Annotated in this window: 189 protein-coding genes, 2 tRNA genes, 4 pseudogenes and 1 riboswitch (2 of these 196 running past the window's edge); of the genes and pseudogenes, 101 read left to right on the top strand and 94 right to left on the bottom strand. The window is 63.7% G+C overall.

All coding sequences use genetic code 11. The features are described 5' to 3' along the window. The 4 genes from ntrX to hflX form a co-directional block, all read left to right on the top strand. A protein-coding gene (ntrX, locus tag MF134_RS01250; protein WP_255337568.1) for a nitrogen assimilation response regulator NtrX crosses the window boundary here: on the top strand, nucleotides 1-512 show its final stretch. Its footprint begins 853 nt before the window's first position; 512 of the gene's 1365 nt are visible here — the last part of the coding sequence; its start codon lies beyond the left edge, outside the window; the stop codon is at nucleotides 510-512. A 55-nt stretch (nucleotides 513-567) separates the two neighbouring features. Further along, nucleotides 568-1944: a Trk system potassium transporter TrkA gene (gene trkA, locus MF134_RS01245; protein ID WP_255337567.1), complete on the top strand. Its 1377-nt coding sequence runs from the start codon at nucleotides 568-570 to the stop codon at nucleotides 1942-1944. Nucleotides 1945-2169: 225 nt separating this feature from the next. Continuing rightward, nucleotides 2170-2418 (top strand): RNA chaperone Hfq, encoded by a 249-nt coding sequence (gene hfq, locus MF134_RS01240; RefSeq protein ID WP_255338006.1) that lies wholly within the window; start codon nucleotides 2170-2172, stop codon nucleotides 2416-2418. Next, nucleotides 2419-3816 (top strand): GTPase HflX, encoded by a 1398-nt coding sequence (gene hflX, locus MF134_RS01235; protein ID WP_255337566.1) that lies wholly within the window; start codon nucleotides 2419-2421, stop codon nucleotides 3814-3816. Nucleotides 3817-4069: 253 nt separating this feature from the next. Here hflX and MF134_RS01230 read toward each other — a convergent pair whose 3' ends face one another. The 5 genes from MF134_RS01230 to MF134_RS01210 all read right to left on the bottom strand — a co-directional run bounded on the left by MF134_RS01230 (nucleotide 4070) and on the right by MF134_RS01210 (nucleotide 10640). Further along, nucleotides 4070-5602: a DEAD/DEAH box helicase gene (locus tag MF134_RS01230; RefSeq protein ID WP_255337565.1), complete on the bottom strand. Its 1533-nt coding sequence runs from the start codon at nucleotides 5600-5602 to the stop codon at nucleotides 4070-4072. Between the two features lie 266 nt (nucleotides 5603-5868). Next, on the bottom strand, nucleotides 5869-6381 hold the full coding sequence (locus MF134_RS01225; RefSeq protein ID WP_255337564.1) for an acid shock protein: 513 nt from the start codon (nucleotides 6379-6381) through the stop codon (nucleotides 5869-5871). Between the two features lie 110 nt (nucleotides 6382-6491). Continuing rightward, complete coding sequence (gene parE / locus MF134_RS01220) at nucleotides 6492-8516, bottom strand: DNA topoisomerase IV subunit B (RefSeq protein ID WP_255337563.1); 2025 nt, start codon at nucleotides 8514-8516, stop codon at nucleotides 6492-6494. A gap of 307 nt (nucleotides 8517-8823) precedes the next feature. Beyond that, complete coding sequence (gene glnA, locus MF134_RS01215) at nucleotides 8824-10233, bottom strand: type I glutamate--ammonia ligase (protein WP_255337562.1); 1410 nt, start codon at nucleotides 10231-10233, stop codon at nucleotides 8824-8826. 68 nt (nucleotides 10234-10301) lie between these two features. After that, on the bottom strand, nucleotides 10302-10640 hold the full coding sequence (locus MF134_RS01210; protein ID WP_255337561.1) for a P-II family nitrogen regulator: 339 nt from the start codon (nucleotides 10638-10640) through the stop codon (nucleotides 10302-10304). A gap of 277 nt (nucleotides 10641-10917) precedes the next feature. Between MF134_RS01210 and MF134_RS01205 the strand changes: the two genes are divergently transcribed. Beyond that, nucleotides 10918-12543: an NAD(P)H-hydrate dehydratase gene (locus MF134_RS01205; protein WP_255337560.1), complete on the top strand. Its 1626-nt coding sequence runs from the start codon at nucleotides 10918-10920 to the stop codon at nucleotides 12541-12543. Here the strand turns inward: MF134_RS01205 and MF134_RS01200 are convergent. After that, nucleotides 12473-13276 (bottom strand): DUF72 domain-containing protein, encoded by an 804-nt coding sequence (locus MF134_RS01200; protein ID WP_255337559.1) that lies wholly within the window; start codon nucleotides 13274-13276, stop codon nucleotides 12473-12475. The genes MF134_RS01205 and MF134_RS01200 overlap by 71 nt on opposite strands. A 2-nt stretch (nucleotides 13277-13278) precedes the next feature. Next, entirely contained in the window at nucleotides 13279-16161 is a 2883-nt protein-coding gene (gene uvrA, locus MF134_RS01195; protein ID WP_255337558.1) for an excinuclease ABC subunit UvrA, read from the bottom strand. A gap of 378 nt (nucleotides 16162-16539) precedes the next feature. Here uvrA and MF134_RS01190 point away from each other — a divergent pair, with 378 nt between their 5' ends. The 4 genes from MF134_RS01190 (at nucleotide 16540) to MF134_RS01175 (ending at nucleotide 21591) form a co-directional block, all read left to right on the top strand. Next, complete coding sequence (locus MF134_RS01190) at nucleotides 16540-17277, top strand: cytochrome c biogenesis CcdA family protein (protein WP_255338005.1); 738 nt, start codon at nucleotides 16540-16542, stop codon at nucleotides 17275-17277. 85 nt (nucleotides 17278-17362) lie between these two features. Next, entirely contained in the window at nucleotides 17363-18739 is a 1377-nt protein-coding gene (gene glmU / locus MF134_RS01185) for a bifunctional UDP-N-acetylglucosamine diphosphorylase/glucosamine-1-phosphate N-acetyltransferase GlmU (RefSeq protein ID WP_255337557.1), read from the top strand. A 138-nt stretch (nucleotides 18740-18877) separates the two neighbouring features. Further along, nucleotides 18878-20704: a glutamine--fructose-6-phosphate transaminase (isomerizing) gene (glmS, locus tag MF134_RS01180; RefSeq protein WP_255337556.1), complete on the top strand. Its 1827-nt coding sequence runs from the start codon at nucleotides 18878-18880 to the stop codon at nucleotides 20702-20704. Nucleotides 20705-20895: 191 nt separating this feature from the next. Beyond that, the gene (locus MF134_RS01175; protein WP_255337555.1) at nucleotides 20896-21591 is read left to right on the top strand and encodes a DUF502 domain-containing protein; all 696 of its coding nucleotides are present in this window, start codon (nucleotides 20896-20898) and stop codon (nucleotides 21589-21591) included. A gap of 23 nt (nucleotides 21592-21614) precedes the next feature. Here MF134_RS01175 and MF134_RS01170 read toward each other — a convergent pair whose 3' ends face one another. Together MF134_RS01170 and recG are read right to left on the bottom strand one after the other, a co-directional pair. Beyond that, on the bottom strand, nucleotides 21615-22568 hold the full coding sequence (locus MF134_RS01170) for a glutaminase (RefSeq protein WP_255337554.1): 954 nt from the start codon (nucleotides 22566-22568) through the stop codon (nucleotides 21615-21617). A gap of 131 nt (nucleotides 22569-22699) precedes the next feature. Continuing rightward, a complete protein-coding gene (gene recG / locus MF134_RS01165) occupies nucleotides 22700-24802 on the bottom strand; it encodes an ATP-dependent DNA helicase RecG (RefSeq protein ID WP_255337553.1) in 2103 nt (700 codons plus the stop codon). A 110-nt stretch (nucleotides 24803-24912) separates the two neighbouring features. On the opposite strand from recG, the gene MF134_RS01160 reads away from it, so the two are divergent. Together MF134_RS01160 and mfd are read left to right on the top strand one after the other, a co-directional pair. Continuing rightward, nucleotides 24913-25233, top strand: a complete 321-nt coding sequence (locus MF134_RS01160) for an FAD assembly factor SdhE (RefSeq protein WP_255337552.1) — start codon at nucleotides 24913-24915, stop codon at nucleotides 25231-25233. 137 nt (nucleotides 25234-25370) lie between these two features. Next, nucleotides 25371-28739, top strand: coding sequence for a transcription-repair coupling factor (mfd, locus tag MF134_RS01155; protein WP_304363599.1), 3369 nt, complete (start codon nucleotides 25371-25373; stop codon nucleotides 28737-28739). 9 nt (nucleotides 28740-28748) lie between these two features. On the opposite strand, the gene MF134_RS01150 is transcribed toward mfd, so the two are convergent. After that, nucleotides 28749-29156: a hypothetical protein gene (locus tag MF134_RS01150; RefSeq protein ID WP_255337550.1), complete on the bottom strand. Its 408-nt coding sequence runs from the start codon at nucleotides 29154-29156 to the stop codon at nucleotides 28749-28751. A 366-nt stretch (nucleotides 29157-29522) separates the two neighbouring features. Between MF134_RS01150 and MF134_RS01145 the strand changes: the two genes are divergently transcribed. Both MF134_RS01145 and MF134_RS01140 read left to right on the top strand, forming a co-directional pair. After that, the gene (locus MF134_RS01145) at nucleotides 29523-30542 is read left to right on the top strand and encodes a potassium channel family protein (protein ID WP_255337549.1); all 1020 of its coding nucleotides are present in this window, start codon (nucleotides 29523-29525) and stop codon (nucleotides 30540-30542) included. Nucleotides 30543-30644: 102 nt separating this feature from the next. Further along, nucleotides 30645-31532: an NAD-dependent epimerase/dehydratase family protein gene (locus tag MF134_RS01140; RefSeq protein WP_255337548.1), complete on the top strand. Its 888-nt coding sequence runs from the start codon at nucleotides 30645-30647 to the stop codon at nucleotides 31530-31532. A 95-nt stretch (nucleotides 31533-31627) separates the two neighbouring features. On the opposite strand, the pseudogene MF134_RS23945 reads toward MF134_RS01140, so the two are convergent. From MF134_RS23945 to MF134_RS01120, 5 genes and pseudogenes are all read right to left on the bottom strand, one after another. Then, nucleotides 31628-32644: pseudogene (locus MF134_RS23945) on the bottom strand (methyl-accepting chemotaxis protein); the annotation flags it as partial. A 9-nt stretch (nucleotides 32645-32653) separates the two neighbouring features. Further along, nucleotides 32654-32992, bottom strand: a pseudogene (locus MF134_RS24180) (PAS domain-containing protein); the annotation flags it as partial. 181 nt (nucleotides 32993-33173) lie between these two features. Next, on the bottom strand, nucleotides 33174-34220 hold the full coding sequence (locus tag MF134_RS01130) for a sodium:calcium antiporter (RefSeq protein ID WP_255337546.1): 1047 nt from the start codon (nucleotides 34218-34220) through the stop codon (nucleotides 33174-33176). Nucleotides 34221-34528: 308 nt separating this feature from the next. Continuing rightward, on the bottom strand, nucleotides 34529-36355 hold the full coding sequence (locus MF134_RS01125; protein WP_457589926.1) for an extracellular solute-binding protein: 1827 nt from the start codon (nucleotides 36353-36355) through the stop codon (nucleotides 34529-34531). 176 nt (nucleotides 36356-36531) lie between these two features. Further along, on the bottom strand, nucleotides 36532-45777 hold the full coding sequence (locus MF134_RS01120; protein WP_255337545.1) for an apolipoprotein A-IV repeat region-like domain-containing protein: 9246 nt from the start codon (nucleotides 45775-45777) through the stop codon (nucleotides 36532-36534). 433 nt (nucleotides 45778-46210) lie between these two features. On the opposite strand from MF134_RS01120, the gene MF134_RS01115 reads away from it, so the two are divergent. Further along, on the top strand, nucleotides 46211-46597 hold the full coding sequence (locus MF134_RS01115) for an Hpt domain-containing protein (protein WP_255337544.1): 387 nt from the start codon (nucleotides 46211-46213) through the stop codon (nucleotides 46595-46597). A 198-nt stretch (nucleotides 46598-46795) separates the two neighbouring features. Further along, nucleotides 46796-47116, top strand: coding sequence for a 2Fe-2S iron-sulfur cluster-binding protein (locus MF134_RS01110; protein WP_255337543.1), 321 nt, complete (start codon nucleotides 46796-46798; stop codon nucleotides 47114-47116). Nucleotides 47117-47243: 127 nt separating this feature from the next. Here MF134_RS01110 and MF134_RS01105 read toward each other — a convergent pair whose 3' ends face one another. After that, nucleotides 47244-47861, bottom strand: coding sequence for a DUF922 domain-containing Zn-dependent protease (locus MF134_RS01105; RefSeq protein ID WP_255337542.1), 618 nt, complete (start codon nucleotides 47859-47861; stop codon nucleotides 47244-47246). 230 nt (nucleotides 47862-48091) lie between these two features. Here MF134_RS01105 and folP point away from each other — a divergent pair, with 230 nt between their 5' ends. Together folP and folK are read left to right on the top strand one after the other, a co-directional pair. Beyond that, nucleotides 48092-48952, top strand: coding sequence for a dihydropteroate synthase (gene folP / locus MF134_RS01100; protein ID WP_255337541.1), 861 nt, complete (start codon nucleotides 48092-48094; stop codon nucleotides 48950-48952). Continuing rightward, the gene (gene folK / locus MF134_RS01095) at nucleotides 48952-49473 is read left to right on the top strand and encodes a 2-amino-4-hydroxy-6-hydroxymethyldihydropteridine diphosphokinase (RefSeq protein WP_255337540.1); all 522 of its coding nucleotides are present in this window, start codon (nucleotides 48952-48954) and stop codon (nucleotides 49471-49473) included. Before folP ends, folK begins: the two co-directional genes overlap by 1 nt. Nucleotides 49474-49488: 15 nt before the next feature. On the opposite strand, the gene MF134_RS01090 is transcribed toward folK, so the two are convergent. The 5 genes from MF134_RS01090 to apaG form a co-directional block, all read right to left on the bottom strand. Then, nucleotides 49489-50232 carry an E3 ubiquitin ligase family protein gene (locus MF134_RS01090; protein ID WP_255337539.1) on the bottom strand — a complete coding sequence of 248 codons (744 nt, stop codon included), beginning with the start codon at nucleotides 50230-50232 and terminating at the stop codon, nucleotides 49489-49491. A 164-nt stretch (nucleotides 50233-50396) separates the two neighbouring features. Next, a complete protein-coding gene (locus MF134_RS01085) occupies nucleotides 50397-50930 on the bottom strand; it encodes a hypothetical protein (protein ID WP_255337538.1) in 534 nt (177 codons plus the stop codon). A gap of 125 nt (nucleotides 50931-51055) precedes the next feature. Next, nucleotides 51056-51991, bottom strand: a complete 936-nt coding sequence (locus tag MF134_RS01080; protein ID WP_255337537.1) for a prephenate/arogenate dehydrogenase family protein — start codon at nucleotides 51989-51991, stop codon at nucleotides 51056-51058. Next, nucleotides 51988-53085, bottom strand: a complete 1098-nt coding sequence (hisC, locus tag MF134_RS01075) for a histidinol-phosphate transaminase (RefSeq protein WP_255337536.1) — start codon at nucleotides 53083-53085, stop codon at nucleotides 51988-51990. Before hisC ends, MF134_RS01080 begins: the two co-directional genes overlap by 4 nt. A 138-nt stretch (nucleotides 53086-53223) precedes the next feature. Continuing rightward, nucleotides 53224-53616 carry a Co2+/Mg2+ efflux protein ApaG gene (apaG, locus tag MF134_RS01070; protein WP_255337535.1) on the bottom strand — a complete coding sequence of 131 codons (393 nt, stop codon included), beginning with the start codon at nucleotides 53614-53616 and terminating at the stop codon, nucleotides 53224-53226. A 732-nt stretch (nucleotides 53617-54348) separates the two neighbouring features. On the opposite strand from apaG, the gene MF134_RS01065 reads away from it, so the two are divergent. The 3 genes from MF134_RS01065 to MF134_RS01055 all read left to right on the top strand — a co-directional run bounded on the left by MF134_RS01065 (nucleotide 54349) and on the right by MF134_RS01055 (nucleotide 57125). Next, complete coding sequence (locus tag MF134_RS01065; protein WP_255337534.1) at nucleotides 54349-55629, top strand: hypothetical protein; 1281 nt, start codon at nucleotides 54349-54351, stop codon at nucleotides 55627-55629. A gap of 125 nt (nucleotides 55630-55754) precedes the next feature. Then, entirely contained in the window at nucleotides 55755-56462 is a 708-nt protein-coding gene (locus tag MF134_RS01060; RefSeq protein ID WP_255337533.1) for a tetratricopeptide repeat protein, read from the top strand. A gap of 57 nt (nucleotides 56463-56519) precedes the next feature. Next, nucleotides 56520-57125: a CDP-alcohol phosphatidyltransferase family protein gene (locus tag MF134_RS01055; protein WP_255337532.1), complete on the top strand. Its 606-nt coding sequence runs from the start codon at nucleotides 56520-56522 to the stop codon at nucleotides 57123-57125. 25 nt (nucleotides 57126-57150) lie between these two features. Here MF134_RS01055 and MF134_RS01050 read toward each other — a convergent pair whose 3' ends face one another. Beyond that, the gene (locus tag MF134_RS01050; protein ID WP_255337531.1) at nucleotides 57151-58347 is read right to left on the bottom strand and encodes an O-succinylhomoserine sulfhydrylase; all 1197 of its coding nucleotides are present in this window, start codon (nucleotides 58345-58347) and stop codon (nucleotides 57151-57153) included. Nucleotides 58348-58410: 63 nt separating this feature from the next. Beyond that, nucleotides 58411-58488, bottom strand: a riboswitch (SAM riboswitch). Nucleotides 58489-58564: 76 nt separating this feature from the next. Here MF134_RS01050 and MF134_RS01045 point away from each other — a divergent pair. Together MF134_RS01045 and MF134_RS01040 are read left to right on the top strand one after the other, a co-directional pair. Further along, complete coding sequence (locus MF134_RS01045) at nucleotides 58565-59689, top strand: 2'-deoxycytidine 5'-triphosphate deaminase (protein ID WP_255338003.1); 1125 nt, start codon at nucleotides 58565-58567, stop codon at nucleotides 59687-59689. A gap of 80 nt (nucleotides 59690-59769) precedes the next feature. After that, nucleotides 59770-59846 (top strand) — tRNA-Pro (locus tag MF134_RS01040). 240 nt (nucleotides 59847-60086) lie between these two features. On the opposite strand, the gene MF134_RS01035 is transcribed toward MF134_RS01040, so the two are convergent. Beyond that, nucleotides 60087-61097: a YeiH family protein gene (locus MF134_RS01035; protein WP_255337530.1), complete on the bottom strand. Its 1011-nt coding sequence runs from the start codon at nucleotides 61095-61097 to the stop codon at nucleotides 60087-60089. Nucleotides 61098-61188: 91 nt separating this feature from the next. Continuing rightward, nucleotides 61189-61914 carry a GntR family transcriptional regulator gene (locus tag MF134_RS01030; RefSeq protein WP_255337529.1) on the bottom strand — a complete coding sequence of 242 codons (726 nt, stop codon included), beginning with the start codon at nucleotides 61912-61914 and terminating at the stop codon, nucleotides 61189-61191. A gap of 257 nt (nucleotides 61915-62171) precedes the next feature. On the opposite strand from MF134_RS01030, the gene MF134_RS01025 reads away from it, so the two are divergent. The 5 genes from MF134_RS01025 to MF134_RS01005 all read left to right on the top strand — a co-directional run bounded on the left by MF134_RS01025 (nucleotide 62172) and on the right by MF134_RS01005 (nucleotide 66752). Beyond that, complete coding sequence (locus MF134_RS01025) at nucleotides 62172-62462, top strand: UxaA family hydrolase (protein ID WP_255337528.1); 291 nt, start codon at nucleotides 62172-62174, stop codon at nucleotides 62460-62462. Nucleotides 62463-62536: 74 nt separating this feature from the next. Next, complete coding sequence (locus tag MF134_RS01020; protein WP_255337527.1) at nucleotides 62537-63715, top strand: UxaA family hydrolase; 1179 nt, start codon at nucleotides 62537-62539, stop codon at nucleotides 63713-63715. Between the two features lie 431 nt (nucleotides 63716-64146). Further along, the gene (locus tag MF134_RS01015; RefSeq protein ID WP_255337526.1) at nucleotides 64147-65082 is read left to right on the top strand and encodes a hydroxyacid dehydrogenase; all 936 of its coding nucleotides are present in this window, start codon (nucleotides 64147-64149) and stop codon (nucleotides 65080-65082) included. Continuing rightward, on the top strand, nucleotides 65079-66074 hold the full coding sequence (locus MF134_RS01010; protein WP_255337525.1) for an Ldh family oxidoreductase: 996 nt from the start codon (nucleotides 65079-65081) through the stop codon (nucleotides 66072-66074). Before MF134_RS01015 ends, MF134_RS01010 begins: the two co-directional genes overlap by 4 nt. 114 nt (nucleotides 66075-66188) lie before the next feature. Next, complete coding sequence (locus MF134_RS01005; protein ID WP_255337524.1) at nucleotides 66189-66752, top strand: Spy/CpxP family protein refolding chaperone; 564 nt, start codon at nucleotides 66189-66191, stop codon at nucleotides 66750-66752. A gap of 64 nt (nucleotides 66753-66816) precedes the next feature. Here the strand turns inward: MF134_RS01005 and MF134_RS01000 are convergent, their stop codons facing one another. The 5 genes from MF134_RS01000 to MF134_RS00980 form a co-directional block, all read right to left on the bottom strand. Continuing rightward, on the bottom strand, nucleotides 66817-67986 hold the full coding sequence (locus MF134_RS01000) for a mandelate racemase/muconate lactonizing enzyme family protein (protein WP_255337523.1): 1170 nt from the start codon (nucleotides 67984-67986) through the stop codon (nucleotides 66817-66819). Between the two features lie 337 nt (nucleotides 67987-68323). Further along, entirely contained in the window at nucleotides 68324-69400 is a 1077-nt protein-coding gene (locus MF134_RS00995; RefSeq protein ID WP_304363582.1) for a tartrate dehydrogenase, read from the bottom strand. Between the two features lie 43 nt (nucleotides 69401-69443). After that, nucleotides 69444-69938 carry a tripartite tricarboxylate transporter TctB family protein gene (locus MF134_RS00990; RefSeq protein WP_255337522.1) on the bottom strand — a complete coding sequence of 165 codons (495 nt, stop codon included), beginning with the start codon at nucleotides 69936-69938 and terminating at the stop codon, nucleotides 69444-69446. Next, complete coding sequence (locus MF134_RS00985; protein ID WP_255337521.1) at nucleotides 69925-71466, bottom strand: tripartite tricarboxylate transporter permease; 1542 nt, start codon at nucleotides 71464-71466, stop codon at nucleotides 69925-69927. The genes MF134_RS00990 and MF134_RS00985 overlap by 14 nt, the downstream gene beginning before the upstream one ends. 209 nt (nucleotides 71467-71675) lie before the next feature. Next, nucleotides 71676-72650 carry a tripartite tricarboxylate transporter substrate binding protein gene (locus MF134_RS00980; protein WP_255337520.1) on the bottom strand — a complete coding sequence of 325 codons (975 nt, stop codon included), beginning with the start codon at nucleotides 72648-72650 and terminating at the stop codon, nucleotides 71676-71678. A gap of 229 nt (nucleotides 72651-72879) precedes the next feature. Here MF134_RS00980 and MF134_RS00975 point away from each other — a divergent pair, with 229 nt between their 5' ends. Further along, nucleotides 72880-73587: a GntR family transcriptional regulator gene (locus MF134_RS00975; RefSeq protein ID WP_255337519.1), complete on the top strand. Its 708-nt coding sequence runs from the start codon at nucleotides 72880-72882 to the stop codon at nucleotides 73585-73587. Between the two features lie 160 nt (nucleotides 73588-73747). Here MF134_RS00975 and MF134_RS00970 read toward each other — a convergent pair. Beyond that, nucleotides 73748-73837, bottom strand: a tRNA-Ser gene (locus MF134_RS00970). A 602-nt stretch (nucleotides 73838-74439) separates the two neighbouring features. Between MF134_RS00970 and MF134_RS23940 the strand changes: the two genes are divergently transcribed. From MF134_RS23940 to mazG, 9 genes are all read left to right on the top strand, one after another. Further along, entirely contained in the window at nucleotides 74440-75411 is a 972-nt protein-coding gene (locus tag MF134_RS23940; RefSeq protein ID WP_369695399.1) for a septal ring lytic transglycosylase RlpA family protein, read from the top strand. 145 nt (nucleotides 75412-75556) lie between these two features. After that, nucleotides 75557-76720 (top strand): D-alanyl-D-alanine carboxypeptidase family protein, encoded by a 1164-nt coding sequence (locus MF134_RS00960; protein ID WP_255337518.1) that lies wholly within the window; start codon nucleotides 75557-75559, stop codon nucleotides 76718-76720. Nucleotides 76721-76743: 23 nt separating this feature from the next. Next, a complete protein-coding gene (tmk, locus tag MF134_RS00955) occupies nucleotides 76744-77424 on the top strand; it encodes a dTMP kinase (RefSeq protein WP_255337517.1) in 681 nt (226 codons plus the stop codon). Then, entirely contained in the window at nucleotides 77421-78530 is a 1110-nt protein-coding gene (locus MF134_RS00950) for a DNA polymerase III subunit delta' (protein WP_255337516.1), read from the top strand. Before tmk ends, MF134_RS00950 begins: the two co-directional genes overlap by 4 nt. A 117-nt stretch (nucleotides 78531-78647) precedes the next feature. Then, on the top strand, nucleotides 78648-80198 hold the full coding sequence (gene metG / locus MF134_RS00945) for a methionine--tRNA ligase (protein WP_255338001.1): 1551 nt from the start codon (nucleotides 78648-78650) through the stop codon (nucleotides 80196-80198). Then, the gene (locus MF134_RS00940; RefSeq protein ID WP_255337515.1) at nucleotides 80198-80998 is read left to right on the top strand and encodes a TatD family hydrolase; all 801 of its coding nucleotides are present in this window, start codon (nucleotides 80198-80200) and stop codon (nucleotides 80996-80998) included. The genes metG and MF134_RS00940 overlap by 1 nt, the downstream gene beginning before the upstream one ends. A 38-nt stretch (nucleotides 80999-81036) precedes the next feature. After that, nucleotides 81037-81846, top strand: a complete 810-nt coding sequence (locus MF134_RS00935) for an MBL fold metallo-hydrolase (protein ID WP_255338000.1) — start codon at nucleotides 81037-81039, stop codon at nucleotides 81844-81846. Between the two features lies 1 nt (nucleotide 81847). After that, nucleotides 81848-82240: a YkvA family protein gene (locus MF134_RS00930; protein WP_255337514.1), complete on the top strand. Its 393-nt coding sequence runs from the start codon at nucleotides 81848-81850 to the stop codon at nucleotides 82238-82240. A gap of 434 nt (nucleotides 82241-82674) precedes the next feature. Next, nucleotides 82675-83553 (top strand): nucleoside triphosphate pyrophosphohydrolase, encoded by an 879-nt coding sequence (gene mazG, locus MF134_RS00925; RefSeq protein ID WP_255337513.1) that lies wholly within the window; start codon nucleotides 82675-82677, stop codon nucleotides 83551-83553. Between the two features lie 7 nt (nucleotides 83554-83560). On the opposite strand, the gene MF134_RS00920 is transcribed toward mazG, so the two are convergent. The 10 genes from MF134_RS00920 to MF134_RS00875 form a co-directional block, all read right to left on the bottom strand. Then, entirely contained in the window at nucleotides 83561-83926 is a 366-nt protein-coding gene (locus MF134_RS00920; protein WP_255337512.1) for a TfoX/Sxy family protein, read from the bottom strand. 40 nt (nucleotides 83927-83966) lie between these two features. Continuing rightward, nucleotides 83967-84347, bottom strand: a complete 381-nt coding sequence (sufA, locus tag MF134_RS00915) for a Fe-S cluster assembly scaffold SufA (RefSeq protein WP_255337511.1) — start codon at nucleotides 84345-84347, stop codon at nucleotides 83967-83969. A 183-nt stretch (nucleotides 84348-84530) separates the two neighbouring features. Beyond that, on the bottom strand, nucleotides 84531-84953 hold the full coding sequence (locus tag MF134_RS00910; protein ID WP_255337510.1) for a VOC family protein: 423 nt from the start codon (nucleotides 84951-84953) through the stop codon (nucleotides 84531-84533). Nucleotides 84954-84968: 15 nt separating this feature from the next. Continuing rightward, the gene (locus tag MF134_RS00905) at nucleotides 84969-85325 is read right to left on the bottom strand and encodes an SUF system Fe-S cluster assembly protein (RefSeq protein WP_457589937.1); all 357 of its coding nucleotides are present in this window, start codon (nucleotides 85323-85325) and stop codon (nucleotides 84969-84971) included. 98 nt (nucleotides 85326-85423) lie between these two features. Continuing rightward, nucleotides 85424-86674 carry a cysteine desulfurase gene (locus MF134_RS00900; RefSeq protein WP_255337509.1) on the bottom strand — a complete coding sequence of 417 codons (1251 nt, stop codon included), beginning with the start codon at nucleotides 86672-86674 and terminating at the stop codon, nucleotides 85424-85426. A 93-nt stretch (nucleotides 86675-86767) separates the two neighbouring features. Further along, entirely contained in the window at nucleotides 86768-88036 is a 1269-nt protein-coding gene (gene sufD / locus MF134_RS00895) for a Fe-S cluster assembly protein SufD (protein ID WP_369695398.1), read from the bottom strand. After that, complete coding sequence (gene sufC, locus MF134_RS00890) at nucleotides 88033-88788, bottom strand: Fe-S cluster assembly ATPase SufC (protein WP_255337508.1); 756 nt, start codon at nucleotides 88786-88788, stop codon at nucleotides 88033-88035. The genes sufD and sufC overlap by 4 nt, the downstream gene beginning before the upstream one ends. A 156-nt stretch (nucleotides 88789-88944) precedes the next feature. Then, nucleotides 88945-89166, bottom strand: coding sequence for a hypothetical protein (locus tag MF134_RS00885; RefSeq protein ID WP_255337507.1), 222 nt, complete (start codon nucleotides 89164-89166; stop codon nucleotides 88945-88947). After that, nucleotides 89163-90695, bottom strand: coding sequence for a Fe-S cluster assembly protein SufB (gene sufB, locus MF134_RS00880; protein WP_255337506.1), 1533 nt, complete (start codon nucleotides 90693-90695; stop codon nucleotides 89163-89165). Before sufB ends, MF134_RS00885 begins: the two co-directional genes overlap by 4 nt. Before the next feature lie 131 nt (nucleotides 90696-90826). Further along, nucleotides 90827-92029: a cysteine desulfurase family protein gene (locus tag MF134_RS00875; protein WP_255337505.1), complete on the bottom strand. Its 1203-nt coding sequence runs from the start codon at nucleotides 92027-92029 to the stop codon at nucleotides 90827-90829. Between the two features lie 195 nt (nucleotides 92030-92224). Here MF134_RS00875 and MF134_RS00870 point away from each other — a divergent pair, with 195 nt between their 5' ends. Then, nucleotides 92225-92899, top strand: coding sequence for an alpha/beta hydrolase (locus tag MF134_RS00870; protein WP_255337504.1), 675 nt, complete (start codon nucleotides 92225-92227; stop codon nucleotides 92897-92899). Nucleotides 92900-93046: 147 nt separating this feature from the next. Continuing rightward, nucleotides 93047-94297, top strand: coding sequence for a tyrosine--tRNA ligase (tyrS, locus tag MF134_RS00865; protein WP_255337503.1), 1251 nt, complete (start codon nucleotides 93047-93049; stop codon nucleotides 94295-94297). A gap of 40 nt (nucleotides 94298-94337) precedes the next feature. On the opposite strand, the gene MF134_RS00860 is transcribed toward tyrS, so the two are convergent. Beyond that, complete coding sequence (locus MF134_RS00860; RefSeq protein ID WP_255337502.1) at nucleotides 94338-97493, bottom strand: AsmA-like C-terminal region-containing protein; 3156 nt, start codon at nucleotides 97491-97493, stop codon at nucleotides 94338-94340. 325 nt (nucleotides 97494-97818) lie between these two features. Here MF134_RS00860 and bcp point away from each other — a divergent pair, with 325 nt between their 5' ends. The 3 genes from bcp (at nucleotide 97819) to MF134_RS00845 (ending at nucleotide 100577) form a co-directional block, all read left to right on the top strand. After that, nucleotides 97819-98295 (top strand): thioredoxin-dependent thiol peroxidase, encoded by a 477-nt coding sequence (gene bcp, locus MF134_RS00855; protein WP_255337997.1) that lies wholly within the window; start codon nucleotides 97819-97821, stop codon nucleotides 98293-98295. Then, a complete protein-coding gene (locus MF134_RS00850; protein ID WP_255337501.1) occupies nucleotides 98292-99134 on the top strand; it encodes a ferritin-like domain-containing protein in 843 nt (280 codons plus the stop codon). The genes bcp and MF134_RS00850 overlap by 4 nt, the downstream gene beginning before the upstream one ends. Nucleotides 99135-99221: 87 nt before the next feature. Continuing rightward, nucleotides 99222-100577, top strand: a complete 1356-nt coding sequence (locus MF134_RS00845; protein ID WP_255337500.1) for a M23 family metallopeptidase — start codon at nucleotides 99222-99224, stop codon at nucleotides 100575-100577. A 41-nt stretch (nucleotides 100578-100618) separates the two neighbouring features. On the opposite strand, the gene prfB is transcribed toward MF134_RS00845, so the two are convergent. From prfB to MF134_RS00830, 3 genes are all read right to left on the bottom strand, one after another. Further along, a protein-coding gene (gene prfB / locus MF134_RS00840) for a peptide chain release factor 2 (RefSeq protein WP_255337499.1) occupies nucleotides 100619-101747 on the bottom strand; the annotation gives its coding sequence in 2 pieces (ribosomal slippage) (nucleotides 100619-101677 and nucleotides 101679-101747; 1128 coding nt in all). A gap of 146 nt (nucleotides 101748-101893) precedes the next feature. After that, on the bottom strand, nucleotides 101894-104341 hold the full coding sequence (locus MF134_RS00835; protein WP_255337498.1) for a penicillin-binding protein 1A: 2448 nt from the start codon (nucleotides 104339-104341) through the stop codon (nucleotides 101894-101896). Between the two features lie 367 nt (nucleotides 104342-104708). Next, the gene (locus MF134_RS00830; protein WP_255337497.1) at nucleotides 104709-105818 is read right to left on the bottom strand and encodes an N-acetylmuramoyl-L-alanine amidase; all 1110 of its coding nucleotides are present in this window, start codon (nucleotides 105816-105818) and stop codon (nucleotides 104709-104711) included. Nucleotides 105819-106700: 882 nt separating this feature from the next. On the opposite strand from MF134_RS00830, the gene MF134_RS00825 reads away from it, so the two are divergent. Beyond that, nucleotides 106701-109574, top strand: coding sequence for a ribonuclease E/G (locus MF134_RS00825; protein ID WP_255337496.1), 2874 nt, complete (start codon nucleotides 106701-106703; stop codon nucleotides 109572-109574). 527 nt (nucleotides 109575-110101) lie between these two features. On the opposite strand, the gene proX is transcribed toward MF134_RS00825, so the two are convergent. The 3 genes from proX to proV all read right to left on the bottom strand — a co-directional run bounded on the left by proX (nucleotide 110102) and on the right by proV (nucleotide 113645). After that, nucleotides 110102-111130, bottom strand: coding sequence for a glycine betaine/L-proline ABC transporter substrate-binding protein ProX (gene proX / locus MF134_RS00820; protein ID WP_255337495.1), 1029 nt, complete (start codon nucleotides 111128-111130; stop codon nucleotides 110102-110104). Nucleotides 111131-111235: 105 nt separating this feature from the next. Then, on the bottom strand, nucleotides 111236-112459 hold the full coding sequence (gene proW / locus MF134_RS00815) for a glycine betaine/L-proline ABC transporter permease ProW (RefSeq protein WP_255337494.1): 1224 nt from the start codon (nucleotides 112457-112459) through the stop codon (nucleotides 111236-111238). Then, complete coding sequence (proV, locus tag MF134_RS00810) at nucleotides 112452-113645, bottom strand: glycine betaine/L-proline ABC transporter ATP-binding protein ProV (RefSeq protein ID WP_369695397.1); 1194 nt, start codon at nucleotides 113643-113645, stop codon at nucleotides 112452-112454. The genes proW and proV overlap by 8 nt, the downstream gene beginning before the upstream one ends. A 302-nt stretch (nucleotides 113646-113947) precedes the next feature. Between proV and MF134_RS00805 the strand changes: the two genes are divergently transcribed. Next, on the top strand, nucleotides 113948-114643 hold the full coding sequence (locus MF134_RS00805) for an orotate phosphoribosyltransferase (RefSeq protein ID WP_255337492.1): 696 nt from the start codon (nucleotides 113948-113950) through the stop codon (nucleotides 114641-114643). Nucleotides 114644-114647: 4 nt separating this feature from the next. Here MF134_RS00805 and MF134_RS00800 read toward each other — a convergent pair whose 3' ends face one another. From MF134_RS00800 to MF134_RS00775, 6 genes are all read right to left on the bottom strand, one after another. Continuing rightward, on the bottom strand, nucleotides 114648-115313 hold the full coding sequence (locus tag MF134_RS00800; RefSeq protein WP_255337491.1) for a protein-L-isoaspartate(D-aspartate) O-methyltransferase: 666 nt from the start codon (nucleotides 115311-115313) through the stop codon (nucleotides 114648-114650). A gap of 131 nt (nucleotides 115314-115444) precedes the next feature. After that, nucleotides 115445-115687: a hypothetical protein gene (locus tag MF134_RS00795; protein ID WP_255337490.1), complete on the bottom strand. Its 243-nt coding sequence runs from the start codon at nucleotides 115685-115687 to the stop codon at nucleotides 115445-115447. 147 nt (nucleotides 115688-115834) lie between these two features. Next, nucleotides 115835-116074 (bottom strand): DUF6894 family protein, encoded by a 240-nt coding sequence (locus MF134_RS24175; protein WP_457589925.1) that lies wholly within the window; start codon nucleotides 116072-116074, stop codon nucleotides 115835-115837. 72 nt (nucleotides 116075-116146) lie between these two features. Continuing rightward, on the bottom strand, nucleotides 116147-117001 hold the full coding sequence (locus tag MF134_RS00785; protein ID WP_255337488.1) for a Crp/Fnr family transcriptional regulator: 855 nt from the start codon (nucleotides 116999-117001) through the stop codon (nucleotides 116147-116149). 90 nt (nucleotides 117002-117091) lie between these two features. Further along, nucleotides 117092-118927 (bottom strand): PAS domain-containing sensor histidine kinase, encoded by a 1836-nt coding sequence (locus tag MF134_RS00780; RefSeq protein WP_255337487.1) that lies wholly within the window; start codon nucleotides 118925-118927, stop codon nucleotides 117092-117094. Nucleotides 118928-119250: 323 nt separating this feature from the next. Beyond that, nucleotides 119251-120036 carry a Crp/Fnr family transcriptional regulator gene (locus MF134_RS00775; RefSeq protein WP_255337486.1) on the bottom strand — a complete coding sequence of 262 codons (786 nt, stop codon included), beginning with the start codon at nucleotides 120034-120036 and terminating at the stop codon, nucleotides 119251-119253. A 233-nt stretch (nucleotides 120037-120269) separates the two neighbouring features. Between MF134_RS00775 and MF134_RS00770 the strand changes: the two genes are divergently transcribed. The 4 genes from MF134_RS00770 to MF134_RS00755 all read left to right on the top strand — a co-directional run bounded on the left by MF134_RS00770 (nucleotide 120270) and on the right by MF134_RS00755 (nucleotide 125439). Next, nucleotides 120270-120656 carry a response regulator gene (locus tag MF134_RS00770; RefSeq protein ID WP_255337485.1) on the top strand — a complete coding sequence of 129 codons (387 nt, stop codon included), beginning with the start codon at nucleotides 120270-120272 and terminating at the stop codon, nucleotides 120654-120656. Between the two features lie 353 nt (nucleotides 120657-121009). Beyond that, the gene (locus MF134_RS00765; protein WP_255337484.1) at nucleotides 121010-121489 is read left to right on the top strand and encodes a MarR family winged helix-turn-helix transcriptional regulator; all 480 of its coding nucleotides are present in this window, start codon (nucleotides 121010-121012) and stop codon (nucleotides 121487-121489) included. A gap of 368 nt (nucleotides 121490-121857) precedes the next feature. Continuing rightward, a complete protein-coding gene (locus tag MF134_RS00760; RefSeq protein ID WP_255337483.1) occupies nucleotides 121858-122730 on the top strand; it encodes an SDR family oxidoreductase in 873 nt (290 codons plus the stop codon). Nucleotides 122731-122931: 201 nt separating this feature from the next. Then, nucleotides 122932-125439 carry a cation:proton antiporter gene (locus tag MF134_RS00755; protein WP_255337482.1) on the top strand — a complete coding sequence of 836 codons (2508 nt, stop codon included), beginning with the start codon at nucleotides 122932-122934 and terminating at the stop codon, nucleotides 125437-125439. A gap of 62 nt (nucleotides 125440-125501) precedes the next feature. On the opposite strand, the gene MF134_RS00750 is transcribed toward MF134_RS00755, so the two are convergent. Further along, entirely contained in the window at nucleotides 125502-127496 is a 1995-nt protein-coding gene (locus MF134_RS00750; protein ID WP_255337481.1) for a CHASE2 domain-containing protein, read from the bottom strand. Then, nucleotides 127496-131080, bottom strand: a complete 3585-nt coding sequence (locus tag MF134_RS00745; protein WP_255337480.1) for a FecR domain-containing protein — start codon at nucleotides 131078-131080, stop codon at nucleotides 127496-127498. Before MF134_RS00745 ends, MF134_RS00750 begins: the two co-directional genes overlap by 1 nt. 199 nt (nucleotides 131081-131279) lie before the next feature. Here MF134_RS00745 and MF134_RS00740 point away from each other — a divergent pair, with 199 nt between their 5' ends. After that, on the top strand, nucleotides 131280-131762 hold the full coding sequence (locus tag MF134_RS00740) for a Pycsar system effector family protein (protein WP_255337479.1): 483 nt from the start codon (nucleotides 131280-131282) through the stop codon (nucleotides 131760-131762). 14 nt (nucleotides 131763-131776) lie between these two features. On the opposite strand, the gene MF134_RS00735 is transcribed toward MF134_RS00740, so the two are convergent. After that, complete coding sequence (locus MF134_RS00735) at nucleotides 131777-132475, bottom strand: GntR family transcriptional regulator (RefSeq protein ID WP_255337478.1); 699 nt, start codon at nucleotides 132473-132475, stop codon at nucleotides 131777-131779. Between the two features lie 102 nt (nucleotides 132476-132577). Here MF134_RS00735 and uxaC point away from each other — a divergent pair, with 102 nt between their 5' ends. From uxaC to kduD, 7 genes are all read left to right on the top strand, one after another. Next, nucleotides 132578-133984 carry a glucuronate isomerase gene (gene uxaC / locus MF134_RS00730; RefSeq protein WP_255337477.1) on the top strand — a complete coding sequence of 469 codons (1407 nt, stop codon included), beginning with the start codon at nucleotides 132578-132580 and terminating at the stop codon, nucleotides 133982-133984. 32 nt (nucleotides 133985-134016) lie between these two features. Then, nucleotides 134017-135006, top strand: coding sequence for a TRAP transporter substrate-binding protein (locus tag MF134_RS00725; protein ID WP_457589924.1), 990 nt, complete (start codon nucleotides 134017-134019; stop codon nucleotides 135004-135006). 370 nt (nucleotides 135007-135376) lie between these two features. Continuing rightward, nucleotides 135377-135892, top strand: coding sequence for a TRAP transporter small permease (locus MF134_RS00720; RefSeq protein ID WP_255337476.1), 516 nt, complete (start codon nucleotides 135377-135379; stop codon nucleotides 135890-135892). Further along, nucleotides 135892-137172, top strand: coding sequence for a TRAP transporter large permease (locus tag MF134_RS00715; RefSeq protein WP_255337475.1), 1281 nt, complete (start codon nucleotides 135892-135894; stop codon nucleotides 137170-137172). The genes MF134_RS00720 and MF134_RS00715 overlap by 1 nt, the downstream gene beginning before the upstream one ends. Nucleotides 137173-137183: 11 nt before the next feature. Beyond that, nucleotides 137184-137486 (top strand): cupin domain-containing protein, encoded by a 303-nt coding sequence (locus tag MF134_RS00710; RefSeq protein ID WP_457589923.1) that lies wholly within the window; start codon nucleotides 137184-137186, stop codon nucleotides 137484-137486. A gap of 19 nt (nucleotides 137487-137505) precedes the next feature. Then, nucleotides 137506-138330, top strand: coding sequence for a 5-dehydro-4-deoxy-D-glucuronate isomerase (kduI, locus tag MF134_RS00705; RefSeq protein WP_255337474.1), 825 nt, complete (start codon nucleotides 137506-137508; stop codon nucleotides 138328-138330). Further along, entirely contained in the window at nucleotides 138327-139073 is a 747-nt protein-coding gene (gene kduD / locus MF134_RS00700) for a 2-dehydro-3-deoxy-D-gluconate 5-dehydrogenase KduD (protein ID WP_255337473.1), read from the top strand. Before kduI ends, kduD begins: the two co-directional genes overlap by 4 nt. A 78-nt stretch (nucleotides 139074-139151) precedes the next feature. Here kduD and MF134_RS00695 read toward each other — a convergent pair whose 3' ends face one another. The 6 genes from MF134_RS00695 to MF134_RS00670 all read right to left on the bottom strand — a co-directional run bounded on the left by MF134_RS00695 (nucleotide 139152) and on the right by MF134_RS00670 (nucleotide 146536). After that, nucleotides 139152-140378 (bottom strand): PLP-dependent aminotransferase family protein, encoded by a 1227-nt coding sequence (locus MF134_RS00695; RefSeq protein ID WP_255337472.1) that lies wholly within the window; start codon nucleotides 140376-140378, stop codon nucleotides 139152-139154. A 361-nt stretch (nucleotides 140379-140739) separates the two neighbouring features. After that, complete coding sequence (locus MF134_RS00690; protein ID WP_255337471.1) at nucleotides 140740-142005, bottom strand: glycerate kinase type-2 family protein; 1266 nt, start codon at nucleotides 142003-142005, stop codon at nucleotides 140740-140742. A gap of 162 nt (nucleotides 142006-142167) precedes the next feature. Beyond that, entirely contained in the window at nucleotides 142168-143067 is a 900-nt protein-coding gene (sucD, locus tag MF134_RS00685; RefSeq protein ID WP_255337470.1) for a succinate--CoA ligase subunit alpha, read from the bottom strand. A 16-nt stretch (nucleotides 143068-143083) separates the two neighbouring features. Further along, nucleotides 143084-144265, bottom strand: a complete 1182-nt coding sequence (locus tag MF134_RS00680) for a malate--CoA ligase subunit beta (protein WP_255337469.1) — start codon at nucleotides 144263-144265, stop codon at nucleotides 143084-143086. 76 nt (nucleotides 144266-144341) lie between these two features. Next, on the bottom strand, nucleotides 144342-145286 hold the full coding sequence (locus MF134_RS00675; protein ID WP_255337468.1) for an HpcH/HpaI aldolase/citrate lyase family protein: 945 nt from the start codon (nucleotides 145284-145286) through the stop codon (nucleotides 144342-144344). 620 nt (nucleotides 145287-145906) lie between these two features. Continuing rightward, nucleotides 145907-146536: a LuxR C-terminal-related transcriptional regulator gene (locus MF134_RS00670; RefSeq protein ID WP_255337467.1), complete on the bottom strand. Its 630-nt coding sequence runs from the start codon at nucleotides 146534-146536 to the stop codon at nucleotides 145907-145909. 395 nt (nucleotides 146537-146931) lie between these two features. On the opposite strand from MF134_RS00670, the gene MF134_RS00665 reads away from it, so the two are divergent. Then, entirely contained in the window at nucleotides 146932-148608 is a 1677-nt protein-coding gene (locus MF134_RS00665; RefSeq protein WP_255337466.1) for a formate--tetrahydrofolate ligase, read from the top strand. Further along, the gene (gene folD, locus MF134_RS00660) at nucleotides 148608-149501 is read left to right on the top strand and encodes a bifunctional methylenetetrahydrofolate dehydrogenase/methenyltetrahydrofolate cyclohydrolase FolD (protein WP_255337465.1); all 894 of its coding nucleotides are present in this window, start codon (nucleotides 148608-148610) and stop codon (nucleotides 149499-149501) included. The genes MF134_RS00665 and folD overlap by 1 nt, the downstream gene beginning before the upstream one ends. A 529-nt stretch (nucleotides 149502-150030) precedes the next feature. On the opposite strand, the gene glyA is transcribed toward folD, so the two are convergent. The 11 genes from glyA to MF134_RS00605 all read right to left on the bottom strand — a co-directional run bounded on the left by glyA (nucleotide 150031) and on the right by MF134_RS00605 (nucleotide 162948). Further along, on the bottom strand, nucleotides 150031-151329 hold the full coding sequence (gene glyA / locus MF134_RS00655) for a serine hydroxymethyltransferase (RefSeq protein WP_255337464.1): 1299 nt from the start codon (nucleotides 151327-151329) through the stop codon (nucleotides 150031-150033). A gap of 14 nt (nucleotides 151330-151343) precedes the next feature. Continuing rightward, entirely contained in the window at nucleotides 151344-154013 is a 2670-nt protein-coding gene (locus MF134_RS00650) for a phosphoenolpyruvate carboxylase (RefSeq protein WP_255337463.1), read from the bottom strand. A 272-nt stretch (nucleotides 154014-154285) separates the two neighbouring features. Further along, complete coding sequence (locus MF134_RS00645) at nucleotides 154286-155200, bottom strand: LysR family transcriptional regulator (RefSeq protein WP_255337462.1); 915 nt, start codon at nucleotides 155198-155200, stop codon at nucleotides 154286-154288. A 354-nt stretch (nucleotides 155201-155554) separates the two neighbouring features. Further along, nucleotides 155555-156691, bottom strand: a complete 1137-nt coding sequence (locus tag MF134_RS00640) for an alpha-D-ribose 1-methylphosphonate 5-triphosphate diphosphatase (RefSeq protein ID WP_255337461.1) — start codon at nucleotides 156689-156691, stop codon at nucleotides 155555-155557. A gap of 76 nt (nucleotides 156692-156767) precedes the next feature. Beyond that, complete coding sequence (phnE, locus tag MF134_RS00635; protein ID WP_255337460.1) at nucleotides 156768-157595, bottom strand: phosphonate ABC transporter, permease protein PhnE; 828 nt, start codon at nucleotides 157593-157595, stop codon at nucleotides 156768-156770. 174 nt (nucleotides 157596-157769) lie between these two features. Then, a complete protein-coding gene (gene phnD / locus MF134_RS00630) occupies nucleotides 157770-158786 on the bottom strand; it encodes a phosphonate ABC transporter substrate-binding protein (protein WP_255337459.1) in 1017 nt (338 codons plus the stop codon). A 65-nt stretch (nucleotides 158787-158851) separates the two neighbouring features. Beyond that, nucleotides 158852-159715 carry a phosphonate ABC transporter ATP-binding protein gene (gene phnC, locus MF134_RS00625; RefSeq protein WP_255337458.1) on the bottom strand — a complete coding sequence of 288 codons (864 nt, stop codon included), beginning with the start codon at nucleotides 159713-159715 and terminating at the stop codon, nucleotides 158852-158854. A 237-nt stretch (nucleotides 159716-159952) separates the two neighbouring features. Beyond that, nucleotides 159953-160576, bottom strand: a complete 624-nt coding sequence (locus MF134_RS00620) for a DapH/DapD/GlmU-related protein (RefSeq protein ID WP_255337457.1) — start codon at nucleotides 160574-160576, stop codon at nucleotides 159953-159955. After that, nucleotides 160576-161307 carry a phosphonate C-P lyase system protein PhnL gene (phnL, locus tag MF134_RS00615; protein ID WP_255337456.1) on the bottom strand — a complete coding sequence of 244 codons (732 nt, stop codon included), beginning with the start codon at nucleotides 161305-161307 and terminating at the stop codon, nucleotides 160576-160578. The genes MF134_RS00620 and phnL overlap by 1 nt, the downstream gene beginning before the upstream one ends. A gap of 4 nt (nucleotides 161308-161311) precedes the next feature. Continuing rightward, nucleotides 161312-162091: a phosphonate C-P lyase system protein PhnK gene (phnK, locus tag MF134_RS00610; protein ID WP_255337455.1), complete on the bottom strand. Its 780-nt coding sequence runs from the start codon at nucleotides 162089-162091 to the stop codon at nucleotides 161312-161314. Continuing rightward, complete coding sequence (locus MF134_RS00605) at nucleotides 162088-162948, bottom strand: alpha-D-ribose 1-methylphosphonate 5-phosphate C-P-lyase PhnJ (RefSeq protein ID WP_255337454.1); 861 nt, start codon at nucleotides 162946-162948, stop codon at nucleotides 162088-162090. Before MF134_RS00605 ends, phnK begins: the two co-directional genes overlap by 4 nt. A gap of 62 nt (nucleotides 162949-163010) precedes the next feature. On the opposite strand from MF134_RS00605, the gene MF134_RS00600 reads away from it, so the two are divergent. Next, complete coding sequence (locus MF134_RS00600) at nucleotides 163011-163175, top strand: hypothetical protein (protein ID WP_255337453.1); 165 nt, start codon at nucleotides 163011-163013, stop codon at nucleotides 163173-163175. 14 nt (nucleotides 163176-163189) lie between these two features. Here MF134_RS00600 and MF134_RS00595 read toward each other — a convergent pair whose 3' ends face one another. The 6 genes and pseudogenes from MF134_RS00595 to MF134_RS00570 form a co-directional block, all read right to left on the bottom strand. Continuing rightward, nucleotides 163190-164287, bottom strand: a complete 1098-nt coding sequence (locus tag MF134_RS00595) for a carbon-phosphorus lyase complex subunit PhnI (RefSeq protein WP_255337452.1) — start codon at nucleotides 164285-164287, stop codon at nucleotides 163190-163192. Between the two features lies 1 nt (nucleotide 164288). Next, nucleotides 164289-164888, bottom strand: coding sequence for a phosphonate C-P lyase system protein PhnH (phnH, locus tag MF134_RS00590; RefSeq protein WP_255337451.1), 600 nt, complete (start codon nucleotides 164886-164888; stop codon nucleotides 164289-164291). Continuing rightward, a complete protein-coding gene (phnG, locus tag MF134_RS00585) occupies nucleotides 164888-165385 on the bottom strand; it encodes a phosphonate C-P lyase system protein PhnG (protein WP_255337450.1) in 498 nt (165 codons plus the stop codon). Before phnG ends, phnH begins: the two co-directional genes overlap by 1 nt. A 172-nt stretch (nucleotides 165386-165557) precedes the next feature. Further along, nucleotides 165558-166453 (bottom strand): annotated as a pseudogene (gene cysD / locus MF134_RS00580) (sulfate adenylyltransferase subunit CysD). Then, on the bottom strand, nucleotides 166450-168882 hold the full coding sequence (locus tag MF134_RS00575) for a YbcC family protein (RefSeq protein WP_457589922.1): 2433 nt from the start codon (nucleotides 168880-168882) through the stop codon (nucleotides 166450-166452). Before MF134_RS00575 ends, cysD begins: the two are co-directional and overlap by 4 nt. A gap of 20 nt (nucleotides 168883-168902) precedes the next feature. Next, nucleotides 168903-170474 carry a proton-conducting transporter transmembrane domain-containing protein gene (locus tag MF134_RS00570; RefSeq protein WP_255337449.1) on the bottom strand — a complete coding sequence of 524 codons (1572 nt, stop codon included), beginning with the start codon at nucleotides 170472-170474 and terminating at the stop codon, nucleotides 168903-168905. Between the two features lie 107 nt (nucleotides 170475-170581). Here MF134_RS00570 and MF134_RS00565 point away from each other — a divergent pair, with 107 nt between their 5' ends. After that, a complete protein-coding gene (locus tag MF134_RS00565) occupies nucleotides 170582-171463 on the top strand; it encodes a LysR family transcriptional regulator (protein ID WP_255337448.1) in 882 nt (293 codons plus the stop codon). Nucleotides 171464-171589: 126 nt separating this feature from the next. Further along, the gene (locus MF134_RS00560; RefSeq protein WP_255337447.1) at nucleotides 171590-172678 is read left to right on the top strand and encodes a DmpA family aminopeptidase; all 1089 of its coding nucleotides are present in this window, start codon (nucleotides 171590-171592) and stop codon (nucleotides 172676-172678) included. Nucleotides 172679-172685: 7 nt separating this feature from the next. On the opposite strand, the gene MF134_RS00555 is transcribed toward MF134_RS00560, so the two are convergent. Then, on the bottom strand, nucleotides 172686-173447 hold the full coding sequence (locus MF134_RS00555; protein WP_255337446.1) for a LuxR family transcriptional regulator: 762 nt from the start codon (nucleotides 173445-173447) through the stop codon (nucleotides 172686-172688). 181 nt (nucleotides 173448-173628) lie between these two features. Here MF134_RS00555 and MF134_RS00550 point away from each other — a divergent pair, with 181 nt between their 5' ends. From MF134_RS00550 to MF134_RS00520, 6 genes and pseudogenes are all read left to right on the top strand, one after another. Beyond that, on the top strand, nucleotides 173629-174519 hold the full coding sequence (locus MF134_RS00550) for a proline iminopeptidase-family hydrolase (RefSeq protein ID WP_255337445.1): 891 nt from the start codon (nucleotides 173629-173631) through the stop codon (nucleotides 174517-174519). Between the two features lie 20 nt (nucleotides 174520-174539). Then, on the top strand, nucleotides 174540-175526 hold the full coding sequence (locus tag MF134_RS00545) for a proline iminopeptidase-family hydrolase (protein ID WP_255337444.1): 987 nt from the start codon (nucleotides 174540-174542) through the stop codon (nucleotides 175524-175526). Between the two features lie 2 nt (nucleotides 175527-175528). Then, nucleotides 175529-176467 carry an ABC transporter permease gene (locus MF134_RS00540; protein ID WP_255337443.1) on the top strand — a complete coding sequence of 313 codons (939 nt, stop codon included), beginning with the start codon at nucleotides 175529-175531 and terminating at the stop codon, nucleotides 176465-176467. A 17-nt stretch (nucleotides 176468-176484) separates the two neighbouring features. Next, nucleotides 176485-177324, top strand: coding sequence for an ABC transporter permease (locus MF134_RS00535; protein WP_369695396.1), 840 nt, complete (start codon nucleotides 176485-176487; stop codon nucleotides 177322-177324). Continuing rightward, nucleotides 177321-179344: pseudogene (locus MF134_RS24170) on the top strand (dipeptide ABC transporter ATP-binding protein). The gene MF134_RS00535 and the pseudogene MF134_RS24170 overlap by 4 nt, the downstream one beginning before the upstream one ends. 12 nt (nucleotides 179345-179356) lie before the next feature. Further along, nucleotides 179357-180871 (top strand): ABC transporter substrate-binding protein, encoded by a 1515-nt coding sequence (locus tag MF134_RS00520; RefSeq protein ID WP_255337441.1) that lies wholly within the window; start codon nucleotides 179357-179359, stop codon nucleotides 180869-180871. Nucleotides 180872-180987: 116 nt separating this feature from the next. Here the strand turns inward: MF134_RS00520 and MF134_RS00515 are convergent, their stop codons facing one another. Continuing rightward, a complete protein-coding gene (locus MF134_RS00515) occupies nucleotides 180988-182040 on the bottom strand; it encodes an NAD(P)-dependent alcohol dehydrogenase (protein WP_255337440.1) in 1053 nt (350 codons plus the stop codon). Nucleotides 182041-182319: 279 nt separating this feature from the next. On the opposite strand from MF134_RS00515, the gene MF134_RS00510 reads away from it, so the two are divergent. Continuing rightward, the gene (locus MF134_RS00510) at nucleotides 182320-182988 is read left to right on the top strand and encodes an HAD-IA family hydrolase (RefSeq protein ID WP_255337439.1); all 669 of its coding nucleotides are present in this window, start codon (nucleotides 182320-182322) and stop codon (nucleotides 182986-182988) included. Here MF134_RS00510 and MF134_RS00505 read toward each other — a convergent pair. Together MF134_RS00505 and MF134_RS00500 are read right to left on the bottom strand one after the other, a co-directional pair. Beyond that, on the bottom strand, nucleotides 182979-183635 hold the full coding sequence (locus tag MF134_RS00505) for a class II aldolase/adducin family protein (RefSeq protein WP_255337438.1): 657 nt from the start codon (nucleotides 183633-183635) through the stop codon (nucleotides 182979-182981). The genes MF134_RS00510 and MF134_RS00505 overlap by 10 nt on opposite strands. Nucleotides 183636-183715: 80 nt before the next feature. Beyond that, complete coding sequence (locus MF134_RS00500) at nucleotides 183716-184681, bottom strand: sugar-binding transcriptional regulator (protein WP_255337437.1); 966 nt, start codon at nucleotides 184679-184681, stop codon at nucleotides 183716-183718. 218 nt (nucleotides 184682-184899) lie between these two features. Here MF134_RS00500 and MF134_RS00495 point away from each other — a divergent pair, with 218 nt between their 5' ends. From MF134_RS00495 to MF134_RS00460, 8 genes are all read left to right on the top strand, one after another. Next, on the top strand, nucleotides 184900-185874 hold the full coding sequence (locus tag MF134_RS00495; RefSeq protein ID WP_255337436.1) for a carbohydrate ABC transporter permease: 975 nt from the start codon (nucleotides 184900-184902) through the stop codon (nucleotides 185872-185874). A gap of 43 nt (nucleotides 185875-185917) precedes the next feature. Next, nucleotides 185918-186793, top strand: a complete 876-nt coding sequence (locus tag MF134_RS00490; protein WP_255337435.1) for a carbohydrate ABC transporter permease — start codon at nucleotides 185918-185920, stop codon at nucleotides 186791-186793. A 137-nt stretch (nucleotides 186794-186930) separates the two neighbouring features. Then, on the top strand, nucleotides 186931-188445 hold the full coding sequence (locus tag MF134_RS00485; RefSeq protein ID WP_255337434.1) for an ABC transporter substrate-binding protein: 1515 nt from the start codon (nucleotides 186931-186933) through the stop codon (nucleotides 188443-188445). Between the two features lie 206 nt (nucleotides 188446-188651). Further along, on the top strand, nucleotides 188652-189377 hold the full coding sequence (locus MF134_RS00480) for an SDR family oxidoreductase (protein WP_255337433.1): 726 nt from the start codon (nucleotides 188652-188654) through the stop codon (nucleotides 189375-189377). A gap of 4 nt (nucleotides 189378-189381) precedes the next feature. Further along, nucleotides 189382-190914 carry a xylulokinase gene (locus MF134_RS00475; RefSeq protein WP_255337432.1) on the top strand — a complete coding sequence of 511 codons (1533 nt, stop codon included), beginning with the start codon at nucleotides 189382-189384 and terminating at the stop codon, nucleotides 190912-190914. Next, nucleotides 190911-192227 carry an iron-containing alcohol dehydrogenase gene (locus MF134_RS00470; protein WP_255337431.1) on the top strand — a complete coding sequence of 439 codons (1317 nt, stop codon included), beginning with the start codon at nucleotides 190911-190913 and terminating at the stop codon, nucleotides 192225-192227. The genes MF134_RS00475 and MF134_RS00470 overlap by 4 nt, the downstream gene beginning before the upstream one ends. Before the next feature lie 13 nt (nucleotides 192228-192240). Continuing rightward, entirely contained in the window at nucleotides 192241-193320 is a 1080-nt protein-coding gene (locus tag MF134_RS00465; protein WP_255337430.1) for an ABC transporter ATP-binding protein, read from the top strand. Continuing rightward, nucleotides 193317-194357, top strand: coding sequence for an NAD(P)H-dependent glycerol-3-phosphate dehydrogenase (locus MF134_RS00460; RefSeq protein WP_255337429.1), 1041 nt, complete (start codon nucleotides 193317-193319; stop codon nucleotides 194355-194357). Before MF134_RS00465 ends, MF134_RS00460 begins: the two co-directional genes overlap by 4 nt. A gap of 139 nt (nucleotides 194358-194496) precedes the next feature. Here MF134_RS00460 and MF134_RS00455 read toward each other — a convergent pair whose 3' ends face one another. From MF134_RS00455 to MF134_RS00440, 4 genes are all read right to left on the bottom strand, one after another. Continuing rightward, complete coding sequence (locus tag MF134_RS00455; protein ID WP_255337428.1) at nucleotides 194497-195636, bottom strand: mandelate racemase/muconate lactonizing enzyme family protein; 1140 nt, start codon at nucleotides 195634-195636, stop codon at nucleotides 194497-194499. A gap of 86 nt (nucleotides 195637-195722) precedes the next feature. Then, nucleotides 195723-197219 (bottom strand): tripartite tricarboxylate transporter permease, encoded by a 1497-nt coding sequence (locus tag MF134_RS00450; protein WP_255337427.1) that lies wholly within the window; start codon nucleotides 197217-197219, stop codon nucleotides 195723-195725. Next, complete coding sequence (locus MF134_RS00445; protein WP_255337426.1) at nucleotides 197216-197698, bottom strand: tripartite tricarboxylate transporter TctB family protein; 483 nt, start codon at nucleotides 197696-197698, stop codon at nucleotides 197216-197218. The genes MF134_RS00450 and MF134_RS00445 overlap by 4 nt, the downstream gene beginning before the upstream one ends. Before the next feature lie 188 nt (nucleotides 197699-197886). Further along, nucleotides 197887-198807, bottom strand: coding sequence for a Bug family tripartite tricarboxylate transporter substrate binding protein (locus MF134_RS00440; RefSeq protein WP_255337425.1), 921 nt, complete (start codon nucleotides 198805-198807; stop codon nucleotides 197887-197889). A gap of 358 nt (nucleotides 198808-199165) precedes the next feature. Between MF134_RS00440 and araD the strand changes: the two genes are divergently transcribed. Next, nucleotides 199166-200896 (top strand): L-arabinonate dehydratase, encoded by a 1731-nt coding sequence (gene araD / locus MF134_RS00435; protein WP_255337424.1) that lies wholly within the window; start codon nucleotides 199166-199168, stop codon nucleotides 200894-200896. Between the two features lie 11 nt (nucleotides 200897-200907). Continuing rightward, a complete protein-coding gene (locus tag MF134_RS00430; protein WP_255337423.1) occupies nucleotides 200908-201720 on the top strand; it encodes an HpcH/HpaI aldolase family protein in 813 nt (270 codons plus the stop codon). A gap of 37 nt (nucleotides 201721-201757) precedes the next feature. Here MF134_RS00430 and MF134_RS00425 read toward each other — a convergent pair whose 3' ends face one another. Both MF134_RS00425 and MF134_RS00420 read right to left on the bottom strand, forming a co-directional pair. Beyond that, the gene (locus tag MF134_RS00425) at nucleotides 201758-202942 is read right to left on the bottom strand and encodes a LacI family DNA-binding transcriptional regulator (RefSeq protein WP_255337422.1); all 1185 of its coding nucleotides are present in this window, start codon (nucleotides 202940-202942) and stop codon (nucleotides 201758-201760) included. Between the two features lie 68 nt (nucleotides 202943-203010). Then, nucleotides 203011-204090 carry a LacI family DNA-binding transcriptional regulator gene (locus MF134_RS00420; protein ID WP_255337993.1) on the bottom strand — a complete coding sequence of 360 codons (1080 nt, stop codon included), beginning with the start codon at nucleotides 204088-204090 and terminating at the stop codon, nucleotides 203011-203013. Nucleotides 204091-204314: 224 nt separating this feature from the next. Here MF134_RS00420 and MF134_RS00415 point away from each other — a divergent pair, with 224 nt between their 5' ends. The 20 genes from MF134_RS00415 (at nucleotide 204315) to MF134_RS00320 (ending at nucleotide 225042) form a co-directional block, all read left to right on the top strand. Continuing rightward, a complete protein-coding gene (locus tag MF134_RS00415; protein WP_255337421.1) occupies nucleotides 204315-205619 on the top strand; it encodes an ABC transporter substrate-binding protein in 1305 nt (434 codons plus the stop codon). Between the two features lie 110 nt (nucleotides 205620-205729). After that, nucleotides 205730-206455 (top strand): SDR family NAD(P)-dependent oxidoreductase, encoded by a 726-nt coding sequence (locus MF134_RS00410; protein ID WP_255337420.1) that lies wholly within the window; start codon nucleotides 205730-205732, stop codon nucleotides 206453-206455. A gap of 6 nt (nucleotides 206456-206461) precedes the next feature. Then, complete coding sequence (locus tag MF134_RS00405) at nucleotides 206462-207322, top strand: carbohydrate ABC transporter permease (protein WP_255337419.1); 861 nt, start codon at nucleotides 206462-206464, stop codon at nucleotides 207320-207322. Nucleotides 207323-207326: 4 nt separating this feature from the next. Further along, the gene (locus MF134_RS00400) at nucleotides 207327-208160 is read left to right on the top strand and encodes a carbohydrate ABC transporter permease (RefSeq protein ID WP_255337418.1); all 834 of its coding nucleotides are present in this window, start codon (nucleotides 207327-207329) and stop codon (nucleotides 208158-208160) included. A 6-nt stretch (nucleotides 208161-208166) separates the two neighbouring features. Next, the gene (locus MF134_RS00395) at nucleotides 208167-209168 is read left to right on the top strand and encodes an alcohol dehydrogenase catalytic domain-containing protein (protein WP_255337417.1); all 1002 of its coding nucleotides are present in this window, start codon (nucleotides 208167-208169) and stop codon (nucleotides 209166-209168) included. Then, complete coding sequence (locus MF134_RS00390; protein ID WP_255337416.1) at nucleotides 209168-210238, top strand: ABC transporter ATP-binding protein; 1071 nt, start codon at nucleotides 209168-209170, stop codon at nucleotides 210236-210238. The genes MF134_RS00395 and MF134_RS00390 overlap by 1 nt, the downstream gene beginning before the upstream one ends. 115 nt (nucleotides 210239-210353) lie before the next feature. After that, nucleotides 210354-211814 (top strand): NAD-dependent succinate-semialdehyde dehydrogenase, encoded by a 1461-nt coding sequence (locus MF134_RS00385; RefSeq protein ID WP_255337415.1) that lies wholly within the window; start codon nucleotides 210354-210356, stop codon nucleotides 211812-211814. After that, a complete protein-coding gene (locus tag MF134_RS00380; RefSeq protein ID WP_255337414.1) occupies nucleotides 211811-212746 on the top strand; it encodes a PfkB family carbohydrate kinase in 936 nt (311 codons plus the stop codon). The genes MF134_RS00385 and MF134_RS00380 overlap by 4 nt, the downstream gene beginning before the upstream one ends. Further along, nucleotides 212743-213777, top strand: a complete 1035-nt coding sequence (locus tag MF134_RS00375) for a tagatose 1,6-diphosphate aldolase (RefSeq protein ID WP_255337413.1) — start codon at nucleotides 212743-212745, stop codon at nucleotides 213775-213777. The genes MF134_RS00380 and MF134_RS00375 overlap by 4 nt, the downstream gene beginning before the upstream one ends. A gap of 255 nt (nucleotides 213778-214032) precedes the next feature. Continuing rightward, nucleotides 214033-214869: a transporter substrate-binding domain-containing protein gene (locus tag MF134_RS00370; RefSeq protein ID WP_255337412.1), complete on the top strand. Its 837-nt coding sequence runs from the start codon at nucleotides 214033-214035 to the stop codon at nucleotides 214867-214869. Nucleotides 214870-214911: 42 nt separating this feature from the next. After that, nucleotides 214912-215562 (top strand): amino acid ABC transporter permease, encoded by a 651-nt coding sequence (locus MF134_RS00365; RefSeq protein ID WP_255337411.1) that lies wholly within the window; start codon nucleotides 214912-214914, stop codon nucleotides 215560-215562. Beyond that, complete coding sequence (locus MF134_RS00360; protein WP_255337410.1) at nucleotides 215559-216224, top strand: amino acid ABC transporter permease; 666 nt, start codon at nucleotides 215559-215561, stop codon at nucleotides 216222-216224. The genes MF134_RS00365 and MF134_RS00360 overlap by 4 nt, the downstream gene beginning before the upstream one ends. A 2-nt stretch (nucleotides 216225-216226) precedes the next feature. Further along, nucleotides 216227-217000, top strand: a complete 774-nt coding sequence (locus MF134_RS00355; protein WP_255337409.1) for an amino acid ABC transporter ATP-binding protein — start codon at nucleotides 216227-216229, stop codon at nucleotides 216998-217000. Nucleotides 217001-217015: 15 nt separating this feature from the next. After that, nucleotides 217016-217924: an aminotransferase class IV gene (locus MF134_RS00350; protein ID WP_255337408.1), complete on the top strand. Its 909-nt coding sequence runs from the start codon at nucleotides 217016-217018 to the stop codon at nucleotides 217922-217924. A gap of 45 nt (nucleotides 217925-217969) precedes the next feature. Further along, nucleotides 217970-218653, top strand: a complete 684-nt coding sequence (locus MF134_RS00345) for a GntR family transcriptional regulator (protein WP_255337407.1) — start codon at nucleotides 217970-217972, stop codon at nucleotides 218651-218653. 286 nt (nucleotides 218654-218939) lie between these two features. Beyond that, entirely contained in the window at nucleotides 218940-220547 is a 1608-nt protein-coding gene (locus MF134_RS00340; RefSeq protein ID WP_255337406.1) for a phospholipase D family protein, read from the top strand. Between the two features lie 688 nt (nucleotides 220548-221235). Next, complete coding sequence (gene dctP, locus MF134_RS00335; RefSeq protein ID WP_255337405.1) at nucleotides 221236-222291, top strand: TRAP transporter substrate-binding protein DctP; 1056 nt, start codon at nucleotides 221236-221238, stop codon at nucleotides 222289-222291. Between the two features lie 37 nt (nucleotides 222292-222328). After that, nucleotides 222329-222814: a TRAP transporter small permease subunit gene (locus MF134_RS00330; protein ID WP_255337404.1), complete on the top strand. Its 486-nt coding sequence runs from the start codon at nucleotides 222329-222331 to the stop codon at nucleotides 222812-222814. An 18-nt stretch (nucleotides 222815-222832) separates the two neighbouring features. Continuing rightward, nucleotides 222833-224131: a TRAP transporter large permease gene (locus MF134_RS00325; protein ID WP_255337403.1), complete on the top strand. Its 1299-nt coding sequence runs from the start codon at nucleotides 222833-222835 to the stop codon at nucleotides 224129-224131. Nucleotides 224132-224142: 11 nt separating this feature from the next. After that, the gene (locus tag MF134_RS00320; protein WP_255337402.1) at nucleotides 224143-225042 is read left to right on the top strand and encodes a phytanoyl-CoA dioxygenase family protein; all 900 of its coding nucleotides are present in this window, start codon (nucleotides 224143-224145) and stop codon (nucleotides 225040-225042) included. 14 nt (nucleotides 225043-225056) lie between these two features. Here the strand turns inward: MF134_RS00320 and MF134_RS00315 are convergent, their stop codons facing one another. The 3 genes from MF134_RS00315 to MF134_RS00305 are packed head-to-tail and all read right to left on the bottom strand — an operon-like array spanning nucleotide 225057 to nucleotide 226347. Then, nucleotides 225057-225731 carry a GntR family transcriptional regulator gene (locus MF134_RS00315; protein WP_255337401.1) on the bottom strand — a complete coding sequence of 225 codons (675 nt, stop codon included), beginning with the start codon at nucleotides 225729-225731 and terminating at the stop codon, nucleotides 225057-225059. 45 nt (nucleotides 225732-225776) lie between these two features. Further along, on the bottom strand, nucleotides 225777-225950 hold the full coding sequence (locus MF134_RS00310) for a hypothetical protein (RefSeq protein WP_255337400.1): 174 nt from the start codon (nucleotides 225948-225950) through the stop codon (nucleotides 225777-225779). 10 nt (nucleotides 225951-225960) lie between these two features. Continuing rightward, nucleotides 225961-226347 (bottom strand): hypothetical protein, encoded by a 387-nt coding sequence (locus MF134_RS00305; RefSeq protein WP_255337399.1) that lies wholly within the window; start codon nucleotides 226345-226347, stop codon nucleotides 225961-225963. Between the two features lie 96 nt (nucleotides 226348-226443). Here MF134_RS00305 and MF134_RS00300 point away from each other — a divergent pair, with 96 nt between their 5' ends. The 3 genes from MF134_RS00300 to panB all read left to right on the top strand — a co-directional run bounded on the left by MF134_RS00300 (nucleotide 226444) and on the right by panB (nucleotide 228520). After that, nucleotides 226444-226752, top strand: a complete 309-nt coding sequence (locus tag MF134_RS00300) for a DUF6166 domain-containing protein (protein WP_255337398.1) — start codon at nucleotides 226444-226446, stop codon at nucleotides 226750-226752. Between the two features lie 29 nt (nucleotides 226753-226781). Next, nucleotides 226782-227576, top strand: coding sequence for a sterol desaturase family protein (locus MF134_RS00295; protein WP_255337992.1), 795 nt, complete (start codon nucleotides 226782-226784; stop codon nucleotides 227574-227576). Nucleotides 227577-227656: 80 nt separating this feature from the next. Continuing rightward, nucleotides 227657-228520 carry a 3-methyl-2-oxobutanoate hydroxymethyltransferase gene (gene panB, locus MF134_RS00290; protein WP_255337397.1) on the top strand — a complete coding sequence of 288 codons (864 nt, stop codon included), beginning with the start codon at nucleotides 227657-227659 and terminating at the stop codon, nucleotides 228518-228520. Between the two features lie 240 nt (nucleotides 228521-228760). Here panB and MF134_RS00285 read toward each other — a convergent pair whose 3' ends face one another. Further along, nucleotides 228761-230236, bottom strand: a complete 1476-nt coding sequence (locus MF134_RS00285; RefSeq protein ID WP_255337396.1) for a protein adenylyltransferase SelO — start codon at nucleotides 230234-230236, stop codon at nucleotides 228761-228763. Between the two features lie 165 nt (nucleotides 230237-230401). Beyond that, nucleotides 230402-230686, bottom strand: the 3' portion of a protein-coding gene (locus MF134_RS00280; RefSeq protein WP_255337395.1) for a cytochrome c oxidase assembly protein. Its footprint extends 399 nt past the window's final position; only the last 285 of its 684 coding nucleotides appear in the window; the start codon falls outside the window, past its right edge — the gene reads right to left on this strand; its stop codon occupies nucleotides 230402-230404.

The raw sequence follows: 230686 nt of genomic DNA, 5'->3' as shown, positions 1-230686 counted from the left end.
CCCTGATCGCCGAAGGCCTGTTCCGCGAGGACCTCTTCCACCGACTGGCCGTCGTGCCGATCGCCGTGCCGCCGCTGGCCGACCGGCGGCAGGACATTCCGATGCTCATCGAAGCCTTCATGACGCAGATCGCCGAACAGACCGGCATCAAGCCGAAGCCGATCAGCGAGGAAGCGATGGCCGTGCTTCAGGCGAGCGACTGGCCCGGCAATGTCCGTCAGCTTCGCAACAATATCGAGCGTCTGATGATCCTGTCCCGCGACGGCAGCATGGAAGATCCGATTTCGGCCGACATGCTGCCCAATGAGGTGGGCGACATGCTGCCCCGCACGCCGAGCCAGGCCAACGGGCAGATTCTCGCTCTGCCGCTGCGCGATGCGCGCGAGGTTTTCGAGAAGGAGTATCTCGTCGCCCAGATCAACCGCTTCGGCGGAAACATCTCCCGCACGGCGGAATTCGTGGGCATGGAGCGCTCGGCCCTGCATCGCAAGCTGAAATCGCTCGGCATCTGACCGCCTTTGCGGCTATGGGTACGCGGCAGGAATCGATCGTGAAGGGGCGGCCGCGATGAAAGTTGTGATCTGCGGAGCGGGACAGGTCGGCTACGGCATTGCCGAGCGGCTCGCCTCGGAGCGGAACGACGTTTCCGTCATCGACACATCGCATGCGCTGGTCCAGGCGATCCGCGACAATCTCGATGCGCGCGGCTTCGTCGGACACGGGTCGCAGCCGGATGTCCTGGCGGAGGCAGGTGCTGAACAGGCCGACATGATCATCGCCGTGACGCTTCATGACGAGGTCAACATGGTGGCCTGCCAGGTGGCGCATTCGCTGTTCAACGTGCCCACCAAGATCGCCCGCGTTCGAGCGCAGAGCTATCTGCGTTCGCACTGGCAGGATCTGTTCTCGACGGACAACATGCCGATCGACGTGATCATTTCGCCCGAGATCGAGGTCGGCGAGATGGTCCTGCGCCGGATCGCGCTTCCGGGCGCGATGGACGCGGTGCGCTTTGCCGACGACACGATCGCCATGGTGGCGATCGAATGCCGCGAGGACTGCCCGGTCGTCAACACGCCGCTTGACCAGCTGACGGATCTCTTCCCCGACCTCAACGCCACGGTCGTCGGCATCATGCGCGGGGAACGGCTTTTCATTCCGACGTCTGCCGACCACATGGTTCCGGGAGACGTCGCCTATGTGGTCGCCGAGCGCAGTCATGTGAAACGGGCGCTCGTCCTGTTCGGCCACGAGGAGCCGGAGGCCGGGCGCATCGTCATCGTGGGTGGTGGCAATATCGGCTATTATGTCGCCAGCCAGATCGAGCGACGGAATTTCGGCACCAAGATCCGCGTCATCGAAGCGAACCACGATCGCGCCGTGACGATCGCCGACGGCCTGAAGCGTACGATCGTCCTGCATGGCAGTGGTCTCGACCAGTCGATCCTGCGTGAAGCGGATATCGGCGACAGCGATCTTCTGGTCGCGCTCACCAATGACGACAAGGTCAATGTCCTGTCGAGCGTCATGGCGAAGCGCCTCGGCTGCCAGGGCAATCTCGTGCTCCTCAACAACGCCGACTATCAGGGCTTCACCCGGATGCTTGGCATCGACGCCTTCATCAATCCGCGTTCAGTCACGATCTCCCGCGTGCTGCAGCACGTACGCCGAGGCCGCATTCGCGCCGTACACTCGATCCAGAACGGCATCGCAGAAGTGATCGAGGCGGAAGCTCTGGAGACGTCGCCGCTCGTGGGCGAGCCGTTACGCGATCTCGATCTGCCGGACAATCTGCGGATCGGCGCGATCTTCCGCGGTAAGACCTACATCAAGCCGACCGGCCAGACCAAGATCCGCGCCAAGGATCGCGTGGTGATCTTCGCCTCGGCGAGTGCCGTCCGCCAGGTCGAGCAGATGTTCCGGGTCAGTCTGGAATTCTTCTGAGTTCTGAAGGCACTCCGGCGTGGTGCATTGCGATATGCCACGTGCTTTTCTTGTCCAGCCATGCGATTGTGGTTGCGACGCGCATGCATGCATTCCAACATGATTCTGGCGCGCAAGCGTTTCGATGCGTCTTGCGCCGACCTCTGAGCGTGATGAAATAGAGGGCGGCGGGAGCGATTGGCTTTCAACCAGGCTGCAGCACAAAGAGACAAAGGATTCCCCTGCATGCCCGAAAGGACACAGCACCTTCAAGATCTGTTTCTGAACACCGTTCGCAAACAGAAAATTCCCCTGACGATCTTTCTCGTCAACGGGGTCAAACTGACCGGGGTCGTCACGTCTTTCGACAATTTTTGTGTGTTGCTGCGCCGTGATGGCCACTCGCAGCTCGTCTACAAGCACGCGATCTCGACCATCATGCCATCTCAGTCCGTCCAGATGTATGACGGGGCCGAGGAGGACAGGAAAGCCTGATTGACCGAATACACCGACAAGCGGCCCAGGGGTCCGATCGACCACGAGCGCGAGCCGACGCGCGCCGGCGTCTTCGTACCCGTCTTCAAGCAGTTGAGCGATGCGGATGCGCGGGCTCAGGCCGGGCTCGAGCCGGCACGGCGCAGCGACGAGGCGCGTCTGGCCGAGGCGACCGGCTTGGCGGCGGCAATCGACCTGCAGATCGTGGCAAGCGGCGTGATCTCCGGTTCCAAGCCGCAGCCGGCGACGCTGATCGGCAGCGGCAAGGTCGAAGAGCTCAAGGGGCTCGTCGCGGCCGAACGGATCGGCCTGATCGTGATCGATCACCCCCTGTCTCCGGTCCAGCAGCGCAATCTCGAAAAAGAGCTGGAGACCAAGGTTCTGGACCGGACGGGCCTGATTCTGGAAATCTTTGGGCGGCGCGCGCGCACCAAGGAAGGCCGGCTCCAGGTCGAACTGGCGCATCTCAACTATCAGCGCGGCCGTCTGGTCCGCTCCTGGACCCACCTAGAACGCCAGCGCGGCGGTGCGGGCTTCATGGGCGGGCCAGGCGAGACGCAGATCGAGGCGGACCGACGCCAGCTTCAGGGCAAGATCAAGCGGCTGGAACGCGAACTCGACCAGGTGAAGCGCACCCGGCAGCTCCACCGCGCCAAACGCCGCAAGGTACCGCATCCGATCGTCGCTCTGGTCGGCTACACGAATGCCGGAAAGTCGACCCTGTTCAACCGCCTGACTGGCGCCGACGTGTTTGCTCGCGATCTTCTGTTCGCGACGCTCGATCCCACACTACGGCGCACGACGTTGCCGCACGGTACGGAAATCCTGTTTTCCGATACGGTGGGCTTTGTCTCGGATCTGCCGACCCATCTGGTGGCCGCCTTCCGCGCGACGCTGGAAGAGGTGATGGAGGCCGATCTGATCCTTCATGTGCGCGATGTGGCAGACCCCGAGACGCTGGCACAGGCCGAGGACGTTCGGGCGATCCTCCGCGATCTCGATGTCGATACCGAAGACACCGAGCATGTCGTCGAGGTCTGGAACAAGGTCGACATGCTGGATGAATCCGCCCGGCTGCGGCTCGATTCGGCGCGCTCGTCGCTGACCGATCCGGACTCCGCCCATATCGTCTCGGCCGTGACCGGCGAGGGGACGGAGGCGCTTCTCGCCGATATCGAGCGCCGCATCGCCGGGCATCTGTGTTCGGCGACACTACTGCTGCAGCCCCGGGCACTGGGATTCCTGCCTTGGGTCTACGACAATGCCACGGTGCTGGAGCGCGAAGACGGCGAGGATGGAGCGGTCTCCCTCACCGTGGAGATGACGGCCCAGGCCAGAGCCGAATTGCGTCGTATGACCCGGTCTGAAGACGATCTCACAATCGCGACGCCGAATTGACGGACTTCGTTCGAGCAGGGCCATGACCCGCGAGTGTTGACTTTGAGCCGTTCGCCGGAGGCTGCTGAGCGCGCTGCGTCGCGACGATGGCATTGGTACCGCGGCCGAATGCTTCCAGTCGCGTGTCGTTCGGCCGCGTCGGTAGCCGGTGTTTTCGCAGCAGCTACGAATCAAAGAGCCGGTCAGGGCACTCAGGCCCGACCGGCTCAAACATCTGTTCTGTTCGTGCTATTCCGGGATCAGGCTGAGCGCCTTACGCCCCGGTCTTGATCAGCATGAACGCCGGAATGTCGTCGCCGAAACCGACCGGTTGCTTGCCATCGTCGTTGCGCGTGCGTTTCGCGGCAGGTGCATTGCGCGAGCGGGCCGGTCGCGCCCGGCTGGATGCGCCGTTGCGGGCATAGGCACCGGCGGCACCGGCATTCGAACGGGGCGACTTTTCCTTGGCGACCGGAAGATCGGACATCTCCTCCACCGGAACGTCGAGTTCGCCGGCTTCCGCGCGCTCCAGGACGTCGTCCTCCTTCACTGCGGCTTCGACCTCGGTCTTATCGTCCTTGGAACGCCGCCGTGGCTTGCTTTCGCTCTTGCGCTTGCCGCCGCGCCCGCTGCCGCGCCGGTTCGACCCGGACTCCGTTTCCTCTTCGACCAGGGCGGATGCGGTCTCGCCCTGCCATTCGATCGAGGTGCCGATCATCTTTTCGATCGCATCGACGTATTTCTGCTCGGACCTCGTTACCAGCGTGAACGCCTTGCCGGAGCGACCGGCGCGTCCGGTCCGCCCGATGCGGTGGACGTAGTCTTCCGCATGGATCGGAACGTCGAAATTGAAGACGTGGCTGACCTTGGGGATGTCCAGCCCGCGCGCGGCGACGTCGGATGCGACCAAGAGCTGAATCTTGTCCTCGCGGAAATTGTGCAGCATCGTCATGCGCGCGCGCTGATCCATGTCGCCATGCAATGCACCCGCTGAAAAGCCGTGCTTTTCCAACGACCGGAACAGGGTCGAGACATCGCGCTTGCGATTGCAGAAGATGATCGCGTTGGTCAGATCGTCCTGCTCGCGAATGATCTTGCGCAGCGTCTCGCGCTTGTCCCATTCGACCTTGGGCGTGGCCACAAGGCGCTGGGTGACGGTGAGGGCAGCGGAGGCCTGCTTGGCCACCTCGACGCGTACGGGGTTCTGCAGGAACTGCTCGGTCAGCCGGGTGATCTCCGGCGGCATCGTCGCCGAGAAGAACAGCGTCTGGCGGGTAAACGGCAGGAGCTTGCAGATCCGCTCGATGTCCGGGATGAAGCCCATGTCGAGCATGCGGTCGGCCTCGTCGATGACGAGAATCTCCACGCCGGTCAGAAGCAGCTTGCCGCGCTCGAAATGGTCGAGCAGCCGACCCGGAGTCGCGATCAGAACGTCGACGCCGCGGTCGATCTTGCGATCCTGCTCCTCGAAGGACATACCGCCGATGAGGAGCGCGACGTTGATTTTCTGGTCCTTCCCGTATTTCGTAAAGGACTCTTCGACCTGCGCCGCCAGTTCGCGCGTCGGCTCGATGATCAGGGTGCGCGGCATGCGGGCCCGAGCGCGACCTTTTTCGAGCATCGTCAGCATCGGCAGCACGAAAGAGGCCGTCTTGCCCGTGCCGGTCTGTGCAATTCCCAGCACGTCGCGCCGTTCCAGCGCATGCGGGATCGCCTGCTCCTGAATCGGAGTGGGTTCATTGTAACCGGCGGACTCGACAGCAGCCAAGACTTTGGTGCTGAGCCCGAGTTCGGAAAAGAGTGTCAAGCTGGCAGTTCTCTACTTTTTCGCAGACAATGGCGCGAAGGCGCCGCTCGAAGCCCGTCTGTCATGGGGCGATAGGGCGACTGGTTTTACGAGTCAACCTTGTGGCGGCATATGGGGAAGGATTTGGCGTTTTTTGAGGGCCAAAATCCCTCGAAATGACAAATCTTGCCCGGCCGGTCCGATTTCCCCGGAATATCCAGAAATTCTCGTCGTATACGGCGCCACGACCGGAAGGACAGCCGGCGAGCCGACCTGCGCGGCAGCGTTCAGTTCGTCGCCGGCCCGAAGATATATGGTTCACCGGGGAGGTAATGCAGTTCGTAGGTCTCGCTGATCTCGCCATCGTAGGGCACGATATCGAAGAAGAGACTCAGACTGTTCGGCTGGGACTCGCTGGGCTCGTCTGCCCGATAGCCGACGATGACGCCATCAACGTTCGCGATCTCGGTGATCTCGGCAGTCGACTTGACCGACAATCCGGAATGACCCGAGGCGTCGAGCTGCTGGATGAAGAAGTGGGTCTTCGCGTTCTCGCCCGCCGGCTGCACCATGATCGTGCGCCAGACGCCGTGCTCGTCACCGCTCGACCAGGGACCGACGATCTGAACGTCCTGAATATGGGGCGAAAGGCCTGCGACGGCCGCGGAAAATTCGCTGAGTGCCTGTGGGGCGGCGGTGTCGCCTTCGGTTGTTTCCTGGGCGAATGCCGACGATGAAAGCAGGGTGGCCGCAACGACACCGGCCAAAGCGGAGCGGGCTGGGCGGATACGTTTGATCACGAGCTGATCTCCTTGGTTTTTCGCTCTGCCGTCGTTCCTCATTCGGCGCAATCACCGTCGGGATCGGCGGCTACAAGCCCCACCAGCAGAATAGATACGGTGCGCGACGGTCAGATGTCGAGATCTTCAGCGAAAGCGGCCCGCTCCTGAATGAAACGGAAGCGCGATTCCGGCTTGTTGCCCATCAAGGCGTCGACCGCCCCGGAGGTGCCCGCTTCGGGGGCTTCATCGACCATGACCCGCAGAAGCGTGCGCTTCTTCGGGTCCATCGTGGTTTCCTTGAGCTGGCCGGGCAGCATCTCGCCGAGGCCCTTGAACCGACCCACCTCGACCTTTCTTCCCTTGAACTCCCGGGAGACGATTTCCTCGCGATGCCGGTCGTCCCGAGCATAGAAGGTCTTGCCGCCACCCGACAGCTTGTAGAGCGGTGGAACGGCCAGATAGAGATGACCGCCCCGGATCAGCTCCGGCATCTCGCGGTAGAAGAAGGTGATGAGCAGAGAGGCGATATGGGCGCCGTCGACATCGGCGTCGGTCATGATGATCACGCGCTCGTAGCGCAGATCCTCGGCCCGATATTTCGAGCGCGTGCCGCATCCGAGCGCCAGGATCAGATCGGCCAACTGCTGATTGGAGCCGAGCTTGTCACGTCCGGCGCTGGCGACGTTCAGGATCTTGCCGCGAAGAGGCAGAATAGCCTGGCGAGTCCGGTCGCGTGCCTGCTTCGCCGAGCCGCCGGCGGAATCGCCCTCGACGATGAAGATCTCGGCGCCGGTCGCACCGTTCTGGGAGCAGTCGGCGAGCTTGCCCGGCAGGCGCAGCTTGCGCGTCGCCGACTTGCGACTGACTTCCTTCTCCTGCCGCCGCCGCAGCCTCTCGTCGGCACGCTCCACCACCCAGTCGATCAGCCGCGCGGCGTCCTGCGGCGAGGAGGCGAGCCAGATGTCGAAGGAGTCGCGCATGGACTGTTCGACGATGCGCTGGGCTTCGGCGGTCGCGAGCCGATCCTTGGTCTGACCGACGAACTCCGGCTCGCGGATGAAGACGGACAGCATGGCGGACGCCGTCTGCATCACGTCGTCGCCGGTGATGATTGCCGCGCGCTTGTTGCCCGAGACTTCCCCGAAGGCCTTCAGCCCGCGCAGGAGTACGGATCGCAGACCAGCCTCGTGGGTGCCGCCCTCCGGGGTTGGAATGGTGTTGCAGTAGGAGCGGACGAAGCCGTCGTCAGCGGTCCAACTGACCGCCCACTCGACAGCGCCGTGACCTGACGTCTTCTCCGTATGGCCGGCGAAAATCTGCGAGGTAACGCGGTGCTCGCTGCCGAGCGTCGTGTCGAGATAATCCTTGAGGCCGCCGGGAAAGTGGAAGGTCTCGCGCTGCGAAACACCGGAATCCGGGTCGATCAGCGACGGATCACAGGACCAGCGGATTTCCACACCGCCGAAAAGATATGCCTTGGAGCGCGCCATCGCCATGAGCCGGGCCGGGCGGAAGCGGGCATTGACCCCGAAGATCTGCGGATCGGGTCGGAACCGCACCCGTGTTCCACGGCGATTGTGGACCTCGCCGACCTCTTCCAGCCCCGTGACGGCGACGCCGCGCTCATAGACCTGACGGTAGAGCTTGCGGTTGCGCGCGACCTCGACTTCGAGCCTCTCGGAGAGCGCGTTCACCACCGAGACGCCCACGCCATGCAAGCCGCCGGACGTTTCGTAGACCTTGGAATCGAACTTGCCGCCGGCATGCAGCGTCGTCATGATCACTTCGAGCGCCGAGCGATCCTTGTATTTGGGATGCGGGTCGATCGGGATGCCGCGGCCATTGTCGGCAACCGACAGGGTTCCGTCGGCCTCCAGCGAGACCTCGATGAAATTGGCGTGGCCCGCCGTCGCCTCGTCCATCGAATTGTCGATGACTTCCGCGAAGAGATGATGGACGGCCTTTTCGTCGGTTCCGCCGATATACATGCCGGGCCGGCGGCGAACCGGCTCGAGCCCTTCGAGGACCTCGATGTCGGCAGCGGTATAGTCGGCGCCCGGGACGAAATTCTGTGCCGGCTTGCGGGTCGGTGCGGGGGCTTTCGGCGCCTTCGGCTGACGCGCGGCGTTGCCCGAGAACAGGTCGTCGCTCATCAGCCTTCAAAACCCTCGTTCGATGGACAGGTAGCATTGTGCGCCGCGATCATGGCCATTTGCTACACTTTCACGAAATGTTCTTCAAGCCGACCGACTTCGCTTCACCACGCGATTAGGGTGGTTTCCGCCGTTTTCCACCAGAACCGCGAAGGCAGCCGTGAAATTTCCGCTTCGAGCGCGCACAGCGGGAGACATGGCGAGACGGAAAAAGCCGACAGCCTTTCCGAAGACCAACCACCTCCGCGAAAGAAAAGGGCGCCCGTTGCCGGACGCCCTCCCATCGTAGCCAATGGCTCTTCTCGGCTCAGACCGAGTAGTACATGTCGAATTCGATCGGATGCGGCGTCATCTCGTAGCGCAGCACCTCGGCCATCTTCAGGTCGATGAAGGCATCGATCTGGTCGTCGTCGAACACGCCGCCGGCCTTGAGGAAGTCGCGATCGGCATCGAGCGACTCCATCGCCTCACGCAGCGAGCGGCAGACGGTCGGGATCTCCTTCAGCTCTTCCGGCGGCAGATCGTAGAGATCCTTGTCCATGGCAGCGCCCGGATGGATCTTGTTCTTGATGCCGTCCAGGCCAGCCATGAGAAGCGCGGCGAAGGCGAGATAGGGGTTCGCCGTCGGATCCGGGAAGCGAACCTCGACGCGCTTCGACTTCGGCGACTGGCCGAATGGGATGCGGCAGGAGGCCGAGCGGTTGCGCGCCGAATAGGCGAGTAGCACCGGCGCCTCGAAGCCGGGGACCAGACGCTTGTAGGAATTGGTCGACGGGTTGGTGAAGGCGTTGAGCGCCTTGGCGTGCTTGATGATGCCGCCGATGTAGTGGAGGCAGGTCTCCGACAGACCGGCATATTCATTGCCAGCGAAGGCCGGCTTGTCGCCCTTCCAGATCGACTGGTGGACGTGCATGCCCGAACCGTTGTCGCCATAGACCGGCTTAGGCATGAAGGTCGCCGTCTTGCCGTAAGCGTTTGCGACCTGATGGATCACGTACTTGTAGATCTGCAGCTTGTCGGCATTGCGCGTCAGCGTGTCGAACTTGATGCCGAGCTCGTGCTGGGCCGCGGCCACCTCGTGGTGGTGCTTCTCGACCGCGACGCCCATCTCGGCCATGACCGTGAGCATCTCGGAGCGCATGTCCTGGCAGGAATCGACCGGCGGGACCGGGAAGTAGCCGCCCTTGGTGCGAGGCCGGTGGCCGAGATTGCCGGTCTCGTATTCGGTGTCGTCGTTCGACGGCAGCTCGGTCGAATCGAGCTTGAAACCGGTATTGTAAGGATCGGCCTTGTAGCGGACGTCGTCGAACACGAAGAACTCGGCTTCCGGGCCGAAGAAGCAGGTATCGCCGATTCCCGACTGGGAGAGATAGGCTTCCGCCTTGCGCGCCGTGGAGCGCGGGTCGCGATTGTAGCCTTCACCCGAGATCGGATCGAGAATGTCGCAGACGATCGCCATCGTCGACTGGGCGAAGAAGGGGTCCATATAGGCGGTTTCGGGGTCGGGCATCAGAACCATGTCGGATTCGTTGATCGCCTTCCAGCCGGCGATCGACGAGCCGTCGAACATCGAGCCTTCCGAAAACATGTCCTCGTCGACGATGGACGCATCCATCGTGACGTGCTGCATCTTGCCCTTCGGATCGGTGAAGCGGAGATCAACGAACTTCACATCGTTGTCCTTGATCTGCTTCAGAATCTCGTTGGCAGTCGTCATGGCCTTCCTTCCTAGGTTCAGGTCGTTCGCGTTCTGTTGATTTTTCGGTTTGCCGGAGGATTGAGGTGTCAGATGGCGTCGGTGCCGGCTTCGCCGGTGCGGATACGGATCGCTTCCTCGATCGGGGACACGAAGATCTTGCCGTCGCCGATCCGGCCCGTCTGCGCGGCCTTTCGGATCGCTTCCACGGCCGATTCGACGACTTCGTCGGCAAGGACCACTTCGACCTTCACCTTGGGAAGAAAATCGACGACGTATTCGGCTCCGCGATAAAGTTCCGTGTGGCCCTTCTGGCGACCGAAACCCTTCGCCTCCGTTACGGTGATGCCCTGAAGCCCGACTTCCTGAAGCGCTTCCTTCACCTCATCCAGCTTGAACGGCTTGATGATCGCCTCGACCTTTTTCATCGAATGCCCTTTTTTGAATTCAGTCCCCAGGGACGAGCCATCGACCCCTCGGCGCCGATGAAGCACGTGTCGTGCCAACATTCCGCGCAGACCGAGGCCCAATCGAAATAGCTTGTTTCCGGTCGCAGGCAATGGAAGCCGGCACCGAAACATGCCCTGGAACAACAATTTTCACTCGCCACTTCGGCCCTATCATTCTCGCATGCATCCCGGAAGCCTCCGGGGTGCTCGAACATCTGCACAAACATCAATCTGATTGAGTGAAATTTAGGCATCTATGGTGGTCAAAACGGACGCAACCGGCGTTGCACTTCTGACGCCGCAGGAGATGGCGCAGGCGGATCAGGCAACCATTGCGGCGGGCACCGAGGGAATCGTCCTGATGGAAAGGGCCGCCAGTGCCGTTGCGGAAAAGGCGCTCACGCATTGGCCATTTGCGAAGCGGATCGCACTCCTCGCCGGCCCGGGCAACAATGGCGGCGACGCGTTCGCGGCAGCCTCGATCCTGGCAAGGAACGATCGCGAAGTCGTGGTCTATCACCTTTCCCCCATCGAAAAGCTCTCCGGCGATGCGGCGAAGGCGGCAGGGGCCTATCATGGGCGAACGGAACCGCTCGAAGCGTTTTCTCCGGCCGACCACGACCTCGTCGTTGACGGCCTCTTCGGCGCCGGGCTTGGGCGACCGCTGGAAGGAGGGGTCGCAGACACTGTCGACAAGCTGAATGCAAGCGCGACGCCGGTCCTGGCGATCGATCTGCCATCCGGGATCGCGGGGGCAACGGGTCGCATGATGGGTACGGCGATCACAGCCAACGCTACCGTCACCTTCTTCCGGCGCAAGCCCGGCCATCTGCTCGAACCCGGCCGATCCCATTGCGGAGAGGTCACGGTCACGGATATCGGCATTGCGGCCGATGTCCTGGCCGCGATCGAGCCGGCTAATTTCGCCAACGAGCCGCTGCTCTGGCTTGAACGTCTGAGTTTTCCGACCGACGCTGGGCACAAATACGATCGCGGTCATGCGGTGGTCTTTTCCGGATCGGCCTCCAAGACAGGCGCGGCCCGGATGGCGGCTATGGCGGCTCTGCGCGGCGGGGCGGGCCTCGTCACAATCTTTTCGCCAGCGAGCGCGGTTCTGGTGAATGCCGCGCATCTGACGGCGGTTATGCTCAGGGCATGTGACAGCGCGGAGGATCTCGGCCAGTGTCTGGAGGATAAACGTTTCAACGCCTTCGTTCTGGGGCCAGGCTTCGGGGTCGGCGAGGGGGCAAGGCGCACCGTCGAAGCCGTACTCGCGGCGGATCGGCGTCTCGTGCTGGATGCGGACGGCATCACCTCTTTTGCGGAGGACCCGGACGCCCTCTTTGCCCTTGCTTCTGACGGTGCTGTCGACGACGCGAAGCTCGTGCTGACGCCCCACGAGGGCGAATTCAAGCGGCTCTTTCCCGATCTCACTGCGAATGACGAGTTGTGCAAGCTCGACCGGGCCCGACAGGCGGCCGCAAGGGCGCGGGCTATCGTCGTGCTGAAGGGGCGAGACACGGTCATCGCGGCGCCGGACGGGCGGGCGGCGATCAATGCCACAGGCACGCCGTGGCTCGCCACGGCCGGGACGGGCGACGTGCTCACCGGCCTCATCGCGGCGCAACTGGCGCAGGGAACGCCCAGCTTCGAGGCGGCCTGCGCCGGCGTCTGGATGCACGGCAAGGCCGCCGAAGCGTTCGGGCCGGGGCTCATCGCGGAGGATTTGCCGAGCATGCTGCCGCGCGTTCACGCCGAGATTGCATCGTTACGGCTGGCATTAAGACGAAGACCGTGCAGTGGATCGGCATTCAGTCCGAGTGCAGCCGCTCCTGCAGCGCCATCGCCCCGTGCGGCGCGCGTGGTTTTCCCGAGCGGATGAAATAGGCGAAGACGTCGCGCGGCTCGGACTTGGCACTCGAATCGGGATCGGCCTTGGTCAGGTCGGAGGGCTCGTCGCCATCGGCGTATTGCTTGAGCCGCGTGGCCCAGCGATCGAGATCATATGGCTCGTAGCACGTGTCGATATCCTCGCTGCCGCGCTGAAGCCGCAGATAGACGAAATCGGACGTCACGTCCGCGATCTGCGGATAATCCTCGCTGTCGGCGCAGACGATCGCGACTCCCGCCTCGCGGCACAGGGCGACGGCCTCGGGGCAGGCGAAACTCTCATGCCGCGGCTCGACGACATGGCGGAGCGGATATCCGCCGGCCTTTGTCGGCAGGAGCTTCAGGAAGGCGCCGAAATCATCCGGCTCGAAACGCTTCGTCGCCGCGAACTGCCACAGGATCGGCCCCAGCTTGTCGCCGAGCTCGACAATGCCGGACTCGGCAAAACGGGCGATCGACTCGCCACCTTCGGCCAGCACCCTGCGGTTCACCGCATAGCGCGGCGCCTTGAGCGAGAATACGAAGCCCTCCGGTGCCTCGCTCGCCCATTTGGCGAAGGTCTCTGGCTTTTGCGAGCGATAGAAGGTGCCGTTGACCTCGATCGTCTGCAGCTTCGAGGCGGCATATTCGAGCTGCCGCTTCTTCGGCAGGTCGGATGGGTAGAAGGTCTTTTCCCAAGGTTCGAAATTCCAGCCGCCGATGCCGGTGCGGATGATGCCGCTCATGTCTACTCCGCCGCCTCTCTCTTCACCCGCGGCCGCCGCTCCAGAAGCTCTTTCAGGAACTGCCCCGTATACGATCGATCGACCTTGATCACGTCCTCTGGCGTGCCGGCGGCCACGATCTCGCCGCCGCCATCGCCGCCTTCCGGACCGATGTCGATCAGCCAGTCGGCGGTCTTGATGACCTCCAGATTGTGCTCGATCACCACCACCGAATTGCCGCGATCGACCAGATCATGGAGCACGTCCAGGAGCTTGGCGACATCGTGGAAATGCAGGCCCGTGGTCGGCTCGTCGAGAATGTAGAGCGTCTTGCCGGTGGCGCGACGCGACAGCTCTTTGGCGAGCTTCACGCGCTGCGCCTCGCCGCCCGACAGCGTCGTCGCCTGCTGGCCGATCTTGATGTAGCCGAGGCCGACCTCGTTGAGCGTGACGAGCTTGTCGCGCACGGCCGGGACGGCGGCGAAGAAGTCGACGCCTTCCTCGACGGTCATGTCGAGCACGTCGGCGATCGACTTTTCCTTGAAGGTGACTTCCAGCGTCTCGCGATTGTAGCGCTTGCCCTTGCAGACGTCGCAGGTGACGTAGACGTCCGGTAGGAAGTGCATCTCAATCTTGATGACGCCGTCGCCCTGGCAGGCCTCGCAGCGTCCGCCCTTGACGTTGAAGGAAAAACGGCCGGGCTGGTAGCCGCGCGCCTTGGCTTCGGGAAGCGCGGAGAACCAGTCGCGGATCGGGGTGAAGGCACCGGTATAGGTGGCCGGGTTCGAGCGCGGCGTGCGGCCGATGGGCGACTGGTCGATGTCGATGACCTTGTCGAGAAGCTCCAGGCCTTCGACGCGGTCGTGCTCGGCGGGAATGTCGCGGCCATTGGCGATCCGGCGCGAGGCCGCCTTGAACAGCGTCTCGATGAGGAATGTGGACTTGCCGCCTCCCGACACGCCGGTGACGCAGGAGAAGACGCCAAGCGGGATTTCGGCGGTCACGTCCTTCAAATTGTTGCCGCGCGCACCGACAACCTTCAGCCGCTTGTTTTTGGGCGTGCTCCGCCGCTTCTCGGGAACCGGCACGCCGAGATCGCCGGAGAGATAGCGGCCGGTGAGCGACTTCGGATTGGCCATGATCTCGCTCGGCGTTCCGGACGCGATCACCTGGCCGCCATGGATGCCAGCCGCCGGCCCTATGTCCACCACATGGTCGGCGGTCAGGATCGCATCCTCGTCATGCTCGACGACGATCACCGTGTTGCCGATGTCGCGCAGATGCTTGAGCGTGTCGAGCAGCCGGGCGTTGTCGCGCTGGTGCAGGCCGATGGACGGCTCGTCCAGAACGTAAAGCACGCCGGTGAGACCCGAGCCAATCTGCGAGGCGAGGCGAATACGCTGGCTTTCGCCGCCGGAGAGCGTGCCGGACGAGCGGGAGAGCGTGAGATAATCGAGCCCGACATCATTCAGGAATTTCAGCCGCTCGCGGATTTCCTTCAGGATGCGGACGGCGATCTCGTTCTGCTTGTCCGAAAGCTGGTCGGGCAGGTCGGCGAACCAGTCTGCCGCGTGGCGGATCGAAAGCTGGGTGACTTCGCCGATATGCCGTCCGGCGATCTTGACCGCCAGTGCCTCCGGCTTCAGCCGGTGGCCGTTGCAGGCCGGGCAGGGCGTCGCCGACATGAAGCGCTCGATCTCCTCGCGCATGAAGGCCGACTCGGTCTCCTTCCAGCGGCGCGAGAGATTGGGCACCACGCCCTCGAAGGTCTTGGTCGTCGTGTAGGCACGCAGGCCGTCCTTGTAGCGGAACTCGATCTTCTGCTTGCCGGTGCCGTTGAGGATCGCGCTCTTCGCCTCGTCCGAAAGATCGACCCAGCGGTCGGTCTGCTTGAAGCCGAACGCCTTGCCCAACGCGTCGAGGGTCTGGCCGTAATAGGGCGAGGTGGACTTGGCCCAGGGTGCGATGGCGCCCGCTTTCAGCGTCATCCCTTCGTTGGGCACGACGAGTTTGGGATCGACTGCGCGCTCCGAGCCGAGCCCGTCGCAACGGGGGCAGGCGCCGAACGGGTTGTTGAAGGAAAACAGCCGCGGCTCGATTTCCGGGATGGTGAAGCCGGAGACCGGACAGGCGAATTTTTCCGAAAAGACGAGCTGACGGGGCTTGCCGTTCTCGTCGCGCTCGTCGGCAAATTCCGCGTGGGCGATGCCATCCGACAGGCCGAGCGCCGTTTCGAGGGAGTCGGCGAGCCGCGATGCGATGTCGTCGCGCACGACGATCCGGTCCACGACCACGTCGATGTCGTGCTTGTATTTCTTGTCGAGGGCCGGCGCATCGGCGATGTCATAGAACTCGCCGTCGATGCGCACGCGCTGGAAGCCTTTCTTCTGAAGCTCCGCCAGCTCCTTCCTGTACTCGCCCTTGCGGCCGCGGATCATCGGCGCCAGCAGATAGAGCCGCGTGCCTTCGTCGAGCGCCATCACCCGGTCGACCATCTGGCTGACGGTCTGGCTCTCGATCGGAAGCCCCGTGGCCGGCGAATAGGGAATGCCGACCCGGGCAAAGAGAAGCCGCAGATAGTCGTAGATTTCGGTGACCGTGCCGACGGTCGAGCGCGGATTCTTCGACGTCGTCTTCTGTTCGATGGAAATCGCCGGCGACAGCCCCTCGATCTGGTCGACGTCCGGCTTCTGCATCATCTCCAGAAACTGCCGGGCATAGGCCGACAGGCTTTCGACATAGCGGCGCTGGCCTTCGGCGTAGATCGTATCGAAGGCGAGAGACGATTTTCCGGAGCCCGAAAGCCCGGTCATGACGATCAGCGAGTCCCGCGGCAGGTCGAGATCGACACCTTTCAGATTGTGTTCTCTCGCACCGCGGATGGAGATCGTCTTCAATTCGGCCATGGAGGGTCGCCGGTCCGTCGTTCGTGTTTTGTCTCTAGAGCAGCGCCCTACTTAAGACTCGCGAGGCAGGACTCCAAGCCGTCCCGGCACCGCTGTGGACGACTCTGCCGATCAACTTTTCACGGCGTCGGTCGCGTAACGTTTCCAGCCGGCCAGACGAAACCGTCGCGACCCCGTTGCGCTGCGGCATGACGGCGCATGGCGATCGCCGAGCCCGTCTCTTTAAGCCATCGCTTCGCGTCTGGGCGTTCCTCTGATAGAGGCATCACCGCCGCAAAGAAACGGATCCAGCGACCGACGGCATTGTCGTCAAAATGCGCCGGCAAGGGATCCCGCGGTGGCGACAAATGTCGGGCATGAATCGAAGGCGGGCTCGTGATCGCAGATCTATCCTATCCGACGGCAATCCTGGCGGGGGCTCTTTCGTTCCTGTCTCCCTGCGTGCTGCCTCTGGTGCCGCCCTATCTCTGCTACATGGCCGGCGTCTCGGCGGACGATCTTCGCAACGGTCCGGCAGTGGCGTCGGCGGGATACGCTCGGCTGCTCGGTTCCTCGGTGATCTTCGTCCTGGGATTTTCCACGGTTTTCGTGGCGCTCGGCGCCGGCGCCAGCACGATCGGGCAGCTTCTGCGCCAGAATCTCGACTGGCTCGGCATCGTCGCCGGTATCGCCATCATCGTCATGGGGCTGAATTTCCTCGGCCTGTTCCGCCTGTCCTTTCTCGCCCGCGAGGCGCGACTGCAGGCGCCCGACCGTCCGAAGAGCCTGATCGGCGCCTATCTGATGGGGCTGGCCTTCGCCTTCGGCTGGACACCCTGTATCGGCCCGGTGCTAGGCGCGATCCTGGGCCTGGCCGGTGCCAGGGGTACGGTGGGCGAGGGCGCGGTGATGCTCGGTTTCTATTCGGCCGGGCTTGGCATTCCCTTCATCCTGGCGGCGGCCTTTTCCGGTGCCTTCTTCCGCTGGATGTCGAGCTTCCGTCGTCATCTCGACGCCGTCGAAAAGGCCATGGGCGGTCTTCTGGTCGTCACCGGAGTCCTGTTCCTCACCGGCGGCATGCAGAGCATGTCGTTCTGGCTGCTCGAAACGTTCCCGGCACTTCAGACCATCGGCTGACGCGCCCGCAGCCTCGTCTCGCGTGCTGCGCGTCTTTCATGCTAAGCGGCGGCGAAGACTTCTTTGACACGCTGAGAGGCATTTCATGGCAAGACGCTGCCTGTCGATCATCCTTGCCGCGGGCGAGGGGACGCGGATGAAATCCGCCCGCTCGAAAGTGCTGCATGAAGTGGCGGGGCTTTCGATGGTGCGCCATGTGGTCGCCGCGGCAGTTTCGGCAGGAAGCGAGCGGATCGCCGTCGTCTCGGGCCGGGACAGCGAGACTGTCGTCGAGGCGGTGCGGCGCGATCGCGACGATGCCGAACATATCGTGCAGGAGGAACGGCTCGGCACCGGCCACGCCGTGCTTGCTGCTCGGTCCGCAATTGAAGTGGGCGCAGACGACATTCTGGTCCTTTTTGCCGACACGCCCCTGATCCGGCCGGAAACGCTTGCGCGGGCCCGCGCCACGCTGATCGCCGGCGCACAAGTCTGCGTCATCGGCTTCCGGCCCGAGAACCCGACCGGTTATGGCCGTCTCATCGAATCGAGCGGCGAGTTGATGGCCATCCGGGAGGAAAAAGACGCCAGCGAAGCCGAACGCGCCATCACCCTTTGCAATGCCGGCGTGATGGCGTTTTCCGGAGACCGGGCGCTCGATATCCTCGATGCGATCGAAAACGACAATGCCAAGGGAGAATACTACCTGACCGATGCGGTGGAAATCGCACGGCAGAAGGGCCTGAGCGTCCGTGCCATCGAGGCCGAGGCCTGGGAGGTCGCCGGCGTCAACACCCGCGCCGAGCTCGCCGGCGTCGAGGCCACCTGGCAGGCGATGCGGCGCGAGCGCGCCATGCTGGAAGAGGGCGTCACCCTGATCGATCCGGCCAGCGTGACGTTCGCCCATGACACGGCGCTTGGCCGCGACGTGACCATCGAACCGAACGTCGTGTTCGGTCCCGGCGTGAATGTGGGTGAGGGTGCGGTGATCCATGCCTTCTCGCACATCGCCGGCGCGACGATCGCGGCAGGCGTGTCGGTCGGACCGTTTGCGCGACTGCGCGAGGGCACCGACCTCAAGGCCGGCGCCAAGGTCGGCAATTTCTGCGAGATCAAGAATGCGGTGCTCGGCGAAGGCGCCAAGCTCAACCATTTGTCCTATATCGGCGACGCTGAGATCGGCGCCAAGACCAATATCGGCGCCGGCACGATCACCTGCAATTACGACAGCGCGCTCAAGCATCGCACCGTGATCGGCGCCGATGCCTTCATCGGCTCGGACACCTCGCTTGTGGCACCGGTCCGCGTCGGCGATGGCGCCTATGTCGGGACGGGAAGCGTCATCACCGACGACGTGCCCGACGGGGCGCTGGCAATTGCACGGGAGCGGCAGGTGAACAAGGAAGGCCGCGGTCTGGCAATTGCCGAGCGCAACCGGGCGGCCAAGGCCGCCAAGGCTGCGAAGTCGGAAGAAACCTCGTAATCGGCCGTCACCAATCGTTATCCCCGAAGGCTTACGCTTTCGGTTACATCCAGGCCCGTCGGACGGGATTTGACACCCGGCCTTGAACATTGACGTCGCGGCCGATTAGAGCGGCCGCCGGAGAGCGGGGATCGAGACATGTGCGGAATCGTTGGGATCATCAGCCGCGAGCCGGTCGCCGACCGTCTGGTCGACGCGCTGAAGCGCCTGGAATATCGCGGCTACGACTCCGCCGGCGTGGCAACGCTGGAGAACGGCAAACTCACCCGCCGTCGCGCCGAAGGCAAGCTCGCCAATCTGACCCGGCTCGTCGAAGACAAGCCCCTGGACGGCACGATCGGCATCGGTCACACGCGCTGGGCGACCCACGGTGTGCCGAGCGTCGAGAATGCGCATCCACACGCGACCCGTCGGCTGGCGCTCGTCCATAACGGCATCATCGAGAACTACCGCGATCTTCGCGCCGAACTCGAGGCGGAAGGCGTTACCTTCGAAAGCCAGACGGACACCGAGACCGTCGCCCATCTGGTCACTCGCGAACTCGACAAGGGAGCGGCGCCGAAGGAAGCCGTTCAGGTGTCGCTGGCGCGGCTGGAAGGCGCGTTCTCGCTGGCCTTCCTGTTCGATGGCGAGGAAGACCTCCTTATCGGCGCACGACGTGGCAGTCCGCTCGCCGTCGGCGAAGGCGATGGCGAGATGTTCCTCGGTTCCGACGGCATCGCGCTGTCCCCCTTCACTGATACGATCCGCTACCTGGAGGAGGGCGATATCGCCGTTCTCGAACACGGCCGGATCACGATTTTCGACGAGACCGGTGCCGAGGTGACGCGTGCGGTGAAGCGCGCCTCCGGCAAGACCTTCTACGTGGACAAGGGCAATTATCGCCACTTCATGCAGAAGGAGATCTACGAGCAGCCGGAAGTGCTCTCACACACGCTCTCCTCCTTCGTGGACATGACCACCGGCGCATCACGCCTGCCGGCGGGCCAGGCGATCGACTTCTCCAAGGTCCGGCGCATCGCGCTTTCCGCCTGCGGAACCGGCTTCTACGCCGCCCTCGTCGGCCGGTATTTCTTCGAACGCTTCGCCCGCATCCCCTGCGATCTCGATGTCGCATCCGAATTCCGCTATCGCGAGAGCCCGCTTTCCGACGTCGATCTGGCGCTGTTCATCTCCCAGTCCGGTGAGACCGCCGATACTCTGGCCTCGCTGCGCTACGCCAAGAGCGAGGGGCTGACGACGGCGGCGATCGTCAATGTGGCGGAATCGACCATCGCCCGCGAGGCGGATGTGGTCTGGCCGACGCTGGCCGGGCCGGAGATCGGTGTCGCCTCGACGAAGGCCTTCACTTGCCAGCTCATGGCGCTGGCGGCCCTGGCGATCCGCGCGGGTGTCGATCGCGGGGTGATATCGCCCGAGCGGGAACTGGAGTTCACCCGCGTTCTCGCTGAAGCGCCGCGTCTCGCCAATGAGGCGATCCGGCTGGAGCCGCGCGTCGAGGCGCTGGCCCGCAAGATGGCGACGCGCCGGCACGCGCTGTTCCTCGGGCGCGGCTTCTCCTATCCTCTGGCGCTCGAGGGCGCCCTGAAACTCAAGGAAATCAGCTATATCCACGCGGAAGGTTATGCGGCGGGTGAGCTCAAGCACGGGCCGATCGCCCTGATCGACGACACCATGCCGGTGGTCGTCGTGGCCCCCCATGACCGCTCCTTCGACAAGACCGCCTCGAATGTCCAGGAAGTCGCCGCGCGCGGGGGCGAGATCGTGCTCTTCACCGACGTGAAGGGCGCCGCGAGCGGGATCGTCGACATGGCCGAGATCGTCGCCCTGCCGGAAATGCCCGAAATCCTGACGCCGATCGTCTACGCCATCCCGCTGCAGCTCCTCGCCTACCACACGGCAATCCAGATGGGCACCGATGTCGACCAGCCGCGCAATCTCGCAAAGTCGGTGACGGTCGAATAACCGTCATCGATCCTGAGCATGCTGCATCTGCGAAAGACGCCTTGCATTCGCCATGACAGGGAACGATGCTTGGCGTCGCGGATTCCTGGAGCGCCGCGCGTCCAATTGGACGCGCAAAGGACGCTCTAACTCATTGAATCTACGCAGTGCAGAGCGTTGAGGCGGCTTCGGCCGAGGGGTGATCACCGAACATGATGCGGCTTCGAAACTACTTTCTGACGGGTTTCGTGCTCTGCGCCCCACTGGCGATCACGGTCTGGCTGACCTGGTCGTTCATGCAGTGGGTCGACGGCTGGGTGAAGCCCTATATCCCGGCGCAATATCTGCCGGATTCCTATCTGCCGTTCGCGATTCCGGGATTCGGCCTGCTGGTCGCGCTGTTCCTGATCACCATGGTCGGCTTTCTCGCCGCCAACATCATCGGCCGGACAGTCGTCGGCTGGGGCGAGCACGCCTTGAGCCGCACCCCGCTGGTGCGCACGGTCTACATGGCCCTGAAGCAGATCTTCGAGACGGTACTCGCCGACCGTTCGACCTCCTTCAAGACCGCAGCCCTGATGGAATATCCGCGCAAGGGCGTCTGGTGCGTGGTGCTGGTGGCTACCACCGCCCGCGGGGAAGTCGCGACGCTTCTGGCCGACCAGGGTGAAGAGATGACGGCGGTGTTCCTGCCGCCGACGCCCAACCCGACGTCCGGCTTCCTGCTCTACGTGCCGCGCAAGGATCTGCGCATTCTCAGCATGAGCATCGAGAACGCCCTGAAGCTGGTCGTCTCCTCCGGTCTCGTCTCGCCGGACGATGCGGGCGCCAAGGTCTCTTTGGGCGAAGCTTCGCGCATCGTCGATCGGGAGACGCGTCAGCCCCAGCATACAGAGGCGGCGGAGTAGGGCTTTTTTTCAAAGACGTTCTGTCAAGCGGATGTCGCGAGCGGCGAGCCGAAGATCGACCAGCCCATGCGGGCGGTGAGCTGTTCCAGCGCCAGACGGCCGAGATGGGAATTGCCCCAGCGGTCGAGGCCGGGCGACCAGACCGCGATCGAGGCCTTGCCGGGGACGGTCGCCAGAATGCCGCCGCCGACGCCGCTCTTGCCCGGTAGCCCGACCCGATAGGCGAATTCGCCGGACCCGTCATAATGGCCGCAGGTCAGCATGATGGCGTTGAGCCGCCGCGCCCGCTCGGCCGTCACCACCGAAAAACCGGTCGTGGGATTGCGCCCGAGATGAGCGAGAAACGATCCGGCCTTGGCGAGCTGCCGACAGGTCATGGCGATGGCGCAATGGTGGAAATAGGTGCCGAGGACGTATTCCACCGGATTGTCGATGACCCCAAAGCCCTTCATGAAATTGGCGAGCGCCCGGTTGTTGTAGCCCGTCCGCTCCTCCGAGGCCGCAACTCCCTGGTCGATGAAGACCGAGTCGTCGTCGGCCAGAAACTGCAGGAAGCGCAGGATCTCGCCGAGCGTATCGCGCGGCTGATGGCCGTTGAGGATCAGGTCGGTGATCGCGATCGCCCCGGCATTGATGAAGGGATTGCGGGGGATTCCCCGCTCGTGTTCCAGCTGAACGATCGAGTTGAACGGGCTGCCCGAAGGCTCGCGCCCGACCCGGTTCCACACCCGGTCGCCGGCCAGACCGAGCGCCAGGGTCAGGGTGAAGACCTTGGAAATACTCTGGATCGAGAAGAAGGTTTCGGTATCGCCACCCTCGACCAGCGTCCCATCACGCAGCGCCACCGCGATGGCGAACTGGTTCGGATCGACCCGGCCCAACTCCGGAATATAGGTCGCAACCTCGCCCCGATCCGGCCGAGAGCGCATCTCGGCGGCGATCTCGGCAACTACGGTTTGGAGGTCGGGTGAAGGCATGGGCAGGTGTTCCGTTCATTCACGAGGCACAGTCCACATATCCTCGGAGCCCATTGCCGGCCAGCCGATTGACTAGATCGATCGCGGTTTTTTCCGCGGCCGCAGGCCACGCTTCTCAAGCAGGTTAGGCATCACCCCGACCTGAGCAACCGCACCGCCTCATCCTTCCCGAACAAATACAATAGCGCCCGCAGTGCTTCCCCGCGTTCGCCCTTCAATTCCGGGTCCCTCGCCAGCACCAACCGCGCGTCGTCGCGGGCGACTTCCATCAGGTCGGCGTGGTGTTCGGTCCGGGCGATGCGGAAGAAGGGCATGCCGGATTGTTGGGTGCCGAGGAGGTCGCCTTCGCCTCTGAGGCGCAGATCTTCCTCGGCGATGCGGAAGCCGTCTTCGGTCTCGCGCATGATCTTGAGGCGGGCGGCGGCGGTTTCGCCCAAAGGACCGCGATAAAGGAGGACGCAGGCGGATGCCTTGTCACCGCGCCCGACACGGCCGCGGAGCTGGTGAAGCTGGGAGAGGCCGAAGCGTTCGGCGTGTTCTATGACGATGATCGTGGCCTCGGGAACGTCGACGCCGACTTCGATCACCGTCGTCGCCACGACGAGGCGCTTGTCGCCGCGCTTGAAGGCGCCCATCACGGCGTCCTTCTCCTCCCCGTTCATCCGGCCATGGACGACGCCGACGGTCTCGCCGAAGACCTGCGCCATTTGTCGTCCGCGCTCCTCGGCGGCCATCAGGTCGCTCTTTTCCGTCTCCTCCACCAGCGGGCAGACCCAGTAGACCCGGTCGCCGGCCGCAAGCGCGGTGCCGATCCGCTCGACGATCTCCGTCAGCCGCTCGGTCGGCATGGCGACGGTGGTGATCGGCTTGCGGCCCTTGGGCTTTTCGGAAAGTCGGGAGACCTCCATGTCGCCGAAAGCCGAGAGCACCAGCGTGCGCGGGATGGGCGTCGCCGTCATCACCAGGAGATCGGCGCCGCGGCCCTTTCGCGTCAACTGCAGGCGCTGGTGGACGCCGAAGCGGTGCTGCTCGTCGACGATGACGAGGCCGAGATCACGATAGGAGACGTCTTCCTGAAACAGCGCGTGGGTGCCGACGACGATGTCGCTCTCGCCCTCGGCGATTGCGGCCAGCTTCCTCTCGCGCGCCTTCCCATTGTCCCGGCCGGTCAGCAGCGTCATGGTGAGGCCCGCCGCCTCGGCGAGCTTCGAGAGCCCGGCATAGTGTTGACGCGCCAGGATTTCCGTCGGCGCAAGCAGGGCCGATTGGGCGCCCGAGCCTGCCGCCACTGCCATCGCCATCAGCGCGACGATTGTCTTGCCGGCGCCGACGTCGCCCTGAAGCAGCCGCAGCATGCGGTCGGGCGCCGCCATGTCGGTCGCGATCTCGGCGAAGGCCTGTTCCTGGCCGCCCGTCAGCGCGAAGGGCAGGGCGGAGCGCAGCCGGTCCAGCCGGCCGGCTCCGTCGCCCATCGCCCGGCCGGGGATTGCCTTCATGCGCTGGCGCGACAGAGCGAGCGCGAGCTGGCTCGCCAGATATTCGTCATAGGCGATGCGCCGCCAAGACGCGCTTTCCGGGGCAATGTCGATCTGGTCGTCCGGATCGTGCAGGCGCCTCAGGGCATCGGCGAAACTTGGGAAGCTCTGGCGCCGCTTCACCTCGGCGTCGATCCATTCCGGAAAGTCCGGCACCCGCTCCAGCGCCTGACCGATCGCCTTGCGCAGGACCTTGGCCGAAAGCCCCGTGGTCATCGGATAGACCGGCTCGACGAGCGACATAGTCTCGGCTTCGGCAAGCGGCGCCGCGAAATCCGGATGGACCATCGACGGCCGTCCGTTGAACCACTCGACCTTGCCGGAGACGAGCATCGTCTCGCCGAGGGGAAGCAGCTTCTCCATCCAGGCGGCCTGCGCACGGAAATAGGTGAGCGCGATCTCGCCGGTCTCGTCCTGGGCGAAGACGCGGTAGGGGCTCGATCGGTTGGCCCGGCCCGGCGGCTGATGCCGGTCGATCCGGACCGTCAGCGTCACCATCGCGCCTTCCGGTGCGGTCGCGATCTCGGCGCGCTTGCGGCGGTCGATCAACCCGCTCGGCAGGTGGAAAACAAGGTCGCGAATGCGCAGGGTCTCCCCCGGCCGGACCAGTAGCGTCTGCAACAGTCCGGCCACTTTCGGGCCGACGCCGTCAAGGGTCGTGACGGATGCAAAGAGAGGATCGAGAAGGGACGGGCGCATGGCCGACGTTTAGCGGCCATGCCAATGAAGGCAAGCGAGGATTTCTCCGATGTGCTGACAGGGCGGATCGCTCCCTATATGAGGGGCGAGTTCGAAAAGACAGGTTCGACATGACAGGCATGCAGCGCTCATCGAGCGATCTCGATATCCGCCGCCGCAAGGCGCTTTTTCGCTCTTGGCACCGAGGCATCCGGGAGATGGACCTGGTGCTCGGCCAGTTCGCCGATGCGAAGATCGCCGATCTCAGCGAGGCCGAGCTGTCGGACTACGAGCTTTTGATGGAAGCGCCTGATCGCGACATTTTTTCCTGGCTGACGGGCGAGGCGGAAACGCCGGGCAATTTCGACACGCCGGTGTTCCGGCAGATCCGGGAGTTTCACGTCGGTGCGGCGGATGGCGGATTGTCCGTTGAGGCGGAGAGAGCCAAGTGAGCCTGTCCGAGAAGCTGAAGAAGGCACTCGAGAGAGACGGCGCGCTCGACCTTGGCGGTGTCGTGGAAGGCGCCGACGCGTTCATTCTGGCCGAGATCGCCCGGCTGCGCGCCAAGAAGCGGCCGTTGGTCTTTGTCATGCGCGACGGCAATCGCCTTGGCGAGATCGAAGAGGCGCTGCGCTTCATCGCGCCGGAGTTGCCTGTGATGACCCTGCCGGCCTGGGACTGCCTGCCCTATGACCGGGTGGGGCCGTCCTCCGAGGCGGGCGCCCGGCGTCTTGCCGCCATGGCCGCGATCGCGCGGCTTCGCGAAGAGCCGCATCGGGCCGTGATCCTGACGACGGCGAACGCGCTGCTTCAGAAGATGCCGCCGGCCGAGCGACTTTCGGCGGAGACGATCTCGATCGGCGCCGGCGGCCGGATGGCGATGGAGAAGATCGTCACCGCTTTGTCGCTGGGCGGCTTCGAGCGGGTTTCGACGGTTCGCGAGCGGGGCGAATATGCAGTTCGCGGCGGCATCCTCGACGTCTTCGCACCGGGTGCCGAGGAACCGGTCCGCCTCGACTTCTTCGGCGATACGCTGGAGACAGTCCGCGCCTTCGATCCGGCGACCCAGCGCACCACTAAGCAGCTCAAGCGCTTCGAATTGTCGCCCGTCTCCGAAGTGACGCTGCGCGACGAGACGATCAGCCGTTTCCGTTCCAACTATATCAAGCGGTTCGGTGCCGCCGAGCGCGGAGATGCGCTCTACGAGTCGATCAGCGAGGGTCGGCGCTTCGCCGGCATGGAGCACTGGCTGCCGCTGTTTTACGAAAAGCTCGACACACTGTTCGACTATTGCCAAGGCTTCGCCCTGGTCCTCGACCATCTGACGATGGAGGCCGTAGCCGAACGCCGCAAGCTGATTGACGATCACTACGAGGCAAGACGGCGCGGCGTGGGGGATTCCACGGGTGAGGGCGTGCCCTACCACCCGGTAGAGCCCGACGCGCTTTATCTGAGCGAAGATGAACTCGCCGGCGCGCTGGCAATCGCCGCGCCGGTGCGGCTTTCGGCCTATGGCGTCAGCGACGTGCTCGGCCGGGATGTCTACAATCTCGACTATCTGCGTGGGCGCAATTTCTCCGGAGAGCGGACGGCCGGGGACACCAATGTGTTTCAGGCGGCGGTCGACCACATTTCCGATCTTCGCGCCAAGGGCCGCCGTGTTCTGGTCGCGGCCTGGACGGAAGGCTCACGCGAACGCTTGACCCAGGTGCTCGAGGAGCACGGGCTCGGCAATGTGAAGGCGGTCGAAAGCCTCAAGCAGGTTCGCGAGGCGCCGAAGAACTTCGTCGTGACGGCCGTGCTCGGCCTCGAAGCGGGGTTCGAGAGCGACGATCTGGTCGTCATCGCCGAGCAGGACATCCTCGGCGATCGGCTGGTTCGCCGGGGGCGCAAGCGGCGCAAGAATTCCGACTTCATCTCCGAGGTCTCGGGGCTCAACGAAGGCGACATCGTTGTCCATGTGGATCACGGCATCGGGCGGTTCGTTGGCCTGAAGTCGATCGAGGCTGCCGGCGCGCCGCACGACTGCCTGGAACTGCGCTATCACGGCGACGACCGGCTGTTCCTGCCGGTCGAGAATATCGAGCTTCTCTCGCGCTATGGCGGCGAGGGGTCGGAAGCCATGCTCGATCGCCTCGGCGGCGGCGCTTGGCAGGCCCGAAAGGCCAAGCTGAAAAAGAAGCTTCTCGAAATGGCCGGCGGTCTGATCAAGATCGCGGCCGAGCGCGAGATGCGCGGCGCGCCGAAGCTCCTGCCACCCGACGGGCTGTGGGACGAGTTTGCCGCGCGCTTTCCCTATGAGGAGACAGAGGACCAGCTCGGCGCGATCGATTCCGTCGTCGACGATCTTGCGGCGGGAAAACCGATGGATCGGCTGGTCTGCGGCGATGTCGGCTTCGGCAAGACGGAGGTCGCGCTGCGTTCAGCCTTCGTCGCGGCCATGAACGGGCTGCAGGTGGCGGTCGTCGTGCCGACGACGCTGCTCGCCCGCCAGCACTACAAGACCTTCGCCGAGCGTTTCCGCGGCCTGCCGGTTCAGGTCGGGCAGGCATCCCGGCTGGTCACCTCGAAGGAGTTGTCGGGCGTCAAGAAGGGGATTGCGGACGGGACGCTTGACATCGTCGTCGGCACCCACGCGCTGCTTGGCAAGGCGGTCAATTTCAAGAATCTCGGCCTTCTCATCGTCGACGAAGAGCAGCATTTCGGCGTCAAGCACAAGGAGCGGCTGAAGGAGCTGAAATCCGACGTCCACGTCTTGACGCTCTCGGCGACGCCGATCCCGCGCACGCTGCAGCTGGCTTTGACGGGCGTGCGCGAACTCTCGCTGATCACCACGCCGCCGGTCGACCGCATGGCGGTGCGCACCTTCGTCTCGCCCTTCGACGCGATGGTCGTGCGCGAGACGCTGCTGCGCGAGAGATATCGCGGCGGCCAGAGCTTCTATGTCTGTCCGCGGGTCTCCGACCTCGCTTCGGTCAAGGAATTCCTCGACACGCAGGTGCCGGAGTTGAAGGTCGCTGTCGCCCACGGCCAGATGGCGGCGGGCGAGCTCGACGACATCATGAACGCCTTCTATGAGGGCCAGTACGACGTCCTGCTTTCGACGACGATCGTCGAATCCGGTCTCGATATCCCGACGGCGAACACGCTCGTCGTCCATCGCGCCGACATGTTCGGCCTTGCCCAGCTCTACCAGATCCGCGGCCGGGTCGGCCGGTCGAAGCAGCGCGCCTATGCGCTTCTGACCCTTCCGGCAAACAAGACGCCGACCAAGGGCGCCGATCGGCGGCTGAAGGTGCTGCAGTCGCTCGACACGCTCGGGGCAGGCTTCCAGCTGGCCTCCCACGATCTGGACCAGCGCGGCGCCGGCAATCTTCTCGGCGACGAACAGTCCGGCCACATCAAGGAGGTGGGCTTCGAACTCTATCAGCAGATGCTGGAGGAAGCCGTCGCCGAGATGAAGGGCGTCGAAAGCGAGACCAACGGCCAGTGGTCGCCGCAGATCACGCTCGGCACGGCGGTGATGATCCCGGAAAGCTACATTCCCGACCTGCAGCTTCGCATGACGCTCTACCGCCGTCTTGCGGACCTGACCGACGCGCGCGAGATCGATGCCTTCGGTGCCGAACTGATCGACCGGTTCGGCCCGCTGCCAAGCGAGGTCGAGCATCTGTTGAAGGTGGTCTTCATCAAGGCGCTTTGCCGCAAGGCGAATATCGAAAAGCTCGATGCCGGCCCGAAGGGCGTGGTCGTCCAGTTCCGCGACAAGACCTTCGCCAATCCGGGCGCGCTGGTCCGCTACATCGCGGAGCAGGGGGCTTCGGCGAAGATTCGGCCCGACCAGTCGATCGTGTTGATCCGCGACTGGCCGACCCCGGAGAAGCGCTTGAACGGTGCGGCGACGATCGCCACCAATCTCGCGCGCTTCGCGGACGAGGTGCACAAGCAGGCGGCGTAGGCGCCAAGCCTATGCCGCGTCGCTGTGCCCAGAATTGCTGCGATAAGCGTCGCGTGCGGCCTCGATCTGCGCGTTTTGTCCGGCGTTTGGCGCCGTTGATTCCGGGCTCGTCTTGAGGGCAGTCAGGTCGATCGAGGCCTTCGCCCCCATTCCGTCGACCTGGACGCGGCTGCGCAGCGCCCGGCGGTTGGCCGCTTGTTCTTCGGCTCTGACCTTCAGCTTCTCGATATAGGTTTCGGTGATTTCCGGCGACCGTATCGCGCCGGCCAGGGAGGCGCGAATTTCATCGCGACCCGTGCGCTCGCTCGCGGCGTTGCGATTCTGTCCGGTCGTCGTCCCTGTCTCGATGGGACGCATGGACAAGGCGACGTAGACCGAAGCGGTCTCTATCGAAGGAAATGGATCGTTTGTTGCCACGAGGCTGATTCCCGAATTTTCTTATTCGGGCGAAAATGGCCGAGCAGGTCTTTCGACAGAGCTTATCGCTCTCTGACGATTTGAATGGTCAGTCCACCGGATGGACCGCGTTGCTTCCGTGTCGCCGCGAGACCGCAGGCGATAGCGCTCGATCGGGACCTATCCCACAGTTCCCCGACGCATCGCCGGATGGTGAACAATCCGTTGGTTGGAGCGTTCCGAACCGGACACAATGCGAGGAAAGCGCTTCATGCCGACGATGCTTCGACCATGGGCCGCCTGTCGGCAGCCTGCATCACCGGTTCGCCTCCGAGCGGATTTTGACGATCGACCCAGTGCACCGCGAGCCAATGTGGGCGCCGCGCCATGATCCTCCTCACCCTTCTCGGATTCGTCGTCGTGGGATGGACGGTCCTCGAACTCGGCATGACAACCCTCACCGTGCAAGGTGCGGGGCCGCTCACTTCGCGAGTCATGCAAATGATATGGACGCTCTGTCTGAAGCTCTTCGGGCGTAGCCCACGGCGCCATACCATCTTCGCCATGGTGGGGCCGCTGCTTCTCGTTCTGACCGCGCTGACGTGGTATGTCGGGATCTGGCTCGGCTGGTGGCTGATCTTTCTCGGCTCCTCCGATGCGATCGTCAATTCGTCGACCAATGAACCGGCGAGCGCGGTGGAGACGCTCTATTTCGCGGGTTACACTGTCACGACCCTCGGCCTCGGCGATTTCAAGCCGTCCGGCCCCGGTTGGCAATTTCTGACGGCGATCTGCGCGGCAAACGGTCTCCTGGCACTGACTCTGTCCGTGACCTATCTGGTTCCGATTCTTTCGGCGGCGGTGGAGAAGCGGCAGCTCGCGCTGACACTCCATGGCATCGGCGGCACACCGGCGGGTATCCTGCGCCATGCCTATGACGGAACCGGATTTTCTCGTTTGGATCCAGTTCTCGGATCTGTCGCCTCTCAGATTGTGGGCGTCGGCCAGCAGCATCTGGCCTATCCCGCCTTGCACTACTTCCACAGCACCGATTCTGCCGCTGCTCTGCCCGTCCGACTCGCCGCGTTCAGCGAAGCCATCGACCTCATCGCCTCGACGACACCGGGGGACAAGAAACCGAACGCTCTCGAAATCCGGCGCTGCCAGGAAGCGATCCGGTCGTTCCTCGCGTCGCTCAGAACCGGTCATATCCGCATGGCGGATGCGGAACCGCCTCTGCCGGATCGCGACGCCATCTCGCAGATGGCGATCCCGGTCACGGTTGCAGAATATGCGCAGGACGAAGCCGGCAAGAACGACAGACGGCTCCTGCACTCTCTGGTCATGAGCGACGGTTGGCGATGGGACGACGTCGGAAGCGGCGTAACGCAGGAGCCGGCCTCCTGAGCGTGGCTTGGGCTGCCAGGTTCGCCGATCGTAGGGGGATGGGACTTGTGCTCCAGGCGCGATAGATGAGGCAGCGAACGCATTTCATGGGAGAGGAACCAAATGCCGAAGCGCATCGCCTTCACCGGAGGATCAGGAAAAGCAGGCCGGCACGTCGTGCCGTGGTTGGTGGGCAAGGGACATGAGGTTCTCAATCTCGACCTGGCGCCGCTCGACCACCCGGGCGTCAACACGCTGATCACGGACATCACCGATGGCGGGCAGATGTTCAACGCCTTGACCACGCATTTCGGGTTCGACGGCTTCGAAAAGGGCGCACCGGCGGCACCGGTGGATGCCGTCGTGCACTTCGCCGCGGTACCGCGGGTTCTCATCAATCCCGACGACGAGACCTTCCGCGTGAACACGCTCGGAACCTACAACGTCATCGAAGCGGCGATGAAGCTCGGCATTCGCAAGGTCATCATCGCATCGTCCGAGACCACATACGGCGTCTGCTTTGCCGAAGGGGACAAGGATTTTCACCGGTTTCCCCTCGAAGAGGACTATGACGTCGACCCGATGGACAGCTACGGTCTGTCCAAGGTTTGCAACGAAAAGACCGCCCGCGCTTTCGCCATGCGCTTTGGCGCGGACATCTATGCGCTGCGGATTGGCAATGTGATCGAGCCGCACGAATACGACCAGTTCCCCGGCTTCGTCGCCAACCCGATGTCGCGCAAGCGCAATGCCTGGAGTTACATCGACGCCCGCGACCTCGGCCAGATGGTGCATCTGTGCCTGGAGAAGGATGGCCTGGGCTTCGAGGTCTTCAACGCGACCAACGACACCATCACAGCAAACGAGCCGACCCGGGAATTCCTGGCCCGTTATGCACCGAACACGCCGGTGACGAGGGAATTGGAGGAGTTCGAGGCACCGCTGAGCAACCGGAAGATCCGGGATGTGCTGGGCTTTTCCGAAGAGCACAACTGGCGGAAATATGTCTGAGGCACTGCGCCAATGAGATTCCGAAAGCCGGTCGCGCCGAAAGAGGTTGCGCGACCGGCTTTCAAAGGAGAGGGAACCGGCCGAGGCCGCTGCGACTACGCGGCCATGCGACCCGAAGAGTGCGCCTGGCGACCTGCCATGCGGGGCGTTTCCGCGGCGTCCTCGAACTGGAAGCCCTGCACGATACCGTCGAGCTTTTCGGCTTCGACGGCAAGTGAGCGAGCTGCGGCAGTCGCTTCTTCGACGACGGCGGCGTTCTGCTGCGTAACCTTGTCCATGTTGTCTGCTGCCCCGGAGAGTTCGCGCAGGCTCGTTGCCTGGCTTCCGGCGGAGTCGGCGATCTGATTGATCACGGTCGTCATCGTCGCGACCTCTTCGACGATCTCCTCGAGGCTCTTGCCCGATGCCGTAACGAGTTCGACGCCGGAAGCCACCTGTTCGGAAGACCGCGAAATCAGGTCCTTGATCTCCTTGGCCGCTTCCGCGGAACGCTGAGCCAGCGCCCGCACTTCCTGAGCGACCACCGCGAAGCCCTTGCCGGCCTCGCCGGCGCGCGCGGCCTCGACGCCCGCGTTGAGGGCGAGAAGGTTCGTCTGGAAGGCGATCTCGTCGATGACCGAGATGATCTGATTGATCTGCTGCGAAGAGCCCTCGATGCGGTTCATCGCCTCGACTGCTTTCGAGACGACGTCTCCGCCGCGCTCGGCCTTCTGGCGCGCGCTGGTGGCGACCTTCTGGGCTTCGCCCGAGTTGCGGGCCGTCTGGTCGACGGCGCGCGAGATCTCGTTGAGTGCCGCCACCGTTTCCTCAAGGGTCGCAGCCTGCTGCTCGGTGCGCCGGGACAGGTCGTCGGAGGTGCTGGCGATTTCGTTCGACGTCGCCGCGACCGAGCGCACGGATTCCGCGACTTCGCCGAAGGCGCTGCTGAGGGCGCCGATCGCCGCGTCGAAGTCACCGCCGATCTTCTCGAACCCCTCGGGCATCTTGGCAGCGACACGGACGCTGAGATCACCGCTTGCGACCTGTGCAAGGCCAGACGCCAGCGTTTCGAAGGCATCCGCCTGCTTCTGAGCCGCGGCCTCTTCGGCGCGTTTCGCCTTCTCCTGCTGTTCTCGCATTTCGACCATGATCGTCATATCGACGAGGAAGGTCACCATGACGGGGCGGCCGTCGACTTCGGCTTTGATCAGGGTGACGAAGCTTGGAAAGACGCTGCCGTCGAGCCGCTTGGTCAGCCACTCGAAGCGGACGATTCCGTTTCGCTCGAACTCCGCAACATGCTCTGCCACCTTGACAGACGTCTTGGTGCCGCAAGCCTGGACTTCCGGCGAGAGTTCATCGGGTCGCTTGCCGAGCAACTGCTCGCGGCTTGCACCCAGCATACGCTCGGTCGCCGGGTTGCATTCCGTCAGCACACCGTCCTCGAAGACATAATAGGCATCCGGCGAAATGCGGAACACCTCATCTGCGACCGTCTCGCCGTAATTGCGTTTTTGCCGGAATCTCTCGAACACTTTCTTCTTCCCCCCGAAATCGCGGTTTTGAGGAAAGACTGCCGAAAAACAGCAAAGAATTCGTTATTCCAAGTGCCTGCCTGACAATAAGGCGCGAAGAGAAGTTTTTCACGCTTTCGGAGAATTTTCAGCCCGAGGCCGTCTGCAGCAAACCGGACAACAGATTGACGATACCAATGCTCTCCAGCGTGACCCAAGCGACCATGGCCGTGTAGAGCACCAGCAGGATGACAGATTCCGTGCGGGTCAGGACCATGCTGGTGCGCATGAGGAGGAAAAGGGCGATCGTGGCGATCGTCAAAAGCCCCATCATCGGTGCTGCAACGGAGAAATTGATCACCGTCGCGCCGGCAACCAGCACACCGGCGGGAATCGCCACCAGAAGGTCGAAGACGTTCGAGCCGAGGACGTTGGCGAGCGCCGTCACGCCGTTGTTCTTGCGCGCCGCGCGAACCGAGACGAAGGCGTCAGGGACGGAGGTTCCGGCCGCGACCACGGTGAAGCCCCAGAGAAAACTCGGCGTATCGAAAATCTCGCCGAGATTGATGGCCGAGCGGACCAGCCCTTCGACGCCGGCAACGATGATCAGCAGCGAACCCAGAAAGAGCAGCCACTGGCGGCCGGGCGCGATCTTTTCCTCGGGTTCCTCGGTCGGGCTCTCGCGGCTCTCCAGGAACTGCACGAAGACATAGAGCAGATAGAGACCGATGGGGATCAAGGCGAGGAGGCGGTTCATCTCGCCCGTGATGATGCCCGCGCTTTCGCTGGATTTCGGAAAATAGATGACCGCGAAGGAAAAGGTGACGAGTAGCACCGCCACCGACACCATGTAGAACTGCGCCTCCTTGTAGACGAGTTCGCGGTTCGCTTCTAGCGGCTTGGGACTGAAGAGACCGCAAAGCGCCGGGATCACCAGGATGTTGAAGATCGCCGAGCCAACGATCGCGGCAACGCCGAGCTGAAACTGGCCGTGCACGAGGGCGGAGATCACCGTGGTTGAAAGCTCGGGAAAGCTGGAGCCTACCGCCACGACGATGGCCCCGTGAACCACCGGCGGCAGCCGGTAATAGGCCGAGAGCTTCGTACTAGAGCTTTCGAGAAGTCCGCTGCCCTTCCAGACGACGGCGGTTCCCGCTGCCGCGACGGCGAGCCACAAGAGGATCTCGCCGATCATGCGGCGGACTGCGGACGTTCAACGCGTGGGATAGCGTGAAAGATGCTCCGAACGGCCTCTGTCGAGCAGTACACATAAGAAATGGTCATGAGGGAAGAAATCTGGTCGATCCTTTTGAACGCAGAAGGGAGCTGGGGCACCGCTTACGCGCTCTAAACGACGACCGGGCCGTGGTCGATCCATACATGAAGCAGGCTGGACAGCCCAGGAGCGGGACATGCCGACGGCTTCCCGAAATCGCCAAGCCGGACGCCACACAGCCTTTGGCCGGAACCGATTGTTCCTACGTCCGGTAAACGATCCCTCGATCACTCCTCCCGCCAGAAGGCGGGAAGCTGGTAGCCGTAGAGTGCCGTCTCGTCCGGGTGCTTGATGAAGTGCCAGCGTGCCAGTCGCTGTTCCGGCAGATGGAACAGCGGAAGGACATAGTATCCCGAGATCAGCACACGGTCATAGGCGCGCACGGCCGCGACGAAATCCTCGCGCGAGCGCGCCGAGACGATTTCCTTGATCAGTGCGTCGACAGCCGGATCCGCGACGCCGGCATAGTTGAAGGTTCCGCCCAGATCCTTCGACACCGAGCCCCAACGATAGGTCTGTTCGGCGCCCGGCGAGAGCGAAGCCGAATAGGCCGCGATGATCATGTCGTAGTCGAAGGCGTTCTTGCGGGCCTGATACTGGGAATCGTCGACCAGCCGCACCTCGACCATGATGCCGAGCCGATCGAGCGTACGCTTGTAGGCAAGCGCCATCTTCTCCTGTTCGGGCGACTGCACCATGATTTCGAAGGACAACGGATCGCCGTTCGGGCCGACGAGCTGCCGGCCCTGAAACTGATAGCCGGCTTCCTGGAAGAGCTTCACCGCCTGTTGCAGAACCCGGCGATCTGAACCCGATCCGTCGGTGACGGTCGGCGCATAGCTGCCGTCCATGACATCGGAATCGACCGCATCGGGGTAGGGCGCGAGCAGCGCCTTTTCCGAATCGTCCGCTGGCCGCCCAAGGGCTGAAAGCTCCGAATTCTGAAAGAAGGAGCCGGTCCGCGCATAGGCGTCGTAGTAGAGGTTGCGGTTCGCCCATTCGAAATCGAACAGCATGGAAAGCGCCTTGCGCACCGTCTTGTCGAAAAAGACCTCCCGCCGCGTGTTGAAGACGAAGCCCAGCATGTTGGACGGCGCGCCGGTTTCGAATGTCTCCTTGATCACCTTGCCATTGTCGACGGCGGGAAAGTCGTAGGCAGTGCGCCAATGGTTGGGGTCGCCCTCCAGATAGATGTAGGTGTTGCCCTTCTTGAACGCTTCGAATTGGGCGTTGGAGTCGCGGTAGTAGTCGATGACGATGGTGTCGTAGTTGTCGATGCCCTGCTTGATCGGCAGGTCCTTGCCCCAATAGTCGGGGTTCTTCTTGTAGGTAATCTGCTGACCTGGCTTGACGTCGGCGATCACATACGGGCCGGAGCCGATGACGGGTTCCAGCGTCGTGCGCTCGAACGTGTCGCGGTCGAAGGCATGCTCCGGCAGAACCGGAAGGCCGGAAATCAGGAGCGGGGTCTCGCGGTCGGCGGTGTCGTCGAAGGTGAAGCGCACGCCGTGCTCGCCGACCTTTTCGATCTTGACTGCCGGGCGCAGCCAATTGCCGTAGAGCGGGCGGCCATGTTCTCGCAGCATCTCGACGGTGAACAGCACGTCCTCCGGCCGGATCGGCTTGCCGTCGGAGAATTTTGCGTCGGGATTGAGCTGGAACTCGACGAAGCTGCGCTCGTCGTCGGTCTCGATCGTTTCGGCCACGAGCCCGTACATGGTGAAGGGCTCGTCCGCCGAGCGCTGCATCAGGGGTTCGAAGACGAGATTGCCGAACTCCTTGTCGAACCAGATGCCGCGCGCCGTCGTCAGCGCGCCGCGCACGATCACCGGATTGAGATTGTCGAACGTCCCGAACACGCCGTAGCGCATGGTGCCGCCCTGGGGGGCATTCGGATTGACGAAGGGCAGGTGGTCGAAATCCGACGGCAGCGCCGGCTCGCCCTGCATGGCGATGGCGTGCTTCGGCTTGGCCATCGCGACGCCGGAAATTCCGGTCGAGACCAAGAGGGCTCCGATGCCAAGAACGGCGGAGGCCACGGGCTTCATTCGCATGCGCTTGTTCCAGCTTCGTTATTTTCCGAGCGAACTCTAGACGTCCGCATCGCGCTTGCCTACCGCCTACCCCTTACCGCCCGGCGCGGCTGAACTATGGCAAGAAACCCGCAAAAAGGCCCCGAACCGAGCGGTCCGGGGCCTTTCGCGTCATCCCTGGTCTTTGGCGCCGACGCTCAGCTGTCGAAGCGGCCGGAGGCGTGGGCGAGCATCGTGTAGACCTTCCCCGTGTCGGAGGCGAGGTAGTTGCGCGTCATCCGGTTCTCGGGGTCATTGCGGGAAATGTCCTGCAAGAGCGCCTCGAAATCGGCGATGTAGCGGTCCACCGCTTCCTGGAATTCGCCGTCGCGCAGGTACTTGCGCCGGATCTCGTCGAAGGTCTGCTGTCCCTTCATCGTATAGAGCCGACGGGTGAAGACGTTCCGCTCGCCGCGACGGTAGCGGTCCCAGAGTTCCACCGCGACATTGTGGTCGATCGCCCGGGCGATATCCACCGACAGCGAATTGAGGGAATCGACCACCTGATCCGCCGTGCGTTCCGGCGTGGTTGGCGTGCGGTTTCCTGCCGGCGAGGAGGTGGAGGTCTGAGGGGAAGACCGGCGCGGTTCGCTCGGTGCGATATCCTCCTCTTCTGAGGCCCGGCGCAGGAGATTGGACACCCAGCCACCGCCGGAGCGCTCACCCGAGGCGCCACGTTCGTTGCGCGCAGGTGCCTGGCGATAATTGCTGCTTACAGCCGGCCCCGTCGATCCGGCGGGCGAACTCGGCCGGGGCGGCTGTTGTTGCGGCTCGGCACGGCTCGTTGCTGCTGCTCCGCTGGCTTGTGAGCCGGCAGCAGGAGCCGAGCCCTGGGGCTTCGTTTCAGCAGTTTCCTGACCTTTGCCAGGGTCTTGGCGGCCGCTTTCGTAGCTCGGACCGCGCAGGTCATGCGCGAGATTGCCGTCCGTCATGAAGGACGCGGCGATTTCCTGCTCGACATCGAAGGCGTCGTCGTCGGTGAAGTCGAACTCTTCGGGAGCCGGTTGCGGCGCGGGTTTTGCCGCGGGCGCGGCCTGCGCCCGCACGGAGGGAGCAGGGTTCTGCGCCGCCGCGCGGTTCGAGGCCTGCGGCTGCGGCCGGCTCGGAGCAGGGCGCGAGCGATCGGCAACGTCGAAGGCGCGGCCAGATTGCGAAACGATGTCCGACAGATCGCGCAGGGCCCGGATCTGGTCCGCAACCGCCCGACGCATGGATTCCGTGCTCGTCCGCGTCTCTTCGGGAAGCTCGAAGACGCCACGCTTGATCTCGGTGCGTGCCGATTCGATTTCCGAACGGATCGCCTCGGCCGTGCGACGGATTTCGTCCGTCGCTCCATCGAAGCGCGTGGTGGCCTCGTCGAGCACGCTCTGGATCGCCTCGCGCATGGACGCGGCGTTCTCGCGCGAGCGTTCCTCGGCCGCCAGCATCCGCTGTTCGACGTCGCCCAGAGAACCGCCGACCTCAGTAGCCAAGCGCTCGGAGATCATGCGCGAGCGCTGCTCGGTGCGATCGAACAGGCCGTTGAAGACCTCCTCGAAGGACCGCATCAGGCCGCCGATCTCCTCGGAGCGGGCGACGAGGTTCGACGAGAGTTCGTCGAGCCCGGCATGGCCGCCTTCGAGAACCGACCGCAATCCGGCTTCCCGGTTTTCCAGGAGTTCGACGGTCTCGCCGAGAACGGCGCCGTGCTCCTGGAAGCGATCGGCCATGTTGGCGATCTTGGAGAAGGCCGACAGCGACAGCTTGTCGAGACGTTCGACATTGCTGTCGAGCATGCGGGCGCTGAGCGAGATCGAGTTCGAGGCTTCCTCGGCATCGTGTGCGAAACGCTCTCCGGTCTCCTTGAGGATGCCGTCGATTGCGCCGAGATTGCCTGCCGTTTCCTCGACCAGCCCGCGAAGCGAGCTCGAGGTCTGGGCGAGGCGGCCGATCAACGAACCGACATCACGCTGCAACTGCTCGCGCATCTCGCTCATCATGCCGACCGTCGAAGCGGCCTTTTCGTCGAGCGCCCCGAGGATGGCGTCGGAGGATTGCGACAGGTTGTCGATGGTCTCCTGGGCACGTCGGCTCAGTGCGGCGGCGAGAGACGCGTTCTCTGCCCGCAGTTTTTCCGCGGCCTCGCGGGTGCTCATCTGCAGGAGACGGGCGAGCTCCGTGCCGCTTTCGCCGATCTGGCTCAGCATCGGACGGGCCTCGTCGTCGAGGATACGGCCGATTTCCGCGTTGCGGGCAGCCAGCATGCCGGCGAGGTTGCGGGTCTTCTCCTCCAGCTCGTCGTTCATCATCCGGGTCCGCGTCGCGAGGACGCGTTCGGTGTCGCTCATGCGCGCCGAGAGCTCTTCGCCGATACTGCCGGCACTCTCGAGCAGTGTGCCGCGCGCCCGCTCCGTCTCCAGACGGATGATCTCGGACATTGCCGCGATTTCCCTGGCCAGATCTTCGCTGCGCGAGGCGATCTGGTCGCGCACGGCGTCCGCATCCCGCAGGAGCGTCCCCGACACGGTTTCCACTTCGCCGCGGAGCTGTGAAACGACATTGGTCACATCGCCCCGGATCGCCTCGGAAGACGCTACCAGTTCCTCACGCAGCCGCGCCGTTGCGCTGTCGATTTCGCCCGTTACCGGGTTCGCGGCCAACAGGTCGCTCAGCCTCTGTGTGACCGATTCGATCTGCGACGAGAACTGTCCCGCCTTGTCGTCGAGAGCAGCGGCGATGTCGGTGGTCGCGTTCCGTACGCTGTCGGAAGCTTGTGCGACCCGTTGGGTGAAATCGTCGCCATTGGCCTGAAGCGCGGCCTCGGCCGTCCGGGCAAGTTCCGCCATTCGGGCGATCGCGCCTTCGAACTCGCCGGTGAGACTGTCGGCGTCGCGCTGGAAACTGCGGCGGTTTTCGTCGCCGATCTTGCGCAGCTGGTCGCCGGCCGCGCCGATCCGTTCGGCAAAGCTCTCCGTGTTGCGGTCGAATTCGCCGGCCACGGCTCCCGAAATGCCCGAGAGCGTGTCGACCAGAGCCATCCGCTGCTGGGCGAGCTGTTCGCGCACATCGTCCGCTTCGCGGCGGATCTCGCCGGAAAGCCGGGCGATGTCGGTCGCCAGGGTCTCGGCTTCATTGGCAAAGCGCGAGCGGGATTCTTCGGAAAGCGAGCGGATGACTTCCGTCGAGCCGCCGATCGTTTCCGCAATCCGGTTGCCTTCGCCGACGAGCCGCGTACCGGCACTCTCCGTGCGGTCTGCCAGATCGTTCGCCAGAGTGCCGAGCCGATCGGCGAGGCGCTCGGCTTCCGAGGCGATGCGCTGGCGGGCGTCCTCGCTCGCCGCATCGAAGAGCCGCGAGATGTCGTTGACGCTTGCCGAGACCTTTTCGGTTTCGGCCTCGAGGCCCTGACGGGCGCGGCCGGCCTCCTCGGTCATGGCGGCCGTCGCCTCGGAGATCGCCTTGCGGAGCGTCTCGGCGACCGTCGCGGTGCGCGCGTTCAACGTCCGTTCGACATTGCCGAGACCGCGATCCAGCGCGCTGGCGATCGCTTCGGTCCGCTGATCGATGGCGCCGACCAGGCTCGACGATCCGCCTTCGAGCGCCGAGACGAAGTCCTCGCGCCGGGATTCGAGCGTCTGCGACACGTCGCCGACCGATTGCTCGATCGTGCGGCGCACGTCGTCGACGCGGTCCTCCAGCGTCGCCGCCGCGGAGCTGACGGCCCCGTCGATCAGCGAGGCCAGGCTGTCGCGACGCTCGTCGAAGGCGGTCGCGAGTTTCAGGTCCGCTTCGAAGAGAGCATCCGACAGGGCGGAGACCCGCTCCTCGAGCGTCGTCGCGATCGCCTGGCGACCGCTGTCGATCTGACGGCCGAACTCGTCGCGGCGCGCGTCGAGCGAAGCCAGCAGCGTGCCTTCGGAGCCGTCGACGATCTGCTGGATAGCCGACAGGCGCTCGCCAAGGCCTCCCACCAGAGTGCTTTGCGCTTCCTCGATGATCGCGCGAAGGGCGGCGGTGCGGGCGTCTAGGTTCTCGCCCACCTCCTGGACCCGCGTGGCAATGTCGCCAGAGATCATCTCGATGCGCTGGTCGAGGACGCTGGACAACTGATTGCGACCACCTTCGAAGAGGCCTTCGAGGTTGCCGAAACGGCTTTCCAACGCCTCGCGAATCCCGGTCTCGACCGATTCCGCCGTCTGGCGAAGCTCGGCAAGACGCGTATCGAGAACGGCGTTGATGGTCTCGCCGCTTTCCTGCAACTCGCCAGAAACCCCGTTGCGTCCGGCTTCGAGCGTTTCGCGGAAGGCTTCCATCTGGCGGTCGATTTCCGTCTCGATCTCCGAGCGGGCTCCATCCGCCACGTCTTTCAGGCGCGACACGCGCTCGTCCAGACCTTCGACGACCATGCCCAGCGCGCTCTCGATCGCCACGAGTTGCGCGCCAGCACTGACGGAAAGCTGATCCTCGAAGCCACGGGTGCGCTCGTCGATCTCGGAGCGGAAGCGGCCCGTCTCGCCTTCGATGGTTGAAACGAGCATGCCTCGGGTCTCTTCCAGAGCGCTGCGCAGGGCTTCGACGCGCTGTCCGATGTCTCCGGCCACCTGTTCGGCAATCTGATCGAACCCGCCGGACAGGCCGCCGATCCGCTCGTCGAGCACACCGACGATCCGCGTCTGCATATCCTCCGAGAGGCGCTGCAATTCGTTCGTCCGGCTGTCGAGCAGATCCCGCAGTTCGACATGCTGGCGATCGAGCCCGGACAGCATCGTCTCCTGTGCATCGCCCAGGACGCGCTCGCTGGCGCTGATCCGATCGGCCAGTCCGGCATTCAGGGACTCCGAACGGCGGTCGAAACCTTCGAGAAGAATGTTTGCTTTTTCGTCCAGGCCGCTGATGAAACGTGCCGATTCGCTTTCGAGCGAGCTCGTGATCCTGCCTTCGCCCTCGGAGAGGATGCTGGCGAGAGCCGCGATCCGGCGGTCCACGCCATCGGTGATGTTGTGCTCGGATGTGGCGAGGAGCGACTCGATCTCTCCGCGTCGCTCGTCGAGAAGCGCGGCCAGCACAGCCGTGCGCTCTTCAACGCCGCGGGCGAACGCGCCTTCGACCGTCCCAAGCGCCTGATTGATCTCGGCTAGAATCTCCTCGACTCGCCGGGCCACCGCATCGGTACGCTCGCCCATGTCGTTGGTCAGGAGGTTCTGGGCCTCGGCCAGCGCTTCGGCGAACCGGGCGCCGTAATCGGCGAAGTTCTGCTCCAGGGTCTGGACGCGTCCGCTGAAGCTCGTGTCGAAGCCGTCCGCGATCCGGCCGAGAACCACCTCGATTTCGTCGCGGCGTTCCGTCAGGATTGTCTCGATCCGCGATGCGGCACCTTCGAGCTTGTCACCGACTTCGCCGGCCCGCTCATTGATCGAGTCGATCCGACTGTCGGCGGACAGGTCAAAGGAGAGGATTCGATTGTCCAGCGTGTCGGTCAGGTTCGAGGACCGTTCGGCAAGCATGTTGTCGAGCTGATCGGAACGCTGTGACAGGAGTTCACGAAGCTCGTTGGTGCGTGCTTCCAGCGTCGCATTGGCCATGGTGACGGCATCGGCGGCGCGTTCGGAGATTTCCGACTTCCCGCTCTCGAAGGCCGTGACGATTTCCCGGGTGCGTTCGGCCAGACCCTTGGCGAATTCGCGCGAACGTTCGTCGAGGACGGTCGAAATCCGGTCGGTCGAGACCTCGATCGCGTTCGCGCGGTTCTCAATCGCCTCGATCAGGGCCGGGCCCCGGTCGCCGAGCGCCTTTTCGATCGTCTCGATCCGCTCGTCCAATCCGCCAAGTGTGCGGGTATTGGAATCGGCCAGCAGGGTCTCGATGCGTGTCGTGCGCTCGCCAAGCTCGGTCTCGGCCGTCTTGAGGAACTGATCGGCGCTTGCTTCCAGCCTTTCGCGGCGCGCATCGATGTTCTGGGCCACGCCCTCCTGGAAGGCCGTACCCTGATGCTCGATCGCTTCCAGCCGTTCGTTGAACAAGGCTTCGAGCCCGGCGAGGAATGTCTCGCCCTGGAGCGTCATGGTCATCGTGCGGTCGTCGAGCGCTTCGCTCAGTCCGGCAAGGAAGGTCTCGCTGTATTCGGTCAGCGTCTGGGTTCTGGCCTGCAAGAGGCCCGTCGCGGCGTCCGCCGAAGCGATCAGTCGTCCGGTGACCTCGGTGCCCAGATTTGCAAGATGCTCCGCGATCTCGCCCGAGCGCGACAGAAGGCGCTCGTTGGTCTCGTCGAAGCGGCGGGTGGTATCGTCGGACAGCACCGTGATCTGTCCGACCAACGCTTCGGAACGCTCGGCAAGCGTCGCGGAGAGGGCACTGCTGCGCTCGCCGATCCGGTTGACGAGACCGTCTGTCTGGGTCTCGAAGTCGAGGGAGATCCGTGACGCCTGCTCTTCGAGCGTCTGGCCGACACGATCGCCGGCGCCGACGATCTGCCCGACCGCGGATTCCGCGCTGAGGGACAGACCCGCTACGAGGCGTTCGTTCATCTCGTTCGCCTGGTCCGCCAGCGTCGAACTCGTCTCCTGGAAAGTCGTCAACAGGGCGCGGCTGCGATTGTCGAAATCGTTCGAGAGCGAGAGCGTGTGCTCTTCGAGTGTGCGGCCGATCGTATGGCCGGCCTCCACGATCTGGTTCACCGCCGTACCGCTATTGAGCGACAGGTCGGCGACGAGCTGTTCGCTCATCTCGCGTGCTGCGGCTCCGAAGGCAGCCGTCCGTTCGCCGAAGCTTGAAAGCAGGGCCTGGCTGCGTCCATCGAAGTCGTTCGAAAGGGCTGCCAGCTGATTTTCCAGCGTCTGGCCGACGGTCTGGCTCGCCCCGACGATCTGGTCCGCGGCCGACTGGGCGCTGAGCGAGAGCCCCGCAATCAATCGGTCGCTCGCCTCCTCTGCTTGGCTCGTCAGGGCTGTGCTCTTCTGCTCGAAGTCCGACAGCAGGCCGCGGCTGCGCGTGTCGAAGCTGTTCGACAGGGTGAGCGTCTGCTCTTCGAGAGTCCGTCCAATCGTCTCGCCCGCCTCGACGATCTGGGCGACCGCCGTTCCCGTGTTCAGGGACAGGTCTGTGACGAGGTGTTCGCTCATCTCGCGGACGGCCGAACCAAAGGCCGCGGCGCGCTCGTCGAAGGAGGTCAGAAGCCCCTGGCTGCGGGTCTCGAAGTCTTCGAGCAGGCCGGACGTCCGGTTTTCCAGGGTGCGGGCGGCATCCTCGCCAGCGCTCGAGATCCGCGCGACGATTGCTTCGCCATTGGACGAGAACCCGCTCACGAGCCGTTCGTTGGCCTCGTTCGCGCGGCTCGACAGGGCCTGGCTGCTGGCCTCGATGTCGGCGATAAGGCTCTGGCTGCGGGTTTCGAAATCGCTGGACAGGTTCGCGCTCGTGGCCTCGAACGACTGGGTCACGGTCTCGGCGGCCTGGGTCAGACGCTGAACGGCGGCCTCGCTGCCGGAAGTGATGCCGGCGAGCAGGCGATCATTGGCCTGGCCGGCCTGGCTGGTGACTTCCGCGCTCTTTTCGTCAAAGGCCGCGAGAAGGTTGCGGCTTCGCGTCTCGAACTCGCTTGCGAGGAGGGCGGTCCGCTCTTCGAGCTGGCTGGTGACTTCGCCACCCAGCGTGCTGATCTGATTGCAGGCGTTCTCGCCGGTGAAGGAGAGATCGGCCACCAGCCGATCGTTGAGATCCGTGACCTGGCTGCCGAAGGAGGTCGTCTTCTCCTCGAACATGGCGATCAGTTCGCGGCTGCGGGCCTCGAAGGTCTCGCTGAGGACGCGATTGCGCTCTTCCGCCGTGGCGCCGAGTGCCGTTTCGGCCTCGTTCAGCCGGCGGGCGGCATCGTCCGCGCTCGTGGTGATACGCTCGATCAGGCCTTCGCTGTCGCCGGTGATTCGCTGCGTGATGTCCCGCGAACGCTCTTCGAGAAGCCCCACGATCGCCGTGCTGCGGGTACCGAGTTCTTCGCTGATGCCGTTGGACCGCTCGTCCAGATCACGCGAGACCTGATCGCCGATCGTGATCAGACGCTGACCGGCGTTCTCGGCCATTTCCGAGAGCCGGTCGAGCAGGGCATTGCCTTCTTCCGAAAGCTGATCGCGCATCGTCTTGCTGCGATCCTCGATCAGGGCCGAAAGCTCTTCGTTGCGGTTCTGGTAGTCGCTGGCAAGTGCCGCGCCGCGCTCCTCCAAAAGGGCGGTGAAGCGCTGCGAGGCTTCCTCGATCCGGCGCAGAATGTCGTCCGAGGTCATGTCGACGTCTTCCACCAGACGCTGGTGCGACCCCACGACTGCGGAGCGCAGCCTCTCGGCATGGGAGAGCATCGCCTCGCGCTCGGCGCCGAGATCCTGGACCAGCGTGCGGATCTTGACCTCATTGTCGGCATAAGCGCGTTCGAGCTGGCTCACCTCGTTGCGCACGACGTTTTCGAGTTCGGCCGTGCGCGACAGGGCGCGCTCGACGCCTTCGCCGAGACCGGCGATTTCGCGGCGGACAGCCTGACCCACGCTCATGACGCGCTCGGTCGCGATGCTTTCGGGCTCCGCCAGACGAAGGGCGACATCCGCCAGCGAGCGACTCATCAGCCTCAGATCGGCCGAACGCCGGATCATCAGACCGAAGGCGAAAAACAGCAGCGGCGGCAGGAGCGCGGCGAGACCCAAGAGAAGCAGTTCGCCCTGACCCAGCGGATCGTTGAGACCGTTCGTCAGCGTTTCGAGATTGGTCCCGTACATCGTGGTTGCCGCATAGCCGACACCGGCGATCCAGAGGATTGAGACGACAAGCGCGATCCAGAGCGGCGTGCGCGATGCGCGACGGTTGAGCAGGGCTTCTGCCCAGACGGCGGTCCGCCGTTCCTCGTCATTGGCCGGAGCCTGGTTGTAGGCGCGCTGCTGCTCCGAACTCGACGTGGGACCGCGGCGCTGTTCCTGATCCATGTTGTCGGGGGCGGCAGCCCCCTTGTCGCCGGAAGCGTTTTCCGGGGCAGGGCCGGTCGGACTGGACGCACTTGCGTAATAGGCCGCGCCGCCGCCGCCGGCGGCCGCCAGGCCCAAGGTGTATTCCTCCGCCATGCCGTACTGCTCGGACTCCTTCGAGGCCTCAGCCGCCTGACGGTCGGAAAAATCCTGTCGCATCTCGCCGGCAGAGACTTCTGCCGCGCTTTCTTCGTCACGAAGCTGCCCGGCGGTCTCGCGAAGCTGCCTTTCGAAATCCTCCATGGAGAGCACGACGTCGGCGCTCTCGGTGGACTCTTTCGATTCGAGGTGGCCGGTCGCTTCCGCCGTGGCCTCGCTCGCATCGCCGTCAGAGGCGCCATCCACCTGAAGATCGGCCAGCGCCTCTTCCAGCTCGTTGACTGCGTCGTCGGGAAGCTGATCGGAGGGTTTCGTCTTGGACATCGCCGTCGCGCCTCGATACTCGTTACTGCCGGCTTTTCCAGCCTTCGCCGCCTGCGGATTTCCGCGCTGGTGCGACGAAGCGGGCTTCGGCCGAAGCCGGCCGACACAAGGTCAGCCAAATCCGGACGAAGGCCCACGGTCTCCATCGTGAATGTTAGTGGCGCATCCCCGCGAAAGAAACCGTAAAGCCGCCGGATGCGTACAAGTTTAAACATAAGGTTAACGATGGCGAGAAAATTGCGGGCGTTTTCGCGCCATGGCCTGCCGCAGAGGCCTTTGCGCGATCGGCCGGTGGCAGCGCATGAGAGAATTAGCGTCGAAATCCCGACGACGGGTTAATCCTTTGCCAACCCAAAGACGAGACGATCGCTGATCAAAGGGTCCCTCGGACGAGCATCACGAGCTGTCCGCGGACTGAGCCGGAGTGCACGCCATGGCCGATCTTTGCGGGGATCTCCAAAGTGTCGACGCGCAAGCCGAAACAGGGCCTGCAATCGAATGCCCGTCCCGAAACTCGCCGATCGACCTCGTCCATCTGGCCCGCCAGACCACCGGCGACCGCATCCTCGAATCGGAAGTGCTTGGACTTCTCGTTCGGCAGATCGACCGGGTGCTCCCGCTCCTTTCCACGGCAATGCCCGAGGAGAGGCGGCAGCTCGCCCATGCGCTGAAGGGAGCTGCGCGAAATGTCGGCGCCTTCCGCGTTGCCCATGCGGCCGAGCGACTTGAGGCGGCAACCGCTGATCCGCAAGCCGTGGCCGATCTGGCGGAAGAAATGAAGCATACGGCGCGTTTCGCGCGAGAACTGGCGGTTGCCTGACAGACCGTCGGCGCACGAGTACTGGCCCGGCTTTGTGGACCGGTTCGCATTGACTTTGACGTGATCCGCTTTCTAACAGGCAGGGAAGCGTCGAAATCCGCCCCCGCGTAGATCGACCAAACACGAGCGCCGAAGGGCACGAGCATCGTGCTGCGAGCGCCGTCCGCCTTCCCGCAATCAGTGCAGGGCCGTTGCCGCATGACCAAGATTATTTTCCAGACCACGGACGGAGCGCGCTACGACATCGACGCGCCGAACGGCACGACTGCCATGGAGAACGCCGTCAAGAACGACGTTCCGGGAATCGAGGCCGAATGCGGCGGAGCCTGTGCCTGCGCGACCTGCCATGTCTATGTGGACGAGGCCTGGCGCGAGACGGTCGGCGAACCGGAGCCGATGGAAGAAGACATGCTCGACTTTGCCTACGAGCCGCAACCCAACTCCCGTCTGTCATGCCAGATCAAGGTGAGGCCGGAACTGGACGGGCTTGTGCTGTACGTTCCGGAAGAACAGGCCTGAAGGGGGTTTTTCGGCCGATCGAGGAAGCAGCGGCCGGACAATTCGAAGACCGAGCATTGCCAGGATTGCGCAGAGGCTCGCTTTGGCAATTCCCCGACAAAGAGATCAAGGTACGCCGCAGGGCGGGTTATCGACCCTGTTCCTGAACCGCGCGATAGAGCGCCCGGCGAAGGCGGAAATTCACCTCACGCGCCTCGATCGTGTCGAACTCGACCTGAGCCCGCTCGTGTCCGGCGAGATAGCGGGCGGTCACCGTATTGACCATCGCTTCCATCTCGCGACATGTGCGCTCCGGACGCAGGTTGCGCAGCGCGCTTTCGGTTCGTTTCAGCCAGTTCTTGGCGATCGCCGCATGCCGGTTCTCATGCCGGACGATATCGGCCTCGAGCGTCTGCCAGATCAGGCGGGTCTGGGGAGAAACCCGTTTGGGCGGGGTCCACTTGGGCAGGGTGATCTCGAGATTGAGGCTGAGATTGGTCTGATCGACCTCGCATCCCTCGGAGGTCCGCTTGTAGCTGACCTTGCCATCGAAGGTGACCTCCGTCGCGCCGGGATGTCGCACACCAGTCTCCGAGAGAAACGGGCCGCGCCGGTTCAGATCCTGGTCGAGTTCGGCGAGGGTCGATCCCTTGACCGCGAAATAGGTGGTCTTCTCCGTGATCGAGGCGGCTCCGGCACCGACTGCGGCCGCACCCGCCAGTGAAAGTGCCACGCCCAATACGCACAATCCCGTTGTCAGCTTCATGACTGGCACTTTCCCCGCATCCGCATCTTTCGGCCACGCTATCGTATCGCGATCCAGAAACAAGCGGCTGTTAGGACACGATTGCGCAATAATCTCCGGAGGGCTACCGAGGGCTGGCTGCGAACTTCGACGATCGCGCCAGTCGCCCAATCAGATTCATCGGTCTTGGTCGGGGCACCGGCAGACGTGAGAAGGCAACCGCTTCGCAGCAGGAAGAGGCAGCGAGAGAGATGGACGTTATCGCACCGCGCGGCGGAACCTGGAAACTGGCCCATGGACGCTCGCTGACGCTTGGCGAGACAGCGACGATCATGGGCGTTCTGAATGCAACGCCGGACAGTTTTTCCGACGGTGGCCGCTACGCGTCTGTCGAAGCGGCCGTGAGCGAGTCACTGCGCATGGTGGAGCAGGGGGCCGCGATCGTCGATATCGGCGGCGAGTCGACCCGTCCGGGCGCGACCCCGGTCGATGCGGCCGAGGAGCAGCGGCGGATCATGCCGGTGATCGAGGAACTCGTCCGGCGCTCCGACTGCATCATCTCCGTCGACACCTATCGATCGGAAACGGCGCGGATGGCGATCGAAGCCGGAGCCCATATCGTCAACGACGTTTGGGGCGCGCAGAAGGACACCGCGATCGCGAAGGTTGCCGCCGACACGGATGCAGGGCTCTGCCTGATGCACACGGGCCGCGAGCGCGAGAAGCTGGCCGATGTGATCGAGGACCAGTTCCTGTTCCTGCGGCGCTCTCTCGAGATCGCCCATGAGGCAGGAGTCAAGGACGAAGCCATCGTCCTCGATCCCGGTTTCGGCTTCGAGAAGGACGGGCCGGAAAACCTGATCCTGCTCGCGCGTCTCCCGGAGCTCTTGGAATTCGACTATCCGCTCCTTGTCGGCACGTCGCGCAAGCGTTTCGTGCGCGGTGCCATCGGCCGGGAGGATCCCGAGCCGGACATCGCCTCCGCCGCGACCAGCGTGCTCCTGCGCGAGCGGGGTGCCGACATCATTCGCGTCCACAATGTCCCGGCCAATCGCGACGCGCTGGCGATCGCCGACGCCATGCGCCGCGCGCTCAATGGCGAGCGCTGGTGATGGCGTTGGCGCGGCTGGGCCTCGGCGGAAATGTCGGCGACCCGAAGGAGGCAATGGCGGCAGCGCTCAGGTTGATCGATGACCGGGAGGATTGTCACGTCGTCGCGGTCTCGCGGCTATACCGCACGCCGCCTTGGGGAAAGACCGATCAGCCCGATTTCTTCAATGCCTGCGCCACGGTCGAAACCAGCCTCGACCCCCGTGCGCTTCTGGCGCTCTGTCTTGAGACGGAACGCGCCTTCAAGCGCGAGCGCCGCGAGCGATGGGGGCCGCGGACCCTCGACCTGGACGTTCTCGACCATGACGGCGTCGACTATCACGACGAGGCGCTGACACTCCCGCATCCCCGCATTACCGAGCGGGCCTTCGTCCTTGTGCCACTCGCCGACATCGCACCCGATCTCGCCGTTTCCGACCGGCGCGTGGCGGAGTGGTTGCCGCTTCTGCCCGGCGACGGCATTGAGCCTGTCACATCGGACGGGAACTGGTGGCGGAATGCGCCGCCGACCGGAGTTCGCTAGGAATTTACAGTCCGATCAGCCGAGCAGATACCAGACGAGCGATGCGACCAGCGCAATCCCGCCGGCGGGTATCAGCAGCCATCCGACCTTCATCCAGCGGGACTGGGAGACGAGGGACTTTTCCTGCTCCTGCTCGGATCGCGTGCTGACGATGAAGTGAAGCTCGTCCGGGATTTCGGGGGCTCCGATCGAACCGTCGGCCCGAAGCGCGCCAAGCACGTAGAGAGACGCTCCGAGGGGAATCGCCTGCTCGACATAGCGAAAGCCCAACGTGTCTTCACTGGGCCACAGCTCCACTCCGATCCCGCGGTTCCAGTGCTCGTCCTGGTCGGTGGTGATGTCGTCGAGCAGGGTATCGCCGTCGATCTCGGCATCCTGGGCGTCGACGAGGACGCGCCCCGTCCGGTCCTCGACCGCAAACGTCGCCAGTTCTTCCTTGCGCTCGCGCACATATTCGCGCTCGTGGCGGTGCTGGTTGCCGTCCTTGTCGCGCTCCCATTCGACAATGCGCTCGTAGAGGGCGGCCGAATACCAGACGCAGGGCGTTCGCGTGAACGGCGAGATGAGCGGTGGCTCGCACCGGACGGTACCCTTCACCTCCACCGGCCCGCCGACCATAAGGTCTTTCAAGTCGGCGGCGTAGCTCGTGACGATCATCATCGCATCGAGCTTCTTCAGGGCACGCTGTCGCGACTTCTCCATCAACCAGCCGGCGACGATCAGGACGGCGCCGATAATGGCAAGAAGGAGTGGCGACACGCGGGAGCGCTCCGAACAGGATGACTTTACGTAAAGAACATCCTTGCAGAGACGCTTCGTCAAGGGGGCCGGTTGATCGAGCCGCCTCGGTCGAAACGATCAAGTCGCGTCAGGCCATTCGCCAGAGCTTTCGCCGGGCAGGGGGCAAACAGCCCTGGCAGGCCTCAGTTCGACAGGGCGCTCTGACGCGTGGCGCCTTCGCGCTTGAGGTTCATGCCGATCACGGGCACGAGTTGAGACTGCACCTTCACCGAGATGGTGATGGCCAGCGCATCGTCGCCGTCGAGACGTGCGACCATCGCGCCCTTGAGCTGCTTGCGGTCGAGACCCACGACGATCTTGTCGCCGCGCACGTCGCCGGAGACGATGTCGAGGCCCTTGCCGGCCGCACCGTCCTGGAAGGCACCGCGATAGGAGCGGCCCGAACGCACGACTTCGGCCCGCATCGCCTGGGAGAAGAGGCCGACGCGGCATGAGCCGTCGAGAGCGACGCCAACATTGCGGGCGTGTTCCGCGCCTTCGAAATTGCAGACGAACTTGGTGCCCTTGAACTTGCCGGCGACGATTTCGCCGGGACCGGACCAGGTGCCCGAGACGCGCTGGAAGAACGCCTCGTCGCTATCGGCATATGCGGGAAGCGCCGTGGCCGACGAGAGAGCGAGAGAAAGAGCGAGGCCGGCGGCCAAAGAACGCGACATGAGCGAACCTTTCCGAGGGGAAAATGTTTACCATGTCATTGTCGCCTCAAAGGGTTAACCAAGCCTTTCGCCTGCTCGCGAAGCTTCGCGCGGAAGCCGGAGAGCCAGGCGGCATGGATCGGCGATCAGGAGGGTTTGTCGCCCTTAACCGGCTCGCGGCCGAAATTCGGCTTGGCCGTGTCCTGGCCCGCCTCGATCACGTTGCGGCGGATCTCGCGGGTGCGCGTGAAGAGGTTGAACAGCGTATCGCCGTCGCCCCAGCGGATCGCGCGCTGCAGGGAAGCGAGATCCTCCGAGAACCGCGTGAGCATCTCCAACACGGCATCGCGGTTGGTCAGGAACACGTCCCGCCACATGGTCGGATCCGAAGCGGCGATGCGGGTAAAATCGCGAAAGCCCGATGCCGAGAACTTGACAACTTCCGACTCCGTGACCGTTTCGAGGTCCGCCGCCGTGCCGACAATGTTGTAAGCGATGAGATGCGGCACGTGCGACACGATCGCCAGGACGAGATCATGGTGCTCGGAGGTCATCGTCTCGACATTCGAGCCGCAGGCCTCCCAGAATGCTTTCAGACGTTCGACCGCCTCCGGTGACGTCTCCGGAAGCGGAGTCAGAATGCACCAGCGGTTCTGGAAGAGTTCGACGAAGCCCGACGCCGGACCGGAGTGCTCGGTCCCGGCGAGGGGGTGGGCCGGAACGAAATCGACGTGCTCGGGCAGATGGGGCCGCATCTGCTCGATGACGGCCCCCTTGACCGAGCCGACATCGGAAACGATGGCACCGGGTTCGAGATGGTCGGCGATTTCGCGGGTGATCGCGCCGCAAATGCCGACGGGAACGCAGAGGATGACGAGATCGGCACCCCGGACGGCCTCTGCCGCCTCGAGATGATAGCTGTCTCCGAGCCCAAGCGTCTCCGCCTGTGTCAGGGTTTCCTGACGACGCGTCGTGATGGCGATGTGACGCGCCAGCCCGTGGGCGCGGACATTGTGCGCGATCGACGACCCGATCAGGCCGATACCGATCAGGGCGATGCGCTCGAAGAGGGGGTCGCTCATGATCGGCTGCTCTGCAGGAATTCTCCAAGCGCCGCAACGACGCCGCGATTGGCTTCTTCGACCCCGATCGACATGCGAAGCGCGTTGGGGAAGCCGTAACCTGAGACCCGCCGCAGGATGAAGCCGCGCTCCGTCAGATAGGCATCCGCCTCGGCCGCCCCCTTGCCGGGCTCCTCCGGGAAATGAACGAGGACGAAATTGCCGACGCTCGGCGTCACCGTGAGACCCAGCGCTTCGAGTTCACGCGTCGTCCACTCCAGCCACTCCGCATTGAAGGCGGCGGCCCGGTCGGTGAAGGCGCGGTCCCGGATGGCCGCGGCACCTGCGGCAATCGCCAGGGCATTGAGATTGAAGGGACCGCGCACCCGATCGAGCGCTTGGACGATTTCCTCGGGCCCGTAGAGCCAGCCGATGCGCAGGCCCGCAAGCCCGTAGATCTTGGAGAAGGTGCGGGTCATCACGACGTTTTCGGTGCTCGAAACCAGTTCGATTCCGGCACCATAGTCGTTGCGACGCACATATTCCGCGTAGGCCGCGTCGAGAACCAGGATGACATGGCCGGGCAACCCTGCGTGCAGCCGGCGCACCTCGTCGAAGGGGAGGTAGGTTCCTGTCGGATTGTTCGGATTGGCGAGGAAGACCAGTTTGGTGCGCGCGCTCACCCGCTCGAGGATCGCGTCGACATCGGCGGTCGCCTCCCGCTCGGGCGCAACCACGGGCGTGGCGCCGGCAGCGCGGATCTGGATATCGTAGACCAGAAAGCCGTGCTCGGTGTGGATCGCCTCGTCGCCCGGCGCGAGATAGCACTGGCAGAGAAGGCTGAGGAGCTCGTCCGACCCGTTGCCGCAGAGGAGATTGGCGGGATTGAGGCCGTAAACCTCCGAAATCGCGGCCTTCAGTGCGCTGGCCTGTCCGTCCGGGTAGAGCTCCAGCTTGTCCGAGGCGCCGCGTGCGGCTTCGAGCGCCATGGGCGAGGGGCCGAGCGGCGTCTCGTTGGAGGACAGCTTGTGAAGACGGATGCCTTCCGGTGCGCGGCTCTTGCCGGGCACATAGATTTCGATGTCGAGCACACCGTTCTTGGGAACAGGTTTCATCGTCGCCGTCCTGGAAAGTGGAGACAAGCGCGACCCGCTCTTCCGAGAGCCCGCGGATCGCAACACGCCGCATAGCGGCCTATCCGGGTGATGTCGAGGCCGACACGGCTGCGCGCCGCGCCGGAAGTAGGATGAGCCTTAATTCAGAACCCGGTTCGTCTGCGGAAGGTCGAGCGAGAAGGCCGGAATCTCGACTTCGAAGGCTTTCCCGCGCGCCGAGCGCATCTGGTAGCGCCCCTTCATGATGCCGGAGGGCGTGGCAAGCGGGCAGCCCGACGTGTAAGTGTAGCTGTCGCCCGGTGCAAGGACCGGCTGCTCGCCCACGACACCGGGCCCGACAACCTCTTCCACCTGACCCTTGCCGTCGGTGATGTGCCAGTAGCGCGCTTCGAGCTGCACGGTCTCCTCACCGGTATTCTCGATCTCGACCTGATAGGCCCACACCCAGCGCCCGCCTTCGGGATTCGACTGATCGTCCAGATAGGCGGGCGTCACGGTCACGATGATCTGTCGCGTCGTGGCTTGATACATGCGTCGCAGCCCTCTGTCGTGCCCTTTGCGCAAGGCTATATCTTGAATTCAATGGAATTTCATCCCTCTAGGCGTTGGCAACGCAATGCGTCTCGTTTCCGATCTTTCCTTGGGTAAGCTCTACAGCGGGAGGGACGGGACGCTTTTGGTGTGGCAACGCCTATGATTGCCGAGAGCCCGATTGTTTGCCTCCTGGCCGCCTTGGTTTTTTTTCACGCCATTGCGTCAGGTAGTTCGACACCAACTTTGCAAGCTTTCGAGCCGCTGCACTTGTCGCAAAGGCCTTCCGGTGTCTCCGGAGTCGCGAACATGTCATGGGCCGATTGCTTGTGTCAGCCACGACTGGTGGCTACTATTCCCTAACGTCAGACTTGTGGGCAGACATCGGCGGGGTCGGGCAAATTGGCAGCATGGCGATCGACTGTCCTGGCGATCATCGCGGCGCTTTCGGCCTTTGCATCACCGGGTTCCAAGGCCGAGGAACGCCGGTTTGGCCCTTTCGTCGTGGACAGCGGTGCCCCCTCGATCATTCGCCTCGAAGGGCCAATCGGCGTTCGTGGTCTGATCAGTTTCAGCCGGGCGCTACGGGCTTCACCCGAGGCGAAGACCGTGTCTCTCGACAGTCCGGGCGGCTCCCTGATCATCGCGCTGTCCATCGCCGAGAGCATTCTCGAGGATCGTCTTGCGACCGTCATTCCGCCAGACGGGGAATGCCTCTCCGCCTGCGCACTGTTGTTCCTCGCTGGCCGAGAGCGCAGTGTAAAGGGTCGCCTCGGCGTCCATCAGGTCGCCTCGACGACTTCCGGTGACGTCAGCTTTGCCCAGACCGCCCTGTCGGACGTGTTCGAGCTTCTTCGCCGAGCCGAAGTGGATCCGGAAATCATGCAGATCATGCTGGCGACGCCCCCCGATCGCATGCATGTCTTTTCCGAGCCGGAGATCGAGCGGCTGGCGATCAATCGAGGGGGCGGAGCCAAGCCCTCGCCCGAGCCGCAAGCCGAGCCGGCCTTCGCCGATCCGCCGCCACTGTCGGTCGACGCGAAGACGGCTGTTCGGCTTTGCGACGAGTTGGCCGGCGATCCGCAGGATCCGCGAAGGAACTTTGAGTTCGACGCAGTCGGTTGGGAGGATCTGGATTCCGATCGGAGCATATCGGCATGCCGGCAAGCGACGAGCGCCGAACCCGATAATCCTCGACTGGCCTTTCAGTTGGCTCGATCCCTTGAGAAAGCCAAACGTTTCGAAGATGCCTATCCTTGGCACCGCAAAGCCGCGGAGCAAGGCTATGCGTCGGCGCAACTCGACCTCGGGATTTTTCTGGAAAACGGACAAGGGGTTTCGAAAAACGCCAAAGAAGCGCTCAAATGGTATCGGTTGGCGGCTGAAAGCGGCCTTCCTTTGGCGCAGGCAATTCTTGGCCACAGCTATAAATACGGAAGCCCTGTTCCGAAGGACGATGCTGCGGCCCAGGAATGGTATCAAAAGGCCGCGCAGTCCTATCTCGCTGCTGCCGAGCAAGGGTCCGCCGCCGCGCAATACGAACTCGCAAAAGTGTATCAGAGTGGCCGAGGCGTTCCCAAAAACTCAGACGAAGCCGACAAATGGTTTCGCAGGGCGGCCGGTTTTTATCGAAAAGCGGCCGAGAAGGGCTCTTGGGAGGCCCAGAACATGCTGGGCTTCATGTACAAGATGGGCCAGGGGGTTCCGAAGGACAGAGCGGAAGCCATCAAGTGGTATCGGCAGGCAGCTGAAGACGGGTCCGCTTCCGCTCAGTTCTCTCTCGGGCTGATGTATCGCTATGGAGACACGAGAGATTTGGCATTGGCGGCCAAATGGTATCGCATGGCCGCCGAGCAAGGCCATCAGGTTGCGCAATCCAGCCTTGCCGAAATGTACGAAAAGGGCGTGGGCGTTGCGGTGGACAGGGCCGAGTATCTCAAATGGTATCGGAAAGCCGCGGCCCAGGGGGATGAGGAAGCGCAGAAAGTCCTTGAGCGGTTGGGTGAATTGTGAACGGATACCGGCGACCGCAGGAGCGAAACAGACACGGGATTGTCTGGCTGCGGGGTATCCCGGCCATCCTCGTACTTGTCCCAGTGCTCCTCGCAGATCAGGCCACGGCTGACGAGACAACCCGCTTGTGCGATGAACTGGCGGCCGATCCGTTCGACATGGACAGGCCCGGCGGTGTTCCCGGGGTCGATCTGCATGAGATCGACGTCCGACAGGCGATTCCTGCGTGTGAGAAGGCCGTCAATCTGGATCCGGACAATCCGCGTCTTCTCATGCAGCTGGGACGAAGCCTTTATATGAGCGGTCGCTATGCTGAAGCTGCTGCACGCTTTCGCAGGGCGGGCGAAGGGCGGTCCTACACGGCCGCGCAATATTGGCTCGGGATCCTGTACGATCTGGGCCAGGGCGTTGCCCTGGACGATTCGCTCGCTGCGAAGTGGTATCGCAGGGCCGCTGAAAAAGGGCACGTGGCAGCCCAGAGCGACCTCGCTTTTCTATATGGACACGGCGAAGGCGTGCCCAAGGACGAAGCGCTGAGCGCGCATTGGTATCGCAAGGCTGCCGTGCAGGGACATGCGCAGGCGCAGCACAACCTCGGCAACATGTATCTCGGAGGCAGGGGTGTAGAGACGAGCGGATCGGAGGCCGCGAAATGGTTTCGCAAGGCGGCCGAACAGGGGTTCGCGCCTGCCCAATACAATCTCGGCCTTCTGTATTCGAACGGTGTCGGTGTGCCGCAAGACGACGAAAATGCCGTTTTCTGGTTTCAGAAGGCCGCAAACCGAGGTTACGAGAAAGCGCAGAAGGTGCTTGAAGGGCGGGGGCTTCGGTAGCGAAGGCAACTGCGCGAGGGCGCCACAGCCGTACGGCAATTCTCCGGGAAATCCACAGTGTTCGACGCCATCCTCAGACGCCGGATCGATCCGCCTGTCGACCGGCTTGCGGTCCAGCTTGCCAGGAAGGGGCTGTCGGCGAATGCCGTGACCATGGCCGGACTTGCAGTCGGCCTCGCGGCAGCTTTGGCCATTGCGCTTGGCAGCCCGATCGCCGGCCTCGTGCTCCTGCTTCTTTCACGGCTTTGCGACGGGCTGGACGGGGCGATCGCCAAGCACACGAAACGCACCGATCTCGGCGGCTATCTCGACATCGTCTTCGATTTCATCTTCTACGGGGCGATTCCGCTCGGCTTCGCGTTCCTCGATCCGGCCCAGAACGCAGTCCCGGCCGCCGTCCTGCTCCTGACCTTCTACGCCAATGGCGCGAGTTTTCTCGCCTACGCGGTGCTCGCGGAAAAGCGGAAAATCACCACGGACATTCGGGGAAAGAAGTCGTTCTTCTTCTCGACCGGGCTGGCGGAAGCGAGCGAGACGATCATCGCCTTCGTGCTGTTCTGCCTGTTTCCGGCATGGTTTCCCACGCTCGCATATATCTTCGCCGCCATGACCGCCTGGACCTGTGCGGCACGCATCATCGTGGCGGCGAAGACGTTTCGCTAAGCCATAGGAAAGCGCGAGGAGGACCTCAGACGGCCGCCAGAGCCCCGTCAATGTCGTCCCAGATGTCTTCGACATCTTCGAGCCCGAGCGACAAGCGAACCAAACCGTCGCCGATGCCGAGTTCGGCGCGGGCTTCCGGGCTCAGGTTCTTGTGCGTGGTCGTGGCCGGATGGGTGATCAGGGTCTTGGCGTCGCCAAGATTGTTGGAGATCAGGATGATCTCGAGCGCGTCGATGAAGCGGAAGGCGGCCTCCTTGCCGCCGTCGATGCTGAAGGCGACCAGGGTCGATCCGGCAGCCATCTGCCGTCTGGCGATCGCCGCGTCGGGATGGTCGTCGCGGCCCGGATAGAGCACGCGAGAGACTTCCGAGCGCTCGGCGAGCCTGTCGGCGATGGTCGCGGCCGCATGCGTCTGCTGGTTCACCCTGAGCGGCAGAGTCTCCAGCCCCTTCAGCAGCGTCCACGCGTTGAAGGGCGACAGCGCCGGGCCGGTGTGGCGATAGTACTCGTGGAGATTCTCGTCGATCCAGTCCTTCGACGACAGGATGATGCCGCCCAGGCAGCGGCCCTGACCGTCGATATGCTTGGTCGCGGAATAGACGACGATGTCCGCACCGAGTTCAAGCGGCTTTTGGTGAATGGGCGTCGCGAAGACGTTGTCGACGACCAGGGTCGCCTCGGCCTGATGGGCGATTTCCGCCACCGCCGGAATGTCGATGACTTCCAGCGTCGGATTGGTCGGCGTCTCCATGAAGAACACCTTGGTCTCCGGCCGGACCGCCGCCTGCCACTGGCCGAGATCGCGCCCGTCGATTAGCGTACAGCTGACGCCGCAACGCGCCATGACCGTCTCCACCACGTAGCGGCACGAACCGAACAGCGCGCGGGCGGCGACGATATGATCTCCCGCCTTGACCTGGCACTGGATGGCCGCGGCCACGGCTGCCATGCCCGATGCGGTGCCGCGCGCGTCCTCGGCGCCTTCGAGCGCCATCATCCGCTCCTCGAACATGCGAGTCGTGGGGTTGGCGTAGCGCGAATAAATGTAGCCCGGCTCTTCGCCCTTGAAACGCGCTTCGGCGGCTTCTGCCGTGGGATAGACGAAGCCCTGCGTCAGAAACATCGCCTCGGACGTCTCCCCGAAGCCTGAGCGTGTCGTGCCGCCATGGACCATCAGGGTCGCTGGCTTGAGCTTGCGGTTCTTGTCGGCGCGCTTCAGCATACCTGTCTCCGAACAACAAAAAACCGGCCGTCGCGATCTCGCAATGCCGGTTCCCTCAACGTCTTCGTTCTCGGATCGGCCCTTTAGCGAGTTGTTTTCTGTGGCTGCAAGCCGGCCGGCCAAATCACCACCATGGCTTTTCAAATAGACGCGATACCGTTAGGCGTCAATCTGGAATGTTCGCGGGACAGAGGAATTGCGCAAGGTGAGCGCCACTATGGAAGGCATCCTGCCGGATCGAGCGATCGGTGAACTGTTCGAGGCGGGCGCATTGCGTGCCGAGATCGAGCGGGACGGGGATCAGATCCAGCCCGCTTCGCTCGATCTGCGGCTCGGCCCGGTCGCCTACCGGGTCCGTGCGAGCTTCCTGCCGGGGCGGGGGCAGAGTGTTGCCGACAAGCTCGACCGGTTCGCGCTGCACGAGTTCAGCCTCGAAGAGGGCGCCGTGCTGGAGACCGGCTGCGTCTATGTCGTGCCGCTTCTGGAGCGCCTTGCGCTGCCGGGCGACATCCGCGCGACGGCCAATCCGAAATCCTCGACCGGCCGGCTCGACATCTTCACCCGCGTTCTCGCCGATGGCGCCCAGGAATTCGACAAGGTGCCGGCGGGCTATGAGGGGCCGCTCTATCTCGAAATCTCGCCCCGCACCTTTCCGATCCTGGTGCGGCGAGGATCGCGCCTGTCGCAAATTCGTTTCCGCCGCGGCGAGCCGACCCTGACGGGCGCGGAACTGAGCGCGCTCCACGACCGGGACCGGCTAACCTCCGACGAACCCGCCAACATCACTGGGGCCGGCATTGCCCTGTCGATCGATCTCGCCGGCGAGCCGGGAAGTCTGGTGGGTTACCGGGGCAAGCGCCATACCGGGCTGATCGATGTGGACCGCCGAGCGGCCTATCCCGTGGCCGAATACTGGGAGCCGATCCTCCGAGGCGGAACCGGCGAACTGGTGCTCGACCCGGACGAATTCTACATTCTGGTCTCCAAGGAAGCCGTGCATGTCCCGCCGGACCATGCGGCGGAAATGACGCCGTTCGATCCGCTGGTCGGCGAATTTCGCGTCCATTATGCGGGATTCTTCGACCCCGGCTTCGGCCACAATGCCGCCGGTGGCGCGGGCAGCCGGGCGGTGCTGGAAGTCCGCAGCCATGACGTGCCGTTCATCCTGGAGCACGGCCAGATCGTCGGACGCCTGATCTACGAGCGCATGGCCGGGCGGCCTGAACGCCTCTACGGCGCCGATCTGAGTTCGAACTATCAGGCCCAGGGCCTCAAGCTCTCCAAGCACTTTGCGGAAATAGCGGCCCGAGGGGATCCGCCAGCCCGGCCGTCGCACCGGTAGCAGAAACCGCCGCCAACGCAGAAGGCAGCGCGGAAAATCCTTGCGTCCCGGCGCCGCTTTGAGTAGGGGATCGTGCTAGTCGGAGCGTAGCGCAGCCTGGTAGCGCACCTGAATGGGGTTCAGGGGGTCGTGAGTTCGAATCTCGCCGCTCCGACCAAACTCTTCAAGACTTTTGAATGACTTGCGCGCCGCTCGATACCCTCGTGCGGGGGGCGGATGCATTCTCGGGCATCTTTTCAGGATGTGCGACAAAGGCGGACCTGTTGGCGACGGGGCCGCTGCTTCACTGTTGCGATGCCGCTCCCCGAACGCGATGATCCATCCGAATCGGAGGTTGGAGGTTTCCCGACCTCCAACCCGTCTCCTCCGCGGCCGCTGACGCAGGCCTCGCTTCGATCTACCCGGCGATGCCGACCTGAACAGCTGCCAGCGCCAGTCCCAGCAGGAACAGCGTCTCCGTCACGACCATTGCGACATGGCGCCAGCCGAGTTGCAGCATGTCCTTCATGTTGGTTCGCACGCCGAGTGCGGAGATCGCGATCACCAGGAGCCAGCCGGAGAGATCCACGGCAGGCTTGGCCACGAAGCCAGGCAGAAGGCCGAAACTGTTGATGATCGTCAGGATCGCGAATCCGATGACGAAGAGCGGCAGCCGCACTTTGCCGGAATCGGCGCGCTTCTGGCCGGCCAGCGCGAAGACGATGGCGACGAGGACGACCGGCAGAAGCGTCACGCGCAACAGCTTGATGATCGTCGCGACGTCGCCAACGTCGGTGGAGATCGAATAGCCTGCGCCCACGACCTGAGCGACGTCGTGGATCGTCGCGCCCACCAGGAAGCCGCTCTGGCTGGAACTCAGGCCGAGGAGCGAGAACAGGATGGGGTAGACGATCATCGCGATCGTCGAGAGGGTCGTGACCGAAACGACGGTGAAGAGAAGGTTGCGCTCGGTCTTCTCGTTATGAGGAATTACTGAAGCGATGGCGAGGGCGGCGGAAGCGCCGCAGATCGCAACCGAGCCGCCTGTGAGCAGCGAAAACCGCCAGCCCTTGTTGAACAGCCGTCCGCAGATAAAGCCGACGCCGATCGTGGCGGCGACGAGGCCGACGACGGTGACGAAAGTGGAAAGCCCGAGCGAAGCGATGTCGGCGGCAGTGATCCGCGCGCCGAGAAGAACGATGCCGACACGGAGCAGGCTCTTGGAGCAGAATTCCAGCCCGCTCTTGAAGCGCGTATCCACCGCCAGGAAGTTGAACGCCATCCCGATCAGCAGCGCGAAAAGCATGACCGGGGCGCCGTAATGGTCCGCGACGAAACGCGCGGCGGCAGCCACCGTCAGGGCCAGGAGGATGCCGGGAAAGAGCGGCCAGTACCGATCCTTGGCGGTTTGGAAGGACAGGGCGGACATGGACAAACCTCCTGCGGCACTCAGAGCAATGTGGAAATCGGGAGACGGCGCGAGGCTGAGGTGTCCGCGTCTCCGTGTGACGCGGCGCGCCTTACAATTCGGATCGGTAGTGGAAGCCTTCCGTCAGGCATGAGGACACCCTGTATTCGACAGGGGTGCCGTCGAGGGAGAGTGCCACGCGATCGATGATCAGAACGGGTTGGCCGGTCTCGCAGCCGAGCCGCTCGGCAACGGCCGGTCTTGCGCCGGCGGCCTTCAGCGTCTCGATCGCCTTGCCAATCGTGATTCCGAACTCTTCCGAATAGAGCGCGTAGACGTTGTTCGGGATCGTCTTCATGTCGTCCAGAGCCGGAAAGCGAGCGACAGGGAGCGCGATCGTCTCCACAATGACTTTCCGGCCCCCGAGACGTCGAACCCGCTCGATTCGCCAGACCTCCGCTGCCGGCTCGAGAGCCAGCGCGTGCCTTTCGGCGGCAGTGGCCCGGCCTCGCGAGCGGCCGACGACGTCGCTTTCGGGAAAAAGGCGGGTGCCGTCATCGGCGATCAGGCGAAAGAACTGAAAAAGGATCCGCCCCTCTTCGAGCGAAGCGACGAAGGTGCCGCGCCCTTGCCGGCGGATGAGGAGATGCTCGGCCGTCATGGCGTCCAGCGCTTTGCGAACGGTGCCTTGGCTCACGCCGAGTTCGGCCGCGAGTTGAAACTCGCTCGGGAGCATCATGCCCGGCGTCCAAGAGCCGTCGATCAGGCGCTGCACCAGAAGGTCGCGCACCTGCCGATAGAGCGGACGGAAGGCCGGGGAAGCGCGAGTCTCGCTCATCGCGCACACCCGGTGCGGCAGGCCGAGACGGCCGTCCACGTTGATCGCGTTATCGGGGAGAGCGGGCCGGGCCGCGCTTGACATCGGGTCCAAATCATAATTTATATCTTATACAAGATTGCCGGCAAAGCCAAGAGCGGCGCCGCTGGTCAAATGCCCGGTCGGAGTTCTCTTGCGGCCGGATCACGTCATGCGGCGACAAGGGCGCTTGCCCCCGTCAGCCCGAGCGACAACCCCCATCCGGCGAGGAGGATAAATTGAGCGAGAATCCGCAGCTTTTGGTCCACGAACACAAGGACAATGTCGGCGTCGTGGTCGTCGAGGATCTGAAGGCCGGCACGGAGATGCTGTGCGTCGTCACCGCCGACAATTCGTCCTTCAAGCTCGTCTGCAACGACGATGTGCCGATCGGCCACAAAGTGGCGCTGACGGACCTGTCGTCGGGCGACACGGCAATCAAGTACGGCGAAGACATCGGCCGCTTCAAGGCGGATGTGAAGAAGGGCGGCCACGTCCACGTCCACAACCTCAAGACCAACCGCTGGTAAGCGCTCCCGCGCGGGCCGGCTTCAGCCGGCGCGCGGTCGAGCCCCTTAGATTCGCCTGAAGAGGAGGCACCGTCATGCCGATCAACACCAATCGCAAATTCATGGGCTACCGGCGCGAGAACGGCCGGGTGGGCGTTCGCAATCATGTAGTCATCCTGCCGGTGGACGACATCTCGAACGCCTGCTGCGAGGCCGTCGCCAACAACATCAAGGGCACGATCGCGCTGCCCCATGCCTATGGCCGGCTCCAGTTCGGCGCCGATCTCGACCTGCATTTCCGCACGATGATCGGCACGGGCTCCAACCCGAACGTCGCCGCCTGCATCGTCGTCGGCATCGAGCCCGGCTGGACCCAGAAGATCGCCGACGGCATCGCCGAGACCGGCAAGCCGGTCGCCGCCTTCTCGATCGAGCAGAATGGCGATCTGAAGACGATCATGAACGTCTCGCGCAAGGCGAAGGAATTCGTCCAGTGGGCCACCGAGGTGCAGAAGACCGAGTGCGACGTTTCCGAGTTGTGGGTTTCCACCAAGTGCGGTGAATCCGACACCACGACGGGCCTCGGCTCGTGCCCGACGGTCGGCAACATGTACGACAAGCTGATCCCGGAAGGTATCTACGGCGTCTTCGGCGAAACGTCCGAGATCACCGGCGCCGAGCATATCTGCAAGACCCGGGCGGCGGACGAGGAAACCGGCGAGCGCTGGTACAAGATGTGGAAGGCCTATCAGGACGACGTGATCTTCGCCCATGCGACGAACGATCTGTCCGAGTCGCAGCCGACCAAGGGCAATATCGAGGGCGGCCTGACGACCATCGAGGAAAAGGCGCTCGGCAATCTCGAGAAGATCGGGCGCGAGTGCAAGTTCATCGACATCCTGGACCCGGCCGAAGCGCCGCAGAAGGGCAATGGACTCTACTTCATGGACACCTCCTCGGCGGCGGCCGAATGCGTGACCCTGATGGCGGCGGCGGGCTATGTGATCCACACCTTCCCGACCGGCCAGGGCAACGTCATCGGCAACCCGATCGTCCCGGTCATCAAGATCTCGGCCAACCCGCGCACCCTCCGCACGATGTCCGAGCATATCGACGTGGACGTGACCGGCATCCTGCGCCGCGACATGACCATCGACCAGGCGGGCGACGCTCTGATCGACAACATCATGCGCACCGCCAACGGCCGCATGACCGCCGCGGAATCCCTGGGTCACCGCGAATTCGTCATGACCAAGCTCTATCGCAGCGCGTAATCATGGACAGCGGTTGTCAGGGCGGCTTCACCGTCCTGGCAACCACCACGATTGCCGGGCGACAAGGCGCCGACCACATCGCAGATCGTCATCCCGGCCTCGAGCCGGGATCCATGCCGCGCCCCTCGAAAACCGCAGCACGGTACACCTTCAGGAAAGGGCGGACGTCCTGAATCGGTGGCGAGGCCGAAGAGATTTCCCATGGACTCCGGCTCAAGGCCGGTATGACGCCAGGCTGACGATCGCCAAGGCGTTCGCCCTCTTCCTACCGGACGGGGGCGAGGATTTGTTGGGTAGCTTCGCCTCGTGATGAGGCGAACTCTGGCCTGCGGAACGGGCGCAGGGAGCCACGAGGGATGACGGGCCCGTCCGCTCCATTCTGAACAAACTGAACACCGATTTTATTGCGTACCGCAACAGGAGTATCGCCAGTGGCCGACATCGTCATTTCCGAATTCATGGACGACGCGGCGGTCGATCGGCTGCGCGAACGCCACGATACCCAGTATGATCCCGAACTCGTCGACAATCCGGACGCACTTGCGACCGCGCTCGGTGAGGCGCGCGCGCTTGTCGTCAGAAACCGGACCCGGGTGACGGACGCGCTGCTGTCGGCTGCACCGAAGCTCGCCTGCGTCGGTCGTCTCGGTGTCGGCCTCGACAATATCGATCTGCTCGCCTGCGAAGCACGCGGCGTCACCGTCTATCCCGCGACCGGTGCCAATGACGTTGCCGTCGCCGAGTATGTGATGACGGCGGCGCTGACGCTTCTTCGCCCCGCCTACGCCGCGACGGCAGACGTGATTGCCGGGAAGTGGCCGCGTCAGGCGTTGATCGGCGGCGAGGGCATGGGCCGCCAGCTCGGCCTCGTCGGCTTCGGCTCGATCGCCCGGCAGACCGCCGAGCGCGCCCGCGCTTTCGGATTCTCCATCGCGGCGTTCGACCCGTTCCTGCCCGAGGACGATCCCGCCTGGAAGAGCGTCACGCGGATGACCCTCGAAGAACTGCTCGCTTCCTCGGACGTCCTCAGTCTGCACGTTCCGCTGACCGACAAGACGCGCCATCTCATCGACGCGTCGGCGATCGACGCCATGAAGTCCGGCGCGATCCTCGTCAATTCGGCCCGTGGCGGCGTCGTCGACGAACCGGCGCTGGCGGTCGCACTCAAGCAAGGCCGGATCGGCGGCGCTGCACTGGACGTCTTCGAGAGCGAGCCGCTGACTGCGGAAGCCGGCCGCATTTTCGAGGGCGTGCCCAATCTCATCCTGACGCCCCATATCGCCGGGGTGACCAAGGAATCGAACGTGCGCGTCAGCGCCGTCACCGCCGACAATGTTCTCGCCCATCTCGCCAAGGAGACCGCATGACCACCACGCTGTCGATCGAAGACGCCGAACGCCTGGTCGCGGAAGCGTTTCAGCGCGCCGAGACCGGTCCCGCACAGGCGGCCTCTGTCGCCCGTGCGCTGGTCGCGGCGGAAGCGGCCGGGCAGGGCGGTCATGGGCTCCGCCGTGTTCCGGCCTACAGCGCACAGGCGAAGGCAAAGAAGGTCGACGGTCACGCGACACCGGGTCTCGATCGGGTGAAGCCCGGTGTCCTCCGTGTCGATGCCGCCGAGGGCTTCGCCTATCCGGCCTTCGATCTCGCGATCGAAGCGCTCAAGGACATCGTCGCAGAAACGGGCGTTGCGATCGGGGCGGTCCGAAACTCGCATCACGCCGGCGTTCTGGGGCTGACCGTCGAGCGCTTTGCGGAGGCGGGCCTCGTCGCGATGATGATGGCGAACTCGCCGGGCGCCATGGCGGCCTGGGGCGGCAAGCGCCCTCTCTTCGGCACGAACCCGATCGCCTTCGCGGCGCCTTTGCCGGATGCAGACCCGATCGTCATCGACCTGTCGCTCTCCAAGGTCGCGCGTGGCAAGGTGATGGCGGCCAGGCAGAAGGGCGCGGCAATCCCCGAGGGCTGGGCGCTCGACAAGGACGGCAATCCCACGACTGACGCCAACGCCGCCATGGAAGGCACCATGGTGCCGATGGGGGATGCCAAGGGCGCGGCGCTTGCCATGATGGTCGAGATGCTCTCGGCCGGTCTAACCGGCGCGAACTATGCCTCCGAAGCTTCATCGCTCTTCGACGACAAGGGCCCCCCGCCGCGCCTCGGACAGTTCATGCTGGTGATCGATCCGAAAGCCATGGGTGGCCCCGACGCTCTGACGCGGCTCGGCGTCTTGGCACAGGCCATTGCAGAAGAGCCGGAGACACGCCTTCCCGGCGCGCGTGGGCGGAAATTGCGCCAGGATGCGGCGACCAGGGGACTGACGATCGAGGATGATGTGATGGCGATGATCGAGGGGGTGTGACGGACCGACCTCCTCTCTTGAACAGGCGACCGTGATTCAGGTTTGATTTGTCGGTCCTTGCGCCCTCGCAGTGGAGGGCGGAAAATCAAGACCGCACCTCAAGAGGAGGCCTTGATGATCCGTTTTTGGCTCGCGGGCGTCGCCGCAATGATCAGCCTGCCGCAATGCATCTCGGCTCAGACCGTCGATGCGCAGCAACCCTATGCGGACATTCAGTCGAGGGCGATCAAGGCTCTTTCAGATGAAGAGATTGCTGATCTTCGGGCTGGTCGTGGCATGGGTTTCGCCCTGCCTGCCGAATTGAACGGTTACCCGGGTCCGCGTCACGTCCTCGATTTTGCAGAAAAGCTTGGTTTGACGGAGGATCAGAAGGACAAAACCGAAGCTCTCTTCGCCTCGATGGAGGCCGAAACCATCCCTCTCGGCATGGAACTGATCAGTCAGGAAGAAGCACTCGATCGAATGTTTGCCGAGAAAACGGCCGACCCGACGTCGTTGTCGAACGCGACCGCCTTGATCGGCGAGACCCAGGGCGAACTGCGCGCCGCGCATCTGCGCTATCATATCGAAATGACGGAATTTCTGACACCGCACCAGATGAGAATTTACGCGAAGCTGCGTGGTTACGACGGGCCTTCCAATGGCTCTCAGCACGGAAGCGGTTCCCACGCGCATTGAGCAGAGCGCAAGACGGGATCAGAAGTCCTGTTTGCCTCCCATTCCGCATCTCGACTTCGCGCTCTCAGTCCATCAATTCCCGCTTGAACAAAGCATAAAGCGCCGACTTCGCCTCGAATCCCACACCCGGCACGTCCGGCAAGCCGACCTGGCTGTCCTTGACCTCGACCGTGTCGGCGAAGCCGCCGAAGGGCTGGAAGACGTCCGGGTAGCTCTCATTGCCGCCGAGATGCAGGCCGGCGGCAATGTTCAGGGACATCTGGTGGCCACCATGGGGCACGACGCGTCGCGAGGACCAGCCGTTTTCGGCCATCATGTCGAGCGTACGCATATATTCGACGAGACCGTAGGAAAGCGCGCAGTCGAACTGGACGATGTCCTTTTCGGCATTCATGCCGCCATAGCGGATGAGATTGCGCGCATCCTGCATCGAGAACAGGTTTTCACCCGTTGCCATGCGGCCGGAATAGCGGCTTGAGAGCTCAGCCTGCAGCGCATAATCCAGCGGATCGCCCGCTTCCTCGTACCAGTAGAGGTCATAGCGCTCGAGCGCTTCGGCGTAGGCGAGGGCGGTTTCAAGATTGAACCGGCCATTGGCGTCGACACAGAGATTCTGTCCTTCGCCGACGATTTCGAGGGCCGCCTCGATTCGCTTCAGATCATCGGCCAGAGGAGCGAGGCCGATCTTCATCTTGCAGACCCGGTAGCCCCGGTCGCGATAGGACTTCATCTCGTCCTTCAGGCCCTCGATCTCCTTGCCGGGATGGTAATAGCCGCCAGCCGCATAGACCCACACGCTCTCATCCGCCTGCCCGTCACGATAGCGCTCGGCGAGAAGGCGATAGAGCGGCTTGCCGGCGATCTTGGCGACGGCATCCCACACCGCCATGTCGATCGTGCCGACGGCGACCGAGCGCTCGCCATGGCCGCCGGGCTTCTCATTCGTCATCATGGTCCGCCAGATGGCGAAGGGATCAAGATTGTCGTTTGCCTCGTCGATCAGCGAGGCCGGATCAGCCTCCATCAGACGCGGAATGAAGCGCTCGCGCATCAAGGAGCCCTGGCCGTAACGGCCATTGGAATTGAAGCCGAAGCCGATGACGGGCTTGCCGTCGCGCATCTGATCGGTAACGACGGCCACCACCGAGCAGGTCATCTTGGAAAAGTCGATGAAGGCATTGGCGATCGGGCTTGCGATCGAGACCGTCTTCTCGCGGATTTCGGTAATGCGCATGGGGTTTCCTCGTAACCTGTTTGTGGTCTCGGCGCGGTTCGAACGCTGGGTGCTTCTCTAAGCTACTGGACATCTCACCTGGGCATTGGAGCGGCAGAGCGATTCCACCGTATCAAGTGGATGACCATTTCGCTTAACCCATTGAAACGTCGTCATCCTCGGGCTTGTCCCGAGGATCTACTGCCGGTGTTGCACCAGAACCTTCGGGGACATTCGTCCTCCCACGGACAGTCCTACGACCATCTCTCAGTAGATCCTCGGGACAAGCCCGAGGATGACGGGGTGGAGAGGGAATGCTTTCAAAATCAGTCGTTTGCGCAATTCCTCCCGACTCGGCCTATTTCGACGCAATCACACTCGCAATCGCCTCACCGCATTCCTTGGTGTTCGCCTTGCCGCCCATGTCCTTGGTGCGCGACGCAGGATCGGCGATCACCTCTTCCATCGCCTCGATCACCGCCTGTGCAGCCTGAGGGTGTCCGAGATGATCGAGCATCATCGCCGCCGACCAGATCTGGCCGATCGGATTGGCGATGCCCTGACCAGCGATATCCGGTGCCGAGCCGTGAACCGGCTCGAACATCGAGGGGAAATCCCCTTCCGGGTTGATGTTCGCCGAGGGCGCGATGCCGATCGAGCCGGCGACGGCGGGGCCCAGGTCGGAGAGAATGTCGCCGAAGAGGTTCGAGCCCACCACCACGTCAAACCAGTCAGGATGCTGGACGAAATGCGCGGTCAGAATGTCGATGTGGTACTGGCTCGTGTCGATATCCGGATAGTCGGCCTTCACTGCCTTGAAGCGCTCGTCCCAGAACGGCATCGTGTGGACGATGCCGTTCGACTTGGTGGCCGAGGTGACGTGCTTGCGCTTGCGTGTGCGGGCCAGTTCGAAAGCGTAACGGAGCACACGGTCGACGCCGCGGCGGGTGAAGATCGCCTCCTGGATGGCGATCTCGTCCTCCGTGCCACGATAGAGCCTTCCGCCAGCCTCGGAGTATTCCCCCTCGACGTTTTCGCGCACGACGTAGAAGTCGATGTCTTCCGGGCCGCGGCCAGCGAGCGGGCTCGTCGTGCCTTTCAGGAGCCGGACCGGGCGCAGGTTCACATATTGGTGGAACTCGCGGCGGATCGGGATGAGCAGGCCCCAGAGCGAGACATGGTCCGGCACGTCCGGCCAGCCGACGGCGCCGAGAAACACCGCATCATGCTTCTTGAACTGCTCGAGCCCGTCTTCCGGCATCATCCGGCCGGTCTTCTTGTAAGTCTCGCAGCTCCAGTCGACTTCGTCGAACTGGAAGGCGATGTCGAACTTGCGGCCGACTGCCTCGAGGACGCGCATGCCTTCCGGCACGACCTCCTGGCCGATGCCGTCACCGGGAATGGTCGCGATCTTGAGGGCATTGGTGATCGACATGGACGGGCTGCTCCGTTGAGAGATTTGGACGATGGGGCGGCAATCAGAAGAACAGGCCGCGCGGCATCGGGATGAGAAGGACGTTTGCCATCAGCAGATAGAAGCCGGTGAGAATGGCGAAGCCCAGCGCGATCAAAATGGCGATCTGCATGGGGCTGAGCCGCTCATGGGTGGCGACGATCATGATCGCGAAGAAGGCGATGACGCTGGCGACATAGAAGCCGAGGATTGGCAGAAGCGCGATCCAGGCGGCCATCAGTGCCACGAACAGGGCGCGGCGCAGGTTCGATCCGCCCGAGACGCCTCCCTCGCCGCCGCCGGAGGCGGGCTTCGGCGTGATGCCGCGCAGCCCCAGGACGACGTTGCGGATCACGAGGACGAGTGCGAGCAGCGTCATCGCCGCAGAGATGGTGATCGGGAACACCGATCCCATGGCGCTCATCCGCTGGGACTGGAAGATCAGCAGGACACCGAGAACGGCAAAGCCGACGGCCGTCGCCGTGCCGACCGGGTCGTGAACGCTTCTAAGCATCTGCATCGCGGCTCTCCACGGTGGTGTCGGTTTCGGATTTGCGAGCCCTCGCCGCGCCAATCGCCTTGGCGATCAGCGGATAGAAGAGGGTGAGGATCGCGAAGACGGCAATCGCCAGCGAAATCGGTCGGCCGAAGAACTGACCGAGAACGTTTCCTTGCGCATTCCCGATCAGATAGGCCTGCACGAAACCCTGTTCGGCGATCTGCCCCAGGACGAGGCCGAGCACGATCGGCGAGGGGGTGAAGCCCGCCCGGTTCAGGACCCAGCCGATGACGCCGAGCGTCAGCATCACCGCCGTGTCGTGCAGATTGTTGTGGATCGCGAAGCTGCCGATCACGGTCAGGAAGGCGATGGTCGGAACAAGGGCCGACTTCGGGATCGCGACGATGCTCTTGTAGGCGTAGCGGCCGACGACGAGGCCGACCGGCAGCATCAAAAGAGTGCCGATGAGCAGCCCGAAGATGAAGGTGTAGACGATCGAGCCCTGTGACTGGAAAAGCTGGGGTCCGATCTTGATGCCCTGGACGAGAAGCGCGCCGAGAATGACGGCGTCGGGCGGCGTGCCGGGAATGCCGAGGACGAGGGTCGGGATGAAGCCGCCACCGACCGTCGCGTTGTTCGCCGCTTCCGTCGCGATGATGCCGCCCGGCTCGCCCTTGCCGAAATTCTCAGGCGTCTTCGAGGAGCGCCGCGCCTCGGAATAGGAGACGAGGCTCGCCACCGAACCGCCGGCGCCGGGCAGGATACCGACCACCGTGCCGATCACGGCGCTGCGGATCATGTTGACCTTCTGGCGCATAACGATGGCGAAGGATTCGCCGAGCCGGAACCCGGAGGAGTCGCTCTCGACCTTCAGATGCGGATCGCGCGTCGCGACGAGGTCGATCAGGACGGGGATGCAGTAGAGCCCGATCAGGCCCGCAACGATGTCGATCCCGCCGACCAGCATCTGGCTGCCGAAAGTGAAGCGCACGTCGGCGCCCACGACGGCAATGCCGATCATCGACAGGAGCAGCCCGAAACAGGCGCCGATCAGACCCTTCAAGAGATTGCCGACCGACAGCGCCGAGATCAGCGTCAGGCCGAAGACGGCGAGCCAGAAATATTCCGGCGGTCCAAAGGCGAGCGCGACCTGGGCCAGCGGTGGCGCGAGGAACATCAGCATCAGGGCGCCGACGAGGCCGCCGACGACCGAGGCCAGCGTCGCCAGCGAGACGGCGAGCGCGCCGTCGCCCCGCTTGGCCATGGGGAAGCCGTCGAAGGTCGTCGCGATGGCCGACGGCGTACCCGGCGCATTGACCAGGATCGCCGAGTAGGAGCCGCCATAGATCGCGCCGGTATAGATCGCACCGAGAACGATCAGGCCGGACGCCGGATCCATGGTGAAAGTGAAGGGGACGAGCACGGCAACCGCCATGGTGGCCGACAGGCCGGGCAGGGCGCCGATCAGAATGCCGGCGACGACGCCGCCCAGCGCGAGAACGAGGTTCATCACGCTCAGGGCGTCGAAGAGATAGACAAGCTTTTCCATCGGGAGACCGCTGCAGTGGGTGGGGAGCGGAAAGCTTTCGGTTGCGGGTTCTTCGCGGACGTCCCGCTTGCCGCTCACTGGCGTTCTGCGGAAGGGAGCACGACGCCTCGCCGTGCACAAGAACCGGCTTCGATCGCTCAAGTCGCGATCGCCGCCCTCGCAAAAAGGGCGGCGATCGGTGTTGGCAGCTTGCTGTTAAAGCAACGGCATCACTTCATCTCGATGCCCATCAGCCCGGCGACGTCCTCATAGGCCTGACGGCGCTCGGCCATGAAGTCCGGCACTTCGGAGAGAGGCACGGAGATCACGACGAAGCCCGCATCCTCCATCTTCTTCTGGAACTCCTCATTGGCGTTCACCTCGCCGAGCATGTCCGAGAGCTTCTGCTGCACGGCTTCCGGCGTATCGGTTGGCACCGCGACACCGCGATAGGCGCCGCCCACCATGTCATAGCCGAGTTCCTTGAAGGTCGGCACGTCCGGGAAGGCCGGGACGCGCTCTTCGGCGGCGATCGCCAGCACGCGCACGGCGTCACCCTGATTGAGCGCGGCGGTGGTGTAGCTGAACGCGCCCATCACCTGACTGCCGAGGAGCGCCGTCATCGTCGGGCTCGTCCCGGAGAAGGGGATGTAGGTCGTGTTCACCTCGGCCAGATCGTTGAAGCGGGTCTGGGCGACGTGGTTTGCGGAGTTGGTCGCCGAGCCGGCGATGGTCACCGCGCCGGGGTTTTCCTTGGCGTGATTGACGAAGTCCTCCAGCGTCTCGAACTGGCTGTCCGCCGGCACGAGCAGAGCGTCGGGCGTGTACTGGAAGAAATAAACATTCTTGATGTCGTCGGTCTGATAGCCGACGTCCTGGGCCATGGGCTGCAGGATGATGTGCGGCAGGTTCGAGCCCATGATGGTGTAGCCATCGGCTTCCATGCCGTTCAGCTGCGACCAGGCCTGGGCGCCGCCGGCACCGGCAATGTACTGGATGACCACGTTCTGGCCCGCCACCTCTTCGAGGTACGGCTGCTGGAAGCGCGCCGCCACGTCCGACTCGCCACCGGCGTTGAACGGAATGATGTAGTTGATCGGCTTGCTCGGATAGTCGCCTGCGCCGGACGAGTCCTGCGCGTGGACGGCGCCGGCGGACAGCGCCAGCGTCAGCGCGGCGGTCGACAGAAGTGTCGTCAGTTTCATGGAAAAATACCTCCCGTTGCTGGTCGGGGCCCCGGGCGGATCTCCTCACTCCTGATCCACCCCATCCGCACACTTGGCAGACAGACGAGCCTTCCCATCATTAGGGACCATCGGACGGCTCCCTGTCAATGATGATGCGTTCTTCGTTGCATGCAAGCATCGATGCGTCTTTGCCTTGAACCCGCTGCCGAGCCTCGTTAGCATGACCGGATTGGGAGGAAAGCCGGTCATGCCGCATGCTTCACTCGTGTTCGACGCCAGAACCGACGAACGCCGCGCGACCCTCGTCGAAGCCGCCTACACGGCCATCAAGGACGCGATCCGCAACGGCGTGTTTCCACCGGGTTTTCAGGGCTCGGAACTGGAGATCGCCGAGCGCCTCGGCATGAGCCGCACGCCCGTCCATCAGGCGATCATCCAGCTGCAGGGCGAGGGGATGGTCGAGCTTCGGGCGAAGCGCGGGGTCATCATCAGTGCGCTGTCACCGGTCGATATGCGGGAAGTCTACGATGTCATCATCGCTCTGGAAGGCATGGCGGCCGTCCTGATCTGCGAACGGCCGGAAGCCGAGCGCGAAACCATCTGCCGGCGACTGGAAGCGGAGAATGCCAAGGTCGCCGAAGCGCTTTCCCGCGACGATCTGGGCCAGTGGGCCGACCACGACGCCGCGTTTCATGCTCTCCTGGTGGAGGCCGCCGGCAACGGGCGGCTCGAGCGCATCGCCAAGGTGAATATCGATCAGTCCTACCGGGCCCGCCGCCTCACCCTGAAGCTGCGCTCGAAGCCCACGCAGTCGGTCGTCGAGCACCAGGCGATCATCGACGGTCTGCGAAACGGCGACGCCGCCGCCGCCTGCCAGGCGGCGCAGGACCACAAGATCAAGGCACGCGACCTCATCGTGGACGTGCTCGAACGCTATGACATGCGGCATTTGTGAGGAAAGCGGCGAGGGGGTCCCGATCCCGCCCGATCGATGCTCCGATTGGCGGAATGGTGGGGTCAAACCGTTGCTTGTGTCCGTCTGTCGCGGCACGCAAGAAGCCTGTCGGCCTTCTCGGGGGACTGGGCCATAGATACCGGGCCGGACACATAATTGATGGCGGATGGGGTGGGATTCGAACCCACGGAAGGCTCTCACCTTCGCCGGTTTTCAAGACCGGTGCCTTAAACCGCTCGGCCACCCATCCGTACCGGTGCCTGCCATAGCTGGAGGGACCGTTTCACGCAAGCGAGGGTGGACCGTGGGCAAGGCGCGGACGGGTGAAACTACTGATGAAACAATTTGTGAACTGGCGCGATTAACCAAGCTGCAGGGCGCGAAATATGGCCATAACAGGGCAAAGCCATGGTCTTGCCATAGTTCATGAGAGTGAGGCGCGGCTCCGTGATCGTACAGGTTGGGGATAAGGCCGCGTGAATCAAGCCTCTGGCGGCCATGGGTGCCCGGCTCATCCCGAACGCAACCGTTTTCGTTATCGATCCACCGAGTCACCGCGGTGCAACAGTCAAGCGCCGTACCTCTTCTGAAGGGCGCTGATGCCTGAAAATCAGGCGATTGCCTCTTGGTCTCCCTTTGTTACATGATGATTTCAACGACGTGATCGGCGTGGGGACGCCGTGTCATGGACGATAAATTTGGGGTTTGGCGGGGGCGTCGAAAACGATGGGCTGGAATCTGAGCCGGCGACAAGCCGGGCTTTGCGGAACCGTGCTTGCCGCATCGGTTGCTTTGGGGGGATGCCAGGGATCGGGTTCGCCCGTCGAAGACCTGGCCGACATCAGCACCGACGTGAAATTCGACAGCCGCAGCTACGGTGTGCCGGCCAGCCCGCGCGTGACGAAGAGCAAGCGCGTTCCCAAAGGGGGCGGGCGTTCGCATGTGGGCAAGCCCTACAAGGTCAAGGGCAAGTGGTACTATCCCAAGGACCAGCCGGGCTATGTCAAGACAGGCCAGGCGTCCTGGTACGGGCCGAATTTCCATGGCCGACTGACGGCGAACGGCGAGGTCTACGACATGTACGGCCTGTCGGCCGCCCACAAGACCTTTCCGCTGCCGTCCTACGCGACCGTCACCAATCTGAAGAACGGCAACCGGCTGATGGTGCGCATCAACGACCGCGGGCCGTTCGCCCATGGTCGCGAGATCGATCTGTCGGCTCAGGCAGCGGAACTTCTCGGCTTCAAGTCCGCGGGCACGGCCGACGTCAAGGTCGAATATGTCGGACGGGCGCCGCTCGAAGGCGACGACACCAAGATGCTGATGGCGAGCTTCGAGCCGGGTGACGGTTCGGCGTCGATGACGCCGGATCAGGTCATGGTCGCCAGCGTCGAGACCGATCGTGGCGCAGGCGTCGGGGGCATGGCGATGGCCTATGGCGAGGAGCTGCCGGGCGTGCGGGCCAATGGCGCCGAGGATGACGGCGGAAGCGGTCGTTCGGGCGCGAAGGGTTGGTTTGGTGCATCCCTGTTCGTAAATTCCTATGCCGCTGCGACCCAAGCAGAGAGTGGCGCTGCATCGGCCCTGCAAACCATGTCGGTTGGTTCCACCGGTGAGACCATTGCGGTCGGACTGGTCGACGATCACCTGCTGGAGCGGGTCCGCAGCGTGACTCGCGGTCAGGGGCACCTCGTCGTCGAACCCGCCCCGGACCTCGGCGGTCAGACGGTCAAGTTTATGGTCGACAACGACAATGACGCGGACATGCTTCTGAGCCGGCTGTGGCAGGTTGGCGCGGAAGACGCTTTCGTCCTGCGGGACTGAAGCCGCTTCAGATCGACCTCAGCACCGTCGGCGACTTGCGCCCTCATGGCTCGGGACGATAACTGGATGTGTCGAGGACATGGATCCGGTTTTTCGCTCCGATGCAATGATGATAACCACTGCTCACCCAGCACGATCCGGCCTGTTGGCCATCGCGGTGCTCGTCGGACTGGCGATTTCGAACCTGTCCGCTCACGCGCAGGAAGACGAAGACCAGAACACGGTCAAAACGGAGGCGAGCCAGGCGCTTCTCATCGACGGCGAGTCCGGAACCGTCCTCCTGCAGAAGAACCCCGATCAGCCGTTCCCGCCGGCATCGCTGGCCAAGATGATGACCATGGAAGTGGTCTTCGAGGCGATCGAGGCGGGGCGAATCAGCCTCGATACGGAATATCCGATCAGCGTTCACGCCTGGCGGACCGGTGGTGCTCCTTCCGGGTCGTCCACGATGTTTGCGGACGTCAAATCGACGGTCTCGGTGGGCAATCTCATCCGCGGTGCGATCATCCAATCGGCCAATGACGCCTGCATCGCGCTTGCGGAGGGGATCGCGGGTTCGGAAGAGGCGTTCGCGGCCTTGATGAACGAGCGGGCCGCAGAACTCGGACTGAACGACAGCCGGTTTGTCAATCCGACGGGCCTGCCCGCCGACGGACAGTATGTGACCGTCCGGGATCTGGTGGCGTTGGCCCGGCATATCCGCAACGAGCACGCCGATCTCTACGCCCTCTATTCCGAGCCGAACTTCACTTGGAACAAGATCTTTCAGCGCAATCGCAATCCCTTGCTGCAGATGGACATCGGGGCGGACGGTCTGGGTACGGGCTACACGGAAGCGTCGGGCTATGCGCTTCTGGGCGTCACCAACCGCAACGGACGCGTGACCTATCTGGCGATGAGCGGGCTCGAGACTTCTCGCGACCGTGCCGATGAAGCGCGTCGACTGCTCGATTGGGCCGACTCGTCGTTCGCGACGCGAAAGCTCTACGCCGAGGGCGATCGTGTCGGTTGGGCGGACGTGTTCGGTGGGGAAACGGGTACCGTCCCGCTCCGGGCCCCGAAGCCGATCTCGGCACTCCTTCCCAAAAGCGACGATGCAGGCGTCACGGGGCAGATCCGCTATGAAGGACCGCTGACCGCTCCGGTGGAGGAGGGGGCCGCGGTGGCGTCTCTCGACGTCATGGTCGATGGCCAGCGGGTGTTGAGCGAGCCGCTGATTGCGGCCAATAGCGTCGGCAACGGCAATTTCGTTGATCGTGCCGTGGGCGCGATGCGCGAACTCGCCTTTGGCTGGTTGCGGGCATTCTAGACCGGATCGGATTTGAGTTTTTCGTGGCAGGTTTCTTGATAACGTTCGAGGGCGGTGAAGGGGGCGGCAAGTCGACACAGATCGCTCGACTGGCGGCGCATCTGCGCTCGGAAGGCCACAGTGTGACGATCACCCGCGAGCCGGGCGGCTCTCCCGGCGCGGAAGCCGTTCGCCACATCATCCTGTCGGGGACCGCCGAGGAACTGGGGCCGGAATGGGAGGCCGTGCTGTTTGCAGCCGCTCGCGCCGATCATGTTGCCGAACTGATTCAGCCGGCTCTGCAGCGCGGCGACATCGTGCTTTGCGACCGGTTTCACGACTCCACCCGCGTCTACCAGTTTCTCGATCCGGAAAACGATCAGGCCTTGATGGAGCGCCTCGAAAGGGTGGCCTTGAACGGGGTCTATCCTGATCTCACCATCGTTCTGGACGTGCCCGCCGAGATCGGATCCGATCGTGCGCGCAAGCGGCGCGGCCATGCATCGGCCGATCGGTTCGAGAAGGACGACGTTCAGGTACAGGAAGAGCGTCGTCGCGCGTTCCTCAAGATCGCCGCGAACGAACCGGAGCGCTGCATGGTGGTCGACGGCAATCGTCCGGCCGACGACGTGGCGGCAGAGATCCGTGCACTCGTCGACGACCGCCTGGAAGCTCGGCGCTTCGAAGATATCGACCGCTCGCTCAAGCTCGGCCACGAGCAATGAACGCCGCAGCACCCGTCGAAAGCTACGACACGTTCGATGCGATCGAGGGCGTGCCGCCACCGGCTGCCACGCCGGCCCTTGTCGGCCATGGCGCGATTTTTGGGGAAATGATCGCGGCGGCGCGATCGGAGCGGCTGCATCACGCCTGGCTTCTTCAGGGTCCAAGGGGTATCGGCAAGGCCACGGCTGCCTTCGCCTTTGCGCGGATTCTCAGCGGCGCCGAATACGCTGACGAACAGACCGATGATCAGACCACGGCGCGGTTTCGCACGGACGATCCGGTGTTTCGTCAGATCGCCATCGGATCCCTGCCCACCCTGATCCACGTCACCCGGCCGCCGGTGGAGCGAGGCAGCGGCTACCGGACCCAGATCACCGTCGAGGAAGTCCGGCGACTCGGGCGCTTTTTCCATGCGACTGCGTCGGGCAAAGGATGGCGGATCGCGCTCATCGACCCGGCGGACGATCTCAATCGCAGCGCCGCCAATGCTCTCCTGAAGCTTCTGGAAGAGCCGCCGGCGCGTTCGCTGTTCCTGATCGTCAATCACACACCGGGTCGTCTCCTGCCGACCATCCGCTCGCGGTGCCGGCTGGCCCGGTTCGATCCGCTGAGCGATGACGAGTTGACATTGGCGCTTGCGCACTGTGGCGCGGCACCGAGCGAGGGCGCCGAGGCGGACATTCTGCTGCGCTCGGCCGAAGGCAGCGTGCGCAAGGCGCTGATGCTGGCCACCCATGGCGGCGCGGAGATCGAACAGACACTCGCCACGCTCCTCGCCAGCGATGTTCCGGACCTCAATGCCCTGCAGTCAATGATCGATTCCCTGACGCTGAAGGGCCGCGAAGCCTCCTACGATCTCCTCCTGTCCGCGCTGATGAGCGCCATCGCCGCCATGAGCGAGGAGCGGTTGAGAGCCGGCGACATGGCCGCGGCGGCGGCCTTCGCGGAACTCTGGCAGGCCGAGTCGTCGCGCTTGGCCGAGGCAGCGGCGTTCAATCTCGATCGCAAGCAGATGGCGCTGACGACGGCGAGCCGCATCTTCGAGCTCCGGGCGACGTTTCACGGTGGCAGCGACGGCAGCAATGGCGCGGCGTTTCGGGACTGATTGAGCCGCGCGGGGGAATGCTCTATCTCCCGAGAAGAGAAAGGCGGGACGGATGCCCTGCCGGACGGCGTGATGGCCGTTTTGACCAGCCGATTTTCAAGGATTTCCAACGCCACCATGGCCGAACGCTTCTATCTGACCACGGCGATCTCCTATCCGAACGGCCGTCCCCATATCGGCCATGCCTACGAGCTGATCGCGACGGATGCGCTGGCGCGCTTCAAGCGTCTCGACGGCTACGACGTCTTCTTCCTGACCGGCACCGACGAGCACGGCATCAAGATGCTTCAGGCGGCGCGCGGGCAGGGGGTTTCGCCGCGCGAACTCGCCGACGCCAACGCCGCGGAATTCCTGCGCATGGCGGAAGTTCTGGGCGGGTCCAATGACGACTTCATCCGCACCAGCGAGGACCGTCACCGGCAGACCTGCCAGGCGATCTGGCAGCGCATGCAGGATGCCGGCGACATCTACAAGGGCTCCTATTCCGGCTGGTACTCGGTGCGTGACGAAGCCTATTACGGCGAGGAAGAGGTCACGCTAAAGGAGGACGGGCAGCGCTACGGTCCGCAGGGCACGCCGGTCGAGTGGGTCGAGGAGGAAAGCTACTTCTTCCGGCTCTCAACCTTCCAGGAACGGCTGCTTGCCCATTACGAAGCCAATCCGGACTTCATCGGCCCGGCCGAACGCCGCAACGAGGTGACGTCGTTCGTGCACTCGGGTCTGCGTGATCTCTCGGTCTCGCGCACGACCTTCGACTGGGGCATTCCCGTGCCCGGCGACGAAAAGCACGTCATGTATGTCTGGGTCGACGCGCTGACGAACTATCTGACCGCGACCGGCTATCTCGAAGGCAAGGAGCGTGGCGCCTTCTGGCCCGCCGATCTCCACGTCATCGGCAAGGACATCGTCCGCTTCCACACCGTCTACTGGCCGGCTTTCCTGATGTCGGCGCGGCTGCCTCTGCCGAAGCGCGTCTATGCCCACGGCTTCCTGTTCAATCGCGGGGAGAAGATGTCGAAGTCGGTCGGCAACGTCATCGATCCTTTCGCACTGGTGGAGACCTATGGCCTCGACCGGCTGCGTTATTTCCTGTTGCGCGAGGTGCCGTTCGGCCAAGACGGCAACTACTCCCACGACGCGATCATCAATCGCAGCAATTCCGAACTCGCCAACGATATCGGCAATCTCGCCCAGCGCTCGCTGTCGATGATCGGCAAGCATTGCGATGCGCAGGTGCCCGCCTGCGGAACGCTGACAAGCGAGGACGAGGCCATTCTCGCCGAAGCCCACGCCTTGTTGCCCAAGGCCCGCGAGGCGATCGATAGGCAGGAAATCCATGCCGTACTTGCCAGTATCATCAACGTCGTCGGATCGGCGAATCGCTATTTCGCCGGCCAGGAACCTTGGGCGCTGCGCAAGAGTGATCCGGAGCGTATGGGCACGGTGCTCTACGTGACGGCTGAGGTCGTGCGGCGTGTCGCGATCCTGCTGCAGCCCTTCGTGCCGGAGAGTGCCGGCAATCTGCTCGACACTCTCGGCGTCGAAGCGGATCGGCGCAGCTTCAGCGAACTGGCGCCCGAGCGGGCGCTCAAGCCCGGCAGCCCGATGCCGCCGCCGAAGCCGGTCTTCCCGCGCTTCGTCGACACGCTCGCCGAGGATGGAGCCTGATGGCGGTCTTTCTCGTCGACAGCCATTGCCATCTGGATTTTCCCGATTTCGACGGCGAGCGCAGCGCCCTTGTCGAGCGGGCCAAGGCGAACGGCATCCAGCGCTTCGTGACGATCTCCACCTTCGTCTCGCGGATCGAGACGCTGATCGCGATCACGAGCGAGCACCCGGAGGTCTACGCGTCGGTCGGCACGCATCCGCACAATGCCGCCGCCGAGCCGGACGTCACGGCCGAAGAGCTGATCCGTCTCAGCGAGCGGGACAAGATCGTCGCGATCGGCGAGGCCGGGCTCGACTATCATTACGAAAAGTCGCCGCGAGACGTTCAGGCCCGTGTCTTCCGCACCCATATCGCCGCCGCGCGCGAAACCGGGCTTCCGCTGGTAATCCATGCGCGTGAAGCCGACGACGACATGATCCGCATTCTGGAGGAGGAAAGCGGGAAGGGGGCTTTCCACTTCATTCTGCACTGCTTCTCGTCCGGGCGCGGGTTGGCCGAGGCCGGATTGGCCCTGGGCGGTTACGTGTCCTTCTCCGGGATCCTCGCCTTCAAGCGCTCCGACGACATCCGGGCGATTGCCGCCGATGTGCCGATGGAACGTCTGCTGGTGGAAACCGACGCTCCCTATCTCGCGCCGCCGCCTTATCGCGGTAAGCGCAACGAGCCGGCCTATGTGCGGCATACGGCGGAGGTTCTGGCCGAGGTCAAAGGCGTCGATCTCGAAGCGATCGCCACACGGACCAGCGACAATTTCTTTCGTCTCTTCAGCCGGATCGACGATCCGCGCGGCACCGCTTGAGCCGTTCCCACCATGCGTTCTTCGAGACTGAGTGGACGATGAGCGACCGGCTGCGCCTGACGATACTCGGCTGTGCTTCATCGCCCGGAGTCCCGCGGGTCAACGGCGATTGGGGGGCGTGCGATCCGGACAATCCGAAGAACAAGCGTCTGAGGCCAGCGGCGTTGATCGAGCGGATCGGCGCCCAGGGCACGACGCGGATCGCGATCGATTGCGGACCGGATTTCCGGGCCCAGATGCTGGCGGCCCGTGTCGACCGGCTCGAAGCGGTGCTTCTGACCCATCCTCATGCCGACCATTTCCATGGCATCGACGATCTGCGGAGCTACGCGCTTTCCCAGAAGACCCGCATCCCGGTCTATGCCGACGATTTCACCTATGACCGCGTCTTCGAGGCGTTCCGCTACTGTTTCGAGAAACCGCCCGGCAGCAACTATCCGCCCATCATCCAACGCGAGCCGATGGACGCGGCAGAACGCTTCGGAATCGATGGGCCCGGCGGTCGCGTGGAGATCCTGCCGTTTCGCCAGATCCACGGGTCGATCCATTCGCTCGGATTTCGCGTCGGCCCGTTTGCCTATTGCAGCGACGTTTCCGATTTTCCCGACGATGCGATCGCGGCCATTCGCGGCGCCGAGCACATCGTCATCGATTGCCTGCAGTATCGCCCGCATCCGAGCCATCTCAGCGTCGAACAGGCGCTCGGATGGATCGAACGCTTCGGCGTACCGCGCGCGACCCTGACCCACATGCATACGCCGCTCGACTACGACCGGCTCTCTGCCGAACTCCCGGACCATGTGCGGCCCGGCTACGACGGGCTCGCGATCGAACTGCCGATCGACTGAGATGTCCAGGGCATACGACCGTCTGCGAAACTGGGCACGCGCTCTGAGACGTGACGGTCGGGCGCTCTGGATTGTCGCGCGCGATCCGAGGACGCCACGCATTGCCAAGCTGCTTGCTGTCGTCATCGCGGCCTATGCGTTGTCGCCGATCGATCTCATCCCAGACTTCATTCCGGTTCTTGGACTGCTCGACGATCTCCTGATCTTGCCGCTCGGCATTTTTCTCGTCGTGAAGCTCGTTCCGGCGGAGCTGATGAAGGAATGCCGCCGCTCGACAGACACGTTGTCCGACAGGGCGGTAGGACGTGCGGGCATGGTCCTGGTCGTCGCGCTCTGGTCTTTTGGGCTGCTGACCATGGGCTTTTGGGGATGGCGCTGGTGGATGCGACCTTGAAGGTCGAGCCGCGATGGCGCCCAGCGCGAGCAACGATTGGACAAGAACCGCCACGCTGGCCCAATGCATATTATGTTCCATAATCTATCTTATGACACTTACTGACATGGGCGCGCCACTGTGTCTCGGAACCGGCCATGCCCTATCCCCCGTTTTCCCGACCCTCGGTCTGGCTCCATGCCAGGACTTTCCGTTTTAGCACCGCAATCGCGACTGCTTCCGAGGCATTTCTCCCCGGCTGCGAAACTTGGTTAAATTTGTTCGAATGGATTTCGCCGTCCTCGATGCGCCAGACGTCCGCCTTTGGGCCCACCATGGCCGTGTCTGCTGGGCTCGTCTGCGCGACCGGCCGATCACCATCTTGCGGAAGCCCGGCGGGTCTGGTCCATGTCGGTCTCATCGCTTCCGCAATCCTTCTGGAGAGAACAGACCCCATGACACCATCGCGGGACATCGCTCGGCTGATCGAGATCATGGCGGCACTGCGCGAGCCGGAGACCGGATGCCCGTGGGACCTCGAACAGGACTTCTCGACGATCGCGCCCTACACGGTCGAGGAAGCCTATGAGGTGGCCGACGCGATTGAACGCGACGATGCGGTCGACCTGAAGGAAGAGCTCGGCGATCTTCTGCTCCAGGTCGTCTATCACGCGCAGCTTGCTTCCGAGCGCGACCTGTTCGAGTTCGAGGATGTGGTCGAAGCGATCACGCGCAAGATGATCCGCCGCCACCCGCATGTCTTCGGCGACGCCGAAGCACGGTCGGCGCGCTCGGCCAAGGGCCAATGGGAACGGATCAAGGCCGAGGAAAAAGCCGAGCGTGCGGCCGCGCGGCTTGAAGCCGGCAGCGAAGCTTCGCTGTCGGGCAAAGCTCCGGTCGATTTTACGCGGCAGAGATCTGGATCAGCCAGACTCCTGGAAGCCGTACCGGCCAGCTTCCCGGCGCTGACCCTTGCACTCAAGGTCCAGAGCAAGGCCGCGACGGTTGGGTTCGACTGGAACGATCCGGCGCCCATCAAGGCGAAGATCGAAGAGGAAATGGGCGAGTTCGATCGGGCGATGTCTGAAGGCATCGCCGATGCGAGCGAGGCCGAAATGGGCGACCTGTTGTTCAGCGTCGCCAATCTGGCGCGCTATCACGGCATCGATCCGGAAAAGGCGCTGCGCCGTTCGGTGACGAAATTCCGCGATCGCTTCGCGCATATCGAGGACGGCCTAGCCTTGCAGGGAAAGTCTCCGAGTGACGCAAGCCTGGACGAGATGGAAGCGCTCTGGGTCGCGGCAAAGGGCAAGGATCGGGGCACCGGCCTGTGACCTCTGTTCACGCCATACGTTTGCGTACGCGCCTTGTCCGTTTCGGCTTCCCCGTCTTCGAGGCCCGGCTCGCCGCCGCGTCCGCCACCGCGATCCAGTCGGCCGCCACCTCCGGATCGTCGAAGGCTTCGTCCGGCAGCCGATAATACGGCATGGTGATCGGTGTCTTGCCCGGCCGCGGATAGACCCAGCGCTTCAGCCCGGCGGCTTCGTAGCGCTCGGCTGCCTGATCGTCGGATTTCAGATAGAGTTCGTCGCCGACCACGACAGCCACGATCCGGCCGTCGCTATAGATGCCCTTGCCGCCGAACATGCGGCGGATGGAAATGACGGGGAGGCTGGAAAAGAGGTCGCGGAGAAACTCGTCGTCCAAAAGCCCTCTCCCGCCGCCACCGAGACCGTTCGGTGTCTTGTTATTGGTGCCCGTGACCGGCCATGGCTGCCAGATCCGCCTGCTTGAGCTCGACGGATTCGCCGCAGCCGCAGGCCGAGGTCTGGTTGGGGTTCTTGAAGGTGAAGCCCGAGCGGATGACGGTCTCTTCGTAATCCATCTCGGTGCCGAGCAGAAAGAGTACAGCCTCCGGCGCGATGAACACCTTAGCGCCGTCGCGCTCGATCACGTCCTCGTTTGACTTCTGTTCGGTCGCGAGATCGATCGTGTATTCCATCCCTGCGCAGCCGCCCTTCTTGATGCCGACGCGAATTCCGAGCGCGTCGTCACCTTTGGCCGCAAGGATCGCTTTGACCCGCTCGGCGGCGGCATCGGTCAGGCTCATCACGGCAAATCGGCTCATGGTTCACGTCGTCCTTTCGGCTCGAAGCGTTGTGACAGACCGGCTCCGTCTCTTGTTACGACCGTCTCACGAGGAAGCATCGATAAGCTATCCTGCGATCCCGGCCGGAAACTTGTGCGCGTCCGTCCACTTCAGAAAATGGCGTCTATGCCGCCCGAGCGCAAGTTCGAGCGACCGGCGGGCTCAGCTTCGCGCCCACAGCGCCCGGCTTGCAAGCTCTCCGCAATGGCCGTCCGGGTCGCGGAAATAGAGGCTGTGCCCCCTGCCCTTTGACCATGCGACCTCACTCTCGATCGCGATTCCCAACCGCTCCATATGCTCTCGCCACTGCCCGACAGCTCCGTCCGGAATGGCCAGCGCGAAATGAAGCGCCCCGTGTCCGTCATGGGGCGGGATCGTGCCCTGGCCTGGAATTTCCACCGGCTCGAGGGTCCCGCCACGCAAAAACAGGATCAAGACGGTTCCATCTTCGAGCCGGAACACCGTGATCCGGTCTTCCTCGAACAACGGGCTCAGGCCGAAAAGCCGGATGTAGAAATCCTTCGCCCGATCCATGTCGTCAACATAGAGACAGGTTTCGAGCAGACCGGAAAGCGGCGGGGCCATCGTCGGACCTTGGTCTCAGTACCAGCCGACCGCGACCTGGGCTTCCTCGCTCATGCGCTCCGGCGTCCAGGGCGGATCGAAGACGATCTCGACCTTGACCTGGCCAACGCCGTCGACAGAGCCGACGGCGTTCTCGACCCAGATCGGCATTTCGCCGGCGACCGGGCAGCCAGGCGCCGTCAGGGTCATCTCCACGTCGACATTGCGCTCGTCGTCGATGTCGATCTTGTAGATGAGACCGAGCTCGTAGATGTCGGCCGGAATCTCGGGATCGTAGACCGTCTTGAGCGCGCCGACGATGTCGTCGGTCAGCCGCGACAGCTCCTCGGCTGGAATCGCTGAGGTCGGCTGCTCTCCCGAAGCCATCGCCATATTCGCCGCAGCGGTATCGTCCGCAGGCGTGGAAACGGTCGGCTCGTTGCTCTCGGTGTCGACTTCGTCCGTCATGCAGTCGTCTTTTCAGGTTGCGCTCAGGCGAAAAAACGCCGGGCCTTTTCGAGGGCTTCCGCCAGGCGGTCCACCTCGCCCAAGGTGTTATACATACCAAAGGATGCCCGGCATGTGGAGGTCGCGCCGAAACGCTTCAAGAGCGGTTGAGCGCAATGGGTTCCGGCGCGCACGGCCACGCCTTCGCGATCGATCACCATCGACACGTCATGGGCGTGAATGCCTTCGAGGTCGAAGGAGACGATCGCACCCTTGCCCGGCGCCTCGCCATAGATCCGCAGCGAATTGATCGCCTTCAGCCGCTCGTGGGCATAGGCGGCAAGCTCGGCTTCATGCCCCGAGATCGCCTCGCGACCAACGCTCTGCATGTAGTCCAGCGCCGCGCCGAGACCGATCGCCTGCACGATCGGCGGCGTGCCCGCCTCGAAACGATGGGGCGGCGCGTTGTAGGTCACGCCCTCCTCCGTCACTTCGGCGATCATTTCGCCACCGCCATTGAACGGCGCGGTCGCTTCAAGCATGGCGCGTTTGCCATAAAGCACGCCGATGCCGGTCGGCCCGTAGACCTTGTGGCCGGTGAAGACGTAGAAATCGCAATTGATGTCGCGGACGTCGACCGGCAGATGCACGGCCGCCTGGCTGCCGTCCACGAGAACCGGAATCCCCTTGGAATGGGCGAGTGCCGTGACGGCCTTCACGTCGACGACCGTGCCGAGCACATTGGACATGTGGGCCGTCGCGACGAGCTTCGTCTTCGGCGTTATTGCCTTCTCGAAGGCCTCGACGCTGATCGAACCGTCTTCCTCCACCGGCACGAAGACGAGCTTGGCGCCCTTCCTCTCGCGGATGAAATGCCACGGCACGATGTTGGAGTGGTGCTCCATCAAGGTGACGACGATCTCGTCGCCCTCCCCGATCTGCTCCATGCCGTAGCCATAAGCGACGAGATTGATCGCTTCGGTCGCCGACCGAGTGAACACGATCTCTTCGGACGAGCCGGCGTTCAGAAACTCCGCGACCTTGCCACGCGCGGCCTCGTAAGCCTCGGTGGCGCGGTTGGACAGATAGTGCAGCCCGCGATGAACATTGGCGTAGTCCTCGCTGTAGGCCTGCATGATCGTGTCGAGAACGATCTGCGGCTTTTGAGCGGACGCCCCGTTGTCCAGATAGACGAGCGGCTTGCCATAGACCTCTTTCTTCAGGATCGGGAAATCGGCCCGAATCTTGTCGACATCGTAGGTCTTGCCGTCCGCGAGCGTCGCTTCTGCGGTCATGGGAATTCCAACTCCAGCTTTAGCCGGGTGATGCCCGCCGATCGCGGCGGGACTTCACCCAGTGGGCGGCAAGCCGCCCTCGTCCGTTTGGTCTCAGTGGCTCCGTTCGAGCCAAGCGTCGATCTTCGCGACCAGTGCCTCGGCGATGGCGTCCTCTGTCTCCAGTTCCTCGACCACCTCGTCGACGAACGCCTTGACCAGCAGGGCTTTGGCCTGCGGCGCCGGAATGCCGCGTGACATCAGGTAGAACAGATGATCCGCGTTGATCTCGCCCGCCGTCGCACCGTGCCCGCACTGGACGTCGTCGGCGAAGATTTCCAGCTCGGGCTTGGCCGAGAAGTCACCGTCCTGCGACAGGAGCAAGGTGTTGCAGGCCATCTTGGCGTCGGTCTTCTGGGCTTCCCGCGCAACCTTGATCATTCCCTGGAACACGCCGTGGCCGCCAGTCACCACATTGCGGAAGGTCTCCGTCGCTGTGGTGTTGGGGTAGGTGTGCCGCAGGGTCGTGGTCACGTCGAGATGCTGGTCGTTCTCCAGAAGGTTCACGCCGCGAAGCCTGATCTCGGATCCCTCGCCTGCCGTGACGGCGTGGATCTCGTAGCGCACCAGGCCGCCGCCGGAATTGAGCAGAAACAGCTTGAACGTCGCGTCCGCACCGACCGTGACGTTCAGTTGACCAAGATGGGCGGCGCCCGAGTCCTTCGCCTGATCGATGATCCAGAGGACTTCGGCGCCGTCACCCACGGTCAAATAGCTGACACCACTCGAAGGCGCCGGCGACCCGCCGCCTTCGATCCGCTCGACGAAGGTCGCCTTGGCGCCGTTGCCGACTTCGACGCTGCAGCCGGCATGGGACTGCGCCCCAATGCCGCTGCGCATTTCGATCGGAGAGGCGAACTCCGTTCCTTCCGCGACCGCGATCTTTGCGATGCGCGCGCCAAAGGCGGCATTGACGACACGGATCGTGTCGACCGGACGATCGAGATGGTTCGGCGTCTCGTGCCAGTCGGCGAGATCGTCGCTCGCCGAAATAGAAACACCGGTGGGCGCGCTTGCCGCTTCCGACCGATCAAGGTCGACGACCGTGCTTCCGGCGACCAGCGGAGCCAGAACGCTCTCGGTCGAGCCGGCCTCCTTCGCGGCGATGGCCTCGATCGCCTGGTCCTTGCCCAGACGCCGGCCCATCAAGGCGCGCAGATCGGTGTAATGCCAAGCCTCGACGCGGCGATGCGGCAAGCCTTCGCGGCGGAGCGCCTCGATCGCCGATCGGCGAGCGTCCTCATCGGCTCCGGCCGCTTCGGCGAGATTCACCAGCGCCGTTTCCGCCGGTGTCCTCGGTCTGAGTTCGGTGACACTCATCATGCGGCCTCGTCGATGATCTGGCTGTAGCCTTCGTTCTCGAGCTGCAACGCTAGGTTCTTGTCGCCGGACTTGATGATCCGCCCCTTGTAGAGAACGTGCACCGTGTCCGGCACGATGTACTCCAGAAGCCGCTGATAGTGGGTGATCACCAGGAAGGACCGCTCTTCGGAACGCAGGGCATTCACGCCGTCCGCGACGATCTTCAGGGCGTCGATGTCGAGGCCGGAATCGGTCTCGTCCATCACGCAGAGCTTAGGCTCCAGAAGCGCCATCTGCAGGATCTCGGCACGCTTTTTCTCGCCGCCGGAAAAGCCGACATTGAGTGGGCGCTTCAGCATCTGGGCGTCGATCTTCAGTTCGCCGGCTGCCGCCTTGACCTTGCGCATAAAGTCCGGCGTCATCAGCTCGGCCTCGCCCCGCGCCTTGCGCTGGGCATTGAGCGCCGTCTTGAGAAAGGTCATCGTCGCAACGCCTGGGATTTCCAGCGGATACTGGAAGGCCAGGAACAGCCCCGCCGCGGCGCGCTCGTCAGGCTCCATCTCCAGGATCGATTCGCCGTTGTAGAGAATGTCGCCCTCGGTGACCTCGTAATCGTCGCGACCCGCGAGGATATAGGAGAGCGTCGACTTGCCGGAGCCGTTCGGCCCCATGATCGCCGCCACTTCCCCGGCTTCGATCGTCAGATCGACGCCGCGCAGGATCTCGGTGCCTTCGTCGGCCACGCGGGCGTGGAGGTTCTTGATTTCAAGCATTGTCGTTTCGGTCTCTAGCGTTCGTGTGTCGTGTCTGTGGTGCCGGTATTAGTGGGGCGATTTCAGCAGCCCAGATGCATTGCGCTCAATGAGATTACGGCCTTCTCACTGTGCTCTCAGCCGCGCGCTCTCGGCGCGCCCCACTTGCCGCGTTGCTTAGTCCACGAGTTCGAGCCGTCGCTCGATTCGGTCCAGGCGCGCTTCCATGGTCGCGAAGCGTTGATCGTTGAGCGTCTGACTGCCGACAAGCCCTCCAACATGCTGACGCATGATCAGCATCTCGGCAGAAAGCGTGTCGAGTTTCTCCTCCATGCGAGCCATTTGCGAACGCATGGCCCGCATATGCTCCAGCACCAAGTTCTCGACGTTTTCGTTCATCCCACGCTGCCTTCCAGCGAGATCCCGATCAGCTTCTGCGCTTCGACCGCAAACTCCATCGGAAGCTGCTGGATCACGTCCTTGACGAAGCCGTTGACGATCAGCGCCACGGCCTCCTCCTCGGGGATGCCGCGCTGCATGCAGTAGAAGAGCTGGTCGTCGGAGATCTTCGAGGTCGTCGCCTCGTGCTCGAACTGGGCCGTCGCGTTCTTGGCTTCGATGTATGGCACCGTGTGTGCGCCGCAGTCATTGCCGATGAGCAGCGAGTCGCACTGGGTGAAGTTGCGGGCATTAACCGCCTTGCGGTTGGCCATCACCTGGCCGCGATAGGTGTTGTTGGAATTGCCCGCGGAGATGCCCTTGGAGATGATGCGGCTCGTTGTGTTCTTGCCGAGATGCAGCATCTTGGTGCCGGAATCGATCTGCTGGCGACCGTTCGAGACGGCGATCGAATAGAACTCGCCGCGGGAATTGTCGCCGCGCAGGATGCAGGACGGGTACTTCCAGGTAATCGCCGAACCGGTCTCGACCTGGGTCCAGGAAATCCGCGAGTTCTTGCCGCGGCAATCGCCACGCTTGGTGACGAAATTGTAGATGCCGCCCTTGCCGTCCTTGTCGCCGGGGTACCAGTTCTGGACGGTCGAGTATTTGATCTCCGCGTCATCCAGAGCGATCAGCTCGACCACGGCCGCATGAAGCTGGTTCTCGTCGCGCTGGGGCGCGGTGCAGCCTTCGAGATAGGAGACGTATGAGCCTTCGTCCGCGATGATCAGCGTACGCTCGAACTGCCCGGTGTTCCGCTCGTTGATACGGAAATAGGTCGACAGCTCCATCGGGCAGCGCACGCCCTTGGGCACATAGACGAACGAACCGTCGGTGAAGACCGCAGAATTCAACGTCGCGAAGAAATTGTCCGAGGCCGGCACGACCGAGCCCAGATATTTCTTCACGAGTTCCGGATGCTCTCGGATGGCCTCGGAGATCGGCATGAAGATCACACCGGCCTTCTGAAGCTCCTTCTTGAAGGTCGTCGCGACGGACACCGAATCGAACACCGCATCGACGGCGACGCGATTGCCGTAGCCACCCTCGGCGGGCGGTGTGCCGGAATCGTCGTCGAGCTGTGACGGTTCGTCGGCCTTGCGCACGCCCGCCAGGATCTCCTGCTCCTTCAGCGGAATGCCGAGCTTCTCATAGGTGCGCAGGATTTCCGGATCGACTTCGTCGAGGGAAGCCGGACCCGACATCGATTTCGGCGCCGCGTAATAGTGAATGTCCTGATAGTCGATCGGCGGATAGTCGACGCGCGCCCAGTCAGGGCTCTCCATCGTTTTCCAGCGCTCGAACGCCTCGAGCCGCCAGTTCAGCATCCATTCCGGCTCCCCCTTCTTGGTGGAGATCAGACGGATGATGTCCTCGTTGAGCCCTTTGGGCGCAACGTCCATCTCGATCAGCGTCTCGAACCCGTATTTGTACTGATCGACGTCGATCTGGCGGACCTGATCGATGGTCTCCTGGACTGCAGGCATGCTTCACGCTCCATACTCGCCGGATTCAAAGTCCGGTGGTCGGGGTTTTGGTCTGGAAAATATGCTCCTGACCGTCAAGATAATTCGCAAGTGCGCGCTTTTTTAGTGCCATTCTAATTATTCGCAAGCATTCACGCAGCTTCGACCGATCCAAGCTTTGCAAGCGCCTGATCGGCCAGCTTTCCATAGGCGGCGACAAATCGCCGGAGGGCTTCGGCATTCGTATCAGGACCGAAGCTGATCCGGATCGCACCGCTCGAGGACTCAATCGGCAGTCCGGCCGAGGCGAGTGCCGTCAACACATGGCTTCGCCCCACCTTTCCGGAGGAACACGCGGCTCCGGAGGACACGGCGAAACCGGCAAGGTCGAGTGCGATCTGCGCGGTCTCGCCCTTCACGCCTGGATGGACAATGGCAACCGTATTGGGAAGCCGTTCAGCACCCTCACCCAAAATCACGGTTTCCGGCGCGCGTTCCATGATTAGCGCCTCGAAATCATGTCTGAGCGCCCGCATCGCATCCGCGTCGGGCGCGATCCGATTCATGCGCGCTTCCGCCGCAGCGCCGAAACTCGCAATGGCCGGCAACGCTTCTGTGCCGGCCCGAATGCCGCGTTCGTGGCCACCACCGCGCAACATCGCAAAAGGCCGCGTGCCGATATCGGCGAGGACGAAGGCTCCGACGCCCTTCATGGCGCCCATCTTGTGGCCCGATAGGACGATCGCGTCCGCACCGGTTGCCTCGAGGTCGATCGGAAGGCGCCCACCAATCTGCGCAGCGTCCAAGACCAGACGCACCGGGCGTTCGCCAATCCGCTCGCGAATGCGCGCAATGGGCTGGATCACGCCCGTCTCCGAATTTGCCCAGGACAGCGCGAAGAGAGAAGGCTTGCCGTCGCTCTCGTCGAGCCAGGTTTCGAGCGCGGCCATTCGCACGATACCGTGACGATCCACGGGCAGGCGCGTCACGCAATCGGGATCGAAACGCCCTCCCTCGCGCGTTGCCGCATGATCCGTCTCGACCACGGCCAACCGGGAGAGTTCGGTCTCCTTGCCGGAAACCAGCCAACGTGGCGACAGAAGTTGGGTTGCCGCTTCGGTGGCCCCGCTCGTGAATACGACCTGTTCGGCATCGACCTTTCGCTCCTTCCCGGAGCAAAGTGTCGCGACGCTTTCACGTGCCGCTTCCAGGACGGCACGAGCACGGCGTCCTTCGCGATGGGTAGATGAAGGATTGGCGAGTTCGAGCGCGCACATCACCGCGTCCCGCGCTTCGGGAAGCAGCGGGGCGGAGGCATTGTAGTCGAGATAAATCCGCGGCTCGCGGTCGCTCATCAGAATCCGCCGAGAATCGATCGGCTCCTGCCGACGCAAATTCCTTGAAATTCGGCCAGTAAAAGGACTAAGAAACGCCCTCGCACGGCCTCCGTAGTTTGGAACCCTTCTAAAGTGGAACTTACGAAGCCGACCGGGCTTCGTCAAGCGACGGCGCCTGTGCCCTGAATCGCCCGCTTGAGAAAGAGTATTTATATGCCCGAAGTGATCTTCAATGGCCCGGCGGGGCGTCTTGAAGGCCGCTACCAGGCGGCCAAGGAAAAGAACGCGCCGATCGCCGTGGTCCTCCATCCGCATCCGCGGTTCGGCGGGACGATGAACAATCAGATCGTCTATCAGCTTTTCTACATGTTCGTTGAGCGGGGATTCACGACCCTGCGCTTCAATTTCCGCGGCATCGGACGCAGCCAGGGCGAATTCGACCACGGCGCTGGCGAGCTATCCGACGCCGCTTCGGCGCTCGATTGGGTGCAGAGCCTGCATCCCGATTCCAAGCAGTGCTGGGTGGCGGGTTATTCTTTCGGCGCCTGGATCGGCATGCAACTGCTGATGCGCCGGCCCGAGATCGAAGGCTTCATCTCGGTCGCTCCGCAGCCCAATTCCTACGATTTCTCCTTCCTTGCCCCCTGCCCCTCCTCCGGCCTGATCATCCATGGCGGCAAGGACCGGGTGGCGCCGCCGCGCGACGTGCAGGTGCTGGTCGACAAGCTGAAGGCGCAAAAGGGCATCGTCATCAGTCAGAAGACGATGGACGAAGCCAATCATTTCTTCAGTGGCATGAACGAGGAACTGATCGCCGAATGCGCCGAGTATCTGGACCGGCGCCTGGCAGGCGAACTGTCCGATCCCAGGCCGAAGCGTTTGCGCTGAAGCCCGGGCACCGGAACGGAGCCAAGATTTAAGCGGATTGTTGCCGGTCTCAGCGCAGCGTCCTCGACCGAACTGGAAGGCGCGGCGCGTGCTCCCGACGAGGTGTCCGCGCCGCTTTGCCGATAGAACCGAAAAGACACGAGCGAGATGACGAGCTTCAAGTCCGACTTCCTGTCGATCCTTTCAGAACGGGGCTTCATCCACCAGCTGTCGGATGACACCGGGCTCGACGAACTGTTCTCGAAGGAGACCGTCACCGGCTATATCGGCTTCGATCCCACCGCGAAGAGCCTGCATGTCGGCTCGCTCATGCAGATTATGCTGCTCTACTGGATGCAGCAGACCGGCCATCGCCCGATCGCGCTCATGGGCGGCGGGACGGGCATGATCGGCGATCCTTCGTTCAAGGACGAAGCTCGAAAACTCCAGACTCAGGACACGATCGCCGAAAATCTGGCCGGCATCCGCCAGGCCTTCGAAAACTATCTGAGCTTCGGCGATGGGCCGACCGACGCGGTCATGATCGACAACGCCGAGTGGCTGCTCGACATCAAATATGTCCCGTTCCTGCGGGACGTCGGGCGACATTTCTCAGTCAATCGGATGCTGTCCTTCGACTCGGTCAAGCTGCGTCTCGACCGCGAGCAGTCGCTATCCTTCCTGGAATTCAACTACATGATCCTCCAGGCCTACGACTATGTGGAGCTCTACAAGCGACTGGGCTGCCGATTGCAGATGGGCGGTTCGGATCAATGGGGCAACATCATCAATGGGATAGAGCTCGGGCGACGGATGGAGGGCGCGGAACTCTTCGCCCTTACCTCCCCGCTGCTGACGACCGCCTCCGGTGCCAAGATGGGCAAGACCGCCTCCGGTGCGATCTGGCTCAACGCCGATATGCTGAGTCCTTACGATTTCTGGCAGTACTGGCGTAACACCGAGGACGCCGACGTCGTCCGCTTCCTGAAGCTCTACACGACCTTGCCGCTGGACGAGATCACTCGGCTGTCGGCGCTCGCCGGGTCGGAAATCAACGAGACGAAGAAGATTCTCGCCAACGAAGTGACGGCGATGCTTCACGGTCGTGCGGCGGCCGAAGAAGCAGCGGAAACCGCCCGCAAGACCTTCGAGGAGGGTGCCCTCGCCGACAATCTCCCGAGCATCGCTGTCGCTCGCAGCGAACTGGCCTCCGGCGTCGGCCTTCTTTCACTTCTGGTTTCGGCGGGTCTCGCCGGCTCCAATGGCGAGGCCCGCCGTCATGTTCAGGGGGGTGCCGTGCGCCTCAACGATCAGCCGGTTTCCGATCCTCGCCTCAGCGTCGACGAGAGCGACCTCGTCGACGGCGTGGTCAAGCTGTCCCTCGGCCGCAAGAAGCACGTGCTCGTTCGACCGGAGTAGCCGGAACGGCTTGACGTCGGAGTGACCGGCGGCCGGCGGCTCAGTACTCGAAAATGCGCCTGAAGATGCCCGGTGCGATCAGCGAAATCGGATTGACCGTCAGGGTCGGGTCTGAAAACGCCCCCTCCAGCCGGTAGGTAATGCCGATCAGGCCGCCCTCGATGCCGTTGCCGAGCACGTTGCCGACCAGCGGCAGCGCACCGAAGATGCGGTTGACGCCGTAAGCGGGCATAAACGAACCGTTGATCGCGATCCGGCTCGCAGCGTCGATCAGGGTGCCCTCGAAACTCGACCCGAAGATCGGCCCGCGAAGAATGCCGTTCTCCACCACCAGCCGGCCATCCCGCCAGAACAGGCGGGCCCGAGCGGTCTCGAAGAAGGCATTGGCGACCGGCAGGTCGCGGCCGAGTCGGCCTGCGAGACTGTCGCTCGCGTAGTTCCCGGTTCCCACAAGGCTTCGCAGTCGCTCTTCGCCAACGAGGCTGAAGTTGCGGACACGAAACGATCCGGCGAACCCGCCGTCCCGGCCGCGAAGGCGGATGCCCGCCTGACCACCGCGCATGTGCTCGTACAAGCCCGCGAACCGCAAGAAAGCACCCGTATCGGCGATTGTCGCGTCCACGCTTGCCGTGCCGTCGTCCGCTGGACCGATGAAGCCGGTCACCTCTCCTCTTTCGAGGTTGGCCGTCAGGGAGGCGGCTCGAATGCGATCGTCGCGCTCCTCGTAGCGCAGTTCGACATTCTGCATCGTCTCACCGTTGAAGCCGAGAAGTCGCTGCGCGGATAGCTCCACGATCAGACGACTCTTCGACGAGGATGGACCCGAGGCGGGATCATCATCGCCAAACCGGTCACGAAGGGCCGAGATCACGGGGCGCGCATCGATGCTCGTGCCGGCCACGCTGAGGCCGAGGCCGCCTTCTATCCGGGAGAGCCGTGCGGAGACCGCGTCGCCCGGGTTCAGGGAGAGGGACTCAAGCACGAGAGTTTCGAGCCCCGCCTCATCAAGCCTCGCGCGTCCGCGCGCCGAGAAACCCTCGCCTTCGAGAACCGCGTCGTTGATCCGCGTCCGACTGCCCGTCCTCAGAACATCGAATGTCAGCCGGGCCGGAATGCCGGCGCTCTTGCTCCAGCCAATCGGCGGCAGGCGCATGGCCGCCGCACCCAGATCGACCTCGGCCGCAAAGCCCGCATCCGTCTGCGTCAATTCGACGTCGAGGGGCCCGCTCACGAAGTCGGCGAGAACCGGAGAGACCTCTGCCAGCATGCCACTCTCGATCCGCGCGGAAATCTTCAACGACGGCTCGCCGACAGGCTCCGGCGCCAGCGGCCGCGAGAAGTTGATCGTGGCCGGCAGCCCGTCGATGTGGGCCGAGAGCTCACCCATGGCGTTTCCGGGTGCGATCACTGCGAGACCTGTCAGCCGGCCAAGCCTGTGACCGCGGATCGGTTTCCGGATGTCGACACCATCCAGCTCGGCAACCACCGACCAGTCTTCGATTGCGTCGGATAAGAAATCTCGCTCCCGCGGCTCCCGAGACAAGCGAAAGCCGGCGTCGAGCTTGACCCGTGCTCGGCCAGCCACGTCCTCTGGCCCGACCTCCAGTTCGTTCAGCCTGTCGACCGGCTCATGTCCGAGCAGCGAGAGAATGGCCGACGCCTCGCCTTCCAGTCCGAGGGAGAGCGAAGCCGCGACAGCCTCGGCCTCGGACCGGAAACCCAACGTCGACGGCAGGACCGAAAGTCCCGTCATGCCCTCGACGCTTGCGGTTTCGACCGCAATCTCGGTCTGACCACCGGCGTAGCGGATGGTTCCCTTCACTTCGGTGAGTGCCGGCATTTCGCCGACAGTCCGGAAATGTCCCTGCCCGAAATCGAGAGCGAGCCGCACCTCGTCGGCCTCGGGTTCGACACCCGGCACGACGATCGCGGCGAGGCGTGGCAGCGTCATGGCCAGGTCGAAGGTCGCCGAACCAACCTGGCCGGCCAGGAGATTGTCGAAGACCCACTCGCGAGGCCCATCCACGAGGAAAAACGGCCAGAACGCCTTGAGGTCGGCCGCCGACACGCCCGTCGCTCGAAACTTCGTGCTTAGGGCGCCGCCGTGCGCGTCATCCCTGATCTCCGCCCGCCCGTTGACCGAGCCGCTCGCCATTTCCAGTGCGATGTCGGGAAACGACAGCCGCATGGCGCGCGGATCGAACGTGCCGCTTGCGGCGAAGTCGGCGGCGCGTGCCACATCGCTGCCGTTGCTCCCATCACGTGACCCAACCGCGGAGACGAGTTCCCGTGATCGCAGGCTCACCGGATAGGTGCCTGTCGTCGAAGCAAGGTCGACCGAAGCCGTGAAGCGGCCTCGGAAGGTTGCTTCGTCGGTTATTGTTATATCGGAGACAAAGGCTTGGTCGTCTTCCCTCATGTAGGAAGCGAGCTTTGCCTCGAGCCGGGGATCATGGTCTCCACGCTCACCACCAAGAAGCGCCGCATCCGTGTCGAAGCGAAGGATTCTCTGGTCGTTTTCGGTAGAGAGCGAAACGGTTGTCCGGGTTTCGACGGTCTTTCCGTCCCAGGTGTCATCGGACGGCATGGCGAAGGACATCGCATTGGTGGCGAGGTCGAGACGCGACACTGTCTTGCGGTTTTCCGCCAAGGCGAGATCGCCCACGGCTTCGACGATCTCTCCTGAAACGTCCAGTGCGACATCAAAGCGGATCTCGTCTTGCGCTGGTTTTTCAACGACCGCCCGCACGAGACGCGGCAGCGCGGCGTGGTCATCCCCAAGCACACGGAGATCAGCCAGTTCGATGAAATCCACCGGCAGCGCGGCGATCCGCCGGGCTCCCGCGTCGACTGCGGCAAAGACGGCTGTCGCGTCGAGGGGCGGGAACTCTCCTCCGCGCGGCAGGCGTTCGGCATCGATCCGCAAGCCGCTCAGAGTCAGATGACCGAGCGCCAAATCGCCGGTCAGAAGATCGAGCAGGCCGACACCGCTTTGCAGGGAATCGATTGCGACGACCGTCTCGCCGCTCCCGCGATCGCTGAGGACCACATTCTTCACATCGAAAGCGAAGCCGCTCGCGAAAGTGAAGCCAAAGTCCTGTTCACCCAGCGCAATGGAAAAATCACCGGGCAGAAGCGAGGCGGCCAGTCGCTCGGTCTGTCGGGCGAGCAGTTGCTTGCCGGATGCGGTCGACAAGGCCCCGACTGCAAGCGCCGCCAGAAAGACCGCACCAGCGAGACCGAAAGCCCCAATTCGGATGCTCCGCCTCATGAAACCGCAGACCCTGCATCACGGCAATCTTGAAGGTCCGGCAAAGACCCTTTCCGTCCGCCGCTCGTGGAGCGGCACGCGAAACGATATCCTGTGGAACGGGCCCGCCGCGCGCGCGCAAACATTTCGCTCTCCCCCGCGCGTTGCGCTATCTTGCCGGCATCTACCGGGCCGTTGCCGCTTCGCTTTCCATGCGAGGGCGATTTACGGGCGTGCCTATTTCCATTCATTGGGCCAAAAGGATGACAACATGGCGGTTTCGCTTGGCGATCGGTGTCCCGAATTCAGTCTTCCGGACGACCGCGGCAAAACGGTCACGCTCGATGATCTGAAGGGCAAGCCGTTCGTGCTCTATTTCTATCCGAAGGACGATACCTCGGGATGCACGCGCGAAGCTGTCGATTTTACCGGTCTCAAGCCCGAGTTCGACAACCTCGGCGTCGAAGTGTTCGGAGTTTCGCCTGATCCGGTGAAGAAGCACGAGAAGTTCCGCGACAAGCATGAACTGGCCGTCCGCCTCCTTTCCGACGAGGAAAAGTCGCTGATCGGCGCTTTCGGCGTCTGGGTCGAAAAATCCATGTACGGCCGCAAATACATGGGCGTGGATCGCACGACCGCCCTCATCGCCGCAGACGGAACGGTCGCCCGCATCTGGCCGAAGGTGAAAGTGCCCGGCCACGCGCAGGAGGTTCTGGAAGCCGCGCGGCAATTGCCCGAGACGAAATGACGGTCATCCAGGATGACGATAGGGCAGCCTGGCCGTCCACGCTTCGGCAGGCGGCGATCGAGGCTCTCGCCTCGGCCGATCTGGACGAGAAGGTCGACAGGACGAATCTTGCCTGCCGCCTGTGGTTCGGGCGGCGGCTCGGTCTGCATTCCGCTTCGGATCCGTCTCATCCGGGGCGTCCCGGCCGCCCCGCCGAGCCTGAACTCGTCTCACCCCGCAAGCTGAAGCGCCGGTCGATCCACACGGAGGAAGGCCGGATCGTCCTGATCCATGCGCTCGCCCATATCGAACTCAACGCCATCGATCTCGCCCTCGACATCGTGGCCCGCTTCGCCCAGGAGACCATGCCGCGCTCCTTCTTCGACGGCTGGATGACGGTGGCGCTCGAAGAAGCGAAGCATTTCGGTCTCCTCTCCCGGCGACTCCAATCGCTCGGCTCGCGCTACGGCGCCATGCCGGCCCATGACGGGCTCTGGCAGGCGGTCGAGGCGACCTCGCATGATCTCTCTGCCCGTCTCGCGGTCGTGCCCCTGATTCTCGAAGCCCGCGGCCTGGACGTGACGCCTTCGATGATCGAGAAGCTGACCGAGGTCGGCGATCTCGAGACGGCGAAGATCCTGGAGATCATCTACCGCGACGAGAAGAAGCACGTCGCGATCGGCGCCAAATGGTTCCGCTTTCTGTGCGCCCGGCGCGGCGAAAACCCGGCCGAACGCTTCAAGCTTCTGGTGCGGGAAAGCTTTCGCGGCGACGTGAAGGCCCCCTTCAACGACCGCGCCCGCGCCGAAGCCGGACTGACGCCCACATTCTATCGCTCGCTTTCCCCGCGCTCTCGCTGACCCCGAACGGCCTCGGCAAGGAAACGTTAACCTTAAGGACCTCTAATCGCCCGCACCCACCAAGCAGTCTTTCGAGTGATTCCGTCAATGCGGGCGAACAAGCTGACGAACACCTTCGGCAAGCGAAGCCACCCCCATACCGTCATCATCGCACGCGGCGAAGAGGTCCGTCATTTCACCGTCGGACGGGCGGCGCTGGCTGCCTGCTCGGCGTTTGCCGGCCTCGTGATTGCCGGTGCGATCGCCCTGCCTCTCTCCTACATTCTCGAAGATGATGGGGGTTCTCGGGCCGCCGAGCGTCAGTGGCAGGAACAAAGGCAATATGAAGAGCGCATCCTCGCCCTTCGTACCCAGCTCGATCGGATGACCAGCCGTCAGTTCCTGGCCCAAAAGATGGTCGAGACGAAGGTGGATGTGCTGCTCGAACAGCAGGACGAGCTGGCCTCGCGCTATGACCGCCTCCAGCCGCTGATGTCGCGCGCAAAAGCCACGGGGCTGATCCCCACCTCTGTTCCGATCCCGACACCCAAGCCCGTCGCGGCGAACGCCTCTTCGCTCGATCGAGATCTCTCGACGGGCTCGATTTCCCCAGACGCATCATCCGGCTCCGCTCCGAGCGACACTCTCTCAACCGATTCCATCACGGAGGAGGCCGATCCGAGGCTCGATCTCGGTCGTTTGCGTGCAGGGATAGCCGAGCAAGAGGACCAGAAAACCAGCAGAGTGGCAAAGAATGCACCTGCCATCTCCGAGGAGGCGATCCGGGAAATCGGCAAGGCGTTGAGCCTCGCCGAGCTTCAGCAGATCGAACACCTGGAGACGCTCGCCACGAAAGCCCGCGAACGCGCGGTGAAGATCGCCAGCACCCTCAAAGCCGGCGGGATCGCCCTCCCCGAACAAAGCGAACCGGAGCGCGCGACCGGCGGGCCGTTCGAACCCGTCGCGGAACCGGACCCCTTCGAGGATTCCTATACGGATCTTGAAACGGCGCTCGATGACTTGCAGCGCGTGAGCGCGGTTGCGGAAGACATGCCGCTTGCCATGCCGATGTCGCGCAACGCAATCTCCAGCACTTTCGGTATTCGCTCGGATCCGTTTCTGAAGCGCCGTGCCCTGCATGCGGGCATCGATTTTGCGGTCCCCATGGGTCACAGGATCGGTGCCGCCGCCCCGGGAACCGTCGTTCATGCCGGACGCTCGGGCGGTTATGGCAACATGGTCGAGATCGACCATGGCAACGGTATCACGACCCGCTACGGCCACATGTCGCGGATCAACGTCAAGAAGGGGCAGGTCGTGAGTCGCGGCGAGACGATCGGCGCCGTCGGCAGCACGGGCAGAAGCACCGGCCCGCATCTGCACTACGAGATCCGCCGAGACGGCCGCGCCGTCGACCCGGCCCGCTTCTTCCGGATGGGAGAGCAGATTCGCGAACTCGGCTGAGCCTCGCTCAGCCCAAGTTCGCGAAACCGATTCTCAGGTGGTCAGTCGATGTCTTCGACCGCCGCGTTGCCGCCATGGACGCGATGGGCGAGTGCGGCTTCCATGAACTCGTCGAGGTCACCGTCGAGCACTTCCTGGGGTGTCGTGTGCTCGACGCCCGTCCGCAGATCCTTCACCAGCTGATAGGGCTGCAGAACGTAGGAGCGGATCTGGTGGCCCCATCCGATCTGGGTCTTGCTCGAGGCCTCGGCATTGGCCGCTTCTTCCCGGCGCTCAAGCTCAGCCTCGTAGAGACGCGCCTTCAGCATGTTCCAGGCCGTCGCGCGGTTCTTGTGCTGCGAGCGCTCCTGCTGGCAGGCCACGACAATGCCGGTCGGAATATGCGTGATACGCACCGCCGAATCCGTCGTGTTGACGTGCTGTCCGCCAGCGCCCGAGGCGCGATAGGTATCGACCCGGCAGTCGGACTCGTTCACCTCGATGTCGATCGTGTCGTCCACCACCGGGTAGACCCAGACCGAAGCGAAGGAGGTGTGCCGCCGCGCCTGGCTGTCATAGGGCGAGATGCGGACCAGGCGGTGGACGCCCGACTCCGTCTTCGCCCAGCCATAGGCATTGTGGCCCTTGATCAGCAGCGTCGCCGACTTGATGCCTGCTTCTTCGCCGGGATGCTCCTCGAGCACCTCGACCTTGAACTTCGCCCGCTCGGCCCAGCGGATATACATCCGCTCGAGCATCTCGGCCCAGTCCTGGCTCTCGGTCCCGCCGGCGCCCGAATGGACTTCGAGATAGGTGTCGTTCGAATCGGCCTCGCCAGACAGAAGAGTTTCGATCTGACGCTTGTCGACCTCGGCCTTCAGTCCGCGGATCGCGGTCTCGGCTTCCTGGATGACGCTCTCGTCGTCCTCGTCCTCGCCCATCGCGATGAGTTCGATATTGTCCTCGAGCGACTGGGTAAGACCACGGATTGCCGTGATCGCGCCCTCCAGCTGCTGGCGCTCGCGCATCAGCTTCTGGGCTTCCATCGGGTCGTCCCAGATGGAAGGGTCTTCGGCTTTCTGGTTCAGATCATCGAGGCGTTTGACGGACTTGTCCCAGTCAAAGATGCCTCCTTAGCAGGCTGATGGCCTGCCGGACTTCGTCAACGATGGTTTCGATCTCGGCACGCACGCCGCATTCTCCGAATTGAACTTGAGGTCATCACCCGCTGCGGCCGGTTCACAGACCGACCGGCAGGATCGAAGGTGCCGGGTCATAGCTGCGGCGGGACCACCTCGTCAACCAAGGGGGCCGGGAGCGCCGCAGCAGGACAGCAATCAGAACAGACCGCCGGCACCCTGCGAAATGGCCTCCTCGGCCTGGCGAGAGACGCGGGGCGCAAAGCCCTGGTCGGACGCCACTTCGTCCATGCCGATGACGGAATAGCTGTCGGACGGTCCCGTACCGGGCTTGAACGCTTCCATGATGACGCCGGAGCCGGAACCCTCGGCGCGCATGCCGGTCTTCCGGTTGACGGCGATGAGCTGCATGCCTTCCGGCACCTTGAACTCGACCGGCGGCTTGCCCTTGAGCGCATCTTCCATGAAGTCGACGAAGACCGGAGCCGCCAGCCCGCCGCCCGTGGCACCGCGTCCCATGGGCTGCGGGTTGTCGTAGCCGATGAAAACGCCGCAGACGAGATCCGGGGTAAAGCCGACGAACCAGACGTCCTTCTCGTCATTGGTGGTGCCGGTCTTGCCGGCCACCGGCACGCCCAGCTTGGCAACGCGGGTTGCCGTGCCGCGCTGCACGACGCCCTCCATCATCGAGGTGATCTGATAGGCGGTCATCGGATCGAGCACCTGATCCCGCTGGTCGACGAGTTCCGGTTCCGTCCCGCCGCCATATTCACGCGTGTTGCACTCGGCACAGAAGCGCTGGTCGTGCTTGTAGATGGTGCGGCCGTAGCGATCCTGGATCCGGTCGATCAGCGAGGGTTCGATCGAACGCCCGCCATTGGCGATCACCGAATAGGCGGTCACCATGCGCAGCACCGTCGTCTCGCCGGCGCCCAGGGCCATCGGCAGGAAAGGCTTGAGACGGTCGTAGATGCCGAAGCGCTCCGCATAGGCTGCGACCAGATCCATGCCCATGTCCTTGGCCAGCCGCACGGTCATCAGATTGCGGCTCTTCTCGATCCCCAGACGCAGTGTCGAAGGACCGGCCGAGCCACCGCCGTAGTTCGACGGCGTCCAGAAGCCGCCATTGCCGTCCGGCAGCGAGATCGGCGCGTCCATGATCACCGAAGACGGGGTGTAGCCATTGTCGAGCGCAGTCGCGTAGACAAACGGCTTGAACGAGGAGCCCGGCTGGCGATAGGCCTGCGAGGCGCGGTTGAACTCGGACTGGGCGAAGGAGAAGCCGCCGACCATGGCGCGCACCCGGCCGGTCTCCGGTTCCATGGCGACCAGCGCGCCTTGAACCTTCGGTGGCTGGCGCAGGATGTAGCCCTCGCCCTCGGACTTCTTCTCGACATAGACAACGTCGCCGCGGGACAAGACGTCGTCGGCCGAGCGGACCTTTCCAGTCTTTTCCTTGGTGTTGAGATACAGCGCCCATTCCATGTCGGAGAGCGCGATCGTGGCGATTTCGCGCTCGGCCGTCAGCGCCCCCGAAACGGCGCGTTCGGGCTGCAGACCGATGCTCACCCGGTTCGATTCCGCTTCGAGCACAACGGCAAGCCGCCATTCGGGAACGTCGGACAGCGCCTCGATCTCGCCTAGCGCAGCGCCCCAGTCGCTGCCGATGTCGATCGTAGCGACCGGACCGCGATAGCCCTTCTTCTGATCGAACTGGACGAGACCGTGCTGCAGAGCTTTCCGGGCCTCTTTCTGCAGTTCGGGATCGAGGGTCGTGCGGACGGAAAGACCGCCTTCGTAGAGCGCCTTGGAACCATAGCGCTCGACGATCTCGCGGCGGACGTCCTCGGTAAAGTACTCCGAAGAGGCGAGATAGGTGCCCGAAGGACGCGGATTGACATCAATATCGGTGTTCTTGGCCTCCTGGGCCTCCTCGCGGCTGAGAAAGCCGTTCTCGGCCATCTGGTCGATGACCCAGTTGCGCCGGTCCATCGCCCGATCGTAGTTGCGGAACGGGTTGTAGTTTTCCGGCGCCTTGGGGAGCGCGGCGAGATAGGCCGCCTCTTCCACAGTGAGCTCGGTCACGGCCTTGTCGAAATAGGCGAGCGAGGCGGCGGCGATGCCGTAGGAGCCCATGCCGAGATAGATCTCGTTGAGGTAGAGCTCGAGGATCTTGTCCTTGGAATAGGCCTGTTCGATTCTGAGAGACAGGATCGCTTCCTTGATCTTGCGATCGAAGGTGCGTTCGTTGGTCAGGAGGAAGTTCTTTGCCACCTGCTGCGTGATCGTGGACGCACCCTGCATGCGACCACCCTTCGCAATCACCAGAACCGCGCGCGCCACGCCTTCGATGTCGACGCCGGGATGGGAATAGAAATTCTTGTCTTCAGCCGACAGGAAGGCATTCTTCACGAGCGGGGGGATCGCCTGGATCGGCAGGAAAAGCCGGCGCTGGGTGGCGTATTCGGCCATCAGCCCGCCGTCGGAGGCGTGGACGCGCGTGGTCACCGGCGGTTCATAGTCGGCCAGCACCTGATAGTCCGGCAGCCCCTCGGCCATCCGTTCGACATACCAGGCCACGCCGCCGGCAACGAGAATGAAGAAAACGGCGCCGAGGCCGAAAAAATAGCCGATCAGTCTGATCATCGAAACTCCGTCCGGACGCTGCTGCCAGTGATGTCCGGCCCCTTTTGGCAACCTCGGTCCCGTCGAGCCGCTCGACCCCTCGAAACCGCGCTCGTCGCCCGCCTCTTGCCGGTTCTACGGAACACCTGCTTTCGTGCCCGGAGATTGCGGCATTGGGATGGACCCATGCCCTGATTTTCGGTTGTGGCAAGGCTTGTTGCCGGTTTGCCACAGTTTTTGCGACATGATTAAGCCGTTTGTTAAGTTTTCGGGCAGCGCCCCTAACGTGCCGACCTGGACGCTCGCTTTGCGGGAACCTGTCGTGGCCGCCGCCTCGAATCGTCCGGCCCAGCAAGCACCACGACCAATCGCGTCGGGCAAGCGGACCTCAGTCGCGATTCGTCAGTTCCTCGCCTTTTCCGCCGCGAAAGAAGCCCACGACGGCCGAGGCGACGGCTGAAGCGAACTGGCGGCGCCAGCTCTCGTCCTTGAGGAGCTTCTCGTCTTCTTCATTGGACAGGAAGCCCATCTCGATCAGCACCGAGGGCACATCCGGGGCTTTCAGGACGCGAAACCCCGCGGAACGCTTGGGATTCTTGATCAGCTCGATCTTGCGCCTGGACAGGTCACTGACGAGCGCAGCGGCGAAATGCTCCGAAAAGCTGACGGTCTCGCGGCGAGTGAGATCCAGAAGGATGTCGAAGACCTCCGGTTCATTTGCTTCCCAGCCTTCCGGTGCGAAGCGGTCTGCCGCGTTTTCCGACGCCGCGATCTGGCGTGAAAGCTCGTCGGAAGCCTCGTCAGACAGGGTATAGACGGTCGCGCCGCGCAACGTCTTGTAGCGGATCGAGTCGGCATGGATCGACAGGAACAGATCGGCCCCCAGACGCCGCGCGAGGGCCGCGCGATCATCGAGGGAAATGAAGCGGTCCCCGTGGCGCGTGAGTTTCACCTCGACATTCGGATAGTCTTCCAGAACGTCCTGAAGAACCCGGGCATTTTCCAGGTTGATGTCCTTCTCGTGGGTTCCCGACTTCGACACCGCCCCATTGTCGTCGCCACCGTGGCCGGGATCGATGACGATCAGCAGCGGCTTGACGTTCTCCGCCCCGCCCACACTCGGGCTGTTGTCGGAAGTCGCGACTGCGACCGGTTGGGGGGCGGCGTTGGAGTTCTGCGCGGCGCCGTCGACCGGTGCGATCGACAGGGCCACGGTCTCTTCTCCGTCGTCACTCCCGTGCTCTACGCGTGCCGAAGCCGGAGCCTTGAGCCGGAAGATGACGCGGTAGCGATCCGCCGCCACGAGACCGTGCCGGGTCGATTCGACCAGGTCGTTTTCCGGCGGGCTGCCGGGTTCGATCGCCGGGACGGTGTTGTCGAAGTCGATGGCGATGCGGTCCGGGTTCTTCAGCTGAAAGGTCCGAACATCGACCTTGCCCGTCAGCTTGAAACGCACCTCCAGCCCGTCCTCGCTGGCTAACTGCTGAATCTCCGTCATCACGCGCTCATCCGCGGCGAACGCATTCCCACAGCCGACGGTCACGACCAACGCCGTCAGCAGGGATAGGATCGCAGAACGCCAGCGGTGAGCGGTGATCATGCCAGGAACCTCTTGAAGGAATCAGGATACGGGAGATCTGGTGCCACAATGCGACAGAGCAGCGGCGCCGACGTCATAGCCACAAGCTTGGCATCAGCATGACGGCGCCGGATAGGGCTTCGATCGTAGACGAGCCGCTTGCCCCACCGTCTCAGCGCCTTGGACAAGTTCAAGGAAAACATAAGATTAGCGCCGCCTGCTCCCATGTCGGGCAAACTGCGCGCGACAGCTTGCCCGAGGCTTGGAGCGATAAAATCTATTGCCTATCCTTTCGGCAGCACCCTTGTCACATACCGGCACACGTCATAAAAGCGTGGGTGAGGTGAAAGGTGGCGTCGTTCGCGCCGCATCCGCTTGTGACCTGAAGGATCGGGTCGAGACCGGATGACGGCAGCACGAGAGCCGATCCGCCCATGACGAGGTGCTGAAGCGCGCCGCCACGCCTCACGATAAGGATTTTCGTCGACACTGGAGCGGTTTGTTCCAGCCGACACCTCAATCGTTACAGGTGAGTCGCTGTCGAAGTCGGCAGCCCACCGAAGCGTTCATCGGCCGCCTCCAGCGGTCATCGGTTGTTACAGGTCGTGTTGTTGCCGTCCGTATTCGATTTTCTCTGCTTGCACTCCGTCCGCCAAATCTCTGAGCGGGCCAGTCACATGACGCAGATCGTCGTTGCGCGACCCTTGGGCACGACCGTATCGGGCTCGCGCCCTCCTCTAGACCGCAGCACTGCCAGGCGCAGCAGGCGAGTCCCGAGCGCGAGCGCCGGGGAGTCATTCAATGGCAAACAAAATGTTAATCGACGCGTCCCACCCGGAAGAGACGCGCGTCGTTGTCGTACGCGGTAGCAGGGTCGAAGAGTTCGACTTCGAATCCGAACACAAGAAGCAGCTCAAGGGAAACATCTACCTCGCCAAGGTCACGCGCGTCGAACCGTCGCTTCAGGCCGCTTTCGTCGAATATGGCGGCAACCGGCACGGCTTCCTCGCCTTCAGCGAGATCCATCCCGACTACTACCAGATTCCGAAGGCCGATCGCGAAGCGCTGCTGGCCGAGGAAATGGGTCACGCCGATGACGACGATGAGGCGGACGAGCCGAAACCCAAGAGGAGCAGCCGGGCCAAAAAGGGCTCCTCGCGCCGCAAGGCCGCGGCACGTGAAGACGAAGACGTCGTTTCCGAGACGGTGGAAGCTGAGAACGAGGAAGGTCAGAGCGCCGACGAGTCGAACGGGGACGTCGCGGCGTCGGACTCCGCCCAATCCGACGATTCTGGCGATCGCTCGGACGCGGTCACGGCTGCCGACGAGAACGATTCCAGCGATAAAGCAGCAGACGACGACCAGGATGGCGACGAGGCGAGCGGAGACACCTCGTCCGGCCGAGGCCGCCGAACCCGTCGCAGCCGCAAGACCCGCGCGCGTTCCTCGCAGGACGATTCGGACGACAGCAACGGTGACGACGACAATGGCGACGAGGCGGAGGAGATCGACGAGATCGGCTCCGAAGACGCCATGGAGGAAGTTCCCGTTCGCCAGAACCGCCCACGCCGCCAGTACAAGATCCAGGAGGTCATCAAGCGCCGCCAGATCCTGCTCGTTCAGGTCGTCAAGGAAGAGCGCGGCAACAAGGGCGCGGCGCTGACCACCTATCTGTCGCTGGCGGGGCGCTATTCGGTGCTCATGCCGAACACGGCGCGTGGCGGCGGCATTTCGCGCAAGATCACCAATGCGGCCGATCGCAAGCGGCTGAAGGAAGTCGTGCGCGACCTCGATGTGCCGAAGGGCATGGGGATCATCCTGCGCACGGCCGGTGCGAACCGCACCAAGGCCGAAGTGAAGCGCGACTACGAATATCTGATGCGTCTCTGGGAGACGGTGCGCACCGTGACGCTCTCTTCGATCGCCCCTGCCCTCGTCTACGAGGAAGGCAGCCTGATCAAGCGATCGATCCGCGACCTTTACAACAAGGATATCGACCAGATCCTCGTTGCCGGCGAAGCGGGGTACCGCGAAGCCAAGGACTTCATGCGGATGCTCATGCCGAGCCAGGCCAAGGTGGTCCAGCCCTATCGCGATCCGACGCCGATCTTCGCGCGGCAAGGCATCGAGGCGCAGCTCGACAAGATGCTGCAGCCGCATGTCACGCTGAAATCCGGCGGCTACATCATCATCAACCAGACGGAGGCGCTGGTCGCGATCGACGTCAACTCCGGACGGTCGACGCGGGAACACTCGATCGAGGACACGGCTTTCCAGACCAATCTGGAGGCGGCGGAGGAAGTCGCCCGGCAACTGCGCCTGCGCGATCTCGCCGGACTGATCGTCATCGACTTCATCGACATGGAGGAAAAGCGGAACAACCGCGCCGTCGAGAAGAAGCTGAAGGACTGCCTGAAGAACGACCGCGCCCGCATCCAGGTCGGCAAGATCTCGCATTTCGGCCTTCTGGAGATGAGCCGGCAGCGCATCCGGGCGAGCGTGCTGGAATCGACCATGCAGGCCTGCCCGGTCTGCGAGGGTGCCGGCCACATCCGCAGCGCCTCCTCCCTCGCCCTGCATGTCCTCAGGAGCATCGAGGAACATCTGCAGAAGCACTCCAACCACGATCTGATCGTCAAGGTCCCGACGGCGACCGCGCTCTATGTGCTCAACGAAAAGCGTCGTCGTATCGAGGAGCTGGAGCAGCTCTATGGTCTCAAGATCGTCATCGAGGCCGACGAGAACGGCGGCCATCAGGCGATCAACATCGAGCACGGCGCCGAAGCGCTGCAGCCGATGATCGTCCAGGAGGCTGCCCATCCGGAATCAGTTGTCGCCGACGAAGGCGCCACCGACGAGGTTGGCAGCGATGTCGTTGCAGATGCCTCGGCTGGAGACGACGAGAGCGACGATCGGCAGTCGGACGGCAACGAAAACGGCAAGCGCCGACGCCGCCGGCGTAAGAAGCGCCGCGGTGACCGTGGCGACAGCCAGGAAGCCAGCGCCGAAGGCCAGCAGACGAGCGACAATGCGTCGTCCGACGACGAGGACAGCGACGACTCCGATTCCGGGGACGATGACAACAGCGATTCCGACAATGGCGGACGCGGTTCGCGTCGCCGCCGCCGCGGTCGTCGCGGTGGTCGCCGGCATCGCACCGAAAATGGCGACGGCAGCGACAACAGAGACGGCGAAAGCGACGACGCCGTCGCGGCGTCCGGCGACCAGACCACCGAGGGCGAAGCGTCCGACAACTCGGATCATGATGGCGGAGAAGCCTCCGTTCCAGCACCGAGCGCTGGCGAACCCGAAACGGTGAATGCCGACAGCCAGCCTGGCGAAGTGGTGGAAGTCGAAGCCTCCACCAGCGGCGCAGAGCCCGAGACTGTCAGCGAGCCTGTTCGAGAGATGCCCCCTCTCATCGAGGCCGAGAGCATGGATCCGGCGGACTCGGGTGCGCCAGTAGAAGAGGTCGAAACGACATCCGCACCGATCGACGGTCATGCCGGCGTCGAGGACGACGCGGCCGCCTCGGGCCAGCCGGCTGCCAATGACGACCAGCCCGAAGCCGAGACGAAGACCGAGCCGGTGGTGACCTCTTCCGCCGAAGAGCAAGGCGAACCGGCATCGAAGCCGCGACGCACCGGCTGGTGGGCACGGCGGAGCTTCTTCTAGGGCTCTCTGATCTCCTGCGACCGGCGCCAGCGCCGGTCGCAAGGCAGCTGTTCATCAGAACTTGCGGCGATGTTCTGTCGCCAGTCAGGCGACTCGGCCTGATCGAGACCGCAGAGGGACGGGCAAGGCGCCCTTTTCCGGCTTATCGGGAGCGCCATGGGTTCCAGCCTTCGAGGGCCTTCATCGAGCTGCTTTCGGCTCGGAAGATCCCACCACGGGAGGGATTGCGAAGCCGATGATTTTGGCCCGCTCCCGGTCCGGGGCGACCCTCACGACCACAATCAACCTTCGTCAAATGCCCGAGATTGCAGCGGTCGTCGCACCACTCCGGGGAATCGTTGCGTGTGCTAGCAGAGCATCGAATTCGGGCCGCGAGGAACGCGCGAAGGTGCCCTGCCATCTGGAGGACCCGACAGCTTCAGGCCTCCAGAAACGCAAAAGCGCCGGCCCTCGGGCCGGCGCTGAAGCACTGTGCAAGGCGTCGAAGCAGAGCCGACACCTCGCCGATTTGAGATCGTGCGTCGCGCTTACTCGGCGGCGGCGCGCGCCTCTTCGAGCCATTCGTTCCACTGCTCCTGATGGCCCTGGATCCAGGCATCGGCATGACGCTCGATGTCGGCCTCGGAGTCCTGTCCGTCACGCATCAGAAGGTTCTGGGCACTGATGTCGTTGGCCGAGAGCTCCATGATCTCGAAGAGCTTCGCGGCCGCCGGGTTCGCCTCGGCGAATTCGCGATTGGCGATGATCCGCTGGTTGTTGGCCTCGAAACCGTAGTTCGAGCCGTCAGGCAGCGACGTGTCAACGTCGGAGCGCTCGCCCGGAAGCGACGAGAACGGCACGTTCAGCCAGGTCACGTCCTGGCCCGGCACCATCACGCCGGAGACCCAGTAAGGCGTCCAGGTGTAGTAGAGGACCGGCTGCCCATCCTGAAAGCGGGTGATCGTGTCGGCGATGATCGCCGAGTAGGAACCCTGATTGTGTGTGACGGTATCGCGGAGTTCAAACGCATCGAGCTGATGCTCGATCACGCCTTCGCAGCCCCAGCCCGGCGTGCAGCCTGCGAGATCCGCCTTGCCGTCTCCATCATTGTCGAAGAGCTTGGCGATCTCCGGATCCTTGAGCTGGCCGATATTGGTGATGTTGTGCTCTTCGGCCGTCTTCTTGTCGATGAGATAGCCCTGCAGCGCGCCCGGCGAATAGACGCCCTCGCGATAAATCTTCTCGTCACCGCCGGCAGCCGTGTAGAAGTCGGAATGCAGCGGATCCCAATGGTCGGCCATGAAGGTGCCGTCGCCATTACCGATCGCGACGTGTCCTGCAGCGTATTCCAGTTCCTTGATGTCGCTGACGTCGTAGCCGAGTTCCTCAAGCGCCTTCGACACAAGAAGCGTCTGGAAGGTCTCTTCCGCAATCGAGGACTTCAGCGGCGTGACCGAAACGCCCTCGCCCGGCATTTCCGAATCCTGCGCGAAGGCCGGTCCGCCGGCAGCGGCGAAGGACAGGCCCGCTGCCGCGACGCATGCCATGAGAGTGCGCTTGGTTGTCATCAATGTCATGGATGTCTCCCTCTTGATTTCGTTCGATCGCACCCCCCACACCTTGTTGCGGACGGTGCAATGTCAAACGATCGATTGGTTTCGAAACCGCACAGACAGGCGCGGTCACGAGGCCATCTTGGTGCGATGGCTGTCCTCGGCATTCTCGTCACCTGATCCCCGCATCCGCAGATAGGCGCGGCGCGCATAGCCGGCTGGGCCGGTCTCGTACCAGGCGAGATTGCCGCGATCCCGGCGGGAGGTCCCCAGTGCCTGGGTCACGCGGTCGATGAGAATCGCCAGGATCACGATGCCGATCCCGCCGACCGTTGCAAGCCCCATGTCGAGGCGGCCGATTCCACGCAGCACCATCTGGCCGAGCCCGCCCACGGCGATCATCGATGCGATGACGACCATCGACAGAGCAAGCATCAGCGTCTGATTGACGCCGGCCATGATCGTCGGCATGGCGATCGGGAGCTGGACCTTGAACAACAACTGCCGTTTCGACGCGCCGAAGCTGTTGGCCGCTTCGATCAGGTCCGAAGGCACCTGGCGGATGGCGAGATTGGTGAGCCGGATCAGCGGCGGCAGGGCGAAGATGATGGTCACCACCACCCCGGGGACGTTGCCGATGCCGAACAGCATGACGATCGGCACGAGATAGACGAAGGCCGGTGTCGTCTGCATGGCATCGAGAACCGGTCTGAGCGTGCTCGCGGCCCGGTCGTTGCGTGAGAGCCAGATGCCCGTGGGCAGCCCGATCAACACGCAGAAGAACACCGAAGTGAACACCAGAGCGAGCGTGACCATGGATTCGGCCCAGGCGCCGATGAGACCGACGAAGATCAGCGAGAGGATCGCGCCGATGCCAAGCGAAAGCCCAGCCGCCTGCCAGGCAATCAGACCCACGAGCAGGACCATGAGGAGTGGCGGTACCCCTTGCAGGGTGGCTTCGATGAAGCCGAGCACGGCATCGACGGGAAAACGGATGGCCTGGAAGACCGGCCGCAGATTGGCGACGACCCAGTCGAGTGCGCTGTCGACCCAGTCGTTGAGCGGGATGACGGCGTAGTCGAACGGGTGTAGCCAGTCGAAGGTCTGGACCTCGGCTTCAGGCACCTGAGAGAGCCAGTCGGGGGTCTCCGACACCGTGCCGGGGGGCGACGAAGCGGCGTCACCTCCACCTCCACCGCCGCCCCAGGGGTTGGGCGCCGCGCCACCCTCGGACGCTGCGGGTGCGGTCGTGGCTCCGCCGGTCGAGCCGGCGTCCGATTCTCCGCTCGAGCCGCCACCGGTTGCCCAGGGATTGTCCGCCTGGGCGAGAAGAATGCCTGTCGTCTCAGCCATCAGCCTGTCCTTCCCGCGACATTGCCTTCAACAGGTTTTCGCGACTGACGCCGCCGATGAACCGGCCATCCTTGCCGATAACGGGAAGCGGGCACGCCGAGCGTGCGACCGGTGCGATGATCTCACTCAGCGTCGCGTCGCAGTCGATCGGATCGACGCTGTTCATGAAGGCCTTCGACAATTCGGCTCCATCGGATTTCTGGTCCAGGGATGCGCGAGACAGTGTTCCCGCATACCGCCCTCCCGAATCCACGACATAGGCGAAGCCATGCTGGCCCAACTTCTCTCTCGCAGCGGCGGGAGCGAGATCCTCGCGGAGGACCGGCAGGATCTCGTCCTTTGCGATATCCTCTGCGGTGAAGACATCTTGCACGTTCACGCCGCGGAAGAACGATCGCACATAATCGTTGGCCGGGTTCTTCAGGATGTCGTCCGGTTCTCCCACCTGGACCACCTGCCCGCCTTGCATGATCGCGATGCGATCGCCGATGCGCATCGCTTCATCAAGGTCATGGGAAATGAAGACGACGGTCCGGCGATGCTGCGACTGCAGTTCGAGTAGTTCGTCCTGCATCTCGGTGCGGATCAGCGGGTCGAGAGCGGAGAACGCTTCGTCCATCAGCAGGATCGACGGGTCGTTGGCGAGCGCCCGCGCAAGACCGACGCGCTGCTGCATGCCGCCGGACAATTCGTTCGGATAATTCCGGGCATTGGCGCCGAGACCGACCTGTTCGAGCGCCTCCTGCGCCCTCGCCTCGCGCTTGGCGAGCGGGACACCGGACAATTCGAGGCCGAGCGCGGTGTTCTGCAGGACGTTCATGTGCGGCATCAGGGCAAAGGACTGAAACACCATCGAGATGTGCTTGCGTCGAAACGCCATCAGTTCCTTTTCGCTCATCGCAGCGATGTCATCGCCTCCGACGATGATCTCCCCGGCCGTCGGCGTGATCAGCCGGTTGAGCATGCGCACCAGTGTCGACTTGCCCGAACCGGAGAGCCCCATCACGACGAAGATCTCTCCCTCGCGGACCGAGAAGCTCGCGTCGCAGACGCCAAGCATCATGCCGGTTTCGGAGAATATCTTGTCCTTGTTCCAGCCCTTGCGATAAAGATCGATCGCCTCTTTCGGAGACTCCCCGAATACCTTGAACAAGTTCTTGACTTGTAAGGCCTCTACATCACCCATTCTACTTCCTGTTTATGAGGAAACGGGCATTCATACCCTGAAATAGCGGCAGCCGTCACCAATCTGACCCACGGTTTCGTGCCTCAAATTGCTCGACGACCTCTGAATAACGGGGCGACTATGGGCCGGAATGTCAAGGTGGTTCGCAAAAAAGTTTGCCCGGCGCCCCGCTTCGGATCGCGTGCCAAAGCTGCGGCGATGCATTGGATTGGCGGCAGGCGACTGGAATATCGCTTGCACGCTTGCCAAAGCATGCGAAAAGCTGCCAGCCAGACAAGCCGACAAACGAACAGGCCGCGACGATGTTTTCCAATACGTTTCCCGACCGCACGCTGATTGCCGACACGGTGGCCAGGATGCTCCTGGAGATCGAGGCCGTGCATTTCCGGGCCGATCAGCCCTTCACCTTCACCTCCGGTCTGGCGAGCCCGGTCTATATCGACTGTCGCAAGCTGATCTCCTACCCGCGCATCCGCGCCGCGATCATGGACTTCGCCGCATCGGTCGTCCTGCGCGGTGCCGGCTTCGAACAGTTCGACACCGTCATCGGCGGCGAGACGGCCGGAATTCCCTTTGCGGCGTGGCTTTCCGACAAGCTCGGCCTTCCGATGCAGTATGTCCGCAAGAAGCCGAAGGGATTCGGTCGCGACGCCCAGATCGAGGGCGCGCTCGCCGAGGGTGCCCGGGTGCTTCTCGTCGAGGATCTGACGACGGACGGCGGCAGCAAGGTGAAATTCGCCGAGGCCATCAACCGCGCGGGCGCCAACGTGACCGACACCTTCGCGGTCTTCTATTACGACATCTTTCCCGATACGCCCGAGCGCCTGCAGGCTGCCGGCATGCGGCTGCACTATCTCGCGACCTGGTGGGACGTGCTGCGTGTCTGCCAGGAGGAAGAGCGCTTTTCTCCGCAGACCCTGGCCGAGGTCGAAAGCTTCCTGAAGGCGCCGCTCGATTGGTCGGCCAGAAACGGCGGCATCTCCGAACGCCCCAGCTGAGCCGTCAGGGATCGTCTCTTCGTCCGGGTTCCGGCGGTTCCTCATCCGCGATCAGGGGAACGAACAGGACGTTCGCGAGAATTTCTTCGTCAAAGCGATGCTCGGTCAGCCGAGTGATCCGCTTGAGAGTCTGTCTGCCACGATCACCCACCGGGATGATCAGGCGCCCGCCAATCGCAAGCTGGTCCTTCAGCGAGTCCGGCATTCGCTCCGCTGCGGCGGAGACCACGATGGCGTCATAGGGAGCGGCGTCGGGTCGTCCCTTCGTGCCATCTCCGATCGCAAGATCGATGTTCTCATAACCGAGGCGACGAAAGCTCTCGGCCGCCTTCTCGCCAAGCGAGCGAAGGCGCTCGATTGCATGGACCTCCCGCGCCAGACGGCTGATGACGGCGGCCGCATAGCCGGAACCGGCGCCAATTTCGAGGACCCTGTCCTTCGGGCCGATCCGGGCGGCTTCGAGCATCAGAGCGACCATGGTCGGTTGTGAAATCGTCTGACCTTCGCCGATCGAGAGCGGCGCGTCCTCATGGGCGAAGTCGATCAGGTCGGGCCTGACGAAGGCTTCGCGCGGCACCTCGGACATGGCGGCAAGGACGCGTGCGTCGCGAACGCCGCGCGAGGCGATGAGCCGCACCATCCTCTCGCGATTGACCTCCGCATCCTTCATCGCCGTCTCCCCGTCAGAGCGGCAGACTATCATTGCGCCAAGCATAGAGGGAAACAGGAATGTGGACCGCGCTTCTCGATGGCGGAGACGGCGGCATCGGAGAGAGCGTCATTCCGTCCTGGATCAGCGGTTCAGGATGCGAGTTCCTGTCGGGTCGAGGGAGCCGAGCCCGACGACGGAGCGAAGAGCACCGGGATGCCGCGCTGGCGGGCCTCACTCAGAATTCGCCGCTCGATCAATGCCTTCAACTCGGGATCGGGTGTCTTGCCGAAATGGCGGAGAATCCCCGCACTGGCATCGCGAAAGATCAGCACCCCTGCCAGACGTGCTTCTTCGATCGCGTCATGGATCTCTCGTTCCAAGTGAATCTTCATGATCGTGCCCCTTCTCGTCGTGAGAAGACAAGCTGGGCACATGGCAAACACATCCACTGCTAAACAGTTAAAAGCTTGGCACGCAGAGGGCGATTTTTATTCAAGCATGACAAAAAATAAGGCGATTTTTCGCAAATTCGGGCTAACTTATCGGTCGACAGGTCCCGCGTTCAGCGTCAGCGCTGCTTCGTAGACATAGACGCCGTCTCCGTCCCGCACCTTGACGGCGATGCTGTGGCGATCGCCATCCGGCATGACGTCGGAAGCCATACCGGGAAGCGATTCGATTGCCGCTCGCCGAATAGCGGCGACATCTGCGCATTCGTGGCCGGTTTCATCTCGGATGAACCGCTCGCCGTCTAGAACGTCGAAATAATAAAGCGGCATCACAATGCTCCGATGCGGGATGATAGGGATGCAAGACGCCGCTGACGAAATGAAGGGCTCGACAGTGGCAGCCTACGTTCCCTGTTCCCGTCCCTGATCATGGACAATTCGCTGGCCATTCTCGGGATTGTTTCGACGCGTCAAGTGCAGGTAGTTTTGGTTGAAACCGGCAAAGGCGACCAGTTCGTCGATGTCGGTGATACGGACCCGCCTTCCCTGGAAGGCCACCAGTCCGCGCTCGCGCAGTTCCGCCAGCATCCGGTTGGCATGAACGATCGAGATCCCCACGGCATCTGCCACCTCCTGCTGAGTCATCGGCAGTTCGAAGGTGTGGTCGCTCACGAGACCGATCGACTTGAGCCGCAGATACAGCTCGCACATCAGGCTGGCGATGTGACGCTCGGCGGGCTTCCTACCGAGATTGGTGATCCATTCCCTGAGGATCCCCTCGTCCACGAGCGTCGCCCACCACAGGGCATGGGTGATCCGCGGATGATTGCGAGTCAGTTCGTCGATCGTCTTCCGGGGGATGTGGACCACCTTGCAGCGCGAAAGCGTTGCGATCCCGTGGTCCATTTCACCGAGGATCGCCACATGCAGATCGCAGAAGTCACCCGGAATGAGGATCGCGACGATCTGTCGTTCCCCGTTCGGCAGAAGCTTGTAGCGGCAGGCGAAGCCCTGAACGATGAGGTGAACCTCTTCCGGTCGATCTCCTTCCTGGATGATATCCTGTCTGGCTTCCACGCCGCGTTGCACCCCGATGACCTCGTTCAGGAGCTTTTCGTCCTCGGCCGTCAAATCAATCGCGCGGCTCAGCTTTCTAAGCAGTGGATTGTACATGGCTGCCCTTTTTGCGAGTTGAACTTGGCGGCGGCCGTGTACCTCAAGACGGAGAATGATGCTCCAGTGGCGCGTGTTCTTCACCAGCCAGGTGTTGGCGGTGAGTCGTTACTCGATGCATACGTTCCTGCGCGCAAATCGGAACATGGTTTATTAGGTCTCGGCTACCCTATGTCATGACTTCGACGGCAACGGCAGATCGATGCGACAATGCAGACCGTCCGGCGACAAATCGAGTGTCGTTTCGGCGCCCAGTTGGTATTTCAATGTCTTGGACAAGAGTTCTGACCCGAATCCATATCGGGCCGGCCTTTCGACATTCGCGACACCGCTTTCCTTCCACTCGAACTGCAGCGTGCGGCATCGTTCGGTCTTCTCGATTGTCCAGCTAGCATGTACCTGGCCACCAGAGTTTGCAAGGCTGCCATATTTCAGCGCGTTCGTTGCGAGTTCATGGAGGGCAAGGCCGAACGTCTCCGCAATATGCGGCGGAAGCCAGATCTCAGGTCCATCGATGACGAAGTCCTCACCCTCCCGCGCACTGGCCGCGATGAGTTCTTCCGCGACCAGTTCGAGGAGCGAAACACCTTCAGTCGGATTGCGGGTCAGGGCCGACTGGACGCGACTGAACGCATCGATGCGGCCCTCGAGATGCATCGCATAGTCCTCGACCGTTTCGCTGGTTTCCGCGGTCCGCCGGACGATCGAACGTATGACGGCCAGGGTGTTGCGCACGCGATGCTGCAGTTCGCCGAGCATGATGCGCTGGTTCTGCTCGAGCTTGCGCAAGTCATCGATATCCGTCGATGTCCCGAACCACTCGCCGATCTGCCCATCTTCCAGGAATGTCGGCATCGCGCGCGTGCTGAACCAGTGAAACCCGCCGCTGCGAGCCTCGCGTAGCCGATACTCGGCCGAGAAGCTGCGTTTTTCCATAGCCCGTCGCCAGGCGGTGCGGGCGGTTTCCCGGTCATCCGGGTGGACAGCCTGCAACCATCCCTCACCCCGACTGACCTCGTTCGACAAGCCGGTAAAGCGCGTCCATTGCGGGCTGGCCCAGAGCCAGTCTCCGGCGGAGTCGGCCCGCCAGACGAGCTGCGGGATCCCCTCGATCAGAGCCTGCATGTCACGGCGGCTCTGACGAAGCTCCCTTTCGGCCTGGCGACGGGCCGTGACGTCCTGACCGATCTTCAGGAAGCCCTGCAGTTCGCCGCCCGGACCTCTGAGGGCGCTGACGCTGCCTTCGATGAAGACCCGGCTTCCGTCCTTGCGCAAATGCCATCGCACATCCGGCGCGCGCCCATCCCGCGCGGCGTCCTCGAGTTCCTCGCGCGGCACCTCCCCATTGCGGTCCTCGGGAGTGAAAAGGAGCGCCGAATCTTGCCCGAGGATTTCCTTGGCCTCGTAGCCGAAGATCTCCTCGGCGCCGCCATGCCAATCGGTGACGAGACCCTGGACATCGGTCGTGAAGATCGCATGGTCTCGCGCATTCTCCACGATCAGGCGAAAACGCCCCTCGCTCTGCTTCTGCTGCAGTTCCGCCGAGCGCCTTCCGGTCGTCTCGACCGCGGTCACCAGCACCCCGCCTACCTCGCCCTTCTCCATGATCGGGCCATAGGTGAGATCGAAACAGGAGTTCTCCGGATCGCCATTTCTATCGAAACGAAGCTTCTGGTCCTTGAAGGTGCGCGTCTCACCGTGGAAGACCCCCTCATAGATCGGCGCGCTGAAAGCCCAGCTTTCCGGCCAGCAATCGCGTACCGGTTGACCCAGCCCGGCCGGGTGCTTGTCGCCCATGACGGAACGGTAGGAGTCGTTGTAGATCTGGATCAGGTCTCGCCCCCACAACACGGCCATGGCGAGTGGAGAATTGAGGATCAGATCGACCGCGATCCTGAGATCGGGCTGCCAGGACGGAAGGGAACCCAGCGAAGTGGATTGCCAGTCATAGGCCGAGATGAGTTCGCGCATCGTGATGGCCTTTGCGATGTCCGCCTGAGTTTCAATCATGGCGGCCTCCCTGTCGTGACGAGGACTTCGCCTGCCCTGTGCCTTCTACTCTTCGCCAGCGTCCCGATATTCGCTCGGGAATGCGTGGTGGCGCTTTTCCGATCGATAACGCGCTCGATGCGATTTCGGACGCATGGCAAAGCTTCTAAATTCCGAAATTCTCAAAGCTTTTCCAGGCGCCAGCTAGACGAACGAAGGGCAGGCATGTGGGTTCTCGCTATCGTCAGGAGAAAGAACCGAGCGGATTTCGTCAACGTGTGGCGCCAGTTCCCCTCCCGATCTGCGCATTGCGGGAAGCCTGGTTGAGAACGCCTTCGAAGGCCTCACTCGTCCGTCTCTTCGTCTTGGCTCGGCAGTCCCGTACTTTCCTCACCTTCTGTAGAGAACGCGTGGTCGGTGCGGCCGAGATGCAGGTAGTTGGGGTTGAACATTGCGCGTTGTTTCAACGCCTCGAAGTCGAGGATCGTCAGCGTCTTGCGCTTCAGGGCGATGAGCTTGGTCCGGCGGAAATCCTGCAGCACGCGGTTGACACTAACGATCGTCAGGCCGGTCGTTTCGCCGATCTCGGCCTGGGACAGGGGTAGCGGACAGCTGTTGCCGGACGTCAGTCCGACCGATTGCAGACGCACGAACAATTCACAGAACAGATGGCTGATGCGCTCCGCGGCGTCGCGTTGTCCGAGATTGGTCGTCCACTCCCGCTGGATCGCGGCCGTGACGAGCGTCTCCCACCAGAGCGCCTGGGCGATGCGCGGATGCTCGGAGATCAGTTGTTCAAATGCGCTGCGCGAGATCTCGGCCACAGCGACCGATGTCAGAGCCGAGACGCTGTGGTCCATTCTGTCCAGAACGAAGACGTTGACGTCGCAGAGATCGCCCGGCACGAAGATCGACGTGATCTGTCGCTTGCCGTTGGCGAGGTCCTTGTGGCGATAGGCCCAGCCATCCAAATAGAGGTTGATCACCTTGGGCGGCTCACCCTCGTGCATGATCGTGTCACGGGGCTGATAAAGACGAAGCCGCGCCTCGCTAAGCCGGTTGAGGGCCTGCGCGTCTCCGTTTGACAATGGTGTGAACTGGCTGAGCTTTCGAACGAGTCGGATGCTCATCGTGACAAGGCCTCATGATGCATGTCACGCCTGATATCTGGCCGGTGGCCGACCGCATTTTAACTAGTACATTTTTTTTGCAGATCGCTTTCGGCTAGGCCCTGCAATTCCAGCACTCTAGAACAAGAATTCCCCTTGGTATCCGGCGCGGTGAAATGCGCCGGGCACGGCAAGTCGGAGTTCTTGTCTCACCATGTCCAACCGGGTGAAGACAGCGACACACGGAGAACGAATTGGCCAGAGACGAAGCCGGTATCAGCTTGGCGGGCCTGAGCGTGCTCGTCGTCGAAGACGAGTATTTCATTGCCGACGACATATGCCGGGCGTTGCGAAGTCTTCGCGCCGAGGTGGTCGGTCCGTTCGCCTCGGCCCCGGAGGCGCTTCGCCTGCTGATCGAGAAAGAGGTGATACCAGATCTCGCCGTCCTCGACATCAATCTTCAGGGAGAGTCCGTCTATCCAATCGCCGATGAGCTTGCCCGTCGCGGCGTCGGCTTCGTCTTCACGACAGGCTACGATCCGGGCGGGATGCCGGATCACTACCGCGATATGCCTCGGTGGCAGAAACCGTTCGATCCGGAGGCTCTGGCAGAGAGTCTGAGAACGATTTCAAATCGATAGCCCCAACCGCAGGGACCTCATACGCAACCGAAGGTCCTCGAAGTCAGACGTGACTTTGCTTCGCCCGATGCACGCGGACGGCACAGATTCGAATTGCACTGCAGGCATCCGACGGCCGCGCTTGACGGCGTTTCAGCCAAGATCGTACCAAGTTGGCGTGCCCAAAAAGCGGTGTCCTAGTACCCATCACATAATATAAAGTAGGATAATTTTCGGTCGGATTTCTTAAATCGTATAGGGAACCACACAGGTCGGGAGACCTTGTTTTCATGGGAACTTGATTCAGTCGTCGCCCCAATCCGGGGCGGATGTCGAGTTGAACACTTGTTTCGAAGGGGCAAGGAACCATGGATATGAACGACCATCAGATTCTCGAACAGGCCGAAGCTCGCCCGGCTGCGCGGGGCTTCGTTCCATCGCTGGTGAGTATCATGAAGAGCGGGCGCGCACTCATCACCCTGCGGCTCGCCGAGATCGGCCTCCATCCCGGCCAGGATCACATGCTGATGGCCTTGCCCGAGGATGGGCCACCCGTCCTTGTCTCGGAGCTGGCAGATACTCTCGGCGTACGGTCCTCGACGGCATCGAAGATGCTCGATCGCCTTGAATTTGCAGGGCTGGTCCGCCGGTCCAACGGTCCCTCCGATCGCCGCCACACCATCGTCCACCTGACACCGAAGGGAAACGAGGTGCGCAAGCAGGTGGAGGAGCTCTGGGCCGAGGTGGAGTTCTACATTCTTCGCGGTGTCAGCGACGAAGAGGCCGAGGCGATGTGCCAGGCCACGGAGCGCCTGGACGCGCTGATGTCTGAAAGGCTGCGCCGGCTGCGCTGAGGATACGACGCCGCCACCGGCGGTGAATGCGACGGCGGCGCCTCCCGGCGATCCGCCCGCTATACCGATAAGAGTCTGCTTTTGTCAGGCTGATGGCCGCGTTTGCGTGCGTTGCGAACTCGACGATCCCATTGGCGATGTCTCGAACGTGTCTTTTGAAGACGTCGCACGGCCTTGAGCCGGTCCAAGCCCGTTCTGAGCGATCGATCGCTTTGCAAACCGCCGGCTTGGTGGCCAGCCACCAAATTCGCGCGACCGCTGATGGATCGGCGAGGAACGCCTGCTGCGCCCCGGGATTTGCGAGGATGAAATGAGGCGCCGCCTCAATGCAGTGCATGGCGCCCGCAAAATCCAGAAAGGACCGCAAGATGGCCCGTGATCCCCGCACGGCTTACCCGCAGCCGCCCCAGCCCGAACAGAAGCAGACGCTACCCGGCACCACGGGAGCGATGGATCCGAAACCCGATCATGGGGAGGAGAGCTACAAGGGTTCCGGCAAGCTCGATGGCCAAGCCGCGATCGTCACGGGTGGTGATTCCGGCATCGGTCGGGCGGTCGCCATCGCCTTTGCCCGTGAAGGCGCCGACGTGCTGGTGTCCTATCTCGACGAGCACGAGGATGCCGAGGAAACCAAGCGCTGGGTCGAGAAAGCCGGCAAGCGCTGCGTGCTGATGCCCGGCGACATGAAGGACGAGGGCCACTGTTTTGCGATCGTCGAGCGCGCCGCCTCCGAGTTCGGGCGCCTGGACGTTCTGGTCAACAACGCGGCGCATCAGAAGGTGATCGCCGACTTCGAAGAGCTTTCGGCCGAAGAGATCGACGTGACCTTCCGCACCAACGTCTATTCGATGTTCTTCATGGTGAAGGCGGCGCTGAAGCATATGAAGCCCGGTGCGACCATCGTGAACACCACCTCGATCAATGCGAGCGATCCTTCCGCGGGCCTCCTGCCCTATGCCGTGACCAAGGGCGCGATCTATAATTTCACCGGTGGCCTTGCCCATCGGCTGATCGATCGCGGTATCCGGGTCAATGGCGTCGCACCCGGACCGATCTGGACACCCTTCATCCCGGCGACCATGACCGACGAGAAGATCAAGTCCTTCGGCTCCTCCACGCCAATCGGCCGCGCCGGCCAGCCGGCAGAACTCGCGCCGGCCTATGTCTATCTCGCCTCGGACGATTCCACCTACGTGACCGGCGAGGTGATTGCGGTGACGGGCGGACGCCTGATGCTGTAACGCAAAGGGCGGAGGCGGCGCCGGCCTGAATCGGCCCGCCTGCCCTGTCTGCCATATCTCCGACGGGCGAACGGTGCCCCGGAGCGAACCGGCGACCTCTCGGCGCCCCACACCTGACGAGACCACATCCACGGCATAACTTGCCTTTTGGTAATGCACGCTGCAAAGCAAAATCGCCTGCAAGCGTGGTGTGTTCCCTCAATGTCGCTTCCCACAGTCGTTGCCCTCGTGGCCCTCGTCGTCGCCCTCGGCTCCCTGTCGCGGCCGGTGGCCCGCTGGCTGCGTCTGCCGGTCTCGATCGTTCTTGCGGCCGGCGGAACGGCGATCGGCACGATCTGTCTTTATTCCATCGCCAATCCGGGCTCGCTGCTGCCGGCTGATTTTTCCGCGCAGATCCTCGATCTTCCGGTCGGCTCGCACCTTTTCCTCTACGTCTTTCTACCGACGCTGATCTTCCAGGGTTCGCTCGGCGTCGACATGCATCGGATCCGCGAGGATCTTCTGCCGATCCTGATCCTCGCGCTGGTGGCGGTGATCGTCGCGACCTTCGGGGCAGCGCTGGCGTTGTGGCCGCTGGCAGGCATGCCGCTGCTCGCCTGCCTGCTGGTCGCCTCGCTGATTGCGACGACCGATCCGGTGGCGGTGATCGCGATCTTCCGGGAAGTCGGCGCGCCGGAGCGGCTGACCCGTCTCGTCGAAAGCGAGAGCCTGTTCAATGACGCGGCGGCGATCTCGCTTTTCCTGATCTTCACGACCGCCCTCACCGCCCCTGGCTCGCTGTCCTTCGTCGGCGTCATCTCGAGCCTTCTGCTGCTGCCGCTCGGCGGGGCCTTGCTGGGATGGCTCGTGGCCCAGGCCTTTCTCCTTCTGGCACGATCGCTTGCCGACGATCGCATCTCCTTCGTCTCGCTCAGTCTCGCCGTGCCTTATCTCGCCTACTGGATCGGCGAGGAGATCCTGCAGGTCTCCGGCATCATCGCTGTAGTCTCGGCCGGCGTGACCCTTGCGACCTACGCGCCGGGCCGCATCGCCGGGGGGACGTGGCACCATCTGAACGACACGTGGGAACAGCTGGCCTCCTGGTCGGCGATCCTGATCTTCGTGATGACCTCGCTCCTGGTCCCGAGCCTGATCGGTGAGGCAACGCTTCATGATGTTCTTCTCCTTGCCGTCGTCTTCGTCGCGACCCTTGCCGCCCGGGCGATCGTGATCCTCGGGAGCTTTCCCGTGCTCGCGCGCCTGGGTCTTTATGGCGGCGTTTCGCCTGCCTATTCGCTGGTGATGATCTGGGGCGGTCTCCGTGGCTCGATGACCCTGGCGCTGGCCCTGTCGGTGACGGAGAATGACGCGATCCCCCGTCCCATCGCTGCCTTCGTCGCAACAATTGCCACCGGCTACACGCTGGCGACCCTGTTCGTTCAGGGAACGACGCTGCGGCTGTTGATCCAGCGGCTGCGGCTCGACGTCCTTTCGGGTGTCGACCGGGCCGTCCGGGATCTCGCTCTGTCCGCAACCTCGTTGAAGGTGGAGGCGCTTGCCCGGTCCATGGCGGAACGCTTTCAGAACACTTCCCGGGGTGACAGCGACGAGGCGCTGGATCTCGCGGTCGATCCCTTTGCCTCGACGGCGTGCCTGCTCGATGAGGAAAAGCTGAGGCTGGCGCTGATCACGCTGACGAACCGCCAGCGGGAGATCGTTCTGGCACATTTCACCGAAGCCAAGATCGCGCCTCAGATCGCCCGGGAGCTCGCGGCCGAAGCGAGGCGGCGGCTCGATCTCATCCGCAGCGCCGGCCAGGCGGGCTATGCGAAGGCCAATCGCGACGAGGCCGATTTCGACCGACTGGACAGGCTGAGCTTCCGCCTGCAGAGGCACTTCGGCTACAGCCGCCTTCTCTCCAAGCGACTTGCCGACCGCTTCGAACGGCTGTCGGAAATCTCGCTCGTCATCGATCGACTCCTCCCCTTTGCCGAGGCGGAGCTTCGCCCGGTACTCGGAGACCGGCCAACGGACGAGGCAATTGCGGCGGTCAAGGAGCGTCAGCTCCTCATCGAGCGGGAGATCGCGGCGATCCGGCTGCAGTATCCGGCCTACGGCGCACGGCTGGAGCGCATGATCATTGCCCGCTCGGTGACAGCCTTCAAGGCTGCCGAGATCGAGCGCCTGCGGCGCGCCGGCGTGATCAACGCCGAGGTCGAGCGCAGCGTCCTCAAGGGCCTTGAGAAGCGACGCGCCCTGCAGACCAGGCGGCCGGAACTCGATCTAGGCCTCGACACGCTGAGCCTGATCAATCGCTGCGACCTGTTCCCCGATCTCGAAGAGCGCGAAAGGCGCGACCTCAGCCGGCAGTTGCGTCCGGTTTTTGCGCCGCCGGGCATGAACGTGATCCGGACGGGAGAGGCGGGCGACGCCGCCTACTTCATCGCGTCGGGCGCGGTGGAGGTCGAACGCGGAGACGTCAAGCTGCGCCTCGGCAGCGGCGAGATCTTCGGCGAGCTGGCGATCATCTTCAACATTCGTCGGCAGGCGGATGTGCGCGCCATTGCCTATTCGTCGCTGCTACGCCTGTCGGCGCAGGACTTCGCCCAATTCCTCAACCGCCATCCCGATCTGCGTACGAGGATCGAAGCGTTGGCGCGCGAGCGCATGAACGCAAACCAGATGACCATCCCCCCGGAAATGCGGACCAGGCAGGACTTGGCGCGGTAGTGCGCGATCCCGGGAGGACGAGGGTTGCGCCCAGTCCTTGCAGTCGGGATCTGATGCTGAACTCAGGCCTCGACCCCCTCGGGGGTGAACGGACGCAAGAGCCCGCGCTTGCGCTCTTCCCGTCTTGCAATGGTCGAGAGAAGCCCGGCCAGTTCCGGGTCGTCGTTGAACGCGTCCTTGTCGGGTGCGCACCCTGCCAGAATCTCCTCTACCGCCGCGTCGAAGGCCTGGCGCTTCTCGTCTGCCATGGTTTCGGTCGAAAGCACCGTATAGACGGGCGCGACGCCGCTGCGGCCCTTGACGGAGACCCGCGCGACAAGAAGCGGCGCCAATCTGTCCGTGATCTTCGCAGCGGTGGCTTCACCGAGAAGCAGCGGAACGCCGCATTCCTTGGAGGCGCCTTCCAACCGCGAGGCATAGTTCACGGCGTCGCCGAGGACAGAATAGTCGAAGCGTGTCGCTGAGCCCATGTTTCCGACGACGCAGATCCCCGTGTTGATCCCGACGCCGACGGCGAGCCTGGGCGCGTCGCCCCCGAATTCCTGCCGAAGCTCTTCGTTCAGCGACGAAACGGCGCCGAGCATGGCAAGGCCCGCTTCCACGGCCCTTTTTGCATGATCGGGATCATCGAGCGGCGCGTTCCAGAAGGCCATGATGCAGTCGCCGATGAACTTGTCGATCGTCCCGCCACGGTCGAGGACGGCCTGAGACAGCGGCGTGAGCAACCGGTTGATCAGCTGGGTGAGCCGCTCGGGCTCGTCCTTCATCGACTCGGCCAGCGTCGTGAAATTACGGATGTCGCTGAACAGGATCGTCAGTTCCCGCCTTTCGCCGCCGAGCTTGAGGCCGGAAGGATCGCGCGCCAGGCGTTCGACCAGCGCGGGCGCCAGATAGTGCCCGAAGGCGCGGGTCACGTCGCGCCGCATCGCCCGTTCCTGGGTGATGTCCCGGGCCGCAAGCGGCGCGATGACCGCCGCAACGGCAAGTGACGGCGCCAGAGGCGAGACGAAGGTCTGCAGGAAGAAGAACGCCACGGCACTGATTGCGACAAGGCAGACGACAAGGCCGAGCCCCAGCCCGAGCGTCCAGAGATCCGCCGGACGCCACGCAATCAGAGCCGCCACCAGTGCTGCGATGGCGATCAACAATCCCGTCACCGGGAGGCCGGCCTCGACGATCGAAAGGCCGTAGCGAAGATTGTCCATGATCGTTGCCTGCACTTCGACGCCCGGAACCAGGAGGCCGGTCGCCGAGGTGAAGGCTGTGGCGAAGCTGTCCGCTCCGCCGGTCTCGGCGGGGACCGCCATCTGCAGGCTGCGACCGACGAAAACGATTTTGTTCTTCAGAAAGTCCGGCGGGAGGAAGGTCTCCGGCGCGAGTGCCTGATAATAGGAAATCGTCGGATAGGTCCGCGCCGGCCCCATCGGGCGGATCAGAAGCCGTCTCCGAAACTCGCCCGTCGGCGCTTCCTGGATGGATGAGAGGCCCGCCGCTTTGACGGTCTCAAGGGAAAATCCATCCGCCGCCGCTGGCATACCTCGCAGCACGTTATCAGGGTCGAGCACCACCGAGGCGAGGCCCGCCCGCGCCCCCGCCGCGACGAATTCGGGAAGCGGTTCGGTGCGGATCAGCTGGCTCATATGCGGCGTTTCGATCAGGCTTTCGTCGGCTGCCAGCACGACGTCCGGGCCGAGAGCCTTGGCGAGCGCCCCATCTGCTTCGGCCGTCGACGGATCGGCAAGGATCAGATCGAGGGCGATGGCCTTCACGCCGGCCCTTCGCAGCGCGCGGATCAATTGCGCATGGAGATCGCGCGGCCAGGGCCACCGCAATCCGATCTCGGCAAAGGACGGCTCGTCGATCGCCACGATGACGACGCTGTCATCCTTCGCGGCGAGCTCGCTCATCGAAGGCGGCGCGAGGGTGGCGAAGATATCGAAGACCCGCATCTCCGCCATTCGGAACGGTTGCCATGTGGCGAGTGCGAGGCACAGAAGCGCCGCTGCCAACGCCGCAACGGCGGTGCCGGCGGCACGTCTGCGCTGGCGCTGATCCATCAGAATCGCGCCTGCAGCGTCGCCCGGAAGGTGCGTTGGGCCGTCGGCACGAATGGCGCGACCTCGACCTCCTGGTCGAAGACGTTGTAGAGGCCGACATTCGCCTCGAGATGCCTGTCCTCGCTTTCCCAGCTGCCAAAGACATCCGTCACGAAGGCCTCGTCGAGGTTCCGGCCGGCAATGTGGGAGGTCCGCGATCCAAGATAGGTCTCGCGGGCGGTCACCTTGAATCGGCTCGGGTCGACATAGGTGAGCGCGGCGGTTCCACTCCAGTCGGGGACGAAGGGAATGGCACCGGTCTGGTCCGCGACAGTCCCTTCGGACCAGTTTCTCGCAACGGTCGCCGACGCGCCCAAACCGCTGCCGAGCCAGGCGTTGACAGTGAAGGCGACACGATCGAGCCGCGCATCGTCGACGGCGATACCGTCGACATAGCCGGGGATCGAGAAACTCAGATCCGTAAAGTCCTGATGCTGGTATTCCACCGCGGTGAAGACATGGCGGCTCCACTCGCTGTCGAGCCGCACGATCGTGGAATCCACACGGTCGACATTATCCGGAATGGCGTTCGAGCGCAGTCCCACGACGCCGATGGGGGCGAGCGTGTAGCTGTCCTCGTCCGGCTTTTCGCGGAGGAAGGCGGCGCGCAGCCATTGGCCGTCGATCGGCATGTAGGCGGCGCCGAAACGCGGCGTGAGCTGTTCGTCCCGAACGCCATCCTGGTCGCTGGCCGAGCCGAACAGGCCGGCCTCGAAACGCAGATCGTCGGTGGCTTCGAACGTCAGGTCGATCCAGGCGCGGCCGAAGGTGCTGCTCGTGTCGGTGGCCGTCTGGATGAATGGGACCGTCGGAACGAGATAGAGGGCACTGCTAGAGCGCGACTGCGTGCCGCCGTATTCGCCACCATACTCGATCATGAAAGGTTCGAAACCTATCCTGTGGGTAGCGCTTGCCTTCAGGAGATCCTGCCGGACATCGGCGGAGTAAAGGCTTGGGACGCCCTGAAGGAGGAGGTCCAAGGGCGTCGCGGTCTGGACGCCATCGTTCCGCGTGCCGAACAATGCGACATCGAGAACGTTCTCGTAGCCGAAGGTGTGGCTGAGACCGAGGATGCCGACGAACGTATCGTCGTTGCGTGTATCCTCGAAGGTAGCAGGCACCGTCTCCAGCGCAATGTCTCCTTGGGACCAGTTCGCTGACATGAACCCGGCCACTCGATCGTACGGTGTCAGTTGAAGGCCGAAACCCGCCAGGACCTGATAGTCTTCGTCCGCCTGAAAGGCATAGTCCGGCGCCACCCGGTTTCCGCTGGCCTGGATGAACATCGAATAGGGCAGCGGATCGTAGCCGAGCGACTGGAAGCCTGCGCCGAAGATGCCGCCGATATCGTCCCCCTTCCCGATGAAGCCGCCGGTGAGAGAGGATTCGGAGAAGGGGGCCGTGACGAAGGATGGCCGCAGGTCGGAGCCGGCAAGGCTCATCGCATCCCCCAGAATGCCCTTCGTCAGCAGCGACAGGCTGCGGGCATCCGGCCTGGGGTTCGGAGTCGCGAGTTCGTCTCCGCGCTCCAGATAGAATGGCGCGCTGCTCCCGGAAAGCGCGCGATCGAAATAGCCCACCGAATTGAAGGGATCGAAGACGACCTCGCTCCAGTAGGATCCCCAAGCGTCAAGCGAGAGAAACCCGTAGGCCGATGACAGGACCGAGCCGGACTCGCGCGTGGCGTGGATGGACTGGTAGTCGCCGCCCCTCGCCCTGATCCGATTCACGGACTCTCGGGCATAGTCGATCGCCTGGTCCGCCTGATACTGGTCGATGGCAAGCGCGGCCAGATATTGCGCTGCCAGCACGCTGTTCTTGTCGAGACGGTTGGCGTCCTCGAAGGCCTGGCGGGCGTGCTCGATATCGCCGGTCGCGGCGTAGGCCTCGCCGAGGACCAGAAGACCGTCGGAATAAGCGGGATTGGCCGTGGTCGCCTTGAGGAAACTGTTCTGCGCCGCCTCTGGATTTCCCTCCAGCATTTGCTGGCTGCCGCGCGCGACGTTGGCGAGCGAGAAGGCGGGATCGACGTCAAAGATCGTATCGATCAGAGGCCGTGCCTCGACGAGGCGACCCTGCGATAGATAGAGCATCGCCAGGTTGATGCGGTTGATCGGGTCCTCGGGGTCAATCTCGATGGCGCGCAGGAGTGCCGCTTCGGCCTCCTTGTTTGCGCCGCGATCGGAAAGTGCAAGGGCATAGTCGTTGAGTAGGTCGGTGTTACCCGGTGCGACGGCCAGACCCTTTTCGATGTCCGCGATCGCACCCTTGAGATCATAGACGGCGTTGGCCCGATAAAAGGCCCGCGCGGAGAGAACTTCCGGATCGGTCGGGTCCAGGACATAGGCGCGCTCGGTTGCCTTCCGGGCCGTTTCGAAGTCGCCTGCCAGCATCGCCACCTTCGCCAGCGCAGCGACATATTCGGGATCGTTGCCGAACCGCGGCTCCGCGTCCTGCAGGACCTTCAGGGCGTCTTTCGGCGTGCGGAGCATGGCGGCGATGATCGCTTCGCCGACCACCGAAACCCGGTCGTTCGGATCGGGTTGGGGTGGCAACGGTGCCTTCGTCGGTTCGGCCAGCGAGCGGGCGAAATACAGGAGATAGGTCGCCGTCGTCCGCTTCTCGCCCTTGAGATGCGGCAAGGCCCGCGCATAAAGATCGGCAGCCTGAACATAGTCCTGGCGCGCTCCGGCGATGTTCGCCGCGAGGAGGTCCAACCGAGCGCTCTGCTCGGACGTCAGTTCGACGCTACGTGCAGCGGCGATCGCAGTTTCGGCTTCCTGTCTGCCGTCCCGATCCGCGGCGATCTCCGCCGCCAGCACGCGATCCTCCGCGCTTCGCCGCGAAGGCGGCAAGGCCGCGAGCCGGTCGCGTTCGGCAACGAGCGAGCGATTGGGCAGCGAAGCCGCAGGAAAGGATTCAAAGGCCCCCCTGAGGGACAGGTTCACCAGCATTTGTTCGTGAAAGTCATCGGCGACGATGACGATCCGCGCTGGCGCCTGGCCGAGGGTCGCCGCGGCCGCCTCCCCTTGCCTCAGCGTCACGGAACCCTGCGGATTGAAGAACTCCACCTCGCCATCGAGCACCATGAGCGTCGTGCGGTCACCCTCGGTCTGCATGCTCCAGTCGGTGCCGCGGATCGCCGCCGTCGCGGCCGCCGTTTCGACGAACACACCGGTTCCGCCCCGCGCCGCGCGCCCGAAGATCTGGCCCTGTTCAAGGACCAGTCGGGTGTCGCCGCCGGCGACGCGCTCCTTGACGAGAAGCGTCGAGTTGCGACCGACACGGACCTGGGTCTGGTCGGAAAACAGGATGGCGAGTTGACCGGTCGCGTTGGTCCGCAGCACGTCACCTGTCTTCACGTCCTGAAGGACCTCGACCCCGCGCCAGCTCGGGGCTTCGACGAGCTCGATCTCCTCACCGAGCCTGGTGGCGATCACCGTACCGGCAGCCGGTGCGGCGCGCGGCACCGGCTCGGCCGAGACGGCTGTTGCAGCGACACCTGAGATGGCAAGGAGAGCGAAACGGCAAAGCGTCGACTTCATCTACGGAAAACTTTGAACATGACGACACATCATGAAGCGGCTGCGGAACTTGTTCTGTCAATCGAAGGACTTGGGGTCGAGACGCTGGGTCAAATCAATCTCCGAAGAATGTGTCGCGCCGGTCACACAAGCGTCTCGCGAAGACCCGAGACAAGGATTAGAGCTTTGCCGATCGAATCGCGTTTACCGGAGCCCCGCGATGTCCGAGCGGCATCTTTCTCACCTCGTCGAAGCCAATCGGATTTTCGCCGATCAGATCCGAACGGCCGACCAGAAGGCGGCCTATATCTTCACTTTCATCCTGGCGCTCGTGGTCTGGTCGGCGGAGACGCGGCGTTCCTTCTCGCTGGAACACCTGATGTCGGCGGGCCTCGTCAATCTCCTCGCCAGCCTCGTCCTCATGGGAGCCGTCGGCGTCGCACTCGTGTCGGCGATCTGCGTGGTCCTGCCGCGATCCCGTCCCGGCACCAGCATTCTCTACTGGGGAGCCTGGCCACAGGCCGGCGAGACGCTGGACGCTGCGCGAAAGCGCGAGGATCTCGATTTTCTCTATGACGACTACCTCCAGAACACGAGCACACTGGCGGTCATCTGCCGGGCGAAATATCGGCTGGTCGCGCTTGCCTTCCGCGCGATGCTGGTCGTGGTGGGGAGTTATCTCGTCCTGTTGATCAGCAGCTAGCCTGGGTCTCCAAGTCAGCTTTCGTCGATCATGTCTTCGCCGCGCTCGATTTTGATCTGCTCGAGAATGTCGACAATGCGGGAGAGATGCTCGCGCATCCGCTCGCGCGCGGCCTCAGCATTGCCGGCTTCGAGTGCTTCCATGATCCGGAGGTGATCGGCAAGCGCGTTCTTCGCGCCGGAGGAGAGAGACAGGAAGCGGGCGCGATCCATGTGCGCTTTCTTGTCCCGGATCATGGACCAGACGAAGCCTGCGCCTGCGATCTCGCAAAGCGCCTTGTGAAACTCGTCGTCCAGAGCGTGGAATTCGATCTTGTGATCCGCTTCGATCGCCGCCTGCTGACGGTCAAGGATTTCACGAAGGGTGGAGCACCCCGCTTCGTCCAGGCGTTCCGTCGCCAGTCGGACGGTCTCCAGTTCGATGGCCGTACGCATGAAGCGTGCCTCCAGTACCGCACGCGCCGAGATCGCGGTGACCGTCGTCGGTCGCTGCGGACGAACCAGCAGAAAGCCCAGCTGCGAGAGGCGATAGAAGGCGTCCCGGACCGGTTGTCGCGAGACCTCCATCTGCCGTGCCACCTCCACCTCGGACAGACGCGTTCCCGGACGCAGATCGAGTTCGACGATGCGGTCGTAGAGCGCATCGAAGACCTGATCGGTCACCGAAACCGCCGGGACATATTCGAGAGCCTGGAGATTGAAAGGACGAGCCATTTACGTTCCGAAAAGTCCATGCAGAAGCGGCCTTGACCGCATTTCCATTGTACCATACTAGATTACTAGCTGCCTCGAAAGACGTGGCGACAGGGAGGTTTCATGGGACTGCTCGATCCCGACCGGCTCTTTCCGGTCGAGGCGAAGACACGCGCACTTGCTCGATCGCTCTACGAGAGCGTGCGCGATCTGCCGATCATCAGTCCCCACGGGCATACCGACCCGCGCTGGTTCGCCGAGAACGAGCGCTTTCCCGACCCCGCCCAGCTCTTCGTCGTCCCCGACCACTACGTGTTCCGCATGCTGGCCTCGCAGGGCATGGATCTTGCGGATCTCGGCGTGCCGCGCGTCGATGGCGGCCCGGTGGAAACGGATCCGCGAGCAATCTGGCGGCGCTTTGCGCAAAACATGCATCTCTTTCGGGGCACGCCCTCGGCCATGTGGCTCGACTATTGCTTCGAGGTGCTGTTCGGGCTCGACGTGCCGCTTACAGCCGAAACCGCCGATCTCTATTACGATACGATCGACGCGGCTCTCGCCAAACCGGCATTCCGACCGCGCGCGCTTTTTGAGCAATTCCGCATCGAAGTCATCGCCACGACGGAGCCGGCGCTCGACGATCTTCGCTGGCATGCCGCCATCCGCGATTCCGACTGGAATGGACGGGTCATCACCGCCTACCGGCCGGATTCCGTGGTCGATCCCGAATTCGAGGGATTTGCCGAGAATATCCGCACGCTGGGCGAGATGACCGGCTGCGATACGCAGAGCTTTGCCGGCTATCTCGACGCCCACCGCCAGCGGCGGGCCTATTTCAAGTCCTTCGGCGCGACCAGCAGCGACCACGGCCATGCGACGGCGCGCACGGAAAATCTCGACCGCAGCGCCGCCGAGGCGCTCTTTGCGAAAGCGCTTGCCGGCACCTGTTCCGCCGACGAAGCCGACATGTTCCGCGGTCACATGCTGACCGAAATGGCACGCATGAGCCTCGATGACGGGCTGGTGCTGCAGATCCATCCCGGCTCCTGGCGCAACCATTCGGCGCCCATCATGGCCCGGCACGGCCGGGACAAGGGCTTCGACATCCCCCGGCAGACCGACTATGTCGCTGCGCTGCGCCCGCTTCTCGATGCGGTCGGCATGGAGCGCGATCTCACCATCATCCTCTTCACGCTCGACGAGACGAGCTTCTCGCGCGAACTGGCACCGCTCGCCGGCGCCTATCCGGCCCTGCGGCTTGGACCGCCCTGGTGGTTCTACGATTCCTATGAGGGGATCAAACGGTTCCGCGAGGCGACGACGGAGACCTGCGGCTTCTACAACACGGTCGGTTTCAACGACGATACGCGGGCCTTCTGCTCGATCCCGGCGCGCCATGACGTCGCCCGTCGTTCCGACTGCGCATACCTCGCCACCCTCGTCGCCACGGGAAGGCTGCGGGAAGGCGAGGCTTTCGAGGTCGCTCACGACCTCACCTACCGCTTGGCGAAACAGGCCTACCGCCTGTGAGCCGGCTCATCTTCACTGGGAGGAGAAATCAGATGAAGGCTAGAACCACATTCGCAACATGGTTGCTCGCCGGCACGGCGCTGGCCATGGCTTCAACCGCGGCCGTCGCCTGCGAGCGCACGCTGCGCTCGTCCGACACCCATCCCGACGGTTATCCGACCGTCGAGGCCGTGAAGGCCATGGGCGAGATGCTGGAGGAAAAGACCGACGGCAAGCTTTGCATCGAGGTCTTCTTCGGGGCGCAGCTCGGCGAGGAGAAGGACACGATCGAACAGACCCAGTTCGGCGTGATCGACCTCAACCGCGTCTCGCTTGGACCGTTCAACAACATCGTTCCCGAGACGCAGGTCCCGTCCCTACCCTACATTTTCCGTTCGACCGAGCACATGCACAAGGTGATGGACGGCCCCATCGGTCAGGAGATTCTCGACGCATTCCAGCCACACGACCTCGTCGGCCTTGCCTTCTACGATGGCGGCTCGCGGTCCTTCTACAATTCGGAAAAGCCCATCGAGTCGATCGACGACCTCAAGGGCATGAAGTTCCGCGTCATGCAGTCCGACATGTTCGTCGATATGGTCAGCGCCCTCGGCGCCAACGCGACGCCAATGCCCTATGGCGAGGTCTATTCCTCGATCCAGACCGGCGTCATCGACGGGGCCGAGAACAACTGGCCGTCCTACGACACGTCGGGCCATTACGAGGTCGCCCCGTACTACACGCTCGACCAGCACCTGATCGTGCCGGAAGTGCTCGTGATGTCGAAGAAGACCTGGGACTCGCTTTCCGAAGACGAGCAAGCCGCCGTGCGTGAGAGCGCCAAGGCCAGCGTTCCGATCATGCGCGAGGCCTGGAACGAGCAGGAGCGGAAGTCGGAAGAGAAGATCGTGGAAGCGGGCGTTGAGGTCGTGAAGGACATCGACAAGCAACCCTTCATCGACGCGATGGGTCCGGTCTACGACAAGTACGTCACCTCCGACAAGCTCAAGGACATGGTCAAGCGCATCCAGGAGACGGAGTAGCATCGGCTCGCTCGAGGCCCACTGTCACCTGCTCTTGGTGGCAGGAGCCTTGAGTGGTGCGTTTCGCGGCGAGCGAGCATATCGGTGGCGGAGCGCCCTGGCGGCACTCGCCGCCGATATCGCGGCAAAGGCCACCGCCATCCTGAGCCCATTCTCCGGTTCTTGTCTTGGAGCGCGCGCGCCTGGTGAAGTCGTCCCGCGTTGAAGGCCGGCATCACATCGAGGCGTGCAGGCGAGGCGTGCTGGTCATCTAATTCTGAGCCGCTCTCGACCGAAGAACCCTGACGCTCTGCCGATCGGGGCATGCGTCGGCTCTCCATCTTCGTTTCCAAACCCATCCTCGTTCAAGGTGAACCCCGTGCGGGACTTCATGATAAAGCTGGCCGGGGCAACAGGCCTGTTGGGAAAACTGGCACTGTGGGCCGCTGGGGTCGGGCTGGTCGCCATGACGGCGGCAATCGCGGCGCAGGTGTTCTGGCGCTACGTGCTCAACAATTCGCTGGTCTGGACCGAGCCGGGCTCTGTCATGATCATGGGGTGGTTCATCTTCCTGGGCGCGGCCGTCGGCATTCGCGAAGGCTATCACCTGTCCTTCGACGTTCTCCTCTATTTTCTGCCGCGCTCGATCAACCAGTGGCTTCACTCGATTTCTGACCTCGCCGTCGGCGCCTTCGGCGCGGGCATGGTCTGGTACGGCTGGGAACTGGCGGCAAAGACCGCGCCCAACGTCATGCCCTCCCTCGGCATTTCCGATGCCTTCAACTTCGCCCCCCTCGTCATGGGCGGCGTGCTCATCTTCCTGTTCTCGCTGGAGCGGCTCCTGCGCCGCCTGGCGGGCCTTCACACCCCACGCTTTGGCGAAGTCGACCCGGCCGAGGAAGTCTGATGGAACTCTGGATCCTCTTCGGGACCTTCGTCTTTTTCCTGGCCATCGGGACCCCTGTGGCGTTCTGCCTTGGCGTCGCCTCCTTCGCCACGATCGTCTATCTCGGCCTGCCGCCGGTGGTCATCTTCCAGCGCCTGAATTCCGGCGTGTCGGTCTTCGCGCTGATGGCGATCCCTTTCTTCATCTATGCGGGCGACCTCATGGTCCGCGGCAATATCGCCGCGCGGCTCGTCGCTCTCGCCGGCGCGCTCGTCGGGCATCTGCGCGGTGGCCTCGGCCAGGTGAACATCCTCGCCAGCGTGATGTTCGGCGGTGTCTCCGGATCGGCCGCAGCCGATGCGTCGGCGGTCGGTGGATTGATGGTGCCGCAGATGAAGAAACGCGGTTACGGCGTTGATTATGCGGTGAATATTACCGTCGTCGGATCGATCATCGCGTTGATGCTCCCACCCTCACACAACATGATCATCTATTCGATTTCCGCCGGCGGCCGGATCTCGATTGCCGATCTCTTCACCGCCGGCATCCTGCCGGGCCTCATCCTGGCGCTCGCTCTCATGGTGGCGGCCTATTTCGTCGCGCGGCGCCGCGGCTATCCGACCGAGGAGTTCCCCGGCCTCCGCGCGATGGGCTGGCTGTTTGCCAACGCCCTGCCCGGCCTCGTCCTCGTCGCAATCATTTTCGGCGGCGTGCGCTCGGGCATCTTCACCGCTTCGGAATCATCGAACATCGCCGTGGTCTACGCGATGTTCGTGACGCTCCTCGTCTATCGCTCCCTCTCCTGGGCGGATTTCGTCGAGGCGACGCTCGCCTCCGTGCGCACCACCGCGATGGTTCTGATGGTGATCGGCGCGGCCAACGCGTTCGGCTGGCTTCTCGCCTATCTGCAAGTGCCGGTGCTGCTCGTCCAGATGCTGCAGGCGATGTCGTCCAACCCGATCATCATTCTGCTCCTCATCAACGTCGTGCTTCTGATCCTCGGCACCTTCATGGACATGTCGCCGCTGATCGTCATTACGACACCGATCTTCCTGCCCGTGGCCACGGCGTTCGGCGTTGATCCGGTGCATTTCGGCGTCATCCTCGTCCTCAACCTCGGCATCGGCCTGTGCACGCCACCCGTGGGGGCCGTGCTTTTCGTCGGCTGCGCCGTGGGTGGGATATCGATCTGGTCGGTCGTGAGATCAATCTGGCCGTTCTACTTCGCAGCCTTCCTGACGCTGATGCTGGTCACCTACATCCCGGCACTGTCCCTGTGGCTGCCCTCGCTATTCCATTGAGGAGACGAGAGATGTTTCCAGTCGTGAAAACCGATCCCGGCGTGACCCGGCAGGTGTTGAGCGAAGCGCCCGAGCTAATGGTCGTTGCCTTTGAGTTCGAGTCGGGCGCGGAAGGCAAGCTCCACAACCACCCGCACGTCCAATCCACTTATGTCGAGAAGGGGCAGTTCGTCTTCATCGTGGACGGCGAAGAACGCGAACTGGTGCCGGGCGACAGCCTCATCGTGCCATCGAATGCGATGCATGGCTGCCGCTGTCTGGAGGCGGGCCGTTTGATCGACACCTTCACGCCCCGACGTGACGACTTCCTTTGAAATCTCCGGAGTGAACTTCATGACCCGTGTCGAAACCCGCCACGCCATTCATCCCGATCAGGCCAGGACCATGGGCACGGAGGAGTTGCGTCGCCATTTCCACGTCGCCGATCTCTTCGCCGACGGCGAAATCCGACTTGTCTATACCCATTACGACCGTGTGGTCGTCGGGGCCGCGGTTCCGAAGGGCAATGACCTCGTGCTCGACAAGGTGGAGGTGACGAAGACCTCGACCTTCCTGGAACGCCGCGAACTCGGCATCGTCAATATCGGCGACCCGGGCACCGTTTCTGCGGGCGGGCAGACCCATGAACTCGATCGGGGCGATGTGCTCTATGTCGGAATGGGATCCGGGCCGGTCACTTTTTCGGGCGGGGGCCGCTACTATCTGGTTTCGGCACCGGCGCATCGCTCCTGCCCGACGCGTCTGATCCGGCCCGCGGACAGCCGGGAGGTCAATCTTGGCGAACTCGAAACCTCCAACAAGCGCACGATCAATCAGTTCATCCATCCGGAAGTCATCGAGAGTTGCCAGTTGACCATGGGCTACACCACGCTGCATGGCGGCTCCTGCTGGAACACCATGCCCGCTCACGTCCATGACCGGCGCATGGAGGCCTATCTCTATTTCAATCTCGACAAGGATCAGCGCGTCTTCCATCTGATGGGCGAGCCGACCGAAACGCGTCATCTGGTGGTCAAGAACGAGGAAGGCGCGATCTCGCCGCCCTGGTCGATCCACGCGGGCGCGGGCACCGGCAGCTACAGCTTCGTCTGGGCGATGGCCGGCGAGAACACCGACTTCACCGACATGGACATGGTGGCGATGGAGACGATCCGGTGAGTGATCTCTTTTCGCTGAATGGCCGGCGTGCGCTGGTGACCGGCGCCAATACCGGCATCGGCCGGGCGATCGCCGAAGCGATGGCGGCCGCCGGCGCCGAGGTGCTTTGCGCCGGTCGCTCCTCGACCACCGAGACCGTCGAGGCGATCGAAGCGTCGGGCGGCAAGGCAGCGTCGCTGCATATGGATCTCGCCAATCTTCCCGCGAGCGTCGCCGCTCTGGAAGCCGTCGGGCCGTTGGATATTCTGGTCAATAACGCGGGGATCATTCGCCGCGAGGATGCCGTCGACTTCAAGGAAGACGACTGGGACGCCGTGATCGACGTCAACCTGAAGGCGGTGTTCCTGCTCTCTCAGTCCTTCGCGCGCGGACTGCGCGAGAGGAATGCCGGCGGGGCGATCATCAACATCGCGTCCCTCCTCTCCTTCCAGGGCGGCATCCGCGTGCCGGCCTATACCGCCTCGAAACACGCCGTAGCTGGCCTCACCAAGGCGCTCGCGAACGAATGGGCGCCCTTCGGCATCAACGTGAACGCCATCGCGCCCGGCTACATCGCGACCAACAACACCGAGGCACTCCGCGCGGACCAGAAACGCAGCGCTGAGATCCTGGGCCGCATTCCGGCCGGGCGATGGGGGGATCCACAAGACATCGCCGGAACCGCCGTGTTCCTCGCTTCCCCGGCAGCCGGCTATATCCACGGCGCGGTCATCGCCGTCGACGGCGGCTGGCTCGCGCGGTAGCACCGGGACCCGGCGGTCATGTTTCCGGCGGCGCCCGGAAAGAACGCCGCCGGAAGATTTTGGCTTCAGGAACTCCGGTTACGCCAGATGGCGCTTCAGTTCCGCCACGGCCGCGTCGATATCGGCAGGAACGTCGAAGCGGTTGAGCATCTCGCCGAAGCGCTTGACGATATTGGTGAGCTCCTGTTCCTCCAGAAGGTTCAGGATACCGACACGGATCTGGGTCGGCTCGGAGAGGGTCGGCCAGATGCAGAAACTCTCTTCGCGACAGGCGTTGACGAAGTCCTTTTCCTGACCCTTCAGCTGCTCCGGCAGGTCGAGCACCAAGAGACTCGTCATGTTGGAGGTGACCTTGCAGCCCATGCTTTCGAGCGCCGCCCGCAGCGCCTTTTCCGCCTTGGCATAGCGTTCCGCCCGCTGCAGCATTCCCTGCTCCAGCACCATGCGCAGCGCCTCGTGGAAGGACGCGACGGCATAGGGCGAGTGGGTGCGGTGATAGGTGCCCTTCTCGACATCCTCGCCGTTGATGATGCCCCAGTGGCGCGCTTCCATGATCGGGTGATGGACGAAGCTGCGCGCGCCGACTTTCTTCAACTCGTCGATATAGCGCTGCGAGAAGCTCACCGGCGCGTAGGTCAGTGGAAGCGCCATCATGCCCTTTTGCGGACAGGAGGCCCAACCGACGATGCCCGGATAGTCGTCGATCCGCAGGTCAGCGATGCCGAGCGACGACACCGCGTCGATCAGACCCATCGTCCCATGCTTTTCGCAAGCGTCGGAGAAACCCTTGATATCATTGATGCGGCCGGAGCCGGTTTCCCAATGGGCCATCGCCGCCCATTTCGGCTTGTGCTCGGCCAGCGCCTTCTCGACGACATCGCCGGTAACCGACTGGCCATGCGGCACGCGAATGGTGACCACCGAGGCCGCCTGCGGATCGAGCGAGTTGGCTCTGAGCTCCTCCTCGGTCGCCGCCTTCATGCGCACGGAGAGCTCATCGATACCCGAAAAGGTCCCGTTGACGAACATGACGATCTTGTCGCCGGGATGGACAACCGAAAACATTGCGTCGAGGCCGCTCCAGCCGGTGCCGGCGACGCCGAATGTGTGGACGTTCTGGGTCCCGAAGATCTCGCGCAGCATGCGCTTGATCTCGATCATGCCGCGGAGAACGTCCGGCTGCATGTGATCCGCGACGCCCGGGCTCGAATAGGCCGCGAGCACCCGCTCGGCCGTATTGCCGGGCCCGGGGCCGGCAGCGACGGTGTGCGGAATTTCCAGCCTTGGGAAAACGGGTGCGTTCATGGCGGTCTCCTCCTCTTTGACCTGGCCGCATGTCACATCGATGGTGTGACGCCCGCCCGCCAACCGGCGAACGAGCCCTCTTGCGTCCTTGGCCTCAAAAGAAGGTCCTGGGGGGCTTTTGACCACTCTCGCGCGGGTGTTTCCTGTCGCCCCATCGGGTACCCGAACCGACCGCAATGGATAGGGACACGCCGAACCGTGTAGTGCAGGCCGCCCGGGCGCGGAATGGCGATGGCGCTCGTCAAGAGGGTGAGCTCAAACGATTTCGGCCGGGCAAGAACCAACCGTCCCATCCGGAAAGCACGCATCCCGGCACAAGGCCGGGACGACACTCGGGTGGCGATCGTTGTCTTTCGGGTAGTCAAACCATGAGAGCAATCTGGATATCAGCGACATTCGTGCCGGTGGCGCCGGTCATCAGCAGGTCTTCGGCCGCCGCGAGCGCGTGGTAAGCATCATTCCGCTTCAGACAGTCGGCAATGTCGAGGCCAGCGGTACGCATTCGCCCAAGCGTCCCCGCGTCTACGATGCCACCTGCCGCATCGGTTGGCCCATCGCGGCCGTCGGTGCCGCCGGATAGGAATGTCCAGTCACGCGGCAGCGGATGTTCTTCCGCGAGAAGAGCAAAGCGCAGGGCAAATTCCTGATTGCGCCCTCCAAGTCCGTCGCCGGTCACATGCACGGTCGTTTCGCCGCCTGCCACGACCGCCACCGGCCCCGTCTGGTTGGCTTGGGCCTGGACCAGAGCGAAGAGCTCGGCGGCTGCCGCACCCACATCGGCATCAAGCCAGCCGGGGCGCTGGATGACGCGAACACCGCGATCAGAGAGCGCGCGGGCAGCAGCTTCGACCGACCGGGCGTTGCTGGCAATGACCCGGTTGGTGACGTTCTCCAGCTTTGGTTGCTTGGCAGCTTTCCCGATCACGGCCGCAACCGCGGAGGGCACCTTGTCCAACAGTTGATAGCGTTCAAGCACGTCGCGCGCACACGGCCCACCTTCGGCTCGCGCGGTTGGACCGGATGCGACCGTTGCGGGGTCGTCGCCGGGAACGTCCGAGACGATCAGGGAAAGTACGAAGGCAGGAGCCGCCGCCTCCGAAAGCCCACCGCCTTTCAGCCGCGATAGTGCCCGCCGCACGGCGTTCATCTCGGTGATGTCCGCGCCCGATCGCAACAGGAGATCGGTGACGGCCGTCTTGTCCTCTAACGTCAGCCCCTCGCTTGGAGCCACGCCGAGCGCCGAGCCCCCGCCGGAAATCAGGGCAAGGACGACATCGCCCTCCTGCGCAGCTTCTGCAAGCGCAAGCAGCGCTTCGCCGCCCTCGACGCTTCCGGAATCTGGCAATGGATGGCCGCCGACGATCAGGCGACACCCCTCCACGAGCTTCGCCCCGCCATCGGTGGTGACGATCACGCCAGCGGCGGGGGCCCGTCCAAGTTCCGCCGCCGCTGCGCTGGCCATGGCAGACGCCGCCTTGCCAAGAGCTGCGATGTAGATGCGTCCGTCCCCATCAAGTCTTGCCCGGTACTCGGAAAGCGCTGCGTGAACGGCGGCGGCGGGATCGGCCGCGGCGACGGCTTTTGAAAAGGCATCCTGGACCATTGGCCTCAGGTCGTCAGATGACACGGTGCGTTCCCCTGTATTCGAAGATCAATATCCAGCCTGAATTGCCCTGGGGCTTGAGCATGTCGTCCTCGTTCTCGATCACATGGCTGATGTCAGACAGATGCGCCCCTGCCCTTTCAGACAGAGGCGCGTTCGAAAAGCCAGGGACTTGGGCGTGAAGCGTCAGGCCGCCTGCTTCATCTTGCTCAGCAGGTCTGCCACCGTTTCGCCGAATGCGGATGGGTGCGGGATAATGTGATGGCCGCAGGAGCGGATGATATCCACCTTCTCCTGCGCCGATTCTCCCTCGCCCGCGACGATCGCACCGGCATGGCCCATGCGCTTGCCCTTGGGCGCCGAGAGGCCCGCGATATAGGCCAGCAGCGGCTTGGAGAAATTGTCTTGCGCCCAACGCGCCGCATCCACCTCCTGCGGGCCGCCAATCTCGCCGATCATCACGACGGCATCGGTCTCGTCGTCCTGCTCGAAGAGTTCGAGAAGATCGCGGAAGGACGAGCCATTGATCGGGTCGCCGCCGATGCCGACACTGGTGGACACGCCGATGCCACGCGCCTGCATCTGGCTCGCCGCCTCGTAGCTCAGCGTACCGGAGCGGGCGATGATGCCGATGCGGCCTGGCTTGTAGATCGACCCTGGCATGATGCCCATCATCGCCTGCCCCGCCGTGATCATGCCGGCGCAGTTCGGCCCCATGAGCATCATGCGGTTTTCCGCCTTGTAGCGGCGCATGTAGCGCTTCACCCGCATCATGTCCTGGGCCGGAATGCCGTCGGTGATGCACACGCATGTCTTGATGCCGCTGTCGGCCGCTTCCATGATCGAGTCCGCGGCAAAGGGCGGCGGCACGAAGACGATGGAAGCTTCGGCCCCGGTTTCGGCGACGGCGCCCTTGACTGTCGAGAAGACCGGCAGGCCGAGATGGGTGGTGCCGCCCTTGCCCGGCGTCACGCCGCCCACGACATTGGTGCCGTAGGCCTTCATCTCCTCGGCATGGAAGCTGCCGATCCGGCCGGTGATCCCCTGGACGAGGACCTTGGTGTCCTTGGTGAGCAGAATAGCCATGTGAACGATCCTCCCGTCAGGCCGCGGCGCTCTGGCCGAGCTTCTTCCATTCGGCGACCGCCATCTCGGCGGCCTCTGCCAGCGTGTCGGCGACGAGCACATCCGGCGCCTTCTCGGCGAGGATCTTCTTTCCCTCCTCGACCTTGGTCCCGGACAATCGTACCACCAGCGGGAGTTCCAGGCCCACCTCCTCGCGAGCCTTGACCACGCCCTCGGCGACCCAGTCGCAGCGATTGATGCCGGCGAAGATGTTGACGAGGATCACCTTGACGTTCTTGTCCTGAAGAACGGCGCGGAAGCTCTTGGCCACCCGCTCCGGGCTTGCGCCACCGCCGATGTCGAGGAAGTTCGCCGGCTCGCCGCCGGACAGCTTGATCATGTCGAGCGTCGCCATGGCGAGGCCCGCGCCATTGATGATGCAGCCGATCTCGCCGTCGAGGCCGACATAGCTGAGACCCCGGTCGGAGGCGAAAGTCTCACGCGGGTCCTCCTGGCTCTTGTCGCGCATTTCCGAAATGTCGGGCCGGCGGAAGAGCGCGTTCTCGTCGAAGCTCATCTTGCAGTCGAGCGCGATCAGCTCGCCCTTCGAGACGACCAGCGGGTTGATCTCCAGCATGGTCGCGTCGAAATCGCGGAAGACGCGATAGCACGCGAGCAGCGTGTCGGTCGCCTTGGTGACCATGGATCCGTCGAGACCGAGACCGAAGGCGAGTTCGCGCGCCTGGAACTTCTGCATGCCGGCACCCGGATCGACAGTGATCTGGATCAGGCTGTCCGGCTCCTTCTCGGCGATCTCCTCGACCTCCATGCCGCCGGAGGCCGACGCCATGACCTTGATGCGCTCCGCCTTCCGGTCGAGCACGATGCCGAGATAGAGTTCGCGATCGATCTGCACCGTCTCCTCGATGTAGAGGCGGTTGACCAGATTGCCCTTCGGCCCGGTCTGGTTGGTGACGAGGCGGCGGCCCATCAGCTTGTCGGCGGCCGCTTCCACATCTTCTTCCGAGCGGCAGAGAATGATGCCGCCGGCCTTGCCGCGCGCGCCGGAATGGATCTGCGCCTTGACCACCCAGGCGTTTCCGCCGATTTCGCTCGCCCGGTAGCGGGCCTGTTCGGGGCTGTAGGCGATGCCGCCGCGTGGCAGCTTCAGGCCGTGAGTGGCCAGCAGTTCCTTGGCCTGGAATTCATGGATGTCCATCGGGGTCTCCTCCCTTGGAGCATGAGGCCGAAAATTCGTATGGCTTTTCGGATCCCGTCATGCGCTGAAAAATGCGTCACTGCGCGCGGGCGCGTATCGCGTCGTCGACCGCGATGACGTTCTTCGCCATGCGTTCGGAAGCGGCATCGATCATCTTGCCATCGAGGCTCGCGGCGCCCTTGCCGGCGGCAGCGGCCTCCTTTAGCGCCTCGATGATGCGGCGCGCCTTGTCGACCTCACCGTCAAGCGGCGAGAACTCGTCATTGGCAAGCGCGATCTGGCTCGGATGGATCGCCCATTTGCCCTCGATTCCGAGGGCTGCCCCGCGCTTGCAGCCAGCGCGATAGCCGTCCGGGTCGGAGAAGTCGCCGAACGGGCCGTCGATCGGCCGCAGACCATAGGCCCGGCAGGCGACCGTCATGCGCGACAGCGCGGCATGCCACTGGTCGCCCGGATAATCGGGATGCAGGCCGCCGATATTGACCGTGCGCGCCTTGTTGAAAGCCGCATAGTCGGCAACACCGAAATGCAGAGCCTCGAGACGGGAGGGTTGCGCCGCAATCGCCTCGACATTCGCCATGCCGAGCGGCGTCTCGATCAGCGCCTCGATGCCGACCTTGTTCTGGTAGCCCTTGGCCATCTCGATCTGGTTGAGCAGCGCCTCGACCATGTAGACGTCCGACGGAACACCGACCTTCGGGATCATCACCATGTCCAGCTTGTCGCCGGCCTGTTCCATCACGTCGACGACGTCGCGGTACATGTAATGGGTGTCGAGACCGTTGATGCGGACCGACATGGTCTTCTTCTTGGCCTTCCAGTCGATGTCGTTCAGCGACTGGATGATGTTCTTGCGCGCCTGTTCCTTGTCATCGGGCGCGACGGCGTCCTCGATGTCGAGAAAAATGCAGTCGGCGGCACTGTCGGCCGCCTTCTCGATCATCGTCGGGTTCGAGCCCGGCACGGCGAGCGTCGAGCGCTGAAGGCGCATCTTCCGCAAATTGTGGATGGTATGGCTCATTGGTCCTCCTCCCGTTCCTGCGATCGAAGCCAAGGCTCTTTGCAGGTGGCTGATGCCTTTTGGAGAGAGGAGTTCCGGAACTGGCAAGCCCACCCTTGGGGCATGCCGTGGCGCGATAAGGCCGATACACGTCGCGATCCCGACGCTTGCTCGGTCGACCCGGTGTCACTGCGATCCGGCCGGTCTCCTCCCTGATCCTTTCGCATCGTCAGGAATACGGCCGGTGCGGCGTTTTTGACCACACACTGGCGGATAGAAACTCACCGCCTCGCGACGACTGGCTGACTACCCGTTCGGAGAACCCGGATCGGCCGGATCAGGAAAGGGAAAGTCAGCGCACCCGACAGATCATGTCTCCTGATGGCCTGCCTATATGAATGCCGCCTTCGTCGGTTCGTCATCCTCGGGCCTGTCCCGAGGATCTCCCGAAAGACGTTCGTAGGCCTCATTTTGGGAGGAAGGGCATCCGCCGAGGGTTCTGGTAAGGCACTGGCAGTAGATCCTCGGGACAAGCCCGAGGATGACGAAGCGTGGGGGATGTCACCCTAATCTTTCAAGCTCTCGATGCGACCGTGTGCTCTACCTGCCCGCCAACGATCTCGATGGCCGATATCGCCCTCTCAGTTCTGCACCTCCCGCGTCCATAGCGCCACCGCCATCGACCGGTTCCGAACGTTGAGCTTCTCGTAGATGTTCTTGAGGTAGTATTTCACCGTGTTCTCGGACATGCCGAGGCGGTTGGCGATCTGCTGATTGGTCCACCCGCGCGCGAGCACGTCGAGCAACTCGCGTTCTCGCGCATTGAGATGGGCAAGCGGCGTATCGTTGAGCGTCGCAATGTCCATATAGGGGATGCAGATGTGGCCGGCGGCCACGGCCCGCACCGTCGTGAAGAAGATGGCGATATCGTCCTGCTGGTAGCAATAGCCTCGCGCACCGAGGCGCACGGCCTGGCGGAGGGCGCTCGGATCCCGGTTGCTGCTGAAGACGATCGCCTTGACCGAACTGTTCTTCGACCGCAGACGCCGCAGGACGTCGACGGCCTTCATGTCCGCGAGATCCCAGGCAATGACCGCCAGGTCGACACTCTCCTCGGACGCTGCGATGAGATCGGAGCCGCGATCGCTGACCCGGTCGAGCACGAGGTCGTCCTCTTTCTCGATCAGCCCCGTGATGGCCGACACGACAAGCGGATTGGCCTCCAGCAGAAAGACGCGCGTGGTCTGAGATCGCGGATGATCCTCCGCCATCGATATCCTCCCAGAATGCGTGCCCGCCCGATATCGGCTTTTAAACGAAAGGTTTGCGCTTGTCTTTCCTCCGATCGGGCGGGAATTGTCGGCCTCACCCTGTCCGACCGACCACAGCCCCCTACCCGAACGAGCGCATTTCTTGTGCCATCCGGTAGTGGGCGCAAAGGCTGTCACGACCGACAATAGGGACCGACGCGCCGAAGATGTCCGCTTCTCGACGTGTTCAGGGAGGATTGGCCCGAACTGCCGAGCATGGCGGTGGCGCCCGGTCATTACCGGGCGGGAGGGCAGGACAGACATCGACAGCAGGGAACAAGAGAAAGGACGGGCTCCGGACCGGAGCCGATGAAACGCTGCTTCGCGCAATGAGGCAGCCTGATCAGGGAGGAGACATGGGCCAGCCTAGCGATATCGACATCGCCCGCGCTGCGAAGAAGCAGCCGATTCAGGAGATCGGGGCGAAACTCGGCATACCATCGGAATCACTGCTGCCCTTCGGCCACGACAAGGCGAAGGTCTCGGCTGACTTCATTGCCGCGCAGAAGGACAAGCCCGACGGCAAGCTGATCCTCGTGACGGCGATCAACCCGACGCCGGCGGGAGAAGGCAAGACAACTACCACGGTCGGTCTCGGCGATGGTCTCTGCGCCATCGGCAAGAAGGCGGCGATCTGCATCCGCGAAGCTTCGCTCGGACCGAATTTCGGCATGAAGGGCGGCGCGGCCGGCGGCGGCTACGCACAGATCGTGCCGATGGAGGACATGAACCTCCACTTCACCGGCGACTTTCACGCCATCACCAGCGCCCACAATCTGCTGTCGGCGATGATCGACAATCACATCTATTGGGGCAACGAGCTGGAGATCGACCAGCGCCGCATTTCCTGGCGTCGCGTGCTCGACATGAACGACCGGGCGCTGCGCCAGATCACGACATCGCTCGGCGGCGTGGCCAACGGCTTTCCGGCAGAGGCGGGCTTCGACATCACCGTCGCATCGGAGGTGATGGCGATTCTGTGCCTGGCGGACGACCTCGCCGATCTGCAGAAGCGCCTCGGCGAGATGATCGTCGCCTATCGCCGGGATCGCTCGCCGATCACCTGCAAGGACATCAAGGCCGACGGCGCGATGGCGGTACTCCTGAAGGACGCCATCCAGCCCAATCTGGTCCAGACGCTTGAGAACAATCCGGCCTTCGTCCATGGTGGCCCCTTCGCCAACATCGCCCATGGATGCAACTCGGTCGTCGCCACGAAGACGGCGCTGAAACTCGCCGACTATGTGGTGACGGAAGCCGGCTTCGGGGCCGATCTGGGCGCCGAGAAGTTCCTCGACATCAAGTGCCGCAAGGCCGGCCTCAAGCCCGATGCCGTCGTCATCGTCGCGACCGTCCGGGCGATGAAGATGAATGGCGGCGTCGCCAAGGACGAGCTCGGGGCGGAGAACGTCGCGGCCGTCAAGGAAGGCTGCGCCAATCTCGGTCGTCATATCGAGAACATCGCGAAATTCGGCGTTCCCGCCGTCGTCGGCATCAATCATTTCGTCACCGACACCGACGCCGAAGTCCAGGCGATCAAGGACTATTGCGCCGGGCTCGGGGTCGAGGCGATCCTCAACACGCACTGGGCGGATGGCGGCAAAGGGATCGCGGAGACCGCGCAGAAGGTGGTCGAACTCTGCGAATCCGGTGCGGCGGACTTCAAGCCCCTCTATCCCGATGGGATGGGTCTTCTGGATAAGATCGAGACCGTGGCCAAGGAGATCTACCGGGCGGACTCGGTCGTCGCCGACAAGAAGATTCGCGACCAGCTGAAGGCTTGGGAAGAAGCCGGCTTCGGCGATCTTCCCGTCTGCATGGCCAAGACCCAGTACTCGTTCACCACCGATCCGACACGGCGCGGAGCACCGACGGGTTTCGAGATTCCCGTACGCGAGGTTCGACTGTCGGCGGGGGCCGGATTCGTGGTGGCGATCTGCGGGGAAATCATGACGATGCCGGGCCTGCCCCGGAAGCCCGCAGCCGAATCCATCCGGCTGAACGACAAGGGTCTGATCGAGGGATTGTTCTGATGGCGGCGAAGGTGATCGACGGAAAGGCCTTTGCAGCCAAGGTGCGCGAGAAGGTCAAGGAGCATGTTACCCGGCTTGTCGGAGAGCATGGCGTCACGCCGGGGCTTGCCGTGGTGCTGGTCGGCGAGAACCCGGCGAGCCAGGTCTATGTGCGCTCCAAGGGCAAGGCGACCACGGAGGCGGGGATGAAGTCGGTCGAGCACAAGCTCGACGAGACGGTCTCGGAGGAAGAACTCCTCTCCCTGATCGACACGCTCAACCAAGACGACACGATCCACGGCATCCTCGTCCAGCTTCCCGTCCCCGATCATATCGACGCTGACAAGGTGCTCGCCGCGATCGATCCGGCGAAGGACGTGGACGGATTCCACATCTCCAATGTCGGCCTGCTCGGCACCGGCCAGAAGGCGATGGTGCCCTGCACGCCGCTCGGTTGTCTGATGATGCTGCGCGAGGAGCATGGCAGCCTGTCGGGCATGGAGGCGGTCGTCATCGGCCGGTCGAACATCGTCGGCAAGCCGATGGCGCAGCTTCTCCTGAAGGACAGCTGCACCGTCACCATCGCCCATTCGCGCACGAAGGATCTGCCCGCGGTCTCGCGTCGCGCCGACATCGTGGTCGCGGCGGTGGGCCGTCCCAACATGGTGACGGCCGAGTGGATCAAGCCCGGCGCGACGGTCATCGATGTCGGCATCAACCGGATCGAGAAGGAAGACGGCGGCACGCGTCTTGTTGGAGACGTCGACTATGACGACGTGGCGAAGGTCGCCGGTGCGATCACGCCGGTGCCCGGCGGCGTCGGCCCGATGACCATCGCCTGCCTTCTCGCCAACACGGTCACGGCCTGCTGCCGCACACACGGCCTGGCAGAACCCGAAGGCCTCACCGCCTGATCCAACGAATGCCTCCCAAGGCGAAGACCGGAACGGGCCGGAAGCGTGAGAGCGTTTCCGGCCCGTTCTGATTTGGCGAATACGGAAGCTGCCAACTCGCTTCGCGTCCTGCTCTCTTGGGGCGCACCATCGATGCGAAGACGACACCTCGACTATCTCCGATCGCGGCTGCTGGGGCGGTCGGCCCTGTCCCCTCACGCTCAGGTGCGAGCGTAGCGAGCCTCGAAGGACGTGGGGACAGAGCCGCCGTGTTTGGATTCTCTCCTGAGGCGAAGGCGGCGGTCATCTTATTGGCTCTTGCCTGTTTGAAGACGCTCTTAATCGTCGTGCCGAGCGCCCTCGCCCTTCGAGGCTCGCTACGCTCGAGCCTCAGGATGAGGACGCTGCCGCGGTGATGTCGCTTGCTCGTCGGCCTACAGCATACTGAGACTTACTTGGGGACCGCCCAAGCCGGCGGAGCCTGCAAACGATGAGGGCGCTCTCTGGCCAAGAGCGCCCTTCTGATCATGCACACCGATAAGCTCGATCTTCACGCCTGCGGGTAGATCGGGAAATCCTTGAGCAGCTCGGCGACCATGCCGCGCACCGCGGTCTCGACCGCGGCGTTCCCATCCTCGCCATTCTTCGACAGACCTTCGAGAACTTCCAGAATGAGCTGGCTCACCGTCCGGATTTCTGCCTCTCCGAGACCGCGCGTGGTAATCGCCGGTGTGCCAAGACGGATACCGGAGGTGACCATCGGCTTTTCCGGGTCGAAAGGAATGCCGTTCTTGTTGCAGGTAATGTGGGCGCGGCCGAGCGAGGCTTCCGCCGCTTTGCCGGTGAGCCCCTTCGGACGCAGATCGACCAGCATCAGATGCGAGTCTGTGCCGCCAGAGACGATATCGACGCCCCCATCCTTGAGCGTTCCCGCCATGGTCTTCGCGTTGGCGACGACGGCGGCGATGTAGTCGCGATAGTCTTGGGTGAGCGCTTCGCCGAAAGCGACGGCCTTGGCGGCGATCACATGCATCAGCGGGCCGCCCTGCAACCCCGGGAACACGGCCGAATCGAACTTCTTGCCCAGATCCTCGTCGTTCGACAGGATGATGCCACCGCGCGGGCCGCGCAGCGTCTTGTGAGTGGTGGACGTCACCACATGGGCATGAGGCAGCGGACTCGGATGGGCGCCGCCGGCGACGAGGCCGGCGAAATGCGCCATGTCCACCATCAGTTTGGCACCGACCTTGTCGGCGATCTCTCGGAAACGCTTGAAGTCGGGATAGCGCGAATAGGCCGAATGACCGGCGATGATCAGCGCGGGCTTGCTCTCCTCGGCGAGTTGCTCCACCGCGTCCATATCGATGAGGCCGGTGTCCTTGTCGACACCGTAATGGACGGCATTGAACCACTTGCCGGACATGTTGACCTTGGCGCCGTGGGTGAGATGGCCGCCTGCGGCGAGATTGAGCCCCATGAAGGTATCGCCCGGCTTCAGCAGGCTCAGAAAGACAGCCTGATTGGCCTGGCTGCCGGAATTCGGCTGCACATTCACCCAGGCGCAATCAAAGAGCTTCTTCAGACGCTCCCGGGCAATCTCTTCCGCCTGATCGACGAACTGACAGCCGCCATAGTAGCGCCGTCCGGGGTAGCCCTCAGCGTATTTGTTGGTCATCACCGAGCCCTGCGCGTCCATGACGGCGCGGCTGGCGATGTTCTCCGAGGCAATCAGCTCGATCTCGTCGCGCTGCCGGCCGAACTCGCGTTCGACGGTGCCCCAGATGTCGGGGTCCCTGTCTTCGAGCCGGTCGGTGAAAAAGCGCGTGCGCGCCGGCACTCTTGCGTCCATGGTGGTCTCCTCCGTTATCCTGTCCATCCAAGGCCGCCGGAAATGACGTGGATGGTCATCAAGAGCGCGTCGACGTCCTCCGGCCGCGCTTCGTCGGTTCCTCGACCCGATCGGACCTTGCGCAGGAGATCGACCTGCAGGCCGTGCAGGCCCTCCATCTGCGCGGTCAAGCCTTCGGCGCGGGTGCGGAATTCGGGAAAGCGCAAAGCGAGGCTCTTCTCTTCCGTCAGGAAAAGGATCATCTCCTCGGTGAGCTTCGCCTCCGCTGCGATCGCCTGGTAGACGTTCGTCGCCGCCTGCGGATCGGTGACGAGATCGGCATAGAGCCTTGCGATCTTGAGGTCCGACTGGAAGAGCAGCTTCTCCGCCTCGTCGATCACCAGCCGGAAGAGCGGCGAGGTCTCGTACATCTTCTTCAGGAGCGCTCGCCCGGATTCGCCACGCACACCGGTGAAGGACGACAGTGCCGTCCCGATGCCGTACCAGCCCGTCAGCATGTGGCGGTTCTGGCTCCAGGCGAAGACCCAGGGGATCGCGCGAAGGTCCGACAGGTTCTGCGGGGCCGAGCCGAAGCGGCGGGCAGGCCGCGAGCCGATCTTCAGAAGGCCCAGTTCCTCGACCGGGCTTGCCTCGTTGAAATACTGGATAAAGCCCGGCATCCGGACAAGGTCCAGATACTTGACCTGACTGAGGCCCGATAGCGCCTCGAAGGCTTCCTTGTACTCGCCGATCTCGTCCGGTCGGGCCGTATCGGGCGGCTGCAGCGTATGGTCCAGGACGGCGCCGACCAGACGCTCCAGCATGGTGAGCGCAGTGCCACGATTGGCGAATTTCGCCGAGACGATCTCACCCTGTTCGGTCACCCGCAAACGCCCGTCGACGGTCCCGTTGGGTTGGGCGGCGATCGCCCGACCCGCCGGCGCGCCACCCCGGCTTACCGAGCCGCCACGACCATGGAAGAAGGAGACCTCCACCCGGTGCTTGTGGCCGATGCGCTTCAGCGCGACCTGCGCCTTGGCGAGCTCCCAGTTCGAGGTGAAGAAGCCGCCGTCCTTGTTGCTGTCGGAATAGCCGAGCATCACCTCCTGCCGGTCGCCCGCTTCGCGCAGGAGGCGGCGCACCGCACGGTTGGAGAAGATCGTGTCGAGGATCTCCGACGAGGCGCGCAGGTCGTCGATCGTCTCGAACAGGGGAACGATGGGCAGCGGCGCCATGATGTTCGATGTTCCGGACGAACACCATTGCGACATGAGATAGACGGCGATGAGATCTTCCGCCGAGGTGGTCATAGAAAGGATGAAAGCACCGATTGAGGCCGGATCGCGTCTGCGCGCCTCGCCGAGAAGCTCGAACAGCGCGATGAGGTCGCGGGTCTCGTCCGAAAAGTCGTGGCCGGTAAGGTCGGGCGCTTTCTCTTCACGTAGGCCACTCGCAAGCCGATCCGCCCATGCCGGGTCGTCAGGGCCGGAGATCGTCTTGCCGTCGACGGCCGACAGGATCTCGGCAAGGCTGCGGTTGACCACCGTGGCGTTCTGCCGAATGTCGAGCGCAACCGTATGAAAGCCGAAGATGCGCAGACGACGCTCCAGTGGCAGGACCTTGCGCTCGGCGGCCGCTGCCGCCCCCGTCTGGCAGAGCGCCTTGCGCAGGGTCTCGACCAGACGCAGGAGCTCGGCGGAGCGGGCGAAGGGCGTGACGCCTGTTGCCTCGCCGCGATCAGCCTTCGAGGTTGCTTCAAGACGGCAGCTCAGCGCCGCCGCGAACTGACGGAAATGCTCGCCGGAATTGCGCTTCTCGATTTCGATACGCTCGGGACCGCATTGCGCCAGAAGTCCGTCGAGAGCGAGCTTGAACTCCTGAGAAAACGAGACGACGCTGACACCGATCGAAAGATCCGCCGCCAGCCGGCTCAAAAGCGCGCGGTAGGAGGCGATCGCCGCCTCGCGATAGCGCTTCAGCGAAGCGCGGGTCACGTCGGCGGTTACGAAGGGATTGCCGTCCCGATCGCCCCCGATCCAGGAGGCAAAGTGGAGGCAGGTCTCGGGCGCGTCGACACCGTAGGAGTTCTCCAATGCGTGTTCGAGACTGTCGACCACGGTGGGCAGCGCTTCGAACAGCACCTCGTCGAAGAAGTGGATACCCCAGTCGACCTCTTGGGCAACCGAGGGCTTTTCCAGCTTCAGTTCGCCGGTCAGCCAGAGAACTTCGACTTCGGCCTTGAGGGCGGTCTTCAGCGTCTCGACCTCATGCGGGGCCCAGTCGCGGGTCAGAAGCTCGGTCAGACGGCGATAGATCCGCCGGTGGATTTCCAGGACGGTCACCCGCTTGGTCTCGGTCGGGTGAGCCGTCATGGTCGGCTGTACTTTCAGGCGCGACAATGCGCCTTCGAGGGTCTCCCGACCGATTCCGTTCTCCTGCGCCCTCTTGAGAACGTCGGCGAAGGTGCCGATCATGGCGCGGCCAGAGCGTTCCTCGACACGGCGATACTGGGCTCCTTCGTATTCCATCGCGATGGCGATCAGCTGGTGCCAGACGCCGAAACTCTGGAGCGCAAGAAAGCGTCGCGCTTCGGGAACCTCAGCGACGGACATGCGCCCGGAGAGAAGATCGTCGATCTCGGGCAGCAGATTGGATCCGACCTCGATCAGGAGTGACCGAAGGAGATCGAGAACGTCCTTTGCCATGGAAAAGGTGTCGGGACGCGGTGCCTCTGCAGGCTCCATGCTCCCGTCGGTCGACGGCGATGCGTGCGCAAGGGTCGCTTGTGACATGTTTCTGGCCTCCCGACATCGCAGGATAATCGCAAGGCCGCAGCGAGCTACCGCTGATCGCATGGAAACTTATGCCCGAACGGTCAGGGCCGGCTACTCCTTTGGACAAGAACGCTTCTCATGAAGGCCGGGAGAGACGCCGCTCTGCAAGATGCCTGGAACGACAAGCGCACGTTAGAGACCGGTCAGGAGTCCCGAAAATCAAGTGCATCGACACCGCGCAGGAACGCTTCGAAGAAGTCGGTGAACGTCGCCACCAAGGGTGGGAGTACGTCATAGGGTGGATAGTAGAGTGCCAGCCACAAGGGCGCCGGGGTCCACTCCGGCAACACGCGCTCGACCCTCCCGTCCGCAAGCCCCTCGCTGACGATGAACTCGGGAAGGACGGCAATGCCTGCGCCTGACAGCACGAGTGCATAGAGGAAATCGCCATTGTTGGAGACGATCTCGTCACCCGCGGCGATGCTGCGCTTCGTTGCGCCCTTCGTCAGTTGCCAGATCTCCCTCGATTTTTCCGATGCGTATGACAGGCACAAGCGTTGATCGAGGTCTTCCGGCATGCTCGGCCGAGAGACGCGCTCGAACAGGCTCGGCGTCCCCACTGCGAAGCGTGGGACCTCGCAGACCTTGCGCCAGATCGTCGACCGGTCGGTTGGCGGTTCGGATATGCGGATCGCCAGATCCCATCCATCCGCGACGACGTCGACCAGCGTGTCGTTGAGATTTACATGCAGCTGGATCTGCGGGTAGGCGGTGCGAAACTGCGAGACAAATTGCGGCAGGAGCCGAAGGCCGAACGACATCGGAACGCTGATGAACAGGCTGCCCTGATCCGCCCGTGTCGCCCGTTCGAATTCCAGCGTGACGCGGTCGAACTCCTCCACAAGCGGTCCGTATCGCGTGGCGACGAGGGCGCCGGCGGTGGTGAGCGAGACTTGGCGCGTGGTGCGAACGAGGAGTTGCTGCTGAAGGTCGGCCTCGAGACGCGCCACGATCCGTGTGACGGAGGCGGGCGTCATCCGCAGGGTCCGCGCCGCCCTGGCGAAGCTTCGCTGAGCGGCGACTTCGAGAAAGACACGGATCGGCCTGAGTTCCTGCATCGGCTGATTGTTACGTTTCTTGCACGAGAAAACGCAAGACGATTGTCATTTGCGGCAGTATTCCCCTCGCCTGTGTCGTTCCAGCAAGATCGGTCTCTGAGATTCCATTGCTCCGGTCTCGGCGACAGGAAGTCAATTGCCTGTTGGCCGGTCGCGGAACGACCGCTGAGATTGACTGCGACGACCCTGCCACGGGTAACCGCACGCCTTGCCTTTCTCGTGCAAGCCGTAGCAGAGACCATGAGCAAGCCACGTCATGGAAAACCGGTCTTCGGCCTCCTAATTCCTCGCCTGCTCCGCTTGGTCCGGCCGACCGTGGCGATAAGAACGCCGCTCCGTGTGTTCGCGTCAGGGTCAGGACACACGGCGGCCCTCGCGCCAGACGGCGCGCACGACCGGCGGAGTGCTCCCGTCGCTGACGACCCGGACGAGATCGGCGCGCCGGCCGAGGGCGATCTCGCCCCGATCCGTCAGCCCCACCGCCTTGGCCGGCGCGGCCGTCACCATCCGGATCGCGTCCGGAAGCGGCAAGACTTCGCTCCCCGCAATCTGAAATGCCGCCTGCAGCAGCGAAAACGGCACATAGTCCGACGAAAGAATGTCCAGCCGCCCGGCCTCGATGAGATCGAGGGCGGATATGTTGCCGGAGTGAGACCCACCGCGCACCACGTTCGGCGCGCCCATCAGAACGGAAAGTCCCGCCTTCCAGGACGCTTCGGCGGCTTCGAAGGTCGTCGGGAATTCCGCGATCACCGCTCCGAGCGACACCGACTCGTGCACATGCTCGGCCGTCGCGTCGTCATGGGAGGCGAGCGCCAGGGAGTGACGACGCGCCGCCTCGGCGATCGTCTTGCGGCTCGCCGGTGAGTATTTCTCCGAGTCGGCAAGCCGCTTGGCGCTGAACGCCTGGAATTCGTCCTCCGACAGCCCCTTCTTCTTCTGATAATAGGTCCGGTACGCGTCCAGGCTTGCGAACTGGCGCTGGCCCGGCGCGTGGTCCATCAGCGAGACGAGCTTCAGGCGGGGATTGTCGAAAAAGCGCTCGAACCCTTCCACCGCGTCGGGCGCAGAAACCTCGCAACGCAGATGAATGAAGTGGTCGGCCCGTGTCCGGCCTTCGTCAACGGCTTGACTGATCAGCCGGCCGAGATCGACCATGTCGTCGACCCGGATCGCCTGATCCTCGTCGGTCCCCACCCGGATGGCATCGAACACGGTGGTGATGCCGGATCCCGCGATCTGCGCATCATGGGCCTGAATGGCAGCCAGCTTGTTCCAGTAGACCTTGGGCCGCGGAATGTAGTGCCCTTCGATGTGATCGGTGTGGAGCTCGACGAGGCCGGGGATCAGGAAATCGCCGCCGAGATCCTCGCCGATGGCCGAGCCCGGATCGAACCCTGCGATCGCTCCGTCGCGAATGACCACATGGCCCTCGATGATCGTATCGGGAAGAACGATCCGGGCATTGGTGAGAACCGTTTCATTGGGCATTCAGGACGGCCTTCATGGCAGAGGCATTCGACAGGCGGGAGAGCCGCCGGCAACGCGTTTTGGCAAGACGCATGCGTTATGTCACGAATTTGCGGAGCTGCTGCGAAAGGAGGTCGGTCAGAACCACGGTGATCACGACGATGATCAGGATTGCCGCGGATTCGGCATAGTAGAACCCGCGGATCGACTCGAACAGGACCTGCCCGATTCCCCCTGCCCCGATGACGCCCAGGATCGTCGCAGAGCGGACATTCGTCTCGAACCGGTAGAGCGTGTAGGACACCCAAAGCGGCAGGACCTGCGGGATGACGCCGTAGACCACTTCCTGAACCCGCGAGGCTCCGGTGGCGCGGATGCCTTCCACGGGGCGCGGATCGATCGACTCCACCGCTTCGGAAAAGAGCTTGGCCATGATGCCGGTATTGTGGATGAACAGCGCCATGACACCGGCGAAGGGGCCGAGGCCAACGGCGACGACGAAGAGCACCGCCCAGACCAGTTCATGGATAGCGCGAAAGAAGTCCATCAGCCGGCGGGTCGGATGCAGGATCCACCAAGGCACCATGTTGTGCGCGGACAGGATACCGAAGGGTATCGAGAGGATCAACGAGAGGAATGTCCCCCAGACGGCGATCTGAAGGGTCACCACCATCTCGTAGACGTAGTAGTCCCAACTGGCGAAGTTGGGGCTCATGAAACCGCTGGCATATTCCACCATATTGCCGGCATCGGTGAACAGATAGGTCCACCGGTCCATCTCGGACGGGCCCCAGCTCCAGACGAGGACCGCGACGACGCCGAGGAGGATCGCGCCGTTCCAGTAGAGACGCGACCAGTCCCGTCCCTCATTGACGTCGATCGTCTCGGGTTTGCTTTCTTCGGCAGTGCTGATCGTGGTGCTCATGGTTTTCCGGTGTTTGCCAATTCAGCCGATCGGGTCAGGGAGGTCGTGGAGCCTGCGCTCACATGATCACCCCTCCGTCCTTGCCGGACGGAGGGGGAGTCGGTCCGCCATGGCGGATCGCTCGAATTGCGCGACGAGGCGCCCGAATGCTGCGGGCGCCGGTCCTCCTTCAACTCACGCGCCGGAGGCGGCGGCGTTCTCGTCGATCTTCTTCTGGTACTCGGCCTTCTGGGCTTCGAGCTCTTCCATCTTCGCCGCCTTTTCGTCGGCGCTCATGGAGTCGTCGGCGTCGAGCTGAGCCATGGTCTTGGAGATTTCCATGACACGGATCGGCAGAAGCTGATCGTTGCTCGACTTGCGGAACGGCGCCCATTCGAGGCCGGCGAGGACTTCCTTCTCGACGGTCGCGTCGCCCTGAGAGTCCGGCGTGCCGTAGGACAGGACGAAGTCCGCGATCTTCTGCTTGGTCTCTTCCGACAGGTCGGACTTGATGACCAGCGGATCGGACGGGATCAGCGGCGACTTCCAGATCACCTTGATCTTCTCGAAGGCGTCCGGATTGTTCTGCTCGATCAGGCCGAGGCTCTCGGTGTTGTTGGTCGCCGCGTCGACCTGGCCGTTCGCAACCGCCATGGCGTTGGTCTCGTGATTGGCGTTGCGGACGGTCTTGAAGCACTCCTTCGGGTCGACGCCGTTCTGGGCGAAGACGAAGGTCATCGGCACCAGATAGCCCGAGGTCGAGTTCGGATCACCCAGACCGAAATTGAGCGAACCGTCGCACTTCAGGAGATCGTCCACCGAGGTTAGATCGGAGTCGGCCGGTGCGAGGATCAGCGACCAATAGCCGGGATTTCCGGTGACATCGACGGTCTGGGCGAAGATTTCGCCGCCGGCGCGGTCGACAGCTTCCATGGCCGACTTGTTGCCGAACCAGGCTACCTGCACCTTGCCGAAGCGCATGCCCTCGATCACGCCGGCATAGTCGGAGGCGAAGAACGGATTGATCTTGAGACCCGTCTGCTCTTCCATGTCTTCGAGGAAGGGCTCCCATTTCGGCCGCAGGTTCTGCTGGCTTTCGGTCGAGATGATGCCGAAATTGATCTCTTCGGGCGCGCTCTCCTGAGCGAGCGCCGGAACGGTGAAGGAGACTGCGAAGGCTGCGGTCGCCAGCATCTTCGAAAATGCGTTCATGATTGGTCGTTCCCTGTTGGTGTGAACCCTGTCACGGGAAATGCGATGGTCGGGCGCCACCCCGATCAGGCAGGCGCCAGGTCGCCGAGGCGTGCCTCGGACTTTTCGCGCGCCGGCGCACCGGCCGGGCGGTGATCGTCCTGAACCGGGATATCCCCGGGCAGGACGAGTTCCTCCGATGCCGAGCCGTAGAGCTCGGTCAGGAATTCGTTGGAGAGGGCCTTGGAGGGGCCATCATAGACCACCTGCCCGTCTCTCAGCGCGATGGTGCGCGGGCAGTAGACCCGGGCGTATTCCACCTGATGTAGCGAGACGAGGATGGTGATCTTCTCGGACTGATTGATGTCGGCGAGAACGTCCATCACACGGCGCGCCGAGGCCGGATCGAGCGAGGCGATCGGCTCGTCGGCGAGCAGGATCTTGGAGCGCTGGAGCAGCGTGCGTGCGATCGCCGCGCGCTGCTGCTGACCGCCGGAAAGCGTCGAGGCGCGCTGCCAGGCGAGATCTGCAATGCCGACGCGAGACAGTGCCTTGATTGCCTGGCGCTTCTCCTCGGTGGTGAAGAGGCCGCATGTCCCGCGCCAGCCGGGAATACGGCCCAAAATGCCGGTCAGGACGTTGATCACCACCGGAAGCCGGTGGACCAGATTGAACTGCTGGAAGATCACGCCGGTCTTGCCGCGCAGCGATCGGACGTTCGAGCCAAGCCGACCGCCCTTCTGCTGGATTTCATCGAAGATCCGGACCACCGAGGCGTCGCCATCGCCACGCTCGAGACCGGCGATGTGACGCATCAGCGTCGACTTGCCCGATCCGGAAGCGCCGATCAGGGCGACCATCTCGCCCTCCTCGATCGACAGCCCCACCCCGTCCAGAGCGCATTTCTTGCCGAAATGTTTCGACAGCTTCTCGACAACGATGGCCGGCATTCAAGCACTCCGTCCAGGGTCAAGCGGAAGGTTGGCAAAGCATGGATACGACGGGCCGATCACGCGGCATGTCTGCCGCATTCGGCCCGGCGAATGGCTCAAGTGCCGCCCGGGCTTGCCGCTCTGCAGGAAAGCGGAGCCTTCCTGCGCGCCGCGGCATGATCGTCTGATTAGGGGGTCTCGATGAGAGTTGGATGACGCTTCAGCGACAGTTCGATGAAAGCGCGCGTCGTTCCCCTACAAGGACTTGGTCGAATATTTCGCCAGGAAGCTTTCGGGATCGAGCGTGCGGAAGTCGTCGAGCGCGACGCGCAGCGCTTCGTGGGGCCAGTCCCACCAGGCGAGTTCATCCATCCGATAGCCCAGATCGGGCTGGAAGCGTGCGCGAATGAGCCGCGCCGGGACGCCGCCGACGATCGTATAGGGCGCCACATCCTTCGAGACGACGGCCCCGGCGCCGACCGCTGCACCATTGCCGATGGTGACGCCGGGCAAAATGATTGCGCCGTGACCGATCCAGACGTCGTGTCCGATCGTGACGGCGTGCTCCCTGCGCCAGTCAAAGAAGGATTCCTCATTGCGCTCGCCGTCGAAATAATCGGCCGCGCGATAGGTAAAATGGTGCTGGGTCGCCCGCCAGGTGGGATGGTTGGTCGCGTTGATCCGGACGGCGGCAGCGACATTGACGAACTTGCCGATCCGGGCGCGCCAAACGCCGCAATCCTGCATCAGGTAAGAATAGTCGCCAAGGCTGGTTTCCGACACGCGGCAGCGTTCGGCGACTTCGGTGTAGCGACCGAGATCGCAATCCTCGACCTCGGCGGTGGGATGAACGAGCGGCACTTCCGAGAGCTTCGGCATCAGGCGGCTGCGGTCTTGCGCATCGAGAACGCCGAAATGTCGACGATTCGATCCGCGACCCGCGCCCGCACCTCCTCGTCGTGGAAGATGCCGAGGATCGCCGCGCCTTGCGCCTTCTTCTCGGCAATCAGGTCGCAGACCACGTCGCGGTTTTCCGCATCGAGCGAAGCGGTCGGTTCGTCGAGAAGCAGGACCGGATGGTCCGTGATGAGACCGTGAGCGATGTTGACCCGCTGTTTCTCGCCGCCCGAAAACGTCGCCGGCGGCAGATCGAAAAGGGCCTCCGGCAGGTTGAGACGCGAAAGCATCCGGCGAGCCCTGGCAAGTGCTTCCTCCGCCGGCACGCCCATTTCACGCAAGGGCTCCGCGACGATCTCGGCGGCCGACACCCGGGGGATCGCCCGCAGGAACTGCGAAACATGGCCGACCACGTCGCGGCGAAGCGAGATCACCTCGCGGGGGCTTGCGGCAGCAAGATCGACGAAGGCCTCGTCGTCGGCCCGGCGCATCAGGATGCGGCCATCCTCGACCCCGTAATTCCCGGTGATCATCCTGAGAATGGAGGATTTGCCGACCCCGGACGGCCCGCCCAGGACGACCACCTCGCCGGCCTTTACCGCAAAGGAGACGTTCGCCACCACCGGCAGATGCACGCCGCCGCGCAGATGGTTGGTAAAGCTCTTTGTGACGCGATCGACGATCAGGCGGGTCGCGGACGAAGGCTCCGACATCGGCTCACACCTCCAGGATTGAGGCAACGAGAAGCTGGGTATAGGGGTGTCGCGGGTCGTCGAGCACCCGGTCGGTCAGACCGGTCTCGACCACGCGGCCATCCTTCATGACCATCATGCGATGGGATAGAAGCCTGGCGACGGCGAGGTCATGGGTGACGAGGATCGCCGACAGCCCCATCTCGCCGACGAGCGCCCGCAAGAGATCGAGAAGCCGCGCCTGCACGGAGACGTCGAGACCGCCGGTCGGCTCGTCCATGAAGACCAGACGGGGATGACTGACGAGGTTGCGGGCGATCTGCAGGCGTTGCCGCATACCGCCGGAAAAACTGGCGGGATTCTCGTCGATCCGTCCGGCATTGATTTCGACCCGCGTCAGCCAGTCGTCGGCGGTCTCGCGGATCCGGCCGTAATGGCGCACGCCGACCGCCATCATCCGCTCGCCGATATTGGCGCCGGCGGAGACGCGCATCCTGAGGCCATCGGCCGGGTTCTGATGCACGAAGCCCCAGTCGGTGCGCATGAGAAAGCGCCGCTCGGCTTCGGTGAGCGAAGCCAGATTGCGCAAGGTTCCGTCGCGCATGCGGTAGGAGACCTGGCCACCCGTCAGGGGCAGCCGGCAGGACAGACCGTTGAGAAGCGTCGTCTTGCCGGAGCCGGACTCGCCGACGACGGCGAGGATTTCGCCGGGATAGAGCTCGAAGGAAACGTCTTCACAGCCGGTCCGGGCGCCGTAATGCTTGGTGACGCCTTTGGCGATCAGGAGAGGCTGATCGGTAGTCATAGCGCCGGCCCCGAGTGCCCGGCCATTCGCCTCTCCTCGCAATAATCCGTATCCGAACAAGCATAGAGCCGCCCGCCGCGATCGTCGGTGACGATCTCGTCGAGATAGACACCCGTTGCGCCGCAGAGCCCGCAGGGACGATCGAATTCCTGCACGCGGAAGGGGTGATCCTCGAAATCGAGGCTCTCGATCCGCGTGTGCGGGGGGATCGCATAGATCCGTTGCTCGCGCCCTGCCCCGAAGAGCTGCAGTGCGGGGCAATCGTCCATCTTGGGATTGTCGAATTTCGGGATCGGGGACGGGTCCATCACATAGCGGCCCTCGACCTTCACCGGATAGGCATAGGTCGTGGCGATATGGCCGTTCTTGGCGATGTCCTCGTAGAGCTTCACATGCATCAGGCCGTATTCCTCGAGCGCATGCATGATCCGCGTCTCGGTCTCGCGCGGCTCCAGGAAACGCAGGGGCTCGGGGATCGGCACCTGATAGACCAGCGTCTGACCTTCCCGCAGCGGCGTTTCGGGAATGCGGTGGCGGGTCTGGATCACCGTCGCCTCGGCGGTCTTCGTCGTGACGGCAACATTCGCGACATTGGCAAAGAAAGCGCGGATCGACACCGCGTTTGTGGTGTCGTCGGACCCCTGGTCGATCACCTTCAAGACATCGTCCGGCCCGATGATCGACGCCGTCACCTGCACGCCGCCGGTTCCCCAGCCATAGGGCATCGGCATTTCGCGCGAAGCGAACGGCACCTGATAGCCCGGGATCGCCACGGCCTTCAGAATGGCGCGGCGGATCATCCGCTTGGTCTCTTCGTCGAGATAGGCGAAATTGTACGCTGGAAGGCTTCCGGTCATCGTGTGGCGCCTATCGGCACGTGGGGACCGAGCGAGCCGGCAAACAGGGAGGAACGGGCTCCATGAGCGTCCTGTACGTTGTCGGAAAGCTGGTGATCGTCGTCGTGGGCATGGTGCTCTTGTGGTATTTCCAGCTCTACAAGAGCCCGCTCGCGGTCGAGAAACGGCAGAAGCGCCGGAGCGAGCGTGCCGTCTCGACGGCGAAATCGCCGCAAGGGGATGTCTGAGGCCAGAGACACCATCATTCGGTTTCGTCTCCCTCCTCGGCAGGACGGTCGCCTTCCCGCCGCATGCGGCGCAGGAGTTCGAGTTCGGCCTGGAAGTCCACGTAGTGGGGCAGCTTCAGATGCTCGACGAAGCCCGTCGCCTGGATGTTGTCGGAATGGGCGAGCACGAATTCCTCGTCCTGAGCAGGTGAGCGACGCTCCTCGTCGAATTCGTCGGCTCTTAGCGCCCGGTCGACGAGGCTCATCGCCATGGCCTTGCGCTCCGACTGGCCGAAGACCAAGCCATAGCCGCGGGTGAATTGCGGCGGCTCCTCCTTGGAGCCGGTGAACTGCGAGATCATCTGGCACTCGGTGACGCGCACGCGCCCGATCGTGACGGCAAAGCCGAACTCGGGAAGCTCGACCTCCACATCGACGAAGCCGATGCGCACCTCGCCGACGAAGGGATGGGTGCGGCCATAACCGCGCTGGGTGGAATAACCGAGCGCCAGCAGAAATCCTTCGTCCCCTCGCGCAAGCGCTTGGAGCCTGAGATCACGGCCGGTCGGAAAGCCGAGCGGAGAACGGGTGAGATCGGCGGGTTCCGCCTCCCCTGCCCGGTCGCCATCGCCTTCGATCAGGGCTTCGTCGCCGAGAATGTCGGTCACGCGCGGCGCATGGCTGTCGCCGGCTGTCTCGCGCCGCTCGGCCGCGGCAACGTCGCCGTCCTTTGCCATCTCGGGATCGATCAGGCGATGGGTGTAGTCGAAGGTCGGGCCCAGGAGCTGGCCGCCCGGCAGATCCTTGTAGGTTGCCGATATCCGACGCTCGATCCGCATCCGCCCCGTCTCGATCGGTTGCGAAGCCGCAAAGCGCGGCAGCGTGGTGCGATAGGCGCGGATCAGGAAGATCGCCTCGATGAGATCGCCGCGGGCCTGGCGCACGGCCATGGCGGCGAGATCGGGATCGTAGAGCGAACCTTCCGCCATCACCCGGTCGACGGCGAGCGAAAGCTGTCCGGCGATCTGCTCCAGCGTGAGAGCCGGCACCGTGCGGTCGCCGCGCCGCCGGTCGGCCAACAGCCGATGGGCATTGGCAATGGCGGCCTCGCCGCCTTTCACCGCGACATACATCTCAAACCTCCTCGACGGTCGTCGAGCGCGGCAGCGCTAGGATCGCCGAGCCGCAGGTCAGGACGAGATCGATTCCGCACGGAAAGAGCGCGCGGTTTGCCTCGCGCGCAGCCAGGAAACCAGCGCCCAGACCCGCAGGTGCGATCGTTCTCCTCCCATCGATGCCGGGACCCGAAAGCGCGAGCGCATCCCCGCCCGTCAGGCTTTCCGTTTCGACCAGCACCGTCGCCGAGCGGTCGGGATAAGCGAGCGTGCCGAGCGGCAGAGTATCGAGCGCTGCCTCACCGAACTCTCGAAGAACCGCAAAATGCGCCGCCCCCGCATCGACCAGGGCTGCGCCAGTATGAAAGCCAAGCCAGGCCGCGCAGGCACCGCGTTCCGCCTCGACGAAGACCGGCGTGGTCATGTCCGAGAAGGCCAGCAGGATGGCGCCCTGCGCCGGGCCGAGTGGCGCCGGCGGTTCGCAGGTACCACCGAGATCGCGCACCGTGCCCGGCCGGGCCGTGGCATCGAGAAGCGCGCGAAACACCGCCTGCGCATCGAAGACGGGATCGACGAATCCCCCGATCACCGCCTGTTCGCTCTGACGAAGGCCGGCCATCACTCGTCCTCGCCTCGCGCCATGGTGAAGAAGTCGACGCGTGTGGCCTCCGTCTCCTCGCGCGCTTTGGTCTCGGCCTCAGCGATCGCCGCCTCGATCGGCAGGACGACGCGGGATTCGACCATGTCGCGATGGGCGGCATCGAGCTGCCAGAGGGCGTCGAAAGAGGCCGCGAGTCGCGCCCTTTCCAGGTCGCGGCCGAGCGTCATCGCGTGACCGACCGTGCCCTCTCCGAGCCGGACGGAGGCCCGCGTCACGCTGGCCTCGCCGAGATTGAAGGGCGCCCCGCCGCCGCCAACGCGGCCGCGCACCATGACGAGGCCGACTTCGGGGCCGCGGACTGCGGCAATCGGACGGCCTTCGCCGACTTCTTCCCAAAGCCGCGCCAGCATGTCCGTCTCCGCCTGGGCGAAGGCAGAAACGGCGCGGCGCCGCGCCTCGATATGCTGTTCATTTGCTTGCTCGCGCGCCTCGCCTGAGGCGGATTTCTCGGCCATTTCGCCCTGTCGCGTATGTCTCTTGTGGCGCTTGGCTATCACCGCGGCGATGACGTCTTTGTGACGGCGATGGAATGCGCTGACCGTTGCCGGTCACGTCGAACGCGCGGAGGCCTGCGCATGGAGGTCATGCGCTCACAGCGCGGCGCCCGGCACGAAGTCCGGGCTGTCTTCAAAAATAACCGTCGCGCTTCTGGCGTTCGAGCGACCCGCCATCGCCCATGCGGCCCCGACGCTCGGAGGTTTGTGCGGACAGCGTTTCCAGGGCGACCTGAGCGATGCTCGTCGCTTCAGACGGTTGCGCTGCGGTGACCGGCCAGCAACCGAGTGTGCGAAAGCGCACCGTCTCGCGGCGCGTCCCTTCGCCAGGCTGCCAGCGCATGCGCGTCGGATCGTCGACCACGATCCGCATCCCGTCGCGCAAGACGACGTCGCGCTCCTTGGCCAGATAGAGCGGTGCAAGCTCGATTCCGCGCAAGACGATGTAGGTCCACAAATCCTGCTCGGTCCAGTTCGACAGCGGGAAGACCCGCATCGATTCGCCGGGCGCGATCTGCCAGTTGAAGCAGCGCCAGAGTTCGGGGCGCTGCAGCCGCGGTTCCCAGCCATGGTTCGCATTGCGAATGGAGACAATGCGCTCCTTGGCCCGGCTCGCCTCCTCGTCGCGCCGGGCGCCGCCGAAGACGGCGTCGAAGCCGCCTTCGCTCAAGGCCCGCTTGAGCGGTTCGGTGCGCATCGCGGTGGTATAGAAGTCGCCGTGATCGAACGGATTGATCGCCTGCGCGCGGCCCTCCTCATTCGCGTGAACGATCAGATCGAACCCGTGCTGCTGCGCGAAGGCGTCTCGGAACGCCAGGACCTCGGCGAACTCCCATGTCGAATCGATATGCAGCAAGGGCCGGGCGGCGGCGAGGGATGGAAGGCTCGCAAGGCCAGATGGGCCAGAACGGTGGAATCCTTTCCGGCCGAAAACAGCAGCACGGGATTGCGCGACGCAGAGACGCCGTCGCGCAGAATGTGGATCGCCTCCGATTCGAGGGCGGCGAGATGGCCGGGGAGCGGCTTCATGCCGGCGCCCGCTGCACTTCCCGTTCCATCGCTTTGTCATGGGCCATGGGTTCCCAATCGAGATCGCCGGCGTAGCGCCAGGCCATGCGGCCCTGATCGTCCAGCACGAAGAGGTGCAGCCATTTGTTGTCGAACCGGGCGCGCACTGGTGGATGACGTTCAAGGATCGCGCTGATTTCTTCACGCGGCGCTTCAACAAGAACCGACAAGCGCAGCGGATCATGGACGAATTTCTCGCCATCATGCACCGATTGCCACGGCAGTCCCGGACGCAGGATCCCGCCATTGCCTTCGACGACACCGAGCCCACCGGTCACGTTGTGCAGAAGCTTGTTGCCCGCTCCGAAGACATCCGGCGCGACGGTGGAACCATAGTACTGAAGGCTGATCCAGCTTGCCACGACCACCGGCGCGGTCAGGATCAGCTCCAGCACACCGAAGCCGTCGTCCTTGCGCCAGTCATAGTCGTGGAGGAAGGCACGGCCGCCCAGATCGAGCCCGGCCGTGCGCTGGCGTGGGGCTGCGACGAAGGCCTGGCAGCCGGCGAGCGCCCATTCCGGGCGCAACTCCGCCCAGTCGCGAGCGCGGCGTGCGACGTCCTCGCCACCCTCCGCACGCGGCAGCCGTTTCGAACGCTCGGCGCGGGCCAGTGCGCTAGCGGTGTCGAGCCAATCCCTGGCGTGCTCGATCGCCTCGCTGTGCGCGGAGGACAGGTGATCGCCATCAAAGATCGTCACGGCATCGGTGGTCGTGTCGTGCAGGGCGCCGACGAACAGCGTGTCCTTCGGGATCGCGATGCCACGGGTAGCGAGAGCCTGCCGCACCTCCTCGTCGTTCAGGAGCCCTGCCAGGAGGCGCGCATTGACGTCGCCTGAATAGCCCCCGCAGGCGCCGCATTGCAGCGCGCTGGCATGGGGATTGTTGACGACATTGGCGCCGTGACCGGCAAGCAGCACCAGGGGCGCAAAGCCTTCAGTCAATGACATCGCATTGAGAACGCTCTCGGCCATGGTGATGCGGGTGTCGAGATCGAGCGCCGGGTCGAAGCGCGGCCTCGGGTCCTCTGGGGCGGTGTGCCGTCTCAGGCTCAGCCCGTCGCGCAGAAGCTTGCCGACATAGACCGGACCGGTCGCCTCGACGAAGGCGAAGGAGGAGATGGCGGCGAGCTTGAAGCGCCCCCAGGCGCGCTTCGCCCGCGCTGCGATCCGCGACGCCTGATCCTTCTTCTCGGTTTCCGGTGTCGGAGCCCCCGAACAGCTGAAGACGGCGGGCTTGAGCAGGACCGGCAGCCTGGCCTCCACGACATCCGAGCCAAAGCGGCGATGGGCGACGCCGAGCCCAAAAAACCCGGCAAAACCGAGCGTCTGGACACCGGGATCGGTGCTTTCCAGCGCGCGGCGGAACACCTCGGAGCGCACGTCGATGCAGAACGCCATCTGCAGCGCGGGACGGTTACGCGGCGAGACCGGCGATGCGCCCTCGAACAGGTCATGAAGCCGGCGCTGTGCCGCATGCTCGGCCGCTTCCTGCAGGATGGAGTCGATCCAGTCGTCGGCCGTCGGCTCGACCGGCTCGGCATGGGCCGCAACGGCTTCGCGCCAGCGGGATCCGATGGTCGGCCGGTGCTGGCGCAGCAGCGCTTCCTCCCAGACGAGGCAGATCGCCAGAAGGTCACTCACCGTCGCATCCATCTCGCCCGCAAGCTCGGCCTGCCAGAGGCGATAGCGCGCTGCCTGCGCCCAGCCACCGAGGCCCATCAGCAGGCGGTGGAAATAGCTCTCCAGCGCGGCCTCGCTCAGGCCCAGCCGCCCGACCATTTCGATGATCGTCTCGGCAGACGTTTCGGGCGCGTCCACCACGCTCGCAGCGAAACCCTGGAGGCCGACGATCTCGGGGGTCAGATCGTTGGTGGCAATCGCTCGCCAGCTTTCATACGCCCCGCGTCCTTTCGGCATTTCCCAAAGAGCCTGGCCCTGGTCGAAATAGCCCGCCGCCCAATGGCCGAGACGTTCCGCGACAAGCCCTGCCCAATCGATGCCTGAAGCCTCGGTCGCGAGATCGGCGACGGTCGGCAGGGCGCTTGGTGATGGCGGGGGCGATTGCAGTGCCCGTCTCAGCTCGGAGAGCGTCTTTGCCCCCCTCCCCGCCGGCGCGCGATCGAGGGCCGCCGCGAGATCGTCATCGGTGATCTCGCCGGACTCGATCCGCTCGGCAAACCAGGTCCGGGGCATGGTCGAGGCGATCCCGGCGACCCGCCGCAGCCTCGCTGCGGCAACAGCCAGGGGTTCCTGCGTCTGGCCGAGAAAGGGATTGACGGCGACGCTCGACGCGAGCGGCCAGAGCGGCGGGACGGCCCGCGCCGCATGTTCGGCCGCGTCGAGGATGGTTTCGGCGCCGGGCCTGGTGGTTTGCGGTGTGATCATCAGCATGGGTGTCGCTCCTTGGACCATCACGAGGGCTTCCGGACGGACCAGCCGCCGAGCATGCGATCGAGGGTGGCGTTGACGTAGAGGCCATTCGAAAGGTGGACGCGGAGCCCTGCCGCAGCCGGATGCGGTGCCCACAGGGGAAACAGCGCTTGCGCAACCGCCACCAGCCCGAAGCTCAGAATGGCGAGCGCCATCAGCGTCCATTCGAGACGGCCGGGATCAGGCGTCGCGGGAAGCGTCGTGCCGGTCAGCCACTCGGCGGCGCGCTGAAGCGCGAAGTAGCCGATCGCCGCGGCGGCGGAGTAGACCACCGTCCGGCGGGTCAGCAGACGCGGCGCGGCGTCGGCGAGCCCCTGCGCCAGAAGATAGGCGACGCCGAAGATCAGGATGGCGCCGAGCGCAAGCGCCTGGGGCGATTTCTGGTCGAACCCGAACAGCGCACCGAACAGGGCGCCGATCGCCGCATAGATCGCAATCGCCGCAAGAAAGGCGCGACCGACCGCAGCACCGCTGGGGACCGCGACCGGTCCCGGACGCCGGATCGAGGCGACCTGCTCGACCGCGCCGCCCGACGACAGGAAGGCGTGCGCCTTGTAGAGCGAGTGCGCAACGATGTGGAGCAGCGCCAGCGGGAACAGCGCCAGGCCGCATTGCAGGATCATGAAGCCCATCTGGGCGACCGTCGACCACGCCAGCGAGGTCTTGACCGCCGGCTGGGTGAGCATCACCAGCGCGCCGAACAGAGCCGTGAAGCCACCGATGATCGCCAGCGCGGCCAAGACTCCGGGCGCGCCAACCATCACGTCTGCGAAGCGGATAAGCAGGAAGCCACCGGCATTGATCACGCCGGCATGAAGCAGCGCCGAAACCGGGGTCGGGGCTTCCATCACCTCGGTCAGCCATCCATGGGTCGGAAACTGCGCGGATTTCAGGAGGGCCGCGATGGCCAGAAACGCGGCAGCGCCGAGCGCCAGGGCAGTCGCGTCCGCGGCCCGGGCGGCAGCGTTGATCGCCGCGATGTCGGTGGTGCCCGTCGCCAGCACGAGCAGCACCATCGCAATGAGAAGCGCAGCGGAGCCGATGCCCGAGAATAGGGCCTTCTTCCGCGCGGCCCGCTGCGCGGCAGCACGTTCGGGATAGAACAGGAGAAGCCGGTGGAGACATACGCTGGTCGCGACCCAGGCAAGGAAGAGTTGGGACAGGTTACCGGCCTGGACCAGGAACAGCACCGCAGCGATCGCAGCACAGAGCCATCCGGTGAACGCCCCCTGCCGCGCCTCGCCGTCGAGATAGGTGCGAGCGAAACGCACGACGATCCAGCCGACCGAGGAGACGAGCAGAAGCATCGCCACGCTCACCGCGTCGAGCCGCGCCGAGAGCCCGATGCCGGCCAGGCCGATCAGAGGGCTCGTGGCGGAGCCGTGAAAGAGGAGCAGACCAAGCGCTCCGAGCGAGATGGCGAAAGCGGCAAGCGCCGCTCCTTCGCTGAGCGCCGGGACGAGAGCCGGACGACGGCCCGGCCGCCGGCTGGCGATCGCGGCGACGAACAGGAGCGGCAGCGGGGCCGCGAGGGGCAATAGGTCGATCAGCACGTGGATCCTCCCGACGAGGCAGTTGAGTGGCCTGCGGGAGATAGCGTTCACGCTCTAAGGAATAAATTGCATTGTTTTTGGCATTTCGTTCGTTATTTTCGAACGAAATGGCCACGCTGAACTACAATCATCTGCGCTATTTCTGGGCCGTCGCCCATGACGGCAATCTCACGCGGACGGCCGAGCGCCTCAACGTCACCCAGTCCGCGCTATCCGTTCAAATCCGCAAGCTCGAGGAGCGTCTGGGCCATGCGCTGTTCGAGCGCCGTGGCCGTCAGTTGCACCTGACGGAGGCCGGGCGCATTGCGCTCGACCATGCCGATGCGATCTTCGCTGCGGGCGAGGAACTGGTCGGCACGTTGCGCGGGACGGGCGCGGCCCGGCAGGCGCTGCGTGTCGGCGCCCTTGCCACGCTGTCGCGGAATTTTCAAATCGCCTTCCTGCGACCGCTTCTCGGCCTGACCGATATCGAACTGATCCTGCGTTCGGGCGGCGCCGCGGAACTCTTGCGGGCGCTGGAAGCCCTCAGCCTCGATGTCGTCCTCGTCAACCAGGCCCCGGCCCGCGACGCGCTGACGCCGTTCGTCGCCCATCGTCTGGCCGAACAGCCGGTCAGCCTCGTCGGCACGCCGGAACGCTTGGCCCATGGTGCGACCAGCCTCGCCGAAAGGCTCCGTGACCACCCGGTCATCCTGCCCTCGGCCGATACCGGCATACGGACCGGGTTCGACGCCCTCGCCGACCGTTTCGGCATTACTCCGCAGATCGTGGCCGAGGTCGAAGACATGGCGATGATGCGTCTGCTGGCCCGGGAGGGCGTCGGACTGGCGGTGCTGCCGCCGATCGTCGTGAAGGACGAGATCGAGTCCGGCATGCTGGTCGAATGCGATCAGTTGCCGGGCATCGCCGAGACCTTCTACGCGGTAACGATCGAGCGGCGTTTCCCCAATCCGCTTCTGCGACCGCTGCTGCACGCCGGGGTCGCCTGATCGTCGCACGGCCTGCCGACATGGTCCCTGCCTGGCCCCCTATCCCTGCTATCGATCGTCCACGGCGCAGCGCTAGTTTCCGCGCTCATGTCCTGACGCCTGACCCTTTCCTGCCAAGGATCGCCAATGCCAAAGTTCTCCTTCCGCGCGCGCGATCTCGGGCTGCCGATCCGTGGCGAGTGCGGGCCGTTGAACGCGATCACGGATGTTCCGGGCGTTACCGTCGGCGCGACGACGATCGCGGAAGCGGAGCCGCGTCCCGGGCGGCGCATGCCGGTGCTGACGGGCGTGACCGCCATCGTGCCGACCCCCGAGCCGGTGCTTCTCAGGGCCGGCTTTCATCGCTTCAACGGCAATGGCGAAATGACCGGCACGCACTGGATCGCCGACAGCGGAACAATGACCGGCCCAATCCTGATTACCAACACCCATGGAGTCGGCCGGGTCCATCAGGCGGCAATCCGGTGGATGGTGGATCGCCATCCGGCCATCCTCGATCAGGCGCAGCCGCCCTGGCTCATGCCGGTGGTGGCCGAGACCTATGATGGTATTCTCAGCGACATCAACGCCTTCGCCGTGACGGAGGAGCACGCGCTGGCAGCGCTCCAAGGTGCCGCGACCGGGCCCGTCAGCGAGGGCAATGTCGGCGGCGGCGCGGGCATGATCGCTTATGGCTTCAAGGGCGGGACCGGCACTGCCTCTCGCCGCATGCCGATCTTCGGTCAGGACTTCATGCTCGGCGTCCTCGTCCAGGCCAATCACGGGATCCGCGACTGGCTGACGGTGCTTGGCCGGCCCGTCGGCCGTCTGATGGAGACGGAGGAAGGCGCCGACACAGAGCGCGGCTCGATCATCGTGGTGATCGCGACGGACCTGCCGCTGAGCGCCTCGCAGCTCACACGCCTTGCGCGGCGCGGCAGCATCGGCATAGCGCGGGGCGGAACGATCGGCGGCCACAATTCCGGCGACCTCTTCCTGGCCCTTTCCACCGCCGATCCGCGCCCCCTCCAATCACAGCCGGATGCATTCGAGACGATGCGGGCGCTTGCCGACGATCACATCGATCACGTCTACGAAGCTGCGGTCGAGGCCATCGAGGAAGCGGTGTTGAATGCGATGCTGGCCGCCGAAACCGTCGACCGCCGCCCCTTTGGCGGCCCGCTGGTCGAAGCGCTTGAGCCCGAGCGTTTCATGACGTTCTTCGAGAGCGCTTGAGGCGGCGTCAGCCGATCAGCCTGTAGTGCGCGGCGCGCGCGATCAGCTGCGCGCGATTAGCGGCCGAGAGCTTCCTGGCAGCGGCGTTCAGGTGCATGACGACGGTCGGCACCGAGCGCGAGAGCTTGAGCGAGATCTCCTTCGCCGAAAGTCCTTCCGCTGCGTAGGAGACGCATTCGCGCTCGCGCGGCGTCAAATGGATGGGCCGCGCACTCAGGGTCTCTTCGTCGAACAGCGGATAGATCTTCTCGTGCAGCACATGGGCGAACAGCGTGAAGTCCGCCACATGCTTGTCGATGACGTCCTCGAAATCATGGCCGGCGTCCTGGCGGATGCCGGTGACGACGGCACATTCGCCATTCGGCATGTGGACTGGGACGCTCACGCCGCAGGTGATCCTGCTGTCGTGAACATAGTCGATCACCGGGCCGTGGTCGCGGTTGAGGATGCGGTTGAGCGGCGTCTTGCCGTCCGCCCGATAGGACCACACGAAGGGCAAGTGGGTCTTGAAGGCGAGTTGCTGGACGGGATCGATCTGGTACAAGCCGTCCTCGCACCAGACCTTGATCATGTCCGCCGGCAGATTGCGCATCGAAAGCCAGGCCGGCGTGACCAGCCGGCCCTCGTGATCGTATTTGACAGGCGTGAAGTCGTAGATCAGCGAGGTGAGTTCGAAGCCGGCGAGCGCACCCTGGGCGAGCATCATCCGCTCGTCGAGCGTGTCGCCCGCACCAAGATAGGCGTCGATCTCCGAAATATCCTTTGACATCAATGACATCAATTCGCACTGTCTATTTCTGCGCCATGTTTACATCTTGAGCGAAAGAGCGCAAGTCATTGCGGGTTCCACCTATCATTTTTGATAGCTGGCGAGCGCCGCGCCGGAGTCGCTAAGGTTCGTCCGATCAGGTGCCAATGGCATTTTCCAGCACTCCAGAGGGGTATCCAACGTGTGGCGTGAGATCGAACCGGACGAGCGGCGCGTGGTCGAAGTCGAGGGGTACAAGGTCGTCACCTACAGCTTCGGCTCCGGCGATGACGTGGTTTTCTGTCTGAATGGCGGCCCGGGCCTGCCCTGCGATTATCTGCGCGATTCCCATTCCTGCCTGATCGACCACGGCTACCGCGTCGTCGCCTTCGACCAGCTCGGCACCGGCTCCTCTGATCGGCCGACCGATCCCTCGCTCTGGACCATCACCCGCTATGTCGAGGAGGTTGAGACGGTCAGGCAAGCGCTCGATCTCGGAAAGGTCCATCTCGTCGGCCAATCCTGGGGCGGGTGGCTGTCGGTGGAATACGCCCTCACCTATCCCGACACCTTGAAGACGCTGGTGCTGGAGAACACGGCGGCCGACATTCCGCATCTCGTTTCCGAACTCGAACGCCTGCGATCGAGCCTTGGACCGGAAACCGTGGCGATGATGCAGCGCCACGAAGCCGAAGGCACGCTCGATCACCCGGAATATCAGGCAGCGATCACCATCCTGAACTACCGCCATGTCTGCCGCCTGGCCGAGTGGCCGGCACCCGTGCAACGCTCGCTGGGCGACTGGAACATGGGTCCCTACGAGACCATCCAGGGGCCGAACGAGTTCCTCTACACCGGCAATCTGAAGGACTGGAATCGGATCCCCCACATGCACCAGATCAAGGTTCCAACCCTGATCACCGTCGGCCAGCACGACGAACTGACACCGGCCTGCGCGGCCAGGATGAAGCATGCCCTGCCCGACGCAGAGCTGAAGGTCTTCCCGAACTCCAGCCACATGCCGTTCTTCGAGGAGCCGGACGCCTTCTATCCCGTGCTGATCGACTTCCTGAAGCGACGCGGACAGGGGTGAGCCGACCAGTGAATGGGGCCTTGCACGATCCACAGAAATGGGAAGAGACGGCGGGCGGTTTTCTTGTCTGGGAGAATCTCGAACCCGACGAGACTCGCAGGATCACCCTCGAGAGCGGTCACCAGGTGGTCGCCTACAGCTATGGCGAGGGCGATGAGACCGTCTTTCTCCTGAATGGCGGACCGGGCCTGCCCTGCGATTATCTGCGTGATCCGCATCTGCCGCTCGTCAAGGAAGGCTTCCGGGTGGTCGTGCACGACCAGCTCGGAACGGGCGCGTCCGACCATCCGAGGGATCCATCCCTCTGGACGATGGCGCGCTATGTCGCGGAAGTCGAAGCCGTGCTTTCCGCCTTCGATCTCGACAGGGTGCATTTCCTCGGACACAGTTGGGGCGGCTGGTGCGGCATCGAATATGCCCTCACCCACCCCAAGCGCATCGCAAGCATGGTTCTCGCCAACACTGCAGCCGACATTCCGCATTTGAGAAGCGAGATCGGGCGTCTGCGTTCGGCGCTGGGGCCGGAAACGGTGGCGATGATGCAGTGCTTCGAGGCCGAGGAGCGTTACGACCATCCGGCCTATAAGGCCGCCGTGGATCTGCTCGACCACCGCCATATCCGCAGGACATTCAAGCGTCCGGCCCCGGTGAAGCGCTCCAAGGTCGGATTTAACGAACCGATCTTTATGGCGATCCAGGGCCCGAACGAATACTGCTACACCGGATCGATCAGCGACTGGAACCGCGTCTCGGACCTCGCCCGCTTCGACTGGCCGGTGCTGATCGTGGGCGGCCGTCACGATGTACTGACGCCCGCCTGCGCCGCGAAGATGCACCATGCGATCGCGGGGTCGGAGATCAAGATCTTTCCGGCAAGCTCGCATTCCCCCTTCTACGAAGAGCCCGAAGCCTATCGCACCACTCTGGTGGATTTCCTGAAGCGCCACCCGATCGGCGCGTCGGCGACAGGCCCGGCCCGGCCATCCGTGCCGGCAGGGGTCGGCTGACGATGCATCGCTACCGCTTCGTCCTTTATCGGCCGCTGCAACTCCTGCCGGTCCTGTTCGGGATCAGCATCATTACATTCGTGCTCGTCCGCTCGATCCCGGGCGACCCGGCCCGCATCCTGCTCGGCACCCGCGCGACACCGGCCGCGCTGGAACGGATCCGCGAGCAGTTCGGCCTCAACGATCCCCTGTGGATGCAGTATCTCTACTTCCTGAAGAACCTCTTCAACGGCGAGATGGGCCGCTCGATCCTCTACAAGGTCGATGTGATCGGCCTGATCTTCGAGCGCCTGGAACCGACGATCGTCCTCGTCTTCGGCAGTGTTCTGGTGGCGCTCGCCATTACCATCCCGCTCGCTACCATCGCGGCGCGCAATCGCGGCGGCTTTCTCGATCAGGCGGTCCGGGTGATCTCGACCGGCGGTCTCGGCATGCCAGCCTTCTGGCTGGGCATCATGCTGATCATCCTGTTCTCCGTCCGGCTCGATCTGTTTCCCGTGTCGGGCTACGGCCAGACCTTCCTCGAAAAGCTGCATCACATGGTGCTGCCCTGCGTCACCATCGCGCTGTCGCTGTCGGCGGTCCTGACCCGCAGCCTGCGTGCGAGCCTCCTTGCCGAGATGCAGTCCGATGCGGCGATGGCCGCTCGCGCGCGAGGCCTGCCGGAAAACGTCGTCTTTCGTCGCCACGTCCTGCCGAACTCGTTGATCCCGACCCTCAACCTTCTGGCGGTCAATATCGGCTGGCTGATCAGCGGCACGGTCGTCGTCGAGAGCGTTTTCGCCATTCCCGGCATGGGGCAGCTTCTGATCCGCGCGATCTTCACCCGGGACTACATGGTGGTTCAGGGCGTTGCGATGCTGTTTGCCGTCGCTTCAGTGCTGGTCAACTTCCTGGCCGACATCATGACCGTCACGCTCGATCCGCGGGTGAAGCTGTGAGCGAGGCGGCGATCGACATGTCCGCGCGCCGTCGCGGCCTCCGCCGTCTCACCGGCCACGTGCCGCAGCCGCTGATGATCGGCGCAGGCATCCTCATCTTCTTCATCGTGCTGGCCGTCGGGGCTCCAGTGATCGCGCCCTACGACCCGATCTATCAGGACATCTCGGCCCGGCTGGCACCGCCGAGCCTCGTTCATCCTTTCGGCACCGACAACTTCGGCCGCGACATCCTCTCCCGTGTCATCTGGAGCACGAGGATCGACCTCCAGATCGCGTTTCTGGGCGTGATCTTTCCCTTCATCATCGGCACGGCCGCCGGCACGATCGCGGGTTATTTCGGCGGGCTGACCGACACGCTGTTCATGCGGCTGATCGACATCGTGCTCGCCTTTCCCTTCCTCGTCCTGATGCTGGCGATCATCGCCATCCTCGGGCCAGGGCTGGCGAGCTTCTACATCGCCATGGCGCTGGTCGGCTGGGTCTCCTATGCGCGCCTGGTGCGCGCCCAGATCCTCGTCCTGAAACAGAGCGATTTCGCCATGGCGGCGAAGAGCCTCGGCTTTTCCCACTGGCGCATCATGTTCCGCCATCTCCTGCCGAACGCGCTGATCGGGTCGATCGTCTTCGCCATGTCGGATGCGGTTCTCGTGCTCCTGAACGGCGCGGCGATCAGCTATCTCGGTCTCGGTGTCCAGCCGCCGACCGCCGAATGGGGCATCATGGTCGCGGAAGGCCAGGCCTTCATCTCGATCGCCTGGTGGATCGCCACCTTCCCGGGCCTTGCCATCGTGCTTCTCGCCTTCGGCTTCAGCCTTCTGGCGGACGGCCTCGGCGAGAAACTGGGGGTGCGCCCATGAGCACCCCACTTCTCAAGGTCGACGGGCTGACCGTCGAGACGAAGACCGAGACGGGCACTCACCGCATCGTCGACGGCGTGTCGTTCGAACTCCAGAAAGGCGAGATCCTCGGTCTCGTCGGCGAGAGCGGCTCGGGCAAGACCATGGCCTGCCGCGCGCTTCTCCGGCTCCTGCCGAGCAGCCGCCTCAGCATTCCGAAGGGCAGCGTCCGCCTCGATGGCAAAGAGGTCATGGACCTTCCCGAAGACCAGTTCCGCGCGATCCGCGGGAAGCGGATTGGCATGATCTTCCAGAACCCGGCCAGCCATCTCGACCCGGTCATGCGCATCGGCGACCAGATCGCCGAGAGCGTGCGGTTTCACCATGGCGGCAGCAAACGCGCGGCCGAGGAGCGGACGATCGAGCTGTTGCAGCAGGTTGGCATCCCCGATCCGAAAGAGCGGTCGCGCGCCTTTCCGCACGAATTTTCCGGCGGTATGCGTCAACGGGCGATGATCGCGCTGGCACTCGCCTGCGATCCCGACATCCTGATCGCCGACGAGCCGACGACCGCGCTCGACGTCACGGTTCAGGCGCAGATCCTTCGGCTTCTGAAGGAGCTGCGCGATGCGCGGGGCCTGTCGATCATCTTCATCACCCATGATCTCGGCGTGGTAGCCCAGCTCTGCGATTCCATCTGCGTGCTCTATGGCGGGCGGGTCTGCGAGCATGGGCCGAAGGAGCGGCTGCTTGCCGCCCCGCGCCACCCCTACACGGCTGGGCTGATGGGCTGCCAACCGGCGATCGGCGCGACCGGCGAGCGTCTTCGCACCATCCCCGGCTATCCGCCGACCGTCGACGCCATGCCGACAGGCTGCCGGTTCCATCCCCGCTGCAGCAATGAAGTGGCCGAGTGCTCGCGCAGGCAGCCGCCGCTAGAGGCCTACGAACCCGATCATGTGGCGGCCTGCTACAATCCTGTCGGCGAGGCGGCGGCGCTCCCGGCCAAGGAGTCCGCATGAGCCAGGCCCCGCCCCTGATCGAGACCGACGACGTCGTCCTGCATTTCCCGGTTTCCGGCGGCGGAGCTCTCGGACTGACGCGCCGCGCGGTGAAGGCGCTGAATGGCGTCTCCTTGTCCGTCCGGCCGGGTGAGACCATCGGCCTCGTGGGGGAGTCCGGATCGGGCAAGTCGACGCTCGGCCGCGCCCTTCTCGGCCTCGAGACGGTGACCGGCGGCCATATCGTTTTTGACCGCGCCGCCGTCACCGGCGGCAAGCGACAGGAACTGTCGAAGATCCGGCGCGAGACGGCGATGGTCTTTCAGGACCCGCTCAACGCCCTCAATCCGCGCCTCACCGCCGGCGAAGCGATCGCCGAGGTGCTCAGGGTCCACAAGAAGGTGCCGAAGGACAAGATCACGGATCGTGTCGCCGAACTCCTCCAGATGGTCGGGCTCGATCCCGCGCTTTCCGCACGCCGGCCTCAGGCGCTGAGCGGCGGCCAGTGCCAGCGTGTCGGCATCGCCCGCGCCCTGGCGGTGGAGCCGAAGCTCATCGTCGCCGACGAATGCGTCGCCGCGCTCGACGTGTCGATCCAGGGCCAGATCATCAATCTCTTTCTCGATCTGAAGGAGAAGATGAACCTCACCCTTATCTTCATCGCCCACGATCTCGCCATCGTGCGCCGGCTCTGCGACCGGGTAGCGGTGATGTATCTCGGCCGGATCGTCGAGGAAGGGCCGACCGAAGCGGTGTTTTCGGCACCGCGCCACCCCTACACCGCCGCTCTGATCGAATCGATCCCGGAGATCGACCCGACCGTGTCGCTGCCCGATGCGCCGATGCAGGGCGAGCCGCCGAGCCCGCTGAACCTGCCATCCGGCTGCAGCTTCCACCCGCGCTGCCCCTATGCGGAACCGCAATGCAGCCGCGATCCGCCGCCGACGCTCCGGCGTCGCGACGACCATGGCTGGGCCTGCATCCTCGATCCGGGCCAGCTCCCACGTCCCCAAACCGCAACCCGTCTTCAGAACGCTTGAAGGAGAAGATCCATGAACCGTAGGTTTCTGAAACTCGCTGGCGCCACGGCCCTCGCAGCCTTGACGCTGTCCACCTCGATCGCCGAGGCCGCGGGCATCCTGACGATCGGCCGGCGCGAGGATTCCTCGACCTTCGATCCGATCGCGACGGCCCAGAACATCGACTTCTGGGTGTTCATGAACGTCTATGACGTGCTGGTGCGCGTCGACAAGACCGGCACCAAGCTGGAGCCGGGCCTCGCTGAAAGCTGGGACATTTCAGAGGACGGCCTGACCTACACGATGAACCTGCGCGACGCGAACTTCTCCGACGGTTCGCCGATCACGGCTGAAGACGTCATCTATTCGCTCACCCGCATCCGCGACAGCGACCGCTCGCTCTGGAGCGACAGCTACAAGATCATCGAGAACATGGAGGCCCCGGACGACAAGACGGTGGTCATCACGCTCTCGACCCAGTCCGCGCCGTTCCTCTCGACGCTCGCCATGCCTGGCGCCTCGATCATCTCCAAGAAGGGCATGGAAGAGATGGGTGCCGAGGACTACGCCTCGAACCCGATCGCGTCCGGCGCCTTCACGGTCAAGGACTGGATCCGGGGCGATCGCGTGATTCTGGAGAAGAACCCGGAATTCTGGCAGGCCGACCGGGTCCAGCTCGATGGCGTCGAGTGGATCTCGATTCCCGATGACAACACCCGCATGCTCAACGTCCAGGCAGGGCAGATCGACGCGGCGATCTTCGTTCCGTTCTCGCGCGTCCAGCAGCTTCAGGCCGATCCCGAACTTACGGTGCATCTCGAGCCCTCGACCCGCGAGGATTCGCTGCTGATCAATCACGATCACGAGCCGCTCGGAAAGAAGGAAGTGCGCCAGGCGATCGACTTCGCGATCAACAAGCAGGAAGTCGTCGACGCTGTGACCTTCGGCATCGGGGAGGTCGCGAACTCCTATGTGCCGAAGGGCGCGCTCTACTATTACGCCGACAATCTGCGCCGTCCGCACGATCCGGAAAAGGCCAAGGAACTCCTCGAAGAGGCCGGCGTCAGCGACCTCGAGCTCAACTATCTGGTGAAGGCCGGCGACGAGGTCGACGAGCAGATCGCCGTCCTTCTGCAGCGCCAGCTCTCGGAAGCCGGCATCACCGTGAACATCGAAAAGGTCGACGCCTCGCAGCAATGGGACATGCTGGTCGACGGCCAGTACGACATCGCCGCCGCCTACTGGACCAACGACATTCTCGACCCGGATCAGAAGACGACCTTCGTGCTCGGCAATGACGCGAACATGAACTACATGACGCGTTACGATTCTCCCGAGGTCGCCCAGATGGTCGCCGACGCCCGCGTGGAGATGGACGATTCCAAGCGCGAAGAAATGTATGTCGAGCTTCAGAAGCAGGCGAAGGAGGACGTGAACTGGATCGACCTCTATTACAGCCCTTATATCAACGTCTCGCGCAAGAACGTCGAGAACTTCTACCAGAACCCCCTCGGGCGCTTCTTCCTGGAAGACACGGTCAAGAACTGACCGGCTGAAAGACGGATGCCGGCCCTGATAGCGGGCCGGCATCGGTCTCGGAGATTGCCTGATGGGGCGAGTGGGGAGCGTTGTTCACGTGCCTTCCTCATTCGCCCCTTTGCGCATCACGACTGCGGCAGTTCGATCTGCATCTTGACGTCGCCCGCCGGCGCCGAAGCGGCGATGTCGAAGGCCTCGACGCTTTCGTCGAAATCGAAGGTCCGGGTAATGAGCGGTTTGACGTCGATCGCACCCGAAGCCAGCATCGCGACGCAGCGCGGAAACACGTGGGCATAGCGGAAGATGTTCTCGACCCGCGCCTCACGCACCATCGCGGCCCCGGCATCATAGGAGATCGGGTCCGGCTGGCCGCCGATCATGACGACGCAGCCGCCGGGCGCGAGCGGCTCGAAGACCCTGGCGGCGGCCTTGGGCGATCCGGTCGCCTCGAAGACGACGTCGCATCCCCAGCCGTCGGTGTCGCGCTTGATCCGCTCGACGACATCGGCCTTGCCGGCATCGACGCCGATGATCGCTTTCGAAAGGCCCTCCGCGATCTCCAGCTTCTTTTCGGCCAGATCGGTCACGTAGACGCGGGCGCAGCCGGCTGCCAGCGCCGAAAGCGCGGTGACGAGGCCGATCGGTCCTGCCCCCATGACCAGCGCGATGTCGCCCGGCTTGATCCGGGCCTTGGTCGCGGCGTGGACGCCGACGGCCAGCGGCTCCACCATCGCCGCCTCGGCGAAGCTGACATTATCGGGGAGCTTGAAGGTGAAGCCCTCCGGATGAACGCAGGTCGGCCGCAGGATGCCGTGCACCGGCGGCGTCGCCCAGAAGCGTACGGCCGGATCGACATTGTACATGCCGAGCCGCGTCGCCTTCGAATTCGGATCGGGGATCCCCGGCTCCATGCACACCCGGTCGCCCACCTTCAGCGTGGTGACGTCCGATCCGGTCTCGATCACCGTCCCTGAGGCTTCATGGCCGAGAATCATCGGCTCCTTGACGACGAAGGGGCCGATCCGGCCATGGGTGTAGTAATGGACGTCCGACCCGCAGATGCCGACGGTGTGCAGCTTGATGCGCACGTCGCGGGGCCCGAGCGTCTCTTCTTGCTTCTCGATCGGGAAATCGCGAAGCGAGAGTTCGTCCTGTCGTTCGAGAACCAGGGATTTCATCGGTTTGGCTCCTCCCAGTACCGGCACCAATTGTGGCGGCGCCATATATAACTCAGTCTTCACAGGCCTGCGGCGATCGCTTCAGAATGCGCGCCTGCCCAGTTGCTTCGGTCTCCCTTTGAGTGGGAGATTGAGCGTCCCGGCCCGATCAGCGTGACCTTCAGGCAGCGACCCTATCCGTCCGCCACCTTTCCGGTGTAATAGGCCGAATTCCCACGCCGTCCGCAGCCGGACGCGCCCGCCGCCGAAACCCCACCCGAAATCAAGACAGACCTCTCGATGTTCCAGCGCAACCGCTTCGCCGCCTTCCTGTTCGACATGGACGGCACGCTCCTGACTTCGATTGCGGCGACCGAGCGCGTCTGGACGCGCTGGGCGGAACGGCACGGGCTGGATGTGCCGAGCTTTCTCGCGACGATCCACGGCAAGCGCGCCGCCGACACCATCGCGCAACAGGGGATTCCGGGCATCGACGTCGAGGCGGAATCCCAGTGGATCTTCGAAGCCGAGATGGCCGATACGGACGGTATCGAATCCGCAGCCGGCATCGCGGCCTTTCTGGCGGCGCTGCCGCCGGAGCGTTGGGCGGTCGTGACGTCGGCGTTGCGGCCGCTTGCCGAACGACGCATGGCAGCGGCAGGCCTGACGATCCCCGAAGTCATTGTCGCCGCGGAGGACGTGACCCGGGGCAAGCCCGCGCCCGACGGCTTTCGCCTTGCCGCCGAGCGGCTGGGCGTTCCGGTCGAGGACTGCCTAGTCTTCGAGGACAGCCCCGCCGGCATCGAGGCCGGCAAGGCGGCGGGCGCCTCGGTGATCGCGATCACGGGTTTTCAGAACGATGCGCATGTCACTCACGAACCGAACGTCCGCGACTACGAACATTTGCGCCCCGCGATCGCCCATGACGGCGCCCTCCTCCTCGAAACTTCGGCGCCGGCTCAGCCCTGATCCTTGCGCTTCGGCCCGTAGCCTTTGAACTTCTCCTTCACATGGGCGATCTCCTCGTCCGAGAGGACGACCGGCTTGCCGATCTGAAGCGCGACCGCGTACTGCTTGCAGAGAGTCTCCATCTCCTCGGCGAGCCACGTCGCCTTGGCAAGCGACGGTCCGCAGGCAATCAGGCCGTGATTGGCGAGGAGGCAGGCCGAGCGTCCTTCGAGCGCCGCCAGGGCGTTCGCCGAAAGCTCTTCCGTTCCGAAGGTGGCGTAGGGCGCGCAGCGCACGGTCGGGCCGCCTGCCGCCGCGATCATGTAATGGACCGCCGGCACGTCGCGATTGGTGATCGAGACCGCCGTGCAATAGGTCGGATGGGCGTGGACCACGGCGTTGAAATTGCTGCGATCACGCAGAATGTCGCGATGGAACCGCCATTCGGAGGATGGATTGTGCGGGCCGGTCGCGGTGCCGTCCATGTCGAGGAAGATGATGTCCTCCGGCGCCATCGTGTCGTAGGCAAGACCCGACGGCGTGATCAGAAGCCCGTCCTTCCAGCGCACCGAAATATTGCCCGAGGTGCCCTGATTGATGCCGCGCCGGTCCATCGTCTGGCACGCCCTGACGATGTCTCCGCGAAGCGCTCTTTCGGCGTCGTCCATTGGTTCTTGTCCTTTTTTTCGTGGGTGGTATTGAGAGTGGATCGGATACCGCTCGACCGAGGGCATCCGGGCTTGCCGGTTCAGGGCGAAAGCAGGCGGCGGGCGCTGTCCTGATCGGTGACGAGTTCGCTGGCGAGCCCGGCCTGGAGCACGGCCCTCAGGCCCGCCAATTTCAGCGGACCGCCGGAGACCATCACCCGGTGCCCGACGCCGGCAAGCTCCTCCGGGCGCAGCCCGACGACCCGGTCGTTGACCGGGTGATCGACCACGCGTGCGTCGGCGTCGATGTAATGACCGAGGAAATTTCCCACCGCCCCGGCGGCCTGCAGCTCGGCCAGTTCATCTGCCTCGACGAGCCCGGTCTGGGCGACGGTTCCGGTGGCCGGGCCGCCGACCGACAGCATGGCGAGATCGGCATGGCGAGCCCGCTCCATCATTTCGACAATCGCGGGCTGGCTGACGATCGCCTGCCGGCTCTCGGCGCTGTCGCAGATCAGGGGAACCGCCAGATAGAAACACTCGGCCCCCAGCTTCTGGGCAAATGGCGTCGAAGCCTCGTAGGCGTCGATCGAGGATCGGCGGTTCAGCGATCCGACCATGGAAATGACCGAGACCTCGCTTCCGGTGGGCCGCGCCACCATGGCGTTTGCAAGCGCTCGCAGCGTGTTTCCCCACCCTACTCCGATGACCATGCCCGGAACGATCAGCTTTTCGACGATCGGCGCGGCGACCCGTCCCAGCAATTCGGCCAGGGCCGGATCCTCGCGATCGGCGATCGGTGGCTCGGCAAGAGCCACATGGGCCCTCACGAGGCCGAAACGCTCGCACAGCTGCTCCTCGAGCTCGATGTTTTCCGTCAGCCGGGAATGGATCGAAATACTGACAAGGCCCCGCTCGCGGGCCTGGGCAAGCAGGCGATTGACGCGCATGCGCGGGATCTCCAGCCGCTCGGCCACCTGCGCCTGGGTGAGACCCAGCATGTAGTAGCACCAGGCGACACGCACCGCGAGTTGCTCGGGCCAGGCCGCGCCGTCGTTCGCCGACATATCAGCCTGCTGCCGCACCGCGCTCGCCTCCCCCCGCAAAATGACGACCTCAAGTCGCTCCGACACCGCTCGATGATCGAATGATTTTGAACGTTATCATTTGATCTTGCCAGAGGGAAGCGTCTGTGCAACCTTCCCGCTCGGGAGGCACCGGTGTCGGTGCATGGAATTGGACCATCTGGGTTCTGGGAGGAACGGGCTTGGCCCGAACTGAGGCAATGACGATTCGGTCGGGGCTGCAGATCGCTCATGCGGGCGATCTGACGGGCCGCATGGCGGCCGACGTTCCACCGTCCATGGGCGGCGCGGCAAGGTCGACGCGCAGGCGCAAATTCCTGTCCGACACGCCATGGCCGTGGCTTGCGCCGCTAATCACCATGCTCGGCGTCTTCGCGCTCTATCCATTGTTCTACAATATCTGGCTGAGCTTCCAGGAGTTCCTGCCTCGGCGCCGAAGCCTCGAATATGTCGGCTTCGAGAACTGGGCGACGATGTTCGCCGACAGCCGCATGTGGGAAGCGCTGCAGGTGACGCTGCTCTACACGGGCATCTGTCTCGCCATTCAGATCGTGCTCGGCATGATCCTGGCTTTGCTTCTCGATTCGGACGCGCCGGGCTTCGGCCTGCTGCGCGGTGTTCTGACGCTCACGCTCGTCGTGCCGCCCGCGATCACCGGCATGATGTTTCTTCTGATGGAAGATCCGCAGTTCGGCCTTCTGCCCTTCGTGCTGAAGAGTCTCGGAATCATGGACGGCAGCGGCGCGATCCTGTCCGATCCGACGCTTGCGCTCTGGGGCGTGATCCTGGCCGACGTCTGGCAATGGACGCCGTTCATGGTCTTGATCTTCCTCGCCGGGCTTCGGGCCCTGCCGAAAGAGCCCTTCGAGAGCGCCATGATCGACGGGGCGAACGTCTTCCAGACCTTCACCCGCCTGACCTTGCCGATGATGTGGAAGGTCATCGCGATCGCAGTTCTCATTCGCGGCATCGATCTCTTCCGCATGTTCGACTACGTCTATGTGATGACGAGCGGCGGGCCGGGCACGGCCACGTACACGCTGTCACTCTACGCCTGGCAGCAGACCTTCTCCTTCATCAAATGGGGCTATGGCGCGGCGCTCAGCCTGTTCACCCTGTTCATCATCGTGGTCTCGGCGAACCTGTTCGTCTGGGCTGCGAAACTGAAATGGTGAGGGCGCGCATGATGATCCTTCACAGAACCGACCGGAGACGATCATGATGGGTTCGACCTCGCGCGAGGTGGTGCGGGCGGTCGTGGCCTGGCTGCTCGTCGCGCTCTTCGCCTTCCCGATCTATTACTGGATCACCGTCGCCTTCAAACCGGAGCGGGACATCTTCGCCCTGCCCCCGAAGCTCTTCGACTTCAACTGGAACCTCTCCTCCTTCGAAGAGGTGTTCGGCATTTCCTTCGGCTTCGACAAGGGCCTCGAAGTGCTGCCCGGCGGCGGCAATTTCTACATGTTGCCCAATCTCTGGGCCTCGATCGTCATCGCTGTCCTGTCAACGCTCTTGACGGTCATCGTGGCGACGCTCGCCTCCTACGCGCTGTCGCGTATGCGCATTCGCGGCCAGCATCACTTCGTCTTTTTCGTGCTGTCGACGCGGATGATGCCACCGGTGGCGATCGCCATTCCGATGTTCTTCATCTACAAGAATTTCGGCCTGCTCGACACCTATACGGGCATCATCCTCGCACACGCGCTGATGAACCTGCCGCTGGCGGTGCTGCTGCTCAAATCCTTCTTCGATGACATTCCGACCGAGATCGACGAGGCGGCGCTCATCGACGGCGCGAGCCGAGTCCTGATCTTTCGCAAGATCGTCATGCCCATGGCCCTCGGCGGTGTCGCGGCGACGGCGGTTCTGTGCTTCGTCTTTTCCTGGACCGAGTTCCTGTTCGTGCTGACGCTGACCCAGACCTCGTTCAAGACAGTACCCGTTGCAGCCTCGACCTTCGTGACGTCGACCGGTACGGCCTGGGGCAACATGGCCGCGCTCGGCACGGCGGCAATGATCCCCGCCTTCATCTTCATTCTCCTCGTCCAGCGCAATCTCGTGCGCGGGCTGACGCTCGGTTCACTGAAGCAGTGACGGGAGGAATCGGGCCCGGGCTTCTTAGGAGGCAGCACCGGGCCGGCGCGATCGCAAGACGATCCCGCCAAAGGTCTGCACGGGACCGGTCCGTGCGTTCTGGGCGAACTCCTGTTCGCCAAATTGGGAGGAAAGATATGAATCCAGTGGATCGCAAACTCTGGCTCGCATCCCTGACCGATCGCTTCGCGCGCGGACAGATGGATCGGCGCAGCTTCCTGCGCTCGGCCGCCAAGCTCGGTCTCGGCGCTGGTGCGCTCGGCGCCTATTCGCATCTCTCGGCGCGGTCCGGTCTCGGCCTGATCAGCCCGGCCCGGGCTCAGGAACAGAACATCGAGTGGCCGGAGGACATGACCAACTGGCTGAAGGAAGCCGCCAAGCCTTTCGCCGGTCAGACCATCCGGCTCGCCACCGAGTCGACCCCGCCCTCCAACGCGATCAACTCGGCGCTCAAGGGCTATTTCACCGAGACGACCGGCATCAATGTCGAGATCGAGACCCTGCCGCTCGAACAGGTGCTGCAGAAGCTGACCCTCGACGTCGCCTCCGGCCTCGGCACCTACGACCTTTACTATCTCGACCAGTCCTGGATGGCCGCCTTCTCCGGCGACGTCGTGGACCCCCGCGAGAAGTACGAATCGAACGCCGACCTGGCGATGCCGAACTACAATATCGACGACTTCCTGCCGGCCCTCGTCGACGGTATCTCGATGTATGACGGCGTCATGGTCGGCGTTCCCTATGACATCCCGATCTTCATCCAGATGTACCGCCGCGACCTCTATGAAGAGCTCGGCCTGAAGCCCGCCACGACCATGGCGGAATACCTCTCCAATGCCCAGACGATCATGAAGGCAAAGGCGCCGGAGATCTACGGCACCACCGGCCAGATGAAGTCCGGCCACTATTCGCTGGAATGCGACTGGACCTGCTGGCTCTGGGCCCATGGCGGCTCCATCTTCGGGCCGGACGGCAAGTTCACCGGCAATGACGAGGCCGGCATCGAGGCGATGAACTACTGGATCGAGCTGAAGAAGAACATGCCGGACGCCGTGACCTCCTGGACCTGGGACGGTCAGGGCCAGTCGGTCGCGCAGGGCATCGCCGGACAGCTGATCTCCTGGGGCGAGTTCTTCCCCTCCTGGGATTCGCCGAACGGCTCGAACGTCGCCGGTCTGATGGAGGCCACCGTGCCGCCGAAGGCAAACTCGCTGCGCGCGGTCGATGAGACTGGCTATGGCGAGATCCCCGGCGTCGGCCACCAGGGCGGTTCATCGCTCGCAGTGTCGAGATACTCCAAGAGCCCGGATGCTGCCTGGCTGTTCGCCCAGTGGGCGACCGCACCCGAGACGCAGGTCTGGATCACGGTTCTTGGCGGCGGCACCGGTCCGACGCGCTCGTCCGTCTATGACGACCCGCGCGTCAAGGCGAACGCCAAGGTCGGCATCCCGGGCACCACGCGCCATCTCGACGCCGTGCGCGAGACGATCGCCAACCATATGGGCTCCGAGCCGGATCTGCCCGAGTGGACGGAGATCTCGAACGACATCATTCCGGTCGAACTCGGCCGCTTCTGGGCCGGTGAATATGACGACCCGAAGACGGTCATGGATACGATCAAGCAGAGCGTCGACAATCTGCTCGCAAGCTGATCGTCCCTTTGGGACACACTTCTGAGAGCTCGCTTACGAGGCGGCCGGGCGAACGAGATCCGGCCACCTCCTCCCGGGCCTCGTGAGCGGGCCGCAGGCCTCGTCCGCCCGGCGTTCTTCGGGCGGACGACGTATCCCGAGATGGCGATGCCAGGTCGCCTGCCTCGCCGATCTTTCAACTTCCCGAAATCACCGGACCGACCCTCATGACCGACAAACCGCTCGTCGCGATCACCGGCGCCTCCTCGGGGATTGGCGCAGCGACTGCCCGCGCCTTCGCCAAGGCCGGACACCCGCTTCTTCTCATGGCCCGGCGCCGGGACCGCATGGAAGCGCTCGACCTGCCGAACGCCCATCTCGCCGAGGTCGACGTGCGCGACCGCGACGCGGTCGTGCGCGCCGTCGCCGAGGGCGAGGAACGGTTCGGACCGACCGACGTGATGTTCGCCAATGCCGGTATCGCGCGCCTCGGCAACATCTTCAACCAGGATCCCGCCGAATGGGACGAGACGATCGACATCAACGCCAAGGGCCTGATGAACACGGTCTATCCGGTGATGAACGGCATGAAGGACCGCCGTCGCGGCACGATCTTCATGATGAGTTCCATCGCCGGGCGGAAGGTCTATCCGGATCACACGATCTATTGCGGCACCAAGTTCTTCGTCCACGCCGTGTCGGAGTCCCTGCGCGAGCAGCTCGCGCCGCATGACGTGCGTGTCGTCGTTCTGTCGCCCGGCATCATCGAGACCGAGGTCCTCGACCATGTCACGGACCAGCAGACCCTCGCCAATTACAAGGCGAACAAGCAGCGGATCGAAGGCGGCATCTCGGCCGACCACGTCGCCGAGATGATCCTGTTTGCCTACAACATGCCGCAGAACGTCCTGATCCAGGAAATGGTCGTGACGCCCACCCGGCAGGAGTACTGAGACGATGGCCGAGCCTGTCGTCATCGGCCTCGACTCTTCGACCCAGTCGGCCAAGGCGATCGCCTGGACGGCCTCCGGCGAGTCCGTTGCCGAGGGTCGCGCGCCGATCGAGCTCTCCAATCCCCGCCTCGGCTGGTTCGAGCAGGAGCCGGACGACTGGCGCAAGGCTGCCCGCAAGGCTTTGCAGGACCTGACGGGAAAGATCGATCCCTCACGGATCCTCGGCCTCGCCATCTCGAACCAGCGCGAGACCATGGCCCATCTCGATGCGAACGGCCGCTCTGTCCGACCCGCAACGGTGTGGCTTGATGAGCGCGCACCGGCTGAAGTCGAGGAACTGGCCGCAGCGCTTGGGCGAAAGACGATCCACGAGATCACCGGGCGCCCGGTGGACATCATTCCCTGTCTCTATCGCCTGGCCTGGATGAAGAAGAACGAGCCGGATCTTTATGAAAAGACAGCGCTTTTCTGCGACGTCCAGACCGTACTGGTCTCCGACCTCTGTGGAGGGCGTCCGCGCACCAGCTGGTCGAGCGCCGATCCCTTCGCGCTGTTCGACATCCGCAAGAAGGAATGGTCGCGGACCATTCTGGAGGCGATCGAACTGCCGGTCGAAAAGCTTGCCGAGACCCATGCGCCGGGCACCCAGCTCGGCGAAATCACCGCCGAGGCCGCAGAGGCCACGGGCCTGCCGAAAAGCTGTCCGGTCTTTGCCGGCGGCGGTGACGGCCAATGCGCCGGGCTCGGCACGAACTGCACCGATCCCGCCCAGGCCTATGTCAATCTCGGCACGGCGGTCGTCTCCGGCGTCTGGCAGCCGGATTTCGCGGTTTCCGACGCCTTCCGGACCCAGATCGCGGCCCAGGGCAACGGCTTCATCTTCGAAAACTGCCTGCGCGGCGGCGCCTTCCTGATCAACTGGTTCGTCGACAAGTTCCTCGGCGGGCGTTCCGACCCCGCCATCTTCGACCGGCTGGAGGCCGAAGCGCTGCGGCTGCCGATCGGCTCGGAGGGCGTCCTCGTCCAGCCCTTCTGGGGCGGCGTCATGGACCCTCACTGGGATTCGGAGACCCGCGGCACGATCATGGGCCTCTCCGGAAGCCATGGTCCGGTCCATATCTACCGGGCGATCCTCGAAGGCATCACCGTCTGGCTCGCTGCCGCGACCCGGCGGACCGAGGAAGTCACCGGCCGCAAGGTCGAGCGCTATGTCGCGATCGGCGGCGGCGCCAACTCGCCGCTTTGGCGTCAGATGCTCGCCGACGCTTCGGGCCGGCCCGTCTGCATTTCCGGCACGGTCGAGGCCTCGGCGCTCGGCGCCGGCATGATCGCGGCCCATGGCGCCGGCTGGTTCTCGTCGATCGAAGAGGCGGCAGGCGCGATGGCAGGCGCCACCACGCCGATCGAGCCTGATGCCTCCCGCCGCGACGCCTATGACGAACTCGGCGACATTTTCCAATCCGCCTATGCGGCGACGGCCGACATCAACCACCGCCTCGTCGCCTTTGCGGAACGCGCAACGAAAGACCAGTCATGACTGCACATTCGCGCCTCGGCGTGATCGAGGACCTCGTCGCCCATCGCTGGGTCGACCCCAATGACGGCCAGCAAAAAGGCATCAAGATCGACAGGATCGAGATCGCCGATACGCTGGAAGGCCGCGAGGCCGAACTCGTGCGGGCGTGCCACGGCGATAAGCACATCTGCGTGGTCCATGACTCCTTCACCCGCGAGGCGCTGGGCGGACGTCTTCTCGACGCGTTACGGCGCGACGGCCTCACCGTTTCGGAATATGTCTGGAACAAGCCCAAGGTCGAACTCGGCGCCATCCGCAAACTCTCGGAAGCGACGGCGGATGCCGAGGTACTCATCGCCGTCGGTTCCGGCTCGGTCTCCGACGGATGCAAATACGCGACCTTCGAGGATGGCCGCGAATATTCGGTCTTCGCCACCAGCCCGATGAACGCCTATACGACGCCGACGGCGTCGCTCTCGGTCGATGGTTTCAAGAAGTCGATCACCTGCCATTTCGCCAAGGGCGTCTTCTTCGATCTCGGCGTCATCGCGAAATGCCCGCCGCGCCTCGTCTCCGCCGCCTTCGCCGACGTCGTCTGCCGCACGACAGCGCAATCCGACTGGCTCCTGATGCACCTCCTGTACGATACGCCCTACAGCGAGACCGCCTACACCCTCCTCGCCTATGACGAGGACGATATGATCGCGCTCGCGCCGAAGCTCCTGGAGGGCGATTTCGAGGCCCTCGCCCGGCTCGTGCGCGTCTCCGCGATCATGGGCTCGAGCACTTCCTTCACCGGCACGACTCATGTGGGCTCGATGGCCGAGCACATGATCTCCCACTGCATCGACATGTTCGCCGGCTCCCAGCATCCGGGCACCTCCCATGGCGAACAGGTGGGCGTCGCCTCGCTCACCATGTCGCGGCTGCAGAACGAGACGATCGCCCTCGACGCACCGCCCGAACTGAAGCCCACGGTCATTCCGGTCGAACAGCTTGCGAAGCGTTATGGCGAGGCCATGGCCCGGACCATGGCCGAGGAGACCGAAAAGAAGGCCTTCGACGAGGAAGGCGCTGCGCGGATGAACGATAAACTCCGGCGCGAGTGGCCGCAGATCAAGTCGCGCCTTGCGGCGGTGACGCGTCCCTTCGACGAGCTTCACAATGCGATGGCCGCTGCCGGCTGCCAGCTGACCGCCGCCGATCTTGGCCTTCCAGCCGAACTCTATCGGCAGTATGTCGGAGACGCCCGCTTCATCCGCGACCGCTTTTCCATGCTCGACCTTGCCGACGATTCCGGTCGGCTCGAGCCCTTTCTTGCCACTGTGAACTGAAAGCCGAGCATTCATGGCCCAGGTCGACTATCGCAACGTCGCGAAAAGCTACGGAACGATGAAGGTGATGGAAGACATCTCCTTCACCATTCCCGATGGCAAATTCGTCGTGCTTCTCGGTCCGTCAGGCTGCGGCAAGACGACTCTCCTGAGAATGACGGCGGGACTGGAGAAGATCACCAAGGGCGAGGTCGCCATCGGCGGAGAGCGGATGAACGGCGTCCATCCGCGCGACCGCGATATCGCCATGGTGTTCCAGTCCTACGCGCTCTATCCGCAGATGAGCGTGTACGACAATATCGCCTTCGGACTGCAGGTGCGCGGCATCGACAAGGAGACGATCAAGAAGCGCGTGAAATGGGCTGCCGGCATCCTGGCGCTCGAGCCCTATCTCGACCGCAAGCCCGCCGCCCTGTCCGGCGGACAACGCCAGCGCGTCGCCATGGGCCGCTCGATCGTGCGCGAGCCGAAAGTCTTCCTGTTCGACGAACCACTCTCCAATCTCGACGCCAAGCTGCGCGGACAGATGCGCTACGAGATCCGCCAGCTTCATGACCGGGTGAACGCGACGACGATCTACGTCACCCATGATCAGATCGAGGCCATGACCATGGCCGACATCATCGTCGTCATGCGCTCGGGCGAGATCATGCAGATGGGATCGCCGGACGAGGTCTATGACCGTCCGGCCAATCTCTTCGTCGCCGACTTCATCGGCTCGCCCTCGATCAATCTCATGGCGGGCGAGACCGCCGCGGAGGGCGTGCGCTTCGGCAAGACCGTGCTGCCCGTTTCCGGCTCGGTCCAGCCGGGACGCAAGGTGGTCTATGGCGTGCGCCCGGTCGATATCGGCGTGGGCGAAGCGAACGAGCCGGGAAGCGTTCCCGCCACCGTGCTTCTGTCCGAGACCACGGGGGCCGAGACCGTCGTTCACGTCAACGTCGAGGATTCGGAGGTGCGGATCGTCATTCCCGAACGTCGGCGCTTCGAGCGCGACGCGCAGGTCGGCTTGAAGATCGACCCGGCAAAGACCCACCTGTTCGACCCAGAGAGCGAGCAGCGCATCGAACCGAATGCGAGCAAGGCCGCATGAGCCGGGTCGTCATCCTCGGCGCCGGCGTGATGGGCTCGGCGCTCGCCGTTCCCGCGAGAGACAATGGCCATGACGTCATCCTCGGCACGACGCCTCTCGATGCCGACGTCCTCGAAGCCCTGTCGAAGGATCGTTCGGCTCATCCCCGCCTCAAGGCACCGCTCGACCCGGACGTCGATGTCCGCGACGCGGATGCCATCACGCCGGACGAGGTTGCCGCCGCCGACCTCGTCATCATCGGCGTTTCGTCGCCCGGCATCGGCTGGGCGGCCGATCAACTCGTGCGCCTTGCGCCGAAGGCACCGGTTGCGATCGTCACCAAGGGTCTCGTGGCTCGCGGCGACGAAGCGCCGGAAACCTATGCAGACGCGCTCCCCGCACTCGTCGCGGAGCGTGGTGGATCAATGCCATCCTTTGTGGGGATCGGCGGGCCCTGCATTGCGCGGGAGCTTGCCGAGCGCCGCATGACCGCCGTGGTCTATGCCGGGCGCGACGAAGCCGCCGTGCGGCAAGCTGCGGGCCTGATGGCGACGGACTATTACGAGATTTCGACGTCCAAGGATGTGATCGGCGTCGAGGCCTGCGCGGCCTTGAAGAACTTCCTCACGATCGGCGTCAGCGCGATGATGGGCGCATACAAGCGCGATGGAGAGCCGGTGAAGAACCCGGTCGCCCGAGCCTTTCAGCGGGCCATCGACGAGATGACGCTGCTTTCCACATGGATCGGCGGTAAGCCGGAGATCGCGCACGGCCTGGCCGGTCTTGGCGACCTGCATGTCACCGTCGGGGGCGGCCGCAATTCGCGGCTCGGCCTCCATCTCGGCGAAGGCATGACCATCGCGGAGATCGTCGCGGGTCCCATGAAGGGCGAGACGGTCGAAGGCATCGACGTCGCGCGGAGCCTTTCCGCCGGCATGCGCGAGGCCAAGAGACGCGGCGCCCTGCCCGAGCGGCTTCCCCTGGCCGACGCGATCGTGGCTGCGGTCGAAGGTGCACCCTTCGATCCACGGGCAGCCCTTGGGGCACCGCGCCGGTAGCGAGCGATCGGATCGCGGCACGGCCGAGGTGCGATTTGGCCGGCCAGGGCACCAACACTTTCCGGTCTCCCGGCGACCGGACTCGAGATCAGCGTGCAGGTGGTTCAGCGGTACCATCGGCACCGCGTCGCCCCAGATTTCAGAAAGTGATTTCCCGCGCCACGGTGAGGTGCGCACGAAAGGCGTCGATCGCCGCGTCGTCGATACCGATGCCGGGTTTGTCGGGAAGGCTCACGCGGCCATCTCTTAGGGTAGCGAAGATTTCCGCAGCGAGTTCGCTCCGCATCGGATTGTCGTTGAAGTCGACTTCGACAAAGCCGTCCTCGTCATCGAGCGCCGCCTTGACGTGGCAGGACGTCAGGAGCCCGACGCCGCCGCCGAGCCAGTGCGGACAGAACAGCATGCAGTGCGCTCGGGCCGAACGGCCGACCGCGACCAACTGCGCGACTCCGCCCCAACGCCCCAGATCGGGCTGAACGACACCGAGACCTCGCGCGGCCGGTAGTTCATCGAAGTCCCGTGCGCTGGCAAAATTCTCGCCCGCCGCAAGCGGAGTCTGCATCGCATCGGCCACCTGCCGCCAGTCCTCGTCGGCGACGTCATGGGCCAAGGGCTCCTCCAGCCATGAAAGGCCGACCTCGTCGGCGGTTTCCGCAAAGCTCACGGCCTCTTCCGACGTCCAGGCCTGGTTGGCATCGGCCATCATCTGCACGTCAGGGCCAATCAGGGCCCGCGCGCCGAGAAGGTTTTCGCGGTCGCGATCCCGTCCGAAACCCACCTTCACCTTGCAGGCACGGTAGCCTGCGGCGATCGCGCGCTCCGCCGTCTCGGGCGCACCGGTCGGATTGATGCCGCTGGCATAGACGGCAACCGATGCGCTGGCTTCGCTCGACAAGAATCGCGCCAGGGGAAGACCCGCCCGCCGCGCTGCCAGATCCTGGAGGGCGCATTCGAGGCCTGCGAGGCACTGGGCAATCGGTCCCGGTTCGCCGGACTGGATCGCGAGGATCCGAAGCCGGGCGGAGAGCCAGACCCAGAGCTCGGCGGGATTATCCGCCAGCCCGCTCTCTGCGACGAGCGGCAGGATCAGTGCTTCCATCAAACGTGCGCGATGTTCGGCGCCGACGCTCGGCCAATTGCACCAGATCTCGCCGAAGCCGATCGCACCATCATCGTCTTCGAGGCGCAGCATCAGCGAGGGCCGGTCATGCATGATGCCGAACGACGTCTGGACCGGAGTGTCGATCGGAATTCGATGAACGAGGATCGTCGCGCGCATGGGATTGGGTCCGTGAACTGATCTGGTGCCTGCCACTCATCCGACACCGAACAATCGTCCGACGCATCGAACCTCGTGGTCAGGCCCTAGGATTGTTTCTGGCGGTTTCTGCCAAAGGTCATGAGGGCCTTCAGCGGGTTGGCGATGACGAGAAGCGCGACCGTGGTGAAGATCACGGCCGAGATCCAGCTGGCGGTCGGAAAACTCAGAATGTCGCCTTCATTGAGAAGCAGCCCTCGCCTCAGATTCTGCTCGAATTGCGGGCCGAGCACCAGACCAATGACGAAGGGCGCGAGCGGAAAGCCGCCGATCCGCAACGCATAGCCGATCATTCCGAAGAGAACGGCGACCACGCCATCGAGCGCGTTACCGCGCACCGTGATCGCGCCGATCAGCGAAAACACGATGACGCCCACCATGATGATTGGCTCGGGGACAGAGAGGATCCGGCCGAAGGCTCTGACGATCGGGAACGCCACGACGAGCATGACGATGTTGACGATGATCAGGACGACGAAGATGGCATTGACCACATCGAGATGCTCGGTCATCAGACGCACACCCGGCGTGATCCCGTGCACCACCATCGCTGACAGAAGGATGGCCGTGACCACGTCGCCAGGGATGCCGAGGGCGAGCGTCGGGATCATCGCGCTACCGGTAACGGCGTTGTTCGCCGACTCCGCCGCGATCAGGCCATCTGGCTCGCCTTTGCCGAAGTCGTCGCGGCGCGGCGAGGCCTGCTTGGCGGAGGCATAGCTGATAAAGGCGGCGGTCGCGGCGCCCGTTCCCGGCAGTGCCCCGATGAGGCAACCGATGAGGGAGCTGCGGAAAAGGTTGACCACCCGGCCCTTCCAGGCGCGAAGCGCCGGAAGGATCACCCGGGCGTTGGCGACCGTGGGCGCACCCATTCGGCGCAAGGCAAGGCGCGAAAAGGCTTCCGACAGGGCGAAGAGCCCGATGACGACGGAAATGAGATCGAGTCCCGCAGTCAGGAATTCGATGCCGAAGGTGAAGCGGGCCGCCCCGGTTACGGGGTCAGTGCCGATCAGCGCCACAAACAGCCCCGCAGCGCCCATGGCGAGTCCCTTGACCATGCTGCCCTTAGACACCGCGGCGATACAGGTCAGCGCCAGGAGAATAAGGCCGAAGACCTCGACCGAACCGAAGCGCGTGGCAAAGCGCGCCAGTTGCGGAGCGGCAAGGATCAGGACGATGCACGAGAGCAAGCCGCCGGCGACCGAGGCGGCCGTCGCCCAGCCGAGAGCCTGCCCCGCTTCACCACGCTCTGCCATGGGATAGCCGTCGAGCATGGTCGCGGCCGATTGCGGCGTGCCCGGCGAGTTGATCAGGATGGCGGAGATCGACCCGCCATAGACCGAGCCGCAATAGACGCCGAGAAGCAGGGCCAGGCTCGGCACGGTGTCCATGCCGAAGGTGAAGGGCAGGCAGATCGACAGGCCCACGACGGAGCCGAGACCGGGCAAGGCCCCGATCACGACCCCGAGAACCGTTCCGAAAACGATCGCCAGGAGGGTCCAGGGGGAGAGAGCTTCGGCGAGGAAAGCGAGATCGATCGTCACAAGAGACCGCCCGAAAGCAGGATGGGAAGGCGAATGCCGAGGAGATGGTGGAACAGGAACCAGAGGGCCGGGCCCATCAGCAGATAGGACAGCACGAAGGCGAACGGCGTACGCGTTCCCGTGAGGTAAAGCAGCAGCGGCAGAATGATCAGCACGGGAATGAGGTAGCCGGCGAAGACGATCGCGATGGCAAGTACCAGCGCCAGCACCATCACGCCGAGGATCGCCGTGCCTGGAAGCTCGGCGTCGTCTTCGCCCTTCTTCTCGGCGGCGGAGGTGAAGGAAAGCCGGAAGAGGTCGACGATTCCAAGCCCGACCCAGATCATCAAGAGAATGCGCGGCAGCGCATTGGGCGTGTCACCGGCTGCGAGGTTGCCCGCCCCCGCACCCCCGCCGGAATAGGCTGCGACGAGAAAGACAACGCCAATCAGCGTGAAGACGGCAGACGTGCCGATCCTTGCAAAACGGGTCTGCGTCATGGGCGCCCCTCCCGGCCGCCAGTGGCGCGCGCAGAAATCTTCGACCGCGCGGAATGTTGTGAGCCCATCTCGAACCCGAGTTCAGGAGAGAGTTGCCGGGCACCGGGCGGCGCCCGCCACGAAAGCGGCGGCGATGCCCGAAACACCGGGTACCGCCGCCCTGTATCCTTGCAGACGGTTGGGCCGCCTTACTCGATGAGGCCGGCTTCCTTGAGGATGGCGCGGTTCTGTTCGGAATTCTTCTTCACGAAGGCCGCGAAATCCTCGGGACCGCGATACATGACGCCGGTGTTGGTGTCATCGGCGAGCTTCTTGAACCGGTCCGTGGCGATCGCCTTCTCACAGGCTTCCGAATAGGATGCGAGCGTGTCCTCATCAACGCCCTTCGGCGCAACGAGGCCCTGCCACACCGAAAAGTCGAGCTCGTAGCCAGCCTCGGCCATCGTCGGGATGTCGGGGTAGGCCTCGACACGCTCCGGCGCGAAGACGGCAAGCGCTGTCACGTCGTTGTTTTCCAACACGGTCGCGGTGTCCACGAACAGGTCGATCTCTCCGCCTGCCATGGCGTTCATCGCCGGACCCGTTCCCTTGAACGGCAGATGCACGGCGTTCAGCCCGGCCTCGGACGCAAAGGCGGCCATGGCGAGATGGGGAATCGTACCCGGGCCGGAAGAGCCGTAAACGACACGCCCATCGGTGCCCTTCTCGATCCAGTCTTCGACGGACGACGCATCGCCCCCCTTCTTCTGAAGCAGGAAGACCGGTGTCGAGGTGGTCTGGCAGATGTATGCGAAATCGTCCGGCGAGTAGGACGTATCACGAAGCGACGGCTGGATCGCCAAGGGTCCGATCGGCAGATAACCAACCGTCGAGCCATCGGCGGTGGCGTCGGCCGCGGCGGCTGCGCCAATCGTGCCGCTCGCACCGTCGACATTGCGGATGACGACGGTCTGTCCGAGTGCCTCGGAGAAACCCGGCTCAAAGACGCGGGCTACCGTGTCGGTGCCTCCGCCGGCGCTGAACGGAACGATCATCTCGATCGTCTGGGCAGAGGCGGTGCCCGCGGTTACCGTCATGGCGAGCGCAAGAGCGATCGACGCATTCTTCATTTTCGTCCTCCCTGGAATTGTTCGTCGCATCGGGCCGCCTCGAGTGGCGGCATCGGTTATGAGCCGATTACGATCGACGCAAATCGTAGCGTTGTGATTTCGATTGTCAATCGCTCCATTGCCCGATCCTCATCTCGATCGCCCAGCCTTGCGAACGAGTCTTTCCCCTCGAACCCTACCCTGCAAAAGTCCATTGAAATGAGAAATGGGCAGCGAGACACGCCTCCTCGAGAGCAGGAAGCAGCCTCGGAGTGGAGACAAGCTCCAGCCTTTGACAGCAGAATTTCGTAGCGCTACGATCAAGACTTGCATGGCGGAATCCCGCCCGCCGAACCGATTTCGAAAGCGATTCTCGCCGATGTCCCGACCGATTTCCGAACTCAGAAGCCAGAGATGGTACGCCTCGAACGACATTCGCGGCTTTGCCCATCGCCAGAGGACCCAGCAGATGGGAATGCGGCGCGAGGAGTTCATGGGCAAGCCGGTCATCGGCATCATCAACACCTGGAGCGAGATGAGCCCCTGTCACAGCCATCTGCGTGACCGCGCCGAGGCGGTGAAGCGTGGCGTCTGGCAGGCCGGCGGCTATCCGGTGGAACTGCCCGCGCTGTCGGTCGGCGAGGTCATGGTCAAGCCGACGACCATGCTTTACCGGAACTTCCTCGCCATGGAGGCGGAGGAACTCCTGCGCTCCCACCCGATCGATGGCTGCGTGCTTCTCGGCGGCTGCGACAAGTCCACACCGGGACTCCTGATGGGCGCGATCTCGATGGACCTGCCCGCAATCTTCTGCCCGGCCGGACCAATGTCGAACGGCCAGTGGCGCGGCACGAAGACCGGCGCGGGCACCCACACCAAGACCTATTTCGACAAGCTGCGGCGTGGTGAGATCACCGACAAGGACTGGGTCGATCTGGAAAGCCGGATGACCCGCTCGGCCGGGACCTGCAATACCATGGGCACGGCCTCCACCATGACGTCGATCGTCGACGCGATGGGGCTGACGCTCACCGGCGCATCATCGATCCCCGCAGTCGATTCCGGCCATCCGCGCATGGCTTCGCTCTGCGGCGAGCGCATCGTTTCCATGGTGCTGGAAGACCTGAAGCCGTCCAGCATCCTGACCCGCGAGAGCTTCCTCAACGGCCTCGCCGCCTATATGGCGCTCGGCGGCTCGACCAACGCCTCGATCCATCTCATTGCCATGGCCGGGCGCGCTGGCATTCCTCTCGACCTGGAGGACATGGCCGAGATCTCGGGCAAGATCCCGGTTCTGGCCAATCTCTTCCCCTCCGGGACCTATCTGATGGAGGATTTCCACTTCGCAGGCGGTCTGCGCGCTCTCCTCGCCAAGGTGGCCGATCACCTCGATCTCCAAGCAAAAACCGTCGAGGGGCGAGCTCTTGGCGAAGCGATCGCAGACGCCGAATGCTGGAACGACGACGTCATCCGCAATCTGGACAATCCGGTCGTGCCCTTGGAACAAGGACGAACACTGGCTCTCCTGACGGGCAATCTCGCTCCGAAGGGCGCGATCATCAAATCCTCCGCCGCCGATCCGAAATTCCTCAAGCACGAAGGCCCCGCCCTCGTGTTCGACGACCCGGGCACGATGATGCGCGTCCTCGACGATCCCGATCTCGACGTCACCGAGGATACTGTTCTCGTTCTGCGCAATGCCGGCCCGGTCGGCGCGCCGGGCATGCCGGAATGGGGTAATCTGCCGATCCCGAAGGCGCTCCTGAAGCACGGTGTCAAGGATATCGTGCGCATCTGCGACGGGCGCATGAGCGGCACTCATTACGGCACCTGCATTCTGCACGTGTCGCCAGAATCGGCGATCGGCGGTCCGCTGGCGCTGCTACGCACCGGTGACATCGTGGCTCTCGACGTCGCGGCCGGACGGCTCGACATGCGTGTCTCGGACGAGGAGTTGGAACGCCGCCGCGCCGAGTTCACGCCCCCTCGCCCGCTTTACGAGACGTCCTTCACGGCGCTCTACCAGCGCCATGTCAGCCAGGCGCATGAGGGCTGCGACTTCGACTTCCTCTCGGGCGTGCGCAACATGCCGGAACCGGCAATCTTTTGAAGGCAGAATTCATGACCATCGATATCTCCAACCGCTTCCGCCGCATGCTTCAGGAAGAGCGCGCGATGCCGCCGCTCGGCACCTGGCTGATGTCAGCCGCGCCCGGCCCGTCCGAAGCCATCGGCCATTGCGGCTTCGATTTCGTGGTCGTCGACATGGAGCATGTGCCGGTCGAAGTCGGGCAGCTTCCCGAGATCCTGCGGGCCGTCGGCTGCACGCCCGCCGAGCCGGTCGTCCGTCTGCCCTGGAACGACAAGGTGACGATCAAGAAGGTTCTCGACGCCGGCGCACAGACGATCATGATCCCCTTCGTGGAGACCGCCGAAGAGGCCGAGGCGGCCGTTGCGGCGGCAAAGTACCCGCCGGTTGGCGTCCGCGGCGTTGCCGCGATCCATCGCGCTTCGCGCTTCGGAGCCGTGCCCGACTATCTCAAGCGGGCCAACGACGAGACGATGGTGATCGTCCAGCTCGAAACGCCCGAGGCGGTTTCCAGGTTGAAGGACATCGCGGCGGTCCCTGGCGTCGATGCGGTCTTCGTCGGTCCTGGCGACCTCTCTGCATCAATGGGCCATATCGGCGATATCGGCCACGACGAAGTCCAGGCAGCGCTTGCAAATGCCGCCGAAGCGGCTCGGGAGATTGGCACGCCCATCGGCATCGTCGGGCCGAACCCGGCGATGGTTCGCAAGTTCCTCGACTACGGCTACAGTTTCTCGGCAATGGCATCGGACATCGCGATGATGACCGGCCGCGCACGGGACTGGCTCGGTGAGTTGAAGGGCCAAACCGCGGAGAAGCAGCAGAAGACCACTTCGGCCTATTAAGCCGAACGCTCACCCCTGAAGCGCCGGGGTGCGGCAGCTATGCGCTGCCGCGCTCGACGACGACGAAGCCGGTGTTGATGATGGCGTTTTCTGGTCTCTCGCCGCCCTCCAACACGGATAACACCAGCCCGGCAATCTCCTCGCCGATGACGTCGCCGAACGGCCGGATCGTCGTCAAAGAGGGATTGCTGAACGCGGCGAACTCCAGATCGCCGAACCCGATGATCGACAGGTGCTGCGGCACGTCGAGACCCCGCCGCACGCATTCGAACAAGAGCCCCAGAGCGATCGTGTCATTGGAAGCGGCGACGCCGTCGATCGCCGGATCCTTGGCAAGGGCTTTGGCAAGGAGCGCTGCTGCCGTTTCCGCGCTTGCGGGCTTGATGTGATGGACGATTTCGGCGGCAATGCCCGCCTCTCGAGCCTCCGCCGCGAAGCCGTCTGCACGCTGCATGGCACGCCGGTCGTCCTGCATGCGCGCGCCCAGGAAGGCAAGCCGGCGCCGGCCCTTGCGGATGAGATGGCGCGCCTGCGCCCTCCCCACTTCGTCGTGAGAAAAGCCCACCGCAAGATCGATCGGCGACGCCCCGAGTTCCCACATCTCCACGACAGGACAATCGGCAGCTCGCAACAGGTCCCGTGTCAGCGGCGCATGATGAAGGCCGGTAATCACCATGGCCGAAGGCGACCAGGAGAGATACGCCCGCACCAGGTCGAGTTCGGCTGCCTCGTCATAGTCGGTGTTGCCGAACATGACCTGCAGTCCGCGTGAAGACATGATCGCCTGCATGGCGGAGACCGTCTGGGCGAAGAAGGCATTGCGCATCGACGGCACGACGACACCGACGACCCGCGAGCGCGCTGCAGCGAGGCCGCCGGCCATCAGATTGGGGACATAGCCCAGTTCCTCGATGGCACTTTGGATCGCGGCCCCTGCGCGCTTCGAAACGGCCCCTGGCCGCCGAAGATACAAGGAGACGGTCGAGGGCGAAACATTCGCGGCCTCGGCCACGTCGCTCATCTTGATGGTCTGTCGGTTGCGGCGGCTCCGCCGCATCGAGGGCTCGTCCACATGCGCTCCGGTTCGTTCGGCCGCCCATGCCCGGCCGGAAAGCGATCCGACACGGCTTGGCATGTCCGCACGACGCCCGCAACCGGTTACAAGCCGTCCGACATTGGCGAACTCGATCTCGGCGTACAGAGTATCGCTGATGGAGCGCACCGCGGGGCATCGGGCTGGGCAAGCCGGCGTCGTCGCATTCGAATCGACCCCACCTCTCAGCCTTCACCTCACTCGGCAGCCTTCTTTCTTGCCGTCGTCGATGGCGGCGGGCCGGACGACTCCCGAACGACGAGCGAGAAATCGATCTCGCGATGCATCATCGCTGGATGCCCTTCGAGCTTATTGACCAGATACTCGCCCGCCCGCGTCCAGATCTCGTCCGTGGGCATGTGGATTGTGGTGAGAGACGGCTGCAGATGCCGGCTCCATTCGAGATCGTCGAAGCCGACCACCGACAGGTCGCGGGGAACGTCAAAGCCGAGCTTTTGGGCCTCCAGCATGACGCCATAGGCGATCACGTCGTTGCCGCAGACGATCGCCGTCGGCCGGTTTGCGCGCTTCAGAATGGCGCGCCCCGCCTGCCGGGCTTCGTCCAGCTTGTAGTTGACCTGGACGAACCAGTCCGGCTCCAAAGTGAGCCCGGCTTCGGCGATCGCCGAAGTCACGCCACGCAGGCGTGCCTGAGCGCGGTCGTTGTTGCGCTGCATCGCCGCCACGACGCCGATGGAGCGATGGCCGAGATCGATCAGATGCCGCGCGATACACCTTCCGGCCGCCGCATTGTCGACGCCAATGCTCGGATAGGGCTTGTCGGGGCTGTAGACGCCGACATTGACGAAGTCGATCTCCTGGCTCCGCAAGAGGTCCCGCAGAGCATCGTGGTGGGCATCGCCGCGCAGGAGCAGGCCGTCGATTCCCCGGCTGACAAGGTTGCGGGCCTGGGCGAGTTCGACATCGAGATCGTATTCGTTGGTCGCAAGGAGAAGCAAGTAGTTCTGGCTCGCCAGATAGCGCTGCAACGCCTGGAGCCCTTGGGCAAACATCGCATTGTCGATGGTCGGGATGATCGCACCGATCGTGCGGGTACGCCGCGAGGACAGGGCACGCGCGGAGGCATCCGGGATATAGCCCACCTCGTCGATGATCGTGCGGATGCGCGATCCGAGCTCGGCGCTGACGGATTCAGGCCGGTTGAGAAAGCGCGACACCGTTGCCGTCGAAACACCGGCCTTCTTGGCGACGGCGCGAATCCCGATCCCGCGCGCCCGTCTTGCTGTTTGTGGGTCGACTGAAGAAACCGTTTTCATGAAACCCAATAGTGAAATAGCGCCCTCCGCCTCATAGCGAAACGATCAAATCCGCGCAACTCAGGCTTTCGCCGCAGTGCAGCGACGAATTTCGCGCTCAAAACACGCGAGAGCGTTGACGCGATCCGGGGCGCGGAGATATGTAACCGGTTACAAGTTCCCCGCCGCGGATCGAAGAGGAGTTGATCCGAGGCACGATCGAGAATGCAGAAAGGGAGGAAACCATGGCATCTCGCAGACAAAACGGGCTTGGCCGCATCCTGGCGGCTCTTGCCCTGTCGACGGCGGCTGGAACCGCGGGCGCGCAGGACTTCGACTGGAAGGCCCACGAAGGCGAGCAGATCACCTTCCTCGCCAACAACAACCCGGTCGCGACCGCGATTCTGAAGTATCAGGACGATTTCACCGAAAAGACCGGGATCGATCTGAAGGTCGACAGCTATCAGGAACAGCAGATGCGCCAGCGCCTGCTGACGGTGCTGAACGCCCGCTCAGACGAGGTCGACGTCTTCATGACGCTGCCTTCCCGCGAAGGCCGGCAATACGCTGCCGCGGGCTGGTATGCCGATCTGGCCCCGTTCACGACCGAGAGCGTTTCTCCGGACTACAACTTTGATGGTCTCGGCAAGGCGCTCGTCGATGCGGCCCGCTTCGACGGAACCCTCACGGGTATTCCGCTGAACATCGAAGGGCCGGTTCTGTACTATCGCACGGACATCTTCGAAAAATGCGGTGTCGACGCCCCGGCGACCATCGCCGAGATCGAGACGGCTTCCAAGGCGATCCAGGAGTGCGATTCCTCGATCACGCCGTTTGCCTCGCGCGGCCTCAAGCCGGCGTTGCCTTACACCTTCTCCAATTTCCTGCACAATATGGGCGGGCAATACATGAAGGACGGCAAGTCCGCGCTATGCTCGCCCGAGGGCAAGGCAGCGCTCGAGACCTATGCCAACCTGCTCAAGGACTACGGCCCTCCGGGCGTCGTGAACTATTCCTTCTACCAGCTCACCTCGCTCTACCGGGCGGGCCGGGCCGCCATGAGCTTCCAGTCCTCGAACGAGTTTCCCTCCGTGATGGAAGGTGGCGAGCGGCTGAACGATACGGCGATCGTGCCCCTGCCCAAGGGTGACGGCGGTTCCGTTCCGACCACGATCGGCTGGGCGCTGACCATCTCGGCCTTCTCCGACAACAAGGACGCCGCCTGGTACTTCGTACAGTGGGCGACCAGCCCGGAGATGCAGGCGAAGCTTGCCCTCGAAGGCATCGCGCCGCCGCGCCAGGCGGTCTCCCAGGACCCCGAATACAAGGCCTGGCTGGAAGAGCAGCCGTTGCGCCAGCAATGGCAGGAAACCCTCGACGAACTGGCGCAGACCGGAACGTCGGAGGTCGGCTACCCGATCGTCCAGAACCCGGAATCACGTGAGTATATCGGTCAGGCGGTCGATCAGATCCTGCTCGGCGAAGCCACGGTCGACGAGGCATGTGCCGCGGCCGACCAGGAACTCAACGCCCTGATCGAGCGCGAATAGCGCTCGGGTCGAAGCCCTTTGCGATCGCGGAGTCTGGCCGCGATCGCACCTCCCGCGTGTCCGGCCTCGTGCCGGACACGTCGGCCGAACACATCCTCGGATCGTCAAGAATGAACAAGTTCGCCCTCAAACCCGGCTTTCGCGCGGCCGTCATCGGCGGCGCCGGCGGAATCGGACTTGCGATCGTCAAGGAATTGCGCGGTCTTGGTGCCGAGGTATCGGCGACCGGCATTTCTGAGGCCGAGATCAAGGCTTGCGAGATTGACGGTGACGTTCGCTTTTCGGTCCTCGACGTTACAAACGGAGCGGCCGTGAGCGCCTACGCTGAAGAGACCGGCCCCGTCGATCTTCTCGTCAATTGCGCCGGCATCCTGCGGCGCGACGAGGAATACGAACTCGACGTTTTCCGCCAGGTTCTCGAAGTGAACCTCATCGGCACGATGGCCATCTGCCTCGCCTTTCGAGAAGGCCTTGCCGAGCGCAAGGGCTCGATCGTCAACATCGCCTCGATGAACGCATTCGCGGCGCTGCCTCGCCTGCCTGGCTACTGCGCGTCCAAGGGCGGTGTCGTCATGCTGACGCGGTCACTGGCACTTGCCTGGGCCGCCGAGGGGATCCGGGTCAACGCTGTCGCACCCGGCTTCATCGAGACAAACATCAACGCCGAAGGCCGCAAGGACGAGGCGCACTACCAAAAGATCGCCGATCGCACGGCCTTCAAGCGCTGGGGCCAGCCGGACGATGTGACCGGCACGGTCGCCTACCTCGCCATGCCAGCCGCCGCCTATGTCACAGGCGCGGTCTACGCGGTCGATGGCGGATTTCTGGCGGGATAGCTCTTCATGAAATCAGCAAAATCCCAATTGACGGCTCTCGGGGCGCCGGCGGTGATCTTCACTGTCGCAATGATCGCCTTTCCGGTGGTCTACACGCTCTATCTCAGCCTCGAAGCGTTCAGCTCCACCGGCACGACCCGCTTCGTCGGTGCCGGCAACTACACGCGGATGGTCCAGGACGCGAACTTCTGGGATGGCGTCACCATCACCTTCTATCTCTATTTCCTGTCGCTGGCGCTGCAGCTCGTCTTCGGCACCGCGCTGGCACTCCTGCTCTTCCGCGCCAAGCGCCTGCCCGGTTTCGTCCGTTCGCTTTTCATCTCGCCCTTCATGATGCCGCCGGTGGTGGCGGGCATGATGTGGCTGGTCATCCTCGATCCCTCGCTCGGCGCTGCAAACTACATCCTGACCTCTCTCGGCCTGCCGCCATCCGAATGGCTTGCCTCGCCGCAATGGGTCGTGCCGACGCTGGCGATGATCGATACGTGGCAGTGGAGCCCCTATGTTGCGCTGATCGTGCTGGGTGGCCTTCAATCCCTGCCGCCCTCGGTCTACGAGGCCGCGGAAATCGACGGGGCGTCGGGCTGGAAACGGTTCTGGCGCATCACCCTGCCGCTTCTCCTGCCGACGCTGGTGACGGCGATGGTGCTGCGCTCGGTCGATCTCCTGCGCTTCTTCGATCTCATCTACATCACCACCCAGGGCGGACCGGCCAACGCCTCGCTCACGCTCAACATCTACGGCTTCAGGACGGGCTTCGAGTTCTTCCAGCTCGGCTATGCCAGCGCGCTGATGGTCACGCTTTCGATCATCGTCCTCGGCGTGACGCTCGTCCTCAACCGTCTCCGCCACGCCGTTGCCTGGTAGTCCCATGTCTTCGCTCGCCACACGCCCCTCCGACCGGCTCGTCACCATCATCGACGTCGTCCTGCTCGTCTGCGCCGGCATCGCGGTCCTCGCGCCCGTCGCCTGGATGGTCCTGTCCTCGTTCAAGCAAAGCTACGAGGTGACGGCCTATCCGCCGACGATCTTCTTCGAGCCGACGCTGGACAATTACCGCTCGCTGTCGGAAACGACGCCCTTCCTTCAGTTCGGATTGAACTCGCTGATCGTGACGATCGGATCGACGCTGCTGGGCCTGATCCTCGGCGCGCCCGCGGCCTTCGTCGTCTCCTGGACGCGGGTTACCTGGCCGGCGATCGTCACGCTTCTCGCCCGAATGGCGCCCGGCACACTGTTCCTCCTGCCCTGGTACGTGATGTTCCGGCAGGTCGACATGATCGGCACCTATTGGGCGTTGATCCTGACCCATGCGGTCATCACCATGCCAATCGTCATCTGGGTTCTGTTGCCCTTCTTCGACAACATTCCCCGCAGCGTCTTCGAAGCTGCGCAGGTGGATGGCTGCTCGCCCCTGCGGATCTTCTGGAAGATCGCCCTGCCGCTCGTCGCGTCTGGCCTCGCGGTCTCCTCGATCCTCGCCTTCGTGTTTTCGTGGAATTACTTCCTCTTCGCGCTCGTCCTGTCGAACTCCGACACCAAGACGCTGATCGCCGCCTCCTTCAACTTCATCGGCGAGGGTTCGACCAATTGGGGTGGACTGATGGCCGCCGCGACGCTGATCGCCCTGCCGCCGCTCATCCTCGCCGTCATCGTCCAGCGCTGGCTGATCTCGGGCCTGACGCTCGGCGCCGTGAAAGGCTGATCCCGAATGCTTACGAACGACCAGATGCACGCCGCCGACTTCAAGGGCGACGACACGATCACCATCAAGACCGTCGAAATGCCCAAGCCCGGTCCGGGCGAAGCGCTGGTTCGCGTTCTGCGCACCGCGCTCTGCGGCTCGGACTTCAAGCTCTGGCACAAGGGCGCGGAGTTCATCGCCGGACACGAAATCTTCGGCCGCGTGGAACAGCCCGGCCACGCCTTGGATGGCCAGCGCTGCGCCATCTACATCCCGCTCCACTGCGGACACTGCGAGGCCTGCCGGGCCGGCAACACCCAAATGTGCGTCGAGGTCTCCTCGCTGATCGGCTGGAACCGCGACGGCGGCTATGGCGAGTTCGTCGCCGTGCCGGACAATTGCCTGCTTCCGGTGCCGGACGATATCGACGACGACCTAGGCCCTCTCCTTCTCGACACGATCGGCACCTCGGCCCATGCCGTGCGTGAGGCGGAGCGTTTCCTGCCGCGTGACGCCGCGCGGCCGGTTCTCGTCACCGGTGCCGGGCCCGTCGGCCTCGGTGTCGTCCTGGCCCTCAAATCCATGGGCTATGAGAACGTCTACGTCTCCGATCCGAATGCCGCGCGGCTTCGGATTGCCCAGGATTTCGGCGCCCAGGCGCATCCGGTCGGAAGCCGGGAAAAGCGTTTCGCCCTGATCGTCGAATGTTCAGGCGCACATCCGGCGCGCGATCTCGCGATCGAACTCGTCCTTCCCAAGGGCGTCATCGTGCTTGTCGGCGAGAATGCCGCGCCCTGGACGATTCACGAGGACAAGATCTTCAGACGCAAGGATTTCGCGATGCTGCGGACCTTCTACTTCCCGAAATCCGACTTCGAAGCGAATGTCGAACTCCTCAGAACCAACAAGGAAAACTATCGCCGGCTCGTCGACGACGCCTTCGGCCTCGAGGCCCTGCCGGAGAAGTTCGCGCGCTTCGCCGCCGGCGAAACGATCAAGCCCGTCCTAGCTTTCGGGGAGGCACGCTGATGGCGCCGATCCGCATGCAGGACCTCGTCAAGAAGTATGGCGATCTGACCGTCATCCCGAGCCTCGATCTGGACATCGCCGATCATGAGTTCGTGGTCCTTGTCGGCCCGTCCGGCTGCGGCAAGTCCACCCTCCTGCGAGTGCTGGCGGGCCTTGAGAATATTGACGGCGGTGATCTTTATATCGGCGAGCGCCGGGTGAACGGCGTACCCGCCGCGCAGCGCGACGTCGCGATGGTGTTCCAGGATTATGCGCTCTACCCGCATATGACGGTGCGCCAGAACATGTCCTTCGCGCTCGAAATGCGGAACATGGACAAGAAGGAGATCGCGACGCGTGTGGAACGCGCCGCCAAGCTCCTGCATATCGATCCGTTTCTCGATCGCCGCCCCAAGGCGCTCTCCGGCGGCCAGCGCCAGCGCGTCGCGATGGGGCGCGCGATCGTCCGCGATCCGCAGGTGTTCCTGTTCGACGAGCCGCTGTCGAACCTCGATGCCAAGCTCCGCGCGCAGGTGCGTGCCGAGATCAAGGCGCTGTCCCAGCAGTTGCGCACCACCATGGTCTTCGTCACCCACGATCAGATCGAAGCCATGACCATGGCGGACCGGATCGTCGTCATGAAGTCCGGCATCATCCAGCAGGTCGGAACGCCCGAAGAAGTCTACGAGACGCCGGCCAACCAGTTCGTTGCGAGCTTCATCGGTTCGCCCTCGATGAATTTTGTCCCCGTGACCGGAAATGGGCAGCTTTTGACGACGAGTGACGGGCGGACCCTGCCCGGCCTGCGCGAGTTTGCACAGCGCGTTCCGGCGGAGGGCTCGGCGATCCTCGGCGTCCGTCCCGAGCACCTCGCCGTCGTGCCGGAGGACGAAGCTGCTTTTCTGGCGAATATCGATCTTGTCGAGCCGCTCGGCTCCGACACGCTCGTTCATTTCAAGCTGGCCGGCAACGATGCCATCGCTCGGGTCGAGCCGGACCGGCGACCACGGCCTGGCGAGGTCATGCCGCTCGCGCCGGTGCCGGGTAAGGCGCACCTCTTCGACCCGGCGTCCGGCGCGATCATCCGCTGAGCAAGCGCCCGCCGGTCCGAGATGTTACGAGGGCGCGCCAACCGGCGCTCCCTGCCCGCCGAAACTGCTCGGAGGGCAGCGAAATCAAAGATGAACCGCAAGGAGGACAGCTCCCATGTCCATCGAAGGTCTGAAAGATCCGTCCCTTTTCACCCAATCCTGTCTGGTCGCTGGTCGCTGGATCGCGGCCGAGGGTGACACCGGCATCGCCGTCACCAATCCCGCCGACGGCAAGCTCGTCGGTACGGTGCCGAGCATCGACCTTGATACGCTGCGTGAGGCGATCGAGGCAGCTCACGTCGCGCAGGTCGAATGGGCGAAGAAATCCGCCAAGGAACGCGCCAATCTCATTCGCCGCTGGTACGAGCTGATCGTCGAGAATGCCGACGATCTCGCGCGCATCCTGACCGCCGAACAGGGCAAGCCGCTTGCCGAGTCCAAGGGCGAGATTGTCGCTAATGCGGCCTATCTCGAATGGTTCGCCGAAGAGGCCAAGCGCGTCTATGGCGACATCGTGCCGCCGCCGGGCAACGACCGCCGCGTGCTGGTCATGAAGCAGCCGGTAGGCGTCTGCGCTGCAATCACGCCTTGGAACTTCCCGAATGGCATGATCACCCGCAAGGCTGGCCCTGCGCTAGCGGCGGGATGCACGATCATCGTCAAGCCGGCCTCGCAGACCCCCCTCTCGGCCCTGTCCCTCGGCGTCCTCGCCGAGCGCGCCGGGATCCCCGCATCGGTCTTCCAGGTCGTGACAGGCAAGGCGTCGATGATTGGCGAGGAGTTCTGCACCAGCGAGAAGGTCGCCAAGATCAGCTTTACCGGTTCGACCGAGGTCGGTCGCTGGCTGATGCGCAAAGGGGCCGACACGATCAAGCGGCTGTCCCTCGAACTCGGCGGCAATGCGCCCTTCATCGTCTTCGAGGACGCCGATATCGATGCGGCGGTGTCCGGCGCGATGATCGCCAAGTTCCGCAATTCCGGCCAGACCTGCGTCTGCGCCAACCGCATCTATGTGCATGAGTCGATCGCCGACGAATTCGCCCGCAAGCTCGCCATGGAAGCGGAGCACTTGAAGGTCGGCCGTGGCGAAGAAGAAGGCGTCACCCAAGGTCCGCTCATCGACGATGCCGCCGTTGCGAAGATGGAAGAGCATCTGTCCAACGCACTGGAAAACGGGGCCAAGCTCGTCACCGGCGGGCAGCGCCACTCGCTCGGCGGCACATTCTTCCAGCCGACCGTGATCTCGGGCGTCACCCAGTCGATGAAGCTCGCCCATGAAGAGACCTTCGCACCGCTGGCGCCCGTCATCGCCTTCTCGGACGAAGCGGACGTCGTGAAGAAGGCGAATGACACCGAGTTCGGTCTCGCGGCCTATTTCTACACGAAGGATCTCGCCCGCATGTTCCGGGTCGCCGAGGCGCTCGAAAGCGGCATTGTCGGCGTCAATTCGGGCCTGATCGCCAACGAGATGGCGCCCTTCGGGGGCTACAAGCAGTCCGGCCTGGGACGCGAGGGCTCGAAATACGGGATCGATGAGTATCTCGAGACCAAATATGTCTGCGTCGCCGGGCTATGACGCCGGACGAACCCAAATGGCCGCATGACGAGGCCCGGGTCGCGTGTCTCGGAATGTCTGCTCTCGACTACATCTGGGTGGTCGAGAGGCTTCCGGCCCATTCCAGCGCGAAGGTTCGCGCTGGAGAGTTCGCGGTGAAGGGTGGCGGCATGGCGGCCAACGCTGCGGTCGCCGTCGCGCGCCTCGGTGGACACGCCGCCTTCATCGGCCGCGCCGGTGCCGATCGCGAAGGTCGGTTGATGCGCGACGAACTCGAGGCCGAGGGCGTCGATGTCTCGGGCTTTCGGTTGTTCGAAGGTTCGCGTTCCTCGATTTCCGGAATTTTCGTCGACACGGAGGGCGAACGGCAGATCGCAAATTTCCGGGGGCACGCCCTGCCGAGCGATCCTGACTGGCTGCCACTCGACCGGATCGGGACCGCCGGTGCCCTGCTCTGTGACCCGCGCTGGCCCGAAGGCGCCGAGGCGGCGTTTCGCGTCGCACGGGCGCGACGGGTGCCCACGGTGCTCGACGGCGATGTCGCGGACACCTCCGTTTTCGACGCGCTCCTGCCGCTGACCGATCACGCCGTGTTCTCAGAGCCCGCGCTCGCCGGCTATGCCGGGTCGGCCAACGAAGAGGCGCTCCAGTGGGTGGCGGACCGGCACGGCTGTAGGGTCGTCGCCGTCACCCACGGCTCTGCAGGTGTCGTCCACCTTGAGGACGGCGTCTTCCATCACACCGCAGCTTTCTTCGTCACGGTGGTCGATACGACCGGCGCCGGCGACGTCTTTCACGGCGCCTATGCCTACGCGGTCGCCCGCGGTGCGCCGACCAGCGAGGCCATGGCCTTCGCATCGGCCGTGGCCGCCCTCAAATGCACGCGCCCGGACGGGCGCAGCGGAATTCCCAATCTCGAAGCCAGCCTTTCATTCTGGAGGACCCATTCATGACGATCGGAAAGCTGCGCGGTCTGACGCGCCTCGCCGATGACGACGGCCACTTCACCATGGTCGCCCTGGATCAGCGGCCGCCGCTGATCGCCGCGATTGCCAAGGCGAAGAACGTCGAACCCGAGGCGGTGACCTTTGCCGACATGCTCGCCGCCAAACGGATGCTGGTGCAGGCGCTGGCGTCGGACGCGAGCTCCATGCTGCTCGATCCGAACTTTGCCGTACCGGCCGCCCTCGACATCCTCCCCGCCCGCACCGGCCTGATCGTCACTCTCGAAGAGCATCGTTTCGTCGACACGCCGGGTGGACGCCTCTCCCGTTCGATCGATAACTGGTCCGTCGAGAAGATCCGTCGTATGGGCGGTGATGCGGTGAAGGTTCTCGCCTGGTATCGCCCAGACGCATCTCCCGAAGTTCTGGCGCATCAGAAGGACTATGTGCGCACGGTCGGTGCCGAATGCCGTCGCCATGACATCCCCTATGTGCTGGAGCTTCTCGTCTATCCGTTTCCGGACAGCGCAAGCCACACGACCGACTATGTGGAATCACCGGACAAACGCGCCGAACTCGTCATCGAAAGCGTGCGCGAGTTTGCCAAGCCGGAATACGGCGTCGATCTCTACAAGCTGGAAACGCCCCTGCCCGGCTCGGCGCTGCCGGAACTCTCGGATTCGGCCGAATCGAAGGCAGCCGCCCGCGAATTCGAGGCCGTCGGCTCGATCTGCCGCGAGGCTGGCATTCCCTGGGTCATGCTTTCCGGCGGTGTCACGCCCGACCAGTTCGGGCGCGTTCTGTCCTATGCCTATCAGGCCGGCGCCCAGGGATTCCTGGCAGGACGCACGATCTGGCTCGATGCGATCCAGTCGGCCTTTCCCGACGAGTCTGCGGTCCTTGACCAATTGAACGCGGACGGGCGTCAGCGCCTTGCAGCTTTGACCGATCTGACGCGCGACCACGCCAAGCCGTGGCGCTTTCCCACGAGCAAAACCGCATTCGACCGCGAAGGAGCGTTCGCAGCGGCCTATGCCTGATCCAGTCGCGGGTGATCCCGTCCGTGGATCACCCGTGGTCCCGCGCAAAACCTGCTTCAAGGTACGTGCGAGCTGAATCTAAGCGTCGCAGCTGGCGCTCAACGGGCAGTTCCCCGCGTTGCCGAATGGATGATGTTGTCGATTGTCCCGCCGGGTTGTCTGCCGCCACGTCGCACAAAATTGTTGACAATCGACAATGGACCTTTTCCTTTTGTGCCGTTGATCCTCCGACGCTCCGAGGCAAAGGATATCCTGATGAAATTCACCCGAAGAAAATTCCACCTCCTCTTGGGTGCGGCTGTCGCGTCCGCCGTGCTGCCGGCAAGCCTGCCGGCGCTGGCGGCCGGGACGATGGAAGACATCAAGGAGCGCGGCACGCTGCGCGTCGGCGTTACGCAGGCGCCGCCCTGGTACTCGAAGGATCCGGCGACGGGTGAGTGGAATTCGGGCGTCGGCGTTTCCGCCGGCAAGGCCATGGCCGAGGCTCTCGGCGTGACGTTCGAGCCCGTCGAAGTCACCTGGGGCACCGCCGTCGCGGCCCTGCAGGCGAACAAGATCGACATCATGTTCGTGCTCGACGCGACGGAGGAGCGCAAGCAGGCGGCTGCCTTCCCCGAAGCGCCGCTCCTCTACTATTCGCTCGCCGTGCTCGCCAAGGACGACGTCGAAGCCTCCAGCTGGGAGGATCTCAACAAGTCGGAGATCAAGATCGCCGTGCCGCAGGCGACCAGCATGGACAAGTTCCTCACCGAGAATGTCGGCAATGCTGACATTCAGCGCTTCCCGGGCAACACCGAGGCGATCGCCGCCTTCCAGTCCGGCCGGGTCGATGCAGTCTGCCTCTTCCATCCGCCGCTGATCGCTGCGCGTCAGAAGCTCGGCAGCGGCAAGATCGTCGTCCCGACGCCGGTCAAATCGAACCCGACGAGCGCCGCCGTGCGCCAGGGCGATGAAGAATTCGTCGGCTTCGTCAACGAGCAGCTGGCCAAGTGGTACGAGTCCGGCGAGATCCAGACCTGGTACGAAGAGTTCCTGACCGATTTCGGTCTCGAGCCGCAGGACGCGCCGCCGATCATCAAGGAACGTCTCTGATCCGGCTGCACATCCACCATGTATGAGTGGAATTTTGCGCCCGTGTTTGCGGAGAGCGGCCTGCTTCTGGCCGGTTTCCGCAACACGCTGATCCTCACGGCGACCGCCCTTTCGGGCGGGCTCGTCGTGGGGCTTCTTCTGGCGTTCGCGCGGCTGTCGCACCGGCGCTGGTTGCGGCTTCCGGCGGACCTCGTGATCGAGGTCTTCCGCACCACGCCGCCGCTTGTGCAGCTCTTCTGGTTCTATTTCGGGCTGCCGATCGTGCTCTCGGTCGAGATGACGCCGTTCATGGCCGCCGGCCTCACCTTCACGATCCAGAGCGGCGCCTTCTTCGCAGAGATCTTTCGCGCCGGCATCGTCTCCATCGAAAAGGGTCAGTGGGAATCCGCCAAGGCGATCGGCATGGGGCACAACCAGCTCATGCGCCGGATCATCCTGCCCCAGGCGGTGAAGCGCATGTTCCCCTCCATGATGGAGCGCTCGATCGAGTTGATGAAGACGACGACGCTGGTCGCCACCGTCTCCTATGCCGACCTTCTGTTCCAGGCGAACGAACTTGCCCAGAAGACCTTCCGGCCGCTCGAGGTCTACACCGTCGTGGCGCTGATCTATTTCGTCTCGATCTCCTGCGTGAGCTTCTTTGCCGCACGGCTGGAGAAGCGTTTCGCCCGAACCGGCGAGTTCTCCGTATGAACTACAATTGGGACTTCGCCAGCGTCTTCGACAATTGGTGGGCGCTTGCCGTCGGTCTTCAGGGAACGCTGCGGCTCTTCGCGGTCTGTCTCATTCTCGGCATGAGCCTCGGTCTGCTTGTCGCCCTGGGGCGCCGCGCGCATGCCAAGCCCGTGCGCTGGGCTTCGACCGGTTTCGTAGAATTCTTCCGTAACACCCCGGTCCTGGTGCAGATTCTCTGGTTCTACTACGCGCTTCCGATTCTTGCCCCGGTCGAGATCAGCCCCTTCATGGCCGCGATCCTCGGCATCTCGCTCAACTCCGCCGCCTATTCGGCCGAGATCTTCCGGGGCGGCATCCAGTCGATCGAACCCGGCCAGTGGGAAGCGGCGCGCGCCATCGGCATGTCGGGGTTGCAGACCATGCGCCGCGTGGTGCTGCCCCAGGCTGTCCGGCGCATCATCCCGTCGCTCACCAACCGGGGCGTCGAGATCTTCAAGATGACGACGCTCGCCTCGGTCGTCGCCTATGTCGAGCTGCTGCAGCAGGGCAAGCTGGTTGCCTCGCTCAATTTCAATCCGCTGGAGGTCTACACGGTCGTGGCCGCCCTCTTCCTGATCATTCTCTATCCGATCGTGCGGGCGACCTATGGGCTCGAACGGCGGCTGGCGCGGAGCGACTGACGATGCCCGACCCGATCCTCAGGCTTTCGGGCCTTGCGAAATCCTTCGACACGAACACCGTCTTCGAGGATGTCGATCTCGACGTCGCCCCGGGCGATCGCATTGCCATTCTGGGCGCGTCGGGCTCGGGCAAGAGCACCCTTTTGCGCTGCGTGAACCTTCTCGAAATCCCCGACGCAGGGCGGATCGAACTGAACGGCGACGTGGTCGGCAATCCCGAAAAGAGCGGCCGCGCCCGCTATCCCGAGCGCGAGCTGCGCGAATTGCGCAAGCGCGTCGGCATGGTGTTTCAGCAGTTCAACCTGTTTCCCCACATGACCGTCGCCGGCAATGTCGCCGAAGGCCTCGTCACCGTCCTCGGCCAGTCCTCCGGCCCGGCACGTGAACGCGCCCTCGCCGAACTCGACCGCGTCGGGCTGAGGGACAAGGCCGACACCTACCCCTCGCGCCTTTCGGGCGGGCAAAAGCAGCGGGTCGCGATCGCCCGGGCGCTCGCCATGGATCCGGAAATCATGCTGTTCGACGAGCCGACCTCGGCGCTCGATCCGGCGCTGGTCGGAGAAGTGCTGGGCGTCATCGAGCAGCTGGCGAACGAAGGCCGGACGATGCTGCTCGTCACCCACGAAATCGGCTTTGCCTATCACGTGGCGAACCGCATCGCCTTCATCGCCGAGGGCGGGATCTACGAGATCGGCACGCCCGACGAAGTGCTGAAGAACCCGCGCCGCGAAAAGACACAGAAATTCCTCGCCGAGCACCGGCGGTTCCAGTTCTAGGAAGTGAAGAGCCCCATGGCAAAGAACGAAAGCGCTCAAGGCTACGTCAAGGACACCCGCAATGACGAGGTTCTCGTCTATGTCGACGGCCGCCTCGTGCCACGCAGCGAGGCGACGGTCTCGATCTTCGATTCGGGCTTCGTGCTGGGCGACGGCGTCTGGGAAGGTCTGCGGCTGATCAAGGGCCATATCATCCAGCTCGAGGCGCATCTCGATCGGCTGTTCGAGGGCGCCGGCTCCATCGCGCTCGACATCGGCCGCAGCCGCGACGAGATCAAGGCCGCCCTTGATGAGACGCTCCAGGCCAACGGCATGGAGGACGGCGTCCATATCCGGATGATGGTCTCGCGCGGGCTGAAAAGCTCACCCAATCAGGATCCACGCTTCGTCATCGGCAAGGCGACGCTCGTCATCGTCGCCGAATACAAGATCCCGAAGGCGGAATCGAAGACCGAGGGGCTGGCGCTCTTCACCTCGACGTTTCGCACCAGCGGCCCGGATGTCTTCGACCTGCGGCTCAACTCGCACAGCCGGCTCAACCTCATCCAGGCGTTGATCCAGGCGATCAATGCCGGCGCGGACGAGGCGCTGATGCTGGATCCGCGTGGCTTCGTCGCCAGCTGCAATTCCACCAATTTCTTCATCGTGCGGGGACGGGAGATCTGGACCTCGACCGGAACCTACTCGTTCAAGGGCCTGACGCAGCAGGCTGTTCTCGACAGCTGGCGCGACAGCGGCGAGACCGCCCATGAGAAGGATTTCACCCTTGCCGAATGCTATGGCGCAAGCGAAGCCTTCATCACCGGCACGCTCGGCGGCGTAACGCCGGTGGTCAGGATCGACGGGCGGACCATCGGAAATGGCAAGCCGGGGCCAATCACCCAGGCGGTGACCGAGACCTATCGGGCGTGGGTGACGCGCTGACCCCGTCCCCGCCAATACGTTGGCCGGAGAATCGCAGGATAGGACATGAGTGAGACCGCTGCCATCCGCGAACCGGGAATCGTGCCAATCCGGCGCGAGACCTTCGCCAGCAAGGTGGCGGGGCAGCTTCGCAACGCCATCATTGCCGGCGAGATCGAAAGCGGCTCGAAGATCAGGGAGACCGAACTCGCCGCCCGCTTCGGCATCAGTCGCGGCCCGTTGCGCGAGGCGATGGCGCAGCTGGCAACCGAGGGACTGATCGTCACCGTCCCCTATACCGGAACCCATGTGCTGAAGCTGACGGCAAAGGATGTCCGCGAGATCTACACCTTGCGAACCGCCCTGGAACGTCTGGCCTTCGAGGAGCTATGGGACAAGCGAACGGAGAATTTCTTCGCTGAGTTGGAGTCGCGTCATCGCACGCTGCTGGCGACCTGCAACCTGGATGACCACGTTGCCTCCAGCGCTGCCGAGGTGCACTTCCATTCGCTCGTCTACGAATCCTGCGGTCACGAGATGCTCCTGGAAAGCTGGCAACGCATCGCCAGCCGCATGCAGCTGTATCTCGCGGTCCATCAGCGTGCCCACAGACGGCACGCGCCGGTGAACGATGCGCATGAGCGCTATCTCAAGCTCGCTTCGGGACACGATCTCGGCGCGATGCTGAACGAAATCGAAGACCACATGCGCCGGGGCGTCCAACAGATGGTCTCTTACCTGTCGGATTGAGAACCGAAAGCTTTCATCACGCTCGGCGAACCGGATGACCGCTCCTGCGATCAGGAGATGTAGTCACCAAGTTTGACACGGGACCGCTCTGCCGCTCGAAACCAGCGCAGGATGGACTATGTCCCGCCGATGACGTCGCCCCGAGAACATCCGACCGAAAGAGCCTTTTGGTCTTCAGGAAAACCCAAGCAATACCAAATCACTGGAGCATGAGATCCGAATGCGAAATCGGGTCTTTCGCTCCATCAGGAGAGAGGTGAGAAAGCCGGCGAGAAGACGGATGGGAATGGCACCGATCGCACTTGCCATCGGCGCTGCATTTCTTGTCTCCGCGTTTTTCCTGCACCGGGCGAGCCGCCTGCCCGAGCGCCGGAACCGGAAGGCTGCCCCCCTGCCGGACACGTCGCAGACACGCCTCGCCCAATCCGTCCGTCGGCAAGCGCTGTGTCATCCCCGCCTTTCGGGCGTCTATCTGCTGGAAGACGGGATCGACGCCTTCGCTGCGCGGCTGCTTCTCATACAAAGCGCGGAACGACGGCTCGACGTCCAATACTACATCTGGCACGGCGATCGCACCGGAACGCTTCTCCTCGAAGCCCTTCGCCAAGCCGCCGATCGCGGCGTCAGGGTTCGCCTCCTTCTCGACGACAACGGAATTTCTGGCCTCGATGCGGTGCTTGCGGCGCTCGATCGTCATCCGAACGTCGAAATTCGCCTGTTCAACCCCTTCCCGATCCGCTTTCCAAAGGCGCTCGGCTTCCTTCTAGACTTCCGCCGCCTGAACCGGCGCATGCACAACAAGAGTCTGACGGTGGACGGCGCCGTGACGATCGTTGGGGGTCGCAACATCGGTGACGAGTATTTCGATGCGGGCGACGACGCTCTTTTCGTGGATGTGGACGTCCTGGCCGTCGGCCCGATCGTCGCGGATGTCGAACGGGACTTCGAGCGCTACTGGGACAGCCAGTCCGTCTATCCTGCGGATCAGATCCTTCACCCGCTCGGACGACCGCGGCTGCAGAAACTGATCACGCGAGCCTCGATCGTCGAGCGCGACCCGTCCGCCCGCCGCTACGTGCAGCGGGTCGAGACCCTTCCCCTCGTCAGTGACCTGCTCGAGGGCACACTCGAATTCGAATGGGCGGTCGTCAGCATGATTAGCGACGAACCCGCCAAGGGGCTCGGCAGAGCGTCGCGCAGAAGCCACCTTCTGACGCGTCTCGAAGAGTCCATGGGGCCGGTGACACGCGAACTCGGCCTGGTTTCGGGATATTTCGTTCCCGGATCGCGCGGTGCGCGCTATTTCGCGGACCTCGCTGCGTCGGGGGTCTCCATCACCGTCCTGACGAACGGCTACGCCGCGGCCGATGTCAGCCTGGTTCACGCCGGCTACGCGCCCTATCGGCATCGCCTCGTTGCTGCCGGTGTGCGGCTTCTCGAAATGCGTCCGCAGAGCGGCTCGCGGACATTGGCGGACGGACCCTCCAAAAAGGGATCGCGGATCGGCGTCGCGAGCCGGCTGCGCGGGACCGGAACGGGCTCGTTCGCCGCCCTTCGGGCGGGAGCGACGACTCTCCATGCCAAGACGTTTACCGTCGACCGGGAGCGCCTGTTCGTCGGATCGTTCAACCTCGACCCGCGGTCCTTCCGGCTCAACACCGAACTCGGTTTCGTCATCGAAAGCCCCGCCCTCGCGTCCCGGCTTGCCGAGGCGCTCGACACCCAGGCGCCGCAGAATGCCTACGAAGTGCTGCTGGGTCCGGACGGAAAGCTGATCTGGAAAACGCGCCAGGGGTCAGCAGACACGGTCCTGACCCGCGAGCCGGGGATGAATGTCTTCGACCGCCTGTTGATCGCCTTGGCGAGCCGGTTGCCGATTTCAGGCCTCCTTTGACAGAACTCAAATACCCGGCGTCTCAAACGGGCGGTCAATTTTCGGGCCAATCTCGTGTTCCTCGCGGTCAGTTGATCTGCCCGCGGAACGCGCTCATCACCTCTTCGTCCAGACTGGTCCGGGCAGCTCGCTCGCATACTCCCGAGCCGAGAGTGTTTCCGAAGCCATCGCCGAACGCCTTTCATCGCCAAGGTCCGGATGGACGATGGACGTTCGGTGTGGACTCAACGTTGCTAGCAGGAGACACAATGCTCGGCGCCTGCATTCAGCGCTGGGCCATTTCAGCCCACTCGATTCAAGGATCAAGAGGCCCGACCACCGGTCGAAACCGCCGCCTGACCCTTTCCTGCGCAAGGGCCGCTCCAATCCGGAGTTGATGCTCCGCTTAGATTAGCTGTTCGCCCGGGTTTCGATGCGAGACGGCTGATTTTCCAGCCGAACGACGCTCCTTACCTTGCTTGAGCCCGATCCAAAGAAAGCGCCCTGAGGCTCCTCCCACCGTCCGACACGCGACCGTGGGGTGGGGACTATCTTGGAACGACTGTAAGGGGCTTGCGGGATCCGTATTGATATATCAATAATAGATTAGTCGCGCGATTTCTCGAATTGGTCGCGGCAAGGGAGGAAAATGATGAGAATTGCGAACGTTCTGTTGGGGGCGGGCCTGCTCCTCTGGGCGGCTCCGGCCTTGGCCCAGGAACAGGAGAGCCATGATTTCACCATGGCGACGGGCTGGTCCGGCGGTCCGCTCATGGAGATCGGCGCCCAGGCCTTTGCCGACGAGGTCAAGGAGTTGTCGAATGGCCGAATCTCCATCGAAGTGTATCCAGCTGGTACCCTCGGCCCCGGACTGAAGGTCGCCGAAACGGTCCAGAACGGTATCGCCGACATGGGTCACACCTGGAGCGGCTACGATTGGGGGATGGATCCGACCGCTGTTCTCTTCGGCGGCTACGCCGGCTCATTCGATACCGAGCGGATGTTGCACTGGCTCTATCGCGGTGACGGTGTTGAGCTCTGGGCCGACTGGCGCAAGGAAAAGTTCAATCTCGTCGGAATGCCGCTTTTCATTCGCACCGCAGAAGTCTTTCTCCACTCGCGCAAGCCGGTGCGCTCGCTGGAAGACGTCAAAGGCCTCAAGTTGCGAACCGCGGGCGCTTGGCTTGAAATGGCCCGGGAGCTTGGCGCGGCGCCAGTCACCATGCCCGGCGGCGACGTCTACACGGCGCTGGAGCGCGGCACCATCGACGCGACAGAATGGGGCACGCTGTGGGAAGACCAGGCGGTTGGGTTCCATCAGGTCACGAAGTACGTGATCATTCCAGGAGTCCATCAGCCTACCGCCCCGTTCGAACTCGTCATCAATCCCGACAGCTGGGCAGAGCTCTCCGAGTCTGATCAGGAGCTCATCCGTACCGCGGCGTTCAACACCACGCTGAACTCTTGGCTCAGCATTGGCCAGAATGACGCCAAGGCCCTGCAGTTCTTCAAGGATGAAGGCAACGAGATCATCGAACTCGATCCGGAAGTACAATACCAGGCGCACGAGATCGGTCTCAAATGGGCCGAGGGGGTCGCCGCGGAGAACGATTGGTTCGCAAAGGTATTGGAAAGCCAGAAGGAGTTCGTTCAGCTTTGGGCCGGTGCCGATCGCTATCGCAAGGTGATTGTGCGAGAGGAGGCTTCGGCCCCTGAGACGGAAGCCGCCGGATCGGCGTCAGGCGACACCAAACCGGCAGAGTGACCTCCTCATGAATCCCCTCATCCGTTGGATTGAGGCGGTGACCGAAATCGTTGGCGGAGCGGCAGCATTGCTCGTCGTTCCGCTGGTCGCCGCGACCGTCTGGGAAGTTCTCTCCCGCTATGTTCTTGGAACCCCGACGATCTGGGCATTCGAGCTCGGATACATGCTGATGGGCGTCCATTTCCTGTTGGGCGGTGCGATAGCCCTGAAACGGCAAGTGCATGTCCGCATCGACCTGATCTATGCGCAGCTGAGCGCACGCCGGCGCGCCATCATCGACCTGTTCCTCTATGCCGGAATCGTCCTGCCGGCGATCGCCGTCCTTTGCTACCACTCCGGTGTGTTCGCGATGGCTGCCTATGCCTCGGGCGAGCGGTCGGGTCAGTCGGCATGGAACCCGCCGATCTGGCCGTTCCGTGTACTCATCGTGTTCAGTCTCGTGGTGCTGGCCCTGCAAATCCTTGCAGAAACCCTCAAATGCATCCGGGCTCTGAGCACGGACGCCCGTTATCCGGACGCCTGATCAATGGAAGCATTGATAATGTTCCCAGCGCTTTTTGCGCTGATCTTTCTTGGTTTCCCCATCGCATTCTCGCTGCTGGCGGTCGCCGTTGTTTTCGGGCTCTACGCCTTTGGCGACGCGGTCTTCTTCCAGTTCATTCAAAAGATCGAGGACGTCGCTTCGAACTTCGTTCTGGCTGCTGTTCCACTCTTTGTGTTCATGGGCTCGATGCTCGAGCGATCCGGCATTGCCGAGCAACTCTTCGGTGCCGTTCATCTATGGACCAAGCGCCTTCCCGGCGGTCTGGCGATCGGCACGATCATCATGTGCATCATCTTCGCCGCGTCCACCGGGGTCATCGGCGCCACGGAGACGGTCGTCGGACTGCTCGCCATCCCGGCAATGATGCGCCACAGATACTCCAACTCGCTGATCTCGGGCACGATCTGCGCGGGTGGTTCGCTCGGCACGATCATCCCGCCTTCCGTGGTCGTGGTCGTCATGGGGCCGATCGCGAACGTCTCGATCGGCAGCCTGATGGTCGCGATGATCTTCCCGGGGCTCATTCTTTCGGCTCTGTATATCGTCTACATCGCGACCCTGTGCATGATCTCGCCGACAGCGGGTCCGCGCCCTGGCCCGGATCCGGACGAGCCCCCCTTTGCCGAGAAACTGCTGATCACTGCCAAAGCCCTGGTCCCGCCGCTTGTGATGATCTTCGCCGTCCTGGGTTCGATCATGCTCGGTTGGGCAGCTCCGACGGAAGCTGCCGGACTTGGTGCGCTCGGTGCCCTGGTGCTGACCGTTCTCTACGGCCGCTTCACGTTCAGATCGTTCTGGGAAGCCTTGATCAAGACGCTGGTCATTACTTCGATGATCATGTTCATCCTGATGGCCGGCAGTCTCTATACGGGGGTCTTCGTCGGCAACGGCGGCATGTCGCTCATGCGCGATCTTCTGGAAACCCTCGATGTCGGGTACTGGGGTCTCCTCGCCATCTTCCTGGGTCTCATCTTCATTGCAGGCTTCTTCCTGGAATGGATCTCGATCCTTCTGATCTTCCTGCCGATCTTCATGCCGTTCGTGAAAGCCATGGGTATGGACCCGGTATGGTTCTGCATGCTCGTCCTGATCATGATCCAGACAAGCTATCTCACCCCTCCGATGGCCCCTGCGATCTTCTATCTGCGGGGCGTTGCCCCTCCGGAGATCACGCTTCGCCAGATGTATTCCGGCGTGACGCCGTTCATCGCCATCCAGGTGATAGCTCTCGTCATCGTCGCAGCCTTCCCGGAAATCGCGCTTTGGCTTCCGGAACAAGTCCTTGGGTTCAGGTAGGGAGGAAAACCATGACACCCGACGATATCCGTCAGACCCCATGCGGGACGATTTCCGAGGAGTCTCGCGAGCGCTACTTCGCCGATGGCGGCGTCTGCATCGAGAAAGCCGTGCAAGGCGAATGGCTTGCCCGTTTGCGCTCCGCGATCGACGGACTGGTCGAACGCAGCCGTGCGGTTTCGGCATCCGATGCCGTCTTCGATCTGGAGCCCGGCCACAGCGCCGAAGCTCCCCGGCTAAGACGCGTTTCGAGTCCCTGTGACATCGACCCTGTCTTCTGGGAGGTGCTGATCGATGGCCCCGTGGGCGACATTGCCGCGGATCTGCTGGGGCCCGACGTCAAATTCTATCAGGCGAAGCTGAACTTCAAATGGGCCAAAGGCGGCGCCGAGGTGAAGTGGCATCAGGACCAGCCCTTCTTTCCTCACACCAACCATGCCGTTGCAACCTTCGGCATCTACCTGGACGACTGTGGCCCGGAGCAGGGACCGCTGAAGATCCTGCCGGGCAGCAACCACGGTCCACTCTACAATCACTATGATGAGAACGGCGTCTGGAGCGGAGACATCAGCGCTCGGGAAGTCGAAACGCTTGAGACCGACGACGCAATCGAGTTTACCGCGCCGGCTGGATCGATGACGGTCCACAACTACCTCACCGTCCACGGCTCGCGCCCCAATCTCAGTGACACCGGGCGCCCACTGCTGCTCTACGTGCTGTCGGCCGCGGACGCCGCTCCCTATACCTCTCAGCCGCTGAAGAGCCGTTTCGAGCAGAGAATTGTTCGCGGAACGCCGGCGAAGATGGTGCATCACGAAGCGGGACGTTTCCGGGTTCCGCCGGACTGGAGCGGCGGCTACACCTCGATCTTCGCAAGCCAGCAAAAAGAAACACGCGCTGCCGCCGAATAGGCAGGGCACGCCGTCTAGATGGTCGCGCGGGCGAATTCCTCGATATAGTCGAGCAACCGGTCGGAGGCGGTCGCCGCTTCCGCCGGGTCGCCTTTGCCAATGGCCTCGGCCACGGCCTCGTGGAGCCGCGCACAACGCGGGAGATCGAGGACGGTCTGATAATGCTGATACCAGAAACGACGCGACAGCCCCTGAATCTGGCGCATGGCATTGCTCGCATATTCGTTGCGCGCAGCCTCCAGAGTCAGACGATTGAAACGGCGGTCGAGCCGCATGAAGGTAACGTCGTCGTCAGCTTCGGCGCATGCGGCGAAACCCTCAGCCAATTCGTCAAATTCGAGCCGCTGCTTGGCATTGCTTCGCATGGCGGCCGAGCGCGCGACCAGGCGCTCCAGTTCGCGGCGCACTTCCAAAAGCTGGAGATGCTTGCTGATATTGATCTCGGAGACGAGAATCCCCCGGCGTGAAAGCACCACTACGAGGCCTTCGCTGGCCAGTTTCTGGATGGCTTCACGAACGGGGGTTCTGCCCAAACCAATCTGCTGGGCAAGCGCGTTTTCGGAAAGAACCTCACCCGGCTTGAGACGGAGAGTGACGATACTCTCCTCCAACGCACGGTATGCCTGCCATGTCAGGGTGTTTCGATCTTTCTCGTCGTCGAAACTCTCGAGCGAACTGTTCTCGTTCATCGTGGCAGGCGATTTCTACCGTGCTGGAAGGCCTATGAGGCAGTCTCAGCTCTTCTTCTTCACTTCCGGGAACATCCACACCGCTCCCACAAGAGACAAGGTCAGTCCGAAAAAGAGAACCGCCGACGCATTGAGCGAAATGGCCTCACGGAAATTCCAGAGAACGAAACCGACAACGAGAAGAAAGACACTGAGGACTGCACGAATCTGCGGAGGCATGACGCATTTCCTATAGTACGATATTGGTCTGGATTGCGAAAGCGGTCGCAGCACAAAGCCCGAAGGCGGCTATCAGACCCAATCGGGATTCTCGAATGGTGTTGGGGAGTGGGTCGACCAGAAACGGTGCGCCGAGAACCGCCAGTCCCGCAGCGACGACGGCAACCGCAAGCGGCAGTTCGACCGCGACGACGGCCAGGATCGCGAGCAAACTCAAGAGAGCAGCAAGCGCGCAATAGGCAAGGACGCTCCCCAGGAGCGGGCCGCCCGCCGTCGCAGGCGCGCGATGACGGGGAAAGTGGCCGCTGACGAAAACGACGGCCGACACAGCGACAAAGGCTCCCCCGGTGAACGCGACCAATGTCGCCAAATCAAGGTCTGCGAGTGGTCCCGTCATGGGCGCGGTCTCCTGTTCGTGTTCGAGACTTGCAATAGATATTCAACTGATATATTAACAAATGAACAGCCACCACGCAAGGTGACGGGAGGACAAATGGCGGACAAGAGTTATCGCGGCGACCGGACGATCGACGGCGCCGAAGTGACCGTCGACGGACAATTGCTCGACCCACGCTATGACCTGAAAGTCTTTGACAGCCGCGGAATGGAATGGAGTTACGAGGGAAATGGCCCCCGTCAGCTCGCCCTCGCGCTTCTTGCGGATCACTACCGGGACGATATGCGCGCCTTGGCGGACACAGAAGGCTTCATGACGCGCATCGTGGCAAATTTCGGCAACGAGTGGGCAATGACCTCTGCCGACATCGATCGAGCGCTCAACAACATCAGGACCGAAGCTTGAACAGGGCGACCGGGAAAGGAGGCATCATGCTGGAACTTGCTGACACCCCCATGGGCGAACGCCAGCGCAAGTATCGCGAGACGTATCGTGAGCGCATCACAGGCTGGTACAATGGCTGGCTGCACGTCACCGTCATCTATGCGATCGGCATCGCAGCCATGACGATCTACATTCAGAGCATGCACGAGGTGACGTGGGCTGAGCTGCTGATCGTGCCTGTCGTCTTCCTGGGAGCCAACTTCTTCGAATGGTTCCTTCACACACACATCATGCACCGGCCGCAGAAGAACAAGGCGCTGCGCGCGATCTACATGCGCCATACCATGATGCATCACCAGTTCTTCACCGATGACGAAATGCGGTTCGGGGGCCAGCATGACTGGCGCGTCACCTTTTTCCCGCCCTTCGCGTTGGTGACCTTCATCTGCATGTCGGTGCCGATCGCACTGGTCGCAGGGTGGCTCTTCACGGCCAATGTCGGCTGGCTCGTGATGTCGACGACGACGACGATGTATCTCCTCTACGAGTTCATGCACTTCTGTTGCCATGTCGACGAGAACTGGTTCGTCCGGAATACCCCGTTCGTTAACACGATCCGGCGTCACCACACCGCCCATCACAACCAGTCGCTCATGATGGAGCGGAACATGAACCTGACTTTCCCGATCATGGACTGGCTGTTCGGCACGTCCGATCTGGATCGCGGGCTGTTGGGGCACCTGCTGAACGGTTACGACACCCGCTATATCCGAAAGGACATGCGGCGGACGGCCAAGACCCCTGACGGGCGTCTCAGCAACGCACATGAAGTGCCCGCCGAGTAAACGCCCATCGAGAAAATTCAGACATTCCGGGCTGGCGATTTCGCGATCGCCGGCCTTGTTTTGAGCCCAGAGGAACGCGCATGTCCGACCGAAAGAAAAGAACGATTCAGGAAATCCGCGATTCGAAGACATCAGGCGAGAAGATGGTCTACACCTCTGTGCCGGACTACACCTCCGCGCAGTGGGCCGAGGCCGCCGGGGTCGATGTCGTGGTGGTCGGGGACAGCCTCGCCATGATCGCCCATGGTCACTCGTCCACGATACCCGCCACGATGGAGATGATGATCCTCCATGCCCAGGCGGTTCGCCGCGGCGCACCGAACACCTTCTCGCTCGGCTGCATGCCTTATCAAAGCTACAACACGGTCGATCGCGCTCTCGCGAACGCGACGCGTTTCATGGCCGAGGCAGGCTGCGATGCCGTCAAGCCACAGGGCGGCAAGAGCCAGGCTCATATCCTCAAAGCCTTGGTCGACGCCGGCATTCCCACGGCAAGCCACATCGGCATGGCGCCTCACCGCGTCGCAATGTATGGCGGCTTCAAGATTCAGGGCAAGACGGCGGAATCGGCGATGGAAATCCTGGAGGACGCATTCGCGATCCAGGATGCCGGGTGCTTCATGCTGGAATTCGAAGCGGTCCCCGCGCCCATCGCGGCCCTGATCTCGGCCGAGCTCGAAATCCCGACGATCGGCATCGGGGCCGGCGCGGGAACCGATGGACAGATCCTCCTCAGCTACGATCTCCTCGGTGTGTTCACCGACTTCAAGCCGAAGTTCACCAAGCGCTTCGCAAACCTTACCGAGGTCGCCGTCAACGGCCTTCAGCAATACGTCAAGGAAGTGAAGGAGGGCAGCTTCCCAGACGACGATCATTCCTACGGGGCCTCGCCTCACGTCGTGGACGCGTTTCAAAACATGATCGAAAAGCGTCGCCAGATCTGATGTCGATCGCAGGTGAACCTGCGCCGAGAGAGTGGAGCGTGGATCGGCGCGGGGTCTCGAAGCCACTCGCGCGGTAAGCCTTCATACTATTTGGCTATCGGGGTCACCACGCATTGCTGATCCGACAGGTCTGGCCTGCCCCCGTCCGGGTGGTCCGGGGCGCATCTTATGGTGGGGTCGGCCTTCCCGCCATTTTGGGCCTGGCCGGCCACCGCAATCGTGGAGCCAAGGCCGACTGCCTCAAGTCCCGCAGAACGTCCGATAAGGCGTCTCAGGCTCTGGCGGAAGGCTCGCATACTCGGCCAGTTCCGGCGTGTCATCGAACGGCTTTGCCAGCGCCTCGTTCAGACGCTCGAACGGAGCCATGTCGCCGGTGAGTGCAGCGGCCAGCGCTTCCTCGACGCGATGATTGCGCGGAATGATCGCGGGGTTCACCGCGTCCATCGCAGTTCGGCGCTGACCCGGGTCGAGCGGTTCGGCGGCAAGTCGTTCGCGCCATCGGACCGCCCAGCGATCGTAGGCGGTGGGATCGTCGAAGAGCGCCTGCAAGGAACCATCGGCCTGGCTGGATTCCGCCGCCTGACCAAGCCGGCGGAATGTCGCCGTGAAGTCCGCCTTCTCTCGAGCCATCACCTCAAGAAGATCGCTGATCAGGCCCGCGTCGTCGTCCTGAGCCGTCCGCGGGCCGAGCTTTGCGCGAAAGCCATCGACATAGGCCGCCTCGAACGCGCCCGCGAAACCGGCGAGCACGTCTTGTGCAATCTCGATCGCCTTTTCCTCCTTCGGGTCCAAGAGCGGCAGAAGGCACTCGGCGAACCGGGCGAGATTCCAGCTCGCGATAGCCGGCTGGTTGCCATAGGCGTATCGACCCTGCCGGTCGATCGAGGAAAAGACGGTCCGGGGGTCGTAGCTGTCGAGAAAGGCGCAAGGACCGTAGTCGATCGTCTCCCCGGCGATCGACATGTTGTCCGTGTTCATGACACCGTGGACAAAGCCCACCTGCATCCACCGCGCGACCAAGGCCGCCTGGCGCATCGAAACGCCCTCGAGAAGCGCGCGGTAGCGATCCGATACGCTTGCCGCCTCCGGATAATGGCGTTCGATGACGTGATCGGCGAGACGGCCGATCGCGGCGGCATCGCCACGCGCGGCGAAGAACTGGAAAGTACCCACGCGCACATGGCTCGAGGCGACGCGGGCCAGGATCGAGCCCGGCAGCGGCGTTTCCCGGAAGACAGGCTCGCCCGTCGCGACCGCGGCAAGCGCACGAGTCGTCGGAATCCCGAGGGCGGCCATCGCTTCGCTTACGAGATACTCGCGCAGAACCGGACCCAGCGCCGCCCGACCATCGCCGCTGCGCGAGAAAGCGGTGGGGCCGCTTCCCTTCAGCTGAATGTCCCGGCGCCGGCCGTTTCGGTCGAGAACCTCGCCGACGAGGATCGCCCGGCCGTCTCCCAGCTGCGGCACGAAATGCCCGAACTGATGCCCGGCATAGGCTGCGGCGATCGGATCAGCCCCGGTCGGGATCCTGTTTCCGGAGAGGATTTCCGCTCCTTCGGGCGTGTCGAGCGCGTCCGCGTCGAGCCCCAGCTCTTCGCAAAGGGACCGGTTCAGCTTGAGCAGCATCGGCGCGTCGACGGGCGTCGGCATGGTCGGCCGGTGGAAGGCCTCGCCTAGGCGCGCGTAGGTGTTGTCGAAGGGAAAGTGTATCGTCATTCGTTCCGCGTCGTTCCCGTCGCTTGAAGTGATCGCACAGCCGTCAAATGGCGTCTTCTGCATGAGATTGCGAGGAGTGGCGGCAGTGGGCGGCAAATTCGCGTGCACCGCGCTGCCGAGCGTGATCCGAGCCCATCCAGGATATCGCGTCGCGACGCCTGAAGCTCATTGAGGACCCATTCGGTCCGACAGAACCAGCCCGGTCAGAACCAGGGCTCCGGCGAGATAGGGCAACGCGCCGACCGTCGCCATCAGGACGCCGCCGAGCCACTGATCTTCCACGCCGCTGACGCCGAAGGCGCCGGTGCACACGCTCGGGGAATAGAGAAGGCGCGGCGTGACGCCGAGGATCACGCCGAGCATCGTCATGTGCAGGAAGGTGCCGAAGAGCGTCGCGCCACCGATCGCCCGGTCGCGGATCGTCCGGCCCGAGAGCGCCGTCGTCCAGAC

Origin of the sequence: Jiella marina (genome assembly GCF_024359545.1) — a bacterium.
Lineage (GTDB): Bacteria > Pseudomonadota > Alphaproteobacteria > Rhizobiales > Rhizobiaceae > Jiella.
Note: the sequence above shows the minus strand (reverse complement) of the source record. Positions and strands in the feature narration are given on the sequence as shown.

Coding starts and splice junctions, on each gene's coding strand:
- trkA (WP_255337567.1), top strand. CDS start 568: ATGAAAGTTGTGATCTGCGGAGCGGGACAGGTCGGCTACGGCATTGCC.
- hfq (WP_255338006.1), top strand. CDS start 2,170: ATGCCCGAAAGGACACAGCACCTTCAAGATCTGTTTCTGAACACCGTT.
- parE (WP_255337563.1), bottom strand. CDS start 8,516: ATGAGCGACGACCTGTTCTCGGGCAACGCCGCGCGTCAGCCGAAGGCG.
- glnA (WP_255337562.1), bottom strand. CDS start 10,233: ATGACGACTGCCAACGAGATTCTGAAGCAGATCAAGGACAACGATGTG.
- MF134_RS01210 (WP_255337561.1), bottom strand. CDS start 10,640: ATGAAAAAGGTCGAGGCGATCATCAAGCCGTTCAAGCTGGATGAGGTG.
- MF134_RS01205 (WP_255337560.1), top strand. CDS start 10,918: ATGGTGGTCAAAACGGACGCAACCGGCGTTGCACTTCTGACGCCGCAG.
- MF134_RS01200 (WP_255337559.1), bottom strand. CDS start 13,276: ATGAGCGGCATCATCCGCACCGGCATCGGCGGCTGGAATTTCGAACCT.
- uvrA (WP_255337558.1), bottom strand. CDS start 16,161: ATGGCCGAATTGAAGACGATCTCCATCCGCGGTGCGAGAGAACACAAT.
- glmU (WP_255337557.1), top strand. CDS start 17,363: ATGGCAAGACGCTGCCTGTCGATCATCCTTGCCGCGGGCGAGGGGACG.
- glmS (WP_255337556.1), top strand. CDS start 18,878: ATGTGCGGAATCGTTGGGATCATCAGCCGCGAGCCGGTCGCCGACCGT.
- MF134_RS01175 (WP_255337555.1), top strand. CDS start 20,896: ATGATGCGGCTTCGAAACTACTTTCTGACGGGTTTCGTGCTCTGCGCC.
- MF134_RS01170 (WP_255337554.1), bottom strand. CDS start 22,568: ATGCCTTCACCCGACCTCCAAACCGTAGTTGCCGAGATCGCCGCCGAG.
- recG (WP_255337553.1), bottom strand. CDS start 24,802: ATGCGCCCGTCCCTTCTCGATCCTCTCTTTGCATCCGTCACGACCCTT.
- MF134_RS01160 (WP_255337552.1), top strand. CDS start 24,913: ATGACAGGCATGCAGCGCTCATCGAGCGATCTCGATATCCGCCGCCGC.
- mfd (WP_304363599.1), top strand. CDS start 25,371: ATGCGCGACGGCAATCGCCTTGGCGAGATCGAAGAGGCGCTGCGCTTC.
- MF134_RS01145 (WP_255337549.1), top strand. CDS start 29,523: ATGATCCTCCTCACCCTTCTCGGATTCGTCGTCGTGGGATGGACGGTC.
- MF134_RS01140 (WP_255337548.1), top strand. CDS start 30,645: ATGCCGAAGCGCATCGCCTTCACCGGAGGATCAGGAAAAGCAGGCCGG.
- MF134_RS01130 (WP_255337546.1), bottom strand. CDS start 34,220: ATGATCGGCGAGATCCTCTTGTGGCTCGCCGTCGCGGCAGCGGGAACC.
- MF134_RS01125 (WP_457589926.1), bottom strand. CDS start 36,355: ATGCGAATGAAGCCCGTGGCCTCCGCCGTTCTTGGCATCGGAGCCCTC.
- MF134_RS01120 (WP_255337545.1), bottom strand. CDS start 45,777: ATGTCCAAGACGAAACCCTCCGATCAGCTTCCCGACGACGCAGTCAAC.
- MF134_RS01115 (WP_255337544.1), top strand. CDS start 46,211: ATGGCCGATCTTTGCGGGGATCTCCAAAGTGTCGACGCGCAAGCCGAA.
- MF134_RS01110 (WP_255337543.1), top strand. CDS start 46,796: ATGACCAAGATTATTTTCCAGACCACGGACGGAGCGCGCTACGACATC.
- MF134_RS01105 (WP_255337542.1), bottom strand. CDS start 47,861: ATGAAGCTGACAACGGGATTGTGCGTATTGGGCGTGGCACTTTCACTG.
- folP (WP_255337541.1), top strand. CDS start 48,092: ATGGACGTTATCGCACCGCGCGGCGGAACCTGGAAACTGGCCCATGGA.
- folK (WP_255337540.1), top strand. CDS start 48,952: ATGGCGTTGGCGCGGCTGGGCCTCGGCGGAAATGTCGGCGACCCGAAG.
- MF134_RS01085 (WP_255337538.1), bottom strand. CDS start 50,930: ATGTCGCGTTCTTTGGCCGCCGGCCTCGCTCTTTCTCTCGCTCTCTCG.
- MF134_RS01080 (WP_255337537.1), bottom strand. CDS start 51,991: ATGAGCGACCCCCTCTTCGAGCGCATCGCCCTGATCGGTATCGGCCTG.
- hisC (WP_255337536.1), bottom strand. CDS start 53,085: ATGAAACCTGTTCCCAAGAACGGTGTGCTCGACATCGAAATCTATGTG.
- apaG (WP_255337535.1), bottom strand. CDS start 53,616: ATGTATCAAGCCACGACGCGACAGATCATCGTGACCGTGACGCCCGCC.
- MF134_RS01050 (WP_255337531.1), bottom strand. CDS start 58,347: ATGCTGAAGCGCGCCGACAAGAACCGCAAGCTCAAGCCAGCGACCCTG.
- MF134_RS01045 (WP_255338003.1), top strand. CDS start 58,565: ATGGAAGGCATCCTGCCGGATCGAGCGATCGGTGAACTGTTCGAGGCG.
- MF134_RS01035 (WP_255337530.1), bottom strand. CDS start 61,097: ATGTCCGCCCTGTCCTTCCAAACCGCCAAGGATCGGTACTGGCCGCTC.
- MF134_RS01030 (WP_255337529.1), bottom strand. CDS start 61,914: ATGAGCGAGACTCGCGCTTCCCCGGCCTTCCGTCCGCTCTATCGGCAG.
- MF134_RS01020 (WP_255337527.1), top strand. CDS start 62,537: ATGCCGATCAACACCAATCGCAAATTCATGGGCTACCGGCGCGAGAAC.
- MF134_RS01010 (WP_255337525.1), top strand. CDS start 65,079: ATGACCACCACGCTGTCGATCGAAGACGCCGAACGCCTGGTCGCGGAA.
- MF134_RS01005 (WP_255337524.1), top strand. CDS start 66,189: ATGATCCGTTTTTGGCTCGCGGGCGTCGCCGCAATGATCAGCCTGCCG.
- MF134_RS01000 (WP_255337523.1), bottom strand. CDS start 67,986: ATGCGCATTACCGAAATCCGCGAGAAGACGGTCTCGATCGCAAGCCCG.
- MF134_RS00995 (WP_304363582.1), bottom strand. CDS start 69,400: ATGTCGATCACCAATGCCCTCAAGATCGCGACCATTCCCGGTGACGGC.
- MF134_RS00990 (WP_255337522.1), bottom strand. CDS start 69,938: ATGCAGATGCTTAGAAGCGTTCACGACCCGGTCGGCACGGCGACGGCC.
- MF134_RS00985 (WP_255337521.1), bottom strand. CDS start 71,466: ATGGAAAAGCTTGTCTATCTCTTCGACGCCCTGAGCGTGATGAACCTC.
- MF134_RS00980 (WP_255337520.1), bottom strand. CDS start 72,650: ATGAAACTGACGACACTTCTGTCGACCGCCGCGCTGACGCTGGCGCTG.
- MF134_RS00975 (WP_255337519.1), top strand. CDS start 72,880: ATGCCGCATGCTTCACTCGTGTTCGACGCCAGAACCGACGAACGCCGC.
- MF134_RS00950 (WP_255337516.1), top strand. CDS start 77,421: ATGAACGCCGCAGCACCCGTCGAAAGCTACGACACGTTCGATGCGATC.
- metG (WP_255338001.1), top strand. CDS start 78,648: ATGGCCGAACGCTTCTATCTGACCACGGCGATCTCCTATCCGAACGGC.
- MF134_RS00940 (WP_255337515.1), top strand. CDS start 80,198: ATGGCGGTCTTTCTCGTCGACAGCCATTGCCATCTGGATTTTCCCGAT.
- MF134_RS00935 (WP_255338000.1), top strand. CDS start 81,037: ATGAGCGACCGGCTGCGCCTGACGATACTCGGCTGTGCTTCATCGCCC.
- MF134_RS00930 (WP_255337514.1), top strand. CDS start 81,848: ATGTCCAGGGCATACGACCGTCTGCGAAACTGGGCACGCGCTCTGAGA.
- mazG (WP_255337513.1), top strand. CDS start 82,675: ATGACACCATCGCGGGACATCGCTCGGCTGATCGAGATCATGGCGGCA.
- sufA (WP_255337511.1), bottom strand. CDS start 84,347: ATGAGCCGATTTGCCGTGATGAGCCTGACCGATGCCGCCGCCGAGCGG.
- MF134_RS00910 (WP_255337510.1), bottom strand. CDS start 84,953: ATGGCCCCGCCGCTTTCCGGTCTGCTCGAAACCTGTCTCTATGTTGAC.
- MF134_RS00905 (WP_457589937.1), bottom strand. CDS start 85,325: ATGGCGATGGCTTCGGGAGAGCAGCCGACCTCAGCGATTCCAGCCGAG.
- MF134_RS00900 (WP_255337509.1), bottom strand. CDS start 86,674: ATGACCGCAGAAGCGACGCTCGCGGACGGCAAGACCTACGATGTCGAC.
- sufD (WP_369695398.1), bottom strand. CDS start 88,036: ATGATGAGTGTCACCGAACTCAGACCGAGGACACCGGCGGAAACGGCG.
- sufC (WP_255337508.1), bottom strand. CDS start 88,788: ATGCTTGAAATCAAGAACCTCCACGCCCGCGTGGCCGACGAAGGCACC.
- MF134_RS00885 (WP_255337507.1), bottom strand. CDS start 89,166: ATGAACGAAAACGTCGAGAACTTGGTGCTGGAGCATATGCGGGCCATG.
- sufB (WP_255337506.1), bottom strand. CDS start 90,695: ATGCCTGCAGTCCAGGAGACCATCGATCAGGTCCGCCAGATCGACGTC.
- MF134_RS00875 (WP_255337505.1), bottom strand. CDS start 92,029: ATGAGCGACCGCGAGCCGCGGATTTATCTCGACTACAATGCCTCCGCC.
- MF134_RS00870 (WP_255337504.1), top strand. CDS start 92,225: ATGCCCGAAGTGATCTTCAATGGCCCGGCGGGGCGTCTTGAAGGCCGC.
- tyrS (WP_255337503.1), top strand. CDS start 93,047: ATGACGAGCTTCAAGTCCGACTTCCTGTCGATCCTTTCAGAACGGGGC.
- bcp (WP_255337997.1), top strand. CDS start 97,819: ATGGCGGTTTCGCTTGGCGATCGGTGTCCCGAATTCAGTCTTCCGGAC.
- MF134_RS00850 (WP_255337501.1), top strand. CDS start 98,292: ATGACGGTCATCCAGGATGACGATAGGGCAGCCTGGCCGTCCACGCTT.
- MF134_RS00845 (WP_255337500.1), top strand. CDS start 99,222: ATGCGGGCGAACAAGCTGACGAACACCTTCGGCAAGCGAAGCCACCCC.
- MF134_RS00835 (WP_255337498.1), bottom strand. CDS start 104,341: ATGATCAGACTGATCGGCTATTTTTTCGGCCTCGGCGCCGTTTTCTTC.
- MF134_RS00830 (WP_255337497.1), bottom strand. CDS start 105,818: ATGACGGAGATTCAGCAGTTAGCCAGCGAGGACGGGCTGGAGGTGCGT.
- MF134_RS00825 (WP_255337496.1), top strand. CDS start 106,701: ATGGCAAACAAAATGTTAATCGACGCGTCCCACCCGGAAGAGACGCGC.
- proX (WP_255337495.1), bottom strand. CDS start 111,130: ATGACATTGATGACAACCAAGCGCACTCTCATGGCATGCGTCGCGGCA.
- proW (WP_255337494.1), bottom strand. CDS start 112,459: ATGGCTGAGACGACAGGCATTCTTCTCGCCCAGGCGGACAATCCCTGG.
- proV (WP_369695397.1), bottom strand. CDS start 113,645: ATGGGTGATGTAGAGGCCTTACAAGTCAAGAACTTGTTCAAGGTATTC.
- MF134_RS00805 (WP_255337492.1), top strand. CDS start 113,948: ATGTTTTCCAATACGTTTCCCGACCGCACGCTGATTGCCGACACGGTG.
- MF134_RS00800 (WP_255337491.1), bottom strand. CDS start 115,313: ATGAAGGATGCGGAGGTCAATCGCGAGAGGATGGTGCGGCTCATCGCC.
- MF134_RS00795 (WP_255337490.1), bottom strand. CDS start 115,687: ATGAAGATTCACTTGGAACGAGAGATCCATGACGCGATCGAAGAAGCA.
- MF134_RS24175 (WP_457589925.1), bottom strand. CDS start 116,074: ATGCCGCTTTATTATTTCGACGTTCTAGACGGCGAGCGGTTCATCCGA.
- MF134_RS00780 (WP_255337487.1), bottom strand. CDS start 118,927: ATGATTGAAACTCAGGCGGACATCGCAAAGGCCATCACGATGCGCGAA.
- MF134_RS00775 (WP_255337486.1), bottom strand. CDS start 120,036: ATGAGCATCCGACTCGTTCGAAAGCTCAGCCAGTTCACACCATTGTCA.
- MF134_RS00765 (WP_255337484.1), top strand. CDS start 121,010: ATGAACGACCATCAGATTCTCGAACAGGCCGAAGCTCGCCCGGCTGCG.
- MF134_RS00760 (WP_255337483.1), top strand. CDS start 121,858: ATGGCCCGTGATCCCCGCACGGCTTACCCGCAGCCGCCCCAGCCCGAA.
- MF134_RS00755 (WP_255337482.1), top strand. CDS start 122,932: ATGTCGCTTCCCACAGTCGTTGCCCTCGTGGCCCTCGTCGTCGCCCTC.
- MF134_RS00750 (WP_255337481.1), bottom strand. CDS start 127,496: ATGGATCAGCGCCAGCGCAGACGTGCCGCCGGCACCGCCGTTGCGGCG.
- MF134_RS00745 (WP_255337480.1), bottom strand. CDS start 131,080: ATGAAGTCGACGCTTTGCCGTTTCGCTCTCCTTGCCATCTCAGGTGTC.
- MF134_RS00740 (WP_255337479.1), top strand. CDS start 131,280: ATGTCCGAGCGGCATCTTTCTCACCTCGTCGAAGCCAATCGGATTTTC.
- MF134_RS00735 (WP_255337478.1), bottom strand. CDS start 132,475: ATGGCTCGTCCTTTCAATCTCCAGGCTCTCGAATATGTCCCGGCGGTT.
- uxaC (WP_255337477.1), top strand. CDS start 132,578: ATGGGACTGCTCGATCCCGACCGGCTCTTTCCGGTCGAGGCGAAGACA.
- MF134_RS00725 (WP_457589924.1), top strand. CDS start 134,017: ATGAAGGCTAGAACCACATTCGCAACATGGTTGCTCGCCGGCACGGCG.
- MF134_RS00720 (WP_255337476.1), top strand. CDS start 135,377: ATGATAAAGCTGGCCGGGGCAACAGGCCTGTTGGGAAAACTGGCACTG.
- MF134_RS00715 (WP_255337475.1), top strand. CDS start 135,892: ATGGAACTCTGGATCCTCTTCGGGACCTTCGTCTTTTTCCTGGCCATC.
- MF134_RS00710 (WP_457589923.1), top strand. CDS start 137,184: ATGTTTCCAGTCGTGAAAACCGATCCCGGCGTGACCCGGCAGGTGTTG.
- kduI (WP_255337474.1), top strand. CDS start 137,506: ATGACCCGTGTCGAAACCCGCCACGCCATTCATCCCGATCAGGCCAGG.
- MF134_RS00695 (WP_255337472.1), bottom strand. CDS start 140,378: ATGAACGCACCCGTTTTCCCAAGGCTGGAAATTCCGCACACCGTCGCT.
- sucD (WP_255337470.1), bottom strand. CDS start 143,067: ATGGCTATTCTGCTCACCAAGGACACCAAGGTCCTCGTCCAGGGGATC.
- MF134_RS00680 (WP_255337469.1), bottom strand. CDS start 144,265: ATGGACATCCATGAATTCCAGGCCAAGGAACTGCTGGCCACTCACGGC.
- MF134_RS00675 (WP_255337468.1), bottom strand. CDS start 145,286: ATGAGCCATACCATCCACAATTTGCGGAAGATGCGCCTTCAGCGCTCG.
- MF134_RS00670 (WP_255337467.1), bottom strand. CDS start 146,536: ATGGCGGAGGATCATCCGCGATCTCAGACCACGCGCGTCTTTCTGCTG.
- MF134_RS00665 (WP_255337466.1), top strand. CDS start 146,932: ATGGGCCAGCCTAGCGATATCGACATCGCCCGCGCTGCGAAGAAGCAG.
- folD (WP_255337465.1), top strand. CDS start 148,608: ATGGCGGCGAAGGTGATCGACGGAAAGGCCTTTGCAGCCAAGGTGCGC.
- glyA (WP_255337464.1), bottom strand. CDS start 151,329: ATGGACGCAAGAGTGCCGGCGCGCACGCGCTTTTTCACCGACCGGCTC.
- MF134_RS00650 (WP_255337463.1), bottom strand. CDS start 154,013: ATGGCAAAGGACGTTCTCGATCTCCTTCGGTCACTCCTGATCGAGGTC.
- MF134_RS00645 (WP_255337462.1), bottom strand. CDS start 155,200: ATGCAGGAACTCAGGCCGATCCGTGTCTTTCTCGAAGTCGCCGCTCAG.
- MF134_RS00640 (WP_255337461.1), bottom strand. CDS start 156,691: ATGCCCAATGAAACGGTTCTCACCAATGCCCGGATCGTTCTTCCCGAT.
- phnE (WP_255337460.1), bottom strand. CDS start 157,595: ATGAGCACCACGATCAGCACTGCCGAAGAAAGCAAACCCGAGACGATC.
- phnD (WP_255337459.1), bottom strand. CDS start 158,786: ATGAACGCATTTTCGAAGATGCTGGCGACCGCAGCCTTCGCAGTCTCC.
- phnC (WP_255337458.1), bottom strand. CDS start 159,715: ATGCCGGCCATCGTTGTCGAGAAGCTGTCGAAACATTTCGGCAAGAAA.
- MF134_RS00620 (WP_255337457.1), bottom strand. CDS start 160,576: ATGCCGAAGCTCTCGGAAGTGCCGCTCGTTCATCCCACCGCCGAGGTC.
- phnL (WP_255337456.1), bottom strand. CDS start 161,307: ATGTCGGAGCCTTCGTCCGCGACCCGCCTGATCGTCGATCGCGTCACA.
- phnK (WP_255337455.1), bottom strand. CDS start 162,091: ATGACTACCGATCAGCCTCTCCTGATCGCCAAAGGCGTCACCAAGCAT.
- MF134_RS00605 (WP_255337454.1), bottom strand. CDS start 162,948: ATGACCGGAAGCCTTCCAGCGTACAATTTCGCCTATCTCGACGAAGAG.
- MF134_RS00600 (WP_255337453.1), top strand. CDS start 163,011: ATGAGCGTCCTGTACGTTGTCGGAAAGCTGGTGATCGTCGTCGTGGGC.
- MF134_RS00595 (WP_255337452.1), bottom strand. CDS start 164,287: ATGTATGTCGCGGTGAAAGGCGGCGAGGCCGCCATTGCCAATGCCCAT.
- phnH (WP_255337451.1), bottom strand. CDS start 164,888: ATGGCCGGCCTTCGTCAGAGCGAACAGGCGGTGATCGGGGGATTCGTC.
- phnG (WP_255337450.1), bottom strand. CDS start 165,385: ATGGCCGAGAAATCCGCCTCAGGCGAGGCGCGCGAGCAAGCAAATGAA.
- MF134_RS00575 (WP_457589922.1), bottom strand. CDS start 168,882: ATGCTGATGATCACACCGCAAACCACCAGGCCCGGCGCCGAAACCATC.
- MF134_RS00565 (WP_255337448.1), top strand. CDS start 170,582: ATGGCCACGCTGAACTACAATCATCTGCGCTATTTCTGGGCCGTCGCC.
- MF134_RS00560 (WP_255337447.1), top strand. CDS start 171,590: ATGCCAAAGTTCTCCTTCCGCGCGCGCGATCTCGGGCTGCCGATCCGT.
- MF134_RS00555 (WP_255337446.1), bottom strand. CDS start 173,447: ATGTCAAAGGATATTTCGGAGATCGACGCCTATCTTGGTGCGGGCGAC.
- MF134_RS00540 (WP_255337443.1), top strand. CDS start 175,529: ATGCATCGCTACCGCTTCGTCCTTTATCGGCCGCTGCAACTCCTGCCG.
- MF134_RS00535 (WP_369695396.1), top strand. CDS start 176,485: ATGTCCGCGCGCCGTCGCGGCCTCCGCCGTCTCACCGGCCACGTGCCG.
- MF134_RS00520 (WP_255337441.1), top strand. CDS start 179,357: ATGAACCGTAGGTTTCTGAAACTCGCTGGCGCCACGGCCCTCGCAGCC.
- MF134_RS00515 (WP_255337440.1), bottom strand. CDS start 182,040: ATGAAATCCCTGGTTCTCGAACGACAGGACGAACTCTCGCTTCGCGAT.
- MF134_RS00510 (WP_255337439.1), top strand. CDS start 182,320: ATGTTCCAGCGCAACCGCTTCGCCGCCTTCCTGTTCGACATGGACGGC.
- MF134_RS00505 (WP_255337438.1), bottom strand. CDS start 183,635: ATGGACGACGCCGAAAGAGCGCTTCGCGGAGACATCGTCAGGGCGTGC.
- MF134_RS00500 (WP_255337437.1), bottom strand. CDS start 184,681: ATGTCGGCGAACGACGGCGCGGCCTGGCCCGAGCAACTCGCGGTGCGT.
- MF134_RS00495 (WP_255337436.1), top strand. CDS start 184,900: ATGACGATTCGGTCGGGGCTGCAGATCGCTCATGCGGGCGATCTGACG.
- MF134_RS00490 (WP_255337435.1), top strand. CDS start 185,918: ATGATGGGTTCGACCTCGCGCGAGGTGGTGCGGGCGGTCGTGGCCTGG.
- MF134_RS00485 (WP_255337434.1), top strand. CDS start 186,931: ATGAATCCAGTGGATCGCAAACTCTGGCTCGCATCCCTGACCGATCGC.
- MF134_RS00480 (WP_255337433.1), top strand. CDS start 188,652: ATGACCGACAAACCGCTCGTCGCGATCACCGGCGCCTCCTCGGGGATT.
- MF134_RS00475 (WP_255337432.1), top strand. CDS start 189,382: ATGGCCGAGCCTGTCGTCATCGGCCTCGACTCTTCGACCCAGTCGGCC.
- MF134_RS00470 (WP_255337431.1), top strand. CDS start 190,911: ATGACTGCACATTCGCGCCTCGGCGTGATCGAGGACCTCGTCGCCCAT.
- MF134_RS00465 (WP_255337430.1), top strand. CDS start 192,241: ATGGCCCAGGTCGACTATCGCAACGTCGCGAAAAGCTACGGAACGATG.
- MF134_RS00460 (WP_255337429.1), top strand. CDS start 193,317: ATGAGCCGGGTCGTCATCCTCGGCGCCGGCGTGATGGGCTCGGCGCTC.
- MF134_RS00455 (WP_255337428.1), bottom strand. CDS start 195,636: ATGCGCGCGACGATCCTCGTTCATCGAATTCCGATCGACACTCCGGTC.
- MF134_RS00445 (WP_255337426.1), bottom strand. CDS start 197,698: ATGACGCAGACCCGTTTTGCAAGGATCGGCACGTCTGCCGTCTTCACG.
- MF134_RS00440 (WP_255337425.1), bottom strand. CDS start 198,807: ATGAAGAATGCGTCGATCGCTCTTGCGCTCGCCATGACGGTAACCGCG.
- araD (WP_255337424.1), top strand. CDS start 199,166: ATGTCCCGACCGATTTCCGAACTCAGAAGCCAGAGATGGTACGCCTCG.
- MF134_RS00430 (WP_255337423.1), top strand. CDS start 200,908: ATGACCATCGATATCTCCAACCGCTTCCGCCGCATGCTTCAGGAAGAG.
- MF134_RS00420 (WP_255337993.1), bottom strand. CDS start 204,090: ATGAAAACGGTTTCTTCAGTCGACCCACAAACAGCAAGACGGGCGCGC.
- MF134_RS00415 (WP_255337421.1), top strand. CDS start 204,315: ATGGCATCTCGCAGACAAAACGGGCTTGGCCGCATCCTGGCGGCTCTT.
- MF134_RS00410 (WP_255337420.1), top strand. CDS start 205,730: ATGAACAAGTTCGCCCTCAAACCCGGCTTTCGCGCGGCCGTCATCGGC.
- MF134_RS00405 (WP_255337419.1), top strand. CDS start 206,462: ATGAAATCAGCAAAATCCCAATTGACGGCTCTCGGGGCGCCGGCGGTG.
- MF134_RS00400 (WP_255337418.1), top strand. CDS start 207,327: ATGTCTTCGCTCGCCACACGCCCCTCCGACCGGCTCGTCACCATCATC.
- MF134_RS00395 (WP_255337417.1), top strand. CDS start 208,167: ATGCTTACGAACGACCAGATGCACGCCGCCGACTTCAAGGGCGACGAC.
- MF134_RS00390 (WP_255337416.1), top strand. CDS start 209,168: ATGGCGCCGATCCGCATGCAGGACCTCGTCAAGAAGTATGGCGATCTG.
- MF134_RS00385 (WP_255337415.1), top strand. CDS start 210,354: ATGTCCATCGAAGGTCTGAAAGATCCGTCCCTTTTCACCCAATCCTGT.
- MF134_RS00380 (WP_255337414.1), top strand. CDS start 211,811: ATGACGCCGGACGAACCCAAATGGCCGCATGACGAGGCCCGGGTCGCG.
- MF134_RS00375 (WP_255337413.1), top strand. CDS start 212,743: ATGACGATCGGAAAGCTGCGCGGTCTGACGCGCCTCGCCGATGACGAC.
- MF134_RS00370 (WP_255337412.1), top strand. CDS start 214,033: ATGAAATTCACCCGAAGAAAATTCCACCTCCTCTTGGGTGCGGCTGTC.
- MF134_RS00360 (WP_255337410.1), top strand. CDS start 215,559: ATGAACTACAATTGGGACTTCGCCAGCGTCTTCGACAATTGGTGGGCG.
- MF134_RS00355 (WP_255337409.1), top strand. CDS start 216,227: ATGCCCGACCCGATCCTCAGGCTTTCGGGCCTTGCGAAATCCTTCGAC.
- MF134_RS00350 (WP_255337408.1), top strand. CDS start 217,016: ATGGCAAAGAACGAAAGCGCTCAAGGCTACGTCAAGGACACCCGCAAT.
- MF134_RS00345 (WP_255337407.1), top strand. CDS start 217,970: ATGAGTGAGACCGCTGCCATCCGCGAACCGGGAATCGTGCCAATCCGG.
- MF134_RS00340 (WP_255337406.1), top strand. CDS start 218,940: ATGGCACCGATCGCACTTGCCATCGGCGCTGCATTTCTTGTCTCCGCG.
- MF134_RS00325 (WP_255337403.1), top strand. CDS start 222,833: ATGTTCCCAGCGCTTTTTGCGCTGATCTTTCTTGGTTTCCCCATCGCA.
- MF134_RS00320 (WP_255337402.1), top strand. CDS start 224,143: ATGACACCCGACGATATCCGTCAGACCCCATGCGGGACGATTTCCGAG.
- MF134_RS00315 (WP_255337401.1), bottom strand. CDS start 225,731: ATGAACGAGAACAGTTCGCTCGAGAGTTTCGACGACGAGAAAGATCGA.
- MF134_RS00310 (WP_255337400.1), bottom strand. CDS start 225,950: ATGCCTCCGCAGATTCGTGCAGTCCTCAGTGTCTTTCTTCTCGTTGTC.
- MF134_RS00305 (WP_255337399.1), bottom strand. CDS start 226,347: ATGACGGGACCACTCGCAGACCTTGATTTGGCGACATTGGTCGCGTTC.
- MF134_RS00300 (WP_255337398.1), top strand. CDS start 226,444: ATGGCGGACAAGAGTTATCGCGGCGACCGGACGATCGACGGCGCCGAA.
- panB (WP_255337397.1), top strand. CDS start 227,657: ATGTCCGACCGAAAGAAAAGAACGATTCAGGAAATCCGCGATTCGAAG.
- MF134_RS00285 (WP_255337396.1), bottom strand. CDS start 230,236: ATGACGATACACTTTCCCTTCGACAACACCTACGCGCGCCTAGGCGAG.